This window comes from Streptomyces hawaiiensis (assembly GCF_004803895.1).
GTDB lineage: Bacteria > Actinomycetota > Actinomycetes > Streptomycetales > Streptomycetaceae > Streptomyces > Streptomyces hawaiiensis.
This window is the reverse complement of the sequence record NZ_CP021978.1, coordinates 3309453-3536564: the sequence shown is the minus strand read 5'-3', so window position 1 is coordinate 3536564 and position 227112 is coordinate 3309453. Positions and strand designations below refer to the sequence as shown.

The 227112-nt window shown below is 71.3% G+C and carries 190 protein-coding genes, 5 tRNA genes, 1 other RNA gene, 6 pseudogenes and 1 riboswitch (2 of these 203 running past the window's edge); of the genes and pseudogenes, 112 read left to right on the top strand and 90 right to left on the bottom strand.

The features are described from left to right. Both CEB94_RS16135 and CEB94_RS16130 read right to left on the bottom strand, forming a co-directional pair. Positions 1 to 802 carry the 5' portion of a winged helix-turn-helix domain-containing protein gene (locus CEB94_RS16135; RefSeq protein WP_175432897.1) on the bottom strand. 371 nt of this gene lie to the left of the window's left edge, so the window shows 802 of its 1173 coding nt (coding positions 1-802); its start codon is at positions 800 to 802; the stop codon falls past the left edge of the window. 69 nt (positions 803 to 871) lie between these two features. Next, a complete protein-coding gene (locus CEB94_RS16130; protein WP_175432896.1) occupies positions 872 to 1438 on the bottom strand; it encodes a GNAT family N-acetyltransferase in 567 nt (188 codons plus the stop codon). A gap of 278 nt (positions 1439 to 1716) precedes the next feature. On the opposite strand from CEB94_RS16130, the gene secA reads away from it, so the two are divergent. Then, a complete protein-coding gene (secA, locus tag CEB94_RS16125) occupies positions 1717 to 4563 on the top strand; it encodes a preprotein translocase subunit SecA (protein WP_175432895.1) in 2847 nt (948 codons plus the stop codon). A 105-nt stretch (positions 4564 to 4668) separates the two neighbouring features. Here secA and CEB94_RS16120 read toward each other — a convergent pair whose 3' ends face one another. Beyond that, positions 4669 to 5835, bottom strand: a complete 1167-nt coding sequence (locus CEB94_RS16120; RefSeq protein WP_425472456.1) for an Rv3235 family protein — start codon at positions 5833 to 5835, stop codon at positions 4669 to 4671. 313 nt (positions 5836 to 6148) lie between these two features. Between CEB94_RS16120 and CEB94_RS16115 the strand changes: the two genes are divergently transcribed. From CEB94_RS16115 to CEB94_RS16095, 5 genes are all read left to right on the top strand, one after another. Beyond that, positions 6149 to 6664 carry a DUF6912 family protein gene (locus tag CEB94_RS16115; RefSeq protein ID WP_175432894.1) on the top strand — a complete coding sequence of 172 codons (516 nt, stop codon included), beginning with the start codon at positions 6149 to 6151 and terminating at the stop codon, positions 6662 to 6664. Positions 6665 to 6733: 69 nt separating this feature from the next. After that, positions 6734 to 7399, top strand: a complete 666-nt coding sequence (locus CEB94_RS16110; protein ID WP_175432893.1) for an HAD family hydrolase — start codon at positions 6734 to 6736, stop codon at positions 7397 to 7399. A 445-nt stretch (positions 7400 to 7844) separates the two neighbouring features. Continuing rightward, the gene (locus tag CEB94_RS16105; protein WP_175432892.1) at positions 7845 to 12794 is read left to right on the top strand and encodes an NAD-glutamate dehydrogenase; all 4950 of its coding nucleotides are present in this window, start codon (positions 7845 to 7847) and stop codon (positions 12792 to 12794) included. 113 nt (positions 12795 to 12907) lie between these two features. Continuing rightward, positions 12908 to 13366, top strand: coding sequence for a GtrA family protein (locus tag CEB94_RS16100; protein WP_246111810.1), 459 nt, complete (start codon positions 12908 to 12910; stop codon positions 13364 to 13366). Further along, positions 13350 to 14819, top strand: coding sequence for a hypothetical protein (locus tag CEB94_RS16095; RefSeq protein ID WP_175432891.1), 1470 nt, complete (start codon positions 13350 to 13352; stop codon positions 14817 to 14819). Before CEB94_RS16100 ends, CEB94_RS16095 begins: the two co-directional genes overlap by 17 nt. Positions 14820 to 14987: 168 nt before the next feature. Here the strand turns inward: CEB94_RS16095 and CEB94_RS16090 are convergent, their stop codons facing one another. From CEB94_RS16090 to CEB94_RS16075, 4 genes are all read right to left on the bottom strand, one after another. Continuing rightward, positions 14988 to 16634 carry a glycosyltransferase family 2 protein gene (locus CEB94_RS16090; RefSeq protein WP_175432890.1) on the bottom strand — a complete coding sequence of 549 codons (1647 nt, stop codon included), beginning with the start codon at positions 16632 to 16634 and terminating at the stop codon, positions 14988 to 14990. Continuing rightward, complete coding sequence (locus CEB94_RS16085) at positions 16631 to 18826, bottom strand: CDP-glycerol glycerophosphotransferase family protein (protein WP_175432889.1); 2196 nt, start codon at positions 18824 to 18826, stop codon at positions 16631 to 16633. Before CEB94_RS16085 ends, CEB94_RS16090 begins: the two co-directional genes overlap by 4 nt. Before the next feature lie 79 nt (positions 18827 to 18905). Then, complete coding sequence (locus tag CEB94_RS16080; protein WP_425472546.1) at positions 18906 to 19748, bottom strand: ABC transporter ATP-binding protein; 843 nt, start codon at positions 19746 to 19748, stop codon at positions 18906 to 18908. Next, positions 19723 to 20637, bottom strand: coding sequence for an ABC transporter permease (locus CEB94_RS16075; RefSeq protein WP_175432887.1), 915 nt, complete (start codon positions 20635 to 20637; stop codon positions 19723 to 19725). The genes CEB94_RS16080 and CEB94_RS16075 overlap by 26 nt, the downstream gene beginning before the upstream one ends. Before the next feature lie 190 nt (positions 20638 to 20827). On the opposite strand from CEB94_RS16075, the gene CEB94_RS16070 reads away from it, so the two are divergent. Further along, positions 20828 to 21454, top strand: coding sequence for a TetR/AcrR family transcriptional regulator (locus CEB94_RS16070; protein ID WP_175432886.1), 627 nt, complete (start codon positions 20828 to 20830; stop codon positions 21452 to 21454). A gap of 163 nt (positions 21455 to 21617) precedes the next feature. Here CEB94_RS16070 and galE read toward each other — a convergent pair whose 3' ends face one another. Together galE and CEB94_RS16060 are read right to left on the bottom strand one after the other, a co-directional pair. Next, entirely contained in the window at positions 21618 to 22598 is a 981-nt protein-coding gene (gene galE, locus CEB94_RS16065) for a UDP-glucose 4-epimerase GalE (protein ID WP_175432885.1), read from the bottom strand. Between the two features lie 81 nt (positions 22599 to 22679). Continuing rightward, positions 22680 to 24347 carry a glycosyltransferase family 2 protein gene (locus CEB94_RS16060; protein ID WP_175432884.1) on the bottom strand — a complete coding sequence of 556 codons (1668 nt, stop codon included), beginning with the start codon at positions 24345 to 24347 and terminating at the stop codon, positions 22680 to 22682. Positions 24348 to 24438: 91 nt separating this feature from the next. Here CEB94_RS16060 and CEB94_RS16055 point away from each other — a divergent pair, with 91 nt between their 5' ends. Further along, positions 24439 to 26244, top strand: coding sequence for a glycosyltransferase family 39 protein (locus CEB94_RS16055; RefSeq protein ID WP_425472455.1), 1806 nt, complete (start codon positions 24439 to 24441; stop codon positions 26242 to 26244). Here CEB94_RS16055 and CEB94_RS16050 read toward each other — a convergent pair. Continuing rightward, positions 26174 to 26662, bottom strand: a complete 489-nt coding sequence (locus CEB94_RS16050) for a MarR family winged helix-turn-helix transcriptional regulator (RefSeq protein WP_175432883.1) — start codon at positions 26660 to 26662, stop codon at positions 26174 to 26176. The two genes, CEB94_RS16055 and CEB94_RS16050, sit on opposite strands and share 71 nt — an antisense overlap. Before the next feature lie 123 nt (positions 26663 to 26785). Here CEB94_RS16050 and CEB94_RS16045 point away from each other — a divergent pair, with 123 nt between their 5' ends. Then, positions 26786 to 27199 (top strand): organic hydroperoxide resistance protein, encoded by a 414-nt coding sequence (locus CEB94_RS16045; RefSeq protein ID WP_175432882.1) that lies wholly within the window; start codon positions 26786 to 26788, stop codon positions 27197 to 27199. Positions 27200 to 27238: 39 nt separating this feature from the next. On the opposite strand, the gene CEB94_RS16040 is transcribed toward CEB94_RS16045, so the two are convergent. From CEB94_RS16040 to CEB94_RS16000, 9 genes are all read right to left on the bottom strand, one after another. Next, positions 27239 to 28798 carry a hypothetical protein gene (locus CEB94_RS16040; RefSeq protein ID WP_175432881.1) on the bottom strand — a complete coding sequence of 520 codons (1560 nt, stop codon included), beginning with the start codon at positions 28796 to 28798 and terminating at the stop codon, positions 27239 to 27241. A 71-nt stretch (positions 28799 to 28869) separates the two neighbouring features. Further along, a complete protein-coding gene (locus CEB94_RS16035; protein WP_175432880.1) occupies positions 28870 to 30705 on the bottom strand; it encodes an arabinofuranosyltransferase AftB family protein in 1836 nt (611 codons plus the stop codon). Continuing rightward, positions 30702 to 32942 carry a bifunctional glycosyltransferase/CDP-glycerol:glycerophosphate glycerophosphotransferase gene (locus tag CEB94_RS16030; protein WP_175432879.1) on the bottom strand — a complete coding sequence of 747 codons (2241 nt, stop codon included), beginning with the start codon at positions 32940 to 32942 and terminating at the stop codon, positions 30702 to 30704. Before CEB94_RS16030 ends, CEB94_RS16035 begins: the two co-directional genes overlap by 4 nt. An 8-nt stretch (positions 32943 to 32950) precedes the next feature. Continuing rightward, a complete protein-coding gene (locus CEB94_RS16025) occupies positions 32951 to 35149 on the bottom strand; it encodes a bifunctional glycosyltransferase/CDP-glycerol:glycerophosphate glycerophosphotransferase (RefSeq protein ID WP_175432878.1) in 2199 nt (732 codons plus the stop codon). A gap of 174 nt (positions 35150 to 35323) precedes the next feature. Beyond that, positions 35324 to 37585, bottom strand: coding sequence for a bifunctional glycosyltransferase/CDP-glycerol:glycerophosphate glycerophosphotransferase (locus CEB94_RS16020; protein WP_175432877.1), 2262 nt, complete (start codon positions 37583 to 37585; stop codon positions 35324 to 35326). A gap of 142 nt (positions 37586 to 37727) precedes the next feature. Next, on the bottom strand, positions 37728 to 38588 hold the full coding sequence (locus tag CEB94_RS16015; protein WP_175432876.1) for a carbohydrate ABC transporter permease: 861 nt from the start codon (positions 38586 to 38588) through the stop codon (positions 37728 to 37730). Further along, on the bottom strand, positions 38585 to 39931 hold the full coding sequence (locus CEB94_RS16010; protein WP_381104552.1) for a carbohydrate ABC transporter permease: 1347 nt from the start codon (positions 39929 to 39931) through the stop codon (positions 38585 to 38587). Before CEB94_RS16010 ends, CEB94_RS16015 begins: the two co-directional genes overlap by 4 nt. A gap of 4 nt (positions 39932 to 39935) precedes the next feature. After that, positions 39936 to 41348: an ABC transporter substrate-binding protein gene (locus CEB94_RS16005; protein WP_175432875.1), complete on the bottom strand. Its 1413-nt coding sequence runs from the start codon at positions 41346 to 41348 to the stop codon at positions 39936 to 39938. 175 nt (positions 41349 to 41523) lie between these two features. Beyond that, positions 41524 to 45600 (bottom strand): FHA domain-containing protein, encoded by a 4077-nt coding sequence (locus CEB94_RS16000; RefSeq protein WP_175432874.1) that lies wholly within the window; start codon positions 45598 to 45600, stop codon positions 41524 to 41526. A gap of 362 nt (positions 45601 to 45962) precedes the next feature. On the opposite strand from CEB94_RS16000, the gene CEB94_RS15995 reads away from it, so the two are divergent. The 4 genes from CEB94_RS15995 (at position 45963) to CEB94_RS15980 (ending at position 51096) form a co-directional block, all read left to right on the top strand. Beyond that, on the top strand, positions 45963 to 47654 hold the full coding sequence (locus CEB94_RS15995) for a serine/threonine-protein kinase (protein WP_175432873.1): 1692 nt from the start codon (positions 45963 to 45965) through the stop codon (positions 47652 to 47654). Between the two features lie 122 nt (positions 47655 to 47776). After that, positions 47777 to 49024, top strand: coding sequence for a serine/threonine-protein kinase (locus CEB94_RS15990; protein ID WP_175432872.1), 1248 nt, complete (start codon positions 47777 to 47779; stop codon positions 49022 to 49024). 58 nt (positions 49025 to 49082) lie between these two features. Beyond that, positions 49083 to 50186: a peptide chain release factor 2 gene (gene prfB / locus CEB94_RS15985; protein WP_175432871.1), complete on the top strand. Its 1104-nt coding sequence runs from the start codon at positions 49083 to 49085 to the stop codon at positions 50184 to 50186. Positions 50187 to 50475: 289 nt separating this feature from the next. Further along, positions 50476 to 51096 (top strand): LPXTG cell wall anchor domain-containing protein, encoded by a 621-nt coding sequence (locus CEB94_RS15980; RefSeq protein ID WP_175432870.1) that lies wholly within the window; start codon positions 50476 to 50478, stop codon positions 51094 to 51096. 109 nt (positions 51097 to 51205) lie between these two features. Here CEB94_RS15980 and CEB94_RS15975 read toward each other — a convergent pair whose 3' ends face one another. Beyond that, positions 51206 to 51397: a hypothetical protein gene (locus tag CEB94_RS15975; RefSeq protein ID WP_175432869.1), complete on the bottom strand. Its 192-nt coding sequence runs from the start codon at positions 51395 to 51397 to the stop codon at positions 51206 to 51208. 290 nt (positions 51398 to 51687) lie between these two features. Between CEB94_RS15975 and ftsE the strand changes: the two genes are divergently transcribed. The 5 genes from ftsE (at position 51688) to ssrA (ending at position 55590) form a co-directional block, all read left to right on the top strand. Further along, on the top strand, positions 51688 to 52377 hold the full coding sequence (gene ftsE / locus CEB94_RS15970; protein ID WP_003990615.1) for a cell division ATP-binding protein FtsE: 690 nt from the start codon (positions 51688 to 51690) through the stop codon (positions 52375 to 52377). A 41-nt stretch (positions 52378 to 52418) separates the two neighbouring features. Next, positions 52419 to 53336, top strand: coding sequence for a permease-like cell division protein FtsX (ftsX, locus tag CEB94_RS15965; RefSeq protein WP_175432868.1), 918 nt, complete (start codon positions 52419 to 52421; stop codon positions 53334 to 53336). A 68-nt stretch (positions 53337 to 53404) separates the two neighbouring features. Next, a complete protein-coding gene (locus CEB94_RS15960) occupies positions 53405 to 54574 on the top strand; it encodes a S41 family peptidase (protein ID WP_175432867.1) in 1170 nt (389 codons plus the stop codon). A gap of 46 nt (positions 54575 to 54620) precedes the next feature. Then, positions 54621 to 55103 (top strand): SsrA-binding protein SmpB, encoded by a 483-nt coding sequence (gene smpB / locus CEB94_RS15955; RefSeq protein ID WP_062927167.1) that lies wholly within the window; start codon positions 54621 to 54623, stop codon positions 55101 to 55103. A gap of 98 nt (positions 55104 to 55201) precedes the next feature. Beyond that, positions 55202 to 55590: a transfer-messenger RNA gene (gene ssrA, locus CEB94_RS15950) on the top strand. A 48-nt stretch (positions 55591 to 55638) separates the two neighbouring features. Here ssrA and CEB94_RS15945 read toward each other — a convergent pair. The 3 genes from CEB94_RS15945 to CEB94_RS15935 all read right to left on the bottom strand — a co-directional run bounded on the left by CEB94_RS15945 (position 55639) and on the right by CEB94_RS15935 (position 60174). Further along, positions 55639 to 56640: a LacI family DNA-binding transcriptional regulator gene (locus CEB94_RS15945; protein ID WP_175432866.1), complete on the bottom strand. Its 1002-nt coding sequence runs from the start codon at positions 56638 to 56640 to the stop codon at positions 55639 to 55641. After that, on the bottom strand, positions 56640 to 58889 hold the full coding sequence (gene yicI / locus CEB94_RS15940) for an alpha-xylosidase (RefSeq protein WP_175432865.1): 2250 nt from the start codon (positions 58887 to 58889) through the stop codon (positions 56640 to 56642). The genes CEB94_RS15945 and yicI overlap by 1 nt, the downstream gene beginning before the upstream one ends. A 76-nt stretch (positions 58890 to 58965) precedes the next feature. Next, positions 58966 to 60174 carry an MFS transporter gene (locus CEB94_RS15935; protein WP_175432864.1) on the bottom strand — a complete coding sequence of 403 codons (1209 nt, stop codon included), beginning with the start codon at positions 60172 to 60174 and terminating at the stop codon, positions 58966 to 58968. 250 nt (positions 60175 to 60424) lie between these two features. Here CEB94_RS15935 and CEB94_RS15930 point away from each other — a divergent pair, with 250 nt between their 5' ends. From CEB94_RS15930 to CEB94_RS15860, 15 genes are all read left to right on the top strand, one after another. Further along, positions 60425 to 60670 (top strand): hypothetical protein, encoded by a 246-nt coding sequence (locus CEB94_RS15930; RefSeq protein WP_175432863.1) that lies wholly within the window; start codon positions 60425 to 60427, stop codon positions 60668 to 60670. A 12-nt stretch (positions 60671 to 60682) separates the two neighbouring features. Beyond that, a complete protein-coding gene (locus CEB94_RS15925) occupies positions 60683 to 61519 on the top strand; it encodes a hypothetical protein (protein ID WP_246111809.1) in 837 nt (278 codons plus the stop codon). A 131-nt stretch (positions 61520 to 61650) separates the two neighbouring features. Beyond that, positions 61651 to 62616 (top strand): LysR family transcriptional regulator, encoded by a 966-nt coding sequence (locus CEB94_RS15920; protein ID WP_175432862.1) that lies wholly within the window; start codon positions 61651 to 61653, stop codon positions 62614 to 62616. Positions 62617 to 62782: 166 nt separating this feature from the next. Continuing rightward, a complete protein-coding gene (locus CEB94_RS15915; RefSeq protein WP_246111808.1) occupies positions 62783 to 63763 on the top strand; it encodes a hypothetical protein in 981 nt (326 codons plus the stop codon). 297 nt (positions 63764 to 64060) lie between these two features. Continuing rightward, positions 64061 to 66250: a bifunctional polysaccharide deacetylase/glycosyltransferase family 2 protein gene (locus tag CEB94_RS15910; RefSeq protein ID WP_175432861.1), complete on the top strand. Its 2190-nt coding sequence runs from the start codon at positions 64061 to 64063 to the stop codon at positions 66248 to 66250. Continuing rightward, the gene (locus CEB94_RS15905; protein WP_175432860.1) at positions 66247 to 67458 is read left to right on the top strand and encodes an acyltransferase family protein; all 1212 of its coding nucleotides are present in this window, start codon (positions 66247 to 66249) and stop codon (positions 67456 to 67458) included. Before CEB94_RS15910 ends, CEB94_RS15905 begins: the two co-directional genes overlap by 4 nt. 70 nt (positions 67459 to 67528) lie before the next feature. Further along, entirely contained in the window at positions 67529 to 68434 is a 906-nt protein-coding gene (locus CEB94_RS15900; protein ID WP_175432859.1) for a hypothetical protein, read from the top strand. A gap of 157 nt (positions 68435 to 68591) precedes the next feature. Continuing rightward, positions 68592 to 69977: a nitrate/nitrite transporter gene (locus tag CEB94_RS15895; RefSeq protein ID WP_175432858.1), complete on the top strand. Its 1386-nt coding sequence runs from the start codon at positions 68592 to 68594 to the stop codon at positions 69975 to 69977. Between the two features lie 116 nt (positions 69978 to 70093). Then, positions 70094 to 71245: a uroporphyrinogen-III synthase gene (locus CEB94_RS15890; RefSeq protein ID WP_175432857.1), complete on the top strand. Its 1152-nt coding sequence runs from the start codon at positions 70094 to 70096 to the stop codon at positions 71243 to 71245. 504 nt (positions 71246 to 71749) lie between these two features. Continuing rightward, complete coding sequence (locus CEB94_RS15885) at positions 71750 to 72343, top strand: CGNR zinc finger domain-containing protein (protein WP_175432856.1); 594 nt, start codon at positions 71750 to 71752, stop codon at positions 72341 to 72343. 352 nt (positions 72344 to 72695) lie between these two features. Continuing rightward, positions 72696 to 73217, top strand: coding sequence for a sigma-70 family RNA polymerase sigma factor (locus tag CEB94_RS15880; RefSeq protein WP_010039908.1), 522 nt, complete (start codon positions 72696 to 72698; stop codon positions 73215 to 73217). Further along, entirely contained in the window at positions 73217 to 74047 is an 831-nt protein-coding gene (locus CEB94_RS15875; RefSeq protein ID WP_281292503.1) for an anti-sigma factor family protein, read from the top strand. Before CEB94_RS15880 ends, CEB94_RS15875 begins: the two co-directional genes overlap by 1 nt. A gap of 99 nt (positions 74048 to 74146) precedes the next feature. Beyond that, entirely contained in the window at positions 74147 to 76471 is a 2325-nt protein-coding gene (locus CEB94_RS15870; protein WP_425472544.1) for a HelD family protein, read from the top strand. Between the two features lie 331 nt (positions 76472 to 76802). After that, positions 76803 to 78239, top strand: coding sequence for an NAD-dependent malic enzyme (locus CEB94_RS15865; RefSeq protein ID WP_175432853.1), 1437 nt, complete (start codon positions 76803 to 76805; stop codon positions 78237 to 78239). Positions 78240 to 78576: 337 nt separating this feature from the next. Continuing rightward, positions 78577 to 78858, top strand: a complete 282-nt coding sequence (locus CEB94_RS15860; RefSeq protein ID WP_003990598.1) for an HU family DNA-binding protein — start codon at positions 78577 to 78579, stop codon at positions 78856 to 78858. Positions 78859 to 79260: 402 nt separating this feature from the next. Here the strand turns inward: CEB94_RS15860 and murA are convergent, their stop codons facing one another. Further along, positions 79261 to 80601, bottom strand: coding sequence for a UDP-N-acetylglucosamine 1-carboxyvinyltransferase (gene murA / locus CEB94_RS15855; protein WP_175432852.1), 1341 nt, complete (start codon positions 80599 to 80601; stop codon positions 79261 to 79263). A 252-nt stretch (positions 80602 to 80853) separates the two neighbouring features. On the opposite strand from murA, the gene CEB94_RS15850 reads away from it, so the two are divergent. The 11 genes and pseudogenes from CEB94_RS15850 (at position 80854) to CEB94_RS15800 (ending at position 94504) form a co-directional block, all read left to right on the top strand. Beyond that, a complete protein-coding gene (locus tag CEB94_RS15850) occupies positions 80854 to 81426 on the top strand; it encodes a YqgE/AlgH family protein (RefSeq protein ID WP_175437017.1) in 573 nt (190 codons plus the stop codon). A 29-nt stretch (positions 81427 to 81455) separates the two neighbouring features. Continuing rightward, complete coding sequence (locus CEB94_RS15845) at positions 81456 to 81740, top strand: DUF3039 domain-containing protein (protein ID WP_175432851.1); 285 nt, start codon at positions 81456 to 81458, stop codon at positions 81738 to 81740. Positions 81741 to 81949: 209 nt separating this feature from the next. Beyond that, a complete protein-coding gene (locus CEB94_RS15840) occupies positions 81950 to 83248 on the top strand; it encodes an extracellular solute-binding protein (RefSeq protein WP_175432850.1) in 1299 nt (432 codons plus the stop codon). Between the two features lie 224 nt (positions 83249 to 83472). Then, the gene (locus CEB94_RS15835; protein ID WP_246111807.1) at positions 83473 to 84519 is read left to right on the top strand and encodes a carbohydrate ABC transporter permease; all 1047 of its coding nucleotides are present in this window, start codon (positions 83473 to 83475) and stop codon (positions 84517 to 84519) included. After that, positions 84516 to 85361 (top strand): carbohydrate ABC transporter permease, encoded by an 846-nt coding sequence (locus CEB94_RS15830; protein WP_175432849.1) that lies wholly within the window; start codon positions 84516 to 84518, stop codon positions 85359 to 85361. Before CEB94_RS15835 ends, CEB94_RS15830 begins: the two co-directional genes overlap by 4 nt. Position 85362: 1 nt before the next feature. After that, positions 85363 to 86988 carry a beta-N-acetylhexosaminidase gene (locus CEB94_RS15825; RefSeq protein ID WP_175432848.1) on the top strand — a complete coding sequence of 542 codons (1626 nt, stop codon included), beginning with the start codon at positions 85363 to 85365 and terminating at the stop codon, positions 86986 to 86988. A gap of 259 nt (positions 86989 to 87247) precedes the next feature. Beyond that, positions 87248 to 88141, top strand: coding sequence for an FAD binding domain-containing protein (locus CEB94_RS15820; RefSeq protein WP_175432847.1), 894 nt, complete (start codon positions 87248 to 87250; stop codon positions 88139 to 88141). Further along, positions 88138 to 90315, top strand: a complete 2178-nt coding sequence (locus CEB94_RS15815; protein ID WP_175432846.1) for a 2Fe-2S iron-sulfur cluster-binding protein — start codon at positions 88138 to 88140, stop codon at positions 90313 to 90315. Before CEB94_RS15820 ends, CEB94_RS15815 begins: the two co-directional genes overlap by 4 nt. Then, positions 90312 to 92630 (top strand): xanthine dehydrogenase family protein molybdopterin-binding subunit, encoded by a 2319-nt coding sequence (locus tag CEB94_RS15810; protein WP_175432845.1) that lies wholly within the window; start codon positions 90312 to 90314, stop codon positions 92628 to 92630. Before CEB94_RS15815 ends, CEB94_RS15810 begins: the two co-directional genes overlap by 4 nt. Beyond that, positions 92630 to 93169, top strand: a pseudogene (locus tag CEB94_RS15805) (phosphotransferase). The gene CEB94_RS15810 and the pseudogene CEB94_RS15805 overlap by 1 nt, the downstream one beginning before the upstream one ends. A gap of 168 nt (positions 93170 to 93337) precedes the next feature. Further along, a complete protein-coding gene (locus tag CEB94_RS15800; protein WP_175432844.1) occupies positions 93338 to 94504 on the top strand; it encodes an SUKH-4 family immunity protein in 1167 nt (388 codons plus the stop codon). Between the two features lie 18 nt (positions 94505 to 94522). On the opposite strand, the gene CEB94_RS15795 is transcribed toward CEB94_RS15800, so the two are convergent. The 4 genes from CEB94_RS15795 to CEB94_RS41710 form a co-directional block, all read right to left on the bottom strand. After that, complete coding sequence (locus CEB94_RS15795; protein WP_175432843.1) at positions 94523 to 95719, bottom strand: MFS transporter; 1197 nt, start codon at positions 95717 to 95719, stop codon at positions 94523 to 94525. A 118-nt stretch (positions 95720 to 95837) separates the two neighbouring features. Further along, entirely contained in the window at positions 95838 to 96434 is a 597-nt protein-coding gene (locus CEB94_RS15790) for a TetR/AcrR family transcriptional regulator (protein ID WP_175432842.1), read from the bottom strand. Positions 96435 to 96501: 67 nt separating this feature from the next. Next, positions 96502 to 97722 carry an LPXTG cell wall anchor domain-containing protein gene (locus tag CEB94_RS15785; protein WP_246111806.1) on the bottom strand — a complete coding sequence of 407 codons (1221 nt, stop codon included), beginning with the start codon at positions 97720 to 97722 and terminating at the stop codon, positions 96502 to 96504. A gap of 109 nt (positions 97723 to 97831) precedes the next feature. Further along, positions 97832 to 97966, bottom strand: a complete 135-nt coding sequence (locus tag CEB94_RS41710; protein WP_281292502.1) for a hypothetical protein — start codon at positions 97964 to 97966, stop codon at positions 97832 to 97834. Between CEB94_RS41710 and CEB94_RS15775 the strand changes: the two are divergent. Then, positions 97966 to 98226 (top strand): annotated as a pseudogene (locus CEB94_RS15775) (HAD family hydrolase); the annotation flags it as partial. The gene CEB94_RS41710 and the pseudogene CEB94_RS15775 overlap by 1 nt on opposite strands. Positions 98227 to 98303: 77 nt before the next feature. Here CEB94_RS15775 and CEB94_RS15770 read toward each other — a convergent pair. Continuing rightward, positions 98304 to 98401 (bottom strand) — tRNA-OTHER (locus CEB94_RS15770). Positions 98402 to 98594: 193 nt separating this feature from the next. Between CEB94_RS15770 and CEB94_RS15765 the strand changes: the two genes are divergently transcribed. The 4 genes from CEB94_RS15765 (at position 98595) to CEB94_RS15750 (ending at position 104326) form a co-directional block, all read left to right on the top strand. Further along, complete coding sequence (locus CEB94_RS15765) at positions 98595 to 100181, top strand: MFS transporter (protein WP_175432840.1); 1587 nt, start codon at positions 98595 to 98597, stop codon at positions 100179 to 100181. Positions 100182 to 100682: 501 nt separating this feature from the next. After that, positions 100683 to 102482: a DEAD/DEAH box helicase gene (locus CEB94_RS15760; protein ID WP_175432839.1), complete on the top strand. Its 1800-nt coding sequence runs from the start codon at positions 100683 to 100685 to the stop codon at positions 102480 to 102482. A 334-nt stretch (positions 102483 to 102816) separates the two neighbouring features. Beyond that, positions 102817 to 103458, top strand: a complete 642-nt coding sequence (locus CEB94_RS15755) for an IclR family transcriptional regulator (RefSeq protein WP_175432838.1) — start codon at positions 102817 to 102819, stop codon at positions 103456 to 103458. A gap of 76 nt (positions 103459 to 103534) precedes the next feature. After that, entirely contained in the window at positions 103535 to 104326 is a 792-nt protein-coding gene (locus CEB94_RS15750; protein WP_175432837.1) for a S16 family serine protease, read from the top strand. Here the strand turns inward: CEB94_RS15750 and CEB94_RS15745 are convergent. The 7 genes and pseudogenes from CEB94_RS15745 to CEB94_RS15715 all read right to left on the bottom strand — a co-directional run bounded on the left by CEB94_RS15745 (position 104323) and on the right by CEB94_RS15715 (position 109314). Next, positions 104323 to 104493: a hypothetical protein gene (locus tag CEB94_RS15745; RefSeq protein ID WP_175432836.1), complete on the bottom strand. Its 171-nt coding sequence runs from the start codon at positions 104491 to 104493 to the stop codon at positions 104323 to 104325. The two genes, CEB94_RS15750 and CEB94_RS15745, sit on opposite strands and share 4 nt — an antisense overlap. 13 nt (positions 104494 to 104506) lie before the next feature. Next, positions 104507 to 105082, bottom strand: coding sequence for an ArsR/SmtB family transcription factor (locus CEB94_RS15740; protein WP_175432835.1), 576 nt, complete (start codon positions 105080 to 105082; stop codon positions 104507 to 104509). 66 nt (positions 105083 to 105148) lie between these two features. Beyond that, a complete protein-coding gene (locus tag CEB94_RS15735) occupies positions 105149 to 106129 on the bottom strand; it encodes a glycine betaine ABC transporter substrate-binding protein (protein WP_175432834.1) in 981 nt (326 codons plus the stop codon). Next, positions 106126 to 106928: pseudogene (locus CEB94_RS15730) on the bottom strand (ABC transporter permease). Before CEB94_RS15730 ends, CEB94_RS15735 begins: the two are co-directional and overlap by 4 nt. Then, positions 106925 to 108184, bottom strand: a complete 1260-nt coding sequence (locus CEB94_RS15725) for a betaine/proline/choline family ABC transporter ATP-binding protein (RefSeq protein ID WP_175432833.1) — start codon at positions 108182 to 108184, stop codon at positions 106925 to 106927. The pseudogene CEB94_RS15730 and the gene CEB94_RS15725 overlap by 4 nt, the downstream one beginning before the upstream one ends. Continuing rightward, positions 108177 to 108824 carry an ABC transporter permease gene (locus CEB94_RS15720; protein WP_175432832.1) on the bottom strand — a complete coding sequence of 216 codons (648 nt, stop codon included), beginning with the start codon at positions 108822 to 108824 and terminating at the stop codon, positions 108177 to 108179. Before CEB94_RS15720 ends, CEB94_RS15725 begins: the two co-directional genes overlap by 8 nt. Positions 108825 to 108843: 19 nt before the next feature. Next, entirely contained in the window at positions 108844 to 109314 is a 471-nt protein-coding gene (locus CEB94_RS15715; RefSeq protein WP_031140050.1) for an Lrp/AsnC family transcriptional regulator, read from the bottom strand. 123 nt (positions 109315 to 109437) lie between these two features. Here CEB94_RS15715 and hppD point away from each other — a divergent pair, with 123 nt between their 5' ends. Then, positions 109438 to 110583, top strand: a complete 1146-nt coding sequence (hppD, locus tag CEB94_RS15710; protein ID WP_175432831.1) for a 4-hydroxyphenylpyruvate dioxygenase — start codon at positions 109438 to 109440, stop codon at positions 110581 to 110583. Positions 110584 to 110834: 251 nt separating this feature from the next. Here the strand turns inward: hppD and CEB94_RS15705 are convergent, their stop codons facing one another. Together CEB94_RS15705 and CEB94_RS15700 are read right to left on the bottom strand one after the other, a co-directional pair. After that, complete coding sequence (locus CEB94_RS15705; RefSeq protein ID WP_175432830.1) at positions 110835 to 112259, bottom strand: tetratricopeptide repeat protein; 1425 nt, start codon at positions 112257 to 112259, stop codon at positions 110835 to 110837. A 109-nt stretch (positions 112260 to 112368) separates the two neighbouring features. Beyond that, positions 112369 to 112732, bottom strand: a pseudogene (locus CEB94_RS15700) (helix-turn-helix domain-containing protein); the annotation flags it as partial. Between the two features lie 154 nt (positions 112733 to 112886). Here CEB94_RS15700 and CEB94_RS15695 point away from each other — a divergent pair. Continuing rightward, positions 112887 to 114287 (top strand): FAD-binding oxidoreductase, encoded by a 1401-nt coding sequence (locus CEB94_RS15695; RefSeq protein ID WP_175432829.1) that lies wholly within the window; start codon positions 112887 to 112889, stop codon positions 114285 to 114287. Positions 114288 to 114298: 11 nt separating this feature from the next. Here the strand turns inward: CEB94_RS15695 and CEB94_RS15690 are convergent, their stop codons facing one another. Next, on the bottom strand, positions 114299 to 114709 hold the full coding sequence (locus CEB94_RS15690) for an SsgA family sporulation/cell division regulator (protein WP_175432828.1): 411 nt from the start codon (positions 114707 to 114709) through the stop codon (positions 114299 to 114301). 246 nt (positions 114710 to 114955) lie between these two features. On the opposite strand from CEB94_RS15690, the gene CEB94_RS15685 reads away from it, so the two are divergent. Next, complete coding sequence (locus CEB94_RS15685; protein WP_175432827.1) at positions 114956 to 116713, top strand: RDD family protein; 1758 nt, start codon at positions 114956 to 114958, stop codon at positions 116711 to 116713. A 60-nt stretch (positions 116714 to 116773) separates the two neighbouring features. Further along, entirely contained in the window at positions 116774 to 117481 is a 708-nt protein-coding gene (locus CEB94_RS15680; protein ID WP_175432826.1) for an RDD family protein, read from the top strand. Between the two features lie 45 nt (positions 117482 to 117526). Here CEB94_RS15680 and CEB94_RS15675 read toward each other — a convergent pair whose 3' ends face one another. Next, positions 117527 to 117805 (bottom strand): hypothetical protein, encoded by a 279-nt coding sequence (locus CEB94_RS15675; RefSeq protein WP_175437015.1) that lies wholly within the window; start codon positions 117803 to 117805, stop codon positions 117527 to 117529. Between the two features lie 415 nt (positions 117806 to 118220). On the opposite strand from CEB94_RS15675, the gene CEB94_RS15670 reads away from it, so the two are divergent. Beyond that, the gene (locus tag CEB94_RS15670; protein ID WP_175432825.1) at positions 118221 to 120569 is read left to right on the top strand and encodes an immune inhibitor A domain-containing protein; all 2349 of its coding nucleotides are present in this window, start codon (positions 118221 to 118223) and stop codon (positions 120567 to 120569) included. Between the two features lie 122 nt (positions 120570 to 120691). Then, positions 120692 to 121036, top strand: a complete 345-nt coding sequence (locus tag CEB94_RS15665) for a hypothetical protein (RefSeq protein WP_175432824.1) — start codon at positions 120692 to 120694, stop codon at positions 121034 to 121036. 19 nt (positions 121037 to 121055) lie between these two features. Here the strand turns inward: CEB94_RS15665 and CEB94_RS15660 are convergent, their stop codons facing one another. Both CEB94_RS15660 and CEB94_RS15655 read right to left on the bottom strand, forming a co-directional pair. Continuing rightward, on the bottom strand, positions 121056 to 121646 hold the full coding sequence (locus CEB94_RS15660) for an isochorismatase family protein (RefSeq protein WP_175432823.1): 591 nt from the start codon (positions 121644 to 121646) through the stop codon (positions 121056 to 121058). Between the two features lie 115 nt (positions 121647 to 121761). Next, the gene (locus tag CEB94_RS15655; protein ID WP_175432822.1) at positions 121762 to 123108 is read right to left on the bottom strand and encodes a nicotinate phosphoribosyltransferase; all 1347 of its coding nucleotides are present in this window, start codon (positions 123106 to 123108) and stop codon (positions 121762 to 121764) included. A 118-nt stretch (positions 123109 to 123226) separates the two neighbouring features. Here CEB94_RS15655 and clpS point away from each other — a divergent pair, with 118 nt between their 5' ends. The 7 genes from clpS (at position 123227) to CEB94_RS15625 (ending at position 128115) form a co-directional block, all read left to right on the top strand. Beyond that, the gene (clpS, locus tag CEB94_RS15650; protein WP_031102986.1) at positions 123227 to 123544 is read left to right on the top strand and encodes an ATP-dependent Clp protease adapter ClpS; all 318 of its coding nucleotides are present in this window, start codon (positions 123227 to 123229) and stop codon (positions 123542 to 123544) included. A gap of 32 nt (positions 123545 to 123576) precedes the next feature. After that, complete coding sequence (locus CEB94_RS15645; protein ID WP_175432821.1) at positions 123577 to 124185, top strand: DUF2017 domain-containing protein; 609 nt, start codon at positions 123577 to 123579, stop codon at positions 124183 to 124185. Between the two features lie 365 nt (positions 124186 to 124550). Further along, a complete protein-coding gene (locus tag CEB94_RS15640; protein ID WP_175432820.1) occupies positions 124551 to 125978 on the top strand; it encodes an amino acid permease in 1428 nt (475 codons plus the stop codon). A gap of 134 nt (positions 125979 to 126112) precedes the next feature. Next, positions 126113 to 126535 carry a M67 family metallopeptidase gene (locus CEB94_RS15635; RefSeq protein ID WP_175432819.1) on the top strand — a complete coding sequence of 141 codons (423 nt, stop codon included), beginning with the start codon at positions 126113 to 126115 and terminating at the stop codon, positions 126533 to 126535. Between the two features lie 132 nt (positions 126536 to 126667). Further along, complete coding sequence (locus tag CEB94_RS41885; protein WP_311125941.1) at positions 126668 to 126763, top strand: putative leader peptide; 96 nt, start codon at positions 126668 to 126670, stop codon at positions 126761 to 126763. A 116-nt stretch (positions 126764 to 126879) separates the two neighbouring features. Next, entirely contained in the window at positions 126880 to 127158 is a 279-nt protein-coding gene (locus CEB94_RS15630; RefSeq protein ID WP_175432818.1) for a MoaD/ThiS family protein, read from the top strand. Positions 127159 to 127164: 6 nt separating this feature from the next. Continuing rightward, positions 127165 to 128115 (top strand): PLP-dependent cysteine synthase family protein, encoded by a 951-nt coding sequence (locus CEB94_RS15625; RefSeq protein ID WP_175432817.1) that lies wholly within the window; start codon positions 127165 to 127167, stop codon positions 128113 to 128115. A 61-nt stretch (positions 128116 to 128176) separates the two neighbouring features. Here the strand turns inward: CEB94_RS15625 and CEB94_RS15620 are convergent, their stop codons facing one another. Continuing rightward, the gene (locus tag CEB94_RS15620) at positions 128177 to 128626 is read right to left on the bottom strand and encodes a type II toxin-antitoxin system PemK/MazF family toxin (protein ID WP_175432816.1); all 450 of its coding nucleotides are present in this window, start codon (positions 128624 to 128626) and stop codon (positions 128177 to 128179) included. A 213-nt stretch (positions 128627 to 128839) separates the two neighbouring features. Here CEB94_RS15620 and CEB94_RS15615 point away from each other — a divergent pair, with 213 nt between their 5' ends. Beyond that, positions 128840 to 129592 (top strand): MBL fold metallo-hydrolase, encoded by a 753-nt coding sequence (locus CEB94_RS15615; protein WP_175432815.1) that lies wholly within the window; start codon positions 128840 to 128842, stop codon positions 129590 to 129592. 63 nt (positions 129593 to 129655) lie between these two features. On the opposite strand, the gene CEB94_RS15610 is transcribed toward CEB94_RS15615, so the two are convergent. Then, positions 129656 to 130918 (bottom strand): PTS transporter subunit EIIC, encoded by a 1263-nt coding sequence (locus tag CEB94_RS15610; RefSeq protein ID WP_175432814.1) that lies wholly within the window; start codon positions 130916 to 130918, stop codon positions 129656 to 129658. 176 nt (positions 130919 to 131094) lie between these two features. After that, entirely contained in the window at positions 131095 to 132408 is a 1314-nt protein-coding gene (locus CEB94_RS15605) for a PTS transporter subunit EIIC (protein WP_175432813.1), read from the bottom strand. 163 nt (positions 132409 to 132571) lie between these two features. Between CEB94_RS15605 and CEB94_RS15600 the strand changes: the two genes are divergently transcribed. The 4 genes from CEB94_RS15600 (at position 132572) to rdgB (ending at position 134939) form a co-directional block, all read left to right on the top strand. Next, on the top strand, positions 132572 to 132805 hold the full coding sequence (locus CEB94_RS15600) for a PTS sugar transporter subunit IIB (protein ID WP_031140089.1): 234 nt from the start codon (positions 132572 to 132574) through the stop codon (positions 132803 to 132805). 115 nt (positions 132806 to 132920) lie between these two features. Next, entirely contained in the window at positions 132921 to 133658 is a 738-nt protein-coding gene (gene rph, locus CEB94_RS15595; protein ID WP_175432812.1) for a ribonuclease PH, read from the top strand. A gap of 143 nt (positions 133659 to 133801) precedes the next feature. Continuing rightward, the gene (locus tag CEB94_RS15590; RefSeq protein ID WP_175432811.1) at positions 133802 to 134203 is read left to right on the top strand and encodes a hypothetical protein; all 402 of its coding nucleotides are present in this window, start codon (positions 133802 to 133804) and stop codon (positions 134201 to 134203) included. A 133-nt stretch (positions 134204 to 134336) separates the two neighbouring features. Further along, positions 134337 to 134939: an RdgB/HAM1 family non-canonical purine NTP pyrophosphatase gene (gene rdgB / locus CEB94_RS15585; protein WP_175432810.1), complete on the top strand. Its 603-nt coding sequence runs from the start codon at positions 134337 to 134339 to the stop codon at positions 134937 to 134939. A 47-nt stretch (positions 134940 to 134986) separates the two neighbouring features. Here rdgB and CEB94_RS15580 read toward each other — a convergent pair. The 4 genes from CEB94_RS15580 to bcp all read right to left on the bottom strand — a co-directional run bounded on the left by CEB94_RS15580 (position 134987) and on the right by bcp (position 136837). After that, a tRNA-Leu gene (locus CEB94_RS15580) sits at positions 134987 to 135070 on the bottom strand. A gap of 19 nt (positions 135071 to 135089) precedes the next feature. After that, entirely contained in the window at positions 135090 to 135587 is a 498-nt protein-coding gene (locus CEB94_RS15575; RefSeq protein WP_175432809.1) for an HNH endonuclease signature motif containing protein, read from the bottom strand. After that, positions 135584 to 136225: an HNH endonuclease signature motif containing protein gene (locus CEB94_RS15570; protein ID WP_175432808.1), complete on the bottom strand. Its 642-nt coding sequence runs from the start codon at positions 136223 to 136225 to the stop codon at positions 135584 to 135586. Before CEB94_RS15570 ends, CEB94_RS15575 begins: the two co-directional genes overlap by 4 nt. Before the next feature lie 144 nt (positions 136226 to 136369). Next, positions 136370 to 136837: a thioredoxin-dependent thiol peroxidase gene (bcp, locus tag CEB94_RS15565; protein WP_175432807.1), complete on the bottom strand. Its 468-nt coding sequence runs from the start codon at positions 136835 to 136837 to the stop codon at positions 136370 to 136372. Between the two features lie 95 nt (positions 136838 to 136932). On the opposite strand from bcp, the gene CEB94_RS15560 reads away from it, so the two are divergent. From CEB94_RS15560 to CEB94_RS15550, 3 genes are all read left to right on the top strand, one after another. Further along, positions 136933 to 137262, top strand: a complete 330-nt coding sequence (locus CEB94_RS15560) for a DUF3618 domain-containing protein (protein WP_175432806.1) — start codon at positions 136933 to 136935, stop codon at positions 137260 to 137262. A gap of 44 nt (positions 137263 to 137306) precedes the next feature. Continuing rightward, positions 137307 to 137663, top strand: a complete 357-nt coding sequence (locus CEB94_RS15555) for a GroES family chaperonin (protein ID WP_031140106.1) — start codon at positions 137307 to 137309, stop codon at positions 137661 to 137663. A gap of 67 nt (positions 137664 to 137730) precedes the next feature. After that, positions 137731 to 137798: riboswitch (guanidine-III (ykkC-III) riboswitch) on the top strand. Between the two features lie 33 nt (positions 137799 to 137831). Continuing rightward, the gene (locus CEB94_RS15550) at positions 137832 to 138152 is read left to right on the top strand and encodes a DMT family transporter (RefSeq protein ID WP_175432805.1); all 321 of its coding nucleotides are present in this window, start codon (positions 137832 to 137834) and stop codon (positions 138150 to 138152) included. 1 nt (position 138153) lies between these two features. Here CEB94_RS15550 and CEB94_RS15545 read toward each other — a convergent pair whose 3' ends face one another. Continuing rightward, positions 138154 to 140568 (bottom strand): transglycosylase domain-containing protein, encoded by a 2415-nt coding sequence (locus tag CEB94_RS15545; protein WP_175432804.1) that lies wholly within the window; start codon positions 140566 to 140568, stop codon positions 138154 to 138156. Between the two features lie 466 nt (positions 140569 to 141034). Here CEB94_RS15545 and CEB94_RS15540 point away from each other — a divergent pair, with 466 nt between their 5' ends. The 4 genes from CEB94_RS15540 to CEB94_RS15525 are packed head-to-tail and all read left to right on the top strand — an operon-like array spanning position 141035 to position 144396. Further along, a complete protein-coding gene (locus tag CEB94_RS15540) occupies positions 141035 to 141835 on the top strand; it encodes an ABC transporter permease (RefSeq protein WP_175437014.1) in 801 nt (266 codons plus the stop codon). A 49-nt stretch (positions 141836 to 141884) separates the two neighbouring features. Continuing rightward, positions 141885 to 142649 (top strand): ABC transporter permease, encoded by a 765-nt coding sequence (locus CEB94_RS15535; protein ID WP_381104610.1) that lies wholly within the window; start codon positions 141885 to 141887, stop codon positions 142647 to 142649. Position 142650: 1 nt separating this feature from the next. After that, entirely contained in the window at positions 142651 to 143637 is a 987-nt protein-coding gene (locus CEB94_RS15530; RefSeq protein ID WP_175432802.1) for an ABC transporter ATP-binding protein, read from the top strand. Between the two features lie 33 nt (positions 143638 to 143670). Next, on the top strand, positions 143671 to 144396 hold the full coding sequence (locus CEB94_RS15525) for a DUF1707 SHOCT-like domain-containing protein (RefSeq protein WP_175432801.1): 726 nt from the start codon (positions 143671 to 143673) through the stop codon (positions 144394 to 144396). A 292-nt stretch (positions 144397 to 144688) separates the two neighbouring features. Here CEB94_RS15525 and CEB94_RS15520 read toward each other — a convergent pair whose 3' ends face one another. Beyond that, the gene (locus CEB94_RS15520) at positions 144689 to 146023 is read right to left on the bottom strand and encodes an SGNH/GDSL hydrolase family protein (RefSeq protein WP_175432800.1); all 1335 of its coding nucleotides are present in this window, start codon (positions 146021 to 146023) and stop codon (positions 144689 to 144691) included. 194 nt (positions 146024 to 146217) lie between these two features. On the opposite strand from CEB94_RS15520, the gene CEB94_RS15515 reads away from it, so the two are divergent. Both CEB94_RS15515 and CEB94_RS15510 read left to right on the top strand, forming a co-directional pair. Beyond that, complete coding sequence (locus tag CEB94_RS15515) at positions 146218 to 147561, top strand: DUF445 domain-containing protein (RefSeq protein WP_425472543.1); 1344 nt, start codon at positions 146218 to 146220, stop codon at positions 147559 to 147561. A gap of 114 nt (positions 147562 to 147675) precedes the next feature. Beyond that, positions 147676 to 149166 (top strand): MFS transporter, encoded by a 1491-nt coding sequence (locus tag CEB94_RS15510; protein ID WP_175432798.1) that lies wholly within the window; start codon positions 147676 to 147678, stop codon positions 149164 to 149166. 151 nt (positions 149167 to 149317) lie between these two features. Here CEB94_RS15510 and CEB94_RS15505 read toward each other — a convergent pair whose 3' ends face one another. Together CEB94_RS15505 and CEB94_RS15500 are read right to left on the bottom strand one after the other, a co-directional pair. Further along, complete coding sequence (locus tag CEB94_RS15505; protein WP_175432797.1) at positions 149318 to 150739, bottom strand: alginate lyase family protein; 1422 nt, start codon at positions 150737 to 150739, stop codon at positions 149318 to 149320. Between the two features lie 329 nt (positions 150740 to 151068). Next, entirely contained in the window at positions 151069 to 151371 is a 303-nt protein-coding gene (locus tag CEB94_RS15500; RefSeq protein WP_175432796.1) for a hypothetical protein, read from the bottom strand. A 191-nt stretch (positions 151372 to 151562) separates the two neighbouring features. On the opposite strand from CEB94_RS15500, the gene CEB94_RS15495 reads away from it, so the two are divergent. The 5 genes from CEB94_RS15495 (at position 151563) to CEB94_RS15475 (ending at position 154432) form a co-directional block, all read left to right on the top strand. Further along, positions 151563 to 151988 carry an Hsp20/alpha crystallin family protein gene (locus CEB94_RS15495; RefSeq protein WP_175432795.1) on the top strand — a complete coding sequence of 142 codons (426 nt, stop codon included), beginning with the start codon at positions 151563 to 151565 and terminating at the stop codon, positions 151986 to 151988. Between the two features lie 108 nt (positions 151989 to 152096). After that, the gene (locus CEB94_RS15490) at positions 152097 to 152555 is read left to right on the top strand and encodes a DUF2267 domain-containing protein (RefSeq protein ID WP_175432794.1); all 459 of its coding nucleotides are present in this window, start codon (positions 152097 to 152099) and stop codon (positions 152553 to 152555) included. 92 nt (positions 152556 to 152647) lie between these two features. Further along, positions 152648 to 153463: an alpha/beta fold hydrolase gene (locus CEB94_RS15485; RefSeq protein ID WP_175432793.1), complete on the top strand. Its 816-nt coding sequence runs from the start codon at positions 152648 to 152650 to the stop codon at positions 153461 to 153463. Positions 153464 to 153480: 17 nt separating this feature from the next. Beyond that, positions 153481 to 153966 (top strand): MarR family transcriptional regulator, encoded by a 486-nt coding sequence (locus tag CEB94_RS15480; RefSeq protein ID WP_175432792.1) that lies wholly within the window; start codon positions 153481 to 153483, stop codon positions 153964 to 153966. A gap of 76 nt (positions 153967 to 154042) precedes the next feature. Further along, a complete protein-coding gene (locus CEB94_RS15475) occupies positions 154043 to 154432 on the top strand; it encodes a VOC family protein (protein WP_175432791.1) in 390 nt (129 codons plus the stop codon). A 202-nt stretch (positions 154433 to 154634) separates the two neighbouring features. Here the strand turns inward: CEB94_RS15475 and CEB94_RS15470 are convergent, their stop codons facing one another. Then, on the bottom strand, positions 154635 to 154814 hold the full coding sequence (locus tag CEB94_RS15470; RefSeq protein ID WP_342790419.1) for a DUF397 domain-containing protein: 180 nt from the start codon (positions 154812 to 154814) through the stop codon (positions 154635 to 154637). 35 nt (positions 154815 to 154849) lie between these two features. Continuing rightward, positions 154850 to 155695: a helix-turn-helix domain-containing protein gene (locus CEB94_RS15465; protein WP_175432789.1), complete on the bottom strand. Its 846-nt coding sequence runs from the start codon at positions 155693 to 155695 to the stop codon at positions 154850 to 154852. A gap of 216 nt (positions 155696 to 155911) precedes the next feature. Here CEB94_RS15465 and CEB94_RS15460 point away from each other — a divergent pair, with 216 nt between their 5' ends. Next, on the top strand, positions 155912 to 156559 hold the full coding sequence (locus CEB94_RS15460; protein ID WP_175432788.1) for an ATP-binding protein: 648 nt from the start codon (positions 155912 to 155914) through the stop codon (positions 156557 to 156559). 4 nt (positions 156560 to 156563) lie between these two features. On the opposite strand, the gene CEB94_RS15455 is transcribed toward CEB94_RS15460, so the two are convergent. Next, positions 156564 to 159728 carry a DEAD/DEAH box helicase gene (locus CEB94_RS15455; protein ID WP_175432787.1) on the bottom strand — a complete coding sequence of 1055 codons (3165 nt, stop codon included), beginning with the start codon at positions 159726 to 159728 and terminating at the stop codon, positions 156564 to 156566. Positions 159729 to 159852: 124 nt separating this feature from the next. On the opposite strand from CEB94_RS15455, the gene CEB94_RS15450 reads away from it, so the two are divergent. Continuing rightward, a complete protein-coding gene (locus tag CEB94_RS15450) occupies positions 159853 to 161022 on the top strand; it encodes an MrcB family domain-containing protein (protein WP_175432786.1) in 1170 nt (389 codons plus the stop codon). A gap of 386 nt (positions 161023 to 161408) precedes the next feature. Here the strand turns inward: CEB94_RS15450 and CEB94_RS15445 are convergent, their stop codons facing one another. Together CEB94_RS15445 and CEB94_RS15440 are read right to left on the bottom strand one after the other, a co-directional pair. Beyond that, a complete protein-coding gene (locus CEB94_RS15445) occupies positions 161409 to 162425 on the bottom strand; it encodes an SEC-C domain-containing protein (RefSeq protein ID WP_175432785.1) in 1017 nt (338 codons plus the stop codon). A 124-nt stretch (positions 162426 to 162549) separates the two neighbouring features. After that, positions 162550 to 164025 carry a glycoside hydrolase gene (locus tag CEB94_RS15440; protein WP_175432784.1) on the bottom strand — a complete coding sequence of 492 codons (1476 nt, stop codon included), beginning with the start codon at positions 164023 to 164025 and terminating at the stop codon, positions 162550 to 162552. 222 nt (positions 164026 to 164247) lie between these two features. On the opposite strand from CEB94_RS15440, the gene CEB94_RS15435 reads away from it, so the two are divergent. The 3 genes from CEB94_RS15435 to CEB94_RS15425 all read left to right on the top strand — a co-directional run bounded on the left by CEB94_RS15435 (position 164248) and on the right by CEB94_RS15425 (position 166360). Then, positions 164248 to 164559, top strand: coding sequence for a DUF6412 domain-containing protein (locus CEB94_RS15435; RefSeq protein WP_175432783.1), 312 nt, complete (start codon positions 164248 to 164250; stop codon positions 164557 to 164559). A gap of 89 nt (positions 164560 to 164648) precedes the next feature. After that, positions 164649 to 165359 (top strand): YidC/Oxa1 family membrane protein insertase, encoded by a 711-nt coding sequence (locus CEB94_RS15430; protein WP_175432782.1) that lies wholly within the window; start codon positions 164649 to 164651, stop codon positions 165357 to 165359. Between the two features lie 143 nt (positions 165360 to 165502). After that, positions 165503 to 166360: a fumarylacetoacetate hydrolase family protein gene (locus CEB94_RS15425; protein ID WP_175432781.1), complete on the top strand. Its 858-nt coding sequence runs from the start codon at positions 165503 to 165505 to the stop codon at positions 166358 to 166360. A 98-nt stretch (positions 166361 to 166458) separates the two neighbouring features. Here the strand turns inward: CEB94_RS15425 and CEB94_RS15420 are convergent, their stop codons facing one another. The 3 genes from CEB94_RS15420 to CEB94_RS15410 form a co-directional block, all read right to left on the bottom strand. Further along, positions 166459 to 167325, bottom strand: coding sequence for an LLM class F420-dependent oxidoreductase (locus CEB94_RS15420; RefSeq protein WP_175432780.1), 867 nt, complete (start codon positions 167323 to 167325; stop codon positions 166459 to 166461). A 91-nt stretch (positions 167326 to 167416) separates the two neighbouring features. Further along, positions 167417 to 167938: a heme-degrading domain-containing protein gene (locus tag CEB94_RS15415; protein ID WP_175432779.1), complete on the bottom strand. Its 522-nt coding sequence runs from the start codon at positions 167936 to 167938 to the stop codon at positions 167417 to 167419. After that, entirely contained in the window at positions 167935 to 169038 is a 1104-nt protein-coding gene (locus CEB94_RS15410; protein ID WP_175432778.1) for a Gfo/Idh/MocA family oxidoreductase, read from the bottom strand. Before CEB94_RS15410 ends, CEB94_RS15415 begins: the two co-directional genes overlap by 4 nt. A 95-nt stretch (positions 169039 to 169133) precedes the next feature. On the opposite strand from CEB94_RS15410, the pseudogene CEB94_RS41880 reads away from it, so the two are divergent. The 7 genes and pseudogenes from CEB94_RS41880 to CEB94_RS15380 form a co-directional block, all read left to right on the top strand. After that, positions 169134 to 169589, top strand: a pseudogene (locus tag CEB94_RS41880) (MarR family transcriptional regulator); the annotation flags it as partial. Positions 169590 to 169805: 216 nt separating this feature from the next. Further along, on the top strand, positions 169806 to 170873 hold the full coding sequence (locus CEB94_RS40910) for an ROK family protein (RefSeq protein ID WP_425472542.1): 1068 nt from the start codon (positions 169806 to 169808) through the stop codon (positions 170871 to 170873). A gap of 312 nt (positions 170874 to 171185) precedes the next feature. After that, on the top strand, positions 171186 to 171971 hold the full coding sequence (locus CEB94_RS15400) for an LPXTG cell wall anchor domain-containing protein (protein WP_175432777.1): 786 nt from the start codon (positions 171186 to 171188) through the stop codon (positions 171969 to 171971). 108 nt (positions 171972 to 172079) lie between these two features. After that, complete coding sequence (locus CEB94_RS15395; protein ID WP_175432776.1) at positions 172080 to 172859, top strand: HAD-IIA family hydrolase; 780 nt, start codon at positions 172080 to 172082, stop codon at positions 172857 to 172859. Positions 172860 to 172980: 121 nt separating this feature from the next. Further along, entirely contained in the window at positions 172981 to 173634 is a 654-nt protein-coding gene (locus CEB94_RS15390) for a hypothetical protein (protein WP_175432775.1), read from the top strand. 2 nt (positions 173635 to 173636) lie between these two features. Continuing rightward, entirely contained in the window at positions 173637 to 174314 is a 678-nt protein-coding gene (locus CEB94_RS15385; protein WP_175432774.1) for a class F sortase, read from the top strand. A 177-nt stretch (positions 174315 to 174491) separates the two neighbouring features. Next, a complete protein-coding gene (locus CEB94_RS15380; protein ID WP_175432773.1) occupies positions 174492 to 175532 on the top strand; it encodes a glycoside hydrolase family 6 protein in 1041 nt (346 codons plus the stop codon). A 67-nt stretch (positions 175533 to 175599) separates the two neighbouring features. Here the strand turns inward: CEB94_RS15380 and glxA are convergent, their stop codons facing one another. The 4 genes and pseudogenes from glxA to CEB94_RS15360 form a co-directional block, all read right to left on the bottom strand. Further along, the gene (gene glxA, locus CEB94_RS15375; RefSeq protein WP_175432772.1) at positions 175600 to 177540 is read right to left on the bottom strand and encodes a radical copper oxidase GlxA; all 1941 of its coding nucleotides are present in this window, start codon (positions 177538 to 177540) and stop codon (positions 175600 to 175602) included. Then, positions 177537 to 179537 (bottom strand): glycosyltransferase family 2 protein, encoded by a 2001-nt coding sequence (locus tag CEB94_RS15370; RefSeq protein WP_175432771.1) that lies wholly within the window; start codon positions 179535 to 179537, stop codon positions 177537 to 177539. Before CEB94_RS15370 ends, glxA begins: the two co-directional genes overlap by 4 nt. 409 nt (positions 179538 to 179946) lie before the next feature. Continuing rightward, positions 179947 to 180309, bottom strand: a pseudogene (locus CEB94_RS41700) (FadR/GntR family transcriptional regulator); the annotation flags it as partial. 145 nt (positions 180310 to 180454) lie between these two features. After that, positions 180455 to 180528, bottom strand: a tRNA-Lys gene (locus CEB94_RS15360). Positions 180529 to 180728: 200 nt separating this feature from the next. Here CEB94_RS15360 and CEB94_RS15355 point away from each other — a divergent pair. The 4 genes from CEB94_RS15355 to CEB94_RS15340 all read left to right on the top strand — a co-directional run bounded on the left by CEB94_RS15355 (position 180729) and on the right by CEB94_RS15340 (position 185725). After that, a complete protein-coding gene (locus CEB94_RS15355; protein ID WP_175432769.1) occupies positions 180729 to 182042 on the top strand; it encodes a peptidoglycan-binding protein in 1314 nt (437 codons plus the stop codon). A gap of 117 nt (positions 182043 to 182159) precedes the next feature. After that, positions 182160 to 183281 carry an SPFH domain-containing protein gene (locus tag CEB94_RS15350; protein ID WP_175432768.1) on the top strand — a complete coding sequence of 374 codons (1122 nt, stop codon included), beginning with the start codon at positions 182160 to 182162 and terminating at the stop codon, positions 183279 to 183281. 102 nt (positions 183282 to 183383) lie between these two features. Further along, positions 183384 to 183989, top strand: coding sequence for a lytic polysaccharide monooxygenase auxiliary activity family 9 protein (locus CEB94_RS15345; protein WP_175432767.1), 606 nt, complete (start codon positions 183384 to 183386; stop codon positions 183987 to 183989). Positions 183990 to 184117: 128 nt separating this feature from the next. After that, entirely contained in the window at positions 184118 to 185725 is a 1608-nt protein-coding gene (locus tag CEB94_RS15340) for a long-chain-fatty-acid--CoA ligase (protein ID WP_175432766.1), read from the top strand. On the opposite strand, the gene CEB94_RS15335 is transcribed toward CEB94_RS15340, so the two are convergent. The 7 genes from CEB94_RS15335 to ehuB all read right to left on the bottom strand — a co-directional run bounded on the left by CEB94_RS15335 (position 185684) and on the right by ehuB (position 194709). Continuing rightward, positions 185684 to 190426, bottom strand: a complete 4743-nt coding sequence (locus CEB94_RS15335; RefSeq protein WP_175432765.1) for a caspase family protein — start codon at positions 190424 to 190426, stop codon at positions 185684 to 185686. The genes CEB94_RS15340 and CEB94_RS15335 overlap by 42 nt on opposite strands. A gap of 69 nt (positions 190427 to 190495) precedes the next feature. Beyond that, positions 190496 to 190569, bottom strand: a tRNA-Lys gene (locus tag CEB94_RS15330). 96 nt (positions 190570 to 190665) lie between these two features. Continuing rightward, the gene (locus CEB94_RS15325) at positions 190666 to 191424 is read right to left on the bottom strand and encodes an IclR family transcriptional regulator (RefSeq protein WP_175432764.1); all 759 of its coding nucleotides are present in this window, start codon (positions 191422 to 191424) and stop codon (positions 190666 to 190668) included. Between the two features lie 208 nt (positions 191425 to 191632). Beyond that, positions 191633 to 192418, bottom strand: coding sequence for an ectoine/hydroxyectoine ABC transporter ATP-binding protein EhuA (ehuA, locus tag CEB94_RS15320; RefSeq protein ID WP_175432763.1), 786 nt, complete (start codon positions 192416 to 192418; stop codon positions 191633 to 191635). Next, positions 192408 to 193058, bottom strand: coding sequence for an ectoine/hydroxyectoine ABC transporter permease subunit EhuD (gene ehuD, locus CEB94_RS15315; RefSeq protein WP_175432762.1), 651 nt, complete (start codon positions 193056 to 193058; stop codon positions 192408 to 192410). The genes ehuA and ehuD overlap by 11 nt, the downstream gene beginning before the upstream one ends. Continuing rightward, positions 193055 to 193771: an ectoine/hydroxyectoine ABC transporter permease subunit EhuC gene (gene ehuC, locus CEB94_RS15310; protein WP_175432761.1), complete on the bottom strand. Its 717-nt coding sequence runs from the start codon at positions 193769 to 193771 to the stop codon at positions 193055 to 193057. Before ehuC ends, ehuD begins: the two co-directional genes overlap by 4 nt. Beyond that, a complete protein-coding gene (gene ehuB / locus CEB94_RS15305) occupies positions 193768 to 194709 on the bottom strand; it encodes an ectoine/hydroxyectoine ABC transporter substrate-binding protein EhuB (protein WP_381104389.1) in 942 nt (313 codons plus the stop codon). The genes ehuC and ehuB overlap by 4 nt, the downstream gene beginning before the upstream one ends. A gap of 106 nt (positions 194710 to 194815) precedes the next feature. On the opposite strand from ehuB, the gene CEB94_RS15300 reads away from it, so the two are divergent. After that, on the top strand, positions 194816 to 195310 hold the full coding sequence (locus CEB94_RS15300; RefSeq protein WP_175432760.1) for a DUF3830 family protein: 495 nt from the start codon (positions 194816 to 194818) through the stop codon (positions 195308 to 195310). Here the strand turns inward: CEB94_RS15300 and CEB94_RS15295 are convergent. Together CEB94_RS15295 and CEB94_RS15290 are read right to left on the bottom strand one after the other, a co-directional pair. Next, positions 195291 to 196700 (bottom strand): amidase, encoded by a 1410-nt coding sequence (locus tag CEB94_RS15295; RefSeq protein WP_175432759.1) that lies wholly within the window; start codon positions 196698 to 196700, stop codon positions 195291 to 195293. The genes CEB94_RS15300 and CEB94_RS15295 overlap by 20 nt on opposite strands. A 17-nt stretch (positions 196701 to 196717) precedes the next feature. After that, entirely contained in the window at positions 196718 to 197665 is a 948-nt protein-coding gene (locus tag CEB94_RS15290) for a D-2-hydroxyacid dehydrogenase (protein ID WP_175432758.1), read from the bottom strand. 197 nt (positions 197666 to 197862) lie between these two features. Between CEB94_RS15290 and CEB94_RS15285 the strand changes: the two genes are divergently transcribed. Both CEB94_RS15285 and CEB94_RS15280 read left to right on the top strand, forming a co-directional pair. Next, positions 197863 to 198678, top strand: a complete 816-nt coding sequence (locus tag CEB94_RS15285) for a maleate cis-trans isomerase family protein (protein WP_175432757.1) — start codon at positions 197863 to 197865, stop codon at positions 198676 to 198678. Continuing rightward, positions 198675 to 199406, top strand: coding sequence for a maleate cis-trans isomerase family protein (locus tag CEB94_RS15280; protein ID WP_175432756.1), 732 nt, complete (start codon positions 198675 to 198677; stop codon positions 199404 to 199406). Before CEB94_RS15285 ends, CEB94_RS15280 begins: the two co-directional genes overlap by 4 nt. A 73-nt stretch (positions 199407 to 199479) precedes the next feature. On the opposite strand, the gene CEB94_RS15275 is transcribed toward CEB94_RS15280, so the two are convergent. Together CEB94_RS15275 and CEB94_RS15270 are read right to left on the bottom strand one after the other, a co-directional pair. Next, a complete protein-coding gene (locus CEB94_RS15275; protein ID WP_175432755.1) occupies positions 199480 to 199743 on the bottom strand; it encodes a hypothetical protein in 264 nt (87 codons plus the stop codon). After that, the gene (locus tag CEB94_RS15270; RefSeq protein WP_175432754.1) at positions 199740 to 199961 is read right to left on the bottom strand and encodes a hypothetical protein; all 222 of its coding nucleotides are present in this window, start codon (positions 199959 to 199961) and stop codon (positions 199740 to 199742) included. The genes CEB94_RS15275 and CEB94_RS15270 overlap by 4 nt, the downstream gene beginning before the upstream one ends. A 260-nt stretch (positions 199962 to 200221) precedes the next feature. Here CEB94_RS15270 and CEB94_RS15265 point away from each other — a divergent pair, with 260 nt between their 5' ends. Together CEB94_RS15265 and CEB94_RS15260 are read left to right on the top strand one after the other, a co-directional pair. After that, positions 200222 to 200491 (top strand): hypothetical protein, encoded by a 270-nt coding sequence (locus tag CEB94_RS15265; protein ID WP_175432753.1) that lies wholly within the window; start codon positions 200222 to 200224, stop codon positions 200489 to 200491. Positions 200492 to 200585: 94 nt separating this feature from the next. Continuing rightward, positions 200586 to 201692 carry an LLM class flavin-dependent oxidoreductase gene (locus CEB94_RS15260; protein WP_175432752.1) on the top strand — a complete coding sequence of 369 codons (1107 nt, stop codon included), beginning with the start codon at positions 200586 to 200588 and terminating at the stop codon, positions 201690 to 201692. Here the strand turns inward: CEB94_RS15260 and CEB94_RS15255 are convergent. Continuing rightward, positions 201668 to 203527 carry a putative bifunctional diguanylate cyclase/phosphodiesterase gene (locus CEB94_RS15255; RefSeq protein ID WP_175432751.1) on the bottom strand — a complete coding sequence of 620 codons (1860 nt, stop codon included), beginning with the start codon at positions 203525 to 203527 and terminating at the stop codon, positions 201668 to 201670. The two genes, CEB94_RS15260 and CEB94_RS15255, sit on opposite strands and share 25 nt — an antisense overlap. 277 nt (positions 203528 to 203804) lie before the next feature. Between CEB94_RS15255 and CEB94_RS15250 the strand changes: the two genes are divergently transcribed. Then, positions 203805 to 205100, top strand: a complete 1296-nt coding sequence (locus CEB94_RS15250) for a M6 family metalloprotease domain-containing protein (RefSeq protein ID WP_246111804.1) — start codon at positions 203805 to 203807, stop codon at positions 205098 to 205100. A gap of 58 nt (positions 205101 to 205158) precedes the next feature. Here CEB94_RS15250 and CEB94_RS15245 read toward each other — a convergent pair. The 7 genes from CEB94_RS15245 to CEB94_RS15215 all read right to left on the bottom strand — a co-directional run bounded on the left by CEB94_RS15245 (position 205159) and on the right by CEB94_RS15215 (position 211778). Further along, positions 205159 to 205232: transfer RNA gene (locus CEB94_RS15245), tRNA-Lys, on the bottom strand. Continuing rightward, positions 205223 to 205915: a bifunctional DNA primase/polymerase gene (locus tag CEB94_RS15240; RefSeq protein WP_175432750.1), complete on the bottom strand. Its 693-nt coding sequence runs from the start codon at positions 205913 to 205915 to the stop codon at positions 205223 to 205225. Before CEB94_RS15240 ends, CEB94_RS15245 begins: the two co-directional genes overlap by 10 nt. Before the next feature lie 124 nt (positions 205916 to 206039). After that, a complete protein-coding gene (locus CEB94_RS15235; protein ID WP_175432749.1) occupies positions 206040 to 206408 on the bottom strand; it encodes a hypothetical protein in 369 nt (122 codons plus the stop codon). 397 nt (positions 206409 to 206805) lie between these two features. Continuing rightward, positions 206806 to 208140: an AAA domain-containing protein gene (locus CEB94_RS15230; protein ID WP_175432748.1), complete on the bottom strand. Its 1335-nt coding sequence runs from the start codon at positions 208138 to 208140 to the stop codon at positions 206806 to 206808. Continuing rightward, a complete protein-coding gene (locus CEB94_RS15225; RefSeq protein WP_175432747.1) occupies positions 208137 to 209729 on the bottom strand; it encodes a hypothetical protein in 1593 nt (530 codons plus the stop codon). Before CEB94_RS15225 ends, CEB94_RS15230 begins: the two co-directional genes overlap by 4 nt. Further along, positions 209720 to 210874 (bottom strand): hypothetical protein, encoded by a 1155-nt coding sequence (locus CEB94_RS15220; protein ID WP_175437010.1) that lies wholly within the window; start codon positions 210872 to 210874, stop codon positions 209720 to 209722. Before CEB94_RS15220 ends, CEB94_RS15225 begins: the two co-directional genes overlap by 10 nt. Further along, a complete protein-coding gene (locus CEB94_RS15215) occupies positions 210825 to 211778 on the bottom strand; it encodes a phosphatase PAP2 family protein (RefSeq protein ID WP_175432746.1) in 954 nt (317 codons plus the stop codon). Before CEB94_RS15215 ends, CEB94_RS15220 begins: the two co-directional genes overlap by 50 nt. A 183-nt stretch (positions 211779 to 211961) precedes the next feature. On the opposite strand from CEB94_RS15215, the gene CEB94_RS15210 reads away from it, so the two are divergent. Beyond that, positions 211962 to 212555 (top strand): histidine phosphatase family protein, encoded by a 594-nt coding sequence (locus CEB94_RS15210; RefSeq protein ID WP_175432745.1) that lies wholly within the window; start codon positions 211962 to 211964, stop codon positions 212553 to 212555. Between the two features lie 101 nt (positions 212556 to 212656). Here the strand turns inward: CEB94_RS15210 and CEB94_RS15205 are convergent, their stop codons facing one another. Beyond that, positions 212657 to 214108, bottom strand: coding sequence for an NsdA family TPR-like regulatory protein (locus CEB94_RS15205; protein WP_175432744.1), 1452 nt, complete (start codon positions 214106 to 214108; stop codon positions 212657 to 212659). 298 nt (positions 214109 to 214406) lie between these two features. Here CEB94_RS15205 and CEB94_RS15200 point away from each other — a divergent pair, with 298 nt between their 5' ends. Both CEB94_RS15200 and CEB94_RS15195 read left to right on the top strand, forming a co-directional pair. Beyond that, on the top strand, positions 214407 to 214802 hold the full coding sequence (locus CEB94_RS15200) for a hypothetical protein (RefSeq protein ID WP_175432743.1): 396 nt from the start codon (positions 214407 to 214409) through the stop codon (positions 214800 to 214802). An 83-nt stretch (positions 214803 to 214885) separates the two neighbouring features. Then, positions 214886 to 215758, top strand: a complete 873-nt coding sequence (locus CEB94_RS15195) for a spermidine synthase (protein WP_175432742.1) — start codon at positions 214886 to 214888, stop codon at positions 215756 to 215758. Between the two features lie 13 nt (positions 215759 to 215771). On the opposite strand, the gene CEB94_RS15190 is transcribed toward CEB94_RS15195, so the two are convergent. Continuing rightward, positions 215772 to 216284: a hypothetical protein gene (locus CEB94_RS15190; protein ID WP_175432741.1), complete on the bottom strand. Its 513-nt coding sequence runs from the start codon at positions 216282 to 216284 to the stop codon at positions 215772 to 215774. A gap of 130 nt (positions 216285 to 216414) precedes the next feature. Between CEB94_RS15190 and CEB94_RS15185 the strand changes: the two genes are divergently transcribed. The 6 genes from CEB94_RS15185 to CEB94_RS15160 all read left to right on the top strand — a co-directional run bounded on the left by CEB94_RS15185 (position 216415) and on the right by CEB94_RS15160 (position 223256). Then, a complete protein-coding gene (locus CEB94_RS15185) occupies positions 216415 to 217119 on the top strand; it encodes a response regulator transcription factor (protein WP_175432740.1) in 705 nt (234 codons plus the stop codon). After that, positions 217116 to 218513: a sensor histidine kinase gene (locus tag CEB94_RS15180; RefSeq protein ID WP_175432739.1), complete on the top strand. Its 1398-nt coding sequence runs from the start codon at positions 217116 to 217118 to the stop codon at positions 218511 to 218513. The genes CEB94_RS15185 and CEB94_RS15180 overlap by 4 nt, the downstream gene beginning before the upstream one ends. 187 nt (positions 218514 to 218700) lie before the next feature. Further along, complete coding sequence (locus tag CEB94_RS15175) at positions 218701 to 220014, top strand: ABC transporter substrate-binding protein (protein WP_175432738.1); 1314 nt, start codon at positions 218701 to 218703, stop codon at positions 220012 to 220014. 31 nt (positions 220015 to 220045) lie between these two features. Beyond that, positions 220046 to 221029 carry a carbohydrate ABC transporter permease gene (locus CEB94_RS15170; protein ID WP_175432737.1) on the top strand — a complete coding sequence of 328 codons (984 nt, stop codon included), beginning with the start codon at positions 220046 to 220048 and terminating at the stop codon, positions 221027 to 221029. Next, positions 221026 to 221913 carry a carbohydrate ABC transporter permease gene (locus CEB94_RS15165; RefSeq protein ID WP_175432736.1) on the top strand — a complete coding sequence of 296 codons (888 nt, stop codon included), beginning with the start codon at positions 221026 to 221028 and terminating at the stop codon, positions 221911 to 221913. Before CEB94_RS15170 ends, CEB94_RS15165 begins: the two co-directional genes overlap by 4 nt. A 26-nt stretch (positions 221914 to 221939) precedes the next feature. After that, a complete protein-coding gene (locus CEB94_RS15160; RefSeq protein ID WP_175432735.1) occupies positions 221940 to 223256 on the top strand; it encodes a glycoside hydrolase family 36 protein in 1317 nt (438 codons plus the stop codon). A gap of 54 nt (positions 223257 to 223310) precedes the next feature. On the opposite strand, the gene CEB94_RS15155 is transcribed toward CEB94_RS15160, so the two are convergent. From CEB94_RS15155 to CEB94_RS15140, 4 genes are all read right to left on the bottom strand, one after another. Further along, a complete protein-coding gene (locus CEB94_RS15155; RefSeq protein WP_175432734.1) occupies positions 223311 to 224747 on the bottom strand; it encodes a GH1 family beta-glucosidase in 1437 nt (478 codons plus the stop codon). Positions 224748 to 224844: 97 nt separating this feature from the next. Then, positions 224845 to 225753, bottom strand: a complete 909-nt coding sequence (locus tag CEB94_RS15150; RefSeq protein ID WP_175432733.1) for a carbohydrate ABC transporter permease — start codon at positions 225751 to 225753, stop codon at positions 224845 to 224847. Positions 225754 to 225763: 10 nt separating this feature from the next. Beyond that, positions 225764 to 226774 carry a carbohydrate ABC transporter permease gene (locus tag CEB94_RS15145; protein ID WP_175432732.1) on the bottom strand — a complete coding sequence of 337 codons (1011 nt, stop codon included), beginning with the start codon at positions 226772 to 226774 and terminating at the stop codon, positions 225764 to 225766. 5 nt (positions 226775 to 226779) lie between these two features. Continuing rightward, positions 226780 to 227112: the final stretch of an ABC transporter substrate-binding protein gene (locus CEB94_RS15140; protein ID WP_175432731.1), read on the bottom strand. It continues 999 nt past the right edge of the window; the window shows 333 of its 1332 coding nt (coding positions 1000-1332); its start codon lies off the right edge, out of view; its stop codon occupies positions 226780 to 226782.

Here is a 227112-nt window from a genome sequence, read left to right as displayed (position 1 = left end):
CCCGCGGGGGCGTCTCCAGGGCCGCGGGGTCGGCCCAGGCCGGCTTGGCCCAGCCCTCGACCGAGACCGGGACCAGGCCCGAGTCGGCGATCACCGCGTCGACCTGCTCGCCCTTGAGGCGGTGGTAGTCGGCGATGTCCGCGCGGGTGCCGACGCCGAGGGACCGGCCCGCCAGACGGACCAGGCGGCGCAGGCACTCGGTGTCGTCCAGCTCGTCGTGCAGCAGGTCGTCCGGGACGGCGCGCTCGGCCAGGTCGTAGAGGCGCTTCCAGCCGCGGCGCTCCACGCAGACCACCTCGCCGTACATCAGGGCGCGTTCGACGGCGACCTTGGAGCCGGACCAGTCCCACCAGTCGTTCGTCTTCTTCGCGCCGCCCAACTCCGTGGCGGTGAGGGGGCCTTCGGAGCGGATCTGCTTGATGACCTGGTCGTAGACGCCGTCGGGGAGTTCGTGGTTCCAGTGCGGGCGGTTGCGGTAGGCGCGGCGGCGGAAGGCGAAGTGGGGCCACTCCTCGATGGGGAGGATGCAGGCGGCGTGGGACCAGTACTCGAACGAGTGCGTGTCCTGCCAGTAGGCGTCCTCGACTGTCTTCCGTCCGACCCCGCCCAGGCGGGCGTACGGAACGAGTTCATGGGAGCGGGCCAGGACCGAGATGGTGTCGAGCTGTATCGCGCCCAGGTGGCGGAGGATGCCGCGGACGCCGGAGCGGCGGTCGGGCGCGCCGAGGAAGCCCTGGGCGCGGAGCGCGATTCTGCGGGCCTCGTCTGCGGAGAGGTCTGCGGTGGGGGGCGGGGTGGTCATGGTCGCAGCGTATGGGGTGGCACTGACAGCGGAGCGTGACCTGCGCGTTTGCCGGGGCGGCCGAGCCGGTCAGCGCGCCGGCAGGTACGGGGCCGTCGACGGGAGGCCCATGTCGGAGGGGAGCAGGGAGCCCACCCAGGTGTCCCGGCGTACTCCCCTGTTGTTCGTCGCGGAGCGCAGGGTGCCCTCGATCGTGAAGCCCGCTCGCTCCGCCACCGCGCGGGAAGCCCGGTTGCCCACCTCCGCGCGCCATTCGACGCGGTCGAGTGCGGCGCGGGTGAAGGACCAGCGGCAGGCGGCGAGGACGGCCTCGGTGACGTAGCCGTTCGCGCGGTGCTGCTTCGCGGCCCAGAACCCGATCTCGCCCATGCCCAGGGCGCGCATCGTGATGCCGAGCATGCCCGCCAGTTCTCCGGAGCGCGGGAAGACGCCGAAGGTGAACATGGAGCCGTCCGCCCAGCCGTCCGGGACCAGTTGTTCCGTAAAGTTCAGGGCGTGCTCACGCAGGTAGGGCGAGGGGATCGTGGTCCAGCGCTGGATGTCGGAGTCCTGGCAGGCGTCGTACACCGCGTCGGTGTCCCGGGGGCCCACCGTGCGCAGCAGGAGACGGTCCGTGGTGAGGGTGACGGGGTCCATCGGCCGATTCTGCTCGGAGGCCGGTCGCGATGTCATCCTTTTGCCGTGGGTGAGTGGATGGTCACGCGTTGTGCAATTCGATGGAAGGGCGCGGCACTATCCGAAGGGGCCGGACGTTGTCCCCTTTGAAGCAGACGAATCAGAATTGAAGCAGCGGACGGTCGCCGTCGCAGCAGACCCTCCCGGCGCGGTGGGGTCCTCGCATACGATGGCCGTTGCTCAGTAAGTCAAGTGGTAACCGACCGTCCCAGGCCCGACCGGCAAGGAGACCAACCCCCGTGTCCGTCCTCTCGAAGATCATGCGTGCAGGCGAAGGCAAGATCCTGCGCAGGCTGCACCGCATCGCGGACCAGGTCAACTCCATCGAAGAGGACTTCGTCGACCTCTCCGACGCCGAGCTGCACGCACTCACCGATGAGTACAAGCAGCGCTACGCCGACGGCGAGACCCTGGACGACCTGCTGCCCGAGGCTTTCGCCACCGTCCGCGAGGCCGCCAAGCGCGTCCTCGGCCAGCGTCACTACGACGTGCAGATGATGGGTGGCGCCGCCCTGCACATGGGCTACGTGGCCGAGATGAAGACCGGTGAGGGCAAGACCCTCGTCGGCACCCTGCCGGCGTATCTGAACGCTCTGTCCGGCAAGGGCGTCCACATCATCACGGTCAACGACTACCTGGCCGAGCGCGACTCCGAGATGATGGGCCGCGTCCACCGGTTCCTGGGGCTCGAGGTCGGCTGCATCCTCGCCAACATGACGCCGGCTCAGCGCCGCGAGCAGTACGCCTGCGACATCACGTACGGCACGAACAACGAGTTCGGCTTCGACTACCTGCGCGACAACATGGCGTGGTCCCAGGACGAGCTCGTCCAGCGCGGTCACAACTTCGCCATCGTCGACGAGGTCGACTCCATCCTCATCGACGAGGCCCGTACGCCGCTGATCATCTCCGGCCCGGCCGACCAGGCCACCAAGTGGTACGGGGACTTCGCCAAGCTGGTGAAGCGCCTCAAGCGCGGCGAGGCCGGCCAGCCGCTCAAGGGCATCGAGGAGACCGGCGACTACGACGTCGACGAGAAGAAGCGCACGGTCGCCATCCACGAGTCCGGTGTCGCCAAGGTCGAGGACTGGCTGGGCATCGACAACCTCTACGAGTCGGTGAACACCCCGCTGGTGGGCTACCTGAACAACGCCATCAAGGCCAAGGAGCTCTTCAAGAAGGACAAGGACTACGTCATCATCGACGACGAGGTCATGATCGTCGACGAGCACACCGGACGTATCCTCGCGGGCCGCCGCTACAACGAGGGCATGCACCAGGCGATCGAGGCCAAGGAAGCGGTGCCGATCAAGGACGAGAACCAGACGCTCGCCACGATCACCCTCCAGAACTTCTTCCGCCTCTACAAGCGCCACGACCACAACGGCAAGGAGCAGCCGGGTCTGTGCGGCATGACCGGTACGGCCATGACCGAGGCCGCCGAGTTCCACCAGATCTACAAGCTCGGTGTGGTGCCGATCCCCACCAACCGGCCGATGGTCCGCAACGACCAGTCGGACCTGATCTACCGGACCGAGGTCGCCAAGTTCGAGGCGGTCGTCGACGACATCGAGGAGAAGCACCGCAAGGGGCAGCCGATCCTCGTCGGCACGACCTCCGTCGAGAAGTCCGAGTACCTCTCGCAGCAGCTCAGCAAGCGCGGCATCCAGCACGAGGTGCTCAACGCCAAGCAGCACGACCGGGAGGCGACGATCGTCGCCCAGGCCGGCCGCAAGGGCTCCGTCACGGTGGCCACCAACATGGCCGGCCGTGGTACGGACATCAAGCTCGGCGGCAACCCCGAGGACCTCGCCGAGGCGGAGCTGCGTCAGCGCGGCCTCGACCCCGAGGAGCACATCGAGGAGTGGGCGCACGCCCTGCCCGAGGCGCTCAAGCGGGCCGAGAAGGCCGTCCAGGCCGAGAAGGACGAGGTCGAGAAGCTCGGCGGGCTCTACGTGCTGGGCACCGAGCGGCACGAGTCGCGGCGTATCGACAACCAGCTGCGCGGTCGTTCCGGCCGTCAGGGCGACCCGGGCGAGTCCCGCTTCTACCTCTCCCTCGGTGACGACCTGATGCGTCTGTTCAAGGCCCAGATGGTCGAGCGCGTGATGTCGATGGCGAACGTCCCGGACGACGTGCCGATCGAGAACAAGATGGTCACGCGCGCGATCGCCTCCGCCCAGTCGCAGGTCGAGCAGCAGAACTTCGAGACGCGTAAGAACGTCCTGAAGTACGACGAGGTCCTCAACCGTCAGCGCGAGGTCATCTACGGCGAGCGGCGCCGCGTCCTGGAGGGTGAGGACCTGCACGAGCAGGTGCAGCACTTCATGGACGACACCATCGACGCCTACGTCCAGGCCGAGACCGCCGAGGGCTTCCCCGAGGACTGGGACCTCGACCGGCTGTGGGGCGCCTTCAAGCAGCTCTACCCGTGCAGCGTCTCGATCGAGGAGCTGGAGGAGGCGGCCGGCGACCGGGCCGGGCTGACCGCCGAGTTCATCGGCGACTCCATCAAGGACGACATCCGCGAGCAGTACCAGGCGCGTGAGGATCAGCTGGGCTCCGAGATCATGCGTGAGCTGGAGCGCCGGGTCGTGCTGTCGGTCCTCGACCGCAAGTGGCGCGAGCACCTCTACGAGATGGACTACCTCCAGGAGGGCATCGGCCTGCGCGCCATGGCGCAGAAGGACCCGCTGGTCGAGTACCAGCGCGAGGGCTTCGACATGTTCACCGCGATGATGGAGGGCATCAAGGAGGAGTCCGTCGGCTACCTGTTCAACCTGGAGGTCCAGGTCGAGCAGCAGGTCGAGGAGGTCCCGGTCGAGGACACCAAGCCGGTGGCCGACCTCGAGAAGCAGGACGCGGTGCCGGCGCAGGCGGGCTCCCGGCCGGAGATCCGCGCCAAGGGGCTCGACGTCCCGCAGCGGCGCAACCTCCACTTCTCCGCGCCGACGGTCGACGGCGAGGGCGGCACCATCGAGGGCGACTTCACCGAGGACGGCGAGCCGGTGCGCTCCGAGGCCGACGGCCTGACGCGTGCGGAGCGGCGCAAGCAGGCGCGGAGCCGGGGGCGCCGCAAGAAGTGACGGTCGCCGAGGCGCCGTAGCGGTTCGAAGGGCCGGACACCCGAGGGTGTCCGGCCCTTCGGTCTGGGAGCAGCCGCACACCAACTCAGACGGCCACAGCAGGCCTCAGTCGGACTCCGGGCGCGGTGGGCGGGGGCCGCCCAGTTCCACCGCTGTGCAGCGCCAGCGGAGGTCCTGGCCGAGTTCCAGGCGGAAGGCCATGGCGCGCAGCCGGTCGCCGGCGCCGATGCGGGCGAAAGCCTCGATCGCGCCCGGGCGGGGTTCGAAGTAGCCGATGTCGCGGACGACGGGACGGACACCGCGGGTACGCAGCGGGCCGCGTTCGGCCAGCCAGGCCAGCTCGTCGTAGGCACGGCCGCGGGTGTGGCGGAGCATCGAGTGGACGGGGCGGTGGCCGCTCAGCACGGCGACGAGGAGGTCGGCGAAGAGGTCGGTCGGGAGGGGCTGGGGGATCGCCGAGTGGCGGGAACCTCGGGCCGGGACGCGGGGGGCGGTTCCGGTGGTGGCCGCGGCAGCGGCGTCCGGGCGCGCCGGGGCGGCGGTCTCCGTGGTCCTGCGGGGGGCTGTGCGGGTCGCGGAGGGGGTCGGCGGGCGCGTGTCCGCCGGACGGGTGCGGGAGGTCTTGGCGCGGGCGGAGGCCGGCGGACGGCCGCCCGCCGCCGGAGGCCGGGCCCGGCCGCTGCCGGGCGAACGCGGGGGTGCGGCACCGGCGGGTGTGGTGGCGGCTGCGGGGGCGGCGGGGGTGCGGGGTGTGGTGTGAGCGGGGGTGCGTCGAGGGGTGCGGCCGGGAGTGCCGGGAGTGGTGCTGTCGGGGGTGCCGGCTGTGGTGTTCGCGGGCGGAAGGGCCGCTGTTCTGCGGGGGATGCGGGGTGCGGTGACGACCAGAGTGCCGGGTGTGGTGCCGGCGGGCGTGCGAGGTGTGGCGCCGGCCTGAGCCCCGGGTGTGGTGTCCGCGGGAGGGCGGAGTGCTGGGCTGCGCGGGGGGCGGGATGCGGTGCCGGCCGATGCGCGGGGTGCGGCGCCGGCCGGAGTGCCGGGTGGGGTGTTCGTGGAAGGGCGGGGCGCTGTGCTGCCGGGGGTGCGAAGCGCGGTGCCGGCGGCTGTGCGAGGGATCGTGCCGGCCGGTGTCGGAGGTGTGGCGTCGGTCGGTGTGCCGGGTGTGGGGTGTGTCGGCGGGTGGGGTGCCGTGGTCGTGGCGGGGTGGCGTGCGTCATGGAGGGTCGGTGGGTGGGTGGTGGAGCGGTGCCGGGTCCTGGTCATGACCTTGTGCATGGGGGGTCCCCGTTTCGTGGGTCCGGTGAGTACCGGGGAGTAACTTCGAGTGGTGATCTTGTACGGGGCCGACGGGGGCCGCGGCAAGGAAGCACGGTGCGGGTCGCGGGTGCCGGAAGGTTCACCTATCCGGGTGGTGTCGGGGGTGTGGAGCCCACAGGCGCAGGGGTGCGCCGGGTGAATTCCGGGCCCGGGGTGGACGCGTCCGGCGTCATGGGGCGGGACTCGAAAGGGGACGCCCCGCACGTATCCTGAAGGCCTTCCGGAGCCCCTCCGGAGCCCCTCCGACCCACGACCACGAAAGCGGCCAGCCATGCGTGTCTACGTGCCCCTGACCCTCCCCGGTCTCGCCGAGGCGTACAGGACGGGTGAGCTGGGAGCCGGGCCGTTCACCGCCTACGCCGTGACGCCCGGGCTGCGCGAGTGGTACGCCTCCGACGACATCGAGGAACTGGAGTACGCGGCGCTCGGCCGGGCCGCGCAGGCCTCGCTGCGCCTGCTGGCGGCCGAGCCAGGGGCGCCGCGGCGCCGGGTCGTGATCGCCGTCGACGTGGCTGACCGAGCCGCGAGCGCGGATCCGGCTGGGGGGCCCGATCCGGCGGGGCCGGGGGAGGTGCGGGTCGCGGGTGCGGTGCCGCTGGGCAAGGCCGCGTCGGTGCATGTCGACGCGGCGGACGCCCAGGCCGATGTGACGGCGGCGGGCGAGGCGCTGGCGGCGGCGGACGGCGGTGACGACGACGCGCAGTCCGTCGTGGACGGGGCGGAGGACCACGAGCTGCTGTGGTTCGCCACGCAGGAGATCGCGAACCTGGTGGGACGCGGGGACTGAACCGGCGGCGGGGGGCGCGTTGAGGCGCCGCTCTCTTGATTGTCAGTGGGGGCGGGTACGTTTTCGGGCATGGGGATGAAGACGGACGCGCACATTGTCTGGGACTGGAACGGGACGCTGTTCCACGACATCGACGCGATCATCGGGGCGACGAACGCGGCCTTCGCCGAGCTGGGGCTGGAGCCGCTGACGCTGGAGAAGTACCGGGAGCTGTACTGCGTACCGGTGCCGAAGTTCTACGAGCGGCTGATGGGGCGGCTGCCGACCGAGGCCGAGTGGGAGGCCATGGACGACATCTTCCACCGGTACTACACCGAGCACCGGACGGCGTGCGGACTGACGGTGGGAGCCGTGGAGCTGCTGGCCGGGTGGCGGTCGGCGGGGCGCAGCCAGTCGATCCTGAGCATGTACGTGCACGAGGAGCTCGTTCCGCTGGTACGGGGATTCGGCATCGAGCCGCACTTCATACGGGTGGACGGACGCACCGGGCCGTCCGGGGGCAGCAAGGCCGAGCACATGGTGCGTCACCTGGCGTCGCTGAGCGGGGTGGCGCCGGAGCGGACCGTGGTGATCGGTGACGCCGCGGACGACGCGGTGGCCGCGCTGCACGTGGGAGCCCGGGCCGTGCTGTACACCGGCGGGTCGCACAGCCGGGTGAGCCTGGAAGTTGTCGGCGTGCCTGTCGTGGACACGCTGGAGGAAGCGGTTGCGGAGGCGGCGCGGCTCGCCGCATGACCGAAATCCGTATCTGCACTGTGCAGAACGTCAAACTTCCAGGGCTGGTTTTGTACACATACGGCTCATGACGGAGCCCCTGTGAGGAGCGATAGCCTTGGTGGCGTGATCAGCGCGATAGTTCGCGGGGACGTCGTCGTCCCTGCCCTGCGCCCGGCGAGCACGGACGACATCCGTGACCGGGCGGCGGTCGCTGGTTCTCGCGGGCGGGACGTGACATCGAGGACTCCCGGGACGCCGAACATCACCAGGATCCGGGCGTCACGGAGAGCAGCATCACACCGGTGGAGCAGCTCAAGAATGGCTCAGACACCCCCGCTCATCTCACCTTGCGGCATAGCGTCGGCACAGACCGGATACCCCGTGTCACGACGTGAGGTCGTAAGCGCAGAGGCCGTACTTCCTTCTACGTCACGCAATGGCGCGCGACAGGAGCCAGAGGACAATGCAGACCAAGCTGGACGAAGCCAAGGCCGAGTTGCTCGAGAGGGCCGCCCGGGTAGCTGAGAACAGCCCGGTCGGGGGGCACCTACCGACCGGGTCGACGGGCGAGGAGACCCCAGACGCCCAGGAGGCCCCGGACCGCGAGATTCTCCGCACGTTCCTCCAGCGTTACTACCTGCACACGGCCCCGGAGGACCTCACCGACCGCGACCCGGTCGATGTCTTCGGAGCCGCCGTATCGCACTACCGGCTGGCCGAGAACCGCCCCCAGGGCACGGCCAACGTGCGGGTGCACACCCCCACCGTGGAAGAGAACGGGTGGACCTGCAGCCACTCCGTGGTCGAGGTCGTCACCGACGACATGCCCTTCCTCGTCGACTCCGTCACCAATGAGCTGACGCGCCAGGGGCGTGGCATCCACGTCGTCGTCCACCCCCAGTTCGTCGTGCGGCGCGATGTCACCGGCAAGCTCATCGAGGTCCTGTCGACCCCGGCGACCGGCGACCTTCCGCACGACGCGCACGTCGAGTCCTGGATCCACGTGGAGATGGACCGCGAGACCGACCGGGCCGATCTGAAGCAGATCACCGCCGACCTGCTGCGCGTGCTGTCCGACGCCCGTGAGGCCGTCGAGGACTGGGGCAAGATGCGGGAGGCGGCGATCCGGCTGGCGGAGGGGCTGCCGGACGAGCCCATCCCCGGTGACCTGCCCGGTCCCCAGGTCGAGGAGGCCCGCGAGCTGCTGCGCTGGCTGGCCGACGACCACTTCACGTTCCTCGGCTACCGCGAGTACCAGCTGCGCGGCGACGACTCGCTGGCCGCCGTGCCCGGCACCGGGCTCGGCATACTGCGCGCGGACCCGCAGCACGCCGGTGAGGAGAGCCACCCCGTCAGCCCCTCGTTCGAGCGGCTGCCCGCCGACGCCCGGGCCAAGGCGCGTGAGCACAAGCTGCTCGTGCTGACCAAGGCGAACAGCCGGGCGACCGTGCACCGGCCGTCGTACCTGGACTACATCGGCGTCAAGAAGTTCGACGCCGAGGGCAACGTCATCGGCGAGCGGCGGTTCCTCGGACTGTTCTCCTCCGCCGCCTACACCGAGTCCGTGCGCCGGGTCCCGGTCATCCGGCGCAAGGTCGAGGAGGTCCTGGAGCGCGCCGGGTTCTCGCCCAACAGCCACGACGGCCGTGACCTGACGCAGATCCTGGAGACGTACCCGCGCGACGAGCTGTTCCAGACCCCGGTCGACGAGCTGCGGGCCATCGTCACCTCCGTCCTGTACCTCCAGGAGCGCAGGCGCCTCCGCCTCTACCTGCGCCAGGACGAGTACGGGCGCTACTACTCCGCCCTCGTCTACCTCCCGCGCGACCGCTACACCACGGCCGTACGCCTGAGGATCATCGAGATCCTGAAGGAGGAGCTCGGCGGCATCAGCGTCGACTTCACGGCCTGGAACACCGAGTCGATCCTGTCCCGGCTGCACTTCGTGGTCCGGGTCCCACAGGGCACCGAGCTGCCGGAGCTGTCCGACGCCGACAAGGAGCGCATCGAGTCCCGGCTGGTGGAGGCCGCCCGCTCCTGGGAGGACGCCTTCGCCGAGGCGCTCAACGCCGAGCTCGGCGAGGAGCACGCGGCCGCAGCGATGCGCCGGTACGCGCACGCCTTCCCCGAGGGCTACAAGGCCGACCACAACCCCCGCGCCGCGGTCGCCGACCTCGTCCACCTCGAACAGCTGAACGCCGAGGCGGACAAGGACTTCGCGCTCAGTCTGTACGAGCCGGTGGGCGCCGCCCCCGAGGAGCGCCGCTTCAAGATCTACCGCACGGGCGACGCGATCTCCCTGTCGGCCGTGCTGCCGGTCCTCAGCCGGCTCGGTGTCGAGGTCGTCGACGAGCGGCCGTACGAGCTGCGCTGCTCGGACCGCAGCGTGGCCTGGATCTACGACTTCGGTCTGCGCATGCCCCGCGCGAACGGCGGCGACCACTTCGGCGACGACGCCCGCGAGCGCTTCCAGGACGCCTTCGCCGCCACCTGGACCGGCAAGGCGGAGAACGACGGCTTCAACGCCCTCGTGCTGAGCGCCGGGCTGACCTGGCGCCAGGCGACGGTGCTGCGGGCGTACGCGAAGTACCTGCGCCAGGCGGCGTCGACGTTCAGCCAGGACTACATGGAGGACACCCTCCGCAACAACGTCCACACCACCCGTCTGCTCGTCTCCCTGTTCGAGGCGCGGATGTCGCCGGACCGGCAGCGTGCGGGACACGAGATCGTGGACGCGCTGCTGGAGGAGGTCGACGCGGCCCTCGACCAGGTGGCCTCGCTCGACGAGGACCGGATCCTGCGGTCCTTCCTCACCGTCATCAAGGCGACCCTGCGGACCAACTTCTTCCAGGAGGCCGCGGGCGGCCGGCCGCACGACTACGTCTCCATGAAGTTCGACCCGCAGGCCATCCCCGACCTGCCGGCGCCGCGCCCGGCGTTCGAGATCTGGGTCTACTCGCCGCGCGTCGAGGGCGTGCACCTGCGCTTCGGCAAGGTCGCGCGCGGGGGCCTGCGCTGGTCCGACCGGCGTGAGGACTTCCGCACGGAGATCCTCGGCCTGGTCAAGGCGCAGATGGTGAAGAACACCGTCATCGTGCCGGTCGGCGCCAAGGGCGGCTTCGTCGCCAAGCAGCTGCCGGACCCGTCCGTGGACCGGGACGCGTGGCTCGCCGAGGGCGTCGCCAGCTACAAGACGTTCATCTCGGCGCTGCTCGACATCACCGACAACATGGTCGCGGGCGAGGTCGTCCCGCCCGCCGACGTCGTCCGGCACGACGAGGACGACACCTACCTCGTCGTCGCCGCCGACAAGGGCACCGCGACCTTCTCCGACATCGCCAACGGGGTCGCCGAGCAGTACAACTTCTGGCTCGGTGACGCCTTCGCCTCCGGCGGCTCCGCCGGATACGACCACAAGGGCATGGGCATCACCGCCCGAGGCGCCTGGGAGTCCGTCAAGCGGCACTTCCGCGACATGGGTGTGGACACCCAGACCGAGGAGTTCACGGTCGTCGGCATCGGCGACATGTCCGGTGACGTGTTCGGCAACGGCATGCTGCTCTCCGAGCACATCCGTCTGGTCGCGGCCTTCGACCACCGGCACATCTTCATCGACCCGAACCCGGACGCCGCCACCTCCTACGCCGAGCGCCGCCGCCTGTTCGAGCTGCCCCGCTCCAGCTGGGAGGACTACGACAAGGAGCTGCTGTCGGCCGGCGGCGGCATCTTCCCGCGCACGGCCAAGGCGATCCCGGTCAACGCCCACATCCGCGAGGCCCTCGGCATCCAGACCAAGGTCGCCAAGCTGACCCCGGCCGACCTGATGAAGGCGATCCTCCACGCGCCGGTGGACCTGCTGTGGAACGGCGGCATCGGCACGTACGTCAAGTCCTCCGTCGAGTCCAACGCGGACGTCGGCGACAAGGCCAACGACGCCATCCGCGTCGACGGCAAGGACCTGCGCGTCAAGGTCGTCGGCGAGGGCGGCAACCTGGGCCTGACCCAGCTCGGCCGGATCGAGTTCGCGCTGCACGGCGGCCGGATCAACACCGACGCCATCGACAACAGCGCGGGCGTGGACACCTCCGACCACGAGGTGAACATCAAGATCCTGCTCAACGGCCTGGTCAGGGACGGTGACATGACGGTCAAGCAGCGCAACAAGCTGCTGGCCGACATGACCGACGAGGTCGGCCACCTGGTGCTGCGCAACAACTACGCGCAGAACACGGCGATCGCCAACGCCCTCGCCCAGTCCAGCGCCATGCTCCACGCCCAGCAGCGCTTCATGAAGCACCTGGTCAGGGAGCGGCACCTGGACCGGGCGCTGGAGTTCCTGCCCACCGACCGGCAGATCCGCGAGCGGCTCGCCCAGGGCCACGGCCTGACCGGCCCGGAGACGGCCGTACTGATGGCCTACACGAAGATCACGGTCGCCGAGGAGCTGCTGCACACCTCGCTGCCGGACGACCCGTACCTGAAGGGTCTGCTGCACGCGTACTTCCCGACCGAGCTGCGCGAGCAGTTCCCCGACCGGCTCGACGGCCACCCGCTGCGCCGCGAGATCACCACGACGGTCCTGGTCAACGACACGGTCAACACGGGCGGTACGACATACCTGCACCGCCTGCGCGAGGAGACCGGCGCGTCGCTGGAGGAGATCGTGCGGGCCCAGACCGCGGCCCGGGCGATCTTCCGCCAGTCCCCGGTGTGGGACGGGGTCGAGGCGCTCGACAACAAGGTCGAGGCCGACGTCCAGACCCGCATCCGGCTGCACTCCCGGCGCCTCGTGGAGCGCGGTACGCGCTGGCTGCTCAACAACCGGCCGCAGCCGCTTCAGCTCGCCGAGACGGTGGACTTCTTCGCCGACCGGGTCGAGCAGGTCTGGGGACAGCTGCCGAAGCTGCTGCGTGGCGCCGACCTTGAGTGGTACCAGAAGATCCACGACGAGCTGACGGGCGTCGGCGTCCCGGACGAACTCGCCACCCGGGTGGCGGGCTTCTCCTCGGCCTTCCCGACGCTCGACATCGTCTCGATCGCCGACCGCATGGGCCGGGAGCCGCTGGACGTCGCCGAGGTCTACTACGACCTCGCCGACCGGCTGCGCATCACCCAGCTCATGGACCGCATCATCGAGCTGCCCCGCGCCGACCGCTGGCAGTCCATGGCCCGCGCGGCCATCCGCGAGGACCTGTACGCGGCGCACGCGGCGCTGACCGCCGACGTCCTGGCGGTGGGCGACGACACCTCGACGCCCGAGCAGCGCTACAAGGCCTGGGAGCAGAAGAACGCGGCGATCCTCGGCCGGGCGCGCAGCACCCTGGAGGAGATCCAGAGCTCCGACGCGTTCGACCTCGCCAACCTGTCGGTGGCGATGCGCACGATGAGGACGCTGCTGCGCACGCACTCGTAAGGCGTACGGCGTGACAGGCGCCCCGGGCCGATTCCGGCCCGGGGCGCCTGTTCTTGGCGTGCCTTAGGGCGATTCGACTGGAGGACTTACCGAATCCGGCTAAGGCTTGGGGCGTGACTGTGAATGTCTCCGAGGAGCGAGTGGCCGCCCCCGCCCTCCCGGTCAAGCGCGTCGTCCTCGAAGTGGTGAACTTCGCGCTGGTCGGCGGCAGCGGCGTCGCCGTGAACTTCCTGGTGTTCAACGTGCTCCTGCACGCACTGCACCGGGCCGCCATGGTGGCGACCGTGCTGGCCAGCCTGATCGCCATGGGCACCAACTACCTCGGATTCCGGTACTTCACCTACCGCGACCGGGCGCCTGGGACCCGGCGTCAGATCGGACTGTTCTTCGTCTTCAGCGCGCTCGGCGTCGCCATGGAGAGCGGGCTGTTCTACGCCGGGTATCACGGCCTCGGCCTGGACGGGCCGCTCGAATCCAACGCGGTAAAGGCGCTGTCCATCGGGCTGGCCTCCGCCTTCCGTTTCCTCGTCTACCGGACCTGGGTGTTCCAGCACGATGCGCGCCGCGCCTAGACCGGCCGTCGTCAGCGCGCAGGCCGCTGCCGCGCTGGTCGTCCTGCTGCTGCTCCTGGTCATCGTCCGGCTGCCGTGGGCCGGGGACCTCGGGATGCACGCGGCGACCGTCCAGCGCCTGCGGCACGACCTCGTCGACCCGGGCAATCCGCTGGTCGACGCGGACACGCCGAGCCCGTACTACTCGCCCTGGATGCTGGTGCTCGGCTGTATCGCGCGGGTCAGCGGCCTGTCGGTCTTCGTGGTGCTGCGGCTGGGGGCGCTGGCCGGGCTCGGGCTGCTGGTGACGGGGGTGTGGCGCTACGTACGGACCCTGACGGGGCATCGTGCCGCGCCCGCGCTGGCCCTGCTGAGCCTGCTGTTCCTGTGGGGGACGGCCCTGTTCAAGTGGAGCGGCTTCTACGGGCTCAACTCGCTGGCGCTGACGGTGTCGTATCCGAGCCTGTTCGCGCTGGGGCTGGCGTTTCACCTCTGGGCGTGGCTGGGGCGGGCGGTGTCGCGGAGCGGTGCCGGGTGGGGGGTGTGGCTCGGGCTGGGGGCGCTGTGGGCGGTGATTCTGCTGTGCCATCAGTTCTCGGGGGTGGTGGCTTCGCTGGGGGCGGTGGCGACGGTGGTCGCCGCGCGGCCCGGCCGGGAGGTGTGGCTTCGGCTCGGTGGCGGACTGGCTGTCGCTCTCGGGGTGCTGGCGCTGTGGCCGTACTACGACTTCTTCGCGTTGTTCGGGGCGGGGGAGGGTCTGGAGGCGGTGCACCGGCCGTTGTACGAGGACCTGCTCGGGCGGTACTGGCTGGTGCTGCTCGGGGTGGTGGCCCTGGGGGTGCGGGGGTGGCGGGGCCGGTGGGATCCGCTGGTGCTGTTCTTCGTGCTGGGGGTCGTGGTGGTGACGGCGGGTGGGGTGAGCGGGCACTGGTCGTGGGGGCGGGCGTTGCCGGCGGCGCTGATTCCGGCGCAGCTCGCGGTGGCCGTGGAGGTGTGCGAGGCCGGGCGGCGCGGGGCGCGGGTGGGGTGGGCGTGTGTGCTGGGCGCGGCGCTGGCTGTGGGGGCGTGGACGCAGGCGGGGACGGTCGGGTACGTGGTGCCCCGGGGGGATCTTCCGGAGGCCGTCGCGGAGAAGTACCGGCGGCCGTGGGCCGGGTACTCCTGGATGACGCCCTGGGTGGAGTACGGGGATGTGGTGATGGCGCGGGAGGGGCGGCCGGCCCGGCAGATCCCGGCGTACGGGGCGTACACGGTGGCGCCCGGGTATCCCGACTTCTTCCTGTCGGACGAGGGGCGTCGGGTGGGGGATGTGCGGAGGTACTTCGCGGCCGGGACGTCGGGGGAGGAGCGGGGGGAGATTCTGCGGCGGTACGGGGTGCGGTGGGTTGTGGCGGGGGTTGGTATGGGGGGCGTCGGGTTGCGGGAGGTGGCTCGGGGGCCGGAGGGGCGGGTGCTGTACGGGGTGGTGAGGTGACGGGGGCACTGCGTTGTCGCTGAGGCCGGGTGGGTCCGCAGCCCGGCGGAGCGGGGTGCCGCTGCGCCCACCCGTGCCGCCCCAGCGGCACGATTGCCCGCAGCGCGGCGGGATGGCACGCAGCTGGGCGGGCCGCGGCCCGCAGTGGTGCCGGCCGTCGACCGGGGGCTACTTCAGTGCGCTTGCCACCAAGCGTGCTGCCCTCTTCACCCTTGGGCGGGCCACTCTGCGTACCGCCGGGCGGATCATCTTCGCCGTCACTCCCACCGGTTCCCAGCGGACCTGCAGGCGGCCCGGGCCGTGGCCCTCCGGTTCCACCGTCAGGTGGTGGGAGGGGACGCGTGTCGTCAGCGTCGGGAAGGTCAGGGGGGCCAGCAGCAGGCCCGTGTGGGACAGGCCCTGGTGCTGGAGGCGGAGCAACGGGTGGCGGATTCCCGCGAAGCCCTGGAGGGGGAGCGGGGCCGCCGCGAGGTCCAGGTGGGCGTGGCCCTCGAAGACGCCGGGGCGGACGGGGGAGAGGCGGAAGGGGACGCGGAGTCGGCGGCCGCCCGGGGCGATGAGGAGCGTCGCGCGCTGGGGGCCGACGGGGAGGCGCAGCGCCGGGTCGTACGTGCGGATCGTGAGGTCGATCGAAGCGCCCGGGCCTCGGGTGATCTCCTTGATCTCATGGCGGAACTGGGCGCTGGGGAAGGGGCGGGTATCCAACTCCAGGTCGGAGATGTCCAGTTCGCGGCGGGACCACTCCGACTCGGGGACCTTGTCCCCCCAGTAGGTGCGGCCTTCCGCGTCGGCGGTCACTCGCCTCGGTGCCACCCCGTGCCCCAGGCCCCGGGCCGCCAGGCGCGCCTCCGGCAGACGGTGGTCGCGGATCAGCTGGATGACGACGCGTTCGGCGCGCGGGAGACGGGCGAACGCGCCCGGCGTGAGCGTGTCGAGGTAGGGGGAGACGATGTCCGCGAAGGACGTCAGCCAGGCGTCGTCCCGGTAGGGCAGGTCACCGGCGTACATCCGGAAGTCGTGCTTGAGGAACTTGTGGTCCTTGTCCTCGCGCAGCGACTCGTGCCCGCTCTCGGCCAGGAACGTGTCGATGAGGTGCTGGACGTGGACCCGGTCCCGGACGTTGGCGAGCTTGTGCCGCTGGTTGGATATCGAGGCCGCCTCGGAGGCCGCGAAGGGCGCCACGTACCAGCGGTAGACCGGCTCCGGGACGATCGTGAAGCTCTTGGCCAGGCAGTACGCCTGCGCCGAGAACAGCTGGTCCTCGTAGTGGATGCCCTCGGGGAAGCGCAGGTCGTGCCGGTCGAGGAAGGCGCGGGCGTACATCTTGCTGGTGGCCAGGTGCTCGAAGAGCAGACGCGGGTCGGCCTCGATGCCGTCGAGGGTGCGACGCTCGGCGACCAGGTGCGGCATCCACGTCGAACGGCGGCCGTTGTCCACCCGGACCCGCTGCACCGCGCCCATGGCGAAGTCGATCTCGTGTTCGCGGTGCGCGGCGAGGAGCAGTTCGACGGCGTTGCCGGGGAGTTCGTCGTCGCTGTCGAGGAACATCAGGAACGGCGCCCGCGCGATCTGCAGGGCGCGGTTGCGCGGGACGCTGCAGCCGCCGCTGTTCCGCTCCAGGCGGAGATGGCGGACACGCGGATCCTGGGCGGCCAGCCGCTGGGCCACCGCAGGCGTCGCGTCAGTGGAGTGGTCGTCGCTGATGATGATCTCGAGGTTCGCGTGGGTCTGGCGGCGGACGGAGTCGACCGCGCGGGTGAGGCGCTCGGCGTCGTTGTGGACGATGACCGTCACGGTGACGTCGGGGGTGCTCATGCGGTCGCCTCCTGCGGGGTCGGGGCCGGGGTGCGTTCCTCGACCGGCAGCACGGGCGGCAGGTCCCGTTCGTCCTGGCCCAGGAAGACCCGGCGGACGACGCGTTCGGCGGCGCGACCGTCGTCGTACTCGCAGAACCGGCGCCGGAAGACGGCCCGGGTCTTCGCCGCGCTCTCGTCGCGCCAGGCCTCGGTGGTGAGGATCTCCGTCAGCTCCTGCTGGGTGCGGGCCACCGGCCCCGGGGCCTCCGCCATCAGGTCGAAGTAGACGCCCCGGGTCGTGCGGTACGTCTCCCAGTCGTCGGCGTAGATCACGATCGGCCGGTCGAGGTTGGCGTAGTCGAACATGATCGAGGAGTAGTCCGTGACCAGGGCGTCCGCCGCCAGGCACAGCTCCTCGACCGGGTCGTAGGAGGAGACGTCGATGATCCGGCCCGTGCGGCGCAGATTGGTGAGCGGGGAGGCCGCGCCGCCGTAGAAGTAGTGGCCGCGCACGAGCAGGACCGTGTCCTCGCCCAGGCGGTCGGCGAGGGCGGCGAGGTCCAGGCGCGGGGTCCAGCCGGCCTCGTAGTCGCGGTGGGTGGGCGCGTAGAGGACGGCCCGGCGGCCGGGGGCGATGCCGAGACGGGCGCGGACCGTGCGGATGTCGTCGGCGCCGGCCGTGTAGTAGACGTCGTTGCGCGGATAGCCGTGGTCCAGGGAGACGTAGCGCGACGGGTACGCGCGCTCCCACATGCGGGTGGTGTGGCTGTTGGCCGACACGCTGAAGTCCCACTTGTCGATGCGCTCCAGCAGCGCCCGGAAGTCCAGGCCCTGTGCGGCGGCCGGGAACGCCATCTGGTCGATGCCCATGCGCTTCAGGGGCGTGCCGTGGTGGGTCTGGACGTGGATGGCGTCCGGGCGTTTGACCACCGCGTTCGGGAAGTTGACGTTGTTGACCAGGTACTTGGCGGCCGCCAGCACCTCCCAGTAGCGGCGGCTGCCGGGCACGACATGGTCGGTGCCGGGCGGCAGGAGGGCCGCGTTCTCCTCGGTGACCACCCACACCGGGTGGATCTGCGGGGCGAGTTCGGCGAGCTTGGCGGCGATCGCGGCGGGGTTGCAGGCGACGCCACGGTTCCAGTACGCCGAGAACACCGCGAGGTGCGGGTTGACGGGGCGGCCGAGCGCCCTGCGGTACTGGTGGTCGCGGAGCCTGGCACCGGCCTGGCGCCTACGGGCCCGTACGACCGACTTGGCGGTGCGGCGGGTGCGGTTGGCGGCCTGGAAGGCACGGTACTTCGCGTAGGCGCCCTCCTCGAGCAGGGAGCGGCGGACGCCTTCGAGTCCGGCCGGGCGGCGGTGGTTCTCGGGGCGGCGGCGCAGGGCGGCCAGGGACGCCCTGCGGAAGAACTCCCGCGCGACGTCCTCAGGCATGCCGCCGCGCGCGAAGGTGCGCAGGCAGTCGCGGACCATGAGGTCGTAGAGCACGGTGTGTGCGGCGCGCCGGTCGCGGGTGAGGTCGAGGAGGGACTCGTAGCGCTCGACGAGGCGGTAGCGCTGCTCGGGCGTGACCGGGGGCAGGCTGGCGGGGCGCAGTCGGCGGTCCTCGTAGGCGACGTGCGGCAGGCAGGCGACGCGGTCGGCGAGCAGCAGGGCGGCCAGGGCGGCGTACGGCTCGTCGTCGGTGGTGAGCCGCTGTTCGTGCGCCCGCCAGAAGTCCGCGCGCAGGACGCGGGTGCCGAGCAGCGGGGTCAGCCGCAGCAGGGGCGCGCAGTCGTCGAGGACGACGTCGGCGCGGCCCGCCCGGGCGAGCAGCGGGCCGTCCGGGGAGGGCATGCCGAAGGTGTGCCAGGTGCTGCGGACGTGGTCGAGCAGGAGGACGTCGACCTCGCCGGAGAGTTCGGCGACCCGCTCGGCGACTGTGCGCGGGGCGCCGGCGGGCAGGCCGTCCTTGGCGTGGACGAAGTGCAGCCAGCGGCCGGACGCCCGGGCCGCGCCCGCCGCCCGGGCCGCCGCGTCGCCCGTGCCGTCCGGCAGCGGCACGACCTGGACCTCCGGGGCGTGCCGCTCGGCGGTCTCCCGGGCCCAGTCGCCGACCGCGGCCACGATCACCTCGGCGTCCGGCAGGGGGTGGGCGGCGAGGGAGGCCAGCAGCTCCGTCAGATGGTCCTGAACGTTCGGCCCGTGGACGATGACACTGAGCTCGGCCATCCCGGGGACCCCCTCTCGCAGCTGCACCGTATGCGGTCATGCTGCCATCAAAGAGACAAAAGGGCCGACCGAGTGCGCCTCACGAGGGAACGGCGGTCTTCGGCTTGGGCTTCGGCGCCTTGTCCCCGGTGAACGCCTCGTACTCCTTGAGGACGTCCTCCGTCGGCCCGTCCATGCGCAGCTCCCCGCGCTCCAGCCACAGCACCCGGTCGCAGGTGTCGCGGATCGACTTGTTGTTGTGGCTGACCAGGAACACCGTGCCCGCGTGCTTGCGCAGCTCGCGGATGCGCTCCTCGGAGCGCTTCTGGAAGGAGCGGTCGCCGGTGGCCAGCGCCTCGTCGATCAGCAGGACGTCGTGGTCCTTGGCGGCGGCGATGGAGAACCGCAGCCGCGCGGCCATGCCGGAGGAGTAGGTCCGCATCGGCAGCGTGATGAAGTCGCCCTTCTCGTTGATGCCGGAGAAGTCGACGATCTCCTGGTAGCGGTCCTTGACCTGCTCGCGGGACATGCCCATGGCCAGGCCGCCGAGGTGGACGTTGCGCTCGCCGGTCAGATCGTTCATCAGGGCCGCGTTGACGCCGAGCAGGGAGGGCTGGCCGTCGGTGTAGATACGGCCGTTCTCCACGGGGAGGAGCCCGGCGACGGCCTTCAGCAGGGTCGACTTGCCGGAACCGTTGGTGCCGATCAGGCCGATCGCCTCGCCCCGGTAGGCGACGAAGGACACGTTCTTCACGGCGTGCACCCGGCGCACGCCCGACGCCTTCTCGGTCTGCTGGCGGCGCACGATGCGGTTGAGGGCGGCGGTCGCGGAGCCGCGTCCGGTGCCGGTGCCGTTGACGCGGTAGACGATGTCGACGCCGTCGGCGACGACGGTGGGGATGTTCTCGCTCGGGTGCTCAGCCACGGCCGTACGTCTCCTCAGCCTTCCAGAAGTAGATGAACCCGCCGACACCGGCGACCAGTGCCCAGCCGGCGGCGAGGGCCCACACATGGGCGGGGAGCTGGCTCGCGTGGAAACTGTCGATCAGGGAGAAGCGCATCAGGTCGATGTAGACGGCGGCCGGGTTCGCCGCCAGCGCGAGCGTCACCACGTGGGGCAGGCTGTCCTTCTGCGCCAGCTTGTCGATGCTCCACATGACACCCGAGACGTACATCCAGGTGCGCAGCACGAACGGCATCAGCTGGGCGATGTCGGGGGTCCTGGCACCCATCCGGGCCATGACCATGGAGACGCCGGCGTTGAACGTGAACTGCAGGAACAGGGCCGGCAGCGCCAGCAGCCAGGACGCGCTGACCGGCACGCCGAAGCAGAGCAGGATGACGACCAGGGCGCCCATCGAGAACAGCAGCTGCTGGAGCTGCTGGAGGCAGAAGGAGATCGGCAGTGCGGCGCGCGGGAAGTGCAGGGCGCGCACCAGGCCGAGGTTGCCGGAGATGGCGCGGGTGCCCGCCATGATCGAGCTCTGCGTGAACGTCCAGATGAACACGCCCGTGACCAGGAACGGGATGTAGTCCGGCACGCCGTGCTTGGTGCCGAGCAGGACGCCGAAGATGAAGTAGTAGACCGCCGCGTTCAGCAGGGGGGTCATCACCTGCCAGACCTGGCCGAGCTTCGCCTGGCTGTACTGGGCGGTGAGCTTGGCGGTGGCGAACGCGGTGATGAAGTGGCGGCGGGCCCACAGCCGGCGGAGGTACTCGGGCAGGGAGGGCCGGGCTCCGCTGACCGTGAGGCCGTGGCGGGCGGCGAGGGCCGCGAGGTCGTGGTCGGCCTGGGCGGGGGTCTGGGGCGGTGTGTGGAGGACCGTACTCACATCCGCTGCTTTCGCTCGGGGGGAGGGGTGGGACCTGGGGCCGTGAACGTCCCGGAAGCCGGAGGGAGCGGCTTTACCGGACTCTTCACAAACTCTTACGTCGGGACGGGACCGTATCGTCGTAACGGGAGCGTACGTCGGGCGGGCGTCGGAACGCAACCGTTTCGTCGTGACGCCCTATGCTGTCGGCATGACGACGAAGCCCGACGAGCCCCAGCAGCCGCCGCGCCGCCGGGCCCCCGCGGGGGCGGCCGTACTGCGGGAGGACGTGACGGAAGCGATCCGGGCGGCCGTCTTCGAGGAGCTCGCGGCCGTCGGCTACGCGCGGATGTCCATCGAGGGGATCGCGCGCCGGGCGGGGGTCGGCAAGACGGCGGTCTACCGCCGCTGGCGTTCCAAGCTGCACCTGGTGCTGGACATCGTCTCGGCGCTCGCCGTGCAGGGTCTGCCCGCGCCGGACACCGGCTTCCTGGAGGGCGATCTGCGGCTGCTCTACGAGGTGACGTCCCGTGCCCTGCGCCACCCCGTCGCCTCGCAGGTCATCCCCGACCTCCAGGCCGAGGCGGCCCGCAACCCCGACATCGCCGAGGCCATGCAGAAGGCCCTGCGCGAAGGCCAGGACGGCGTCGCCACCGGCATCGTGACGGCGGCGGAACGCCGCGGCGAGCTCCGCGAGGGCATCGACCACGACCTGGCACTCGACCTGATCTCCGGCCCGCTGTACTGGCGCTCGGTGGTGATCCGCAACCCGAAGCTGCCGAAGGGGTACCTGGGCGCACTGGCCCGGGCCACGTCGGAGGGACTGAAGGCGCTGTAGGGCGGGGCTTCGACGGTGCCGTCAGGGGGCGTCGCCGCGGAGTCGCCCATGACGGCAGCCGGCGTGCGAGGCCGAGGGGCAGGCCTGGTCCCTGCCCGGCGTGCGCTGCACGTGAGTGAGCCCCGGCAGATCCCGCCGGCGCCGGTTCGTGACTGGGCCCGGGTCAGCCCCGCGCCGCCTCCGGATGGAGCCGCAGCCACCCCTCCCACGCCGAGGTGATCATGTCCCGCACGTCGAGCCGGGCCTTCCAGCCCAGTTCCGTGGCCGCGCGGTCGGCGGAGGCGACGACGCGGGCCGGGTCGCCCGGGCGGCGGGGGGTGACCGCGGGCGGCCGGCCGTGGCCGGTGACCGCGTTGATGCGGTCGATCATCTCGCGGACGGAGACGCCCTCGCCCCGGCCGATGTTGAGCGTGAGGTCGCGGCCGGGGGAGGAGCTCAGGGCCCGGGCCGCGGCGACATGGGCCTCGGCCAGGTCCACGACGTGGATGTAGTCGCGCACGCAGGTGCCGTCCGGGGTCGGGTAGTCGTCGCCGAAGATCCGCGGCGGCGCGTCCTGCGTGAGCTTCTCGAAGACCATGGGCACGAGGTTGAAGACACCGACGTCCGCGAGCTCCGGGACCGCCGCGCCCGCCACGTTGAAGTAGCGCAGCGACGCCGTCGACAGCCCGGTCGCCCGGCCCGTCGCACGGACCAGCCACTCACCGGCCAGCTTGGTCTCGCCGTACGGCGACATGGGCACGCACGGTGTCTCCTCCATGACCAGGTCCACGTCCGGCATGCCGTACACCGCCGCCGACGAGGAGAAGACGAAGGACGGCACCTTCGCCGCCGTCACGGCGTCCAGCAGGATCCGCAGACCTTCGACGTTCTCCCGGTAGTAGTGCAGCGGCCGTTCGACCGACTCGCCCACCTGCTTCTTCGCCGCGAGGTGGACGACACCGGTGACCGGGTGGTCCGCAAGCGTGCGGGCGAGCCGCTCACCGTCCAGGGTCGAGCCCACCACCAGCGGCACCCCGTCGGGCACGCGCTCGGCGATGCCGGTGGACAGGTCGTCGTACACCACCGCCTGTTCCCCCGCCGCGGTCATCGCCCGTACGACGTGCGCGCCGATGTAGCCGGCGCCGCCGGTGATCAACCAGGTCATGTGCGGCCGTCCCCTCGTCAGTTGACCCGTGGTGGTGGTGCTGTGCGCTGATCCGTCGTGGTCGTCGTGGTCGTCGTGCTCTCAGTGAAGCAGGCGGCGCAGTCGTGCGCGGGCGACCGACAGCACACCGCGTACGCCGGGGGCCACCCGCAGCGCCAGCGCACCGGAGTGGGTGGTGTACGGCTGTACGAGTACCACGCCGTGCCGGGCGCTCGGGACGGCGCTGCGGCGCAGCAGCCCGGCGCCCGTGAGGGCGTGCGCCGTGACGTCGCGGCTCGCGCCGTCACGGAAGCGGATGCGAAGACGCAGGTCCCAGGTGCCCAAGCCGAGCGCGGCCAGTGCGGGGAGGTCGACGGCCGTCTCCGCCGACCAGGTGCGGCCGGGCCCCGCGGAACCGGCAGCCTCGCAGACCCCGGCGCACGGCACGAGCGCCGCGCTCCCACCCCGGACCATCACCTCCCCCTCGTCCCGGTGCCGCCACTCGACCTCCACCGTCTCCGGCCCCGCCTGCGCCACCCGCCCGTACAGCTCGTGCAGGCGCAGCCGCAGCCGGGTGCCCCGCGCGCCCGGCCGCAGCTCCGCGTCGACGGCGAGGGGCAGCGCACGCACCGGCCGGGCCAGCAGTGGCTCCAGGGAGACCTGCGCAAGGCCGTCCGACCAGACGGGCGTGCCGTCCGCGGCACGGGCGTACGGCGGGCACAGGCGGGCCGGACGCGCCGCGAGCTCCCGCAGCCGGGGCAGGTCGCGCGGCTCCGGGGAGGCCAGGACGACCCGCCCGACCAGCCGGCCGGGAGCGGCCGGGTTGCGCGCCCAGTCGTCGGCGTCGTACTCCGCGAGGTGCGCCCGCGTGAGCTCCCACCACGCACGCCGGTAGGCGGCGTCGCGCAACCCCAGTTCGCGCACGTACATCCGCAGGTCGTGGTCGAGGAACTTGGCGCGTACGGCCCGCGCGAGTTCCTTGTGCCCGGCGCCCAGCAGCACCTCGTACGCCTGCCGGCACGCCTCCGTGCGGGCCCGCCAGTTCGCGACACCGGCCCGGTCCAGGGAGATCGACAGCCGCCCGGCGGACCGGCGCACGTGCCAGACGTACACCCGGTCCGGGACCAGGGCGATGCGCGGGGCCGCGGCCAGCACGCGCGCGGTGAAGACGACGTCCTCGTACGGGAAGCGGCCCTCGGGGAAGCGGATGCCGTGCGCGCGCAGGAAGGCGGTGCGGTAGAGCTTGTTGACGCAGAGCGTGTCGTGGACCAGGCGCGGTCGCCGAGCGGGGTGCGGCACCACGGCGTGCAGCGCGTAGAGGCGCGCTTGCCAGGGGACCTCGCGCCCCGACGGCAGCTCCCGGCGTACGCACAGGCCGCCGGCGACCTCGGCGTGCGCACCCGCGGCCGCCTTGAGCAGCGCGTCGGCCGCGCCGGGCGGCAGGACGTCGTCGCTGTCCAGGAACATGACGTACGGCGAGGTCACCGCGTCGAGCCCGGTATTGCGCGGGGTGCCGCAGCCACCGCTGTTGACCCGGCGGCGGATCACCCTCAGGCGTGGCTCCGAGGCGGCGAGCCGGTCCAGCAGGCCGGCGCTGCCGTCCGTCGAGCAGTCGTCGACGGCCACCACCTCGCGCACGGCCGGTCCCTGGGCGAGCGCCGAGCGCACGGCGTCCGTCACATGCGCGGCGTCGTCATGACCGATCACCACGACGGCGACCTCGGCAGGTGGCGTCCCGGTGTCCCTCTCGGACTCACTCTCGGCATTCATCACGGCGGATCGTAAGCCGGGCGAATGACATGAAAGTGATAACACACCATCAAACCCGATCGAAGCCTCTGATTCGGCACAGAATCGGGCCGTGAAGAGCGGACAGTCGAGGGGGAGCGGCCGGTTCGGCGCGCGGGTGATGCCCGTGGCGGTGCCCATGGCGGTGATGCTCGCGGCCGGGCTGTGGGGCCTGGACCGCGGCGGCATGTGGGGCGACGAGAGTGTCACCTTCCAGGTCGCGCAGCGCACGGTCCCGCAGATCTGGCGGCTGCTGCACGACGTGGACGCGGTGCACGGCCTGTACTACCTGCTCATGCACGCCGTCCTCACCGTCCACCCGGGCGAGGTCGTGCTGCGCCTGCCGTCGGTGTGCGCGGCGACGGCGACCGCCGGCCTGGTCGCGGCCCTGGGCGTCCGGCTGGCCGGGCCCCGGGTCGGCCTGTGGGCCGGTGTCCTCTACGCGATCACGCCGATGACCGGCCACTACGCCCAGGAGGGACGGTCGTACGCGCTCGTCGCGGCGGGTGTGGCGGGGTCGACGTGGCTGCTCCTGAGGGGAGTGGACGGGACGGGAGCCCGGGCCTGGTGGCCGTACGGGACGGTCGTCGCCCTGACCTGTGTGCTGCACGAGCTGGCGGTGCCGGTGCTGGGCGCGCACGCGGTGACGCTGGCCCTGCTGCGGGTGTCGGGGAGGGTGTGGTCCGGCTGGGGGCGGGCGGTGGGAGTGGTGGCGCTGCTCCTGCTGCCGCTGGTGTGGGTGTCGCAGGGGCAGTCCGGGCAGGTGGCGTGGCTGGTGCCGCCGGGGTGGGACCGGGTCGGGAGGCTGGCCAGGAACTTCTCGCCCGGCCCGGCGGGGCCGGTGTTCTGGGGGGCGCTGCTGCTGATGGCCGTGGGACTGCGCGAGCGGCGCACGGCCGCGGTCGCGCTTCCGCTGCTGCTGGTGCCGCCGGGGGTCCTGATGGCCGTGTCGCAGGTCCGGCCGCTCTACCACGACCGGTACGTGCTGTACGCGCTGGCGGGCGCGTCCCTGCTGGTCGCGGCCGGGGCCGGGCGGGTGGCCGGAGTGCTGGCACGGGTGCGGTTCGACGGGCGGCGGATGCGGGTCGGCGGCCGGCAGGCGCGGGCCGTCGTGGGCGTCACCGGCGTCCTCGCCCTCACCGCCACCTTCCTGAACCAGCTCCCGGTGCATCGCCAGGACCGCACCGCCGCCCACCGCCCGGACAATCTCGCCGTGGTCTCCGCGCTCGCCGTGAGCCGGATGCGCCCCGGCGACCCGGTGCTGTTCGTGCCGTCCGTCGGCAGGCTCGCCGCGCTCGCCTACCCGAAGGGGTTCCGGCGGGCGCGGGACATCGCGCTGCGGGAGTCCGCGCCCAGCTCCGGGACGTTGTGGGGGCTGGAGGCGACCCCCGGGGAGCTGCGGCGGCGGCTCGCCTCGGTGGACCGGGTCTGGGTCGTCGCCGAGGCGTACGCGCTGGACCCGCGCCGGCCCCCGGCCGATCCGGTCGAGCGCACCAAGCTCGCCGTCCTGAGGGAGGAGTTCACCGCCCGGGAGCAACACGCCCGCGACGGAGTGATCCTGCGCCTCCACGTCCGACGGCACCCGCCCGCGGACGAGCCACCGGGTGTGCCGGCCGACGTACCGCCCGGTGCCGCCGCGACGGCCGGTCGGCCGGCCGGTGCACCGCCGGATGTCGCTACGAGGGCCGGTCGGCCGGCCGGTGTACCGCCCAGCGCCGGTGCGACCGCCGGTCAGCCGGCCGATGTACCGCTAGACGCCCCTGCGACGGCCCGTCGGTCTGCCGATGTACCGCCGGATGCCGTTTCGACTACGACGCCCCGTCAGCCGGCGAGCCGTCCTGCGGCTCCGCGAGCGCGGCCGCGTCCAGCGCGGTGGTGAGCTCGTCGAGGCGGGCGCGCAGGGCGCGGATCTCCTCGGGACCGAAGCCGGTCGAGGCGGCGATCCGGCGCGGCACCTGAAGCGCCCGCCCGCGCAGCGCGACGCCCTCCCCGGTCAGCCGCACCTCCACCGACCGTTCGTCGCGCGCGCTGCGCTCCCGGCGTACCAGACCGGCCGCCTCCAGCCGCTTGAGCAGCGGCGACAGCGTGCCGGAGTCGAGACGCAGGTGCTCGCCGAGCTTCTTCACGGGCAGTTCGTCGTGCTCCCACAGCACCAGCATCACCAGGTACTGCGGGTAGGTGAGCCCGAGGTCCTTGAGGATCCCGCGGTAGACGCCGTTGAAGGCGCGGGAGGCCGCGTGCAGGGAGAAGCAGATCTGCTGGTCCAGGCGGAGCCAGTCGTCGTCGGGCGTGTTCATGCCTCCAGGATAGCTCGTGTCCGTCATTCAATTGCGCACAACTTAATTGTGTGCTCTAATCCTGAGTGTCGGGCGGCCCGGAAGCGGGCCGCCGAACGTTTGACGTGAGAGGGAAGGTTTTCCATGGACGCGCTCTACACCGCTGTCGCCACCGCCACCCACGGCCGCGACGGCCGCGCCGTCAGCTCCGACGGCGTGCTGGACCTCGCCCTGGGCGTGCCCCAGGCGATGGGCGGCAACGGCCAGGGCACCAACCCCGAGCAGCTCTTCGCCGCCGGTTACGCCGCCTGCTTCGGCAGCGCCCTCGGCCTCGTCGGCCGTGGGGCCAAGGTCGACGTCAGCGACGCCGCCGTGACCGCCGAGGTCTCCATAGGCAAGCAGGGCGAGGGCTTCGGGCTCGCCGTCACCCTCCGCGTGGAGCTGCCCGACAGCGTGGACGAGGCGACCGGCCGCAAGCTGGTCGAGCAGGCCCACCAGGTCTGCCCGTACTCCAACGCCACCCGTGGCAACATCGAGGTCGACCTCGTCATCGAGTAGTCCCGAAGGCCTGCGAGTAGTCCCGAAAGCCCGCGCCGGTCACCCCCCGACCCGCGCCAGCACCTCCCCCGTCCGTCTGCTCCACGCCACCACCACGGCCTCCTCGGGCACCGGGTGCCAGCGCGTCAGCAGCAGCCAGCGCACGTGGTAGCGGCGGACGACGGCGGACCGCTCGGCGCGGGTCGAGCCGGGGGCGAGATAGGCGCGGACGTCGGCCGCCCGGCGCTCCCGCTCGTGCTCGTCCAGGGCGGGGTCGGGCCAGACGGGCGCGGCGAGGTTCGGCCCGTACCCGGCGATGGCGTGACCGGCGAAATACCCGTCGGTGATCACGACCTCGCCGGGCCCGATGTGCCGCGCCGCCCAGTCGTACGACGGCCAGCGCGTCGGCTGTGTGAACCCCACCGGGTCGACCGAGCGCGGCACGACCGCCCCGGCGTGCACGGTGACGAACCCGACGCACACCCCGACCGCCGCCGCCCCGCCCAGCATCCGCCTGGCCCGGTGCCAGGGCCGGGGCGCCGCCAGCTCCACCGCCAGGGCGAACTGCAGCGGCACCAGCACGGCCCACAGGGCCCGGGCGTACGTGTAGTGCCCGCTCACCCAGCCGTACGCCACCAGCAGGCACTCCAGCAGGAACATCAGCACCAGCGGATCACGTGCCGACCCGCGCGCCCGCAGCCACAGCACGGGCAGGCCGAGCAGCGCCAGCCAGGAGTTGGCGAGCATCCTCTCGTACAGCTGCCGGTGCATCGCGTCCATGCCGGTGTCGCCCACCAGCGTCAGGACGTCGTAGTACGGCCAGGTCAGGGCGACCGTCGCGCAGGCCGCCGCGGTGAGCGCCCAGCGGGCCACGACCGGCCGGCGCCAGCCGCGCTGCCGGGACGCCACGACCGCCACCGCCCCGGTGAGCGCCGAGGCCGCCGTGACGGGATGGGTGAGCAGGATCAGCCCGTACAGGACGCCGATCCCGGCGTACCCCCACCAGCCGCCGAGCCCGCTCGGGCCGACGAACCGCAGGGCGGGGGCGTCGTCCCGCGCGCGGGTGCCCGTCCAGGCCCACGCCCAGAACGTCAGGCCGATCGCCAGCGCGGACGGGTAGCCCAGGTTCGTCGTCATCGACATCAGCCCGAGGTAGCCGCTCCACAGGATCCGCGCGGTGCCCCACAGCAGCGTCATGAACAGCAGGGCCCACACCGGCGCCCAGGGGCGCGGGGTGAGGGTCCTGACGAAACGGCCGAGCCCCGTCAGCAGCACGAGCAGATGCACCGGCCCGGCTAGCTTGACGACCTCCCAGCCGGACAGCCCCGTCAGCCGCGCCAGCACGCCCTGGACGACGGCGTACGGGCCGTAGTACGGGCTGCCCTCGCCCGGCAGATCGGCCATGGTGTGGGCCGGGTGGAGCAGGTCGGCCTTCAGGCGCTCGACGACCGCCGCGTGCTGCCCGGCGTCGCAGCACAACGGGATGCGCCAGTACGCCAGCGTCATCACCAGCCAGAACAGGGCGCCGTAGACCTGGTACGGGGTGAGCCGCCCGGCACGGCCGCCGCGCAGCGCCGTCGCACCGCGCACGGCCTGCCGGACGAGGACCGGGGCGCTCACAGGAGGGTGGAAGGGGTCTGGGGCATGCGCCGAATGTTCCCGCCCTACGCATGCCCTGACCCCGGATCACTTCATCGGGTGAGGCCGCTACGCCCACCTGCCGGTCGGTCGCACAGCGCCTGCTGCGCCGCCGCCGGCCAGCGCGCGAAGCGGAACCGGGTCCGCTCGGCCGCCCCGGTGAGGTTCCGCCAGAATCGCTCGGCGGTGAGCGGCGCGCGCACGGACTCCCTGAGCTCGGCGAGTTCGCCGCACCCGAGCGCGGCCCGGGCCGCCTCGACCGCCTCCCTCGGTGCCCCGGCCCGCAGCAGGTCGCGCTGCGGCGGGTGCTCCACCGCCCACTGAGCGAAGACCCAGTAGTTGCGCAGGAACTTCTCGTGCCCGGGCCAGCTCCACCGCTCCAGCGCCAGATGCGCGCCGATCGGACTGGCCAGCCCCCAGGCGTCGTTGACATAGGCGTCCAGCGGCGCCGCGGCGCCCGTCACTCCGAGATGCCGTCCCACGATCACCACCTGGTACGGGGAGTCCGCACGCATCGGCGTCGCGTGCAGCCGCCGCTCGGCGTCGAAGTAGAGCAGCGTCGGCCCGGGCGCGCGCTCGGCCCGGGCCAGCATGGCGCGCCCCTCCGGCAGGGCGGGCCAGTTGTCCACCCAGGTGGCGGTGCGCACCGGGTTGTGGTCGCCGAGGCCTTCCACGTCGGAACTGCGCACGTTGAACGACCCGGGGGTGCTGCGCACGTCGAACGGCGCCCGCAGCGGACTGACCGCCGCGCACAGCCACACCACCAGCAGCGCGCTCGCGACACCCGTGAACCTGGTGGCGGGCACGACCAGCACCGGCAGGAGCAGCAGGAGAAGGGCGGGCAGGATCATGCGGGCGTGCATGTAGTCGCCGCCGACACGGACGACGTACCCGGCGAGCAGCAGACCCGCCGCGAACGGCGCCAGCAGCACCGCGAGCGAGGCCCGCCCCGGGGCGCGGTCCCGCTGCTCCCGGCGGGTGCGCCGAACGAGCAGGGCCGCCAGCGCCCCGAGCACCGGGACGACCGGCCACAGCCAGTACGGCCCGAGCGTCTCCTGCACGTACCCGGCGCCCCGGCCCCAGTCGCTGGCGCTCGCCTCCTTCGCGATGGCGGGCAGCGGCACCAGGATCCCGTAGTACCCCGCCCGGAAGACCTCGTACGCCAGCGGCACCGCTCCCGCCGAGGCCAGCATCGCCGCCGTGCCCCGCCGCGAGGGACGCAGCACCCACCACTGCGCGGCCAGGAAGCACGCCGTGACCACCGCCAGATCGGGCCGGACCAGCGGACCCAGCCCGAACACGAAGGCGGCCGCGTACGTCTCCCGGGCCTCCTGAGCACGTCGGGTCCGCGTCAGCAGCCACCACGACAGGCCGGTCCAGAAGGCGCCGAGACCGCTCTCCAGACCCGAGGTCATGTACGACCAGAACGGCGGCACCGCCAGCAGCACGAACACACCCGCCGGGACCAGCAGTCCCGCGCCCCGGTGCAGCCGGCACGTGGCGAGCAGGGCGAACGCGAACCCGGCGGTGCTCAAGGCCAGGCCGAGCCCGACCGCGAGAAACGCCGGGTCCTCGCCGGTGACCCAGGTGGTGAGGGCGAGCAGCCACTGCCACAGGGTGCCGGTCGAACTCTCGGCCCGCTCCCCGACGTTGAACACCGGCCCGTTGCCCGCCAGGATCTGCCGGACCGGGCGCAGGTAGATGAGCCCGTCGTCGCAGATCCAGCGACGCCGGTAGCCCAGCACGAACAGGGCCGCGGTGGGCACGGCGACCAGGGCCGCATGCCACCCGGGCACCCACCGCAGCCGCTCGGCGGCGGGCAGCCGGGCCGAGGAGGCCCGCTGGCCGGGCAGGGAGGGGACGGCCTCGGGCGTCGCGGGAGTTCTCATCTCTCGATCAGCGCCTCGGGACGTGTGCGGGAACCCACGGTCCGGCGGGCCGCGGGCAGCAGCGCCCCGCCCCGCTCGCCCAGCATCAGCAGACGGACGACCCGCTCGGCGGCCCGCCCGTCCTCGAACTCGCAGTACCGCTCCCGGAAGCCGGAGCGCAGCCGTGCCGCCTCCGCGTCCTGCCAGGTACCGGAAGCGAACAGCCAGGCCAGCTCCCGGTACGAGCGCGACACATGACCCGGCGCGTCGGCCGTGATGTCGAAGTAGGCGCCCCGGCTGGCCGCGAACGCGCCCCAGTCGTCGGCGTGGACCACGATCGGCCGGTCCAGGAGGGCGTAGTCGAACATCAGGGCGGAGTAGTCGGTGACCAGCACGTCGGAGGCGAGCATCACGTCCTCGACGTGCGGCTCGTCGGTCGCGTCCACCAGCACGCCGCGCCGGTGCAGGTCGGCCAGGCCGAGGCCCCGCGCGACGCCCCCCGCCAGCGACGGGTGCAGACGGACGACCAGCGTGTGCCCGGGGCCCAGGTCCTCGGCGAACCGGGTCAGGTCGAACCGGTCGACATGGCCGCCCCGCCGGTAGTCGCGGCGGGTCGGCGCGTACAGCACCACCGTGTCACCGGCCGGGACGCCGAGCCGCTCGCGCACCTCCCGGCCCCGCTCCGGGCCGGCCCCGACCAGCACGTCGTTGCGCGGGCTGCCGGTCCGCAGCGAGGTGAAGTGGCACGGGTACGCCCGCTCCCAGGCCCGCTCCGCGTGCCGCCCCGCGACCAGGCTGTAGTCCCAGCGGTCGGCCCGGCGCAGCATCTGCGGCACGTCGAAGCCGTGCCGGGCGCCCGGCTTGGTCAGCAGATCGGCGCCCATGTACTTGAGCGGGGTGCCCTGGTGGGTGTGGATGTGGACGCTGCCGGGGCGCTTGGCCAGGGTGCCGGGCCAGTTGACGTTGTTCACCCAGTACGTGGCCCGGGCCATGACCTCGTGGTAGCGCCGCGAGCCCGGTGTCACATGGTCGATGCCGCGCGGCAGCGCGTCCACGGCGTCCTCCCGGACCACCCACACGCCCCGGATGTGCGGGGCGATCTCGCGCGCCTTCTCGTGGATCGCCGCCGGGTCACCGGCCACGCCCCGGTGGTGGGTCGCCGAGTAGACGGCGAGGTGCGGATCGAGGGGGCGCTTCGACTGGGCCGCGTACCAGCCGCGCACCGCCGTCTCCGACGCCTTGCGCACCACCCGCCGCTGCCCGCCCAGGGCCGCCGCGCGCAGATCCCGCAGCCCGCGTGCCGCGGCGTACGACGCGTAGGGCGCCGAGGCGAGCAGCCGCATCTCGACCCCGCGCCAGCCGTCCGGCTGCGGGAAGCCGCCCTCGGGGAGGTGACGGCGGTGGAAGGAGCGGATCTCGCGGTAGAAGTCGCCCCGGTCCGCGGGCCGCACCCGGTCCTCGCGGGCCAGCACGAACAGCATGTGGTCCAGAGCCCGCTCCAGCAGCAGCGGCCGCGCCCAGTCCAGGTCGGGGCGCTGCTCCAGGAACGCGAACAGGCCCTCGTACTGCGGGAAGATGTCGAAGTGCCGGCGCCCGGGCGTCTTGGTGATCGCGCCCTGGCGGCGCTGGCGGTACTCCACGCCGATCCGGTCCAGGCAGGCGATCCGGTCGGCCAGCACCATCGACCGGTAGGTGACCGGCGCGTCCTCGTACAGCCCCGGCGCGTACTCCAGCCCGTGCTCCTGGAGGAAGGAGCGCCGGTAGGCCTTGTTCCAGGCGACCAGGAACAGGTTCAGATACTGCGGGCTCTGCCGGATGCCGAACGTCTCCAGGCCCGCCGCGGCCAGCAGGTCCGCCGCCTCGCTGCGCCCGCCCCGGCCCCACCAGTGGGTGCGCACATGGTCGAAGACGAGGATGTCCGGGTCGTCGGTCGCCGCCAGGCGTGCGGCGACGGCGGCCAGCAGACCCGGCGTGTAGTGGTCGTCGCTGTCCAGGAACAGGACGTAGTCGCCGGCCGCCTGCGCCAGGCCGGCGTTGCGGGCCCGGCCCAGGCCGACGTTCTCGGGCAGGTGCAGCACCCGCACCCGGGCGTCGCGGGCGGCGTACTCGTCGAGGATCGCGCCGCTGCCGTCGGGCGAGCGGTCGTCCACGGCGATCACCTCGAAGTCGCCGTAGGACTGGCCGAGCACCGAGTCGAGACACGCGCGCAGGAAGCCCTGCACCTTGTAGACGGGGACGATGATGCTGAAGCGGGGCACTTCTTCGGTCAGCTCCTCACGAGAGTGGCGGCGGGGGCCGGGACGCGCTCCGCCAGCGGGATCACGGGCGGGATCGACTCGGGCTGCTCTCCCAGCAGCACCCGGCGCACGACGCGCTCGGCGGCCCGCCCGTCGTCGAACTGGCAGAAGCGCTCCCGGAACGCGGCCCGCAGCGAGGTGGCGGACTCGTCCGCGTAGGAGCCGTCACGGAAGACGGCCGCCAGCTCCCCGGGCGTGCGGGCGACGCGGCCGGGCGGGAGACGCATCAGGTCGAAGTAGACGCCCCGCGTCTCCCGGTAGACGTCCCAGTCGTCGGCGTACACGACGATCGGCCGGTCCAGGTTGGCGTAGTCGAACATGATCGACGAGTAGTCCGTGATCAGCGCGTCGGCGGCCAGGCACACGTCCTCCGACGAGCGGTGCCCGGTGACGTCGATGATCCGGCCGCCGCCCCGGCAGGGGCCCTGGTCGTAGAAGTAATGGGCGCGCAGCAGGACGACGTAGTCGTCGCCGATCGCCTCGCAGAACTCGGCCAGGTCAAGGCCCGACGCGAAGCCGGTGGCGTAGTCGCGGTGCGTGGGCGCGTAGAGCAGGGCCTTCTTGCCGTCGGGGACGCCCAGTTCCTTGCGGACGCGGGCGACGTCCTCGGCGGAAGCCGAGCAGTAGACGTCGTTGCGCGGATAGCCGTACTCGAGGGTCTCGTGGTCGCCGGGGAACGCCGACTCCCACATCTGAGTCGAGTGGCGGTTGGACGTGAGGTTGTAGTCCCAGCGGTCCACCCGGGCCAGCAGTTTGGCGAAGCTCCCGGTCGCCGCGGCCACCACGGGGTACGTCGACTGGTCGGCGCCCATCGTCTTCAGCGGGGTGCCGTGCTGGGTCTGGAGGTGCACGCTGCCGGGGCGCTTGACGACGGCGTCGGCGAAGTTGGCGTTGTTGACGAGGTACTTGGCGCGGGCCAGCACCTGCCAGTACTTCCGGCTGCCGATCACCGCGTACTCCACGTCCGGCGGCACGTTGCCCACCGCGTCCGGCTCCACCAGGAACACCGCGCGCAGGTGCGGGGCGAGTTCGCGGGCCTTGGCATGGATCGCGGCCGGGTTGCAGGCGTAGCCGCGGCCCCAGTACGCGCAGTACACGACGAGGTTCTCATCGAGCGGGAGGCGCAGGCCCGCCGCGTAGCGCAGGCGGGTGCGCAGCCCCCGGGGGCGGGGGAGCAGCGCGGCGGCCCGCAGCGCACCGCGGTTGGCGGCGCGCAGGGCGCGGAACGCCGTGTACGACCCGGAGGCGAGCAGCCGGTGCTGGACGCCGAGGCTGCCGCCGGGCGTCCGGTAGCCGGCGGGGCGGTGCCGCCGGTAGAGCGCGCTCGCCCGCCGGAAGAAGGCGCGGCGTCCGGACGTCAGCCGCCCGGGGTGGGCGGCCGTCTTCAGTACGGCGGCGAAGAGCTGCTCGAACAGCGGCTTCAGCCGGTCCGCCGCCCACCCCTGCTCCGTGGCCCGCGTCAGCACCAGCTCGGTCTGGTCGAGCAGCTCGGTGTGATGCTCGCCGGGGAGGTTCAGCCGGTTGCCCTGCCGGCGCAGCAGATGCCGCACGACGACCGTGCGCAGGGCCGCCACCCGCTCCGCCCGCAGGGTGACAAGACCGCCGAAGCCGACGTCGGTGAAGTGGTCGCCGGGGAAGGCGAGGCCCTGCTCGGTGAGGAAGGCCCGGCGGTAGACCGCGCTCCACGCCGGGAGTGCCACGCCCGTCAGCCGGGGGGCCAGGCCGGGGGAGAAGGGCCCGTCCGGCGTGCGGGCCAGCAGGGGCGCGGCCGGGTTGGTCGGCTCGCCCTCCCACCAGGGGGTGCGCTCGTGCTCGAAGTACAGGACGTCCACGTCGCCGGTCTCGCCCAGCCGGGCGTCCAGCGCCGCCAGCGCCCCCGGGACCAGGACGTCGTCGCCGTCGAGGAACAGCACATGGCCGCCGACCGCCGCCTTCAGCCCGGTGTTGCGCGCCCCGGCCAGTCCGGCCGACGGCGACGAGTGCACCGGCGTCACCCGGGAGTCCCGCTCGGCGTACCCGGTGACGACATCCGCCGCCGGTGCGTCGGGTGCGTCGCACACCGGGATCAGCTCGAAGTCGCCGAACGACTGGGCGAGGACGGAGTCCAGCGCCTGGGACAGCCGGCCCGCGACCCCATGGGACGGGACGACGATGCTGAAGCGGGGCATTCTGCTCTTTCTGTCAGGAGGCGGGTCTGCTGGAGTCGGGTCTGTCGAAGTCGGGCCGTCTCACACGGCGCGCGGGCGCCCCGGCCGCCCGGACGGACGACAGGAGGGCGGCCGGCTGGGTGTCGGCCGCGACGGGCTGGAGGGCATGCGGACTCCCCGGAGTGAGAACCGTGGTCAGAGGCTGTCGGTGACGGCGCGGGGACCGGCCGGCAGCGGCACCGTGGTGAGCGGCTCACGCGTCAGCGAGGCCGCCGCCGAGGGCACCGGGCGGCGCTCGCCGAGCGGAACGACCGGCGGCAGCTCCGACTCCCCGAGGACCACCCGGCGCACGACCCGCTCGGCGGCCCGGCCGTCGTCGTAGGCGCAGAACCGCTCGCGGAACACCGCCCGCAGCTGGGCCGAGCGGGAGCCGCGCCAGTGGCCGGTGGCGAAGATGTCGATCAGCTCGTCCTCGCCGCGTGCGACCGCGCCCGGCGGGACCTCGCGCAGGTCGAAGTAGGTGCCGCGGGCCGCGTCGTACGCCTCCCAGTCGTCGGCGTGGATCACGATCGGCCGGTCCAGGTTGGCGTAGTCGAACATCAGCGACGAGTAGTCCGTGACCAGGGCGTCCGACGCCAGGCAGAGCGACTCCACGCTCGGGTGGCCGGAGACGTCGACGACCCGGCCGCAGGTGCTGGTGAGCGGGGCGTCGTAGGCGTGGTGGGCGCGGGCCAGGACGACGAAGCGCGGGCCCAGGCGGCGCACGATTCGCTGCAGGTCGAGGGGATGGCGCTGGGAGCGGCGGTAGTCGCGGTGGGTCGGCGCGTACAGGATCGCCACCGCGCCCCGCGGGATGCCGAGCGAGGCGCGCAGCCGGGCCACGTCCGCCGGGGTCGCCGTCCGGAACACGTCGTTGCGGGGGTAGCCGTACTCCAGCGTGGTGTAGCGGCCGGGGTGGACGCGCTCGTGGGTCAGCGTGGTGTGGCGGTTGGCGGACAGCACGTAGTCCCAGCGGTCGACGTCCTTCAGCAGCCGTGCGAAGTCCCGGCCGCGGGCCGCCGCGGGGCGCTCCTGGAGGTCGAGGCCGATGTGGCCCAGCGGGGTGCCGTGCCCGGTCTGCACCAGGACCTGGCCCCGCCGCTTGGTCAGGCGGTCGTCGAAGCCGGTGTTGCTGACCAGGTAGCGGGAGCGGGCGAGCGCCGTCCAGTAGGCGGCCGTCCCGGGGACGAGGCGGCGCGGGCCGGGCGGGATGGTGTGGTGGTGCTCGCGGCGGGCGATCCACGCCGTGCGGATGTGCGGCGCGAGGTCGCGGAACGCGGTCTCCAGCGCGCCCGGGTTGCAGCCGTGGCCGCGGCCGTCGTAGGCGGCGAAGACGGCGCGGTCGGCGCGCAGCGGCAGGCAGCGCTGGATGCGGTAGTGGGTCCCGAGGGCGGCCGTCCGCAGGCCCCGCAGCAGCTTCCCCGCGGTCCTGGCGGCGGCGCGGTGCAGGGCCGAGGCCAGCTGGAGGGTGCGGTAGGTGCGGTGCAGGCCGAAGCGGATCAGGACGTGGTGGATCCGGCAGCGCAGGGGGACGGGGACGCCGGGGGTGCGATACCGGCGGTAGTGGGCGCGCGCCCGGCGCAGGAAGACGGCGCGCGAACCCGGGGGCAGCCGGTCCCGCCGGGAGTACACGATCGCCAGATGGTGCACCATGCGCCGGAACAGCACCGGCCGCCACTGGGCCAGTCCGGGCCGCTCGTCGACGAACGCGAAAACCCGGTCGTACTGCTCGAACACGTCGAAGTGCCGCTCGCTGGTGGTGCGCAGGATGCTGCCCTGCCGTCGCTGCCGGTAGTGCACGCAGACCCGGTCGAGGGTCGCGATCGACTCGGCGGTCATCAGCACCGGGTACGTCCACGGAGTGTCCTCGTAGACACCGGGCGGGAAGGCGAACCCCTCCCGCTCGACGAACTCCCGCCGGTAGGCCTTGTTCCAGGCGACCATCAGCAGCCGCAGCAACCCCGGCCGCTCCTCCAGACGGAACGGCGCCGGGCCCTGCTCGGTGAGCTGCAGGGCCCCCTGGTTGCGGATCGCCTCACCCGTCCAGTAGGTGCGCGCGTAGTCGAAGACCAGCACGTCCGGTTCGCCCGTCTCCTTCAGCCGGTCGGCGATCGAGCGCAGCGCGTCGGGCGTGAGGGTGTCGTCGCTGTCGAGGAACAGCAGGTAGTCGCCGCTCGCGTGTGCCGCACCGGCGTTTCTCGCGCGGCCCAGGCCCACGTTCTCCGGCAGATGGACGGGGCGTACGCGCGTGTCGCGGGCGGCGAACTCGTCGATGATCGCGCCGCACGCGTCCGGCGAGCAGTCGTCGACGACGATCAGTTCCAGATCGGGACAGGACTGGGAGAGCACCGATTCGAGGCACTCGTGCAGGTACGCCTGAACCTGGTACGCGGGGACAATGACACTGAACCTGGGCAAGAGGCCATCCATCGGTCGGCGCGGGCGTTCGGCCCGGGAACGGCCGGTGGGCCGACTTGGTTACGGTGGCTACGGCATCCGGGGGAACGCGGAAGGGGCGGACCGCCCCCGGCCCGCCCCTCCAACTGCCTTGCTCTGACCGCTACTTGACCGCGCCAGCCATCACGCCGGACACGAACTGCCGCTGGAACGCGAAGAAGACGGCCAGCGGGACCACCATCGAGATGAACGCGCCGGGTGCCAGCACGTCGATGTTGTTGCCGAACTGCCGTACCTGCGTCTGGAGTGCGACCGTGATCGGCTGGCTCCCGGAGTCCGAGAAGATCAGCGCGACCAGCATGTCGTTCCACACCCACAGGAACTGGAAGATGCCCAGCGAGGCGATCGCCGGGCCGCCGAGGGGCATCACGACACGGAAGAACAGGCGCAGTTCACCCGCCCCGTCCAGGCGCGCCGCCTCCAGCAGCTCGCGCGGGATCTCCGCGAAGAAGTTCCGCAGCAGGAACACGGCGAACGGCAGACCGAAGCCGACGTGGAACAGCACCACGCCGATCACGGAACCGAAGATGCCGATGTTGCCGAAGAGTTCGGCGATCGGAATCAGCGCGACCTGCACGGGCACCACCAACAGGCCGACCACGCCCAGGAACCACCAGTCCCGGCCCGGGAACTCCATCCAGGCGAAGGCGTAGCCCGCCAGCGAGCCGATGATCACGACCAGCAGGGTCGCCGGGACGGTGATCCACACCGTGTTCAGCAAACTGCTGGTGATGTCGTCGTTCTCCAGCAGCTTCGCGTAGCTGTCGAAGGTGATCTGCGACGGCTCGGTGAACACCTTCCACCAGCCGCTCGCCGCGATGTCCTCCGGCGAGCGGAGACTGGCCAGCAGCAGACCGATCGTCGGCACCAGCCAGAACAGGCCGACCACGATGAGGAACACCCGCACCAGCCCACCGCTGACCCCCTCGGCGAGCCGCGACCCCAGCGACTGTTTGGCCTTCATCGCCGCACCTCCCGCCGCAGCCTGCGTACGTTGAACCACATCACCGGGATCACGAGCAGCAGCAGGAACACCGAGATGGCGCTGGCGATGCCCGGCTGGTCCTCGGAGAAGCCCTTGCGGTACAGCTCCAGGGCGAGGACGTTCGCGTCGTCCTGGGCGGAGCCGGGGGCGATGATGAAGACCAGGTCGAAGATCTTCAGCACGTTGATCATCAGGGTGACGGCGACGACCGCGAGGACCGGCGCCAGCAAGGGCACCGTGACGCGTCTGAACACCTGCCACTCACTCGCGCCGTCGACCCGGGCGGCCTCCAGCAGCTCCCGGGGCATACCCGCGAGCCCGGCCGCGATCAGCACCATCGCGAAGCCCGCCCACATCCAGATGTACGAGCCGATGATGGACGGGGTGACCAGGGACGGGCCGAGCCAGTCCAGGCCGTTGTACGCCTCCTTGAAGTTGTCGGCCGGGAGCCGGAGTTGGGCCCCGTCGGCCGAGGCCGGCAGCGTGAAGGTGCCGTCGTCGGCGGCCGTCGTCGACGCCACCACCCTGCCGTCCTTCACGGCCTCGATCTTCATGCCGGGATAGCCCAGTTCGGCCGTGTCGACGCTGTTGAGCGTGCCGACGCCCTTGCCGCGCGTGAAGTCCTGCCAGGTCGTCCCCGTGACCTTGTCCGGCTCGGCCTCGGGGGCCACGGCCGCCTTCGCGCCGTCCGGCATCATGTCGGGCGCCACACCCACCAGGGGCAGCGCGACGGCTTCGCCGGTGCGCACGGGCGAGGTGGTGATGAACGCGCCGCCGCCGGCCGGCTCCAGCGGCGAGTCCCGGCCCGGGTGGGCCTTCGGGAACGCCGACGCCTGGGAGAACGTGTCGTGCACGCCCACCCACACCGCGTTCGCCACGCCCTTGTCCGGGTCCTGGTCGTACACCAGGCGGAAGATGATGCCCGCCGCCAGCATCGAGATCGCCATCGGCATGAAGACGACCAGCTTGAACGCCGTGCCCCAGCGCACCCGTTCGGTCAGCACCGCGAAGATCAGGCCGAGCGCCGTCGCGACCGTCGGCGCGAACACCACCCAGATGATGTTGTTCTTCAGCGCGGTGCGGATGCCCTCGTCGGTGAAGAGGGACTTGTAGTTGTCTATTCCGGCGAAGCCGTCACCGGACTGGTCGTAGAAACTGCGCACGACCGAGTACCCGATCGGGTACACCACGAGCGCGCCGAGCAGGACGAGCGCGGGCAGCAGGAACAGCGCCGCGACGGTCCTGCGGGTGCCGGTCACACTCTTGCGCGACTTGGGAGCGGCAGGAGGCTTGACGCCTCCTGCCGCCGTGGCCGACGTCATGTCGTCAGCCTCCGTAGGCCGCGGCCGCTTCGGTCTCCAGCTTCGCTTGCGCGCCCGCGATGTCCTTCGGGTTCTTCAGGAAGTCCTGCAGGATCTTCCACTCGCCCTTGCCGGGCGTACCGCCGAAGGCCTGCGGGGCCTGGTCGGACATGTCGAAGCGGAAGTCGTCACCGGCGTCGATGAGCGCCTTGGCGATCTTCTGCTGCACCGCGTTGGGGTAAGCGGAGTTCGGCACGTTCTTGTTCGGCGAGAGGTAGCCGCCCAGCTTGGCCTGGATCTGCGCCGCGTCGGGCGAGGCCAGCCAGGTGGCCAGGGCCTGCGACCCCTTCGAGTCCTGAAGGATCACGGCCGCGTCGCCGCCCGAGACCACCGGTCCGTTGTCACCGACCGCCGGGAACGGGAACACCTTCGCGTCCGTGCCGACCTTCATCGTGGAGGGGATGTTGACCTGCGCGAAGTCACCCGCGGAGACCATGGCCGCCTTCGGCTGGTCCCCGCCGGTGAAGACCTGCGTGACGGACGCCGGGAAGTCGGTCTGCAACGCCCCGTTCGCCCCGCCCGCGATGTAGTCCGCCTTGCCCCAGACCTGCGCGAGCGTGGTCAGCGTGTCCTTCACGGACGGGTCCGTCCACTTGATCTCGTGCTTGGCCAGCTGGTCGTACTTCTCCGGCCCGGCCTGGGAGAGGTACACGTTCTCGAACCAGTCGGTCAGCGTCCAGCCCTCGGCGCCGCCGACGGAGAACGGGGTGACGCCGGAGTCGTAGACCGTCTGCGCGGTGTTGAGCAGGTCCGGCCAGGTCTCGGGCTCACTCGCCCCGGCGTTCTCGAAGACCTGGTTGTTGTACCAGATCAGGGACTTGTTGGCGGCCTTGTAGTAGACGCCGTACTGCTTGCCGCCCACCTTGCCGATGTCCTGCCAGCCCTGCGAGTAGTTCTCGCCGAGCTCCTTGAGGCCTTCGGCGCCGAGGGGCTTGGCCCAGCCGCGGTCGACGGCCTGCTTGATGGCGCCCGGCTGCGGCAGCATCGCGATGTCCGGCGGCTGCCCGCCGGCCACCTTCGAGCCGATGAAGTTGATGATGGGGTCCTGGGCGGGCACGAACGTGACCTTGGCGCCCGTGCGCTTCTCGAACTCCGCCAGGACCTTCTTGAAGTTGGCCTGTTCCGTACCGCTCCACACGGCGGCGATCTCCAGGCTCGTCCCGTCCAGCTTCGGAAGAGTGACGCTGTTGGCGGTCTCCTCGCTGTCGCCCGTGTTTCCGGTGCTGTCGTCGCCGTCGCCTCCGCAGGCGGTGAGCGAGAGCGCGAGCGCTCCCGCAGCAACGGCTGCCGCGGCCTTGGCGGCTCTGCGGTGCTGGGGGGTCGCCTTGTCCCGCTTGGGCGACCAGCGTGTCCGGATGGTGCTGCTCGTCATGCGCATGACTGCCCCGTTCTTCGTTCCTCGTCGAACGTCGAGCGCGCTCCCGTGCGATCTGGTCTACGCCCGGGTGTGCGGGGGCGGCAAGATGGCGTCGGCTGTCAAGCGGGGGATCGTGACTCCCTCGTGACCAGGGACGCGGCCTCAAGACGCCGGTGGGGCCGGCGGCCGTCCCCGGTCACAGGAGCGACGGCACCTTCGCCGCCGCGACCTCCCGTGCCGCCCTTTCCAGCGCGCTGGCCAACAGTGCCAGGTCGGTCGGGCCGTTTCCGAGCTCCCGCACCGGACGCCGGGCCGGAGGGTCACCCATGCGGTGCCATTCCAGGGGTACGACCGTGGGGCGCAGCGTCGCCGTCCGGGGAATCCGGCCGGTGACCCGCCCGCCCTGGAACGGCGTGACCCGCCCGTCCGCGCCGGTCAGCCTGCCCCGCCCGGGCGCGGGCTCCTCCGGCCCCGGTGTGGGCGCGTCGAGCGCGACACGAAGAGTGGCCCGGCGCGCCGGTTCCGTCTCCGCCGTACGGGCGCAGGGGCCGGTGGCCGCCACCAGATGGACGCCGAGCCGCTCGCCCTCCTTGGCCACGGCCTCCAGCGCGCGCATCACCGACCCGGCCCCGGGCCGGCCGGTCGAGCCGAGCGCCGGGGAGACCAGCGCGTCCAGGTCGTCGACGACCACGACGAGCCGGGGGAGCGGGGGCGCGGCCGCCTCCGTCTGCCGCCGGGCCGCTCCGGGCCGCAGCCGAATCGTGGAACTGGACGGGGAGTCGATGTCGCCGGAACCTCCCGCGGCGGCCGCCTGGGCCTGGGCGCCACCCCGGGCCGTCGCCGTGCGCTGGGCGACCATACGGCCCGACAGCTCGCGCCCGGTGTGCCACTCGGCGAAGTCGGAGCGCCCGAGCAGCTCGGCGCGCCGCTTCAGCTCGGCGCTCAGGGACTGCGCGAACTCCCGCATCCGGACCGGGTCGTGGGCCAGGAGCAGCGTGGTGACATGCGGTACGTCCGTGCACACCCGCAGTCCTTCGCCGTGCCCGCCGCCCGCCCCCGGGCCGCCCTGGCCGTCGACCAACACGATGCCGAGGCGGTCCGGCCGCTCGGCGGCGGCCAGGGACGCGACGATCGCCCGCAGCAGCTCCGTACGGCCGCTGCCCGGCGGGCCCTCGACCAGCAGATGCGGTCCCTGGACCGCGAGGTCCGCGCAGACCGGCCCGCGCGGCCCGGCGCCCAGCACCGCGCGCACGCGCCCGCCCAGCGCATCGGCGTCGTCGGCCGCGTCCGCCCAGCGCGCCATCAGCGACGCCGGGGTGGCCCGGGCCAGCCCCAGCTCGTCCAGCAGCCGGGCCGACTGTGGCAGCGGTGCGGAGACGCGCGGCTGGCGCTCGCTCGCCGGGCCGTCCGTCCGCAGCGGCGCCAGCGCCCGCGCGAACCGCTCGGCCCAGGCCGCGGAGACGGCGTCGACGGTGGCGATGGTGCCGTGTCCGACGGGCCCGGCGGGTGAGCCGTCACCGCCGGTCCGGGCCACGCGCATCAGCCGCAGGGCCGTCGCCACGTCCCCGCTGAGCAGCGCGACCGCGCCGCACTGGCGGAAGGTCGGCGCCACCGAGCAGGCCGCCTCGTACGTCTCCGTCACCGGCGAGGCCGGGGAGGCGGCGGGCGTCTCCGCCAGGCAGACGACGTGGATCCCGGCCTGGGGGCCCTCCAACGCCAGCCGCGCGACGGCTCCGCGCAGATCGGCGCCGCCGGGGTCGCCGTCGACGACCAGGACGGTGTACGGGCCGGGGAAACCCGCTGTCGTGCCGGTGCCGGTGCCGGTCCCGTCGTCCCGGACCCAGGAGGGGCGGCGGGGGGCCGGGACGGAGTGGGCCGGGGCCGGATCGGCACCGGTGGGCTGCGGGCTGCCGCTTGCCGCGGCGCTGCCCCCCGCGACCGCGTCCGCCAGCTGGTCCTCCAGACGGCGGGTGAGTTCGTCGGTGCGGGCCGCGGCCTGCTCGCGGTCGTGGGCCAGGAGCAGCCGGCAGTCCTGCCCGTGCCCCGGGCGCACATGCGGCAGCCAGCCCAGCCAGGACCACTCGGCGGTGCGCTCCTCAAGAGGGCGGGAGCGGTCCGCGGCGATCAGGACGATCTCCAGCGTGTCGGGGGAGTGCAGCGCGGTGAGCTGGGCCAGCACGGCACGGGCCAGCCCGGCCAGCCGAGCCCGCGGCCCGGCCAGTCCCAGTGCGCCGACCTCGCGCAGCCCGGCCGTCACGGGTACGGCGGGCAGCAGGCCCGAGCCGTCCGGTGCCACCCGGTCGGCCGTACCGAGGCGCACGGCGAGCGCCTCCGGGTGGCCGGGTCCGCGCTCCCACAGCCGCGGCCCGGGTCCCAGGGCCGTGAGCAACAGCATGGCCGGGTCCGGCCAGGTCTCCGGCACGGCCGGCACCACGAACGGGTGGTGCTCCGCCGCGACCACCGCGGCCGCGTCGTCCTCAAAGGCCTCACGCGGCTCCGCCGGCTGCTCGCCGCGCCCTCCGGCCAGCCGCCGAGCCCACGCCCCGAGCCCGCCACGCCTGCGGGTCCCTGGGGGGAGGTCGGTGCCGCGGAGGGGAGTGCCTTTGCGGCCACGACCGGCACCCTGGTCCGCGAGGGACGGGTCGTCGGCACCGGCCGGAGCAACCGGCCCGCCCGGGCCCCAGGTAGGAGTGCTTTTGCGGCCACGATCGGCACCCTGGTCCGCGAGGGACGGGTCGTCGGCACCGGCCGGAGCAACCGGCCCGCCCGGGCCCCAGGCGTGAGGCCCGGTGCCGTCCGTGGTGCTGGTGTCGTACGCCGTCGCGGCGCGGTCCGGGGCCGCGTCGCCGAATGCCCGGACCCCGGAACGACCCACATGCGTGTCCCCGGCGCCGCTCACCCGCCGGCCCGCACCGCGCTGCCGCACGGCGTCGGCCGGGGCGCCGGGAGAAGCCAGGGGCGACGCACCCTGAGCGGTGTCGTGCTGCCGCGTGCGCGTTCCGTGCGTCCCGGAGGGGGTCTGCGCGGCCCCGGCGGGCCCCGGCCGCGATCCGCCGCCGGCCGTCTGCCGACGCGTCTCACCCCCGGTGCCCCCGGGCGGCACCTCGCTCCAACCGTCCCCTGCGTGGCCCGCGCCCCCCGCACCCGGAGGCGGAGCCTCGCTCCGGCGGCCCCCCGAGCCGGTCTCGCCGCCGTTGCCCTCGGGGCGGGCTTCGCCGTGGTGCCCCCGCCCTCGCGGTGTTTCGGACTTCGGGCCCGCGACTCCGGTCTCGCCGCCGTTGCCCTCGGGGCGGGCCCCGCCGTGGTGTCCCCGCCCTCGCGGTGCTTCGGGCTCCGGGCCCGCGACTCCGGTCTCGCCGCCGTTGCCCTCGGGGCGGGCCCCGCCGCCGTGTCCCCGCCCTCGCGGCGCTTCGGGCCCCGGGCCCGCCACCCCGGTCTCGATCCGTGGCGCCCCGCCCTGACCCGGCACCACAGTCGGATCGGACACGCGGTGCCCCGAAGCACCCGGCGTGCCCCAGGCGGCCGAGCCGTAGGCATGGTGCGTGGGGCCCGCAGGCCCGTCCGGTCTGGGATCCGCCCCGTGCGCGGGGGAGGCCACCCCGTCGTCCCCGGCGGGCCCGGCCACGCGCACGTGCCCCTCCCCGTCCGGCGTCGTCTCCGCCCGGCCCCCCGGCCCCCCGGCCGGAGCCAGTCGCAGGGCCGACTCGCCGATCCGCAGCAGCGCACCCGGCGCGAAAGGGACCGCCCGGGCGCCCACCCGCGCGCCGTTCACCGTCGTGCCGTTCGTGGAGTCCAGGTCGGCGACCGCCACGCGGCCGTCCGCGCTCACCGTCACCGCGCAGTGCAGCCGGGAGACGTCCGGGTCGTCGAGGGGCACGTCGGCGTCGGCGGAGCGGCCGATGCGGATCTCGCCGCCGTGCAGCAGATGGACACCGCCCGCGTCGGGCCCGGCGACGACCTGGAGCTGGGCCGGGGCGTCGTCCAGCTCGGGATGCGGCTCCGGCTCGCCCGGCGCGCCCACGGACAGCACGGCACCGTCGGTCAGCGGGGGCTCGCCGAGCGTGCAGCGCTGGGCGTCCAGCCGCTGCTCCCCGGCGTACAGCACGGGCGTGCCCGAGCCGTCACCGCCGGAGACCACCTGGGCGAGCGCCGACGCCACCGCGGCGAGCGCCGTACCGGCGGGGGCCGTGACCAGTACGTCGCTGCGCGGGGCGCGGTCCCGCGCCGGCGCCGACGGGCCCAGCGGATCTACGACGGTCAGCCGGATCTGCATCGCCGTCAGCGGTCCCTTCTGCCCGGGCGCGGAGTCCCCCACCCCGCCCCAGCACGTCGGCCAGTACTGCCAGCATCCTCGCACCTGCCACTGACAGTGCGCCCCTCGCTCCGGAAAAGGTGATCTTGATTGGTCGGCTCTGCCCGCAAAAGTGCCTGAGACATGACCCACAGGCGATCGCTTGAGATCAGTCACGCTCGTTACCGGCAACCACAAGACCGAGGTGAGCGTCTTTCCTTCGAACGAGTGTGAGGCGCGCTACGTAAGACCCACAGAAAGACGACACTCCGGTCCTCGGCCGCCCGGCACTACAGTGGGTCGGACAGGCCAGCAGGCAAGGCAAGCACCAGGGAGCGCATGACGTGCGGCCGGTAGGCAGCAAGTACTTGCTCGAGGAGCCGCTCGGACGCGGCGCCACGGGCACCGTCTGGCGAGCCCGCCAGCGCGAGACCGCGGGCGCCGAGGCGGCCGTGGCGGGGCAGCCCGGCGAGACCGTCGCGATCAAGGTCCTCAAGGAGGAGCTGGCCGGCGATCCGGACATCGTCATGCGGTTCCTCCGGGAGCGCTCCGTCCTGCTCCGGCTGACCCACCCGAACATCGTCAGGGTCCGCGACCTGGTCGTCGAGGGCGAGCTGCTGGCCCTGGTCATGGACCTCGTCGAGGGTCCCGACCTGCACCGCTACCTGCGCGAGAACGGGCCGTTCACCCCGGTCGCCGCGGCCCTGCTCACCGCCCAGATCGCCGACGCGCTCGCCGCCAGCCACGCCGACGGCGTCGTCCACCGCGACCTCAAGCCGGCCAACGTCCTGCTCCAGCAGTACGACGGGCGGATGCACCCGCTGCTGACCGACTTCGGCATCGCCCGTCTGGCCGATTCCCCGGGCCTCACCCGCACCCAGGAGTTCGTGGGCACGCCCGCGTACGTCGCGCCCGAGTCCGCCGAAGGCCGCCCGCAGACCTCCGCCGTCGACATCTACGGCGCCGGCATCCTGCTGTACGAGCTGGTCACCGGCCGCCCGCCGTTCGCCGGCGGCTCCGCCCTGGAAGTGCTGCACCAGCACCTGAGCGCCGAACCGCGCCGCCCCTCCACCGTCCCCGACCCGCTGTGGACGATCATCGAGCGCTGCCTGCGCAAGAACCCGGACGAGCGGCCCAGCGCCGAGAACCTCGCCCGCGGCCTGCGCGTCGTCGCCGAGGGCATCGGGGTGCACGCGAACTCCGCGCAGATCGCCGCCGCCGAGGGCGTCGGCGCGCTCCTGGTGCCCGACCCGGCGCCCGCACCCGTGCCGGACATGCCGGGCGCGGCCGATCCCACCCAGGTCCTCCCGCAGAACGCGGGCGCGTTCGACCCGAACGCCGCGACGAGCGTCATGCCGCACACCGGCGGCCCGGCCGGTGCCGCCGACCCCACCGCCGTCCTGCCCAGCCGGGGCGCGGCCGACCCGACCGCCGTCATGCCGCCCGTCCCGCCGGGCTCGCCCGGCCACCCCGGACAGCAGGGGCAGCAGGGCGGCCCCGAGGACCCGCACCCCTGGCAGAACCAGCTGCGCGCGGCCCGCGACCGCAACGAGCAGACACAGGTCCAGTACCTCGACCCCGGCCAGGACCCGCTGCGCCGCCGCCCCCAGCGCCAGGTGGCCCGGCCCCAGCAGCAGCAGCCGCCGCACCGCCAGGCACCCCCGCCCGGGCCCGGCTACGGCCATCCGCAGCAGCAGCCCCAGCAGTACGCCCCGCAGCCGCAGCGGCCCCAGCCGCCGCAGCGCTACGCCCCGCCGGCGCCCCCGGCCCAGCCCCAGCAGCCGCAGCGGCCCCAGCGTGAGCCCCGGCAGCCGCGGCAGCGCAGCGCCAACCCGATGCGGATCCCCGGGCTCGGCTGCCTGAAGGGCTGCCTCTTCACCGTCATCATCCTGTTCGTCGCCGGCTGGCTGATCTGGGAACTGAGCCCGCTGCAGGAGTGGATCGGCACCACCAAGGGCTACTGGGACCAGCTCACCGACTGGTTCGGCACCGTGACCGGCTGGTTCGAGAAGCTCGGCGGGAGCGGCGCGAACTGACCGGAAGCGCCCTGCGGGGTTGGTGATTTGTCGACACCTGGCGGGTGATTTCGGCCTCCACGGTGAAGGTTGCCGCTCCGGACGCGTAGTTTTAGCGACAACACGCGTCGGTAGGAGCAGCCTTGGCACGGAAGATCGGCAGCCGGTACACCGCCCACCAGATCCTCGGGCGGGGCAGCGCCGGCACGGTGTGGCTGGGCGAGGGCCCCGAAGGTCCCGTCGCCATCAAGCTGCTGCGCGAGGACCTCGCGTCGGACCAGGAACTCGTCGGACGCTTCGTCCAGGAGCGAACCGCCCTGCTCGGCCTGGAGCACCCGCACGTGGTGTCGGTGCGCGACCTGGTCGTCGACGGCAACGACCTGGCGCTCGTCATGGACCTCGTCCGCGGCACCGACCTGCGCACCCGGCTGGACCGGGACCGGCGCCTGTCCCCCGAGGCGGCCGCCGCGATCGCGGCCGACATCGCCGACGGACTGGCGGCCGCGCACGCCGCGGGTGTGGTGCACCGGGACGTCAAGCCGGAGAACGTCCTGCTGGACATGCAGGGCCCGCTCGGCCCGGGCGGCTCCCACCGCGCGCTGCTGACCGACTTCGGCGTGGCCAAGCTCATCGACACCCCGCGCCGGACCAAGGCCACGAAGATCATCGGCACTCCGGACTATCTCGCCCCGGAGATCGTCGAGGGCCTGCCCCCGCGCGCCTCCGTCGACATCTACGCGCTCGCCACGGTCCTCTACGAGCTGCTGGCGGGCTTCACCCCCTTCGGCGGCGGCCACCCGGGCGCGGTCCTGCGCCGGCACGTCACGGAGACGGTCGTCCCGCTGCCCGGCATCCCGGACGAGCTGTGGCAGCTGCTGGTGCAGTGCCTGGCCAAGGCCCCGGCCTCGCGGCTGCGGGCCTCGGAGCTCGGAGCCCGGCTGCGGGAGCTGCTGCCGATGCTGACGGGCATGCCCCCGCTGGAGGTGGACGAGCCGGACACCGAGTCCGCGGAGGAGGCCGACCGGGAGGAGCAGCCCGCCGGACCGGCGCCGGCCGGGGAGCGGGTCCGGCGGCGGGGCGCGGTCCCCCTGGTGCCGGGCGCGAAGCCGGCCGACTCCAACCGCGACACCCACACCTCGATGCGCGTCCCCGCCCCCGACGAGCTGGCCGGCGGCGCCCACGGCACGGCCAGGGCCCCGCGCACCGCGGGCGCCCCCCGCCCGGGATCGGCCCGCAACCGCGCCGCCACCCGGCGCCGCCGGGTGGCCCTGGGAGCGGGCGCGGTCGCCCTCGCGGCGGCGATCGGCGTCGGCGCCTGGCTGTCGACATCGGGCGACGACGGCAGCGCGCCACCCCAGGACACGAGGAACTCGGCCCCGCAGTCCCCCTGAGCCGTCGTCTCCGGCAGCCCGGCGATGGCCGCCGGGCGGAGCCGTTACGCTGGAGGGCGTGGCAGTCGTCGACGTATCCGAAGAGCTCAAGTCCCTCTCCTCGACCATGGAGTCGATCGAGGCCGTTCTGGACCTCGAGAAGTTGAGGGCAGACATCGCCGTGCTCGAGGAGCAGGCGGCCGCGCCGTCCCTCTGGGACAACCCCGATGAGGCGCAGAAGATCACCAGCAAGCTGTCCCACCTCCAGGCCGAGGTGCGCAAGGCCGAGGCCCTGCGCGGTCGCATCGACGACCTCAGCGTCCTCTTCGAGATGGCCGAGGAGGAGGACGACCCGGACACCCGCGCCGAGGCCGAGTCCGAGCTCACCGCCGTGAAGAAGGCGCTGGACGAGATGGAGGTCCGCACCCTCCTCTCCGGCGAGTACGACTCCCGCGAGGCCCTGGTGAACATCCGAGCCGAGGCCGGCGGCGTCGACGCCGCGGACTTCGCCGAGAAGCTCCAGCGGATGTACCTGCGGTGGGCCGAGCAGCGCGGCTACAAGACCGAGATCTACGAGACCTCGTACGCGGAAGAGGCCGGCATCAAGTCGACCACCTTCGCCGTGCAGGTCCCCTATGCCTACGGCACCCTCTCCGTCGAGCAGGGCACGCACCGGCTGGTGCGCATCTCGCCCTTCGACAACCAGGGCCGGCGCCAGACCTCCTTCGCGGGCGTCGAGATCCTCCCCGTGGTCGAGCAGACCGACCACATCGAGATCGACGAGTCCGAGCTGCGCGTGGACGTGTACCGCTCGTCAGGACCCGGCGGCCAGGGCGTCAACACCACCGACTCCGCGGTGCGCCTCACCCACATCCCCACCGGCATCGTCGTCTCCTGCCAGAACGAGCGCTCGCAGATCCAGAACAAGGCGACCGCCATGAACGTTCTCCAGGCGAAGCTGCTTGAGCGGCAGCGCCAGGAGGAGCGGGCCAAGATGGACGCCCTCAAGGACGGCGGCAGCTCCTGGGGCAACCAGATGCGTTCCTACGTCCTGCACCCGTACCAGATGGTGAAGGACCTGCGCACCGAATTCGAGGTCGGCAATCCCGAGGCCGTGTTCAACGGCGAGATCGACGGTTTCCTCGAGGCCGGAATTCGCTGGCGCAAGCAGCAGGAGAAGTAAGTTTGTCGACAAGGCAACTGTCGCGGTCAGGGCGGCAGTTGCCTTTTCTGTACCCGCATGTCTGGGTTTTACATCACACTCACAGGCTCAGAGTTCCGGCATAGCCCCCGTAGTTGGACATGGCGGCTGCAAACGCCCTTGACGTGTTCTTGAAAAATGGGAAGGGTAAAGCGCGGCATGCGTGTCTCTGGGGCGCATGTGAACCGGGGGTCTTTTATCGCAGCCGCCCCCGTCGAGCACAGCCCCGAGCGCTGCCTAATGACGATGAGCTACTGGGGGTAGCAACCACATGACGAAGAAGACACGGATCCGTGTCGCGCGGATAGCGGCCGGTGCCGTGATCGCCGCCGGTGCCTCGCTGACCGCCGCCGGTGCCGCATCCGCCGCGGAGACCGAGGACTGCCTGCTCGGCATCCTGTGCGCCGACGAGTCGCCGGCTCCGACGCCGACGCCGTCGGACATCCCGACCGAGCTCCCGACCGACCCGCCGACGGACCTCCCGACGGACCCGCCGTCGACCGAGGAGCCCACCGACGAGCCGACCGAGCCCACGGACGAGCCCACCGAGCCGACCGAGGACCCGACGGACGCCCCGACCGACCCGGGTAACGGGAACGGCACCGGTGGCGGCAACGGCAACGGTGGCGACAACGGCGGCGGCAACAACACCGACCCCGACGGCGGCACCTCCCCGCAGGAGGAGGGCTCCTCCTCCCTCACCGAGATCGGCTCGGACTCCACCCCGGCGGCCCCGCAGGCTCAGGCCCAGGGCAACGGTCAGGAGCTCGCCGAGACGGGCGCCGCTCAGACCACCTTCCTGGTGATCGGCGCCGCCACGATGATCGCCGGCGGTGTCGGCTTCCGTCTGCTGCCTCGCCTCGTGGGCGGTCGCGGCGGGGCTGCCGCCTGACGGTAGCCGCGTCCGTACGGACCGTACGTACAGCGCACGACCGAGGGCCCGGAGCGAAACGCTCCGGGCCCTCGGCCATGGATGTCCGCAGGCGGCTTCCCGCCCGCCCCTACGCGGTCTGGTGCGCCAGCAGGGCCACCGCGGCGATCAGCACCGTCAGCAGTGCGATCAAGGTCATCGGGTTCAGGCCCGCGAGGAAATTCTCCTGCTGCAGCCGCTCGCGGTTCGCGCGGCACACGGCGCAGCGGCCCTCGTTCACGGGGGACGCGCAGTTCGCGCACACCAGCCGGTCGTACGTCATGCGCTTGCCCTCCTTGCGCCGGTTCCACGTGTCCAACGTGTGGGGGGACGCGAATGTTCCCCCCACTACTCTGCCAGGTTCCTCCGGAGGGTGCGCGGCTCGCTCCCAAAGGGGTGGTCGCACAGAGTGCGCGGCTGCGCGCCGTGGGAGCCAGGCGCGCAGGTCCCCCGCGCCCCTGAGGGGCGTACAAAACGGCACATCCGCTGCGCAACCACGACCGGTGACTGCGGCCCCCTACCCGGTTCGCGTATGGTCACGCTCATCTACCCCCGGCGACCCGTGGTGCATCCGTGATCCGATTCGACAATGTCTCCAAGGTCTACCCCAAGCAGACCCGCCCCGCCCTCAGGGATGTCTCCCTGGAGGTCGAGAAGGGCGAGTTCGTGTTCCTCGTGGGGTCCTCCGGCTCCGGAAAGTCCACCTTCCTGCGGCTGATCCTCCGCGAGGAGCGGTGCAGTCACGGGCAGGTGCACGTCCTGGGCAAGGACCTCGCCCGCCTCTCCAACTGGAAGGTGCCCCAGATGCGGCGCCAGCTGGGGACGGTGTTCCAGGACTTCCGACTGCTGCCGAACAAGACGGTCGGCGAGAACGTCGCCTTCGCGCAGGAGGTCATCGGCAAGTCGCGCGGCGAGATCCGCAAGTCCGTGCCCCAGGTGCTCGACCTCGTCGGGCTGGGCGGCAAGGAGGACCGGATGCCCGGCGAGCTGTCCGGTGGTGAGCAGCAGCGCGTCGCCATCGCGCGGGCCTTCGTCAACCGGCCCAAGCTGCTCATCGCCGACGAGCCCACCGGCAACCTCGACCCGCAGACCTCCGTCGGCATCATGAAGCTGCTCGACCGCATCAACCGGACGGGCACCACCGTGGTGATGGCCACGCACGACCAGAACATCGTCGACCAGATGCGCAAGCGCGTCATCGAACTGGAGAAGGGCCGCCTCGTCCGCGACCAGGCCCGCGGTGTCTACGGCTACCAGCACTGATACCGCACCCGAGAGTCCACGGAAAGGCATAACCAGTCGCCATGCGCGCCCAGTTCGTCCTGTCGGAGATCGGTGTCGGTCTCCGCCGCAACCTGACGATGACGTTCGCCGTCGTCGTCTCCGTAGCCCTGTCGCTCGCCCTGTTCGGCGGGTCGCTCCTGATGAGCGACCAGGTCAGCACCATGAAGGGCTACTGGTACGACAAGGTCAACGTCTCGATCTTCCTCTGCAACAAGAGCGACGCCGAGTCCGACCCCAACTGCGCCAAGGGCGCGGTGACCGACGACCAGAAGAAGCAGATCAAGGCCGACCTCGACAAGATGGACGTCGTCCAGGCCGTCACGTACGAGTCGCAGGATCAGGCGTACAAGCACTACAAGGAGCAGTTCGGCGACTCCCCGCTCGCCAGCTCCCTCACGCCGGACCAGATGCAGGAGTCGTACCGGATCAAGCTGAAGGACCCGGAGAAGTACCAGGTCATCGCCACCGCCTTCAACGGCCGGGACGGCGTGCAGTCCGTGCAGGACCAGAAGGGCATCCTGGACAACCTGTTCAAGCTGCTGAACGGCATGAACTGGGCCGCCCGCGCGGTGATGGCGCTGATGCTGGTCGTCGCGCTGATGCTGATCGTCAACACCGTGCGCGTCTCGGCGTTCAGCCGCCGGCGTGAGACCGGCATCATGCGGCTGGTCGGTGCCTCCGGCTTCTACATCCAGGCGCCGTTCATCATGGAGGCCGCGGTCGCCGGTCTCATCGGCGGCACCCTCGCGTGCGGATTCCTGCTGCTCGCCCGCTACTTCCTCATCGACCACGGACTGGCCCTGGCCGACCAGCTGACACTGATCAACTTCATCGGATGGGGCGCGGTGTTGAAGTACCTGCCGCTCATCCTCGCGACGAGCCTTCTGATGCCCGCGTTGGCCGCGTTCTTCGCGCTGCGCAAGTACTTGAAGGTGTGACGCATGCCGCGAGGGGCCGTGCGGTCAACCGGCCGTACGGCCCTTCCGCTTGTCCTAGACTCACCGGCATGTCAGGTCGTGACCCGTTCTGTCAGCCCCGCCGCATCCGTCGCGGGGCCGCCCTGACATTGGTGTTCGCGACCGTGCTCGTCGCCGGCGCGGCCACGGGCGCGTTGCCGCAGGGCGAGGCGAAGTCCGCCCCCGACGAGGCCCGTTCGGCCGGTACGGCCGGGCACCACGCGGACGTCGCGCGGGCGGCCGAGGAGGCCATGGCCGACGGCAAGTCCCCGGTCCAGGCAGCGAAGCGCGCCGTCAGCCGCAGCGGGGACAGGTGGGGCGCCGTCTACTCCCGGGGCGAGTACGAGGCGTTCGAGGAATCCCTCGACGGCCAGTACACCGGCGTCGGCCTGTGGGCCCGCAGCGAACGGGACGGCCGTATCGAGGTGACGAAGGTGCGCGCCGGTTCGCCCGCGGCCGCCGCCGGGATCCGCCCCGGAGATCTGCTGCGCAGCGTCGACGGGGAGAAGACCGACGGCCGGCCTGTCACCGAGGTCGTCTCCTTACTCCGCGGGGACGCCACCGACGCCCCCGCCGGCACCACCGTCCGCCTCGGCCTGGAGCGCGGCACGCGCGCGTGGACCAAAACCCTGCGCCGCGCCCAGCTGTCCACGGACTCGGTCACCGTCCGGGAACTCGACGGCCGGGTCACCGTCATCAAGGTCGCCACCTTCACCAAGGGCTCCGGCCACCAGGTCCGCGAAGCCGTCCGGCAGTCCCCGCCCGGCGCCGGAGTCGTCCTCGACCTGCGCGGCAACTCCGGCGGCCTGGTCACCGAGGCCGTGACCGCCGCCTCCGCCTTCCTCGACGGCGGCCTGGTCGCCACCTACGACGTCGACGGCGAGCAGCGCGTCCTGCACGCCGAGCCCGGCGGGGACACCACGAGACCCCTGGTCGCGCTCGTCGACGGCGGGACGATGAGCGCGGCCGAGCTCCTCACCGGCGCCGTACAGGACCGCGGACGGGCGCTGGTCGTGGGCTCCCGCACCTTCGGCAAGGGCTCGGTCCAGATGCCGAGCCGGCTGCCCGACGGCTCCGTGGCGGAGCTGACCGTCGGGCACTACCGCACCCCCTCCGGCCGCGGGGTCGACGGCCGGGGCATCACGCCCGACCTGGAGACGGACGAGGACGCCCTCCAGCGGGCCCAGGCCGTACTGCGCGGCCTGGCGAGCCCCTCGTAATCGACTTTCCGCAGAGCCCCTCCGTAGTGCGAAAATGGTCGGCACTATGGCTAAGGAAAAAGGGCGCAAGCTGATCGCGCAGAACAAGAAGGCGCGGCACGACTACCTCATCATCGACACCTACGAGGCCGGCCTGGTCCTCACCGGGACCGAGGTGAAGTCCCTGCGCCAGGGACGGGCGTCGCTGGTCGACGGCTTCGTGCAGCTCGACGGGAACGAGGCGTGGCTGCACAACGTGCACGTGCCGGAGTACAGCCAGGGCACGTGGACCAACCACAGCGCCCGGCGCAAGCGGAAGCTGCTGCTGCACCGCGCCGAGATCGACAAGCTGGAGTCGAAGACGGGGGAGACGGGGCACACCATCGTGCCCCTGGCGCTGTACTTCAAGGACGGCCGGGCCAAGGTCGAGATCGCGCTGGCGAAGGGCAAGAAGGAGTACGACAAGCGCCAGGCGCTGCGTGAGAAGCAGGACCGCCGGGAGACCGACCGCGCGATCGCGGCGGTGAAGCGGAGGCAGCGCGGGGCGTAGGGAATACGCTGGCACCGACCCGCGTTGGTCACGTACGATGGTGACAGCACCCCACAGCGGGTGCGCGCCCCTCTTCGGAGGGATTGTCAACACAACATGGGGATGATCGGTTTCGACAGCGGCTGTCGAAGCAGGGGAAGCGTGTCGAGGAAGCGGCAATGATCTCGTAAACCATATGTCGCAAAAAATAATCGCCAATACCAAGCGCGATTCCCAGTCCTTCGCCCTCGCTGCCTAATAAGCAGTGAGTGAAGGACCCTAAATGGGTGTCAGCCCGGGAGTGTTCCCGACCCGGATCCTGGCATAATCTAGGGAACTAAACCATCGAGCCCGGTCACGGGGCTCGATGGGAAACCAAACAGTGACTGGGCCCGTCGGTGACTTGTTCGCGTGATCGCCGGGGCCGAGAAAATCGCAGCGAACTGCACACGGAGAAGCCCTGATTCTGCACCGTTGGACGCGGGTTCGATTCCCGCCATCTCCACTCATCCCATGTGGGCAAAGGCCCCGCCGCTTCCGAGCGGCGGGGCCTTTGTCATGCCTGGCGCGTGGTGGCCCGTTCCGTCAGGCGTGGGGGCAGCAGCGTCGTCCGCGGTACGGGGGTGCCGTGCAGTTTCCGCATCAGGAGTTCCACCGCGCGGCTGCCCAGCTCCGCAGCCGGCAGGGTGACGGAGGTGACCGGGCCGCAGGCCGTCGTCGCGAGGTCGTCGGGGCAGAGCGCGATGACCGACAGGTCGTCGGGGATCCGCAGGTCGAGCCCCCGGAAAGCCTGGATAAGCGGTTCCAGGAGGGGTTCGTTGTGGATGACCACGGCGGTGAGGGCGGGGTGTTCGCGCAGCAGCCGCTCGGCGAGCCGTGGGGCCGTGGCGGGGTCGGGGTCGCCCGGCTGGACGGACGTGGTCAGGCCGTGGTGGCCGGCGGCCGTGGTGAAACCCCGCATGAGGTGGTGGGCGTAGGCCGTTTCGCGGAGGTAGACCTCCGGGGGCGAGCCGACCAGGGCGACCGTCCGGTGGCCCCGCTCCGCCAGGTGGTTCACGCAGGCCTCACCCGCCGCTTGGAAGTCGAGGTCGACGCAGGTCAGGCCGTGCGGGTTCGCGGGGACGCCGATCAGGACCGACGGACGGTCCAGGGAGCGGAGCCGGGGGAGGCGGGGGTCGTGGAGTTCGACGTCCGTCAGCAGCAGCCCGTCCACCGAGGCCGTGCCCAGGGCCCGGCTCAGACCCTCCCCGGCCTCCTCCTGAGTGAGGAGCAGGACGTCGTGGTCGTGCGCGCGGGCCGTCGTCACCACCGACACCGCCAGCCGCATCACCACCGGGACGTGCACGCCGGCGCGGAGCGGCGCCGCCAGGGCCAGGACGTTGGGCTCGCCGTAGGCCAGAGCGCGGGCGCCCGAGTGGGGCCGGTAGCCCAGGTCGCGTGCGGCCGCCTCGACGCGCCGCCGGGTCTCGTCGGAGATCGGCCGCTTGCCGCTCAGCGCGTAGGAGACGGTGCTGGGGGAGACCCCGGCCCGTCGCGCCACGTCCGTGATCTTGACCATCAGCCGAGCTCCAGCGTGAGCAGGCCCGTGCCGGGCGGCGCCTGGACCTCGCGTTCGCCCGCGGCCAGGCTCCAGGCGGCTTCCGGGGCGCCGCACGTCGCCCGCAGGGTGTTCCCCGAGCGGACGACCGTGAAGGTCACGTCCCCGACCGGCACCGTCACCTCGTCGCCGGGTCGCAGGCCGTACGCCCGCAGCTTCACCCCGTCGGCGTGGTCGTAGTCCGGGCGGTCGTCCCGCGCGCCGACCGGGATCACCGCGCCGGGCCGGACCAGCAGCGGCGCGCTCAGGAAGCCGTGGCGCTCGCGCACCCAGCGCGGGCCGGTCACCGTCTCGCCGCTGACGAAGTGCGTCCACGTGCCCTCGGGGACGTAGTACGTGACGTCGCCCTCGTCGCTGAACACCGGCGCGACCAGCAGGTCCGGGCCGAGCATGTACTGCCGTTCCAGGTGCGCGCACCCCGGGTCGTCGGGGAACTCCAGCACCATGGCCCGCATCACGGGCAGGCCCTCGGTGTGGGCCGTGCGGGCCGTCTCGTACAGGTAGGGCATGAGCCGGAGCTTCAGCCGGGTGAAGTGGCGGGCCACGTCGACCGACTCCTCGTCGAACTGCCAGGGGACGCGGTAGGAGCTGCTGCCGTGCAGGCGGCTGTGGGAGGAGAGCAGGCCGAAGGCCAGCCAGCGCTTGAACAGGGCCGGGGTGGGGGTGCCTTCGAAGCCGCCGATGTCGTGGCTCCAGAACCCGAAGCCCGACAGGCCGAGGGACAGTCCGCCGCGCAGCGACTCCGCCATCGACTCGTACGTCGCCTCGCAGTCGCCGCCCCAGTGCACGGGGAACTGCTGGCTCCCCGTCGTCGCCGACCGTGCGAAGAGGACGGCCTCCTGCTCGCCGCGGTGCTTGCGGAGCACCTCGAAGACCGTGCGGTTGTACAGGTACGTGTAGTAATTGTGCATCCGCTCCGGGTCCGAGCCGTCGGACCAGACCACGTCGAGGGGTACCCGTTCGCCGAAGTCGGTCTTGAAGCAGTCGACGCCCTGCGCGAGCAGTGCCTCCAGCTTGGCGGCGTACCAGTCGCGGGCGGCCGGTGACGTGAAGTCGACCAGGGCCATGCCGGGCTGCCACATGTCCCACTGCCAGACGCCGCCGTCCGGTCGCCTCAGCAGATGCCCGAGCGCCTTGCCCTCGGCGAACAGCGGGGAGCGCTGGGCGATGTACGGATTGATCCACACGGAGACGCGCAGGTCACGGGCCTTCAGCCGGGCCAGCATGCCCTCGGGGTCGGGAAACACCCGTGGATCCCACCGGAAATCGCACCAGTTGAACTCCCGCATCCAGAAGCAGTCGAAGTGGAAGACGGACAGCGGCAGTTCACGCTCCTTCATGCCGTCGATGAAGGACGTCACCGTCTCCTCGTCGTACGAGGTCGTGAAGGACGTCGACAGCCACAGGCCGAACGACCAGGCGGGCGGCAGGGCCGGGCGTCCGGTCAGGGCCGTGTACTTGCGCAGGATCTCCTTCGGGGTGGGGCCGTGGATGACGTAGTACGTCAGCTCCTGGGTCTCCGCGCTGAACTGCACCCGGGAGACGACTTCCGAGGCGACCTCGAAGGACACCTGGCCCGGGTGGTCGACGAAGACGCCGTAGCCCGCGTCCGTGAGGTAGAACGGCACGTTCTTGTAGGCCTGTTCGCTGCATGTGCCGCCGTCGGCCTGCCAGATGTCGACGACCTGGCCGTTCTTCACCAGCGGGCCGAAGCGCTCACCGAGGCCGTAGACGGACGTGCCGACCGTCAGGACCAGCTGTTCGCGCAGGTGGTGCGCGCCGGAGGCGTCCCGCATGATGCCCGCGTTCTTGTGGCCGCTGCTGGTGAGCCTGCGGCCGTGCGCGAGGAACTCGACGTGCCAGGGGCCGCCGCGGGTCAGCCGGACCGACAGGTCGCCGGAGGTCAGGGTCGCGTGCTCGTCGTCGTACGAGATCTGTGCGGTGGTGTCCGAGGTGGTGAGTTCGAACTCGGGGCCGCGGGGCTCCCCGCCGGTGAAGTGGGTCAGGGTCAGGCCGATCACGTCCGGCATGGGGGTGTGCGCCCTGACCGTGAAGACCGGGCCGGTCATCAGGTCGCCGCGGGAGCGGACGGTCCGGGTCGGCGCGTGGATCTCCAGGGCGCCGTCGGACTCGGTGACGTCGAGGACCTGGGCCGGGTGGGCCGCGGTGACGCCCTCGCGCAGGAGCCAGTAGCCGTCGGTGAACTTCATGTGGGGGTCCCTACTCTCCCGGCGCATGACGTCGAAGCGCTTCGACGATCGAACGTATGCGGGGTGCGCGAGGGCGTCAATGGGGTGCGAGGCACTTGGTGAAGCGATTCGAACCGCTGCGCAGGGACAACGCCAGGGCCACGGCCGCCGCCGCCACTGGGACGCCGTAACCCGCCGTCGGAGAGAGGTGCTCCACCGTCCATCCGCCGAGCGCGCTGCCGCAGGCGATGCCGCCGAGCAGGCCGGTCACCGCGAGGGTCATGCCCTCGTTCAGCCGGCCCTCGGGGGTGCGCTGCTGGACCAGCGTCATGGTGGTGACCATCGTCGGGGCCGTCGCCATCCCGGCGACCAGCAGCGCGGCCGCCAGGACGAGGAGCGAACCTGTGAGGGCCGCGGCCAGCAGCGGCAGCGCCAGCAGCGCGGCCATCGCCGCCACGCACCAGGGCAGCCGGGCCGCGGCCGGGCCGGCGGGTTTCGCGGCGCCGTACAGCAGGCCCGCCCCGCAGGAGCCCGCGGCCTGGAGCGCGAGCACGACACCGGCCGCCGACTGGCGCCCCTGGGCGTCGGCGAACGCCAGCGTGACGACCTCCGTCGCGCCGAAGATGCCGCCCATCGCCAGGCAGACCGCGAGCAGCGGGGGGATGCCGGGGGCGCGCAGGGGCGCCTTGCCGGGTATGTGCGCGCGGACCGGGGGCTCCGTCGCACGCCGGGTGGTGAACAGGACCATGCCGGCCAGCAGCAGCACCGCGCCCACGAGGGTGCCCGCCTCGGGGAAGAACGCCCCGCACAGGAAGGCCGCGAGCACCGGGCCCAGCATGAAGCACAGTTCGTCCGCCGCCTGCTCGAAGGAGTTGGCCGTGTGCAGCGCCTCCGGGTCGCCGGCCAGCAGATATGCCCAGCGGGCCCGGGACATGCCGCCGGTGTTGGGGGTGGTCGCGGTGGCGGCGTAGGAGGCGAACAGGGTCCAGTCCGGGGCGTCGTGGCGCACGCACAGCAGCAGGGAGAGGGAGCCGAGGACGGCGATCACCGTGGCGGGCAGGGCGACCCGGGCCTGGCCGTGCCGGTCCACCAGCCGGGCGGTCCACGGCGCGACCAGGGCGGTCGCCGCGAGTCCCGTCGCCGTGACGGCACCGGCGAGGGCGTAGGAGCCCCGGGTCCCGGCGATCATCACGACCGCGCTGACGCTGAACATGCCCATCGGCAGCCGGGCGATGAGGTTCCCGGCGGTGAACGCGCGGGCGCCCGGCAGGCGGAACAGGCGGCGGTACGGGGAGAGTTGCGGCATGCGTCCACCGTCCCCCGGGGACGATCAAGAGGTCCAACACCTGTTCCGCGCGCAGTCACGCACCTGGGTTGTGAATCCGTGGCGGGGCAGGCCGGAAGGGCATGGCGGAAAACATTCGCTCCCTGTTCTTCATACAGAGATATGGAGATTCCTAATGCTCCTCATGACGCATGGAAAAGATGTTCATTCGGGAAAATCCTTCACTCGTTTGCCGCGCATCCGCCGAAGTGGGCCGACGGTTAGTCGGTACATGACCGAGGCGACGAGGAAAAACGGCTGGGCGGTAACGCTCGGCCCCTACACCTACATTCCGGCTCCAGCGCACTCGTCGGCGACAGTCAACGGAACGCTCACAAAAGCCGGTTGCCCGGTCACGCTGCAGGTGACCGAGCCGGTTCTGCGCGACTTCATCGACGCCATGAGCGCGCTGGAAAAGGATCTCGCCCGACGGTGGATCAGTGCGACGGATTGGCCCGCTTTCGCGCTTGCGGAATAGTCGGGCCGCGCCATGTACGACAAAGTAGAGGGCACCGGCCGGCATCGGGCTCCGGCCCGGGATTTCATCACCCCGCTGACGCCACCGGACCCGACCTGGGACCCGGCCGAGGAACTGGCGTTCATCCTGGAGGAAGCCCTCGGGGAGCAGGCGGCGAGGGTCCCCGCCCCCCGGGACGAGGACCCGGCCCCGGCCCCGGATCCGGCCCCCGCCTCTGTCCCGGGCACCCACATGCGGCGGCTCCAGGACATCACCGAGGAACTGCCGCCCGTCCGTGAGGTCCCCCGGCGTCACCGCAAAGTCCGGGCCCGCAAGGCCCCGGGCATGCTCCGCACCACCAGCTTCCTCGTTGCCGCCCTGGCGGCCGTCATCGCCTCCGGGGTGAGCCTCCTGAGCGGCATGGTCGCCTACGACCCCCTGCGCCTGGTCGCCGTGTCCCCCGCGGCGAGAGGCCTGCGCACCTGGTGGCCCCTGCTGGTCTACGGGCCCTGGCTGGTGGGCTCCCTGTCCGTCCTGCGGGCCGCGCTGCACCAGCGCCGGGCCGTGCACTCCTGGTGCGTGGTCCTGGTCTTCTCCTGTATCGCCGTGCTGCTGTGCGTCGTCCAGGCGCCCCGCACGATCCTCGGCACCGCGGCGGCGGCCCTGCCCGGCCTCGCCGCCCTCGCCTGCTTCCAGCAGGTCGTCCGCCAGATCACCCTGACCAGACCACCGATGCGGTCGGTACCACGGCACCGGGTGGGGCAGGCTCCGGTGCCGGCCGGTGCGGAGGGTGTGAAGGGTACGGAAGGCGTGACGGACGCGGACGTCCGGCCGGGCGAGGGGGAAACGTCCCGGGACATCGGACCCTGAGCGCAGGCCCCCCGGGCCCAGGCCTCCTGAGCGCAGGCCCCCCGGGTCCAGGCTTCCTGAGCGCAGGCCCCCTGAGCCCAGGCCCCCCGGGCCTGGCTCTCCCGGCCTGGCGCCCGCTGTAGGTTCACCGCATGTCCGCTCATCTCGACCCCCGTCTGCTGCGTGGCTTCGTCACCGTTGCCGAGGAGTTGCACTTTACGCGGGCCGCGGTGCGGTTGCATGTGGCTCAGCAGGCGCTCAGCCGGGACGTGCGGCGGCTGGAGCGGGAGCTCGGGGCCGAGTTGTTCGTGCGGACCACCCGGCAGGTGACGCTCACCCCCGACGGGGAGCGTCTGCTGCCGTACGCCCGCCGGGTGCTCGGGGCGCAGGACGAACTGCTCGCCGCCTTCGACCAGGCCCGGCCGCTGCTGGTCGATCTCAACTCCCCGGGCCTGGTCACACCGCGCCGCGTGCTGCACGAGGCCCGTGAACTCGCCCCGCGGCATGAGCTGATGGCCCGTTACGAGAGCGGCCTGACCGGAGCCGCCGGTGAACTGCTCGCCGGCCGGCTGGACGCCTCGTTCGGACGGTTCGCCGGGCTGGACCCGGCGTTGCGGGCCGGGCTCGACCACCAGCCCGTGCGGTTCGAGCCGATGGCGGTCGTACTGCCCGAGGACCACCGGCTGGCCGCGTGGGATTCCGTGCCGCTCGCCGAGCTGGCCGGCGAGAGCGTCTACGCGGGCGCCGGCAATCCGCGCACCCCGGAGTGGACCGGCCTGGCGCGGCTGCTGTTCGAGGGACGGGGCATCGATATCGCGCCACCCGCGCCACTGGCCGTCGGAGACGAGGAGTTCCAGCGGCTCATGGCCAGGACGCGCAATCCGGTCTTGGCCGTCGTGGAGTTCCCGGCGTTGCCGTCGATGGTGGTGCGGCCCCTGGTCGACCCGGTTCCGCTGTCCCCCGTCTCCCTGGTGTGGCGCAAGGGCCTGACCCACCCCGCGTTCGACGCGCTGCGCCGGGCGGCGGCCCGTCTGGCTGCGGAAACGGGGTGGCTGCGCAGGCCCGCGGGTGCCTGGATTCCGGCCGGCGACGATGTCCTCATGGCGTCTCACGGTTGACACGATTCGACACGGCGCCCACACAGAACCTGCGCGTGCGCTACATTCGACGCCTGAGCACGTTGTGGTAAGAGGGGGCGTTCGGACGGGTGGGGGCCCGATCCGACGGCGGGTGCTCAGGTCGTCAAGCGCACCTGAACCATCCCGTGGGGGGAAGTGCGTGCGCATGAAACAGTGGCGAGAAGACGCCCAACCTGAGTGGCCCGAGGCCGCGACGGCTACCGGGGAGCTCCCGTCGGACGGCAGAGTCCGGGACGGGAGAGCCACGCAGGTCTTCCCCGGCCGTGAGGTCCGGACGGCCGGCCACCGGCTGCCCGGGACGGACATACTGCGCGGCATTCCCCGCCAGAGCGACGGCGAGGCCGACTCGCTCGCCCCGCAACAGGGGAACCGGACCTCGGTCCGCGACCCCTGGCAGGAGGAAGCCGGAGCCGAACCGCCGGCGGACACCTCCGACGCGGCCGGGCAGACCCACGATCCGCACGAGGTCACCGTCCAGCTCGACGCCGTGCAGCTCCGGGAGGGTTTCCTGCGGCAGGCCAAGGAGAGCCCGGGCGCCGAGGCCGCCGACCGGCCCGTCTTCGTCGACGAGTCCGGCCGCCGCAGCCGCCGCTACCGCCGGATCGGCATGGCCGTCGCCCTGGCCTGCGGGGTCTACGCCGTCGTCATCGTCGCCACGTTGCTGTCGGGCAACTCCAACGCCCCGTGGCTGCCCGTGCCGACCAAGGGGGACAACCCTCCGGCCGGGCAGGTCGACACCCCGCCGCTGCCCGCCGAGTCGGCACCGGCCTCGGACACCGGCGTCACCGCACCGGCCAGTGCGCCCGCGACCGGTGAGGCCACGGCCCCCGCGCCCGGCCCCAGCGCCGCCGCACCCGATGCCACCGCCGGGCCCGGCCGTACCGGCACGTCCACCGAGCCCACGCCGACCGCGAGCCGGACCGCTCCGGTACCCGGCCCCAAGGTCACCGACCCGGCTCCGACCAAACCGGTGGACCCGCCGAGCACCCCGGTCACCGACCCGACACCGACGGGCGAGCCCACGGCCCCGCCCACCGAGACGACGGGGACCGGCGGCGACGGCGGCACCGTCGCCGAGGGCCCGGCCGAGCCGCAGCCCGTCGCCGGGACGCCCGCCGCCGTCTAGACCGCGTCCGCGAAAGCGCCGCCCACCGCTCCGGGCGCCGCTCCACCGCGGTTCCGGCCGGGCGACTGCCCAACACCGGGCCGGCCGGAGGTATCCCGAGCTTTCCGGAGCGCGGCCACCTCGCGATCATCCGCTCCGACTCACCCGTCCCGCTCGCGCAGCGGGGCCCCAAGACGTCGCGGAGTGCGCCCCATTCCGCACAGCTGCGACGTCCCCGAGAGGCCGGGCCCGTCCCACCGTCCGCCCGCTTCCGTCCCCGTACCACCCCATCCCGCACCACCCGGAGTACCACCACCCATGGCATCCCGTACCCGCCGTTCCGGGCCCGCGTCACGAGCCCGTGGCGGCTCCAGGCGCCGGCGCCTGCCCATGCGTCTGTTGCTGCCCCTGCTCGTGCTCGTCGCCCTGGGGGCGATGCTCATGCTGCGCGGATACGTGCACAGCGAGGTCCTCGCCGACCACCGCGTCGGGCCGCCCGCGGCGAACGACCGCGTCCCGAAGCACATCCTCGAGGGCGGCCCCGTCATCGACACCCGGGGCGGGAAGCCGGCCAGCCTGGATCTCCCGGACCGCGAGCTGGTGCTGACCTTCGACGACGGTCCCGACCCGATGTGGACGCCCAAGGTCCTCGACGTGCTGAAGAAGCACGACGCCCACGCCGTCTTCTTCATCACCGGCACCATGGCCTCCCGCTACCCGGACCTCGTCCAGCGCATGGTCGACGAGGGCCACGAGATCGGGCTGCACACCTTCAACCACCCGGACCTGTCGCTGCAGAGCAGGAGCCGGGTCGACTGGGAGCTGTCGCAGAACCAGCTCGCGCTCGCCGGTGCGGCCGGCATCCGCACCTCGCTGTTCCGCCCGCCCTACTCCTCGTTCGCCCAGAACATGGACAACAACACCTGGCCGGTCACCGAGTACATCGGCAGCAAGGGCTACATCACCATCGTCAACGACACCGACAGCGAGGACTGGCGCAGGCCCGGGGCCGAGCAGATCATCCGCAACGCCACGCCGAAGAACGGCGACGGCGCCATCGTGCTGATGCACGACTCCGGCGGTGACCGCTCCCAGACCGTCGCCGCCCTCGACCGGTACGTCTCCGGGCTGCAGGAAAAGGGCTACCGCTTCAAGACCCTCACCGCCGCACTCGACGCCCCCAGCGCGCACACCCCGGTCGCCGGGCTGGAGTCGCTGAAGGGCGAGGCGTGGGTCTTCCTGGTGCAGGCGTCCGAGAAGATGACCGGGGTCCTCGTCGCCGGCCTCGCCGTCGTCGGTGTGCTGGTCTTCGGGCGGCTCGGGCTGATGCTGATCCTCTCCGTGGCGCACGCCCGCAGGGTCCGGCGCCGCGGTTTCCGCTGGGGCGAACCCATCACGGAACCGGTGTCCGTCCTCGTGCCCGCCTACAACGAGGCAAAGTGCATCGAGCAGACGGTCCGCTCCCTGGTCGCCAGCGACCACCCCATCGAGGTGCTGGTCATCGACGACGGCTCCAGCGACGGCACCGCCCGCATCGTCGAGAACCTCGACCTGCCCGGCGTACGCGTCGTCCGCCAGCTCAACGCCGGCAAGCCCGCCGCCCTCAACCGGGGCATCGCCAACGCCCGGTACGACCTGATCGTCATGATGGACGGCGACACCGTCTTCGAACCGACCACCGTCCGCGAACTCGTCCAGCCCTTCGGCGACCCGCGCGTCGGCGCCGTCGCGGGCAACGCCAAGGTCGGCAACCGGGACTCGCTCATCGGCGCGTGGCAGCACATCGAGTACGTGATGGGCTTCAACCTCGACCGCCGGATGTACGACGTACTGCGCTGCATGCCCACCATCCCCGGCGCGGTCGGGGCGTTCCGGCGCAGCGCACTGGAACGCGTCGGCGGCATGAGCGACGACACGCTCGCCGAGGACACCGACATCACCATGGCCATGCACCGCGACGGCTGGCACGTGGTGTACGCCGAGAAGGCCGTCGCCTGGACCGAGGCCCCGGAGTCCGTCCAGCAGCTGTGGTCCCAGCGCTACCGCTGGTCGTACGGCACCATGCAGGCCATCTGGAAGCACCGCAAGTCCATCGTCGAGCGGGGGCCCTCGGGCCGCTTCGGCCGGGTGGGCATGCCGCTGGTGTCGATGTTCATGGTCGTGGCGCCGCTGCTGGCCCCGCTGATCGACGTGTTCCTGCTGTACGGCCTGGTGTTCGGCCCCACGGAGAAGACCATCGGCGCCTGGCTGGGCGTTCTCGCCGTGCAGGGGGTGTGCGCCGCCTACGCGTTCCACCTGGACAAGGAACGCATGACCCACCTGATCTCACTCCCGCTCCAGCAGCTCCTCTACCGCCAGCTCATGTACGTCGTCCTGCTCCAGTCCTGGATCACCGCCCTCACCGGCGGCCGGCTGCGCTGGCAGAAGCTGCGGCGCACGGGCGCGGTGGGCCTGCCCGGGGCCGGTTCGGCCGCGAAGCCGCAGATGGACGGGAGGCCGGTCGGATGACCACGCACGCGACCCCCCTCGCCGAGGCCGCGCCGAAGGAACCGGCCCCGGTTGAGAAGCCGGGCCGTGACCGGTACTTCGATCTGCTGCGGGCCCTCGCCCTGTTCCGTGTCGTGCTGTACCACCTGACGGGCTGGGCCTGGCTGCCGCTGGTGTTCCCGTCCATGGGCGTGATGTTCGCACTCGCCGGAAACCTCATGGCCCGCTCGCTCAAGCGCCCGGCCGGGCAGGTGATCCGCGGCCGGATGCGCCGGCTGCTGCCCCCGCTGTGGCTGCTGGGCGTCGTCGGCGTCACCGGCATGGTTTTCCAGGGCTGGGGCCCGGACGCGGACGGGCACCCCGGCTGGTGGCTGCTCCACCTCACCTTCTGGATCGTCCCGCTCAGCGACCCGCCGTACGCGGAGGGGCTGCCCGGCGTCCACGGCTTCATCGGCGAGAACTGGGCCGCGGACCTCGCGGGCCCGCTGTGGTACATCCGCGCCTACCTCTGGTACGTCCTGCTGTCCCCGGTGCTGCTGAAGGCCCTGCGCGCCCTGCCGGTCGTCACGATCCTCGCGCCGATCGCCCTGGCGGTCGCCTTCGAGCAGAGCTGGCTCACGCTGCCCGGCGAGCGGATCCCCTCGGCGCTCACGGACTTCTCCACCTTCGGCGCCTGCTGGATCCTCGGCATGGCCCACCAGGAGGGAATCCTGCGGCGGCTGCCGCGCTACGTCGTGCCGTCCGTCGCCCCCGTCATCGCCCTGGCCGGCCTCTGGTACGCCCTGCACCACGACTTCGGCACCGGCAACGACCTGGACAGCATGCCCCTGGCCCAGGCCCTGTGGTCCTTCGGCACGGTCTTCCTGCTGCTGCACCTCAGCCCGTCCTGGAAGGAGTGGCCGCGCCGGCTGCGCCCCCTCGCGGGGACGATCACGCTGCTCAACTCCCGGGCCGTGACCATCTACCTGTGGCACAACACCTGCATCCTGATCGCCGCGACCCTGTGGGACCAGCTGTGGGGCTTCCCCCTGCTGGAGCAGAACGCGCCCGGGCTGCTGGAGAGCGTCTGGCCGGTGCTGGCCCTGGTCTGGGTCCTGATCGGCTGCTGTGTCCTGGCGTTCGGCTGGGCGGAGGACCTGGCGGCGAAGCAGAAGCCGCGGCTGTGGCCGACAGGGGAGCCGCGGCTGAGGACTCGCGGGAGCCGAAGGCGCGCGGCACCCGGCGGCTGAGCCGGCCCACCGGTGTGGAAAACTGCCCGGGTTGCGCTTGTGAACAAAGTGGCGGGCGGGAGCGGTGGGGATGAGTAAGCGGCAGATACAGAAGATGCTGCGGCTGATGGCGAGCGGGGAACCGGTCGAACTCACCAGCCCGATGGCATCCGTGAAGAAGCTCGCACGACTGGCCTTCGTCGCCCAGCAGTTCGGCTACGAGTACGCCGACGTCCGTCAGAGCAGCGGCCGCAACGGCGCACTCACCATGCTGATCCTGCCCGACCCCAGCCCGCAGGCCCGGGCCCGGGCCGGGCAGAACTGGGCGCAGTACCCCAACGCGGCCGACGGCGTCTCCCTGCCGCCGCTCGTGCCCGACGCCTTCGAACTCCTCAGGGCCCGCATCAACTTCGACCTCACCGGCAAGAGCGCCGAGAAGCGCATGGGGTACGGGGCCCTGGGCGTCACTCTCGGCTGTGTGATCCTCGCCTTCCGCTTCGGGGGTGAGGCCACCGACTTCGTCGCGGCCGGTGTGGTGTGGCTGCTGCTCATGGCGGTCTTCGGCATCGGTCTCGTGGTGACGCGCAAGCGCAACGCCAAGTTCGCGGCCCGGTTGCAGGCGGCGGGCTTCATGCCGGTGAACGACGAGAACGGGCGGCTGCGGTATCTGCCGCCGGGGGCGCAGATGCCCGGGCAGGGCAATCCGTTCGCGGGTGGGCCGTACGCGCAGCAGGCGCCTGGGCCGTACGCCCCCCAGCCCGGTGCGTACCCCGGTCAGACCGCCCCGGGGTCGTACCCCGGTCAGGCCACCCCGGGCGCCTATCCGGGTCCGCCCGCGCCTGGTCCCTACGGCGGTCAGCCCGCGCAGGCGCCGTATCAGGGCCGGCCCGCGCCCGGCCCCTACGGTGCGCAGCCCCCCGGCCCGTACGGCCAGCCGTACCACCACCCCCACCCCCAGCCTCAGCAGAACCCTCACGGGCAGCCCCCGCAGCGCTGACACGGAAACCTCCCGGAACCTCTCATCCCGCCCGAGCCAGGGGTGAGAGCAAAGTTCCCTCGCGGTCACCCGGTGCCACAGGCAGGAAACGCGTCCTCCCTACCTTCGGGATCAGTACTCGGAGTACCACCGAGCCCCGGAGCACAGTGGAGGCGTCATGACAGGCCCTGGCACGGCACCCGCACCCCCGAGCAAGGGCGGACGCTGGATCCGGCACTGGGATCCGGAGAACGAGACGTTCTGGAAGGAGACCGGGGAGAAGGTCGCCCGCCGGAACCTCTTCTTCTCCGTGCTGTCCGAACACATCGGTTTCTCGATCTGGACCCTGTGGTCCGTGCTGGTGCTGTTCATGGGCCCGGAGTACGGACTGACCCCCGCCGACAAGTTCATGCTGACCTCGATGGTCACGCTGGTCGGCGCCGTCGTCCGCGTCCCCTACACCTTCGCCGTGGCGATCTTCGGCGGGCGGAACTGGACGATCATCTCCGCGGCCCTCCTGTTGATCCCGACCGTCGCCGCATTCGCCGTGATGAAGCCGGGGACCTCGTTCTCCACGTTCCTGCTCGTCGGCCTGCTCGCCGGTATCGGCGGCGGCAACTTCGCCTCCTCCATGACCAACATCAACGCCTTCTTCCCGCTGCGGAAGAAGGGCTGGGCCCTCGGCCTGAACGCGGGCGGCGGCAACATCGGCGTGCCGGTGATCCAGCTGGCCGCGCTCGCGATCATCGGCGCGGGCGGCGGGCCGCGCGTGCTGCTCGGGATCTACATTCCACTGATCCTCGTGGCCGCCGTCATGGGCGCGCTCTTCATGGACAACCTGGAGAACGTCAAGAACGACACCGGCGCCGCCAAGGACGCCGCGCGGGACGCCCACACCTGGATCATGTCCGTCCTCTACATCGGCACCTTCGGCTCGTTCATCGGCTACAGCTTCGCCTTCGGCCAGGTCCTGCAGAACCAGTTCGGACGTACCCCGCTGGAGGCGGCGTACGTCACCTTCATCGGCCCGCTCCTCGGCTCGCTGATCCGGCCCCTCGGCGGCTGGCTCGCAGACCGGCACGGCGGTGCGAAGATCAGCCTGTGGAACTACGTCGGTATGGGTGTGGCGACGGCGGTCCTGATCGGCGCCTCCATGGAGAAGTCGCTGGCGCTGTTCACCGGGGCGTTCGTGGTGCTGTTCGTGCTCAGCGGGCTCGGCAACGGCTCGACGTTCAAGATGATCCCGGGCATCTTCCAGAACAAGGCCCTGGCCAAGGGACTGGAGGGCGAGGAGGCGGCGGCGTACGGGCGGCGGCTCTCCGGGGCCTCCATGGGCCTGATCGGCGCGGTGGGCGCGCTGGGCGGTGTCGGCATCAACCTCGCCTTCCGCCAGTCCTTCCTCTCCTACGGCTCGGGCACCGGGGCGTTCGTCGCCTTCCTGGCCTTCTACGCGGTCTGCTTCGTGGTCACCTGGGCCGTATACCTTCGCCGTACGGCTCCCCGGGTACCCGTCACCTCGGCGACCTCGGAGGCGAAGCCGCAGCTCAGCTACGCCGAGGTGTGACGTAACACCAGCGACATCATGCCGATCCGGGCCTGTCACGAGCCGTTGACAGGCTCGATCGGCATGTAGGTACGCCGTACCCACGAAGTACGACGACTGGATGCGGGACGAGAGCCATGTACGAGGAAGAACAGCGACCGGACCACGGACCCCTGGCGGGTTTCACCGTGGGTGTGACGGCCGCGCGCCGGGCTGATGAGCTCGGGGTGCTGCTGCAGCGACGCGGAGCCGCCGTCCTGCACGCCCCCGCCCTGCGGATCGTGCCGCTCGCCGACGACAGTGAGCTGCTGGCCGCGACGAAGGAGATCATCGAGCGGGCGCCGGACATCGTGGTCGCCACGACCGCGATCGGCTTCCGCGGCTGGGTCGAGGCCGCGGACGGCTGGGGCCTGGGCGAGGATCTGCTGGCGCGGCTGGGCGGCGTACGGATCATGGCGCGCGGGCCGAAGGTCAAGGGCGCGGTCCGGGCCGCCGGGCTGACGGAGGAGTGGTCGCCGTCGTCCGAGTCCATGGCGGAGGTGCTGGACCGGTTGCTGGAGGAGGGCGTCGACGGTCTGCGGATCGCGATCCAGCTGCACGGTGAGCCGCTGCCCGGGTTCGTGGAGGCGCTGCGGGAGGGCGGGGCCGAGGTGCTCGGGGTGCCCGTCTACCGCTGGATGCCGCCGGAGGACATCACGCCGGTCGACCGCCTGCTGGACGCGACGGTCGCCCGGGCCCTGGACGCGGTCACCTTCACCAGTGCCCCGGCTGCGGCCTCCCTCCTCTCCCGGGCGGAGGACCGCGGACTGCTCGACGACGTCCTGGCGGCCCTGAGCCACGACGTCCTGTCGGCCTGCGTGGGCCCGGTCACCGCCCTGCCCCTGCAATCCCGCGGCATTGACACGATCCAGCCCGAACGCTTCCGGCTCGGTCCCCTGGTCCAGCTCCTCTGCCAGGAACTGCCGGGGCGGGCCCGCTCCCTCCCCGTCGCCGGGCACCGCGTGGAGATCCGCGGCCACGCCGTCCTGGTCGACGGCCACCTCAAACCGGTTCCGCCCGCCGGCATGTCCCTCCTGCGCGCCCTCTCCCGCCGCCCCGGCTGGGTCGTCGCCCGCGCGGACCTCCTGCGCGCCCTGCCCGGCTCCGGCCGCGACGAACACGCGGTGGAGACCGCCATGGCCCGCCTCCGCACGGCCCTCGGCACCCCGAAGCTGATCCAGACGGTGGTCAAGCGCGGCTACCGCCTGGCCCTCGATCCGACCGCGGAGACGAAGTACGCGGACGCGTGACCCCGTCCGGAGGTTGAGCCAGAACACGTCATCCGCCATCGCTCCAAGGGCCCGAGCGGGGAGCTCCGCCGGGGCTCCGGTGGGGGTGTGGTGCTCGCGGGGGTGAGATGTCCGCGGCGGTCCGGCCGCCACGAGCGTGGCGCTCGCGGCCCGAGCGGGACGCCCTGCGGGAGCCCGGCCGCCGGGGCGTGGTGTTCGCGGTGCGTGCGGGGTGTCCCGGGGAGTCCGGCCGGAGTGCCATGCTCGCGGGGTCCGGCCGCCGCGAGCGCGGCGCTCGTGGCGCGGGCGGATCGCCCCGCGTGAGTCCGTCGGGGCGTGGCGCCCGGCCCCCGGCGTGGCGTGAACGCGGGGGCCGTCCGGGCATCCGACGCGTCGAGGTGTGTGCGAGGGGTTTCCGGCGTCGTGGCGGGCAGGCACTGTAAGAGGGAACGGTTTCCCGGCCGTCTCACTGGCGTCTCACCGAAGCCCTCGCGACCGGGGTGAACCCTAGGCGGTGACAGGCACATGGCACTGGGTACGGCCACGGCCCCCTACGAGCTGCGCTTCGACGCCGGGCGGATCTGCCTGGATCTGCTCTCCACCACGCACCCGGAGGAGCGGCTCGACTCCGTGGACGTACTGTGCGCCTGGATCACCGGCTCGGGACTCGTCCCGGTGGACACCGCCCTGGCCCACGCCGACACCGGCTGGCTGCTGTCCTTCCGCGAACTGCGCGCCCAGGTGGACCGGTTGGTGCGCTGCCGGCCGAGACCCGGAGTCGCGACGTACGACCTCGCGCTCGCCCGGGTCAACGACCTGGCCCGTACCGCGCCCCCGGCCCCGCGCGCGGTCCGCGGCGAAGACGGCCAGCTGCTGCGGCGGTTGGACGGCCCGCCCGGCTGCGCCGCCCTGCTCGCGGCCGTCGCCCGGGACGCCGTGGACCTGCTCACCGACCCCGTCGCCCGCGCCGCCCTGCGCCAGTGCGAGGGGGACAACTGCCCCATCGTGTACCTCGACACCTCCCGGGGACGCAGAAGGCGCTGGTGCTCAAGTGAGGTCTGCGGAAACCGCGAACGCGTCGCCCGGCATCGTCGCCGCGCGGCACTCGACCGCGCCTGAAACGGAATTGAGTGGTCCATGCACTCAATTTCCCTGTCCTAAATGCGACTTCTGCGATCCCACTGTCGAAGTGATTTCGATTACATGCCGTTTACCTACGCCACCGTAGGGAAGGCCTGGCTTGATCTTGCCGTTGTGGCGGAAATGTAAAGAACGCGGGGTGGGAATGTGACCCCATGTCCCGCTCGTCACGTCATCCGGAAGAAATCTGTCGGGTCTCTTTGAACGCCCAACCACTCGCATCCGTACGGCATGTGGAGCGACCGACTGGGGGAACCCCCGGACACCGGAGGTGGGCGTGCGCAAGGATTCCGTCGTGGCCAATGAACGTGCACCGAGGGCCCGACATCGCATGTCCCAGCCCTCGGAACCCGATGAGGAGCTGATGCGTGCGCTCTATCGCGAACACGCCGGACCCCTGCTGGCATACGTCCTGCGCCTGGTCGCCGGAGACCGGCAGCGCGCCGAGGACGTCGTCCAGGAGACGCTCATCCGTGCCTGGAAGAACGCCGGTCAGCTCAATCGGGCGACCGGATCGGTACGCCCCTGGCTGGTGACGGTCGCCCGGCGCATCGTCATCGACGGCCACCGCAGCCGGCAGGCCCGGCCGCAGGAGGTCGATCCGTCGCCGCTGGAGGTCATCCCCGCGGAGGACGAGATCGACAAGGCGCTGTGGCTGATGACTCTCTCGGACGCACTCGACGACCTGACCCCCGCCCACCGGGAGGTGCTCGTCGAGACGTATTTCAAGGGGCGTACCGTCAACGAGGCGGCCGAGACCCTGGGCATACCCAGCGGAACCGTCCGCTCCAGGGTGTTCTACGCCCTGCGTTCCATGAAGCTGGCACTGGAGGAGCGGGGGGTGACGGCGTGATGAGTGTTTACGGGGGTAACGAAGGGTTCGGTACGGGAGGCATGGGTATGTCTGGCCCCATGCAGGAATCTCCGGTGCCGAACGAGCACGAGACCGTCGGCGCCTACGCCCTCGGCATCCTCGACGACGCCGAAGCAACCGCTTTCGAAGCCCACCTCGCCACCTGCGAATGGTGCGCCCAGCAGCTCGACGAACTGGCCGGCATGGAACCGATGCTCGCCGCCCTCGCCGATCTGCCCGGCTCCGGCAGCACACCCGCGATCGGCGAGTCGCTGTCCGCGAAGCCCCGCCCGCGCCTGGTGGAGAAGCTGGTCGACGAGGTCGCCGACCGCCGCGCCCAGAAGCGCCGCCGCAGCCTCTACATGGTGGCCGCGGCCGGTGCGCTGATCATCGGCGGCCCCTTCGTCGCGGTCGCGACGAACGGCGGCGACGGCGGCAGCGGCGCGGAGAACCGCCCGCTCGCGGCGAGCCCCGCCAAGGCCGCCTTCGACGGCATCTCCGACAAGATCACCGCCACCGACCCGACCACCAAGGTCTCCGCGACGGTCGCCGTGCAGAAGAAGGACTGGGGCACGGGCGCGGTCCTGGAGCTGAAGAACGTCAGGGGCCCGCTGAAGTGCGCCCTCGTCGCGGTCGGAAAGAACGGCGAGCGCGAGACCCTGGCCTCCTGGTCCGTCCCGGAGTGGGGCTACGGCATCCCCGACGCCAAGACGGACAAGGCCAAGGAACCCCTCTACGTCCAAGGCGGCGCCGCGTTCGACCCGAACCAGATCGACCACTTCGAGGTCGTGGAGTTCGACGGAAAGCGCCTGGTCGAGGTCGACGCATAGGCTTGTCCGGTCATCCGGCAGGCGTCATTGGGACAACAGGTCCCGCGCCTGCCCGCCAGCCCGTAGCTTCCGAGGGTCCCCTTCGCGTACGGTTGACGGCTGCCCAGCACGTCAGAAGGGGGCCCGGTGGCCGTTCAGGCTCACAGACAAGACGCGGTCGGTTCGGCGCACGATTCGGTTCGTGACCGGGAGATCAGCGTCGAACAGGAACACCTGGACCGGGTGTACCGGCGCCTCGAGGAGAAGATCCACGAGGCGGAGTTCCTCATGCAGGACGCGGCCCGCCGCGGCCAGGTCGGCACCCCGGGCGCACTCGCCGAACGGGACGCCCAGGTCTTCCGCGCGGGCATCCACCTCAGCCGGCTGAACAACGAGTTCGAGGACTTCCTCTTCGGCCGTATCGACCTGCTGACCGGCAAGGACGGCAAGAAGGGCCCTGACGGGGCGTACACCGCGATCGAGCCGGCGGAGGGGGCCGTACGCCCCGACAACACCGCCGACATCGCCGAGACCCTGCACATCGGCCGCATCGGCGTCCTCGACGCGGACTACGCCCCGCTGGTCATCGACTGGCGCGCCCCGGCCGCCGCACCCTTCTACCGCTCCACCCCGGTCGACCCCGGCCGTGTCGTCCGCCGCCGCGTCATCCGCTCCAAGGGCCGCCAGGTCCTCGGCGTAGAGGACGACCTGATGCGCCCCGAGCTGACGGCGTACCTCGACGGCGAAGAGCTGCCCGTCATCGGCGACGGCGCCCTGATGGCCGCACTCGGCCAGGCCCGCAGCCACACCATGCGCGACATCGTCGCCTCCATCCAGGCCGAGCAGGACCTGGTCATCCGCGCCCCCGCCGCCTCCGTGACGTACGTCGAGGGCGGCCCCGGCACCGGCAAGACCGCCGTGGCCCTGCACCGCGCCGCCTACCTCCTCTACCAGGACCGGCGCCGCTACGCGGGCGGCATCCTGATCGTCTCGCCGACCCCGCTGCTCGTCGCCTACACCGAGGGCGTGCTGCCCTCCCTCGGCGAGGAGGGCCAGGTCGCCATCCGCGCCATCGGCTCTCTGGTCGACGGCAGCGAGGCCACGCTCTACGACTCCCCCGCCGTGGCCCGCGCCAAGGGCTCCTCCCGCATGCTCAAGGTGCTGCGGAAAGCCGCGCGCGGCGCCCTGGAGATGAACGATCCACCGGCCCGGCTGCGCGTGGTCGCCTTCGGCCGCCGCCTGGAACTGCAGGCCCGGGAGCTGGACGGCATCCGCCACGCCGCCCTCGGCGGCACCGCCCCCGTCAATCTGCTGCGCCCCCGCGCCCGCAAACTCCTCCTGGACGCCCTGTGGGAGCAGTCCGGCGCGGCCGGCCGGCACAGCGACCCGGAGCTCGCGGCCGAGCTGCGCTCCTCCTTCGACGAGGACATCACCTCCGAGGACGCCTTCATCGCGTTCCTCGACGCCTGGTGGCCGGAGCTGACCCCGGCGGCCGTCCTGGACGCCATGGCCGACGAACGCCGCCTCGGCCGCTGTGCCCGGCGGATCCTCAACCCCGGCGAGGTCCGCAAGGTCGCCCGCTCACTGCGGCGCGAGGGCCGCACGGTGCACGACATCGCCCTGCTCGACGAACTGCAGGCCGTCCTCGGCGCCCCGGCCCGCCCCCGCAGGAAACGCGAACTCGACCCGCTCGACCAGCTCACCGGCCTGGAGGAGCTGATGCCGGTGCGCGAGGAGTCGCAGCGCGAGCGCGCCGAGCGCCTCGCGCAGGAACGCGTCGAGTACGCCCATGTCATCGTCGACGAGGCCCAGGACCTCACCCCGATGCAGTGGCGCATGGTCGGCCGCCGCGGCCGGCACGCCACCTGGACGGTCGTCGGCGATCCGGCCCAGTCCTCCTGGTCCGACCCGGACGAGGCGGCCCAGGCCCGCGACGAGGCCCTCGGCACCCGCCCCCGCCGCCGCTTCGAGCTCACGGTGAACTACCGCAACCCGGCCGAGATCGCCGAACTGGCCTCGAAGGTCCTCGCCCTCGCCATGCCAGGCTCCGTGTCGCCGAAGGCGGTCCGCTCCACCGGTGTCGAACCCCGCTTCACCGTTGTCGAGGACACGCTGGGCGCGACCGTCCGCGATGAGGCGGCCCGGCTGCTGGAGCGCGTCGACGGCACGGTCGGCGTGGTCGTCGCCATGCAGCGCCGCGAGGAGGCCCGCCGCTGGCTGGCCGGGCTCGGTGACCGGGTCGTGGCCCTCGGCAGCCTGGAGGCCAAGGGCCTGGAGTACGACGCGACGGTCGTGGTCTCCCCGGCGGAGATCGCCGACGAGTCCCCGGCCGGCCTGCGCGTCCTCTACGTCGCCCTGACCCGGGCCACCCAGCGGCTCACGATCGTCTCGGCCGGCCGGGACGAGCCCGACGCGGCGGGAGTTCCGGACCTGCTCAGGGACTGAGGCCCGATACCCACTTGTCGGCGAAATGAACTACCGGTACGGGAATGGCCTTACGGGATCTGTTTGTTAGCCTGGATGTGGCACCGGCTCGATCCAAGCCCCCGGGCCCAACCTTCGTCGCTACGAGCGACCACTTGCCGCGAGGCGAGCATGGCGGGCCGGTGCCACTTACTTGGGAAGAGACCCACGTCCACGTGACGTGGGTCTCTTTTCGTTGGCCCATTCCGCGAACAAAACGTTCGCAATCGAGGGCGGCTACCTGCTACTCAGCGGTAGGTGCGACGATCGGACGGCACAACTCAGCGTCAGGTGAAAGCAGAGGAAGTCGGCCATGGCAACGGCGCCCAGCGTCTCCTACTCGATGACGGTCCGGCTGGAGGTGCCCGCGAGCGGAACCGCCGTCTCGCAGCTCACCACCGCCGTGGAGTCCTCCGGAGGCTCGGTGACCGGCCTCGACGTCACCGCGTCCGGTCACGAGAAGCTCCGTATCGACGTCACCATCGCGGCGTCGTCGACCTCGCACGCGGACGAGATCGTCGAGGAGCTCCGCGGCATCGAGGGCGTCACCCTGGGCAAGGTCTCGGATCGGACCTTCCTCATGCACCTCGGCGGCAAGATCGAGATGGCGTCCAAGCACCCCATCCGCAACCGTGACGACCTGTCCATGGTCTACACGCCGGGCGTGGCCCGCGTGTGCATGGCGATCGCCGAGAACCCCGAGGACGCCCGCCGCCTCACCATCAAGCGCAACTCCGTTGCGGTCGTGACGGACGGCTCCGCCGTGCTGGGACTGGGCAATATCGGCCCCAAGGCCGCGCTGCCCGTCATGGAGGGCAAGGCGGCGCTCTTCAAGCGGTTCGCCGGAATCGACGCCTGGCCGATCTGCCTCGACACCCAGGACACCGACGCGATCGTCGAGATCGTCAAGGCGATCGCCCCGGGCTTCGCGGGCATCAACCTCGAGGACATCTCCGCCCCGCGCTGCTTCGAGATCGAGGCCCGGCTGCGCGAAGCCCTCGACATCCCCGTCTTCCACGACGACCAGCACGGCACCGCGATCGTCGTCCTCGCCGCCCTGACGAACGCGCTTCGCGTCACCGGCAAGGCGATGGAGAACATCCGCGTCGTCATGTCCGGCGCCGGCGCCGCCGGTACGGCCATCCTGAAGCTGCTGCTCGCCGCGGGCGTCAAGAACGCCGTCGTCGCCGACATCCACGGCGTCGTGCACGCGGGCCGCGAGGACCTGGTGGACGCCGCCCCGGACTCGGCGCTGCGCTGGATCGCCGACAACACCAACCCCGAGGGCCTCACGGGCACCCTCAAGGAGGCTGTGCGCGGCGCTGACGTCTTCATCGGCGTCTCGGCCCCGAACGTCCTCGACGGTGACGACGTGGCCGCCATGGCCGACGGCGGGATCGTGTTCGCGCTTGCGAACCCGGACCCCGAGGTCGACCCGGCAATCGCCCGCCAGACCGCGGCCGTTGTCGCCACCGGCCGCTCGGACTTCCCGAACCAGATCAACAACGTGCTGGTCTTCCCGGGTGTCTTCCGTGGTCTGCTGGACGCGCAGTCCCGGACGGTCAACACGGAGATGATGCTGGCCGCCGCTAAGGCCCTCGCGGACGTGGTGACCGAGGACGAGCTGAACCCGAACTACATCATCCCGAGCGTTTTCAACGACAAGGTCGCGGGCGCGGTCGCCGGCGCCGTGCGGGACGCCGCCAAGGCGGTCGGTGCGGCTGCGGGAAACAGCCCGACCGGCCTCTGAGACCGGGCCGCCCGGACCTCTGCGGGGGTCCGGGGGCCGCCTGCACCCGACTGTGAGTAACCCCACGGCGGCCAGGAACCCGGCGCGTCGCAAGACCCCTGTCAGCAGCGGAGCTATCGTGGCGCAGGCTCAGGCCCTCTTTTCGTGTGACTCCCCAAGGGTGTTCTCACGACTCCTGCGGGTGCCGGATTGGCTTTCCCGCCGCAGGTAGGGGCAGGATGCGTCCCTGGGCGCGAGGGTCTGACGACGGACCCGGGTCCGGGGACTCATCGAGGACCCTGGCAGCATCGGCTTCGATCTGACGCCTCAACGGCAAGATGAACACGGGAGTAACAACATGAACCGCAGTGAGCTGGTGGCCGCGCTGGCCGACCGCGCCGAGGTGACTCGCAAGGACGCCGACGCCGTGCTGGCCGCGTTCGCCGACGTCGTCGGCGACATCGTCTCCAAGGGCGACGAGAAGGTCACCATCCCCGGCTTCCTGACCTTCGAGCGCACCCACCGTGCCGCTCGCACCGCCCGCAACCCGCAGACCGGCGAGCCCATCCAGATCCCCGCCGGGTACAGCGTGAAGGTCTCCGCGGGCTCGAAGCTCAAGGAAGCGGCCAAGGGTAAGTAAGCGGCCCGTTGCGTGCGCCGTGGGCAACTGCGGGCCGCCTGTGGCTGGTCGCGCAGTTCCCCGCGCCCCTTTGGGGCGCGCCACGTAGAGCCGCATGAAATGCCGAGGGGCGGCCACCTGAAATCAGGTGGCCGCCCCTCGGCGTACGGGGACTACCCGAGCGCCTTGCCCGGCAGCTCGACCTTCGCGCCCAGCTCCACCAGCTTCTCCATGCTGTGCCTGCCCGGGGGATGACCCCCGGACCCCCAGCCGGGCGGGCGTGGCCGTTGGGGGCGGGTCAGCCGAGCGCCTTGCCCGGCAGCTCGACCTTCGCGCCCAGCTCCACCAGCTTCTCCATGCTGTGCCTGCCCGGGGGATGACCCCCGGACCCCCAGCCGGGCGGGCGTGGCCGTTGGGGGCGGGTCAGCCGAGCGCCTTGCCCGGCAGCTCGACCTTCGCGCCCAGCTCCACCAGCTTCTCCATGAAGTTCTCGTAGCCGCGGTTGATGAGGCCGATGCCGTGGACGCGGGACGTGCCCTGGGCCGCCAGCGCCGCGATGAGGTACGAGAAGCCGCCGCGGAGGTCGGGGATGACCAGGTCCGCGCCTTGGAGCTTCGTCGGACCCGAGACGACGGCCGAGTGGAGGAAGTTGCGCTGGCCGAAGCGGCAGTTCGAGCCGCCCAGGCACTCGCGGTAGAGCTGGATGTGCGCGCCCATCTGGTTCAGCGCGGACGTGAAGCCGAGGCGGGACTCGTAGACCGTCTCGTGGATGATGGACAGGCCCGTGGCCTGCGTCAGGGCGACCACCAGCGGCTGCTGCCAGTCGGTCTGGAAGCCCGGGTGGACGTCCGTCTCCAGCGCGATGGACTTCAGCTGGCCGCCGGGGTGCCAGAAGCGGATGCCCTCGTCGTCGATCTCGAAGGCACCGCCCACCTTCCGGTAGGTGTTCAGGAACGTCATCATCGAGCGCTGCTGGGCGCCGCGGATGTAGATGTTGCCCTCGGTCGCCAGCGCCGCCGACGCCCAGGACGCGGCCTCCAGGCGGTCCGGCAGGGCGCGGTGGTTGTAGCCGCCGAGCTGGTCCACACCGGTGACGCGGATCGTCCGGTCGGTGTCCATCGCGATGATCGCGCCCATCTTCTGCAGCACGCAGATGAGGTCCTCGATCTCCGGCTCGACGGCCGCGTTGGACAGCTCCGTGACGCCCTCCGCGAGGACGGCCGTCAGCAGCACCTGCTCGGTCGCGCCGACGGACGGGTACGGCAGCGCGATCTTCGTACCGCGCAGCCGCCGGGGCGCCTCCAGGTACTGGCCGTCCGCCCGCTTCTCGATCTTCGCGCCGAACTGCCGCAGCACCTCGAAGTGGAAGTCGATGGGCCGGCCGCCGATGTCGCAGCCGCCGAGACCGGGGATGAACGCGTGGCCGAGGCGGTGCAGCAGCGGTCCGCAGAACAGGATCGGGATCCGGCTCGAACCCGCGTGGGCATCGATGTCAGCGACGTTCGCGCTCTCCACCCGCGTCGGATCCATCACCAGTTCGCCGGGCTCGTCACCCGGACGGACCGTCACACCGTGCAGCTGCAGCAGACCCCGTACGACCCGAACGTCGCGGATGTCCGGAACATTGCGCAGCCGGCTCGGAGCGCTGCCCAGCAGCGCTGCGACCATGGCCTTCGGCACGAGATTCTTCGCACCGCGGACACGGATCTCGCCCTCCAGCGGGGTTCCGCCGTGGACAAGCAGGACATCGTCGTTGACGGTCATGAATCTCGCGTTCCATGGAGTCGGGCAGGGGCCAGGAGGGAAAGGGTAATCGCCCACCACCCCCCTTCCGTAAGCCTGAGTCGGACCCAGCCACGTCATAGCTCTGTCACAACACGAACCGTTCCGTGCCGGGCACATGGGGTCACCGTCGCTTTCGTGCGCGTCGAACGCTTCGGTGCGCCCTGAGCTGCGTTCCCTCCCGGTGCCGCATTGCCTCCCCACGCGAAGGGAGAATGCGGGATCATGTCTGCCATGACCGAGGTGTCCTCGCTCACAGGGCGGTTGCTCGTGGCCACCCCCGCCCTGGCGGACCCGAACTTCGACCGCGCGGTGGTGCTGCTCCTCGACCACGACGAGGAGGGCTCCCTCGGTGTCGTCCTCAACCGTCCCACCCCGGTGGGCGTGGGCGACATCCTGGAGGGCTGGGGGGAACTCGCCGTGGAACCGGGTGTCGTGTTCCAGGGCGGCCCGGTGTCGCTGGACTCGGCCCTGGGGGTCGCGGTCGTCCCCGGCGGCGCGTCCGGCGAGGCCACCCCGCTGGGCTGGCGCCGGGTGCACGGCGCGATCGGTCTGGTCGACCTGGAGGCCCCGCCGGAGCTGCTGGCCTCCGCCCTCGGCTCGCTGCGGATCTTCGCCGGGTACGCCGGCTGGGGCCCGGGCCAGCTGGAGGACGAGCTGGTCGACGGCGCCTGGTATGTCGTCGAGTCGGAGCCCGGTGACGTCTCGTCCCCGTCTCCCGAGCGGCTGTGGCGCGAGGTGCTGCGCCGCCAGCGCAGCGAGCTGGCGATGGTGGCGACGTACCCGGACGACCCTTCGCTCAACTGATGCCTGTGAGCTTCAGTACCCTTGGCCCTATGAGCACTCTCGAGCCCGAGCGCGGGACTGGTACGGGGACCCTCGTAGAGCCGACGCCGCAGACCTCCCACGGTGACGGTGACCACGAGCGCTTCGCCCATTACGTCCAGAAGGACAAGATCATGGCGAGCGCCCTCGACGGCACTCCCGTCGTGGCGCTGTGCGGCAAGGTCTGGGTGCCGGGCCGCGACCCGAAGAAGTACCCCGTGTGTCCCATGTGCAAGGAGATCTACGAGTCCATGAGCTCCGGCGACGACGACAAGGGCGGCAAGGGCGACAAGTAAGCCCGTCGGCGTGCCGTAAGGCCCCCAGGTGCGTTTTGCGCGCCTTGGGGGCCTTTGTGCTGTCCGGGTGTTGCACGGAGTGCGTCTGCCGGTCACAGAGTGGTTGAGACCTCTTGTGGGCGTGTTCCCGCAGTCCCTAGCCTCCGATGTGTTGTGCACAGCGAAACCTTCATTGCGCATGTTGCAACACTCCCTCGGAGGAACACTCCATGACTCTGTCCGTCCGTTTTGCCGGGCTCACCGCGCTCGCCGCCCTCCTGGCCACCGCCTGCGCGCCCCAGACCTCCACGAACTCCTCCTCCGACAAGGACGAGAAGACCGGCACGCTGCGCGTGTGGCTCTTCCAGGAGGTCGGCAACACCCCCAAGGAGAAGGTCGTCGACGCGGTCGTCGCCGATTTCGAGAAGACCCACAAGGGCACCGAGGTCGACGTCGAGTACATCCCCGTCGACACCCGCGCCCAGCGCGTCAAGGCCGCCTTCAACGACCCCGCCTCCGCGCCCGACGTGATGGAGTACGGCAACACCGACACGGCCGGCTATGTGAAGGACGGCGGACTCCTCGACGTCACGGAGGATTTCGGCGACTGGAGCGAGGCGAAGGACACCGACCCGACGGCGAAACAGTCGGTGACGGTGGACGGCAAGCTCTACGGCGCCCCGTTCTACGTCGGCGTCCGCGCTCTGTACTACCGCACGGACGTGTTCGAGGAGCTCGGTCTGTCCGTGCCGAGGACGATGGCCGAACTCGCCTCCACGGCCCGCGCGATACGCGCGGCGAAGCCCGAGCTGTACGGGCTGGTGGTCGGCGGTGCCTACACCTACGGCGCGATGCCGTTCGTGTGGGCCAACGGCGGTGAACTCGCGAGCGGCAAGAGCGGGTCGTACGCGTCCGGCATCGACAGCCCGCAGGCCCGCAAGGGCATCAAGGCGTACACCTCCCTCTTCGGCGACGACAACTGCCCGGCCGCCAAGTGCGCGGGCATGGGCGGCAACGACACGATCTCCGCGTTCGCCGCGGGGAAGGCGGGCATGGCGATCGGCGGCGACTTCAGCCACACCGCCGTCGAGGCCGGGAAGGTCAAGGGCAAGTACGCAGTCGTCCCGCTGCCGGGGGTGAAGTCCGGCTCGATCGCACCGGCTTTCGCTGGCGGCAACAACATCGGCGTCCTGAAGAGCACGTCCCACCGCACGCTCGCCGTCCAGTTGATGGAGCGGCTCGCCTCGAAGAAGACGCAGAGTGAACTCTTCGACGCGATGGGCTTCCTGCCGACCTTCACGGACGTCCGGCAGCAGGTCGCGCGGCAGGAGCCGTTCGTGAAGCCCTTCGTGCGGACCCTCTCCGCCGGCACCGAGTTCGTCCCCGCGTCACCCGCCTGGGCCCAGATCGACTCCTCGCTGGTCCTGCCGACGATGTTCCAGGAGATCATCAGCGGCAAGAAGGACGCCGCGCAGGCCTCCGAGGACGCCGCGCAGAAGATGAACACCGCGTTCGGCTCCGCGGGGTGAACCGGATGAACGACCGCATGGAACCGACGGAGACCCACTCGGCCCGGACCGACACCGCTGTGCCTGATGCGGCCGACGCCGATCCGGCCGGGACTGGCTCGCACGGGGCAGGCGGTGCCCGGGCCGGCTCGGACGGGGTCGGTGGGGTGGTGGTCGGTGCTGCCGGGGGTGTTCCGGTGGGGGCGGGGCGTGGTCTGCCCGGTGGTGGTGCCATGGGTGGTGCCATGTCTGATTCCGCGAGCGCCACCGCGGCGCTCGGGGCCCCGGCCGCCCCGAGCGGGGACCGTTCCGGCAAGACCCGCGCGGCGTATGGCGGTGGTCCGCCGGGTCGGCCTTCGGCCCGGGGCGTCGGCCGGCCGGGTCCGCGCCGGGGCGTGTCCGGCGGGTCCCCGCGTGCGGGCGGCGGCTGGACGCCCTGGCTGTATCTCGCGCCCGCGCTCGTCGTGCTCGGCGGGCTGCTCGTCTACCCGATCTATCAGCTCGGGTTGATCTCGTTCTTCCAGTACACGCAGGCGCAGGTCAGCGGCGGGGAGCCGACCACCTTCGAGGGGTTCGGGAACTACGCCGAGCTGTTCGGGGACCCGCGGTTCTGGCAGGTGCTGTTCGCCACCGTGCTGTTCGCGGCGGCCTGTGTCGTCTCCACGCTCGCGGTCGGCTGCGCCCTCGCCGTGCTCCTCACGCGGGTCCGGGCCGTGCCGCGGCTCGCGCTGATGCTGGCCGCCCTGGGCGCGTGGGCGACCCCGGCCGTGACCGGCTCCACGGTGTGGCTGTTCCTCTTCGACCCGGACTTCGGCCCGGTGAACCGGGTGCTGGGCCTCGGCGACCACTCGTGGACGTACGGCCGTCTCAGCGCCTTCTTCCTCGTCCTGCTCGAAGTGGTCTGGTGCTCCTTCCCGTTCGTGATGGTGACCGTCTACGCCGGGATCCGTGCCGTACCCGGCGAAGTGCTGGAGGCCGCCTCCCTCGACGGCGCCTCGCAGTGGCGCGTCTGGCGCTCCGTCCTCGCCCCGATGCTCCGGCCGATCCTGGTCGTCGTCACCATCCAGTCGGTCATCTGGGACTTCAAGGTCTTCACCCAGATCTACGTCATGACGAACGGCGGCGGCATCGCGGGCCAGAACATGGTCCTGAACGTCTACGCCTACCAGCAGGCCTTCGCGTCCTCGCAGTACGGCCTGGGTTCCGCGATCGGCATCGTGACGCTGCTGATCCTGCTCGCCGTCACGCTGGTGTACCTGCGGCTGCTGCGCCGGCAGGGGGAGGAACTGTGAACCTTCCACGTGCCCGTGTGCGCCGCCCGGGGCGGCTGGCCGCCGAGGCCTCCGCCCTGCTGATCGCGGTCGTCGTCGCCTTCCCCCTGTACTGGATGGTGCTCAGCGCCTTCAAACCGGCCGGGGAGATCGAGTCCGGCGAACCCAGGCCGTGGACGCTCGCGCCCTCCCTGGATTCCTTCCGACGCGTCTTCGGGCAGCAGGAATTCGGCCGCTACTTCCTCAACAGCCTCGTCGTCGCGGGCAGTGTCGTGATCGCCTCCGCGCTGATCGCGTTTCTCGCCGCGACCGCCGTCACACGATTCCACTTCCGCCTCCGGACCACCCTTCTGATCATGTTTCTGGTGGCCCAGATGGTGCCCGTGGAAGCCCTCACGATCCCCCTGTTCTTCCTCATGCGGGACGCCGGTCAGCTGAACACGCTGGGCTCGCTGATCCTGCCCCACATCGCCTTCTCACTGCCCTTCGCGATCTGGATGCTGCGGGGGTTCGTGAAAGCCGTTCCGGAGGCGCTGGAGGAGGCCGCGTACATCGACGGGGCGACCCGGGCGCGATTCCTCTGGCAGATCCTTTTCCCGCTCGTCCTGCCGGGTCTCGTGGCCACCAGCGTGTTTTCGTTCATCTCCGCCTGGAACGACTTCCTGTTCGCCAAGTCGTTCATCATCAGCGACACGTCGCAGTCGACGCTGCCGATGGCCCTGCTCGTCTTCTACAAGCCAGACGACCCGGACTGGGGCGGAGTCATGGCCGCCTCCACGGTGATGACCGTTCCGGTCCTGGTCTTCTTCGTACTCGTACAGCGTCGCCTGGTCTCCGGACTGGGCGGAGCGGTGAAGGACTGACGTGACCGAACTGATTCCGGCACCCCGCCGTGCCGTCGCCGGTTCCGGCGAGGTGCGGCTGACGCGGCACTCCCGGCTCTACGCCGACACCGCGGCGGAAGGCGTCGCTCACTGGCTGAGCGCCGCCCTCCGGCAGGCCACCGGTCTGCCGCTGCGCGAGGGCCGGGAACTCGACGACGCCGGCGGCGAGGGCATCGGGCTCCGACTCGACCCCCGGCTCGGCCCCGAGGAATACCGCCTCGTCAGCGACCGGAACGGCGTCCTCGTCGAGGGCGGCGACGCGGCCGGTGTCTTCTGGGGCGCCCAGACGCTGCGCCAGCTCCTCGGCCCCGACGCGTTCCGCAGGGCTCCGCTCGGCCGCGATCGCGCCTGGACGGTGCCGTACCTCGCGATCGAGGACGCCCCCCGATTCCGCTGGCGCGGCCTGATGCTCGACGTCGCCCGGCACTTCATGCCCAAGGAAGGCGTGCTGCGGTACCTCGATCTGATGGCGGCGCACAAACTCAACGTCTTCCACTTCCATCTGACGGACGACCAGGGCTGGCGCGTCGAGATCGAGCGGCATCCGCGGCTGACCGAGATCGGCTCCTGGCGCACCCGTACCAAAACCGGCCACCGGGCCTCGCCGTTGTGGGAGGACAAGCCGCACGGCGGCTACTACACCCAGGACGACATCCGGGAGATCGTCGCCTACGCCGCCGAGCGGCATATCACCGTCGTTCCCGAAATCGACGTACCGGGCCACTCGCAGGCCGCCATCGCCGCGTACCCGGAACTCGGCAACACCGACGTCATCGACACCACCGCCCTCTCCGTCTGGGACACCTGGGGAATCAACCCGAACGTACTCGCCCCCACTGACAACACCCTGCGCTTCTACGAGGGGGTCTTCGAGGAAGTGCTCGGGCTGTTCCCCTCGGAGTTCGTGCACATCGGCGGCGACGAATGCCCCAAGGACCAGTGGCGGCGGTCGGAGAGTGTCCAGGCGCGCATCAGGGAACTCGGGCTCGCGGACGAGGGCCAGCTCCAGTCCTGGTTCATCGGGTACTTCGACACCTGGCTGGCCGAGCGCGGCCGCCGGCTGATCGGCTGGGACGAGATCCTGGAGGGCGGCCTGGCCGAGGGCGCCGCCGTGTCCTCCTGGCGCGGTTACGCGGGAGGCATCGCCGCCGCCCGGGCCGGCCACGACGTCGTCATGTGCCCGGAGCAGCATGTGTACCTGGACCACCGTCAGGACCCGGGCCCCGAGGAGCCGGTACCGATCGGGTGGGTGCGCACCCTGGAGGACGTCTACCGGTTCGAGCCCGTTCCACCGGAGTTGACGCCCGAGGAGGCCCGGCACGTGCTGGGCACGCAGGCCAACCTGTGGACCGAGGTGATGGAGGACCACGCACGCGTGGACTACCAGGCCTTCCCCCGCCTCGCGGCCTTCGCGGAGGTCGCCTGGAGCGCCCTGCCCGCCCCGGCGGAACGGGACTTCGCGGGTTTCCAGCGACGTATGACCGCCCACTACCGGCGGCTCGACGCCCTGGGTGTCGCCTACCGGCCCCCCACGGGCCCGCTGCCCTGGCAGCGGCGCCCCGGGGTGCTGGGCCGCCCGAAGGACGGCCCGCCGCCCCACCGGTAGCAGGCGCCCTCGCTACCGAACAGCTCGAACAAGCCACGGAAAAAGCGCACAAGGGTCATCGAAAGTGCCAATCGGTATGCACTGGTGAACCTGTGCGAAAACGGACCATCTCGCCAGTGAGGTGGGCGAATGCCTCCTAGCGGACCCGTGTCTTCGGCTCTCGCCAAGATGTGCCAGAGTTGCCACGTCCGCCCTGTCAGCACGTACCGTACGGCAGCACAGGTGGGACCAGGTGGGGCAGCGGGAAGGGGCAGCCGGTTTGACCACGCACGCACCGCAGGCGGCGCAGGCCGTCACGCTGCCCACGACGCTGGACGAGGCCGTCGCGGCACTCACCGCCGTGCCCGCCGCCGTGCCCGTCGCGGGCGGCACCGACCTGATGGCCGCCGTCAACTCCGGGCAGCTCAGGCCCGCCGCGCTGGTGGGACTGGGCCGCATCAGCGAGATCCGCGGCTGGCAGTACCTGGACGGTCACGCGCTGCTCGGCGCGGGCCTCACGCACGCGCGCATGGGCCGCCCCGACTTCGCGGCCCTGATCCCGGCGCTCGCCGCCGCCGCCCGCGCCGCGGGCCCGCCGCACATCCGCAACGCGGGCACCCTGGGCGGCAACATCGCCTCGGCCGCCCCCACCGGGGACGCGCTGCCGGTGCTGGCCGCCCTGGAGGCGACCCTGATCATCGCGGGCCCGGGCGGAGCCCGCCGGGAGATCCCGGTCTCGCACCTGCTGGCCGGGGTGGACATGCTGCGCGCCGGCGAACTCATCGGCTACGTGCGCGTGCCGCTGCTGCACGCCCCGCAGGTCTTCCTGAAGGCGACCGGCCGGACCGGCCCGGGGCGCGCGGTGGCGTCCGTGGCCCTGGTCCTGGACCCCGCGCGCCGGGGCGTGCGCTGCGCGGTGGGCGCCATAGCGCCGATGCCGCTGCGGCCGCTGGAGGCCGAGCAGTGGGTCGGCAGCCTCATCGACTGGGACAACAACCGGGCGCTCGTCCCGGAGGCGCTGAGCGCCTTCGGGGAGTACGTCGCCGCGGCCTGCATCCCCGACGCGGCGCCGGCCGGGGACGGCTCGGTGGCGCAGCTTCCGCCCGCCGTACTGCACCTGCGGCGCACCGTCGCCGCGCTGGCCCGACGAGCACTGGGGAGGGCGCTGTCGTGACCGACGACCAGCACGGAGAGGGCACGCCCCGGGGTGGGAGCCGCTGGGACCCGCTGCCCCAGGGCGAGTACGACGACGGCGCCACGGCCTTCGTCGAACTCCCCGAGGGGGGCGTCGACGCCCTGCTGGCCGCCGACAGCCCCCTGGCCGCGCCCGGTCACGGCTACGTACCGCCGCAGATAGCGGTCAACCCCGCGACGACGGCCGGCACCGACCCGGCCGCCACGGGCGCGTGGCCGGTGCCCGGCGCACCGGTCGACGGAGCTCAGTGGCACGACCCGAACGCCGGACACCCGCAGCACGGTCACGAGCACGGCGCGCACGAGCAGCAGGGCTACGACGTGCCCGAGCAGCCGTACGGCGGCTCCGACGCGCCGTACGACCCCGGGACGCCCTACGGCTCCGACGCGACGGCGCGGCAGCACGGCGGGGACGACCGGTTCACGTACACCCCGGGGGCGACCGGGCAGTGGAACTTCGAGGAGACCGCGGCGGCCGAGGCGCCCGGCCATGACGTGACCGGGCAGTGGTCCATCCCCGTCGCCGGAGGCGACCTTCCGGACGAGTCGGGCGAGTTCACCACGTCCTCGCTGGTCGAGCAGTGGGGCGGCACCCCGCCGGCCACGCTGCCCGGCGGCGCGTCCGCGCCCTGGGCGACGCACGCCGCGGGCCGGCCGTGGGGGCAGCAGGACCCGCACGACACGGCGGGGCAGGAGGAGGTCCACCCGGGCTATCCCGACGAGCCGGGTCACGAGAGCAGTTACGAGCAGGGCCACGGGCACGGACTGCAGGGCGACGCCGGACCGGACTCCGGATACGCGCCGGAGCGGCAGGCCGTCGGGCCGCTGCCGCAGGAGACGGACCCGGGCGAGGCCGGACCCGGACACCCGCGAGACGCTCACGCACCGGCCGTCCACGAGGACACCGGCCACGCGCACCAGCCGGGGGAGTTCGGCCATGCGCCGGAGACCTCCGGGATCGCCGGCCACGGCCCGCAGACGCCCGGCACGTCTCACGCACTCCGGCCGTCGGAGTACGCGCCTCAGGAGCCGGGGGCGGCTGGGCACACGGCGGAGCCGCGTTTCGCCGACCACGGGTTCGAGCCCTCCGACTTCCCCGGCCACGGGCCGGAGGAGGCGTCCGGCCCGGACGGTCACGCGCCCGGACAGCCCTACCCCGAGGCCCCCGGCGAGTTCCCCGGGGAGCCCGGGCCCGAAACGGATCCGGAAGCCGCCGCGCTCCCTCACGACGCCCAGGAAGCCTCACAGCCCGCTCCCGGCCACGGTGAGCCCTCCGAGGACGCTCCAGGGGCTCCAGGGGCTCCAGAGGCCGCCGACAGCCCCTTCGAGCCCGTCGCCGAGCCCCTCCCGGCCCTCGCGGACGCCGACACCGGCCCGGAGACCGCCGACGGCGACCTCCAGGACGACCCGGCCCCGGACGAGGACCCGGCCACCGAGGCGACCGACCCGGCCGGCACCCCGGACGCCCAGGCCGTCGCCGGCCCTCACGACGTACCCCCCGCCGCCCCCCATGAGGAACACCCCCTCGCCTCCTACGTCCTGCGCGTCAACGGCGCCGACCGCCCGGTCTCCGACGCGTGGATCGGCGAGTCCCTGCTGTACGTGCTGCGTGAGCGGCTCGGGCTCGCGGGCGCCAAGGACGGCTGCTCGCAGGGCGAGTGCGGCGCGTGCAACGTCCAGGTCGACGGGCGGCTCGTGGCGTCCTGCCTGGTCCCGGCCGTGACCGCCGCCGGAAGTGAGGTCCGTACCGTCGAGGGCCTGGCCGAGGACGGGCAGCCGTCGGACGTGCAGCGGGCGCTCGCGCGCTGCGGCGCCGTGCAGTGCGGCTTCTGCGTCCCCGGCATGGCGATGACCGTGCACGACCTGCTGGAGGGCAACCCGGCGCCCACCGAGCTGGAGACCCGCCAGGCACTGTGCGGCAACCTGTGCCGCTGCTCCGGCTACCGGGGCGTGGTGGACGCCGTCAAGGACGTCGTCGCCGAACGCGAGGCCCACTCCGCGCCCGCCGACGGTGACACCGGCGAGGCCCGCATCCCGCACCAGGCGGGCCCGGGCGCCGGTGGCGTGAACGCGTCCGCCTTCGGAGCGCCCCCGGAACGGCACTCCCCGAAACCGCATGACCAGCCCTACGGCCAGGACGGAGGCCCCGCGTGAGCAACGAAGCAGCCACCGCCCAGGCCGCAACGGCCGCGGAGGCCGCCCCCGCCCCCGAACCGCTTCCGCACGGCATCGGCGTCTCGCTCCCGCCCGCCGACGCCCGCGCCAAGACGGAGGGCACCTTCCCGTACGCCGCCGACCTGTGGGCCGAGGGCCTGCTGTGGGCGGCCGTGCTGCGTTCACCGCACCCGCACGCGCGCATCGTGTCCATCGACACCTCCCACGCGCGTGAGATGCCCGGCGTCCGCGCCGTCGTCACCCACGAGGACATCCCCGGCAGCCCGTTGCACGGCCGCGGCACGGCCGACCGGCCGGTCTTCGCCTCCGAGATCGTGCGCCACCACGGCGAGCCCATCGCGGCCGTCGCCGCCGACCACCCGGACACCGCGCGCATGGCGGCCGCCGCCGTCATCGTCGAGTACGAGGTGCTCGACCCGGTGACCGACCCGGAGCAGGCCTTCGAGGCAGAGCCGCTGCACCCCGACGGCAACCTGATCCGGCACATCCCGCTGCGCCACGGGGACCCGGAGGCGGCCGGCGAGATCGTCGTCGAGGGCCTGTATCGCATCGGCCGCCAGGACCCCGCGCCCATCGGCGCCGAGGCGGGCCTGGCCGTACCGCGCCCCGACGGCGGAGTCGAGCTCTACCTGGCCTCCACCGACCCGCACGCCGACCGCGACGTGGCCGCCGCCGCCTTCGGCCTGGAACCCGAGCGCGTCAAGGTCGTCGTGACCGGCGTCCCCGGTGCCACCGCCGACCGCGAGGACCAGGGCTTCCAGCTCCCCCTCGGCCTGCTCGCGCTGCGGACCGGCTGCCCGGTGAAACTCACCGCCACGCGCGAGGAGTCCTTCCTCGGGCACGTCCACCGGCACCCCACGCTCCTGCGCTACCGCCACCACGCCGACGCCGAGGGCAGACTCGTCAAGGTCGAGGCGCAGATCCTGCTCGACGCGGGCGCCTACGCCGACACCTCCGCCGAGGCGCTGGCCGCCGCCGTCGGGTTCGCCTGCGGACCGTACGTCGTCCCGAACGCCTTCATCGAGGGCTGGGCCGTACGCACCAACAACCCCCCGTCCGGTCACGTACGCGGCGAAGGCGCCATGCAGGTCTGCGCCGCCTACGAGGCACAGATGGACAAGATCGCCAAGAAGCTCGGCCTCGACCCGGCCGAGGTGCGGCTGCGCAACGCCCTGGCGACCGGCGACGTGCTCCCGACCGGACAGACGGTGACCTGCCCGGCCCCGGTGGCCGAACTGCTCCAGGCCGTACGGGACTTCCCGCTGCCGCCGCTGCCCAAGGACACGCCCGAGGACGAGTGGCTGCTGCCCGGCGGCCCCGAGGGCGCGGGTGAACCGGGCGCCGTGCGCCGGGGCGTGGGCTACGGCGTGGGCATGGTGCACATGCTCGGCGCCGAGGGCGCGGACGAGGTCTCCACCGCGACGGTGAAGGTCCACGACGGCGTCGCGACGGTCCTGTGCGCGGCCGTCGAGACCGGCCAGGGCTTCACGACCCTGGCCCGGCAGATCGTCCAGGAGACGCTCGGCATCGACGAGGTGCACGTGGCGCCGGTCGACACCGACCAGCCCCCGGCGGGCGCGGGCTGCCGCGGCCGGCACACCTGGGTGTCGGGCGGGGCGGTGGAGCGCGCGGCCAAGATGGTCCGCACACAGCTCCTGCAGCCGCTCGCCCACAAGTTCGGCATGTCGACGGAGCTGCTCCAGATCACCGACGGCAAGATCACGTCGTACGACGGGGTCCTGTCGACGACCGTCACCGAGGCGCTGGACGGCAAGGAACTGTGGGCCACCGCCCAGTGCCGCCCGCACCCGACCGAGCCGCTGAACGAGGCCGGCCAGGGCGACGCCTTCGTGGGCATGGCCTTCTGCGCGATCCGCGCGGTGGTGGACGTCGACATCGAGATCGGTTCCGTACGGGTCGTGGAACTGGCCGTCGCCCAGGACGTGGGCCGGATCCTCAACCCCGCCCAGCTGGCCGCCCGGATCGAGGCGGGTGTCACGCAGGGCGTGGGCATCGCGCTCACGGAGAACCTCCGCACGCCCCGCGGCCTGATCCGCCACCCCGACCTGACCGGCTACGCCCTCCCGACCGCCCTCGACGCGCCCGACATCCGCATCGTCCGGCTGGTCGAGGAACGGGACGTGGTCGCCCCCTTCGGGGCCAAGGCCGTCAGCGCGGTGCCGGTGGTGGCCTCTCCTGCGGCCGTCGCGTCCGCGGTACGGGCCGCGACGGGCCGCCCCGTGAACCGGCTGCCGGTCCGCCCCCAGGCCGCGGTGGTCACGGAACGGGCCTGATGTCCCCGGCGGGCGGGGTCGTCCTCGTCGCCGGCGTCATGGCGGCCGGCAGTCGACGGTCGCGCAGGCGCCGGCGGAGTCGCTGCCGAGGGCGGCGCACGTGCGCGGGGACGTGTTCCGGCGCGTGATCGTCTCCGGCCGGGAGGAGTACGTCCCCGGCGCCGGCCGTGAGGCGCGAGCCCAACTGCGGCTGCGCCACCGGCAGTCGGCGGCGACGGCGGACACCCACGCCGAGGCCGGGTTCTCGGCGGTCGTCCAGGACGTGGTGCTGGGCGAGGACTTGGAGACGTATCCCGGTCTGGTGCGCACCCGGCCGCTGTACGTGGTCGTCCTCGCGCCCCGGCCCGAGGCGGTGGCCGCCCGGGAGGCGGGACGAGCGAAGACCGGGTACGGCGGCGCCTGGACGGTCGAGGCGCTGGACGAAGCGCTGCGTACGCTGCGCCCCGCGTATCGGACTCTGGCTGGACGCCTCGGAACTGACGGTGGGGCAGACGGTGGAGGCGATTCTCGCGGAAAGGGAACGCGCGAGGGTCCTCTGAGCGTCATGTGAGGTGAGCGCGTGTGGTCGTCGGGCGCGCGTCGCTGTTCCGGGCGTTGTCAGTGGTGGCGCGTACTGTTCTGGGCAGTGGGGAACGGCTGCCGGGCTGGGCCGGGCGGTCTGCCGTGCCCCGCCAGGGGACGGTGAGCAAGTACATGCGGGGGAGCCCATGAGGACGACCGACGCCGGTTCCGCGGTGATCACACTGACCGAGTCCGAGCTGGACCCGTGGGTGACGCACGCGTCCACGCGGCACTGGCTGACCGGCCCCGGAGTGCCCGGCGACAGCCGCGTGCTGAGCTTCGCGGAGCTGAGCCGCGAGGGCCTGCGCACGGTCGCCGACTCGACGGGCGACCCGGACGACCGCCTCTCGGCGGAGCTGCGCGAGCAGCTGGTGATAGGCGGACTGCTGGGCCCCGGCGGCCTGGAGACGGAGTCGCTCCTGCTGGACGGCGCGACGGGCGAGATCTCGACGGCGTACGTCCTGCACGACCGCCCCGACCTGATGGACCGCCGCCCCCTGGCCCCCTCCCTGCGGACGCTGGTCCGCTTCGCGGAGGCCACGGACGAACTGGCGGGCCTGCGCGGCCAGTTCGCCTCCTACGCCGGCCGTTACGGCCCCAAGGCGGTGGCGGAGGCGTCCCAGCACCTGCTGGCGGTGTTCCGCGACGGAGCGGACGGTGAACCGGCCCCGTTCTGGAAGATGGCGGCACTGATCCGCCCCCTGTCCCTGGTGGCGGGCCGGGGCGGCACCTCCGGACTGTCCCTGGACCTCCCGCACCGCCTCCTCGACCAGGAGTTCGGCCCCGGCAAGGTGGCGCGCTTCGAGGACGTCGACTTCCCCGCGGCCCTCACGCACGAGCCGACCCGCCGCTTCCTGCGCGAGGTGGGCCTGCCGGAGGACGCCCACGTCTTCTCCCTGGACACGGACGTCCCCCTGGCGACCCTCGCCGAGTACCACGCCGACACCGGCACCCCGGCGGAACTGCCCGCCGGGGCCCACCGCCTGTTCCGCCTCGGCCATCTGGTCGAGGACAACAGCCTGGTCGTCGACGGCGCGACGGGCGCGGTCCTGAACTGGAGCGAACCCGAGGCGACGCTGTCTGCGCTCAACACGGACGTGTCGACCCTCGCCTTCACCCTCTGGCTCCTGCACCGCGAGCGCGCGATAGACGAGCAGTCGGACCACGAGCTGACGACCGAGACCTACGACCAGCTGGCCATGACGATGCTCCAGGTCCTGTCGACGGTGGACCCCACGGGCGTGACCGCGGGCAGATCGGTCCGCCACTACTGGACGGACGCGTTCCAGGACGAGGCGGGCGGGGTTCTCTGACGGGCCGGAAGGCGTCGCTCAGACCCGTTCCGGCTGTTCCTGCCGGGCAGAGCGGATGTCGACCGGGCTCGTGGCGGGCTTGGCGTGGCGGGCGAGGTCCGGCAGGAGGGTGACCAGGCCGGCCAGCGCCATGACCGTGCCGAGCCAGAGCGGGGCGCGCAGGCCCCAGGTGTCGATCACGAGGGCGCCCAGGGAAGAGCCGAGGATGACGCCGAGCGTGATGAACGACGTGTGCACGGTGTTGACCAGCGGGCCCGCGTTGCCGATGCGCTGGACGCGCGTCGCCATCGCCGGGTTCATGGTGACGCCGACCAGGCCGATGCCCAGCATGCAGACGACGGCCGGCACGGGCAGGCCGGCGAGGAGGGCGAAGCCGGCGAGGAAGATCGAGTTCAGGACCAGGCCGACGGCGAGCACCGGGACGGTGTGCCGGTCGGCGAGACGGCCGACGACATTGTTGCCGACGACGGTGGCGGCACCGTAGGCGATCAGCAGGACGGGGACGGTGCCGGTGGAGAAGCCGGTGACGCCGGTGAGGATCGGGTTGAGGTAGCTGAAGGCCGAGAAGGTGGCGCCGATGATGAGCGTGCTGGTGGACAGCACCAGCCACAGCTTGGGCCTCCTGAAGACGCCGAACTCCGCGCGGAGGCCGCTGTCGTTCCGGTCGCGCTCGATGCGGGGCACACCGAAGAGGGTGGCCGCGGCGGCTACCACGGTGATCAGGGTGATGGTCCAGAACGCCGCGCGCCAGCTGAACCGTTCGCCGACCACGGTGGAGATCGGCAGCCCGAGCAGGGTGCCGAGCATGAGGCCGTTCATCGCGACCGCGATGGCGCGGCCCCGGGCCTCCGGGCGGGTGATCCGGGCACACATCGAGATACCCACGCCGAAGAAGGCCTGGGAGGCGATGCCGGTGATGATCCGCGCGGCCATCATCGTGCCGTAGCCGCTCGCAGTGGCGGCGAGCACGTTGCCCGCCAGGAAGATCACGAACAGCACCATCAGTGCCGTGCGCGCCGGGAGCTTCATGAGCGCCACGGTGAGGAACGGCCCGCCGACCGCCATGGCCGCCGCGAAGGCGGTGATGAGGTATCCGATCTGCGGGATGGTCGCGTTCAGCCCGTCGGCCATCTGGGGCATCAGCCCGGCGACCACGAACTCGCTGGTCACCATGGCGAAGATACCGAGCGCCAGGACGTATACGGCACGAGGCACGGTGGGGGTCTCCTTCGAGGGTTCTGGTTATGTATCGATCAGTTCAAAACGCGGGCATGCGAGGGCTCGGCCCGGCGGGCATGTTCGCCAATGGTCGGCGGGTCGGCGGGTCGGCGGGTCAGTCGGTCAGGGCGTCCAGGGTGATCTCGGCGATCGATTCCAGGGCGGCCCGGCCGGCGCCGCCCTGGCTCGATACGCGCATCCCGGCGATCGCCGCGTTGATGAATCGGGCCAGCGCTCCGGCGTCCCGGGGGGAGGTGATGCTGCCGTCCCGCCGGCCCTCCTCGACCACCGTGCGCAGGGCCGCCAGCCGGCGGGCCGTGTCACGCTCCAGAATGCGCGCCGCTTCGGCGTCGCGGGCGGCCAGTTCGACCGTGGTGTTCACGGTCAGGCAGCCGATGCTGCGGCCGTCCGCCCGGTGTTCCGCGTCGCCGTCGATGATCATGGCGAAGAGGGTGCGGACGCGGTCGGCGCCGCTGAGCCGCGCATCCTCCAGCACGGCCAGTTGGGCGGTCGTCATGGTGTCGATGTAGCGGGCCAGGGAACGCTCGAAGAGGTCGTGCTTGCTCTTGAACGTGTTGTAGACGCTGCTGCGCCCCAGTCCCGTGGCGTCGCACAGGTCCTGTGTGGAAGTGGCCTCGTAGCCCTTCGTCCAGAACGTGCGCATCGCCGCGTCCAGGGCCCGCTCCTCGTCGAACATCCTCGGTCGGGCCATGACGGCACCCTAGCCGTTTTGGACCGACCGTTGCAATAAGGGTCCGGCGTACCCGACGCCGGCCGCGTCAGGCGGACTTGGTGGCGTTGCGGCGGCGTACGGCCAGGACCAGGCCGCCCCCGAGCACCGCGGCGGTGGCGGCGGCACCGGCGAGGAGCGGGGTGCCGTCGGAGCCGGTGGTGGCGAGGTTGCCGCCGGTGGTGCTGCCGGTCGTGGAGCCGGTGGAGCCTCCGGTCGTGGTGCCGGTCGAGGCCGTGGCCGAGGGGGATGCCGTGGCGCCCGTGCCGCCGGCGGCCTGGCCCTCTGGTGCGTTGCCGTTCCCGCCGTTGCCGGAGCCGCCGTCGGCGCCGTCCGAGGGGCTCGGCCCGGGCTCGTTGTCGTTCGGCAGGTCGATGCTGATCAGGGCGGTGTTGTTGGCGCGGTTCGTGTCGTACTTCGGGGCGATGTCGTAGACGGACGACGCCTTGACCTCGCCCTCGGTGTTCTGGGCGGACTTCTTGACCTTCAGCGTGAAGGTGTACGCCAGGGACTGGCCGACGTCGAGGGTTCCGTCCTGCGGCCAGCACACGTACTTGGGCTTGCCCGTGGTCCCCTGCGGCCCGCTCGGCCCGTCGATCCCGAACGGCGCGCAGTCCTTCGGCACGCCGACGGCGACGGTGCCCGGCGGGATCTGCACCAGCAGGCCCGGGAGGTCGTCGCTCTCCTGGTTCTGCACCCAGCCCGGGCCGTCGTTGCGCAGGGTCGCCGTGACCGACTGCTTCTCGCCGCGCAGGGCTTCGGTCTCCTCGCCCACGGCGACGAGGTCGGCGGTGTTGTCCGCGGTCAGGGTGAGCCGCCGGTAGCTGTCGTCGTACCCCTCGCCCGGCGCCTCACCGGTCGCGCTCGTGCCGTACTCGACGGCCTCCATCAGGGCGTTGTCCAGCGCCTTGAACCGGACGGGCGTGGTGACGGAGGCGCCGGGCTCGATGACCGTGTCGAGCTCGCAGAGCGCCTGCCTGACCTGTTCCTTTACGGTCGAGTAGGTGCAGCCCGCCACCTGCTCGGGGAAGTCCAGCCCACGCGTCAGACGCACCCGGAAGGTGACCCCGTCCACGGCGGCCGTGCCGTTGTTGGTGAGGGTGACGGACTTGTCGTACACCTCACCCGGCTTGGGGGCCGCGGACGGCAGGGCGGACACGACCAGTTCGGGCGCGCCCTCCTCGGCGTGCGCCAGGGGTGCGGTGACAGCGGGACCGGCGGCGGCGATCACGGCAGCGGCCAGGACGGCTGCCGAGGGGCGGAGGTGCACGGTGTTCTCCTCGTCGAAACAGGGGGCGGAACGACCGGAGCCTCGGCTACCGGTCATGTCCTGGACACGTGAAGGGTGCTCGGGGTTGTGCACGAGTTTGCACGGCGTCTCAGGGCGAGGCGGGCGGGGTGAGGTGGGAACCGGGCGTGCGGTGGAGAGTGGTCCAACCGTCCCAGCCCCGCTGCTTCAGCAACTCGATGAGCCGGCGGGCGGACGGCACGGTGTCGAATGCGAGCGTGTCCATCAGCTGTGGAAGAGGGCAAACCCTCTCCCGTGCCCTATCTGCAGGCTGCCGCACGGCTGGGCGCCCAGCCGGCAGACTGCCTGGTCATCGAGGACGCCCCGTCCGGAGTGCGGTCCGGGTTTCGCGCCGGGATGACGGTGTGGGGCGTGAACGCCGCTGCCGCGGTGGAGGGCGTGCATCGCCACTTCGTCAGTCTGCGCGAAGCAGTCCCTCACATCCTGGCCTGGACGTCCGGGCCACAAGGGATCGCCGCGGTCTGAGCCCGCGCTGCTTCGGCAATGGCGGGTCGGCGCGCGAGGGCGATTCCGCCCATGCGCTCGCCCGGTCATCGTTGTCGAGGCCGTGGCGGGATTCGAACCCACGTAACTCCCCGCGAGCGGAGCTCGCTGATGGATGCAGCGCAGGCGAGCCCCTGAACCACTCGGGCACACGGCCGTGTTCCCACTCGGTGTAGTGACCGTAGGGCGGCGTGGAGTCCGGCTCAAGGGGGCCGGGCGGGCTGCAACGTGACTGCCATACGCAGTTCATGAAGGGGGCGGACGGGAAGAGGGATGTACGACCAAGGTCTCAGGCCGGGACCGTCCCGGGACAGGGGTCACCGGTGGGTGTGGACCTTACGCTGGCGGGCATGACCGTCCCGAAGCCGCGTGATGCCGATGTCGAGGAAGCCGCTGATCCGCCCCTCATAGCCGAGCGCGAGGAGGGCGTGCTGGGGGCGGCGTACCGGGCGTTGAGTGTCGGGATCGTCTCCGTCGTGCTGCTCATCGCCTTCGAGGCGACCGCCGTGGGAACGGCGATGCCTGTCGCGGCCCGGGAACTGGACGGGGTGTCCCTGTACGCGTTCGCGTTCTCCGGGTACTTCACGACCAGTCTGTTCGGGATGGTGCTCTCCGGGCAGTGGTCGGACCGGCGCGGCCCCCTCGGGCCGTTGACGACGGGCATCGCCTCCTTCGGCGCCGGGCTGCTGCTGTCGGGGACCGCCGGGACGATGTGGGTGTTCATCCTGGGCCGGGCCGTGCAGGGGCTGGGCGGCGGGCTGGTGATCGTCGCGCTGTACGTCGTCGTCGGGCGGGCCTATCCGGAGCGGTTGCGGCCGGCCATCATGGCCGCGTTCGCCGCGAGCTGGGTGCTGCCGTCCATCGTCGGCCCCCTCGCCGCCGGCACGGTGACCGAGCAGTTGGGGTGGCGATGGGTGTTCGTCGGGATACCCCTGCTCGTCGTCTTCCCGCTCGCGCTCGCACTGCCGCAGATACGTCGTCGCGCGGCCGGGCCGGCCGCGCGGACCGCTGCGCGGTCCGCCGCGGTGGAGGGTCCCGCCGGAGCGGACCTGCCCGTCCCCGCCGAACGGACCGCCCTCGCCGACCGGCCGGTCACGCCGGACCCGGCGGGGACGTCCGGCCGGCCCGCCCCGCCGGACGGCCCGCCCGCCTCCTTCGACCGCCGGCGCATCCGGCTCGCCCTGGCCATCTCCCTCGGCGCCGGGCTGCTCCAGTACGCCGCCCAGGACTTGCGCCCGCTCTCGCTCCTGCCCGGTGCCGTGGGCGTGGCCCTGCTCGTGCCGGCCGTGCTCGGGCTGCTGCCGCGCGGTACGTACCGGGCCGTGCGCGGGCTGCCGTCCGTCGTGCTGTTGCGCGGCGTCGCCGCCGGGTCCTTCATCGCCGCCGAGTCGTTCGTGCCGCTGATGCTCGTCACGCAGCGCGGCCTCAGCCCGACGCTGGCCGGGTTCTCGCTCGCCGCGGGCGGGGGGACGTGGGCGCTGGGCTCGTGGGTGCAGTCGCGGTCGCGGGTGGAGCCGTACCGGGAGCGGCTGGCCACCGTCGGGATGCTGCTCGTGGCGGCGGCCATCGCCACGGCACCGAGCGTGCTGATCGACTCCGTGCCCGTCTGGACCGTCGCCGTCGCCTGGGCCTTCGGCTGCTTGGGGATGGGGCTCGTGATCTCCTCCACGAGCGTCCTCCTGCTCAAGCTCTCCGCCCCCGAGGAGGCCGGCACCAACTCCGCGGCCCTCCAGATCTCCGACGGCCTCTCCAACGTCGTCCTGCTCTCCGCCGGCGGCGCCGCCTTCGCCGCGCTGGGCGGCGGCACGGTGACCCACACGAGCACCCACACCTCCGGTTCCCACCCGGCCGCCTTCACCGCGGTGTTCCTGCCGATGGCGGTGGTGGCACTGGCCGGGGCCTGGGTGTCGACGCGACTGCGGGAGCACCGGCCGTAGACCGGCTCGCGCTGCCCCTGGACCCCGCCCTGCGTGCGGCCCTCGACGACCTCGCGGACGCGCAGGACCGCACGCCCGAAGAGGCGGCGCCGCAAGCCGTACGCCACCACCTGCGTCAGGAGAACGCACGCGTGCGTGCCGCCGCGGAGGGGCTCGCGCGGCACCACGCCGACCTGTTGCGCAGGCTCGGCGAACAACCCGGTACCTGACTGACCGTCGACGAGGCCACCGCCACCTTCCTCGCCCTCAACGGCGTCGACCTGGCCGGGGCGGACCAGGGCGTGGCCTACGCGCTGGTCGTCGACCTCGCCTCCGGGGCCGAGGGGGAGGTCGGGAGGATCGCGGGGCGGCTGAGGGAGCTGTGACGTCGGTCCCACCCGCAGGTGACCCGGCCCGGTCCGCGCGTGGGCGGGTTCGGGGCGCCGGTAGGGTGGCCCGGTTGTCATACGTAGCCGAGCCGTCAGGCTCCCTCGACGAGCCGCCCGACCCCCAACGGAGACCGTGACTACCACCGCCGGCACCAGCACTGCCTCGCACCACCTGTCCCCGGCGTTCCCCGGCCGAGCCCCCTGGGGTACCGCCAGCAAGCTCCGCGCCTGGCAGCAGGGTGCGATGGAGAGGTACATCCAGGAGCAGCCGCGGGACTTCCTGGCGGTCGCCACCCCCGGCGCCGGCAAGACGACCTTCGCGCTGACGCTGGCCTCCTGGCTGCTGCACCACCACGTCGTGCAGCAGGTGACGGTGGTGGCCCCGACCGAGCACCTGAAGAAGCAGTGGGCCGAGGCCGCCGCCCGGATAGGGATCAAGCTCGACCCGGAGTACAGCGCCGGGCCGCTCGGCCGGGAGTACCACGGTGTCGCCGTGACGTACGCCGGTGTGGGTGTCCGGCCCATGCTGCACCGCAACCGCGTGGAGCAGCGCAAGACGCTCGTCATCCTCGACGAGATCCACCACGCCGGTGACAGCAAGTCCTGGGGTGAGGCCTGTCTGGAGGCCTTCGAGCCCGCGACCCGACGGCTCGCCCTGACCGGTACGCCCTTCCGGTCCGACACCAACCCCATCCCCTTCGTGACGTACGAGGAGGGCAACGACGGGATCCGGCGGTCGGCGGCCGACTACACCTACGGCTACGGCAGCGCGCTCGCCGACAACGTCGTGCGGCCCGTCATCTTCCTCTCCTACAGCGGCAACATGCGCTGGCGCACCAAGGCCGGTGACGAGATCGCCGCCCGCCTCGGCGAGCTCATGACCAAGGACGCCATCAGTCAGGCCTGGCGGACCGCGCTCGACCCGCGCGGTGAGTGGATGCCGTCCGTGCTGCGGGCGGCCGACCAGCGGCTGACCGAGGTCAGGAAGGCCATCCCGGACGCCGGCGCCCTCGTCATCGCCTCCGACCAGGACTCGGCGCGCGCGTACGCCAAGCTCATCCGGGAGATCACGGGCAGCAAGGCCACTCTCGTGCTGTCCGACGACTCCGGCGCCTCCGAGCGGATCGACGAGTTCAGCGCGAACAACGACCGGTGGATGGTCGCCGTGCGGATGGTGTCCGAGGGAGTCGACGTGCCGCGCCTCGCGGTGGGCGTGTACGCCACCACCATCTCCACGCCCCTCTTCTTCGCCCAGGCCGTCGGCCGTTTCGTGCGGTCCCGGCGGCGCGGCGAGACCGCTTCGGTGTTCCTGCCGACCGTGCCCGACCTGCTCTCCTTCGCCAACGAGATGGAGCGCGAGCGCGACCACGTCCTCGACAAGCCCAAGAAGGAGGGCGAGGAGGACCCCTACGCCGAGTCCGAGAAGGAGATGGACGAGGCGAACCGGGAGCAGGACGAGGACACCGGCGAGCAGGAGCAGTTCGCCTTCGAGGCGCTGGAGTCCGAGGCCGTCTTCGACCGGGTCATGTACAACGGCGCCGAGTTCGGCATGCAGGCCCACCCGGGCAGCGAGGAGGAGCAGGACTACCTCGGCATCCCCGGGCTGCTCGAGCCCGACCAGGTGCAACTGCTGCTCCAGAAGCGGCAGGCCCGGCAGATCGCGCACAGCCGCAAGAAGCCGGACGACGAAGCCGACCTGCTCGAAGTGCCCGCCGAGCGGCGGCCGGTGGTCTCCCACAAGGAGATGATGGAGCTGCGCAGGCAGCTCAACACGATGGTCGGCGCGTACGTCCACCAGAGCGGCAAGCCGCACGGGGTGATCCACACGGAGCTGCGGCGCGTGTGCGGAGGCCCGCCGGCGGCCGAGGCCACGGCGGGGCAGCTGAAGCAGCGGATCGCCAAGGTGCAGGAGTGGGCGACGCGGATGAAGTGACGCTGCTGTTCGTCGCCTGCGGGTTGTGTGTGGCTGGTCGCGCAGTTCCCCGCGCCCCTTACGGGGCGCATACCACCGCAAAGGGCAGTACGACGCACCCGTCAGTGCCCGGATTCTGGACGGAGCCTTCCGCTCAGCGAACCTGCTTCGCTACTGTCCGGCTACGCACACGCCCCGTGGCAGCGCCGCCGCGGAGCGCAGCCGTGAAGCGACGCGGCCCGGACAGGCCGGGCCGCCGGCCGATCGGCGGCCTCTGAAGCGCGTTACCGACGGGACTCGGTGACGCATCCGCCGACCGGGGGGCCGCCGACCTCACCACTAAGGAGTGGGCGTCGTGACCGCGGAGACCTCCCAGACGCTCGACCGGGGACTACGTGTCCTCAAACTGCTCGCCGACACCGACCACGGGCTGACCGTGACCGAGCTGTCCCTCCGGCTGGGCGTGAACCGGACCGTTGTGTACCGGTTGCTCGCCACGCTGGAGCAGCACGCCCTCATACGCCGTGACCTCGGCGGACGTGCCCGGGTCGGGCTCGGTGTGCTGCGTCTGGGGCGGCAGGTCCACCCGCTGGTACGGGAGGCCGCGATGCCGGCGCTGCGGTCACTGGCCGAGGACATCGGCGCGACGGCGCATCTGACCCTGGTCGACGGGGCGGACGCGCTGGCCGTGGCCGTGGTGGAGCCGACCTGGACGGACTATCACGTCGCCTACCGCGCCGGGTTCCGGCACCCCCTGGACCGGGGCGCCGCCGGCAAGGCGATCCTCGCGGCCCGGCAGCACCCGATGACCGACCCCGTCTGCACGCTGACGCACGGGGAGCTGGAAGCGGGTGCCTGCGGGGCGGCGGCGCCGCTGCTGGGCGTGACGGGCGTCGAGGGCAGCGTGGGTGTGGTGATGCTGGCGGAGGCGGTGCCGGAACGGGTGGGACCGCGGGTCGTTGACGCGGCCCGGGAGGTCGCGGAGGCGCTGCGCTGACAGACGGCGGCCTCCCCGCACAGGCCCCGGACGCCCTGGTCCCGGGCGTGTCCCCCGCCCGCGTTAGATTGATCCCGTGTTCTCTCGCCTCACGCGCCTCCAGACCATCGCCGTCTGCGCCCTGCCCGTCGTGGCCCTGCTCGCGACGGCGGTGCTGGCGCCGTTGCCGTTCTCGGTGGCGCAGCCGGGGCTGACGGCGAACGTACTGGGCGAGAACAAGGGCGCGCAGGTGATCACGATCTCGGGTGCGCCGGTCCGGGACACCCGGGGCCAGCTGCGGATGACCACCATCGAGGCGACCTCCCCCGACACCCGCGTCTCGCTCCCCGACGTCGTCGACAGCTGGTTCCGCACCGACCAGGCGGTCATGCCGCGCGACTCCGTCTACCCGAGCGGGAACAGCGTCAAGGAGATCGAGCGGCACAACGAGAAGCAGATGAAGGAGTCCCAGGACGCGGCGACCCAGGCCGCGCTGGGCTACCTCGACCTCGACGACAAGGACGTCGAGGTCAGCCTGAAGCTCGCGGACGTGGGCGGGCCCAGTGCCGGGCTGCTCTTCTCCCTCGGGATCATCGACAAGCTCGACGGCGACGGCACGGGTGGCGATCTCACGGGTGGCCGGGTCATCGCCGGTACGGGCACGATCGACGCGGCCGGCCGGGTCGGTGCGGTGGGGGGCGTCGCCCTCAAGACCCAGGCCGCCAAGCGGGACGGGGCGACGGTGTTCCTGGTCCCCGAGGCGGAGTGCGGGGATGCCCGCGCCGAGCTGCCGAGGGGCCTGCGGCTGATTCCGGTGACCACGCTGAAGAGCACGGTGAATTCACTGGTGGCCTTGGAGACGGGGAAGGGTTCCGTTCCCAGCTGCTAGAGGGCGGGCACCGGCCCGGGCCGGGTGGCGAGCTTCAGCCCGACCTCGATGAGGGTCCAGCCGAGCCGCGTACGGAGGGCAGGACGGCGCGTCGGGCGGGCTCCGGTCTCGGCTCGGAGTTCCGCGGCGCGGGCGTGGTGCAGGGCGAGGTGGATGTCCGGGTGCATGGATGATGGCCTTTCACAGCTGCGTCTGGCTGGGGAAGACGTGCGTGTGGACGCGTACCGTCTCGGCGTCCGGGGTGCTCTCGGGCATCGGGCGGTAGCTCTGGACGAGCTCGTGCATCTTGCCGACCAGCTCACGGGCGAGGTCGGGTGTGAGCCGCAGGGTGAAGTCGCTGAGGTCCGTGGCGCCGTCCCATTCCTCGCTCCACTCGCTCGTGTTGCCGAGCCAGGTCGCGATCTCCCGGGTGTGCACGTTGGCGATCTCGTACCGGAACAGGGCGACGGCTCCGCGCACGGCCGGGTCCGGGTCCTGGATCAGGGTCTCGTCCATCTGGATGCCCTGGTCGACTGCCTTCCACCAGCGCTCCCGCCCCTTGCCCCGCTCCGGGTCGTCGGCGACGAAACCGTGCGTGGCGAGCTGCCTCAGGTGGTAGCTGGTCGCACCGCTGGACTCGCCGAGTTTCTCCGCCAGTTGGGAGGCGGTGGCGGGCCCGCCGCGCCGCAGGGCGATCAGCAACTGCATCCGCAGGGGATGAGCCAGGCCGCGCAGGGAGCGGGCGTCGAGAAGGCGGGGAGCTGGTTCGTCGGGCATGCATGCAAAGGTAGCGTTGCAAAGGAACCCTTGCAAGGCTTTCTTTGCAACTCACCCCTCGCCGGGCTACCCCTCCTTCACAAACCCCTCCTCCACCAGCCAGTCCAGTGCCACCTGGTGCGGATCCTCGCCGTCGACATCCACCTTCGCGTTCAGCGTCTGCGCCACGGAGTTGTTCAGCTTCGCCGTCACCGGGTTCAGGACCTCCGCGATCGCCGGCCACTCCTTCAGGGACTTCGCGTTGATCATCGGCGCGGCGTTGTAGTTGGGGAAGAACTTCCTGTCGTCGTCCATCACCGCCAGGTTCATCGACTTGATGCGCCCGTCGGTGGTGAACACCTCCCCGTACGTGCAGTTGCCCTGCGCCGTCTGCGTGTAGATGATCCCGGTGTCCATCTGCGTGATGTTCCGCGCCGGGACGTTCATGCCGTAGGCCTTCTGCATGCCCGGCAGCCCGTCCGCCCGGTTCGCGAACTCGACCTCCACGCACAGCTTCACGGCCCCCGGGTCGGACTTCGCCAGCTTCGCCACGTCCGACATGGTCTTCGTGCCGTACTTCTTCGCGTTCTGCTGGTTCATCGCCAGGGCGTACGTGTTGTCGAGTTCCGACGGCGGCAGCCAGACCAGCCCGTTCTTCGCGTCCTCCTTCCTCACCGCGTCCCACTGCCGCTGCGGGTCGGTGATCGGCTTGCTGTGCCCGAGGTACGTGATCCAGGCCGTGCCCGTGTACTCGTACCCGGCGTCCGCGTCGCCCTTGCCGACCGCCTCGCGGCTGCCGATGGAACCCTGGATGCCGGTGCGGTCGATCACGTCCGCGCCGGCCGCCTCGAACGCGATGCCCATGATCGCGCCCAGGATCAGCTGCTCCGTGAACGACTTCGACGTCACCGTCAGATGGGCTCCCTTCAGCGGCTCACCCCGGCCGATCGAGCCCGGCTCCACGTCGTCCGTCAGGGGAGAGCCGCTGGTCAGGCCGCAACCGGCCGCCGACAGCAGACCCGCAGCCAGCAGCAGGCCCGCCGCCGGCAGGCACGTACGCCGCCTCATGGCTGCAGCCCCCGCGGCCGCAGCAGCAGTTCGGCGAGCGACGCCAGCCAGTCCACCAGCAGTGCCAGCACCACCGTGAGGACCGACCCCAGCACCAGCACCGGCATCCGCTGGTTGGTGATCCCGGTCGTGATGAGCACGCCGAGGCCGCCGCCCCCGCCGAAGACCGCCAGGGTCGCCGTACCGACGTTCAGGACGAGGGCCGTGCGCACCCCCGCGAGGATCAGCGGGACCGCCAGGGGGAGTTCCACCCGGGCCAGCACCCCCAGGGGGACATGCCGATGCCGCGGGCCGCCTCCAGCAGGGTCGGGTCGTTCGCCTTCAGGCCCGTGATCGTGTTGGAGAGCACGGGCAGGATGGCGTAGACGATGATGCCGATCAGGGCGGCCCTGCGGCCGATGCCCAGCCAGATCACCAGCAGGGCCAGCAGACCGATCGCCGGGGTCGCCTGGCCCATGTTGGCGAACGCCATCGCCACCGGGGTGGCCCTGCTCACCGCCCCGCGGGTCAGCAGGATGCCCAGCGGGATCGCGATGATCAGCACGAAGAACGTGGAGATCACGGTCAGCTGGATGTGCTGCCACAGTGCCTTGGTGACCTGGCCGCCCGACAGGGCGTTGCGGGTGAGCGCGTCCAGGTCGGCCTGCTGGAACCAGAGCCAGGTGGCGAGCAGCACGGCGATCAGGGCGACCGGCAGGAACGTCAGCTTCTGCCAGGTGAGGCGGGCGGGCCGGCGCGGCGCTGGGGGCGCCTCCTCGTCGAGAGGCTCGGAGGTCTCCTCGACCTCCGTGACCGTCACCGTTCCCCTCCCGGGCCGCTCACGCCCGCCGGGCCTGCGGCCCCCTCCTGTTCCGCGTGCGTCTGCGCGGCCCGCAGCGACTCCAGTTCGTGCTGGTGCTCCATCGCGTCGAGCCGGTCGGCCTCCAGCATCTCGTGCACGGAGTTGATGAGGGTCTCCATGTCGACGACGCCCGTGTACTCCCCGCGCCGCCCGGTCACCGCCACCCGTCCGGCGTTGTCGGTGAGCACCGCCTCCAGCGCGTCCCGCAGGGTCGCGTCCCGGGTGACCGTGTCGTGCACCAGGGTCCCGGCCCGGGCCAGCGAGCCCCGGGCCCGCATCAGATCGCCGCGCCGCAGCCACTTGTAGGGGCGGCCGCGCCGGTCGAGCAGCAGGATCTCGTTGCTGCCGCTGGCCCGCAGCCGGTTGAAGATCTGCTGCAACGGGTCGTCGACCGTGACCGTCGGATAGTCGGTGATCTCCACGTCCCGTACGCGGGTCAGGTTCAGCCTCTTCAGCGCCGCCCCGGCGCCCACGAACCCGGACACGAAGTCGTCGGCCGGGTTGGTCAGGATCGCCTCGGGGGTGTCGAACTGCGCGATGTGCGACCGCTCGCGCAGCACGGCGATCCGGTCACCGATCTTGATCGCCTCGTCGAAGTCGTGGGTGACGAAGACGATCGTCTTGTGCAGCTCGTGCTGCAGCCGGATCAGCTCGTCCTGGAGGTGGTCCCGGGTGATCGGGTCCACCGCCCCGAACGGCTCGTCCATCAGCAGCACCGGCGGATCGGCGGCCAGGGCCCGGGCCACGCCCACGCGCTGCTGCTGCCCGCCGGAGAGCTGACGCGGGTAGCGGCCGTGGAACTCCCCGGCGTCCAGGCCGACGAGGTCGAGCAGCTCCTCGGTCCGCTCTTTGATCCGCGTCTTCGGCCAGCCGATCATCTTCGGGACGATCCCGATGTTCTGCGCGACCGTCATGTGCGGGAAGAGCCCGGCGGACTGGATGGCGTAGCCGACCTTGCGGCGCAGCTTGACCGGGTCCATGTCGGTGACGTCCTCGCCGCCGATGCGGATGCGGCCGCCGGTCGGCTCGATCAGCCGGTTGATCATCTTGAGCGTGGTCGACTTGCCGCAGCCCGAGGGGCCGACGAAGACGACGACCTCGCCCGCCTTGATCTCCATGCTCACGTTGTCCACGGCCGGCCGCTCACTGCCGGGGTAGCGCTTGGTCAGGCTCTCCAGCTCGATGGAGGCACCGTGGTCGCCCGTCTCAGGCACGGATCCCCCTGGGAATGGTCAGCCGTCCGATCAGGACGTACGCGGCGTCGAACAGCAGCGCCAGGACGATGATGCCGAGCGTGCCCGCGAGCACCTGGTTGAGGGCGTTGGCGCTGCCCAGCGAGGCGAGGCCGCGGAAGATGACGTTGCCGAGGCCGGGTCCGGAGGCGTACGCCGCGATGGCCGCGATGCCCATCAGCATCTGGGTGGAGACCCGGATCCCGGTCAGGATCGGCGGCCAGGCCAGCGGCAGCTCGATCCGCAGCAGCCGGGCCGGGCGGGACATCCCGATGCCCGTGGCCGCGTCCACCAGCGTCGGGTCGACCCCGCGCAGCCCGACGATCGCGTTGCGCACGACCGGCAGCAGCCCGTACAGGGTCAGCGCGACCACCGTGGGCGGCACGCCGAGGCCCACGACGGGGATGAGCAGACCGATCAGGGCGAGCGCCGGCACGGTCAGGATGGTGGCGGTGGTCGTGGTCGCGAGGTTCCCGGCCCACTCGCTGCGGTAGCCGGCGACGCCGATCAGCACCCCGAGCACCGTCGCCACGACCATGCACTGGAAGACGGCGCTCGCGTGCTGGTAGGCGTCCGTGAGCAGCTGCTGGTGCCGGTTGACCAGGTACTCCCAGAAGTTCACACGCGCTCACCCCTACACGTCAGGTCTCCTCCGCGGCCTGCTCCACGAGCGGGATGATCCGCAGCGGAACGGGGTTCTCCATGACGATCGCCGTGGAGGCCCGGACGATGCCATCAAAACCGACGACCCGGTCGATCACACGCTGGAGATCGGCGTTGGAGCGGGCCACGAGCCGGCACAGCATGTCCCCGGTGCCGGTGGTCGTGTGCAGCTCCAGCACCTCCGGCACCGTCGCCAAGTGGGCGCGTACGTCGGCCCCTTGCCCTTGCCGGATCTGCAGCGTGGCGAACGCCGTGACCGGGTAGCCGAGCGCGGCCGGATCCACCTGCGGACCGAATCCGCGGATGACTCCGTTCGACTGAAGCCGGTCCAGCCGGGCCTGCGCGGTGCCCCGGGCCACGCCCAGCCGCCGGGACATCTCCAGCACCCCGATCCGCGGCTCCCGGGCGAGCAGCAGGATGATCCGGCCGTCCAGATGATCGATCGCCACAGCAGCCTCCCGGCATGGTCATCCTGTACAGAAAGGCCGTGAGCCCGGCCGTATTGCTGAACAGATTGCCCAGCCGAAACGCAAACTATTGCGCACCTTGCGGGCCGGGGAGACCCTGCGGCTATGACGCAGACCACACACCACACTCCCGACACCGCCCGGCAGGCCGACCCCTTCCCGGTCAAGGGAATGGACGCGGTCGTCTTCGCCGTGGGCAACGCCAAGCAGGCGGCGCACTACTACTCCACCGCGTTCGGCATGAAGCTGGTCGCCTACTCCGGACCGGAGAACGGCAGCCGCGAGACCGCTGCCTACGTCCTGGAGAACGGCTCCGCCCGGTTCGTCCTGACCTCGGTCATCAAGCCCTCCACCGAGTGGGGCCACTTCCTCGCGAAGCACGTGGCCGAGCACGGTGACGGTGTCGTCGACCTCGCCATCGAGGTCCCGGACGCGCGCGCCGCCTACGCGTACGCCCTGGAGCACGGCGCCCGCTCGGTCGCCGAGCCGTACGAGCGCAAGGACGAGCACGGCACGGTCGTCCTGGCCGCCATCGCCACCTACGGCGAGACCCGCCACACCCTCGTCGAGCGTTCCGGTTACGACGGCCCGTACCTGCCCGGCTACGTCGCGGCCAAGCCGATGGTCGAGCCGCCCGCGCAGCGCACCTTCCAGGCGATCGACCACTGCGTCGGCAACGTCGAGCTCGGCCGCATGAACGAGTGGGTCGGCTTCTACAACAAGGTCATGGGCTTCACGAACATGAAGGAGTTCGTGGGCGACGACATCGCCACCGAGTACAGCGCGCTGATGTCGAAGGTCGTCGCCGACGGCACGCTCAAGGTCAAGTTCCCGATCAACGAGCCCGCCATCGCCAAGAAGAAGTCCCAGATCGACGAGTACCTGGAGTTCTACGGCGGTGCGGGCGTGCAGCACATCGCGCTCAACACCAACGACATCGTGCAGACGGTCCGCACGATGCGGGCGGCCGGAGTCGAGTTCCTCAACACGCCCGACTCCTACTACGACACGCTGGGGGAGTGGGTCGGCGAGACCCGCGTCCCGATCGACACCCTGCGCGAGCTGAAGATCCTCGCCGACCGCGACGAGGACGGCTACCTGCTGCAGATCTTCACCAAGCCGGTCCAGGACCGTCCGACCGTTTTCTTCGAGATCATCGAACGCCACGGCTCGATGGGCTTCGGCAAGGGCAACTTCAAGGCCCTGTTCGAGGCGATCGAGCGCGAGCAGGACCGCCGCGGCAACCTGTAGCCGCCAGGCGCCTCGGGTCGTGCGGGTGTCACGGGGCACCCGCACGACCCGCGAACGCCGGGCGGGCCCGCTGCCGCGTTCGGCACCGCCGCACACCTGCGCGCCTTCGTCGGCCGCGCCCGCTGCCGACTTCGGGGTTCCCGGGCCGCCCCGTCGTCGCCGATCACCGCCGCGGCGGAATCGAGCGGCAGCAGTCTTCGCGTCCGCCGCGACGGCGCGCCGCCACGACGACGCACACCGGCGGTGCCCGGCTACCCCGCCCCGTCGTCCATCTCCGGCACCCCTTCGTCCGGCGGCTCGCCCAACGCCTCGATCGCCGCCCGCGCCGCAGGCGCGTGCAGCGGCGAGAAGTGCGGGTTGATCCGCAGGGCCTCCGCGAGGTGCCGGCGGGCCGCGCCGTAGCGTTCCAGCTCCCGCTCGATCATGCCCAGGTGATACATGGACCGCGCGTCGCGCACCCCGCCGCCGCGTACGGGGTCCGTCGCCCGCAGCGCGAACCGCAGGGCCTCCTCGGGCTCCCCGGCCCGGTACAGCGCCCACCCCAGCGCGTCGGCGACCTCCGTGGCGGGCTGGCGCCCCCACTCGGCCCGCAACCGCCGTACCGCGGCCTTCGGATCGCCGTGGTCGGACTCGAACCGCCCCAGCACCAGCTCCTCGTCGGCCCCGCCCGCGGCAGCGTCCCGCACCCGCTCCCGCAGCAGGCCGTACCGCACCCGGGCCGCCTCCGGCCTGCCCAGCGACTCGTACAACTCGCCCAGCTCCAGGGCGTACTGCGGACACGGCTGCTTGGCCAAAGCCGCCCCGTACACGTTCAGCGCCTGAGCCGTCCGGCCCAGCGCGGCGAGCGCCCGGCCCTGCCCGGCCCGCGCGGCCCACTGGCCGGGATCGAGGCGGACCGCCTCCCGGAAGTGCCGCAGCGCGACCTCGGGGTCCCCGCGCTCCCAGGCCAGTTGCCCGGCCCGCTCCAGGTAGGCCGCCCGCTCGGCGGGGGCCCGCGCGCCCGCCGCCGCGTCCGCCAGCGAGGCCGCCGCGTCCTCCTGCCAGCCCCGGTCCCGGTAGACGGCCGCGGCTCGCGCGAGCACGGCGGGGCCGGAGCGCAGCTCGGTCAGCCGGTCCAGTGTCCGCTTGGCCGCCTTGTGCTCGCCGAGCCCGGTGTAGGCGTCGATGAGCAGCGGATACGTCGTCCACCGCCGCGGCTCCAGCTTCAGCGCGGCCTCGCCCCACCGGCGCGCGGCGCGGAAGTCCCGGCGGGCGTTCGACAGCGCGGCAAGCCCTGCCACGGCCCGGGTGTTGCGCTGCGGCCGTACCTTCAGCGACGTCCGCAGCGCCTTCTCCGCCCGGGGGTAGTACGCCGGGTCCGCGAGGCGCCGCCCCTGCTCCACATAGGCCGCCCCGAGCACCGCCCAGGACGTCGCGTCCCCGGGCCGCGTCCGCACGGCCTTCTCCCGCTCGTCGATCAGTTCCGCCAGGCCGGGCAGCGCGGCCGGCACCCCGCTGCCGACCGCGGCCAGAGCCAGCGCCCCCGGCGACGGCGGAGCGGGCTCGGCGGGCCGGGCCCACGGCAGCAGCGCCAGCACCCCGCCCAGCACGGCACACCCCGCGACGGAGGCGATCAGCACCCGGCGGCGTCTCGCGCTTCTCTTCCGCCGCTCCGGGTCCTCCTGCTCGTTCTCCATGGCGCTCACTCTGCGTCAGTACGACGACCACACCCGAGCAGGCGAAGGGCGCCGCCGACGGGGTTCACACCGATGGCCCCTGGGTGCGAACCTGTGATCTTGACCTCCCCCCGACGGCTGTGCCAGTGGCGGGAAGGGGCTCAATGTAGGAATCCTCGACCAGGAGAGAGACGAACCAGCGGCCGGCCGCGTCCTGGGACACGGTCACCGTCGACGGCTGCGTGCCCTCCGGCAGGGGCCTGGACCAGATAATGTCCAGCGGCTGGTCCATCCTGGCCAGCGTCAGCTTGCCGTCGCCGTAGCGGAACGTAGTTGATCCGCTCCTGGCGCATCGTCCACGCCTCGGTGCGCGCCGCGAGAGCCAGGTTGTAGACCTTGCGCACACACCCGAACGTGCGCGACAGCTCGGCTGCCTGCGCATCGGGCGGACAGAAGCGGTACTTGAACGCCCGCTTCGCACGAATGGCCCCCATGCTTCACAAACTACGACCACAACTGGTGACGTAATGAGGATGGTTGAGGGTAGACGCCGCTCCGCTCTGGGGCGAACCGGCATTCCCTGCCCTGTTCCGCAGGAGTCCGTTTCCTTCCCGGCCTGAAGGCCGAGGTGTCCACGGAGAAGATCTGATGAGCCGTTTCGAAACGCCCAGCGACACAGCAACCGGCAACCTCGTCGACCTGCTGCTCGGCGGCCTGCCCGCCGAAGCGGTCCTCACCGATCCCGACGTCACGGCCGCCTACGCCAACGACATGGCGAGCTTCTGCCCGGCCGGCTCTCCGGCCGTCGTCGTGCTGCCCCGTACGGTCGAACAGGTCCAGCACGTGATGCGCACCGCCACCGCCCTGCGCGTCCCGGTCGTCCCGCAGGGCGCCCGCACCGGCCTGTCCGGCGCCGCCAACGCCTCCGACGGCTGCATCGTGCTCTCCCTGACCAAGATGGACCGGATCCTGGAGATCAACCCGGTCGACCGCATCGCCGTCGCCGAACCCGGCGTCATCAACGCCGCCCTGTCCCGGGCCGTCGGCGAACACGGCCTGTACTACCCGCCGGACCCCTCCAGCTGGGAGATGTGCACCATCGGCGGCAACATCGGCACGGCCTCCGGCGGCCTGTGCTGCGTGAAGTACGGGGTGACCGCCGAGTACGTCCTCGGCCTCGACGTCGTCCTCGCCGACGGCCGCCTCATGTCCACCGGCCGCCGCACCGCCAAGGGCGTCGCCGGCTACGACCTGACCCGCCTGTTCGTCGGCTCCGAGGGCTCGCTCGGCATCGTCGTAGGGGCCGTCCTCGGACTGCGCCCCAAGCCGCCCGAGCAGCTGGTGCTGGCCGCCGAGTTCGCCTCCGCGGCCGCCGCCTGCGACGCCGTGTGCCGGATCATGGAGGGCGGCCACGTCCCGTCACTCCTCGAACTCATGGACCGTACGACGGTCAAGGCCGTCAACGCCATGGCGCAGATGGGCCTCCCCGAGAGCACCGAGGCCCTGCTCCTGGCCGCGTTCGACACCACCGCCCCGGCCGCCGACCTCGCCGCCGTGGGCGCCCTGTGCGAGGCGGCCGGAGCCACCCAGGTCGTCCCCGCCGACGATGTGGCCGAATCCGAACTGCTGCTCCAGGCGCGGCGGTTGTCGCTCACCGCGCTGGAGGCGGTCAAGGGCGTGACGATGATCGACGACGTGTGCGTGCCGCGCTCCCGGCTCGCCGAGATGCTCGAAGGCGTCGACCGGATCGCCGAGAAGTACCGGCTCACCATCGGCGTCGTCGCCCACGCGGGTGACGGCAACACCCATCCGACGGTCTGCTTCGACCCGGCGGACCCCGACGAGTCCCGGCGCGCCCGCGAGTCCTTCGACGAGATCATGGCCCTCGGCCTGGAACTCGGCGGCACCATCACCGGCGAGCACGGCGTCGGCGTCCTGAAGAAGGAGTGGCTGGCGCGCGAGATCGGCCCCGTGGGCATGGAGATGCAGCGGGCCGTCAAGCAGGCCTTCGACCCGCTGAACATCCTGAACCCGGGCAAACTCTTCTGAGGCCTGGGCTCTCACTGGGCGAGCAGCTGGGCCAGCTCGTCGTCCAGCCCGAGCCGCTCGCCCTCCGTCCCCGGCGGGACCACCCGCAGCGTGCGCTCCAGCCAGGCCGACACCGCCGCCGCCGGGGCCTGAAGCAGGGCGTCCCCGGCGGGTGAACTCAGCGCCATCAGCACCACGCCGCGCCCCTCGGTCTTCGTCGGCCACACCCGCACGTCCCCCTGCCCGCAGGGCCGGAACACGCCCTCCACCAGCAGATCCCGGGCGAACGTCCAGTACACGGGGTGCTCGGAGTTGATGTGGAAGGTGACATGGACGGCGTAGGGGTCGTCGGTGAGGTACCCGAGCCGGGCCGGCACCGGGATCCTGCGCTCCGGCGACAGGACGAGTTTCAGCTCCAGTTCCCGCTCCACCACGGTGTGCATGGCGGTGCTCCCTTCTCCTGACGGCTGCCCGCGAGGGCCGGTCAGGAGGAGAGAGCGGGCAGGGGCCCCGGCATTACGCGCCTTGCCGGAAGTTTTTTTCGCAGGGGCATTCGCCGGAGGGGCGCGGTGCGTAGCACATCAGTGCTCGAAAGGGGTGGGTCCGGTGGGAGCGGCGGTGGGGCTTGCGCACGTCTGATAGATGTGGAGGCCCCCATTTGGCCCCCGAGCAGATACGGGACGACGGACATGAGCGCCCCAACCCCGGCCCCCGGTGACGACAGGCCCCGCGAAGGGTATTACCCGGACCCGTCCATTCCTGGATATGTCCGGTACTGGAACGGTGCCTCCTGGGTGCCGGGCACCAGCCGTCCGGCGCCCAAGGACGGCGAGTCGCTCGCGCCGCCGCCCGGAGCGGGGACGGCGCAGCCCGCCCCGGTCGAGGAGACCGGCCCGCACTTCTTCGACGAGGACCCGGCCGAGGGGCCGTCCGCCGCCGATGCCCAGCACGGCAGCCGTCCCGAACCGGCCTCCGCCTGGGGCGCCGACCGCTCCCGTCAGTCCGGCTTCGGCGGCGACCAGGACCGCCGCGTCTCGTGGGGCGCGCCACAGGGAGCGCAGGGTGCGGCCCAGCAGGGCGTGCGAAGCGGCGACCCCAGGGTGCCGCGCGCCGGCCAGCGGCCCGAAGGGGAGCCCGCCCGCACCGACGGCACGGCGGACATCCCTCCGGCCGGCCAGGAGACGGACACCGCGGCGGGGGGCGGCACGTTCGTGTTCCGCCGCCCGACCGGGCAGCCCGGGGGAGGGGCCCCGGCCGATGCCCCCGAGGACGGCACGATGATGTTCCGCGCGGTGTCCCCGCGCACGGGCCCGGCCGGCGGCGGCGCGCAACCGGCCGGGGGAGCGGGGGGTGCGGACCGTGGTCCGGCGGGGGCCGGATCCGGTGCCCAGGGCGGGGCGCCCGGCTCCCAAGGCTCCGGCTTCGGCCCAGCGGGTGCGGGCGGCTCGGGCAGCGGCTCACCGGCGTCCGGCTTCGGAGGGCAGGCCGGGGCGGCCGGCAGCGGCTTCGGACCCGCCGGCTCGGGCAGTGGCGCGGCGGCGTCCGCGTTCGACGGGAGCCCGTCGGGACCCGCGTTCGGCGCGCAGGCCGGGCCGGCCGGTTCCGGCAGCGGCCCCGCCGGGCCCGGCTTCGGCGCCGGCAAGGCGGCCGCCGCCCGGGCCTCCGCCGCGCAGGCGGGCCCCGGGAGCGTCGGCGCACCGGCCTCCGCGGCCGCCCCGACGGCGCTGTCCGGACCCCAGGCGGCCCCCACCCTCCCTCCGCAGTCCGCCGGGCCCGGCAGCGCCCAGCCCGGCGCCGCCCCCGCCTCCGCCGGTGCGCCCCTCAGCGCGGGCCACGGCGGCGGGCAGTCGTCCTGGGCGCAGCAGGTGCACCGGCTCGCCGGAGCCGGCGGTGACGAGCAGCCCGCCGCGCCCTGGAAGCCGCCGGTCGAGGACGTGTTCCAGGCGGCCGCCCGGCGCCAGTCGGAGGCGCGCCCGGCCGGACTCGGCAAGCGGTTGGCGGCCCGGCTGCTGGACACCGTCGTCCTCGCCGCCCTCACCGCCACGGCCGCCGTCCCGCTCGGCGGCAAGGCGATCGACCACGTCAACGAGAAGATCGACGCGGCCAGGCTCTCCGGCGAGACCGTCACGGTCTGGCTGCTCGACGGCACCACCTCGATCTACCTCGGCATCATCCTGGCCGTCCTGCTGCTCGCCGGTGTCCTCTGCGAGGTGCTGCCCACCGCCAAGTGGGGCCGCACCCTCGGCAAGAAGCTGATGGGCCTGGACGTCCGGGACATCGAGGGCCATGACAGCCCCGAGTTCGGCGCGGCCCTGCGCCGCTGGCTGGTCTACAGCGTGCCCGGGCTCCTCGTCGTCGGGGTCATCGGCGTGGCCTGGTGCCTCTTCGACCGGCCGTGGCGCCAGTGCTGGCACGACAAGGCCGCGCACACGTTCGTGGCGGGCTGAGCTCCCTCGGACGGCCGTCTGCCGGATGCGGAGTGCGGGGGTTCGCGGTCGACTCGGGCCATGAGCAGTGAACCGCCCCCCGGCTCCGGTCAGCAGCCCCCGGAAGACGACCCGTTCAGGAAGCGCCCCCCGAACGAGCCGCCCGGCGAGGGCACGGGCTCGCCCTACGGCAGCGAACCCCCGCCGTACGGGGGCGGCGGCCCCGGTGGTCCGGGCGGTCCCGGCGGCGGCCCGCCCGGTGCCGGTGGTCCCCCCGGCGGCGGCCCCTACGGCGGTGATCCCTACGGTGGCGGTTCCTACCCCACCGACCCCCTCGCCGGTATGCCCCCGCTCGCCGACAGCGGCAAGCGCACCCTCGCGCGCGTCATCGACATGATCCTGGTGGGTGCCGTGGTCTGGCTGCTCACCTGGGGCTTCGGCGTCAACGAGTACGACGTGGACAGCGACCGCATCGAGATGAGCAAGTCGTTCTGGCAGTCGGCGGTCGCCGCCGTCCTCTACATCGCCTACGACACCCTCATGACCGCGAGGACCGGGCAGACCCTCGGCAAGAAGCTGCTGCACCTGCGCGTGGCCAACCTGGACAACGGCGCGACGCCCTCCGTGCAGAACGCGCTGACGCGGGCAGCGGTGCTGTGGATCCCGTTCGCCTTCTGCTGCGCCTGCGTCTGGACCGCGATCTCGGGCGGCTGGAGCTTCTTCGACCGGCCCTACAAGCAGGGTCTGCACGACAAGGCGGCCAAAACGGTCGTGGTCAGCACCAATTGAGGCAGGTAAGGAAGAGCGGGCGATAGGGGAAGGGGCAACGGGCGGTCAGGAGGCCGCCCGTTCGCGCACCGGCTCCGGGGCCGGAACCGGGACCGAGGCCCGTACCGGTTCCAGGGGCGCGGGTCGTTGCACCGCGGCCGGGCGCTTCCCGGACAGCGGCACCGTCATGGCGACCAGCAGTCCGAGGGCGAGCGCCGCGAAGGCGATGATCGCGATCCCCGCGCCCGAAGTCGTCTGAGACAGCAGCAGCATGGCGAGGGTCGAGAAGATCACGGTGCACGAACCGTAGGCGAGCTGTGCGGCAGTCGGACGGGGCATGGCCATCATGTCCTCGAAAGTGGGGATCCACGGGGGTGTCGACCTGGCATTGCGCCGGCTTCCGGGCGTTCCGCCATCCGACATTCTCACCGGCAGCGTGCCCGACCGGAACCGGCGGTAAGCGTGACCTAATCAACAAGGGCGGTGCACAGGGGGCGCACGGAGTCATGACGTCCACGGAGTGGACATATGACGCGCCCGGTTTGCCGGTGGCGAGGGCCACGGGGCAACTGTTTGGTTGTCCGTAAAACGAACATTGCCTCCGCATAGTGCACTTGACCTGTCCAAGTCAAGGTCTGTCTTTTCTTCTAAACCTCTAGTCAAATGTCGTCACTTGACTACACGCGTTGATCACGCGCGCGCGGACTTCCACGACCGGGACCCTGCCTGCCGCGCGCCCGAACGCGGGGGAGGATCTCAAGTGACCAGTAGACCCTGGACGTTCAGAGCGGCCGCCATCGGCGTGGCGCTCGCGGCGGCCACCACCACCGCCTCGACGTACGCGGTGGCCGACGACGCCTCGGCTCCCCGTTCCACCACCGTGGACCGGCATGACCCGGCGGATCGTCACCACGACGAGCACGACCTCGAAGGCCCGCTGAGCAAGACTCAGGACGCTCAGCGCGAGGAGGCACTGAAGCAGGTCATATCGGGCAAGACCAAGGTCAAGAACCGCGAGGGTTCGAAGGTCGTCCAGCTCAAGAGCAAGAAGGGCGACGACAAGTACGTCGAGCTCGGCCGCGAGAAGACCGACAAGATCTTCACGATCCTGGTCGAGTTCGGGGACAAGGTCGACAGCCGCTACGGCGGCACCCCGGGCCCGATGCACAACACGATACCCAAGCCCGACCGCAAGAAGGACAACTCCACGGCCTGGCGGGCCGACTACGACCGGGACTACTTCCAGGACCTGTACTTCGGTTCCGGCAAGGGCGTCGACTCGGTCAAGACCTACTACGAGAAGCAGTCCTCGGGCCGCTACTCGGTCGACGGCGAGGTCTCCGACTGGGTCAAGGTCCCCTACAACGAGGCGCGTTACGGCAACAACGCCTGCGGTGACACCAACTGCTCCAGCGTGTGGAACGTCGTCAGCGACGGTCTGAACGCCTGGGTCTCCCAGCAGAAGGCAGCGGGGAGGACCGACGCGCAGATCAAGGCGGACGTCGCGCGCTTCGACGAGTGGGACCGCTACGACTTCGACGGCGACGGCGACTTCAACGAGCCGGACGGCTACATCGACCACTTCCAGATCGTGCACGCCGGCGAGGACGAGTCCGCGGGCGGCGGCGCCCAGGGCACCGACGCGATCTGGGCCCACCGCTGGTACGCCTTCGGCACCGACGCCGGCGCCACCGGCCCCGAGAACAACAAGCTCGGTGGTGCGAAGATCGGCGACACCGGCATCTGGGTCGGCGACTACACCGTCCAGCCGGAGAACGGCGGACTCGGTGTCTACGCCCACGAGTACGGTCACGACCTCGGTCTGCCGGACCACTACGACACCTCGGGCGGCGAGAACTCCACCGGCTTCTGGACGCTGATGTCGTCCGGTTCCTGGCTCGGCACCGGCAAGAACGAGATCGGCGACCTGCCCGGCGACATGACCGCCTGGGACAAGCTCCAGCTGGGCTGGCTGAACTACGACCGGGCCAAGGCCGGTGTCAACTCCTGGCACAAGCTGGGTGTGGCGGAGTACAACACCAAGCACAAGCAGGCGCTCGTGGTCGAGCTGCCCAAGAAGGCGGTCACCACCGAGATCGTCACCCCCGCCGAGGGCAAGACCCAGTGGTGGAGCGGCAGCGGTGACAACCTCAAGAACACCCTGTCGCGTCCGGTCGACCTGACCGGCACGTCGAAGGCGCAGCTGACCCTCGACGGCTGGTACGACATCGAGGCCAACTACGACTACCTCTACACCGAGGTCTCGACCGACGGCGGCGCCAACTGGACCGCCCTCGACGGCACGGTGGGCGGCCAGCCGATCCCGCGCGACGGCAGCGACAAGCCGGTTCTGACCGGCACGGTCGACGGCTACAAGAAGCTCGCCTTCCCGCTCGACGCCTACGCCGGCAAGAAGATCGACCTCCGCTTCCGCTACCAGACCGACGGCGGCGTGGCCCAGAAGGGCTTCGCGGCCGACGCGATCACGGTGACGGCCGACGGTGCGCCCGTCTTCTCCGACAACGCCGAGAGCGCGGACGCGGCGTGGAAGGCCACCGGCTTCTCCCGCATCGGCGCGTCCTTCACCAAGGACTACGCGCAGTACTACCTCGCCGAGAACCGGCAGTACGTGTCGTACGACAAGACGCTGAAGGTCGGCCCGTACAACTTCGGCTTCACCGCGCGCCCGGACTGGGTGGAGCACTACGCGTACCAGAACGGCCTGCTGATCTGGAAGTGGGACACCTCCCAGGCGGACAACAACACCAGCCAGCACCAGGGCACCGGCCTGGTCCTGCCGATCGACTCGCACCCGGACGCGCTGAAGTGGGCCGACGGCACGCTGATGCGCAACCGCATCCAGGCCTACGACTCGCCGTTCAGCCTCTACCGCACCGACGGTATGACGCTGCACAAGGCGGACGTGGCGAAGTACATCCCGGGCTCGAAGGGCGTCTCGGTCTTCAACGACCGGAAGAGCGACTACTACGACGAGTCGAACCCGACCGCGGGTGTCAAGATCACTGACACCAACACGAAGATCAAGATCCTCAAGGAAGCCAAGAACGGCTCGACGATCGAGCTGGAGGTCGGCGCCGCGGGTAGGTAATCCGCATCCTTGCAGGTCAGAGCATGATCGGCGGTGACCCACTGGCGGGTCACCGCCGATCCGTGTTTAGGTGCGTCCTGTGGCTCTCTTATTGACACCGACCGACACGGGGGGATGAGCGCATGGCCGCAGGAGGCTTTTGCAAGCTGCCGAACGGCATGGTGGTGGTGGCACTGAACCTGCCCAGCCCCGCCGCCGACGGCCCCGGCGCCGTCCGCGTCCTCGTCCACTCCGTGAACCGCGCCCGGGCCCTGACCAGGCTCCGCAATCTCGGTCTGCGCTCGGTCTACCTGCGCGGCAACGCCGCCCCGCCGACCCCCGACGAGATCACCGCGGTCCTGCACCATCCCGACGGCCTCATATGGCGCACGGCCCCCGACAACGGTGTCGCGTCCAGCCCGGACCTGGTCCAGGAACTGTGGCGTCCGATCAGAGCCCTCCTCAGGCGCCCGACGGCCACGACCTGACCGGCCGGGGGCCCGAGCGCTACGGGAGGACCGGCTTGCCCGACAGCTCCACGCCCGCCTCCCGCAACTCCTCGATCGCCCGCTCGGTGGTCTCCTGGGAGACGCCCGCCGTCAGGTCGAGGAGGACCTGCGTACGGAAACCCTCCCGTGCGGCGTCCAGGGCCGTGGCGCGTACGCAGTGGTCCGTGGCGATGCCCACCACGTCGACCTCCGTGACCTCGCGGGAGCGCAGCCAGTCGGCCAGGGGCGTGCCGTTCTCGTCGGTTCCCTCGAAGCCGCTGTACGCCGCCGAGTACGCCCCCTTGTCGAACACGGCGTCGACCGCGCCGGAGGCGACGGCGGGGGCGAAGTTCGGGTGGAAGCCGACGCCCTCCGTACCGGCGACGCAGTGCGCGGGCCAGGAGCGGACGTAGTCGGGGTTGGTGGAGAAGTGGCCGCCGGGGGCGATGTGGTGGTCGCGCGAGGCCACGACGTGCTGGTAGCCGGACCCGGCCGCCTGCCCGATCAGCTCCGTGACGGCGGCGGCCACGTCGGCGCCGCCGGCCACGGCGAGGCTGCCCCCCTCGCAGAAGTCGTTCTGCACGTCTACGACGATCAAGGCGCGGCGCATGGGCGGTGTCCTTCGGCTATGAGGTCGGCAGGCCCGGCCGGTGAACCACCGAGCCTATGGACAAAGGGGAGCGGCCGGGAGGGGGCACGGGTCGGCGCATCACGGCACACCGCAATTAGCTACCCGAGGTCCCGTGCAGGTACTCCGTGGGAAGGACGGGCTCCCCGCGCGAGAGCTGCGTGGCCGACATCGGAAGACCCGCGCGCGCCCTCGTGTGCCGCTCCCGCGCCGCGTCCAGCGGCTCGCGCGCCACCACCTCGCCCCCCTTGACCAGCTCCACCAGCAGCTGCCGGTCCGCGAGCCCGGCCGGCACCGCACCGGTGCCGATCACCTCGGCCTCGGCGACCCCGTACGCGTCCAGCCGCCGCGCGGCCCACTTGCGTCCGCCGACCGACGTCTTGCCGCCGCTGGACTTCTTCGCCACCGGCACCAGCGGCGCCTTCGGATCGGCGGACTCCGCCCGCGCGACCAGCTTGTAGACCATCGAGGACGTGGGGTGGCCGGAGCCGGTCACCAGCTGCGTCCCCACGCCGTAGGCGTCCACCGGCGCCGCCGCCAGCGAGGCGATGGCGTACTCGTCCAGGTCCGACGTCACGACGATCTTCGTGTCCCTCGCGCCCAGCTCGTCCAGCTGCTGCCGCACCCGGTGCGCGACCAACAGCAGGTCGCCGGAGTCGATCCGCACCGCGCCCAGCTCGGTCCCGGCGACCTCCACGGCCGTACGGACCGCCTCGGCGACGTCGTAGGTGTCCACCAGCAGCGTGGTGCCCCGGCCCAGCGTGTTCACCTGGGCCTGGAAGGCGTCCCGCTCGCTGTCGTGCAGCAGGGTGAAGGCGTGCGCGGAGGTGCCGACGGTCGGGATGTCGTAGCGGAAGCCGGCCGCCAGGTCGGAGGTGGTCGCGAAGCCGCCGACGTACGCGGCCCGGGAGGCCGCCACCGCCGCCAGCTCGTGCGTGCGCCGGGCGCCCATCTCGATCAGCGGCCGGTCACCCGCGGCCGCCGACATGCGCGAGGCGGCCGCGGCGATCGCCGAGTCGTGGTTGAGGATCGACAGGATCACGGTCTCCAGCAGCACGCACTCGGCGAAGGTGCCCTCGACCCGCATGATCGGCGAGCCCGGGAAGTACACCTCGCCCTCGGGGTAGCCCCAGATGTCCCCGCTGAACCGGTAGCCGGCGAGCCAGTCGAGGGTCTCCTCGCCGACGATCTCCCGCTCGCGCAGGAAGTTCAGCACGGCCGTGTCGAAGCGGAAGTTCTCCACCGCGTCCAGCACCCGTCCGGTGCCGCCCACGACGCCGTAGCGGCGCCCGTTCGGCAGCCGCCGGGTGAAGACCTCGAACACGCTCCGCCGCTCGGCCGTGCCCGACGCGAGGGCGGCCCGCAGCATCGTCAGCTCGTACTGGTCCGTGAAGAGCGCCGTCGAGGGAACGTCCACCGGCAGCCCAAGGTCCGCTGTGTTCATGAGCGGGATCGTACCCCCATTTCGTCAGTCTGACGATTGCAGTCCCGGGGGATTCCCGCAGGACGCGATCGCCTTACGGCCAGGCCCGTTTGTGCGACTACCCCCCTCGGGTGGCAGCATGGGCAGTGTGACGTCACCCGCGCCCCTGGAGATCGAACGCACCGAGTCGGCGGAGGAGGTCTTCGCCGTACCCGAGCCGGACGTCCCGTGGGTCACCATCGTCCACAACGACCCGGTCAACCTCATGAGCTATGTGACGTACGTCTTCCAGTCGTACTTCGGCTACTCCAAGGACAAGGCCACCAAGCTCATGCTCGACGTCCACCACAAGGGCCGGGCGGTCGTCTCCAGCGGCAGCCGCGAGGAGATGGAACGCGACGTGCAGGCCATGCACGGCTACGGCCTGTGGGCCACCCTCCAGCAGGACCGCAAGTAGCCAGTTCCCCGCCCAGCAGCGAAAAGGCGTTCATGCCCGGAACCTTCGAACCGCTCCCCGGCGGCGGCGCGGCCGTCGCCCTCGACGACGTCGAGATCTCGATCATCCGGTCGCTGGCCGTCCAGCTCCTGGAGCTCATCGGCCCCGGTCCCGCCGAGGACACCTCCGGTGACCCGCTCGCCGAGCTGTTCGCCGACGGCCCGAGCGAGCCGCCCGCCGACCCGGTGCTCAGGCGGCTCTTCCCGGACGCCTACAGCGACCCCGAGCAGCCCGCCTCGGCGCGGGACGCCGAGGAGCAGCGGGCGTATTCGGCGGAGTTCCGGCGTTACACCGAGAACGACCTGCGGGCCGGCAAGCGCGACAGCGCCCTCGCGGTGATCCGCTCCCTCGACGCGCTCTCTGCGGCCTCGGCCGGCGAGGGCGGCGCCGTGCTGAAGCTGTCGCCTGCGGAGTCCCAGCAGTGGCTGGGCGCCCTGAACGATCTGCGGCTCGCGATCGGCTCGCGGCTGGAGATCACCGACGACGAGGACACCGACCTGCTCTACCGGCTCCCGGACGAGGACCCGCGCAAGCCGATGGTGATGGCCTATCTGTGGCTGGGTGGACTCCAGGAGACGCTGGTCGGAACCCTTATGGCCTGATCAGTGCAGGTTGTGTGACCGCCGGGTGACCGAAGGGTGTTCGCTCAGCGGACACTCAAATCCGGATAACGATCCCGTCACCGCACCCGCCTTCTATGGCCTCTTCGAAAGCGTTTTGTGCGCTTTTCCCTGTGCGGTGTGCCACATTCCATGCCGGTGATCAGTGTTGCGGCCGTGATAGATCTTCACGACCGCCCGGCAGAACACCACCCGAATGTTCGGCCGGGTGCGCCACCGAGCCGGCAACCGCCGGCCAGGCACGAGCGGGCTTCCGGGCCCGCTCAGCTCCATCATTCCGGGGGGATCGAAACCCGATCCGAGGCCGACGAGAGGTCCGGGTCGGCATGGAGAAAGGCGCACCACACATGACCTCTGCGCAGGTCGACACGGAAAACGTGCCCGAAGAGGGGTACGAGCGCGGCCTCGGCAGCCGCCAGGTCCAGATGATCGCCATCGGCGGCGCCATCGGCGTCGGCCTGTTCATGGGTGCCGGAGCGAACATCGCCAAGGCCGGCCCCAGCATCATCCTCATGTACGCCCTCGCGGGCGTCGTCATCTTCTTCATCATGCGGGCCCTGGGCGAACTGCTCCTCTACCGGCCCGTCTCCGGCTCCTTCGCCGAGTACGCCCGCGAATTCCTCGGCCCGTTCTTCGGCTTCGTCACGGGCTGGACGTACTGGCTCATGTGGGTGGTCACCGGCATGGCCGAGCTCACCGCCGCCGCGATCTACATCCACTTCTGGTTCCCGGAGATCCCGCAGTGGGTCAGCGCCCTGGTGTTCCTCGTGGTGCTCTTCGGCGTCAACCTGATCTCCGTCAAGATCTTCGGCGAGGTCGAGTTCTGGTTCTCGATGATCAAGGTCACGGCCATCATCGGCATGATCGTCATCGGTCTCGGCGTGCTCACCCTCGGCTTCTCCGACGCCGGTGACACCGCCACCGTCTCCAACCTCTGGTCGCACGACGGCTTCTTCCCGAACGGCATCGGCTCCAGCCTGATGACGCTCCAGGGCGTCATGTTCGCCTACCTCGCCGTCGAGCTCGTCGGCGTCACCGCGGGCGAGTCCGAGAACCCCGAGAAGACCCTGCCCAAGGCCATCAACACCCTGCCCTGGCGCATCATCGTCTTCTACGTCGGCGCCCTGCTGGTGATCCTCTCCGTCGTCAAGTGGACCGACTTCTCCGCCGGCGAGAGCCCCTTCGTCCACGCGTTCGGCGAGATCGGCATCCCGCTCGCCGCGGGCATCGTCAACTTCGTGGTGCTCACCGCGGCCCTGTCGTCCTGCAACTCGGGCATGTACTCGACCGGCCGGATGCTGCGCGACCTGGCCGCCAACAGCGAGGCGCCGCAGGCGTTCGGCAAGCTCAACACCCGCAAGACGCCCGCCGTCGGCATCACGGTCTCCGTGGCGCTCATGGGCATCGGCGTCGTCCTGAACTACGTCGTCCCGGAGAAGGCGTTCCTCTACGTCACCTCCGTCGCCACCGCGGCCGGCATCTGGACCTGGATGATGATCCTCGTCAGCCACATCCGCTACCGCGCAGCGGTCGACGCGGGCCGGCTGCGCGCCTCGTCCTTCCCCGCTCCCGGCGGGGCGCTCTTCAGCTGGGTCGCGCTCGTCTTCCTCATCGGCGTGACCTGCATGATCGCGTACGACAAGGACGCGCGGGTCTGCCTGTACGTCGCGGCCGGCTGGGCCGTCGCCCTGGGCGTCGGCTGGGCGGTCCTCAAGCGCCGCAACCCGCAGCTCACCGAGCGCCGCGGCGACGCGGAGTTCGAGAAGGTCGGCTGACTCCCCGCCCCGGACGCCCAGCGGCGGGGAGTACTCGTGGCACTCCCCGCCGCTGCCGCTCAGGGCGTCCGGCATGTGGGCCGTTCCGTACCAGTCCTCGGTACGGAACGGCCCTTCTGCTTATCCTGGCGAGCATGCTGACCATCACCCAGGCCCTCGTCGACCAGATCGTCGCCCATGCGCGCAAGGACCATCCCGACGAGGCGTGCGGCGTCGTCGCCGGACCGGCGGGCTCGAACCGCCCCGAGCGGTTCATCCCCATGCTGAACGCGGCCATGTCGCCCACGTTCTACGAGTTCGACTCCGGCGACCTGCTCAAGCTCTACCGCGAGATGGACGACCGCGACGAGGAGCCGGTGGTCATCTACCACTCCCACACCGCGACCGAGGCCTACCCCTCGCGCACCGACATCTCCTACGCCAACGAGCCCGGCGCCCACTACGTCCTGGTCTCCACCGCCGACACCGACGGGGCAGGCGAGTTCCAGTTCCGCTCCTTCCGGATCGTCGAGGGCGAGGTCACGGAGGAAGAGGTCCAGGTCGTCGAGGCCTACTGAGGACGCACTGAGGACGCCTGAACAGCGCGGTCTCACTCCCCTGAACAGCGCGGTCTCACTCCCCGGCCTGAAATCGTCCGCGATGTGGGATCACATTCCAGGAGCCGGACCGGGAATCGATACGATGAGCCCATGGTTTTCCACGACGTGAGCGACAAGACGCCGGGCGAGCTGCTCGTGGCGCGGCTGCACGTCGACCTGTGCAGGCTCGCCAGCGCCATCTGTTGACGCCGGTCCCTGCCGCCGTACGGCCGTGAGCCGCGGCGCCGCACACACGCACCACCCCGCTGTTCCGGCGCTGCCGCGCGCCCCGACCGACTACTCCCGACAGGAGCCCTGAAGCCATGGCCATCGAGGTCCGCATCCCGACCATCCTCCGCACCTACACCGACGGTCAGAAGGCGGTGGAGGGCAAGGGAGACACCCTCGCCGAACTGTTCACCGACCTCGAGACCCGGCACACCGGCATCAAGGCCCGCATCGTGGACGGCGACCAGCTGCGCCGCTTCGTCAACGTGTACCTGAACGACGAGGACGTCCGCTTCCTCGACGGCATCAACACCAAGCTGTCGGACGGCGACAACGTCACGATCCTGCCGGCCGTGGCCGGCGGCATGGTCTGATCACCGATGCGCTACGACTCCCCCCTGGCCGCGGTCGGCAACACCCCCCTGGTGCGCCTGCCGCGGCTGTCGCCGTCCGCCGACGTCCGCATCTGGGCGAAGCTGGAGGACCGCAACCCGACGGGGTCGGTCAAGGACCGTCCGGCCCTGCACATGATCGAGCAGGCGGAGAAGGACGGCCGCCTGACCCCGGGCTGCACCATCCTCGAGCCGACGTCGGGCAACACCGGCATCTCCCTGGCGATGGCGGCGAAGCTCAAGGGCTACCGCATCGTGTGCGTCATGCCGGAGAACACCTCGCAGGAACGCCGGGACCTGCTGGGCATGTGGGGCGCGGAGATCGTCTCCTCCCCGGCGGCGGGCGGCTCCAACACCGCCGTGCGCGTCGCCAAGGAACTCTCGGCCGAGCACCCGGACTGGGTGATGCTCTACCAGTACGGCAACCCGGACAACGCGGGCGCCCACTACGCCACGACCGGCCCCGAGATCCTCGCGGACCTGCCGTCGATCACGCACTTCGTGGCCGGCCTCGGCACCACCGGCACCCTCATGGGCGTGGGCCGCTTCCTGCGCGAGCACAAGCCGGACATCCAGATCGTCGCCGCCGAACCGCGCTACGACGACCTCGTCTACGGCCTGCGCAACCTCGATGAGGGCTTCGTCCCCGAGCTGTACGACGCGTCCGTCCTCACCAGCCGCTTCTCGGTCGGCTCGGCGGACGCGGTCACCCGCACCCGCGAGCTGCTCCAGCAGGAGGGCATCTTCGCCGGCGTCTCCACGGGCGCCGCGCTGCACGCCGCGATCGGCGTCGGCAAGAAGGCAGTCAAGGCCGGGGACCCGGCCGACATCGCGTTCGTCGTCGCCGACGGAGGCTGGAAGTACCTCTCGACGGGCGTCTACACGGCGGCCACGACGGAAGAGGCCATCGACACGCTCCAGGGCCAGCTCTGGGCGTAGCCGACGGCGAAACACCGACACAAAGGGGCTGGAGTCCATGACTCCAGCCCTTTTGCGGTGCTCAGCCCGCCAGATACCGCACCCGGTCCCACAGCGCCGGATCCACCACTCCGACCCGCCGCCGGAAGCCCCACACCGGGACCTCCCGCAACTCGTCCGTCTCCAGGAAACTCGCACGGCCCTGGGCGTCACCCACCGAGCCCGGGGGCAGCGGGATCACCCCGGTGCGCTCGTCCCGCAACCGGGTGGTGATCTTCGCGACCGTCGCCCGCTCCCCACGCACCGCCAGCACCAGACAGGGCCGGTCCTTCGTGCGGGTTTCGTCCTCGTAGGGCACGTCCGCCCACCAGATCTCCGCCGGCTGCGGCCGGCCCTCCGGCGCGGCGGCCGGTGCCGCCGTCCGGACCCGCCGGGCCGACGGCCGCCGCCCGCGGCCCCAGCCGTCGACGAGCGTGGCGACGAGCGCGAGCAGCACCACCGCGGCGAGCGCCAGCCACCAGGACGTGTCCATACTGAGACGTTACCGGCGCCGCCCCCGCCACGCGCCCCCCTCACGAGGATCACCCCCCGGCCCTGCCAGCCGAACCGGTGACAGCACAGGTGAGTTCCCCCACAACAGGCCTTGGGGGAGGAGCTACCGGAGGTTTTGCGCCTTACGCTCGACGGACCGCACGACCCCCGACGCCCCTCTCAGACATTTCCCGCCAGCGGAGGTTTCTGCTTCATGAAGCTCACCGTCGTCGGCTGCTCGGGGTCGTTCCCGTCCGCGGAATCGGCCTGCTCGAGCTACCTCGTCGAGGCCGACGGCTTCCGGCTGCTTCTCGACCTGGGCAACGGTGCCCTGGGCGAGCTTCAGCGCCACTGCGGTCTCTACGACCTCGACGCGATCTTCCTCAGCCACCTGCACGCCGACCACTGCATCGACATGTGCGCGTACTTCGTCGCGCGCTACTACCGCCACGACGGCGGCCGCTGCGACCCACTGCCCGTCTTCGGCCCCGAAGGCACGGAACACCGGCTGACCACCGCCTACGCGGACACCCCCTCCGCCTCCTCCATGAGCGAGGTCTTCGACTTCCACACGGTCAAGCCGTCCACCTTCGAGCTCGGCCCGTTCACGGTGCACACCGAGCGGGTGGCCCACCCCGTGGAGGCGTACGGCATCCGGATCGAGCACGGCGGCAAGGTCCTGACGTACTCCGGCGACACCGGCGTGAGCCCCGCCCTGGACGAACTCGCCCGGGACGCCGACCTGTTCCTGTGCGAGGCCGCGTTCACGCACGGCAAGGAGAACATCCCCGACCTGCACCTCAACGGCCGCGAGGCGGGTGAGACGGCGGCCCGGGCCGGTGCCCGCCGCCTGGTCCTCACCCACATCCCGCCGTGGACGGACCCCCAGGTCAACGTCGCCGACGCCCGCGAGGTGTACGACGGTCCGGTGGACCTCGCCGCCCCCCGGCAGATGTACGAGATCTGAAGGCCCGGCACACGGAAGGCCCCGGAACCCGCTCGGGTTCCGGGGCCTTCCGCGTGGCGCGGGTTACTTGGCCTCGGCCTTCTGCAGCTCGGCGAGTTCCTCGTCGGACTCGCGGCCCGGCGTCGGCAGGTTGAACTTGGTGATCGCGAAGCGGAAGACCACGTAGTAGACCGCCGCGAAGCACAGGCCGACCAGGGCCAGGCCCCACGGGTTGGTCGCGATGCCCAGGTTCAGAGCGAAGTCGATCGCTCCGGCCGAGAAGCCGAAGCCGTCCTTCATTCCGAGGGCCCAGGTCAGTGCCATCGAGACACCGGTGAGCACGGCGTGGATCGCGTACAGGATTGGCGCGATGAACATGAAGGTGAACTCGATCGGCTCGGTGACTCCCGTGACGAACGAGGTCAGCGCGAGAGAGAGCATCATGCCGCCGACGACCTTGCGGCGCTCGGGCCGGGCGCAGTGCACGATCGCGAGGCAGGCGGCCGGCAGGGCGAACATCATGATCGGGAAGAAGCCGGTCATGAACTGCCCGGCGGTCGGGTCGCCGGCGAGGAAGCGGGCGATGTCGCCGTTCTTGCCCTCGTACTCGCCGGCCTGGAGCCACGGGAAGGAGTTCAGCAGGTGGTGCATGCCCACCGGGATCAGCGCGCGGTTGGCGACACCGAAGATGCCCGCGCCGACCGCACCGGAACCGACCAGCCACTCACCGAAGTTGTGCAGGCCCGCGCCGAGGACCGGCCAGATGTAACCGAAGACGATGCCGATGATCAGACCCGCGAAGGCCGACAGGATCGGGACCAGGCGGCGGCCGCCGAAGAAGCCGGCCCAGTCGGGCAGCTTCGTGCGGTGGAAGCGCTGGTAGAGCAGGGCGACGACGATGCCCATGACCACGCCGCCGAGGACACCGGCGTTGACCGCCTTCTCCATCATGACGACCTTGCCGTCGACGGCGGTCGGCACCTTCGGCTGGTTCGGGTCGGTGAAGGTGGCGAGCACCCGCTGGAAGACGAGATAGCCGGTGACGGCGGCGAGCGCCGTGGAGCCGTCCGACTTCTTGGCGAACCCGATCGCGATGCCCACGGCGAACAGCAGCGCCATGTTGTCGAGGATCGCGTTGCCGCCCGCGGCCATGAAGCCGGCGATCTTCGTCAGGAAGGCGGGGAACTCCGGGCGGCCCAGCATGTCGTCGTTGCCGAGACGGACCAGCAGGGCGGCGGCGGGCAGCACGGCGACGGGCAGCATCAGGCTGCGGCCGATGCGCTGCATGACGGCCATCACGGCCGACCCCTTGCTCGGGCTCGCGGGCGCGGCTGTGTCTGTGGACATGAACTTCCTCCAGGGGGCACAGCGCCGCCCAGGAAGAGTTCGACGGGGGACGGCGGCGTCTCAAAGAAAGGGGAACGCGGTCAGCGCCGCGCTACCTCCACCACTGAGTGGTGTAGACCAGTTGTAGCACGGTAGGCCGAACGAGTGGAACCCGCCAATTCCGCCCGCCGCGACGATCAAGCCTTGGCGCTGTCCTCGACGTCCTCCGCGGGCTCACGCCCCGGAGTCCTCAAGTCGAACCTCGTGATCGCGAACCGGAAGATCACGTAGTAGAGGAGCGCGAAGCCCAGCCCGATCGGGATGATCAGCCACGGCCTGGTGGCCAGATTCCAGTTGATGACGTAGTCGATCAGCCCCGCCGAGAAGCTGAACCCGTCATGCACCCCCAGCCCCCACGTCACCGCCATCGACACCCCCGTCAGCAGCGCGTGCACCACATACAGCGCCGGCGCGACGAACAGGAACGAGTACTCGATCGGCTCCGTGATACCCGTGACGAACGACGTCAGCGCCACCGACAGCATCAGGCCACCGACCTCCTTGCGCCGCTCCGGCCGCGCACAGTGCGTGATCGCCAACGCCGCCGCCGGAAGCGCGAACATCATGATCGGGAAGAACCCCGAGAGGAACTGCCCCGCCTCCGGGTCGCCCGCCAGGAACATGTTGATGTCACCGTGCACCACCGTCCCGTCCGGCCTCGTGAACGAGCCGAACTGGAACCAGATGGGCACGTTCAGGAACTGATGCAGCCCCACCACCAGCAACGCCCGGTTCGCCACCCCGAACACACCGGCACCCCACGCGTCCAGACCGTCCATCCAGTCGCTGAAGCTCTCCAGCGCGTCACCGATCGGCGGCCACACCCACAGACACAGCGCCGCGAACGCGATCGCCACGAACGCCATGATGATCGGCACCAGCCGCCGGCCGTTGAAGAACCCCAGCCAGTCCACCAGCCGCGTGCGATGGAACCGCGCCCAGAAGAACGCCGCCAGCAGCCCCATCACGATCCCGCCGAACACTCCCGGATTCTGGAACGCGAACGCCGTCACCGTCCGGTCCCCGTCGGTCACCTGGCACCCGACGTTCGGCACCGCCACCGACCCCTCCGGACAACCCTCCGGAAACTGCCGCAGCACCGTCCAGTACACGAGGAACCCGGCCACCGCCGCCAACGCAGTCGAACCGTCCGACTTCTTCGCCATCCCGATCGCAACGCCCACACAGAACAACAGCGGCAACCCCAGCGAACTGTCCAGCAGCGCACCGCCCGCCCCCACCATCACCTTCGAGACGTTCGTCCAGCCCAGCCCGTCCTCCCCGAACACATCCGGCTGCCCCAGCCGGTTGAGGATCCCAGCCGCCGGCAGCACCGCGATCGGCAACTGCAGACTGCGGCCCATCTTCTGCAACCCCTGGAACAATCGGTTCCAGCGAACACGCGCGGGGCTCACGGCGGCAGCGGATCCGGCCGGGCTGTCGGCACTCATTTCCGGTCCCCTTTGTCGAGAGACGGGCTCGTGGTGTAGACCAGTCGTCCGGACGGTCACGCAGACGTGACGCCATCCTTCGGCACACACGACATGACCGCTCGCAAAGTTGGGCCAACTGTGGGTTACTGCGACAAAGCGGTTCGGATCAGGGAGAACGAACATGGCCACCAAGGCTGAGAAGATCGTTGCCGGGCTCGGCGGCATCGACAACATCGAAGAAGTCGAAGGCTGCATCACCCGCCTCCGCACCGAGGTCGTGGACCCCGCCAAGGTCGACGAAACCGCCCTGAAAGCCGCCGGCGCCCACGGCGTCGTCAAAATGGGCACCGCGATCCAGGTCGTCATCGGCACCGACGCCGACCCCATCGCAGCGGAGATCGAAGACCTGATGTGAAGAGCGGGGATCGTCCCGGGCTTCACCCCCTGACACCCCCCGACACCCCAGCACACCACCGGGCCCCTCCCACCACGGGAGGGGCCCTTCCGCACGTACGGATAGGCTCAGCCGCATGTCTCGAATCGACGGCCGCACCCCCCAACAGCTCCGCCCCATCACCATCGAGCGCGGCTGGAGCAAGCACGCCGAAGGCTCCGTCCTCATCTCCTTCGGCGACACCAAGGTCTTCTGCACCGCCTCCGTCACCGAAGGCGTCCCGCGCTGGCGCAAGGGCAGCGGCGAAGGCTGGGTCACCGCCGAATACTCCATGCTGCCCCGCTCCACCAACACCCGCGGCGACCGCGAGTCCGTCAAGGGCCGCATCGGCGGCCGCACCCACGAGATCAGCCGCCTCATCGGCCGCTCGCTGCGCGCCGTCATCGACTACAAGGCCCTCGGCGAGAACACCATCGTCCTCGACTGCGACGTCCTCCAGGCCGACGGCGGCACCCGCACGGCCGCGATCACCGGCGCCTACGTCGCACTGGCCGACGCCGTCGCCTGGGCCCAGGGCAAGAAAATCATCAAGGCCGGCCGCAAGCCCCTCACCGGCACCGTCTCCGCCGTCTCCGTCGGCATCGTCGCAGGCCTCCCCCTCCTCGACCTCTGCTACGAAGAAGACGTCAAGGCCGACACCGACATGAACGTCGTCTGCACCGGCGACGGCCGCTTCGTCGAGGTCCAGGGCACCGCCGAAGCCGAACCCTTCGCCCGCGACGAACTGAACGCCCTCCTCGACCTCGCCGTCGCCGGCTGCGACGAACTCGCCGCCCACCAGCGCACCGCCCTCGACACCGTCCTCGGAAAGTAAAGGGCACACCAAGGCGGGTGCTCGGCACAGGCAACCGCGCCGAGCACACGCGCGTCTGAAGGAGTACGGGCGCACGGCTCATCCCTGTGCGCCCGGCCAGCCACACGGGCCCGACCGGCCCGTCGAACGAGAGGGACCGCTCCATGGCCGCGAGCCGCCGCCGACGCCGCACCGCAGCCGTCGCCGCCACCCTGGCGGCCGTCGCGCTGACCGCCGGACTCACCACCGGCTGCGCCGCCGTCGACAAGGCGCTGGACTGCGTCCAGACCGCCGACGCCATCGCCGACAGCGTCACGGAACTCCAGCAGGCGGTCGACAGCGCGGCCAACGACCCGACGCAGCTCGACGAGTCCCTCGACTCCATCGACAAGAACCTCGGCGACATCGGCGACAAGACCGACAACGCGGATGTCAGCAAGGCCGTCGACGACCTCAACAAGGCCGTGGACAACGTCCGCACATCGATCAAGAACGGCGACGAGACGCCCGACATCAGCCCGGTCACGGACGCGGCGGGCGAGTTGACGAAGGTCTGCACGCCGTAGCGCTGCGCTGGCCGGGCCGACTGCGGCTTCTCGTGTGCCGGGTTTCTTTCGGTGGCCGTCTGCGGGCCCGTCGTGGTCGCTCGCGCAGTTCCCCGCGCCCCTGACGGGGCGCCGGGGCAATACTGTTGTGGCCATGAGTCGCCTGATCCTCGCCACCCGCAACGCCGGGAAGATCACCGAACTTCGCGCGATCCTCGCCGAAGCCGGACTGCCCCACGAACTCGTCGGCGCCGACGCCTACCCGGACATCCCCGACGTCAAGGAAACAGGCGTGACGTTCACCGAGAACGCACTCCTCAAGGCCCACGCCCTGGCCCGGGCAACAGGCCTGCCCGCGGTCGCCGACGACTCCGGCCTCTGCGTCGACGTCCTCAACGGCGCCCCCGGCATCTTCTCCGCCCGCTGGTCCGGCCACCACGGCGACGACAAGGCCAACCTGAACCTCCTCCTCGCCCAGCTCTCCGACATCGCCGACGAACACCGAGGCGCCCACTTCGCCTGCGCGGCGGCCCTGGCCCTGCCGGACGGCACGGAGCGGGTGGTCGAGGGACAGCTACGGGGAGTACTGCGCCACGCACCGACGGGCTCGGGCGGCTTCGGCTACGACCCGATCCTCCAGCCGGAGGGCGAGTCCCGAACCTGCGCGGAACTGACCCCCCAGGAGAAGAACGCGATCAGCCACCGGGGGAAGGCGTTCCGGGCGTTGGTGCCGGTGGTGGGGGAGCTTTTGGGCTGACGACGAGGCCCACCCGGTACACCGGGTGGGCCGTCGATTCAAAGGCGTGCGGCCGGAGGGACTCGAACCCTCAAGGGATTTCTCCCACAACATCCTAAGTGTTGCGCGTAGGCCAATTCCGCCACGGCCGCATCCAGGCCATCGTACCGGTCAGGTGCTGCGCGGCTGCGAGGAATGTCTACTGCCGCCTCTGCACCAGGTGCTCGTTACCGCATGGCAGTTGGGACACAACAACCGCAGGTTCTCCAGCCGGTCATCACTCCAGTCCCCGTTGATGTGATCGACTTCCAGCGTCATGGGTTTGCCGAACCACTCGGGGCCGATCCCGCAGTCGGCGCACTCTTCGGGCACGCCCATCTCGCGGAGCGCCCGACGCAGCACAACCGTGCGGGTCCGACGCTCGCCGCCATGCTTGACCAGGACATCCTCAGGGCGTCTGAGGGCTGGGCGACACTTCCCGCGCTGGTGAGCCTGGCCCAGAAAGTGCTCCGTGGCGAGCTGGTCCTCGGCGATCCACCGGCGCAGATGCGCACGCTGAGTGCCGCTGTCCGCGCGCCCCAGGCGGCGCAGCACCTCGGCGAAGGAGAAGGACTCGACGACTGCGGCACGTAGTTGCTCAGGAGTGGGCCGGGCCCGCCGACTGCTCATGAGACACGCCTCTTGCCGCGCCCTCGGTAACTGTCCGTCGTCGAATGGCAGTTGGGGCACAGGAGTCGTAGGTTCTGGAGCCGGTTGTTCCTCCAGCTGCCGTCGATGTGGTCGACTTCCAGGGGGAGCGGACGGCCTCGCCACACCGCCTTCGTGCCGCAGAGGGCGCACCGCTCCGCCACTCCCAGGGACGTCATCGCCCACTTGAGGCGGTCGCTCGGAATGCGCCGGGCGCGGTCGACCGGCTGCTCGACGAGGAGGGCTTCCGGGGTTCGCGGACGCCACGGCTTCCCGCGCCTCGTCGGTACCTGGAAGTGCGACGTATCGATCCCGTACGCCTTGATTCGACGGCTGATGTGCGTGTGATGCCCGCCCACCACCTCAAGCCCGAGAAACCGCAACACCTCGCACATGTTCGTCGAAGCCCCGACCGCCCGTTCAAGGACGTCTCTCGTCCACTTCACGCCCTCCCGCTCGAAGTGCGATACGTCCACCCCGAGCTTTTTCATCCGGCCGAACACATACCGCCGTGTTGAACTCCGGGGATCCACCCCCAATCTCCCCAAAGCCTCCGACAACGACCGCGCCCCCCGAGCCGCCTCCTCCAGCCGCTCCCTGGTGTACGCACTGGCCCCCATGAAACGCTCCTCCGTCCCCGACCACCCGTTCGTGATCTCGCACGGAGTAACGAACCGTTTATCGGACAGTCACGCCCGGAATGCGGAACGGCTCGTACCGGGCCTCTCCGGTACGAGCCGCTCGCAGGAAGAATCAGTGAGGCTTCAGATCCCCAGATCCTTGATGATCTTCGCCACGTGCCCCGTCGCCCGGACGTTGTACAGCGCGTGCTCGACCTTGCCCTCCTCGTCCACGACGATGGTGGAGCGGATGACGCCCATGTAGGTCTTGCCGTAGTTCTTCTTCTCGCCGAAGGCGGCGTAGGACTCCAGGACCTGCTTGTCCGGGTCGGCCAGCAGGGTGACCTTGAGGGACTCCTTGTCGCGGAACTTGGCCAGCTTCTCCGGCTTGTCGGGGGAGATGCCGATGACGTCGTAGCCCGCGCCCGCCAGCAGCTCCAGGTTGTCCGTGAAGTCGCAGGCCTGTTTCGTGCAGCCGGGCGTGAGGGCGGCCGGGTAGAAGTACACGATGACCTTGCGGCCCTTGTGGTCCGACAGGGACACCTCGGTGCCGTCGGCGTCGGGCAGGGTGAAGGCGGGGGCCACGTCCCCCGGCTGGAGTCGCTCGCTCATCGGGCCAGCGTAACCGGGGGTGCTGACAGTGTGATGAGCCGTGGAGCTGACAGACTGTCCCGCACAGGCTTCACACCGACTTCGGAGGCGACACGGTGGCGGACACGGCGGACACCAGGACCCCGGCGCAGATCGAGGCGGACATCAGGCGCCGCCGCACGACCCTGGCCGAGACCCTCGACGAGATCGGGGTGCGGGTGCACCCCAAGACGATCGTCGGGGATGCCAAGGCCAAGGTCGCTTCCAACATCGATCACACCCTCGGGCGGGCCTACGTGGGCGTCAACCGGGCCGTCACGGACGTGCGGGCCCGGTTCGTGGACGAGGACGGGGCGCCCCGGCTGGAGCGGGTCGTGCCCGTCGCGCTCGTCGTGGTGGGCGTGGTCGGGCTGCTCGCGGTCAGCACGCGGCGCCGCAAGGGCTGACCCGACTGCGTACGTATCCGGGGAAGACAGGTAGGTTTCTGGGCGTGAGCGCCAAGAGGAACGAGCACAGTACCCATCCGGACAAGCTGCCCATCCGGATGCTGCACGACCGCGTACTCGTGCGGCAGGACACCAGCGAGGGCGAGCGGCGTTCCGGCGGCGGCATCCTGATCCCCGCCACGGCGGCGGTCGGCCGGCGGCTGGCATGGGCCGAGGTCGTCGCGGTGGGGCAGAACGTGCGGACCGTGGAGGCGGGCGACCGGGTGCTGTTCGACCCGGAGGACCGCGCCGAGGTCGAGGTGCGGGGGATCGCGTACGTGCTCATGCGCGAGCGTGATCTGCACGCCGTGGCCGCGGACCGGTTCGAGGGCGCCGAGGACTCGACGGGCCTGTACCTGTAGGACCGGCGGCAGCAGTGCGGAGAGGGGCCGGTGACCCTGGTCACCGGCCCCTTCGGCATGTCGTGCGGCTTTGCTACGTTGGAGGGACCCCCGACGAGACGCGCCGTACCGGGATCAAGGCAAAGACGACGCACCGACACCGTCAGTCCTTTCCCGGAGGTGCCCGTCATGGCCTGGGTTCTGCTCGTCGTCGCCGGTCTGCTCGAGGTGGGGTGGTCCGTCGGGATGAAGTACACCGACGGCTTCACGCGTCCGCTGCCCAGCGTGCTCACGGGCGCCGGGATCGTCGCCAGCATGCTGCTGCTGTCGCAGGCCGCCAAGACCCTGCCCATCGGTACCGCCTACGGCGTGTGGGTGGGGATCGGCGCGGCCGGGGCGGCGGTGTTCGGCATGGTGGTGCTGGGTGAGCCTGCGACCGCCGCCCGCATCTTCTTCGTGTGCCTGTTGCTGGTCGCCGTGGTGGGGCTGAAGGCGACCAGCGGTCATTGATCTACTCGCGGCGGGCGCCCTGCGGGACCACGCCCCAGTCGGGGCCGGTCGGGCCGCCCGTCGCGCCGCCGTCGCTCGCGTCGCCGCCGCCGCCCTCCGTCGTGCCGCCGTCGGTGGTGCCGCCGTCGGTGGAGGTGCCGCCGTCGGTCGTGCCGCCGTCCGCGGTGCCGCCGCCGGTGGGGGACTGGCCGCCGGTGCCGCCGTCGGTGGTGCCGCCGTCGGTCTGGCCCTCGGTCTGCCCCTCGGGGGCGCTGGGGCTCTGGCCGGGCGTCTGGGTGCCGGTGTCCTCGCCGCCGGTGGTCGTGCCGCCGTCGGTGGTGGCGCCGGTGGTCGGGTCGGCCGGGGCGTCGCTGCTGGGGGCCTGCGAGACGTCGGCGCCGGGCTGGAGCCTGAGGTCGAACTCCTTGGCGGGCTTGCCCTTGAGGGCGTCCTGGGTGAACTGCGTCCAGATCTCGGCGGGTGCGCCGCCGCCGTTGACACGGTCCAGGCCCATGGCGCCGTACAGCGACTTGTGGGCGGCGGTGACCGGATCCTGGCCCATGACGGAGACGACGGTGGCGAGGTCGGGGGTGTAGCCCGCGAACCAGGCCGCCGTGTCCTCCTCGGCGGTGCCGGTCTTGCCGGCGACGGGGCGGCCCGCGGCCTGCGCGGCGGAGGCCGTGCCGTTCTGGACGACGCTCTGCAGCATCGAGGTGGTGGTGTCGGCGGCCTCGCGGCTCACGGCCTGCCGGGTGCGGCGCTCGGGCAGCTCGACGGGCGTGCCCTCCTTGGTGACCTTCTCGACCATCGTGTACGTGCCGTGCCGGCCGTGGTTGGCGAGGGTGGCGTAGGCCTCGGCCATGTCGAGGACGCTGGCGGTGGCGGTGCCGAGCGCGATGGCGGGGCCGTCGGCGAGGTCGGGAGTGGTCTCGGGGACGCCCAGGTCGATCGCGGTCTGCTTGACCTTCGCGGGGCCGACGTCGGCGGCCATCTGCGCGTACACCGAGTTCACGGAGCTGTCGGTGGCCTCGGTGACGGTGATGTCGCCGTAGGAGCGCTGGTCCTCGTTCTCGGGGGCGTAGGGCTGGCCGGTCCAGCCGCGGACGGGGCGCTTGTTGGTGCCGTCGTAGATGGTGTTCGGGGTGATGACCCGGCCGTCCTGGGTCTCGGAGTGGTTCTCGACGGCCGAGGTGAACACGAACGGCTTGAAGGTGGAGCCGACCTGGAAGTCCCTGCGGGTGGCGTTGGGGGTGTACTGCTTGACGTAGTCGATGCCGTTGTACATCGCCACGACCTTGCCGGTCTTGGGGTCGACGGAGGCGCCGCCGGCGCGGACGTAGGTGTCGACCTTGTTGTTCTTCTTGTCGAGCTTGGACATCAGCTTGTCGTTGACGGCCTTCACGAACGCGTCCTGCTTGCCCTTCTGCAGGGTGGTCGTGATGCGGTAGCCGCCGGCGTCGAGCTGGCTCTCGTCGATGATCTTGTTCTGGGTGAGGTAGTCCTTGACGATCCGGACGATGTAGCCGCGCTGTCCGGACATGCCGGTGGAGAGGGTGGACTCCTTCGGCATGGGGAACTTCATGCCGGCGCGCTTCGACTCGCTGAGCCAGCCCTTCTTGACCATGCCGTCCAGGACGTAGTTCCAGCGGGACTCGGCGGCCTTGCGGTTCTCGGGGTGGGCGACGACGTCGTACTGGCTGGGGGCGTTGACGAGCGCGGCGAGGTATGCGGCGCGGGCCGGGTCGAGGTCCTTGGCGTCCTTGCCGTAGTAGGCCTGGGCGGCGGCCTGGATGCCGTAGGCGTTGCGGCCGAAGTAGCTGGTGTTGAGGTAGCCCTCGAGGATGTGGTCCTTGCTGACCTCGCGGTCCAGCTTGATCGAGATGAAGAACTCCTTGGCCTTGCGCGTGACGGTCTGTTCCTGGCGCAGGTAGTAGTTCTTCACGTACTGCTGGGTGATGGTGGAGCCGGACTGCTTGCCCTTGCCGAGGGCGGTGTTCCAGGCGGCGCGGACCATGGCCTTGGGGTCGATGGCGGACTCGGTGTAGAAGTCGCGGTCCTCGGCGGCCAGGATCGCGTGCTGGGCGTCCTTGGAGATCTGCGGGAGGGTGACGTTCTCGCGGTTGACCTCGCCGTCGCGGGCGATCGCGGAGCCGTCCGCGTACAGGTAGACGTTGGCCTGCTTGGTGGCGAGCGCGTTGGCAGGCGGGATCTGCACCAGCGAGTAGCCCAGGAAGAAGCCGCCGACCAGCAGCAGGACGACGATGACGAAGCCGCCGAGCGTCATGCGCCAGGTCGGGATCATCCGGCGCCAGCCGGTCCGCTTCGGTTTCCCGGCCGTCCTGGCCTCGGGCGTGCCCGGGTCGCCGGCGGCGTCCGCCTGCGGCTGGTTCGGTGCCCAGCCCGGATTCGGCTGCTGCGGCTGAGGCTCGTCACTCATGTCGTGCACGGACTCCTGTTTCGCGTCGTACGTCGTTCCCGTACGTCTCTGCTCGCTCTTGCGCCCCTGTGATGAAGACTGTCCCATCCGTTGATCAGTTCCCTGATCGGGGGCCGGGCTGTGAGCGGTGTGGTGAGGCGGGCCGTGCGCGGGCGGGCACGAGGCGGGTCGTGCTGTTCCGCACGCCTGCCCGAATCGTGATCTCGCCTGCGCGACATTCGCCCGAAGGGGGACACGGCCGTGGATCGCGACGGCTCGTACGCTCCGCCCGGCCGGCACCGCCGCCACGCTGCTCGCCCTGGCCACGGGCGCCTCGGCCCGCGCGGACGCAACGGATCGTACCGTCTGGGCCGCTGTGCGCTCGCCCCGTGGCGCCCCGTCGCTCCCCGAAATTGCGTGGCACGCCCGATCTTCGTCCCACTAGGCTCCTGCGCTTCGGTGCCGTGGGGCGAGGAGGGCGGTGGATGTGGGCTCGTGGCGGTTGTACGCGGCCGTCGCGGCGGGTGGTTTCCGGCGGTACGCGACGTATCGGGCGGCCACGGTGGCCGGGGTGTTCACCAACACCGTCTTCGGCGTCATCCTCGTCTACACGTATCTGGCGCTGTGGGACCAGAAGCCGCATCTCGGGGGGTACGACCAGGCGCAGGCCGTGACGTACGTGTGGCTGGGGCAGTGCCTCTACGCGACGCTGGCGATCCAGGGCGGCGGTGCCGAGAAGGATCTGATGGAGCGTATCCGCACCGGTGAGATCGCCGTGGACCTGTACCGGCCGGCCGATCTGCAGCTGTGGTGGCTGGCGGGCGACGTGGGGCGGGCGTTGTTCCAGATGCTGGGTCGGGGGGTGATCCCGTTCGTGTTCGGCGCGGTGTTCTTCCCGATGGCGCTGCCGACGGACGTCGCCCCGTGGGCGGCTTTCACGGTCACGCTGCTGCTGGCGGCGGTCGTGAGCTTCGCGATCCGCTATCTGGCGGCGCTGAGCGTGTTCTGGCTGATGGACGGCATGGGCGTCAACCAGGCCCTGATGGTCACGGGCATCTTCTTCTCGGGCATGGTGCTGCCGCTGAACGCCTTCCCGGGCACGCTCGGCGAGGTGGTGCGGGTGTTGCCGTGGGCGGCGCAGATCCAGATGCCGGCGGACGTGCTGATGGGGGAGACGGACCCGCTCGGGGCGTTCGCCTTTCAGGCGGCGTGGGCGGTGGCGCTGCTGGCGGCGGGCAGGCTGATGCAGTCGGCCGCGACGCGGCGGGTGGTGGTGCAGGGTGGGTGAGCGCGGTGCTGTGGCCGAGGGGTTGCGGGCCTACCGGCTGATCGCCGGGATGTGGGTGCGGTCCAGCATGACCTACCGCGCCTCGTTCGTCGTCACGGTGCTCGGGAACCTGACGGTGACCGGCCTGGACTTCGTCGGGATCCTGCTGATGTTCTCGCAGGTCGACTCGCTGGGCGGCTGGTCGCTGCCCGAGGTGGCCTTCCTGTACGGGCTGTCCGTGACGTCGTTCGGGATCGCCGATCTGGCGTTCGGCTCGATGGACGTCCTGGGCGCCCGGATGCGCGACGGTTCGTTCGACACGCTGCTGGTGCGTCCGGCGCCGGTGCTCGCCCAGGTCGGGGCCGACCGGTTCGCGCTGCGCCGGCTGGGCCGGATCACGCAGGGCGCGGTGGTGCTGGGCTGGGCGCTGGTGTCGGTGGACGTCGACTGGAGCGCGGCGAAGGTGCTGCTGGTGCCGGTGATGGTGGTCAGCGGTGCGGCGATCTTCTCGGCGGTGTTCGTGGCGGGGGCGGCCTTCCAGATCTACGCGCAGGACGCCGCCGAGGTGCAGAACGCCTTCACCTACGGCGGGACGACGCTGTTGCAGTATCCGCCGACGGTGTTCGGCAAGGACCTGGTGCGGGGCGCGACCTTCATGGTGCCGCTGGCCTTCGTCAACTGGGTGCCCGCCGCCCATGTGCTGGGGCGGCCGTATCCGATCGGACTGCCCGGCTGGGCGGCGTTCGCCTCGCCGCTGGTGGCGGTGGTCTGCTGCGTGCTGGCCGGGCTGGCGTGGCGGACGGGGCTTCGTTCGTACCGGAGTACAGGGAGTTGAGTTGACCGGTTCAAGCGGCGGTTTCATCGAACTGGAGGGTGTGGAGAAGGTCTTCGAGGTGCGTAAGAAGACCGGCTTCATGAAGCGGGAGCGGCGGCAGGTGCGGGCCGTCGACTCGATCTCCTTCCGTGTGGAGCGCGGTGAGATGGTCGGCTACATCGGCCCGAACGGCGCCGGCAAGTCGACCACGATCAAGATGCTGACCGGCATCCTCACGCCGAGCGCGGGCCGGCTGCGGGTGGCCGGCATCGATCCCTCCCGGGAGCGGACGCGGCTCGCACACCGCATCGGCGTGGTGTTCGGGCAGCGTACGACGCTGTGGTGGGACCTGCCGCTGGTCGACTCCTACCGGCTGATGCACCGTATGTACCGGATCCCGGACGCCCGTTACCGGGAGAACCTCGGCCGTCTGGTCGAACTCCTCGGCCTCGGCGACCTGCTGGACGTGCCGGTGCGGCAGCTCTCCCTCGGCCAGCGGATGCGCGGTGACATCGCGGCGGCGCTGCTGCACGACCCGGAGGTGCTGTACCTCGACGAGCCGACCATCGGGCTGGACGTCGTCTCCAAGTCCAAGGTGCGGGAGTTCCTGCGGGAGTTGAACACCGAGCGCGGCACCACGGTGCTGCTGACCACGCACGACCTGCAGGACATCGAGCAGTTGTGCAGGCGGGTGATGGTCATCGACCACGGGCGTCTGATGTACGACGGCCCGCTCGCCGGGCTGCACGAGGCGGGGGAGAGCGAACGGACCCTGGTGGTGGACCTGGAGCGGGAGCTGCCGCCGATCGAGGCACCGGCGCCCGCGCGGGTGGTCCGTGTGGACGGTCCGCGGCAGTGGCTGGCGTTCCCGGCGGGGGAGTCGGCGGCGCCGCTGGTGGCGCGGATCGCGGCCGAGTACCCGCTGGTGGACCTCTCGGTACGGGAGCCGGACATCGAGGCGGTGATCGCCCGCATGTACGTCGAACAGGCCGAGCGGACGATCTCGTAGCCCCCGGCGGGGCGAACTCGTAATCTGCTGTGTATGACCGACGACGCAGTCCCGGACCTCCGCGCCTCCGACGCCGACCGTGAACGGGTCGCCGGCATCCTGCGGGACGCCGTCGCGGAGGGACGCCTCGACATGGAGGAATTCGAGGAGCGGCTGGACGCGACGTACAAGGCGCGGACGTACGGGGAACTGGCGCCCATCACGCGTGACCTGCCGGCCGAGGGCGTCACGGTGCCGGCGGTGTCCCTGACGAAGGATCCCGCCACCGGCTCGGACTGGTCCGGGCGGATCGTGGGCGGCGAGGGTTCTTCCACGTGGGCCGTCGCCGTGATGTCCGGCTTCCAGCGCAAGGGGCGCTGGACGATGCCCCGGCGCTTCACCTGCTTCGCCTTCTGGGGCGGCGGGGAGATCGACCTGCGCGAGGCGAACTTCGCGGACCGCGAGGTCGAGGTCAGCGCGATCGCGATCATGGGTGGGGTGGATGTCATCGTCCCGCCCGGTGTCGAGGTCGTCGTCCGCGGCATCGGCGTCATGGGCGGCTTCGACCACCGCGAGGAGGGCGTGCCGGGGGAGCCGGGCGCCCCGCGGGTCGTCGTCACGGGCTTCGCGTTCTGGGGCGGCGTCGGGGTCCAGCGGAAGCTGACCCGGGCGGAGAAGCTGCGGATCCGCGAGGAACGGCGCCAGGAGAAGCTGGAGCGGAAAGCGGGACGGCGGGAACTGGACGAGCCGCCCCGGCGGGATTCGCACTGGGAGCACTGAGCACTGAGCACTGAGCCCTGGCGGCCGGGTGCCCGCGCGTACTGGGCTCCGGCGGCCGTGTGCCCGTGCGCTGGGCACCCGCAGCCGCGTGCCCGTGTCCTGGGCTCCGGCGGCTGTGTGCCCGCGCGTACTGAGCCCGGCGGCCGTGTGCCCGTGTGCCCGTGTACGGAGCCCCGCAGCCGTGTGCCCGTGTGCTGGCCCCGGCGGCCGTGTGCCCGCCTGCACTGGGCCCCGGCGGCCGTGTGCCCGCCGCCTGTGGACGGGCGGCGGGCACGGGACGAGGCCGGACGGGCTACAGCTCCGCCGGCGCCGACCCCTTCAGCGTGTCCAGGTCGAAGGACTCCGCCATCCGCGCGTAGCCCCTGTCGCTGGGGTGCAGATGGTCCCCCGAGTCGTAGTCGGCCCGCAGCCGCCGCGGGTCGTACGGGTCGCGCAGCGCCTGGTCGAAGTCGGCCACGGCGTCGAAGACCCGACCGGCGCGGATCTCCGCGTTGATCGTCCGGCGTACCGCCTCGCGGGCCTCCGTGTACCCGCGGTGTCCGTAGAACGGCATCAGGGTCGCGCCCACGACCTTCACCCCGCGCGCATGGGCCTGCCCCACCATCGTGCGCAGTCCGTTCAGGATCGCGTTCGGGTCGGCGAGGCGCGGGTTGCGCAGGATGTCGTTGACGCCGAGGTCGATGACGACGACCTTGACGTTCGTCCGCTCCATCACGTCCCGCTGGAAGCGGTTCAGTCCGCTGGTGTTGTCCGCGGGGCGGCCCAGCCCGTCGGCGAGGACCTGGTTGCCGCTGATGCCCTGGTTGACGACGCTGTAGCGGGGCAGGTCCCGCCCGGCCGCGATCTCCGCGCGCAGCCGGTCGGAGAGCACGTCGGTCCACCGGCTGTTGGTGCCCGGAGTGGAGGTGATGCCGTCCGTCAGCGAGTCGCCGAGGGCGACGATCGTGCCGTCGGACTCGTTGCTCAGCACGTCCAGCGCGGTCAGGTACCGCCAGGAACCGGTCTGCTCGGTGTACGGCGTGCCCGTCGCGTCCTGCGTCTGGTCGCCCTGGGCGATGTAGGAGATCTGCCGGGCGTGCCGGTGGTAGGTCACCGGGCCGGAGCTGGTCGGGGTGTAGGTGGTGATCAGGACGTCGGAGTCGTGCGGGACGACGACCCCCACCGCGTCGCTCATCACCTGCCGGCCGGGCGGGATGACGACCGTGGGTCCGCCGCTGAAGGTCAGCTGCCGCATGGTGTCCGCGAGTGCCGCCGCCGTACCGCTGCCCGCGGAGACGGCGATCGTCGCCCCCGTGATGCTCAGCGGCGACTGGCCGTAGAGATTGGACAGCGTCACGCGGGCACTCGTACCGCCGACGCTGGTGTGGACGACGTTGCGAACCGAACGGTCCGCCATGCCGGTCGTCTCGGTGCCGGGTTCGGCGGCAGAGGGAGACGTGGACCAGGTGCCGACCCAGGTGCCCGTGGAGGCGGGGGCGGCGGAGTTGTGGGGGGCGCGGCCGTCGCCGAGGGCGTTCCGGCTGCGCGGGCTGTCGTCGGGCGCCACACCGACGTATATGGCGGTGGAAAGGGCCACGATCGCTGCGACGACCAGGGCAAGGAGGGCGTAGCCACGTCCTCGGGTCATGCTGTGTTGTTCTCCTCGGGCGATGGGAGCCCAAGGCTCCGATCTGATGTGCCCATGATGCGTCATGGACCGGGGGAAGCTCACAGGACCCCGTGGCAAAACCCCCTCCCGACAGACGCCGGGAACTCCTGTTCCGTTCCAGGAGTCGGTCAGGAAGGGACAATGTGTGCGGGATCACCAAGCGGGTGGAGCGGATGGAACGGACTAAAGCAGCAGAAAAGGACGCCGGTGCCGGAGGGCAGCATGCCCGGCCCGGTGCCGTCGTGAACCGTGCGATGACGGCCTTCAGCCCGGCGGACGAGGAGAAACAGCGCGGTGTGCGGCAGATGAAGCTCACCGCCACTGGGCTCCTGGTGTTCGTGGCCCTGGTCTACGTCCTCGCCAAGTGGGCGCAGAACTCCGGCGCCGGCCCCTGGGCGGGCTATGTCGCCGCCGCCGCGGAGGCGGGCATGGTCGGCGCGCTCGCCGACTGGTTCGCCGTCACCGCCCTCTTCCGGCACCCCCTCGGCATCCCCATCCCGCACACCGCGATCATCCCCACCAAGAAGGACCAGCTCGGCGTCTCCCTGGGCGAGTTCGTCGGCGAGAACTTCCTCTCCGAGGACGTCGTACGGCAGCGGCTGCGCGCCGTCGGCATCGGCAGCCGCCTCGGTGCCTGGCTCGCGGTCCCCGAACACGCCGATCGGGTCACCGCCGAGCTGTCCACCGCCCTGCGCGGCGCCCTGACGGTCCTGCGCGACTCCGACGTCCAGGCCGTGGTCGGCGAGGCCATCACCCGCCGCGCGAACGCCCAGGAGATCGGGCCCGGCATCGGCAAGATGCTGGAGAAGGTCGTCGCCGACGGCGGCCACAAACGGGTCGTCGACCTCGTCGTCACCCGTGCGCACGACTGGCTGGTGCTGCACCGCGACGAGGTGATGGACGCCGTGGAGGGCGGCGCCCCGGGCTGGACGCCGAAGTTCGTCGACCGGAAGGTCGGCGAGCGGGTCTACCGGGAGCTGCTGCGCTTCGCCACCGAGATGCGCGACATGCCCGGCCACCCGGCGCGCGGCGCCCTGGACCGCTTCCTCACCGACTTCGCCAACGACCTCCAGTCCGACACCGACACCCGCGCCCGCATCGAGCGGCTCAAGGGCGAGGTGCTGGGCCGCGGCGAGGTCCAGGACCTCATCGCCAGCGCCTGGACGGCCGTACGATCCATGATCGTCGCGGCGGCGGAGGACGAGCGCAGCGAGCTGCGGCTGCGGGTACGGGCGTCCCTGCTGTCACTCGGCTCGCGGATGGCGGCCGAGCGCAAGGTGCAGGACAAGGTCGACCAGTGGGTGGAGGACGCGGCCGTCTACGTCGTCACCACCTACCGCAAGGAGATCACCTCCCTGATCACCGACACGGTGGCGAGCTGGGACGCCGAGCACACCACGAAGAAGATCGAGGCCAACATCGGCCGGGACCTGCAGTTCATCCGCATCAACGGCACGGTGGTCGGCTCGCTGGCCGGCCTGCTGATCTACACGGTGTCGCACGCGCTCGGGGCGTGAGAGGGGCAGCTCGGAGCGTGAGGGAAGTAGCTCAGGGCAAGAGAAACCGCTCAGGGCGTAAGAGAAACCGCTCAGGGCACTCGAACCGGGTTCTTCTCGATGGGGAGGGAGCCCATGACCACCGCACAGGCCGGGACCGGCCGAACCATCACCACCGACATCCCCGCCCGCCTCGACCGCCTCCCGTGGTCACGCTGGCACTGGACGATCGTCATCGGCCTCGGCACCGTGTGGATCCTCGACGGTCTCGAAGTCACCGTCGTGGGCAACATCGCCAGCCGCCTGTCGGAGCCCGGCAGCGGCCTGCCCATCACCTCCGGCGAGGTCACCGGCATGGCGGCCGCCCTGTATGTGGCGGGCGCCTGCCTGGGCGCCCTCTTCTGGGGCCGCCTGACCGACAAGTGGGGGCGCAAAAAACTCTTCATGATCACGCTGGCGGTGTACCTGGCGGCCACCGCCCTCACCTCGATCGCCTTCGACACCTGGTGGTTCTTCCTCTTCCGCTTCCTCACCGGCTTCGGCATCGGCGGCGAGTACGCGGCGATCAACTCCGCGATCGACGAACTGATCCCCAAGGAGTACCGCGGCCGCACCGACCTGATGATCAACGGCAGCTTCTGGCTGGGCGCCGTCTTCGGCTCACTGCTGTCCATCGTCGCCCTGGACACGGACATCTTCGCGGCGAACGTCGGCTGGCGCCTCACCTTCGCGCTCGGCGCGGTCCTCGCCCTGGTGATCCTCCTCGTCCGCCGGCACGTCCCGGAAAGCCCACGCTGGCTGCTGATCCACGGCCGCGACGACGAAGCGGAACGCATCGTCTCCTCCATCGAACGCAAGATCGAGGAGGAGCGGGGCGAGCCGCTGCCGCGCCCGGAGGGCGAGATCACCATCCACCAGCGCCGCAGCGTCTCCTTCCTGGAGATCGGCCGCACGGTCTTCTCCGACTACCGCAGGCGTGCCGTCCTCGGCTTCTCCCTCTTCATCGGCCAGGCGTTCCTCTACAACGCGATCACCTTCGGCTTCGGCGCGATCCTGACGACGTTCTTCGACGTCCCGAGCGGCAACACCGGCTACTACTTCGCGGTCATCGCACTCGGCAACTTCTTCGGCCCGCTGCTCCTCGGCAAGCTCTTCGACACGGTCGGCCGCCGCATCATGATCTCCGGCACCTACCTGCTCTCGGGCCTGCTCCTCTTCGGCACGGCCTGGCTCTTCGACCAGGGCTCCCTGAGCGCGGACACGATGACGGCGTGCTGGTGCGCGGTCCTGTTCTTCGCCTCGGCCGGCGCGTCCAGCGCCTACCTGACGGTCTCCGAGGTCTTCCCCATGGAGACCCGCGCCATGTCGATCGCGTTCTTCTACGCCATCGGCACGGCAGCCGGCGGCATCAGCGGCCCGCTCATCTTCGCCAAGCTCACGGAATCCGGCGTCGTCGGCGACACGGTCCTCGCCTTCCAGATCGGCGCGACCCTGATGTGCCTGGCCGGCCTGGCAGCGGCTCTCCTCGCGGTGAAGGCGGAACGCCGCTCCCTGGAGGACATCGCCAAGCCGTTGACGGCGGCGGGCAGCGGGGGCAGGGGGGACAGCGGAGGGGCCAGGGGCTGAGGGCTGGGGCCTGGGGGCCGAGGGCCGGGGGCCGGGGGCCGGGGTGCAGCCAAACCCATCCAGCTGAGAGACGTGCGAGCGTGGGGCGTTTCCGCGCTCGCACGCTGCTGTTGCCGTCCGCCGACGGGTGAGAGAGGTCGCGGGTCAGCCGCTACTCGCCCGCCCCCCGCCGCAACACCCGGTCACGCCTCCGCAGCAACAGCAACCCGCCGGCCACCGCGCCGATCCCCGCAGCCGCGGCCCAGCCCGCCGCATCCCCGGAACCCGTCGCCGCGAGGTCGCCCCCACGAACCGGAGACGCCGAAGCCTGCGGCCGCACACCCCCGGCACCCGGCGACCCACCGGACGGACCCGGACTCGGACTCGCTGTGGCTCCATCGACCGCCCTCTCCACCCGGTCCCGGGTGAACGCGAGCGTCCCGAACCCCAGCTGGTCGAACCCCCCGCTGTTGGGCCCGTAATCCCCGCCACCACCCTCGGGCGCGGCCTTGGCAGCCGCCCGCGTGAGGTACGACGCCGGCAACCCCCGCCGCTTGGTGTAGTGATTGGCGATCATCGCCCAGATGGGCCGGGTCATCCCAGGGTCCACACCCGCGACACCGGACGCGGTCTCACTCCCCGACCATCCCCCGATCGCCCCCTTCCGCCGCGTGTTGGCCGTATACGGCACATCCCCGCCCAGGCTCCACTTGGCCACGTACTGCGCCCCCTTGAGGAACCTGCTGTCGTCGTAGCCGTACAGGTCGATCCCCTGGTTCCACGCCATCTCGCACACCGTGCCCATCAGCCCGACCCCGAGCAGCGCATGCCCCTGATCCCGCCCGGCCTCGACCCACTCGCCGAGCCCGTCCTCGTGGACGACCGGAATCGCGTGCTTGACCGACCCCATGCCGTCCCCGTGCTTGAAGTACTCCACGGCCCGGTCGACGATGCCCCGGTCGTCGCAGAAGATCCCGGTCGCGAGGACGCAGGCGATGGCCGTCAGATCCCAGTTGGGCCAGTAGTTCGTGATGACGGCACCGTTGTGGCGGGTCAGGAAGTCGTCGCTCAGCGGATGGAACACACTCCGCATCAGTTCCTGCGCCCGCCCGAGGTCGAAGTCCCCATGTCCACGCACCAGTTCCGCGGCGTTGGCGAACTGATAGCCGTACAACCCCGCCGCCAGGAACCGATCGGCACTGCCCTCCAGCCCGGTCAGCTTCCCCGACCAGGCGTTGAGGATCGCCACGGCGGTGTCGGCGTGCGCCTCCTCGCCGCCGACGTGATAGCGCAGGGCGTTCTGGTACGCGGCGTGGATGTCGTTGTAGAGGATCCGGTAGTTCTCGGGTGTACCCGACCCCCGGTACACGACGGCCTGCGGATTCGCCCGCCATCCGCTCTGCGCATGCCGGTTGGCGGTGAGCTTGGCGAACCCGGCGGTGTACGGTCTGGCGCCCGCCCTCACCTTGGCCGCCATACGGCCCAGATCGGCACGGGTGTGCAGCATCCCGGGGTGCACGAGAGGGGCGTCGGCGGCGCCGGCCGGGGTGGCGAGCGCGGTCGCACCGATACCGATGCCGGCTGCCTTCAACATGCTCCGGCGGCTGATCTGTCGTGTCACGTCGTCGTACCTCAGCGTCGTAAGTCGCGTACCTGCGGGGGACGGTGAGGAGACGGCCGGGCGGCGCAGGCGATAACAGAAACTGCGCTATAGTTGATCTGCGTCCAGTCGCCGGAACTCCGGTCGGCGGACAGTGCGTTGGTGGTCCAAGGAAAGACGCCCCACTTCCTGTGGGGAAATGCAGGTGCAAGGCCTGCCCGGCGCTCCAATGAGAACCCGGCCCTGGGATTCAGGGCCGGGTTCTCTGCTGTGTCCGCCGTGATGAGCCGGTCGGCTACGGCCGGCTCACCGAGATCAGCCGGTCAGCCGCGCCGGTCCGCGACGGCCCACGACGCCAGCCCCACGGCCCCCGCCACTCCGAACACGGCAGGCCAGGCGCCCACCTTCTTCGCCAGCGGATGAGACCCGGCGAAGGCGGCGACATACGCGGCCGACAACGCCCCCGCGGCCACCCCACCGGCCTGCTGCCGCCACTGCCGCGCGGCCGCCACCCCGGCCACGGCGAGCACGATCCCGCCGAGCGGCCGCTGCCTGGTCCAGCGGGCCACGCCGTACCCGCCCACGAGCCCGCTCGCGGCGACCACCGCGCTGGGAACCTTCGCCATATCTGCCTCCTGCTGCTGCTCGAGATCTTGAGGCTAACTCCCACGCTGAGGGGCACACACGCCAGGGGCCACGGTTGTCGTCCACGCGAACCTGAGCCAGGGCTTGTCAAGTTTCCTCCTCCGAGCTATATAAGAAGACGCAGGCCGTAGGGCATCGCACCGACTGCACCTGAAGAGAGGAGTGACCAGTGATGCTCATGCGCACGGACCCCTTCCGTGAACTCGACCGACTCACCCAGCAGGTCTTCGGCCCCGCCGCCACCCGCCCGTCGGCCATGGCGATGGACGCCTACCGCTCCGGGGACGACTTCTTCGTCCACTTCGACCTCCCCGGCATCGACCCCGAGACGATCGAACTGGACGTCGAGCGCAACGTCCTCAACGTACGAGCCGAGCGCAGGTCCCCCGCCCCCGAGGGCGCGGAAGCGCTCGTCGCCGAGCGCCCCACCGGCACCTTCACGCGCCAGCTCTTCCTCGGCGAGACGCTCGACACGGAGCGCATCGACGCCTCCTACGAGGCCGGCGTCCTGACCCTGCGCATCCCGGTGGCCGAGCAGGCCAAGCCGCGCCGCATCCAGATCACGGGCGGAGACGCGCGCAGGCAGCTCAGCGGCTGACCTCACCGCACCGCCCACAGGTCCATCGCGCCGCCGGCACGATCCCCGGCGGCGCGACACCCCACCCACGCCCGTACCCCCGCACGCACCCGGAGGAAAACCCCACACATGAGCACGACGACGGTGCCCCGTGTGACGACGAGCCGCGCCCCCCACGCCGCCGACGACAACGGCTGGCCCCAGCTGATCGAAGCGGTCCGCGAAACGGGCCTGTACCCCACCCGGACGAAGGCGGAGCAGGTCACCCGCACCGTCCTGGCCGCCCTCGGCACCCACGTCATCGGCGACGAACGGGTCGACCTCGCCCGCGCCCTGCCCGGGGAGGCGGCCCGGCTGATCGCCGCCCAGATCCCGGCCACGCACCGGCTGACGGCCGCCGAGTTCGTCGACTCGGTCGCCGCCCGCACACCGGGCGCCACTCCCGCCACAGCCCGCTGGGACGTCAGCTCGGTCCTCAGCACGCTGCCACCCTTCATCGGCGACGAGCTGGTCACCCGCATCCTGGCCCAACTCCCCGCGGGCTACGCCCTTCTGTTCGGCCGAGCGGACCTGACCCCGGCGTCGTAGGCTCCTGAAACAGCGCGCACGACGGCCACCACGTGTCGCACAGGGGGGTGGCCGTCGGCGCGAGCGGTCGATGCGACGTCAACGGGGGCTCCATGACTCACGCCACCTCCTCCGGAACCCTCACCACCCCTGATGGCACCCGCATCGCCCACAGGACCCACCACCCCGCAGGCGACCCCACGGCCACGTTCCTCCTCCTGCACGGCCTGGCGGGCCACCAGGGCGAGTGGGACACCCTCGCCGCGCAGCTGTCGGCCGACGGCCACCGCGTGGTGACGTACGACGCCCGGGGCCACGGCGCCAGCACCCGCACTCCGGCGACCACGACCCGCGAGGCCCACGTCCAGGACGCCGTAGCCCTCATCGAGCACCTGGACCTCACCCCCGTGACCCTCCTGGGCCAGTCCCTCGGCGGCCACACGGCCATGCTGCTGGCCGCGTCCCACCCCCACCTGGCGAAGGCCCTGATCCTGATCGAAGCGGGTCCGGCGGGCCCGGCCCCCGGCCTCCCGGCACAGATCGCGACCTGGCTGGACAGCTGGCCGACCCCGTTCACGTCCCTGGAGCAGGCGGAAGCCTTCCTCGGCCACGAGGCGTGGACGAGGACCCTGGACCGGCGGGACGACGGCTGGCACCCGACATGGGACCGCACCACGATCATCGACACGGTCGCCGAACTGGCCACCACCGCCTACTGGGAGGAGTGGTCCCGCACCACCTGCCCCACGCTCCTCATCCAGGGCGAACACGGCACCATGCGCCCCGACGAACCGCCCACGATGCTCGCCCACCGCCCGGGGACCAGGACGGCGTGCATCCCCGGGGCGGCCCACGACGTCCACCTGGACCAAGCGGCCCGCCTCTACGAGGAGATCAGCGCCTTCCTCCTTGACCTCACGTTTGATTGAGGTCCTACGTTGACCGCATGAGCGCACAGTTTGAGAACCTCAAGGAGTACTCCCCGGAGGAACTGGCCGCCCAGCCGATCGGAGCATGGACCGGCGAGGCCTGCCGCAGGGTGGTGGGAGCCATCCGCGCCCAACTGGCCGTGGACGACCTCACCCAGCCCCACTGGTGGACCCTCAACCACGCCTCAGGCGCCCCGGGCACCTGGACCCGTGCGGCCCTCACCGACCGCCTGACCCCCTACGACGACCAGGACACCGACTTCGACGCGATCTACGACGACCTCATCGCCCGAGGCTGGCTCACGGAGGACGCGACGGGCGCCATGATCCTCACGGAGGAGGGCGAGGCCGGCCGCCTCCGAGCCCGCGAACGCAACCTCCGCGTCCACCACCGAACCCACGAGGGCATCACGGAGGCCGACTTCGTCACGACGATCAACGTCCTGCGCCGCATGGTCGCCAACCTGGGCGGCAACGGAAACCTCCCCGAGAACCCCAAATAGTTCGACAGCCCCGGGTCTCCCCGCCCATCCTGCGGAACACACACCGCGCACGGAACGCACCTCAGGGAGAAGGCCGTTGAACCCGACCATCCGCCACATCACCTTCGACTGCTCCGGCGAACCCTACGAACTCGCCCGCTTCTGGTCCGAGTTCCTCGGCCACCCGATCTCCTACGAGGACAAGCCCGGAGACGACGAGGTCCTGGTCGAACTCCCGGACGGAGTGCCCGGCCTCCTCTTCGTCAGAGTCGAGGAGGCCACGACGGCAGCAAAGAACCGCATCCACTTCGACCTCGGCCCCACAGGCCGCACCCGCTCGGAGGAGGTCGAACGTGCCGTATCCCTCGGCGCCCACATCCTGACGGACCGCACCCTCCCGAACGGCCGAGGCTGGGTGGTGATGGCTGACCCGGAGGGCAACGAGTTCTGCGTGGAACGGGGAGAACTGGATCGAGTGGAGGACTGAAGCCCAGCGGAAGACGGCCCGAGGCAATAACCGAGGCGTCAGCACGCCGCGGCCCCGTACGGTCAGAAACGGCTGAGCTGAAAGCCAGGAGGAGCGCGTGTCACCGGCTGGAGACCAACCACGGGTGTACGAGATCCGGATCCACGATTCCCGAGCCCGCAGGACGCACTCGCGCTCCAGGACCCGATCGGTGCCGTCCTGGTCAGGGCCTCGTGCTGACGTGCTTCATGGTCTGGATGAAGGAGCGCCACGCATCGCCGCTCACAGCGATCACGTGCGCCTCCGTCATCTTCGAGTCGCGAACGAGAGCGCCATCACCGGTGGATGCACACTCGACGCACTCGCCTCCCGCACCGTTGCTGTAGGACGCCGTGAACCACACCAGACGGCTGCTTCCGTCGGACTCGGGCAATATCACTACGCGTAATCCTTCAAGATCGACTCGATCAACAGGGCCGAGCGTTGAGGGCTCAGGGCTGCCGCTCGCAGGCCGTCGAACGCCCTCGTGTACTCACGTACATGATGCTCGCCCTCCAGGTACACAGCATCCGTAATGCCGTCCCGATACACGATGTCCGGATCCTCCGGGGCCGGAAAGCCCAGCATGGTGAATGAACCGGTGGTCGGGCAGGTCCCGGAGTCGAAGGGCAGGATCTGCAGGGTCACGGTCCCTAGCTCGGCCGTCTCCAGAACTCGTTCCAGCTGTTCCCGCATCAGGGCCCGATCACCGATGACGTGGCGCAGCGCGCCCTCGTTCACGATGAACCAGGCATCCGGAGCATCCGCCTGTCGCAGCATGGCTTGACGTTCCATGCGCACACGTACCGCCTTCGCGATGTCCTCCACGGACATATGTGCCCCAGCCTTGTGAAGCTCGGACGCGTACACCTCGGTCTGCATGAGCCCTGGTACGACCTCGCACTGGTACTGGCGGAAGGTGGAGGCGTCCTGCTCAAGGCCGATGTAGATGTTGAACCACTCGGGCACGCCGGCGCCGTGGACCTGCCACCAACCGCGTACTTTCGCCTGTCGGGCCAGTGACTTGAGGAACTCGCGCAGTTCGTCGCTCGTGCCGTAGAAGCGGCACAGGGCGTCGATGTCCGAGGGCTGGACGCGTCCGCTGCCCGTCTCCATCCGGTTGACCTTGGAGCCGCTCCAATCCAGGGCCTCACCGACCTGGGCGCAGGTGAGGGCGCTCTTCTCTCGGAGCTTCTTCAGCTCGATCGAGAGGCGCCGGCGGCGCGCCGTGGGTGATCCGGCCATCTCAACCCTCTTTCGACTAGCGGGCGTTCAGTCTCGCGCCAAGGGGTGTGCTTGCCAATCACTCAGAAGTGGGAATCCCTTCCTGCACATTGCACGACGGGATGTGTTGCCTGCACTCTGGTCGCCACAGCAACTCACCGTGAGCTTTCGTGACGTTGCGCTGTCGCTGCGGTGTCAACTGCGATGAGAGGGGTCCAGGTGAGTAAGGAAGCCTGCATGCCGCGCAAACCATGGGACATTGCCTTCACGGCTGAACCGGCGGAAGTGGCCGCCCTGCGCCGGATCATGCGGCTGCACTTGGGCGTCTGGGGATTGCAGGATCTCGCCGACGAAGCCCAATTGTGCGTCAGTGAGCTGGTGTCCAATGTCATCACCCACGTGGGTCCCGGCGCCCCCGCGACGCTGGCTGTCTCCATGCAGGGCACGCACCTGCGCATCGAGGTGCACGACCCCGACCCGCGTGCTCTCCCCACCCTCCGCGACGCGAGCACAGACTCTGAGGAAGGGAGAGGGATGGCTCTCGTGGACGCCGTCGCCGACCGCTGGGGCGTGCTGCTGCGTCCGGATCGGAAGGTCACGTGGTGTGAGCTGACCACGAAGCTTCCCGCGCCCGACGGTCACGTGGATGCTCCCAGTGTGATCCGGGCCGAGGCCCTTCTCCATCACTACGCCGCTGCTGCGAAGCCGCGGCATAGAGCGGGTGGGAGCAGGTTGACCTCGGCCGTGGCGGAGGAGTCGGCGATCGCGGCGATCACCGACTTTCTCCACTGGTTCCGAGCTCACGGCCGCGACGTGGACGACATGCTCGACCGGGCGCAGATGCGTTTCGAGGCCGAGTGCGCCGCCCGGTCTCAGGGATCGTGACGCATTACCCGGCTGCGATCGCTGAGTACGTCCAGACGTCGGCCGGAATCTGATGCTTCAACTGCCATGTGATGGCCATTGGCTTGCTGCCAGTGTGCTCCACATAGTCGGCAGGCCCGAGCAACATCCACGGCTGGGCGCTGCCAATGTCTGTGGCTTTGTAGCGACGGACGAAGAGCAGCACGTGGCTGCCCTCGGTGGCGTGGCGCTGGTACCGCAAGCCTGTGGGAGACGTTTCCGATGTCTGGTTCTGAGACTCCCAGTGGAAGCGGGTCTCGTTGAGGGCGTAGTCGTGGTAGCGGGTCTGTGGGGAGAAGTCCTTCTCGTCCTTCTCCAGGGTGATGAGGAGGGCGTCAGTCTTGATGGATTCACACCACTTCACGCCCTCGCGGAAGTCACCCGGCATGAAGCCGCCGATGGCGGACTGGCCCAGAGCAGGCAGGATCTCCTCGCGGCTGTAAGAGGCGTGGACGGTTAGTGGGATGCCAGTACCGCCCCCGATCCCGAGCAGCGGAATAGGGACGTGCTCTGTGTGGGCGAGGTTGTACGCCAACATCTGGCGGAGTTCACTCCGAACTGCTCGCTGTTTGCGTAGCGCCGCGAAGCCCGAGTCGTAGTTGGCGAACCCCTTGCGGGTCAGACCGCCCAAGGGCCATAGCTGGAAGAAGAGCATGCGGGCATACGCCTGTCCCTGCTCATCGAGCTCGCCATAGGTAGGCGCGTCATCCTCCAACATCCGGGTGTATGCGGCTACACGCAGCGGGTCATCCACGTGCAGAAACGCAGGGACACGTTTGAGGAGCGCTGCTTCGCCTTCAGGCGCCTCACCCTCTAGGAGACCCGCACGACGCAGTAGACCGGTCCAGGAGTTGCCATTGCCTCGGTAGAGTTCCTTCAGTTCACGGCCGCTCTCTTCCAGATACCGGCTGAGCCTTGGCTCGGCATAGTCCGCGACTTCGCGTGCCAGTGCCATGACATTGACACCAATCTGATCCTTGATGTTGGCGATGATCGCCTTCTTCGCTTTCTCTTCAAGGATGATTTGGCAGCCGGAGGGGAGCTGGGGGAAGTCATGCTCGATGTGGTCCAGCAGCCGCTTGCGAGTCAGGTTGGTGAGTGCTCGGAACTGGTTCTCGAAACGGAATTCCTTGCGATGCTGTCCGATGAAGTCCAGTACGGTCAGCACCGCCTTGCCTTCAGACCGGCGGAGCCCGCGGCCTAGCTGCTGCAAGAACACCGTGGCGCTGGACGTGGGACGCAGAAGCAGCAGCGTGTCCACGTCTGGGAGGTCGAGGCCTTCGTTGAAAAGGTCGACGGAGAAGATCACCTGGAGCGTGCCCGATGCCAGGTCGTTCAGTGCCTGCTTGCGCTGCTCGGCTGGCGTCTCCCCAGACAGAGCAATGGCCTCAAGGCCGGCCGTTCGGAAGACCTCAGCCATGAAGTGGGCGTGGGCTACTGACACGCAGAAGCCCAACGCTCGCATGGTTTTGGGATCGGACAGCTTCTCCCCTACGGCCTTCACGACCAGCCGGGCACGTCTGGCGTTACTCGACAGCACGTTGCTCAGCGCGGCTGGGTCATACGTCCCGCGCTTCCACTCCACCGTTCTGAGATCCGTGGAATCGCTGATGCCGAAGTAGTGGAAGGGGCTGAGTAGATCATTTTCGAGCGCCTCCCATAGGCGCATTTCGGCTGCGATCCGGCCGTCGAAGAACTCGTCCTGAATGTTCTTGCCGTCCATGCGCTCAGGCGTGGCGGTGAGCCCTAGGAGTTCCAACGGATGGAAATGATCGAGGATCTTGCGGTATGTAGGTGAGGTTCCGTGGTGGAACTCATCGATGACGATCACATCGAAGTGATCTGGAGCGAGGCGGTCCAAGCCCTTCGCGCTCAGCGACTGCACGCTGGCGAATACGTGCGACCAACGCTCTGGGATTTCACCGCTGTGTAGCGATTCGCCGAAGTTCGCGTCCACCAAGACGTCTTGGTAGGTCCTCATCGACTGATCGAGGATCTCCTTGCGGTGAGCGACGAAAAGTATGCGCAGGTCACGGCCATGCTTCTTACGCAGTTGCTTGTAGTCGAGCGCTGCCATCACGGTCTTGCCGGTGCCTGTTGCTGCTACCAGCAAGTTCCGGTGCCTGTCGTGCACCTCTCGCTCGACTTCGAGTCGCTCCAGCATGTCGCGCTGGTGGGGATACGGTCGTACCTCCAGCCCTGACAAGGTGATTGCGCGCTGAGCCGTGGACGTCGACGAGGTACCGCCCGCGATCTCCAGTGCTTCCTGAAGGCGTTCGCCGTCGGCCTTAGGGTCGTATGTTTCGAAGGACGGGTCGCTCCAGTAGGCGTCGAAGGTGGCCTCGAACTTGCGCATCACGTCGGGCGTGGCGACAGAGGAGAGCCGGACGTTCCACTCCAGGCCATCGAGAAGCGCTGCCTTGGACAGGTTGGAGCTGCCCACGTATGCCGTGTCGTACCCGCTCTCACGGCGGAACAGCCACGCCTTGGCGTGCAACCGCGTCGAGCGAGTCTCGTAGTTGACCTTGACCTGCGCGTTGAACTCCTCCACTAGCCGATCCAACGCGCGCCGCTCGGTCGCGCCGATGTAGGTCGTCGTGATCACCCGTATCGGCACCCCTCGTGCATGGGCTGCCTTCAGCGACTGCTCAATGATCCGCAGGCCATGCCACTTCACGAAGGCGCACAGCAGGTCCACACGGTCGGCTGTGGTGAGCTCCGCACGCAGTTCGAAGCCGAGGCTCGGGTCTTCAGGAGAGTTGGTGATCAGAGCAGCATCGGAGAGCGGGATACCTGGGCGTACGGCAAAGACGCCGGGTGCCTCTTGCCGGGTGATCGCGAGGAGTTGGCGTGGTCCGTCTGCGACCAGGTCCACCCACTCCTTGGCACCTTGCAGTGTGCTGAGGGACTCCAAGATGTGGTTCGCCGCGTAGACCCGCTCCTCTGCCGGAAGGTTTTGCAATACCTGCCGAACCGTTCCCCCGACGTGTCGCGCTAGGACGTGCGGCACAGACTCAGGCCCCACGGCCTCGCTGATGGGATGCCATCCGAGGCTGGCCAGCTCTTTCAACTGCTGTTCAAAGCGGAGCGTGATCAGCTGCTCGTACAGTCCATCGGCTGGGGCAGAGACGTCGGCGCGGCTCTCAGACACAGGCAGGCTCCCCCGATTGATCGCGACGATCGACGATGAAGCTGTTCTATCAAGAGGCACTGACAGGACCCCTGGGGAGGCAAACAGTGTCCCGGGCTGGGCAGGATCGATCGTCAGCTGCGCGATGTCGATCTATTTAGCGGCACAACTGATCGTAGCGAGTTACGTTTTGAGTGTGCACTTACGTGACCTGCTCATACGCATAGCGAAGACCTACAACCCCAAGGCTGGTACGGCTAGCGGCGTGTCAGCCCAAGACCTCCTTCGGGACGTCGAGAGGATGTCCGATCTGCCGTTACCTCATGGCTTCGTCGCTTCGGGGTACGGAGGCAAGGGGTCTGCGAGCAGCACTCCGTGGATCGGCGTGTTCGGCACGTCGATCAATATGCAGGCCCAAGAGGGTCTGTACCTCGCCTACATCTTCGATTCGACTCTGGCCTCCGTGACCCTCACGTTGCAGCAGGGCGTAACGAAGCTGTCGGATGAGTACCCCAAGCTGGGCGACCGGCTGAGGGAGCTGAAGCGCCGAGCGCGGCACCTCAGGGCAGGTATGGAACCCGAGCTGGCGGCGCATTGGGCTCACACGCCGGCCTTCCGCTCCAAGCTTGAACGCCCCCGTGCGTACGAGGCGGCGAGCGTGGCAGCCCGGCGGTACGAGATTGCTTGCATGCCAGCGGAGGAAGTCCTCGCAGAAGATCTCCATGTGGCATCTCTGCTTCTGCGCGACGCTGCCGCAGGCCATCGTGTCTGGCTCCAGCAGCCTTCGGAGAACGAGCCCATCGCCTACGAGGGTGAGAGCCATCATCATCTCTCCGCCGATGACCCCCTCGACGGTTTCCGCCCGAACGACAGCAGCGACTACTACGTCCACATCAAGGGCGGCCATCGGCGCAGGGAACGGCGCCACGAAGAACTCATCAAGGACTTCGGCCTCCATGTCGTCACGTGCGGGTATCAACCGATCACGCAAGGCATGTATCCGAGGGACCTGGTTCTGCGTCGTCCCGCCGTGGATCAGCGGCGCTCCTGGCTGGTGGAGGGCAAGGCCGTGAAGAGGGGCAACGCGACCCAGGCCGTTCGTGAGGCAGTGGGGCAGCTTTATGAGTACAGCTACTACTGGCACGAGAAGCGAAGTGAGCCGAAGCCGCACCTTGTGGCCCTCTTCACGGAAGGCATAGGGCACTATGCCGAGTACCTAGAGGAGCATGGCATCGCGTCGATCTGGCGCACTGAGGGCGGGGTTTGGGTGGGCTCTCCCACAGCCGTGTCGTGGGATCTGGCCGTAGGAGCCTGACTGAGCGTATGAACGCTGGCGACATCTTGTTGCCGTAGTGGCCGCCCGCTTCCTGGCCATTGTCGTGCCTCCGCGCCCCGCCTCAAGGGCGCTTCACTCCGCTGCGCTGCGTTCCGCGTCGGCTGGCGCCGATGGCCCTGCGGGCCACCCTTGACCCGGGCCGCTCCAGCACGGGAGAGAAGCGAGCGGGCGGCCCGGGGAAGCGGAGGTCACAGGTTCGCGGCCCAGAGGTGGCTGTTCAGGTGCTCGGCGGTGGCGGGCGCGTCAGCGGTTCCGCGCACGCCGGGTCGGCTCAGCGGCGGCCTGCCGGTGGTCTTGGTGCCCCTCGTCAGTTGCGGCACGCGGCGCGGCCGGCGGCCGGATCGCCACCGCGCTCGCGTCGGATCTCACGCAGTGCTGCCGTGGCACTCGCCATAAGTCTCCCCCGAGCCGCACCAGCACGGAGTGCCCTGCTGCGGCGGCCAAGCCACCGCCCGCCCCCGTGCCGCCAGGGTCGTGGCGTACTGGGGGAGGAGGGTCGCGTCGCCCGGGGACGAGAGTTCCGAGGCTGCGAAGGCCTCGTAGGACGGGACCGTTCCGGTGACGATGCCCAGGTTCGGGGTGCCGGACGTGGCGAGTTCGCGGAGGGACTGCTCTATCGAGGAGAGGTGGTCGGAGTGGGAGGGATACTCCGACGTGAGGGCCGGGTACGCCTCCAGGAGTTCCGTGAGTTCGCCCGCCGGCCAGTGCAGGACCGCTACCGGGAACGGGCGGGAGAGGGCCGCCCGGTAGGCGCCCAGTTCTGCTCGGAGGCGGAGGATCTCCGCCTCCAGTTCCGCGGGGTTCTCCGAGCCCAGGGACCAGACGCGCTTGGGGTCGTGGAGTTCGTCCAGGGTGATCGGGAGGGAGTGGACGGTGTCCGCCAGGGCGTCCCACTCGTCGTGGGACTTGCCCAGCATGCGCCGTACGCGGTGGCGGCCGAAGAGGAGGGGGTGGGTAGCGTAGGGGGGCTCCGGGACGTCCGTCAGGAGGCGGTGCACGGCCTCTGTGAACGTGTCGTGGGCCGCTTCCAGTTCGTCGTGGGATTCCAGGGACTCCGCGACGATCACCCAGGGGGCCGGGTCCTTGGGGGACGCCACCCGGACGCCCTCGATGATCGCGCGGGCCTCGGCCTCGTGGCCGTACTCCCAGAGGTTGGAGGCCTTGAGCGCCCGTACCAGGTGCGGGTTCTCCAGGCCGTCGGGGGAGGACAGCAGGCGGTCGTAGAGCGTGGTCGCGGTGGGGCGGTCGCCGGAGAGTTCCAGGTGAGCCGCTGCCCGCAGCAGCAGGGCCTCGGCGTCCTCGGGATACAGGCCGGCGGTCCGCTCCAGGCGTGCCGCCTCGGCGGTGTGGTCGACGTTTTCGGCAGGCGTGTCGGGGCGCATGGGGGACACCGTACTGCCGGGAGGTGACGAGCGTGAGAGATGCGCAGGCCAGACCACCCGGCCTCCCGAATTCCCATGCTCGCCACCCAGGCTTCACGGTTCGCCCCGAACCGCCGCCGTCGACCTACAGCGTCACGCCGTCGATTTGGAGGGTTTGGACCGACTTCGCGGCGAATGGGACGCTTACCGATTTGCCGTTCAGGCGGATGTCCGAGCGGGGTGTGTAGAGGTCGCCGCCGCCTGTGGTGACCGTGTTCCAGCGGGGGACCAGGCCCCCGGAGCCGCCCGTCACCGTCGAGAAGCGGGAGAGGTCGAAGGTGAGGGTCTGGGCCGTTGTCGCCGTGTTGACCGCCACGATCACCAGGCGGCGGGCCGTCGCGTCGTACGCCGCCACCGCGTAGCCCACGCCCGTGTCCAGGATCGTCATGCCGGGGCGGATGTGGCGGCTGAACTGGGCCATCACGTAGTGCTTGGTCTGGACGGTGGTCGGCTGCAGGGTGTTCGCGTCGTACGCGATCATCGCCCAGCCCGACGACGGGTCCATGACCTGCCAGTAGCACCAGGCGGTGGGGTGCAGCCAGCGGAAGTCGAGGCAGAGGTTCGAGGCCATGGTCAGGCCGGTGCCGTCGCTGTCGCCCGTCTCGGAGTTCCACAGCTTCTTGCGGGAGGTGGTCACGACGTCCGTGTAGAGGAGGTCGCGGCGGCCGCCCGAGCCCTGGTAGCCGTGCACGTTGACCTGGGAGACCAGGCCCTTGGCCGTCGAGTTGAAGGACGACCAGGTGGAGCGGGCCGTGTCGTAGTTCGTCTCGTCCGAGGCCGCTATGCGGAGGTTCGCGAGTCCGCGCTTGTCCAACTCGCTGCGCATGTAGGGGAGGACGGCCGCCTGGACGGCCGGGTCCATGTGGCAGCCCTCCTGGGTGCCGGTCGCGGTCCACCAGGTGGAGGCCGGCTCGTTGAAGGGGTCGACCGTCGCGAAGTTCACGCCCCAGTTGTTCTTCGCGTACAGGGCCGTCGCCGCCAAGTGGCTCGCGTGCTGGCGGTAGTTCCAGGTCTGGAGGTTGTTGCCGCCGCCCGACGCCCCCGAGGGGTTGTGGTTGGCGCACATCCACCACATCGGGGAGTTGGCGAACAGTTCGGTGATCGCACCCCGCTGCGTCGCCTTGACCAGCATCGCGCGCTGGTTTGCGTCCGCCGTCCACTTCCACGCCGAGGAGGTGGGGTCCTCGTTGTTCCAGTCCTGCCAGAAGCCCTCGATCTGCTTGAAGGCGGGGATGTTGGGCGACTTCACCATCGTCTCGCCGCCGACGCTGTTCCAGCTGCACGCGCCCAGGTTGTAGCGGGCGATGTTGAGGCCCAGGCCGGGCAGGGAACGTCCGTTGTACGTCACGGACTTGGTGGTGAAGAACAGGTCGGCGAAGTCGTCCCGGGCGCCGAAGACGTTGGCCCACCAGGCGAGGGAGGTGCCCCAGCCCTCCCAGGTGCCGTACGTCGTCGACGGGTTGACGGCGATCGTGGCGTCCGCGCGCGCGGTGCCCGTCGCCAGGGCGCTGCCGAGGAACGTTCCGCCTGCTGCGGCCAGCAGACTTCTGCGTCGGATCACGGCTCCTCCGTAAGGGAGATGAGGGCGTACGCCGGTCCCCGGCCCGGCGTCGCAGGGGTGTCCCGTTGTCGGGTGACGAGAAGCATCAGGTGTGGCGGGTGGGTTGTCGAGAGTTCCGACGAACCTTTCTCAAACCCGTGTACGAAGTCGCCCACCCGCTCGTGAGGGTGATCCTGTATAACGAACAACAGGGCATACACACGTACGAGGGAGGGGCGGCCGATGAACCGGAGCTGGGCCACGCTGCGTCCCGCCCTCGCGCTGCTCTTCCTGCTCGTCGAGGTGGCGCTGCTCGACACCGGCAGCCTCTCCGCCACCGTCGCCCTCGCCGCGACCACCGCGGCCTCGGCCGCCCTCGCGCTCTGCGCCCTCGTCGCCTCGCGCTGCGCGCCCACCGTGCCGCGTACGCGGGTGCGTACGGCCATCCGCGACCGGGACCGGCGTACGGCCTTCCTGCCGCAGAGCGACCCCGACGCCAGGGGTCGGACCCGTCCCCGGGCACCCGGTCACGCCCTCCGGGCGACCATCGCGTAGGGGCACCTCCACACCTGAAGTGACCCCGCGCGGGTCGTCATGCCGCCATGACCTGTTCCGGCACGACGAGACCCCCGGAGGGCTCACCCATGTCCGTCTTCGCCCACCTGGTCGAGCACCTTGCCGACCTGCTCCAGCCGCTGTTCGGCGCCTCCGCCGCAGCCGCGGCGATCGTCCTGTTCACTGCGCTCGTACGACTCCTCGTCCACCCCCTGTCCCGGGCCGCCGCGCGCGGCCAGAAGGCCCGGACCGCGCTCCAGCCGAAGATCGCAGAGCTGCGGAGGAAGCACGGCAAGAACCCCGAGAAGCTCCAGAAGGCCGTGCTGGAGCTGCACGCCGAGGAGAAGGTGTCGCCGCTGGCCGGCTGCCTGCCCGGGATGCTCCAGATCCCCGCGTTCTTCCTGCTCTACCACCTGTTCTCCAGCGACACGATCGGCGGCGAGGCCAACGGGCTGCTCGGCCACCGGTTGTTCGCGGCGCCGCTCGGGCAGCGGTGGACGGACGCGCTCCAGGGCGGTGTCCTCGGCGGGGCGGGGCTCGTGTACGCCGGGCTGTTCGTGGTGGTGGCCTGCGTCGCGGCGTTCAGCTACCGGCTCAGCAAGCGCATGATGGCCGCGAACCCGGCCGCCCAGGTCGGTGGCGGGGAGCAGATGCCCGGGCTGGGGGCGGTGACGAAGGTGATGCCGTTCATGTCGTTCTTCACGCTCGTCACCGTGGCCGTCGTACCGCTGGCCGCCGCGCTGTACGTCGTGACCAGTACGACGTGGAGTGCCGTCGAGCGGGCCGTGCTGTACCGGTGACCCGGCGGCCGGGGTCCAGTACGTGAACGGGGTATTGCGGAGTGCACCCCCAGCTTGGAGGATCGACCAGTCCTCCGATGGCTGCCCCGCCGCATCCGGGTCGCGCGCATCGGCCGGGCGCCCGCGATCGAGGGAGACGGATCATGAAGCTGCTACGAGTCGGTACGGCGGGGACGGAGCGGCCCGCGCTGCTCGACGCCGACGGGACCCTGCGGGACCTGTCGGGCGTCGTCGCGGACATCGACGGCGCGCTGCTCGCCGACGAGGAGGCCCTCGGCCGGGTCCGGGCCGCCGCGGACGCCGGTGAGCTGCCCGTACTGGACCCAACCGGGCTGCGGATCGGGCCGCCGCTGGGGCGTATCGGCAAGATCGTCTGCATCGGGCTGAACTACCACGACCACGCGCGCGAGACCGGCGCCGAGCCGCCCGCCGAGCCGGTCGTCTTCATGAAGGCGCCGGACACGGTGGTAGGGCCCCACGACACGGTCCTCGTGCCGCGGCGGTCCCTCAAGACCGACTGGGAGGTCGAGCTGGCCGTCGTCATCGGGCGTACGGCCAGGTATCTCGGCTCCGTGGAGGAGGGGCTCGCGCATGTCGCCGGGTACGCCGTGGCGCACGACGTGTCCGAGCGGGAGTTCCAGATCGAGCGGGGCGGGACCTGGGACAAGGGAAAGAACTGCGAGACGTTCAATCCGCTGGGGCCGTGGCTCGTGACGGCCGACGAGGTGCGCGATCCGCAGCGGCTCTCGCTGAAGCTCTGGGTCAACGGCGAGCTGAAACAGGACGGGACGACGGCCGAGCAGATCTTCTCGGTGGGGGAGGTCGTGCGGTATCTGAGTCATTTCATGACGCTGTACCCCGGCGATGTGATCAACACCGGGACGCCGGCGGGGGTGGCGCTGGGGGCGCCCGAGCCCAAGCCGTTCCTGCGGGCCGGGGATGTCGTGGAGCTGGAGATCGAGGGGCTCGGGCGGCAGCGGCAGGAGTTCAAGGATGCGTAGGCGCTCCGCTGGGTGAGCCGGGGAACTGCGGTGACCTTTCGGCCGCGGGCCGTCCGTGGCCGGTCGCGCAGTTCCCCGCGCCCCTCGGGGCGCCTCCCTCAGGCCAGTACGGAGGCCAGGTCGCGCCAGGCCTTCCTCGGGAGGGCGTCTCGCGGGTCGTCGTTCAGGACCTGGAGGGCGACGTGGTCCGCGCCCGCCTCGAAGAAGGCGTCGATCTTGGTGCGGATCGCTGTGTCGTCGCCCCAGGCGAACAGGGCGTCGACCAGGCGGTCGCTGCCGCCGTCCTTCAGGTCGTCCTCGGTGAAGCCGTGCCGCAGGAAGTTGTTGGTGTAGTTCGGCAGGGGGAGGTAGATCTCCAGGAACTCGCGGGCCAGGGCGCGGGCGCGTGCCGGGTCCGTCTCCGGGACGACACCCAGCTCCGGGGCCAGCAGCGGGGCCTCGCCCAGGATCTCGCGGGCGTGCGCCGTGTGCTCCGGGGTGACCAGGTACGGGATCGAGCCCGCCGCCCGGTCGCGGGCCAGCCGGAGCGACTTCGGGCCCAGGGCGGCCAGCAGGCGGCGCTCCGCCGGCACTCCGGCGGTGTCCAGGCCGTCGAGGTGGCCGACCAGGGCCGAGTAGGGGCGGGCGTACTGCTCCACCCGCTTGGCGTGGCTCACCCCGAGGCCCAGCAGGAAACGCCCGGGGTGGGCCGACTCCAGCCCCGCGAAGGCCGTGCCGGCGGCGTCCGGCTCGTGCTGCCAGATGCTCTGGATGCTGGTACCGACCGTGAGCTTCGAGGTCGCCTCGATCAGCGGGGCGGCGTTGGCGGCGGAGCTGTTGCCGCCCAGCCAGACGGCGCCGTAGCCGAGTTCCTCCAGTTCGGCGGCGGCCTCGGCGAGTTCGCCGCGCCGGTCCGGGTCCTCCGAGCGCAGGCCTACGCTCCAGATGCCGTACCGGCCTACGGTCTCCTTCAGGGGGGTGGTCATCGGTGGGGGTCCCTCCGGTTGGGGCGCCGTGCTTGATCACGCGTACGCAGGTGCCAACCGGAGAGGGTCCCCGGTCATTCCGGGCGTGGGCCTACTGGTCCAGGAACCGCTCCAGCGCCTCCACCACGAGCCGGTGGTCCTGGAGTTGCGGCAGTCCGGAGACCGTCACCGCGCCGATCACGCCCACGCCTTCGACGGTGATCGGGAAGGAGCCGCCGTGGGCCGCGTAGGTGTCGGGGTCGAGGCGTGAGGACTCCTCGAACGTGCTGCCCTTGGCGCGGAAGCGGGCGCCGACCAGGTAGGAGGCGGAGCCGTAGCGCTCGACCACCCGGCGCTTGCGGGCGATCCAGGCGTCGTTGTCCGGCGTGGAGCCGGGCAGCGCCGCGTGGAAGAGCTGCTGGCCGGCGCGGTGGATGTCGATGGCGACCGGGGCCTGCCGCTCCCGGGCCAGCTCGACGAGGAGCGAGCCGAGCGCCCAGGCGTCGTCGCATGTGAACTGGCGGAACACCAGCAGGCGTTCCTGCTTCTCCAGCTCCTCCAGGCTCGGGGTGAGCTCCGGGTGGAACTTCGGGGTGAGCCCCTGGCTGTGGGAGGGGTTGCTCTTGTGGGTCACAGCGTCACCGTCACCTTCTCGCGGGCCGAACGACGGGCGGCCTCCAGTACGTCCAGGGCGGCGGCGGCCTCCCGTGCGGTCACCGGGTTCGGGGCACCCTCGAGCAGGGCCTTCGCCACGGCGGCATAGTAAGCGGGGTAGTCGCCCGGGAGGGTCGGTTCGGGGCGGCCGCCGCCGGTCACCGGGGACTCGCCGGAGCCCACGCGGCCCCACAGCGACTCGGGTTCCGCACCCCAGCCGGGGCCGGGGCGCAGGCCGTCCCGGAGCGCCGCCTCCTGGGGGTCGAGGCCGTACTTGACGTAGCCGGCGGCGGAGCCCAGGACGCGGAAGCGGGGGCCGAGTTGGGCGGTCGTCGCGGAGACGTGGAGGTGGGAGCGGACGCCGCCGGTGTGCGTGATCGCGATGAACGTGTCGTCGTCGGTCTCGGCGCCGGGGCGGCGGATGTCCGTCTCCGCGTAGACGGCGGCCGCCGGGCCGAAGAGGACCAGGGCTTGGTCCACGACATGGCTGCCGAGGTCGTAGAGCAGACCTCCGATCTCTGCGGGGTCGCCGGACTCGCGCCAGCCGCCCTTCGGCTTCGGACGCCAGCGCTCGAAGCGCGACTCGAACCGCCAGACGTCGCCCAACTCGCCCTCGTTCAGCAGCTTGCGCAGGGTGAGGAAGTCGTTGTCCCAGCGGCGGTTCTGGAAGACGGAGAGGAGCAGCTCGCGCTCCTCGGCCAGGGCTGCCAGCTCGCGGGCCTCGGCCGCCGTGCCCGCGACGGGCTTGTCGACGACGACCGGCAGGCCGGCCTTCAGCGCGGTCGTCGCGAGCGGCACGTGCGTCTTGTTCGGGGACGCCACGACGATCAGGTCCAGCTCGGCGGCCCGGTCGAACAGCTCGTCCGGTGTGGCGGCGAGACGGACGTCCGGGAACTCGGCACGGGCCTGCTGCTGCCGTTCCGGGTTCGAGGTGACCACCGTGTCGAGGGCGAGGCCCTGCGTGGCGGCGATCAGCGGGGCGTGGAAGACGGAGCCGGCGAGGCCGTAGCCGACGAGGCCGACGCGGAGGGGCGAGCCCGGGGCTGCGCCGGGGGCTGTGCCGAGGGGTGTGCCAGTCATGCCGTCCACTTTCGCAACGCTGTTGCCAAAGTGCAAGCGCCGGGGACAATGGGTGGGTGAACAGGGCGGACGACCGTATGGGCGGAGTGGGCGGCATGCGCGGGACGGGAGGGGCGGGGGCGGCCGGGGCAGGGGGCGGCGGCGTGAATCTGCTCGCCCTGCGCAGCCACAACGCCGCGCTCGTGCTCGGCCTGCTGCGCACGGCCGGGGGCGAGGGCATCAGCCGGCTCGAACTCGCCGAGCGCACCGGGCTCACGCCGCAGGCCGTCAGCAAGATCACGGCCCGGCTGCGGGAGGACGGCCTCGCGGCGGAGGCGGGGCGCCGGGCGTCGACCGGGGGCAAGCCGCGCACGGTACTGCGGCTGGTGCCGGAGGCCGGGCACGCGGTCGGGGTCCATCTGGACCGGGACGAGGTGCGGGCCGTGCTCGTGGATCTGCGGGGGGCCGTGGTGGGGGAGCGGCGGGCCGCGCTGGATCTGGGGGCGGGGGCGGAGGCCGTGCTGGGGGCGGTGCGGGAGGCGGTGACGGGGGTGCTGGCGGCCGGGCTTGGTGGGGTTCCCCGGGAGGGGGTGACCGGGGCTGACGGTGCTTCCCGGGAGGGGGCGGCCGGGCTGGGCGGGGCTTCCCGGCAGGGGCCGGCGGGGCTTGATGCAGCTTCCCGGCAGGGGCTGGCCGGGGCTGGCGGGGTTTCCCCGCATGGGTCGGCCGGGTTGGACGGGGCTTCTCGGGAGGGGTCGGCCGGGTTCGGCGGGGCTTCCCGGGAGGGGGTGACCGGGCTGGGCGGGGCTTCCCGGCAGGGGTCGGCCGGGGCTGGCGGGGTTTCCCCGCACGGGTCTGCCGGGTTCGATGGGGCTTCCCGGGAGGGGGCGGCCGGGTTCGGCGGGGCTTCTCGGCACGGGCCGGCGGGGCTTGATGCAGCTTCCCGGCAGGGGCTGGCCGGGGCTGGCGGGGTTTCCCCGCATGGGTCGGCCGGGTTGGACGGGGCTTCCCGGGAGGGGTCGGCCGGGTTCGGCGGGGCTTCCCGGGAGGGGTCGGCCGGGTTCGGCGGGGCTTCCCGGGAGGGGGCGGCCGGGTTCGGCGGGGCTTCTCGGCACGGGTCGGCCGGGCCCGGTGGGGGCTCCCGGCAGGGACTGGCCGGGCTCGACGAAGCTCAGCAGGGGGCGGCCGGGCTCGGTGCGGCCCTGCTGGGGGTGGGCGTCGCGTTGCCCGGGCCGCTCGACCATGCCCGAGGCGTGTTGCACCGGGTGACCGGGTTCCCCGAGTGGGACGGATTTCCGCTGCGGGAGGCGCTGGCAGGGCGGCTCGGGGTGCCGGTCGTGGTCGACAAGGACACCAACGCGGCGGCGCTGGGCCTCGCCGCCGGGGGCGAGGGAGGCTCCTTCGCGTACCTGCACCTCGGCACGGGGCTCGGGGCCGGACTGGTCGTCGGCGGCAGCGTGCACCGGGGGGCCAGGACCGGGGCCGGCGAGTTCGGCCACCAGGTGATCCAGCTCGACGGCCCGCCCTGCACCTGCGGGAACCGGGGCTGTGTCGAGGCCCTGTGCCTCGGTGCGGTGGCGCGTGGCGATCTGCAGGAGGCGGCGCGGGTGCTGGGCGCCGGGGCGGCGAACCTGGTGGGACTGCTCGACATCGACGTCGTGCTGCTGGGCGGCCGCACGGTGGCGGCGGCACCGGAGGCCTTCACGGCCGGGGTCGGCGCGGTACTGGAGGCCCGGGCCCGGCGCACGGGCCAGGCCGCCGTACCGGTACGCGTCGCGCCCGGGGGAGACGGGGCCGTCGCGGCGGGGGCGGCTGAGCTGGTGCTGGGGCCGGTGTTCGGGCGTGGGGGCGGCTGAGAAGTCGGCGGTGGAGCGAGTCGGGTGCCGCTGGGCCGGTGTGCGTCCAGGGGCTCGTCCGGCTCCTCATCGACGACAAGCGAGGCCTGCTGGGCGGGCCGCCCGGCGGCTTCGTCCCGCTGTCGGTGACCTACGCGGTCCGCGGTCCTCACCGCGGTGGGTCCCGTCCTCGCCGGCTGGGCCCACACCCGCGCGAAGGCCCTGGGCCGTCGCCAGGCGTGTCCGCCGACCGGGCGGATCCGCGCCGCCGTTCGGGGCCGGTTCGCGTCGAGGTGGTCTCGGGAGCCTCGCCGCTCGGAATGTCACATCATCATGCGACTCTGCACGCCCGCTCACCTCTGCCTGGCGGCGGCAGCTGCGGCCGCCGTCCTGCTCCCCGGTGCTCATCCGGCGCACGCGGACGCCCCGGCGCCCGCCTGTGCCGCTCCCGACGACCACACCTTCCCGCTCACCACCCGCATCCACGGCGGGCCGGACTCCTACACGCCCGGGGGCGGGTTCGGGACCTGGTACGTCGACCTGACCAACACGACCGACCGGACCTGCACCGGGATCCACCCCGTCGTCGTGCTCGTCGACGACAAGCGGGCCCTGGAACCGTCCCAGCCGCGCCTGGAGTTCTTCGAGGGGACGCGGGCCCACGTCGTGCGGTTCGAGAAGACCGGCGAGGACGAACTCGTCGCGGCGTTCACCGACGAGGAGGACCGGTTCGCCGGGTTCACCGTCGGGCCCGGCAGGACCGTCACCGTGAAGGTGCGGCTCATGCTCACCTTGGACGCCGTGCCCAACGACGTCACGGTCAACGCCGCGGTGGTGCAGCGGCACGACGACGACGGCGACTGGGTCGGGCAGTCGAACGACTACCGGTTCGGGATCGACGGCGGCGAGGCGGGGACCGACACCGGCACCGACGCGGACCCCGACACGGGTACCGAACCCCGCCCCGACTCCGAGGCCTCCGTCCCGCCCCGCGAGGACCGGTTCCCCTTCGCGGAGCAACTGGCCCGGACGGGCACCGGCACACAGGTCGCGGCGGCAGCCGCGGTCCTGCTGCTCGCCGGAGGCGGGGCGCTGCTCGTCGTACGGCGCCGCCGCTGAGCAGGCCGTCCCGCCAGTCGGGACGCCGCACGCGGACCATTCCGCAAGATCCCGCCACTGTCTAGGCTGGGTCGCACGCTGGACCGCGTACGGCAGGAGATCCCGCACATGGCAGACCGCAAGCCCATCGAGTCGTGGCTCACCGACATGGACGGTGTGCTCATCCACGAGGGCGTACCGATCCCCGGCGCCGACGCCTTCCTCAAGAAGCTCCGCGAGTCCGGGAAGCCCTTCCTGGTTCTCACCAACAACTCGATGTACACCCCGCGCGACCTGCACGCCCGGCTGCGCCGCATGGGCCTGGAGGTGCCGATCGAGTCCATCTGGACCTCGGCCCTGGCCACCGCCCAGTTCCTGGACGACCAGCGGCCGGGCGGCTCGGCGTACGTCATCGGCGAGGCCGGGCTGACCACCGCGCTGCACGACATCGGCTACATCCTGACCGACCACGAGCCGGACTACGTCGTCCTCGGCGAGACCCGCACGTACTCCTTCGAGGCCATGACGAAGGCGGTGCGGCTCATCCTCGGCGGCGCCCGGTTCATCTGCACCAACCCCGACGAGACGGGTCCCTCCACCGAGGGCCCGCTACCCGCGACCGGAGCGGTGGCCGCGCTGATCACCCAGGCGACCAGGAAGAAGCCGTACTTCGCGGGCAAGCCGAACCCGCTGATGATGCGGACCGGGCTGAACGCCATCGGGGCGCACTCCGAGACCAGCGCGATGATCGGCGACCGTATGGACACCGACGTGCTGGCCGGCATCGAGGCCGGGATGCAGACGTTCCTGGTGCTCACCGGACTGACCCGGCCCGAACAGGTCGAGGACTTCCCGTACCGGCCGTCGCAGGTCGTGGACTCGATCGCGGATCTCGTCGACCGGGTCTGAGCCCGGGCGGCGGCACGCGGGGCACCCAAACCCGTCGCCACCCGTACGGAGCAGCCGCCGCGTCCCTGCGGATGCGGCGGCCCGTCGCGCGGGGGAGGCTCCAGGCGTCTGGAGGTTCACGATGGGTTCCCTGAGAGTCACTGTCTGTACGAGCGTCCTGGCGGCCGTCGCCCTCGCCCCGGCGGCGTACGCGGCGGACGCGGGGAGCGTCTCGGCGACCCCGGCGACCCCCGCCCCCGGCAGTGACGTCACACTCCGCGTCACCGGCTGCGCGCAGCGAACGGCCGTGGCCGCGTCGGCGGCGTTCGTCGCGGACGCACGGCTGACCGTCAGCGGCGCAGGTGAGCTCACCGGCGAGAGTCGCGTCCGCTCCACGCTGGCGGCGGGTTCGTACGCCGTGCAGGTCACCTGCGGTGCCACGCGACGGACCGGCACGCTCACCGTCCAGGACGACGAGGCACGGCGCTCCGGGGCCGTGCCGGCTCCCGTGCCCGGGGCGGGTGCGGGTGGGCAGCCGCCCGCGCCCGGAAAGGGCGGACAGCCGTCCGCTCCCGGCGCCGACGAGGAGGCCCCCCTGTCTCACCGGCCCGGTGCCCCGGCCTCACCCATCGCCCCCGTCCGTGCGGGCGGTGGCGGCGCCGCCGCTCTCGTCGCCGCCGAGGAGCGCGGCACCGGTCCCGGTACGGCACAGGGGGCGACCGGGCTGGTGCTCGCGGGCGTGGCCGCGGTGGTCGTCGCGCTGCGCGGGGTTCGCCGCGGCCGCGGAACGGACTGACCATGCGGGATCACGATCAGGTTCACCGACACTTCTCGGGCACCGGCCGCCTGCTGACCGGTATGGCCTGGGTCGTGCTGCTGCTCGGGCTGTGGCTGTGGGGCCGCGAGGTCACCGAGATGCGGCACGGCATAGCCGCCCCCACCACGGGTGACATGGCTGCGGCCGGACGGCCCCCGGACATCAAGCTGCCGCCCGAGCACCGCCCGCTGGGGGACGCGTTGCCGCAGCGCGTCGACATTCCCGGCCTCGGCGTCCAGGCCCCCGTGATGGCACGCGGCCTCGACGCACGCGGGGCGCTCGATCCACCGCCGTACGACCAGCCGGGCGTGGTCGGCTGGTACGCCGGCGGGGTCGCGCCCGGGGCGCCCGGCACCGCGCTGATGGTCGGTCACGTCGACACCGACACCCGGCCCGCCGTCTTCTACAAGGTCAGTGCCATGCGGCCGGGCCAGACGATCCGGGTGATCCGGGCCGACGGCAAGGTCGCCGAGTTCACCGTCGAGTCCGTGCAGGTCCTCACCCGCGACCGCTTCGGCGCCCACCAGGCCTACGGGCCCCGCGAGTCGGGGCGGGCCGAACTGCGGCTGGTCACCTGCGGCGGCAGCTTCGACCCCACGACCCGCAGCTACACGGCGAACGTGGTCGTCTCGGCGTACCTGACGGGAACCGGCCTCTGAAAGCGCCGGTGCGCCCGGGGCGGGCCCCCACACCGGCCGACGGCCCGAGAGGCCGGACACGCCAAGTCCCGATACGGTGGCGCTGCGTCATCCGCGCAGGTGGGGTTCGGCCTCGTGGGTGTAGCGGGACGTATGTCAGGATTGAGACTTGGAACGGTGCACCCAAGGGGGAGTTGGATGTACGGCAGCAGGGGGGCCGGGGCGTTCGCCGGGAGGCGGATGTCCGCAGTGGTGCTGGGGGCGGCACTGCTGATCACGGGGTGTTCCTCCTCCTCCGGCGGAGGAGACGGACCGGACGAGCGCGACGACGCGGGCGCCGGGATCACCCAACAGCCCAAGGAAAAGGCCCCGTTCTGGGTCAATCCGGACGGGACCGCGGCCCGGCAGGTCGTTGACCTGGAGAAGTCCGGCAAGAAGCAGGACGCCGAGCAGATCCGCAAGATCGCTGAGCAGCCGGTCGCCGAATGGGTCGGCCCGGACGACCCGCAGGCGCAGACCAGGGGTTTCACCGAAGCCGCCGACAAGGCCGGCCGCACGGCCCTGCTGGTCCTCTACAACATCCCGCACCGCGACTGCGGCCAGTACTCGCAGGGCGGCGCCGCCGACGGCAACGCCTACCGTGACTGGGTCGACGGCGTGGCCGCGGGCATCGGTGACCGGCCCGCCACGGTCATCCTGGAACCGGACGCGCTGCTCCACCTCGTCGACGGCTGCACGCCCGAGCAGTTCCACGAGGAGCGCTACGACCTCCTCAAGGGCGCCGTCACCAAGCTGAAGTCCCTGGAGAACACGAAGGTCTACCTCGACGCGGGCAACGCCGGCTGGCAGAACCCCGACCAGATCTTCGAGCCGCTGAACCGCGCGGGCATCGCCGAGGCCGACGGCTTCTCGGTCAACGTCTCCAACTTCTACTCCACCGAGGACTCCATCGCCTACGGCAAGAAACTCTCCGCCAAGGTCGGAGGCAAGCACTTCGTCATCGACACCAGCCGCAACGGCAAGGGCCCCTACACCGCCGGCAACCCCGACGAGCGCTGGTGCAACCCGCCGGGCCGCTCCCTGGGCGAGACCCCGACGACGAAGACGGCGGACCCGCTGGTCGACGCGTACCTGTGGGTGAAGCGGCCGGGCGAGTCCGACGGCGAGTGCAAGGGCGGGCCCAAGGCCGGCCAGTGGTGGGCGGACTACGCGCTGAAGCTGGCGAAGGCCACCGGCTGACGTACCGGCCAAGACGAAAAGGGGCGCCCTCCCGAGCGAGGGAGAGCGCCCCTTTTTCGGTTGCCCCTCAGGGCACCTTGACCCACTGCGCCTTGCTCGGGGTCCCGTCGGCGTCCGTCACGAACACCATGTACCAGCCCGCCTGAACCAGGTTCCGGTTCTCCGGCATCGTCACGGTCAGCTTGTCGCCGGACGCCTTGAAGTCCAGGGCGATCGACCGCTGGTCGATGTCCGTGACATGCGTCGCGGCGCTCGGCCGGATCAGCCGGACCTTCTTGACCTTCGCCGCGTCCGACGAGGTGAACGTCCCCGTGCCGCCGCGCTCGATGGTCTGCGGGCCACCCGAGAGGGAGGGCCGGTCCCCGTCGCCGTACAGGTAGGGCGGCGTGTAGATCTCGATGCGCTGCTCGAACTCGCCCGGCTTGGTGTTGGCCTTGTCGGCGTACAGCGAGTCGGAGCCGAAGAACATCACGCGGCCGTCGGGCAGCAGGATCGACCCGGAGTGGTAGTTGCGGCCCACGAGCGGGTCGGCGACGCGCTTGAGCTCGTTCTTCTCCGTGTCGTAGAGCCGCGCCTCGAAGATGTTGGAGTCGCCGCGGCCGCGGTAGTCCTCCGAGCCGCCGGAGATCAGCACGCTGTCGTCGGGCAGGACCGAGGCGTTCGGGTAGCGCGTTCCCTTGTCCAGGGACGGGCCGTCCACGAAGCGCGGGTTCGCCTTCTTCAGGTCGACGATCCGGGTCTTCTCGCTGGACTCCTCGGACTCGCCGACGCCACCGCCGCCGACCACCATGTACTTCTCGTCCTGCGCCGGCGGCAGCAGCACCGTGCCGGACGTCTCCATCAGCGTGGGGTCGCTCAGGCCCGGGATCTTCGAGAACTTGTTGGTGTCCACGTCCCACACGCCCGGCTCACGGCCCACGTCGTCCGGCCCGTAGCCCGCGTTGGAGCCCGAGTAGAAGATCTTGCCGTTCTGCATGAGGAACAGCGCCGGGTAGGTCGGGAACTGCCGGACCTTGTCGGTGTAGGTCCACTTCTTGGTCTTCGGGTCGAAGACCTCGTTCTTGCCCGGGACCAGCTGGCCGATGTCGTCCAGGCCGGAGACGCTGAGGATCTTCCCGTCGCTCAGGGTGGTGAGCGTCGGGTACCAGCGGGCCTCCTTCATCGGGTCGACCTTGATGTACTTCTCGGCCACGGGGTCGAACTCGAAGGCGTCCCGGATGCCCTGGAAGTCCTTCTTGTCGAGGGCGAGCTTCTGCGCGATGCCGTAGGTGTTCTTGGCGTCGGCGCCCTTCAGGCCGTGCACGCGGTAGTTGTCCTGCGTGCCCGTCTCGTGCTTCTTGCCCCGCTTCTGCGCCTCGACGTAGATCCGGCCGAGGCCGGGGTCGTTGCGCAGGAACCTGCCGGTCGCCTTGTCGAAGACCTTCTTCGCGCGCGGCACGAGCACCGGGTCCTTGGAGACGAAGGTCTTGCCGTTCTCCTTGCCCGTGAACTTCGTGCCGGCGGGCAGCGTGATCGGCTCGTCCGGGTTCTCGTTGTGGACGATCATCAGGCCGCCGGCCTTGGTGACGTCACCCTTGAGCTTCTCGTAGCGCTTGGTGCCGCCCGCGATCAGCAGGTTGCCGTTGGCGAGCTGGGTGTGGCCGGTGCAGAACAGGTCGGCCGGTGTCGGGACCTTCTTGATGGTGCCCTTGACCGGGTCCCAGATCCGGGTGTCGAACTTCTTCGCGTCGAAGTTGTCCTGGTTGTTGCCCGACCCCGCGACGAGCAGCACCTTGCCGGTGCGCAGCAGCGCCGCGTGGATGGTGTTCTGCCGGTACTCCTCGGGGAAATCGATGATCTCCCACTTGCCGTTCGCGGCCTTGTACTCCGGCTTGTTGATTGTGTACTGGTGGTATTTCTCGGTGCTGAAGCGGTAGAGCCACGGCCCGTTCATCCCGGCCAGCGCGAGTACCACCGCCGTGCCGATCGCGAGTCGACGGGCCCGGCGGCGGCCTGCACGGTCGTTCATTCCTTACGTCCCCCAAGTCCACCAAGGGCGATCTGCATGGTCTGGTCGGTTCCCCCGACCTCCCCGGATGCGCCCGGGGTGGCGGCCCACGTGGGCTTCTGCTGCGGGGCGTGCCCCGACGGCTGCTGCGGGATGGGCAGCGGCTGCGTCGACTGCGGCCTCGCAGGGTCCTGCGGCTCTCCCGCGGCATGGGCGGGGGGCTTCTTCGCGTCCTGCCGCAGCTGCCAGCGCCAGGCGAACACCGGCGAGGCTGTGATCAGCAGCGCGAACGTCGCCCAGATGATCATCGCGGGGTGGGAGTGCCCGAAGACGAAGCCGGCGGCGATCGAGGCGGCGAAGATCAGGACGAAGTACCAGTGGTAGCGGAACGTGCCGAACCAGCGGTCCGGGCTCGCCGAGTCGCCCTTGGGCGTGACCACGAACTTGCTCTTGCGCCGCAGCACGGAGTCGATCAGCGCCTTCGCGTACAGCGGCGCCGACAGCGCGGACATCACCATGCCGGCCACACCGCCGGAGCCCTCCGGCTCGTGCGGCGAGACGTTGTGCCGCCGGTTCCAGACGTACAGGCCGATCTGCAGGGCGGAGGCGTTGCCGTAGAGCATCAGCCAGACCGCCGGGTCGATGTTCACACCCGAGGCGCCCAGGCCCAGGAACAGGCAGCAGCTCAGCGCCGCCAGGATCCAGTTGAGGGCCGACATCGGGTAGAAGATGATCATCATCGTGTAGTTGAAGAGCTTGCTCGGCGGCAGCGAGTACCAGCCCTTCCAGTACTGCTTGAGGATCGTCTCGTACGTCCCCCGCGACCAGCGCATCTGCTGGGTGAAGAAGTCCGTCCAGGCGCTCGGGCCCTCACCGACGGCGAGCACGTCCGGCGTGTACACAGAGCGCCACTTCTTCCCCGTCGCCGGGTTCTTGTGGCGGTGCATCTCGAAGCCGGTCGCCATGTCCTCGGTGATCGAGTCGTACAGACCGCCGATCTGCTTCAGCGCCTTGATGCGCACGGCGTTGGACGTGCCGACGAACATCGGGGAGCCGTAGCGGTTGCCCGCGCGCTGGATCAGCGCGTGGAAGAGGAACTGCTGCGACTCGGCGGCCTTGGTGATGGCGTTGTCGTAGTTGCCGTAGACCTGCGGGCCGATGACGAAGCCGACGTCCGGGTCGCGGAAGAAGCCGAGCATCCGCTCCAGGTAGTTGGGCAGCGGCACGTGGTCGGTGTCGACCGAGGCGAAGAAGTCGTAGTTGTCGCCGTGCGCTTCCAGCCAGGCGTTGTAGTTGCCGTGCTTGGTCTTGGCGCGGTGCGGGCCCTTGGCCTGGTTCCACTTGGCGATGCCCTTGCGGGAGAAGTGGTGCACACCGAGGCGCTCGCAGACCGCCTTCACAGCGGGGTCGTCGCCCTCGTCGAGCAGCCACACGTGCATCAGGCCCCGGTGGCGGATCCTGACGGCCGCCTCCAGGGTCTTCGTCACCATCTCCAGCGGCTCCTTGCCGGGCACGAAGGAGGTGAGGAAGGCCACTCTGGTGCCGGTCTCGGGCACCACCGGGATCGGGTCGCGGGCCACCAGCGTGGCGTGCGCGTTCGACAGCACGTTCATGCAGCGGAAGAACTCGATCAGGCCGATCGAGACGAGCATCACCATGTCGAGCGCGGGCAGCCAGTCGAAGGCCGGATAGTCGCGCTCGGTCCAGTGCTCGGGCTGGAGCAGCCAGAACAGCAGAACCAGGGACAGCACCGGGGCCGCGGCCAGCATCAGGGCGACGCGGATGCGGTGCGGTTCCTGCGAGATGAGCGAGCGGTACTGCACCTTGTACGGCTTGCCCGGATCCGGCTGGGTGAGGGGACCCGCGAGCCGGCTGTAGTGCTCGTAGTCGTACCTCGGCAGGCTCTTCTTGATTCGCCGGAACGTCCCCGTGGTGCTCATCCGGTGCGACGGCACCCTGAGCTGGGTGGTCTGGGACGGGTCGTGGTCCTGCCGGGCACCCGTGGGCCTCGACGTCATGAGTCATCCCCCCACACGCGGACAACCGCGTGTTTCGTAGCTTCCTACCGTCTGTTGCAGGTCCCCCTCGACCTTCACAGACGTACCAGTGGTGGATCGCGGTCACCACGTCATCCACACCCTATAGACACGGCAACGCGACCTTCCGGTTGCATGATGCCCCCCTCGGCATCGGTTCATGAACGGGGCCCCTACCCCCGCTCAGCCCGCAACCGGCTCCAAAGCCCCCCAACTGCCGCGAACCCGCAGCATCTTGTAAAACCAGAAAACCAGGGTTCTACGGCGCTCATCATGATCGCAAGATGCGAAACACGGTGGTTACCGGTCAAACGCGTTCATTGTGACGGGTGTGGGGACCCTGTGGAGCCGTTGTGGACAGGCGAGCGCGGATGTTGCCGAAGTGCTCTCGTTCAACCAGGTCCGCTTCCGGCATCCGGCCGGCGAGCCGGGATACGAGGCCCGTCTCCACCGCCTCCCTCAGCTCCAGCAGCTGGAGCAGGGAGTCCTCGCCCCGGTAGTGCCCGGCGACCGTGCGGAAGGCGAGGCCCTCGATCATCGAGGCCAGGGACATCGGGCCGACGTAGGTGCCGAAGCCGTGCCGGATCTCCACGATGCCCATCGCCTGGAGGGCCTTCAGTGCCTCCCGCACCGAGTTCCGGCTCGCGCCGAGGTACTCCATCAGCTCGGGCTCGGTCGGCAGCGGGGCCCCGGAGGCCAGCCGGCGGTCGATGATGAGCTTCTTGATCCGCTCTTGTAGGTCTCGCGCTGCCATGGCGAGAGGGTATCCGGCCAATCGTGCGGGGGGCCGGGTTCCGGCCAGGGAGCCAGACAGACAGAGGGGGCCGTCCTGGGCCCTCCCGTGCCCGGCCCGGGCATGCAAGAAGGCCCCTCGCTTCCGCGAGAGGCCTTCCGGTCGGTGCGCCGCCAGGGACTCGAACCCCGGACCCGCTGATTAAGAGTCAGCTGCTCTAACCAACTGAGCTAGCGGCGCGCGCTGACGGCGTAACTCTACAGGACGTCGCGAGGTGCTCCTGACCACCTGCCCGGGCCCGGACGGTCCCCCCACAAGGCGCCCGGGTACATCATTCGGACCGTCAGCATGCGCGTACGGAAGACAGTTGCGAAACTGACGACGCGCGTCCTCCGGTGCACGGGCGCGGCATTTTCCGCCGGAAGTGTGAGGGGAATCGCATGGAGTCTCCGGTATTCGAGGAAATCGACCCCGCGAGCGACTGCGACTGCCCCGGCTGCGTCCACTGGCGCCGCGCCCTGCCGCATCCCTGGGCCGGCCGGACCAGCGCCCACCCGGCATCTCACCGGGCGCTCGCCCTGGCCGCCGTAGCCTCCGCCGCACTGGGAGCGGGCCACGCGGTACCGGCCGCGGCCGCCCCGCACGCACCCCACCGTCCGGGCGTCTCCGCAGGTGACGAGCCTGACACCCCCCAAGGTGCCACGGCCCCGCTGCACGGCCCCGGCGGCCGTCCGGCGAAGCCGTCCGTCGCCCCCAAGCCCACCGCCATCACCCGCTCGGAGATCATCAACCGGGCGAAGACCTGGGTCGCCGCGAAGGTGCCGTACAGCATGAGTGCCTACTGGTCCGACGGTTACCGGCAGGATTGCTCCGGTTATGTCTCGATGGCCTGGCAGCTGCCCGGAAACGAATGGACGGGCAGCCTCGCCCAGTACGCGGAGAAGATTTCAAAGGAGGAACTCCAGCCGGGTGACATTCTGCTGTTCCACAACGCGTCCGACCCCGAGAAAGGCTCGCACGTCACCATTTTCGGCGGCTGGACGGACGACGCCCACACCCACTACACCGCCTACGAGCAGACCCGCCCGCACACTCGCCGGCAGTCCACCCCGTACGCCTACTGGAGTGACTCCGGCCGGTACGTCCCCTACCGCTACAAGGGCGTCACCCCCGAGGAGCCGGCCCTCGGACCGGACAGCGGCAAGCCGGGCGCCCCGGCCGCCACGCCGTACCCGGGAGCGGCGTATTTCGGCCCCGGCGCGAACAACAAGTACGTCACACTGCTCGGCCGCATGCTCGTCGCGCGCGGGGCCGGCGCCTCGTACGCCTCGGGCCCGGGGCCGCGCTGGACCGACGCCGACCGCCGCGCGACCCGGGCGTTCCAGCGGGCGCAGGGCTGGACGGGCGCGGACGCCGACGGGCTGCCCGGCCCGCGCACCTGGGAGCTGCTGGTCACCGGCGAGGGCAAGGACGTGAAGGACGGGGCGGTCGGCCCGCCGCCCGCCTCCCACGGCGTCCCCGGCTACCCGGGGCGGGCGGTGTTCCGCCCCGGCGCGAACAACACCTACGTCACCCAGCTGGGCAGGCAACTCGTACGGAAGGGGTTCGGCAGGTTCTACCGGGTCGGGCCGGGGCCGCGCTGGGGCGAGGCGGACCGGCGTGCCGTCGAGGCCTTTCAGCGCACCCAGGGCTGGCGGGGCGGCGCGGCGGACGGCTACCCGGGGCCGGAGACCTGGCGGCGCCTCTTCTCGTAGGGCCCCTCGGCCCGCCCCGCATCTCGGGTGGGCCCCCCATCTCGGCAGGGCCCCTCAGGCGGGCCCTCACCCGGGACCACCGTTGTGACGCATCTGGCGCGGAGGCTGGAGGCACCCGTGAGTACGACCACTTCCCACACGTCCGGGCCCGACGGACCGGCCGACGGGCCGGCCCGGCCCGCCCGGCTCATCCAGAACGAGGCCACCACCGAGATCCCCGTCCATCTGCTGTTCCGCGACGACCCCGACCCGGCGCCGGTGCCGCTGCGACCGGCGGTCGTCGGCCGCAGGCAGGGCACCGGGGAGCAGCCGCGTCTGAGGCGCCCGGCGGTCGCCCCGAAGCGCCCGGTGCCCGAGGTCGATCCCGGCCTGGGGGAGCGGCCCGCGCGGGTGCTGCCCGGCGCGGCGGGGGTCCTGGCCGGGGCCTGCGGTGCGGCCGGGTGCGCGGCCACCTCCTGGTGGGCCGGGGTGCTGCCGCCGCTCGCGGTGGAGGCACTGCGGCTGCCCGCGTACGCCGGGGCCGGGCTCGGCCCCGCCCAGTGGGCGGCGTACGCGGGAGCCGGGGCGCTCGGGCTGTTCGGGCTCGGCGGGCTGGCCCGGGGCCGTACCGGGCGGGCCTGGGTGCTCGACCTGTTCGGCCGCTACCGGGGGACCGTCCGGCGCTCCGGCCTGCTGTGGGTCAACCCGCTGCTGCTGCGCCGCCGGGTGGATGTACGGCTGCGGCACTGGCGCAGCGAGCCCGTACCCGTGGCCGACTCGAGCGGGGTCGCGCTGCGGGTGGTCGTCCTGGTGGTGTGGCGGGTGCGGGACACCGCCCGGGCCACGCTGGGCGTGGAGGACCACGAGGCGTATCTGCGCGAGTGCGTCGAGGCGGCTCTGGCCCGGGTTCCGGTGGAGATGCCGGGCGGGCCGAGGGGAGCCGGGGAGGCGGCGGCCGAGGCGCTGACCCGGCTGGTGGCGGCGGACGCGGCCCCGGTCGGCCTGGAGGTGTTCTCCGTGCAGCCGGTCCGCGTGGAGTACGCCCCCGAGGTCGCCGCCGCGATACACCGCCGCCGGATCGCCGCGCTGGACGCCCAGCACCGGGCGAGCGTGCTCACCTCGGTCGTGGACTCGGTGGAGGACACGGTGACCCGGCTGACCATGCGGGGGCTGGTCGAACTCGACGACTACGAGCGGAAGGCGCTGGTGAAGGACCTGACGGTGGCGTTCTGCGCGGGCCGGGGAGAAACAGCCCCGTGATTGGTATGGACATGTTCAACCAGCGCCCATAATCTCGAACTTGGTCTAGACCTACATGCACGTGCTCACTGAACCTCCCCCACGTTCTCCAGGAGCGGCAGCATGCGCACAAGGACCAAGTTGTCCGCAGCCGCGGTGGGACTGGCCACGACCGGAGCCCTCGTGCTCTCCTCCGGCGGCGCCAGCGGCCACGGCTACACCGACCTCCCCATCAGCCGGCAGAAGCTCTGCCAGAACGGCACCGTGACCAACTGCGGCTCGATCCAGTGGGAGCCGCAGAGCGTCGAGGGCCCGAAGGGCTTCCCGGCCTCCGGCCCCGCCGACGGGCAGATATGCAACGCCGGCCTCGGCCACTTCAGCCCGCTCAGCGCACCGCGGACACCGTCCGGCGGCGCCTGGCCGGCGACCAAGGTGACGGGCGGCCAGAACTACACGTTCCGTTGGCAGTTCACCGCCATGCACGCCACGACCGACTTCAAGTACTACCTCACCAAGCCGGGCTGGAACCAGAACCACAACCTGGCCCGGTCCGACCTCAACCTCACCCCGTTCTTCACGGTGCCGTACAACGGGCAGCGACCGCCCTCCACGCTCTCCCACAGCGGCAGACTGCCGTCCGGGCTGAGCGGCCGTCACGTCATCGTGGCGGTGTGGACGATCGCCGACACGGCCAACGCGTTCTACGCCTGCTCGGACGTGACCTTCTGAACCTCTGAGGTTCTCCCGGGTCACCGGTGCGGCCGGTGTGGGCAGTTCCTTCCACGCCGGCCGCTCGGGACCGTCCGGGGCGCCGTGACCCTCCACATCTGACGGTACGTCAACTACCGTGCGGGCCCATGGATTCCAGGGCGAACACGGTCGCGGAACTGATAGCCGCCCGGTGGGGCGACGACCGCCCCGGCCTGCGGTGCGAGGACCGGACCCTGACCCACCACGAGGTGGCGGCGGGCGCCGCGGCCCGGGCCGCACTGCTCACGGACCTCCTCCCGCCGACGGCCGAACCCCACCTCGGCGTGCTGCTCGACAACACCCCCGAGTTCCCGCTGTGGCTGGGCGCCGCGGCCCTGGCCGGGGCGGCGGTCGCGGGCATCAACCCCACCCGCCGCGGTACCGAACTGGCCCGGGACATCCTCCACACCGAGTGCCGCGTCCTGATCACCGAGCGGACCCGGCTGCCGCTGCTCAAGGGCCTGGACCTGCCGGGGGTACGGCTGCTGGTGACGGACACTGCGGACTACACCGAGCTCCTCACCCCGTACGCGGACGCCCGCCCGGACTCCTCCCGCGCCACCCCACGCGACCGCTTCCTGCTCTACTTCACCTCCGGTTCGACGGGAGCCCCGAAGGCCGCGCTCTGCTCCCAGGGCCGCCTGGCCGCCGCCGGCCGCTCACTGGGGGACCAGTTCTCCCTGTCCCCGGACGACGTCCACTACGTCTGCATGCCGATGTTCCACGGCAACGCGGTGATCGCCGACTGGGCACCCGCGCTGGTCACCGGTGCGACGGTGGCGCTGCGCCGCCGCTTCTCTGCGTCCGGGTTCCTGCCGGACGTACGCCGGTACGGGGCGACGTACTTCACGTACGTGGGCCGGGCGATCCAGTACGTCCTCGCGACCGGGCCGCGGCCGGACGACCGCGACAACTCCCTCCGCCTCGGCTTCGGCACGGAGGCGGGCGCGGTGGACGCGGCGGCCTTCGAGCGGCGGTTCGGGGTGCGGCTGGTGGAGGGCTACGGCTCGTCGGAAGGCGGGGCGGCGATCCCGTGGTCACCGGGTACCCCGCCCGGCGCCGTCGGCCGGGCGGCACCCGGGCTCGTCGTCCTCGACCGGGAGACCCGCGAGGAGTGCCCGGCGGCGGTCTTCGACGGGGCGGGGCGACTGCTCAACGGGGACGAGGCGATCGGCGAACTGGTCAACCGGGGCCCCAGCCCCTTCGAGGGCTACTGGCGCAACCCGGCGGCCGAGGCGGAACGCCGCAAGGACGGCTGGTACTGGACGGGCGACCTCTTCTACCGCGACACCAGCGGCTACCTCTACTTCGCCGGCCGCACCGACGACCGCCTCCGCGTCGACGGCGAGAACCTTGCGGCCGCGATGATCGAGAACATCCTGGCCCGCTACGAGGGGGCGGAGGCGGTCTGCGTGTACGCGGTGCCGGACCCGGTGACCGGGGACCAGGTGATGGCGACGATCGCCGGCACGTTCGATCCGGAGGATTTCCCGAAGTTCCTGCTGGCCCAGCCCGACCTGGGGACGAAGATGGCCCCCCGGTTCGTCCGGGTGGCGGACAGCATGCCGGTCACGGCCACCAACAAGATCCACCGGGCGGCTTTGCGCAGGGAGGGCTTCCGGTGTGCCGATCCGGTGTGGTGGCGGCCGCCAGGGGAGGCGGGGTACCGGCGGCTAGCCCTGGACAGCGCGGGTCAGCCGCTGCCAGGCGGGTGAGAGGCGGGGGCGCAGCAGTACGACGCCCTGCTGGGTGCTGACGGCGATGTCGAATCCGGGCAGCACGACGAGAGAGGTGACCAGGGCGGGGATCGGGGCGCTCCAGACCGGTTCGCAGCTGGGCAGGTGGCACAGCGTCACTCCGTGCCGGTCACTCACGGCCACGAGGGTCTCGCCGTTCGGCGCCCGGCCCGTCCAGAGGATGCGGGACGCCTGGACGGGGAGGAGATGGGTGGTGTGCGGGGTGGTGGCGTTCCAGACGGTGACGGGGGCCAGGACGTTGTCGTCCTCTCCGGCGGGGTCCATGTAGAGGAGAAGCGGGTCGCCTTCGGGGGTGTCGGTCCAGCGGACGAAGTAGCCGTGGCCGCCGGACAGGTCGCGGAAGCGGGTGCTGTACGCGCGACGCTCGTCCGGCTGTTCGGCATGGATGGTGTACTGCTCGCCTGTGTCGACGTCGAGTACGCCTGCCAGGCCGGTGCGGGCGGTGAGGGCGACGAAGGTGGTGCCTCGCGGACCGTGGTGGGGTACGAGTGTGGTGACCTCCGGAGGCAGCACAAGGGGCTCGCGCCTCAGCAGTCGCCCCGCCACCGGGTCGAGTACATACGCCCGGCTGGTGTCGCTCGCCGGGCCGAGGGGGGTATCGCGTGACACGTAGGAGCCGTCGGCCCTCGTGTCGCCGTGTCCCGCCTTCCTCAGGACGGCCATGAGGACGGGCTTTCCTCCCGTGGAGACGTAACCGGCCGTCACGACGGTGTCGTCCGGTTCCAGGTGCCAGGGGACGTCCACGGTGAGGCCGGGCTCGGTAGTGTCGGTCACCAGGCGGGCGGAGCCGCTCGCCGGGTCGTAGGCGATGACGCACGGTCGGGGACTGCCGTTCGGCGCGGGCAGCAGATGGGCCACCGTCCGTGCCGGGAGCTCACACAGTGCCGGGTAGCCGTACTTCTCGAGCTCCCCGTCGCCGCGGAGCGACGCGACGGAGATGGTCACGGTCGCCCTCTCGCCGTCGGCGACGACGTGCCCTCCGCTGTGCAGCAGGACGTGCAGCGCTGCAGCGCGAGGGTCTTCGAGGCAGTGCTGGTCGGCCCACGGCGGCATCTCGGCCACCTGCGTGGCTCCGGCGGACGCGTCGCCGTCGGACATGTCGAGCAGGCGCGAGTCGAGGGTGCGGATGCCGTGCCAGGAGCTGGCGATCACCTGTGTGGCACTTCCCGGCCACATGAGCAGCAACTGGGTGTGGGCCATGCCGAACTCGCCCGTGTCGGACGTGTGCACGGGCTCCTCGGTGGTAGGGAAGACCGCCCGGTTCCAGTGCCACAGACGGGCGGTGCCGTCGTTTCCGACCGTCAGGATGTCGAGACTGTCGGAGGTCGAGGTGGTGAGCAGATGGATGGCACACACGGCACTCTCGTGGCCCTGCAACGGCACGCCCACGCGCCGGCCGGTCGCACAGTCCACAACCTGAACGCCACTGCTGAGTCCGGCTGCCAGGGCGTGTGTCCGCCCGTCCCGGGCGAGCGGGGCGACCGTGTAACTGGCGGTGTCGGCGGTCGTACGGACCTCGCTCGGCTCGGTTCCCGTCGTCAGCGTCACCTGTATGCCGTGATCAGCCGCCACGTAGAAGGCACCGAGGTCGGGGTCGACCGCGAACCCTCCCGTGGGCCCCCAGCCGTCGTCACGCCTTACCGACGTCGTCTCCCGGGTCGCGACGTTGAGCACCGTGAGACGAACCGACTCTTGTCCGTGGTCGCCGCCCTGCTCCAAGAAGGCGACGACAGTGGTGCCGTCCGGCTCCTGTGCGCCGGCCTTCAGCCGGGGCGAGTCCAGCCCTTCGACGAGGACGCCGCCACCGACCTGCTTCTCCAGCGCGTGCAGGGAGGCGGTGCCGCCGGCAGGGTCGCACACCACCAGCCAGCCGTCGGGCCCGCCGCAACGCGCGAGGAGAGCGCTCGGCGTGTCCTGCCATTCCGGACCCTCCGACCTCGTGCAGGGGACCTCCAGCAGCGACTCCCTGCGGAGCGGATCGAGGACGACCACCTTTCCCGCCCCCTGCGCGACGACGACCGCTGTACCGTCGGCGAGGACGCCCAGGTCGCCGAACTCGGTGCAGCCCGGCAGCACGAGCCGGCTCACCAGGGAAAGGTCCGACAGATCCCAGACGCGCAGCTCCGAAGTGTCGTCGAAGGTGACCGCCAGCGAACGGCCGTTGTGGGACAACACCTTCAGGCCGTGCACGGGACGCGAGTGCGGCAGCACCATCGCCTGCGACGGATCGTCGAGCGGCCACACATAGACCTCTTTCGACTGGAACGAGGCCGCCACCACCAGATGACGGCCCTGCTCGGTCACCAGATCCCGGATGGTCCACCCGTACCAGACCGACGTCGTGGAGTACGTGCCCTTCCCGTGCCGCCCCACGATCCTGTGCGGCGTCACCCGACGCGGTTCCGTCCACATGCGCTCCACACCCACCGACAACCCGACCGCCCGGCGCGCGAAGTCCATCGCCCCGTGCGTCCGTGCCACGAAGGCCAGTTCGGCTGCCGGGTCGGGATGCGGTCCGTGCCTGCCGGCCAGCAGATCCGCGCACCGCTCCACCACCATCGCCAGCAGCGGATTCCGCTTCGCGTGCTGCACCGCCGGCACCAGCCCCGCCGCCGACGCCGCCAGCACGAAGGACGGATCCTCGATCAGCCCGTCGATCGAGCCGGCCGCGGCGGCATGCGTGGCCAGGTGGCCGCGGGTGTACGGCTCGGCCCGGGCCCAGTCACGGCCGCCCGCGGCACCGGACGGCACCAGATCGAGCAGCGTCCTGACGAAACAGTCCTGCACACTGCTCAAGTCCCGGTACCGCAACGCCCGCGCCTTGAGATGGTCGGCCAGCTCCTGGTGGTAGAGCCGGAAGTACTTCCGCCCCTCGACCTCGACCGCCGTGAGGTACGAGCTGTCCTCGTCCAGCAGGGCGTCGACGTCGGACTCGGTGAGTGTCACGCCGGAGAGCAGGGAGGCCACCCGCGTCCAGACGCCCGTGCGGGGCACGCCGTGGCCCTCGCCGAAGGCCAGGGTGGTCAGGAGGGGGAGCGCGGTCGTGCGCGCCTTGGCGGGCATGCGCTCCAGGTACGCCTGGAACGCACCTGCCGTGTCCGACGGCAACTGCCGCGCCCACCCGGGCACCGTGACGTCGACCGGCTTGCCCCGGCGCAGCGCGGTCGCCGTCATCCGGGCCACCAGGAAGCAGCGGCCGGCGCGCTGTGCCACGCCCTCGGCGACGACTCGCGCGGCGGCGGGGTCCGCCTCGTAGGGAGAACCGGCGTCCGTGAGGATGCGCTCGACGTACTCCGCCGTGCTCGTGTCCTCGCTGTAGTCGGCAGTGTCGAGGTCGATGACGGGGACGCGGTCGCCGAGGTGGAGGAGCAGTTCACGGCGTACGCCGACGACCAGCCGGACGCACGGCACGGCCGCGAGGTGGCGCAGCAGGTCCCAGGCGATGCGGCGGGCCTCCGCCTTGTCACCGGCCGGGCCGGCCTCGTCCAGGGAGTCGATGACGACGCGGAAGGGGTTATCCCGGTCGGCGAGTCCGGCCAGCAGTTCCGTGGGCCCGGCCGCGGTGAGGTCGGCGGCGGCCGCCAGCCGGGTCACCAGGTCGTCGATCGTCTGGTGCCGGGCGTTGATCGACACGTCGATGCGGGGGTCCGCGTCGTCGGCCTTCGCGTCGAGGACCAGTCGCCCCAGCACCGCCGACTTGCCCGAACCGGGCGCGGCCGTGACGACGAGCGGCCCGGTTCCGCCCGGGCCGGCCAGATGGGCACGCAGGGCGTCCAGGGCCCGCTTGCGGCCGGTGAAGTAGGAGCCCGAGTCGTGGACCTGTTCCACCCCCCGGCCGCGGGGGCTGAAGTGGGAGGTGAGGTCACCGGCCTCGCCGCCGGGCTCCTGGGCGGCGCAGACCTCCGCCCGGGGATCGTGGCGTGGGTTGGGGAAGAACGGTGCCTGGACCGTCTGGTCGGTCACGGAGCAGGAGCAGTGCTGGCGCCGCCCGGCCTGTTCGAACGCCCGCGTGATCCGGTCGGCGAGCTTGGCGGGCGCGAGGTAGCGCTGGGAGGGCCCGTCGCCGAGGGCGTACGCCCGCTCCAGTTCCGCCGGGAACACGCCGTCCTGGGCGAGGTCGCGGTGGCGCGCGGACACCATGACCCAGGTGCCGGAACCGGCGGCGTCACCGCGCGGCCGTACCGCCACGTGGGCGTCGGCCACGGCGCCGATCCTCGCGGCGCCCTTCCCGGCGTGGCAGGCGTCGATGATGATCAGCACGTTCCGCAGCGGCGATGCCGCGAGCGTGGCCGTGAGGTTCTCCGGGGAGATCCAGGAGCGCGGTCGCCGTGCGGTGCTGCCGGAGGCGGCGAGACGGTAGCCGCCGGCGTCCGGGCGGTCGCCGTGGCCGGCGTAGTAGACGACGAGCACGTCGTCGGGGGTGAGGTCGGCGCCCGCACACCAGTCGGCCACCGCGTCCTCGAACTCCGCCGCGTCGGGGTCGAGGGACACCTCGGTCAGGATCCGCTCGTATCCCATGCCCTCGAACAGGGTGGCGACGCGCCGGACGTCCTCGTGTGCCTTGGGCAGCTCCCCGAGCTCGCGGTAGGAACGCGTCCCGGCAGCGATCAGTAACCGCCTCGCTCCGGCGCTGTCCTGCGACACCGTGGGTCTCGTCAAGATCCCTCCCCCGACGTCCCGCCTACGACGAGAAGGGGCCTCTCGCTCCCACGAGAGGCCCCTCATCCGTGCGCCGCCAGGGACTCGAACCCCGGACCCGCTGATTAAGAGTCAGCTGCTCTAACCAACTGAGCTAGCGGCGCATGACTCTCGCCTGCTGCTGGAACCGTGTTCCGCGGCGGGCGACGGAGAAAATAATACCCAATGCCGAGGGGTGCTCCGGACCACCCGGCGGCGTCCTAGATCGCCATGGAGAGCAGCACCGGGGCCGCGTGGCGGTTGAGGGCGTCCGCGGCCTGGCGCAGGCGGTGGGCGTGCTCGACCGGGAGGGACAGGGCCAGGCAGCCGACGGAGGAACCGGCCGTGATCGGGACGGCCGCGCAGACCGTGCCGATCGCGTACTCCTGGAGGTCCAGGACGGGCACGGTGGGCGGCTGGGCCTCCAGGCGGGAGAGCAGCAGCCGGTCGCTGGTGATGGTGCGCGAGGTGAGGCGGGCCATCTTGTGCCGGGCGAGGTGGTCGCGGCGGCCGGCGTGGTCGAGCTGGGTGAGCAGGCTCTTGCCGATGGCGGTGGCGTGGGCCGAGGAGCGGAAGTCGACCCACTCGTTGACCTTGGGCGCGGCCGGGCTGTCGGCGTACTGGGTGATGCTGATCTCGCCGTCGACGTACCGGCTCAGGTAGACGGCGGCGCCGACCGAGTCGCGCAGCCGGTCGAGGGCTCGCTGGAGCTTGTCGCGCAGGGCCTGCTCGCGGTGGTGGGCGGAACCGAGGCGGGCCAGGGTCTCGCCCGTGACGTACGCGCCGTCGGCGATCTGCTCGACGTAGCCCTCGCGGCGCAGCATGCGCAGGAGCGCGGTCAGCCGCTCCGGGGTGATGCCGGTGTGCCGGGTGATCTCGGCGTCGGTGACACCGCTGGAACCGCGCGCCACCGTCTCCAGGACGCGCAGGGCTTCCTGGGCCGAGTGGTACGGGGTGGTCGGCTCGTGCTTCAGCGCCACGGTGGTCTCCCCCTGCGCTTGCTGTAGGGCCGTAATCCGGTCAGTGAACCTTTTCCAGGTTAACCGGCAATGGCGTTGCGAGGAGCGGGGGTTGACAAGATTCCCGGGGCCCCGGACTGGGGCAATGACACTCTGACATATGCCAGAAGCATGCCCCAGTCGCGCCCCGGTCAAGGGGTGGAGTGTTCTGCCTGTTCACCCGGTGTAGTCACAGCACTGCGCTGAGGAACTCCCGTGTCCGGTCCAGCTCCGGGTCGCTGAAGATCTTCTCCGGCGATCCCGACTCGATGATCCGGCCCGAGTCGAACATCAGTACCTGGTCGGAGATGTCCCGGGCGAAGTTCATCTCGTGGGTCACACAGAGCATCGTGATGTCGGTGGAGCGGGCGATGTCCCTGAGGACGTCGAGGACTCCCGCGACCAGCTCGGGGTCGAGCGCGGAGGTCACCTCGTCCAGGAGCAGCACCTGCGGGCGCATCGCCAGGGCCCGGGCGATCGCCACCCGCTGCTGCTGGCCGCCGGAGAGCTGGGCCGGGTGCGCGTCGCACTTGTCGGCCAGGCCCACCAGGTCCAGCAGGCCCTTGGCGCGTTCCACCGCCTCGTCCTTCGACATGCCGAGGACGGTGACCGGCGCCTCGGTGATGTTCCGCAGCACCGTCATGTTCGGGAACAGGTTGAACTGCTGGAACACCATCCCGATCTTCTTGCGGACCTCGCGGACCTGCTTGTCGGAGGCCGGGAACAGCTGCTGCCCGTCGACCGTGATCGTGCCCTCGTCGGGCTTGAGCAGCGTCATCAGCAGCCGCAGGATCGTGGTCTTGCCGGATCCGGACGGCCCGATCAGGGTGACGTGCTTGCCGGCGTCGACCGAGAAGTCCAGGTGGTCCAGGACCGTGTTGGTGCCGAACCGCTTGGTGACCTGATCCAGCCGGATCAGCTCGCCGGTGCTCCTGGCGGGATTCTTCTCGGGGTTGGGGAGAGTGTCAGTGGGCAAGGCGTCGCTCCAGGGCTCGCAGGGCAAGGGAGGCCAGGTAGGAAATGACGATGAAGGCCACGCCGATCACCGTCAGCGGCTCGGTGAACTGGAAGTGCTCCTGCGAGTACAGGCGCGCCTGGCCGAGCATCTCCAGCACGGTGATCGCCATCACCATCGGCGTGTCCTTGAGCATCGAGATGACGTAGTTGCCGAGGGCCGGGACGACCCGGCGCACCGCCTGCGGCAGGATCACCGCGGTCCACGTCCGGTGCAGCGGCAGGTTCAGCGCCGTCGCCGCCTCCCACTGGCCGACCGGCACTGCCTCGATACCGGCCCGGTAGACCTGCATCGTGTACGTCGAGTAGTGCAGCCCGATCGCGAAGACACCGGTGGTCAGCGCCGAGAAGGTCAGGCCCCACTCGGGCAGCACGTAGAAGAGGAAGAACAGCTGCACCAGCAGCGGGGTGTTGCGGACGAACTCGGTGACCACGCCGACCGGCCAGGTCACCCAGCGCGAGGGCGACCGCATCAGCAGCGCCCACACCAGGCCCAGCGCGAACGAGATCAGCGAACCGAGGGCCAGTATCTGCACGGTGACCAGCAGACCGTCCCACAGGTGCGGCATGAAGCCGCTGACAGCGCTCCAGTCCCACTTCATGCGACAGCACCTCCCACACCGGTCGTCTGCGGACGGTTCAGCTCCTGGTCGGGTGTGCTCCCGACCTGCTTGCCCGTGCCGGCCTTGAGCTTGCGCTCCAGGCCGCGCATGCCGCGGGTCAGCAGGAAGGCGATCACGAAGTAGATCAGCAGCACGATCGTGTAGATCTCCGCGCTCTCCTGGAGCGCCAGGCGCACCAGGTTGCCGCTGAACGCCAGGTCACCCATGCCCATGATCGAGACAAGGGCGGTGCCCTTGAGCAGCTCGACCAGCAGGTTGGAGAACGGCGGGATCATCTCCGGCACCGCCTGCGGCAGCAGAATCAGCCGCAGCCGCTGCCAGGGCGTGAAGCTGAGCGCGATCCCGCCCTCCTTCTGCGCCGGGTCGACCGCGTTCAGCGCGCCGCGCACGATCTCGGAGCCGTACGCCCCGTAGGTCAGGCCGAGCGCCAGGGTGCCCGCCCACAGCGGCACCAGCTGCCAGCCGAAGGCGATCGGCAGCACGAAGTACACCCAGAAGATCATCACCAGCGCCGAAGTGCCGCGGAAGACCTCGGTGTAGACGCCCGCGAGGAAGCGGACGATCCACAGCCGGTGGGTGCGCGCCACGCCGACGACGAAGGACACCGCGGCGCCCAGCAGGGCGCTGCAGACGAGCAGCTGGATCGTGACCCAGACGCCCTTGAGTACGAGTTCCCAGAGTCCCGAGGTCATCCGCCGCAGAGCTCCTTCGCGGTCAGATCCGTCATCTCGGCCTTCGTGAAACCGAAGGGCTGGAGGATGCGGAACAGTTCGCCGCTCTTCTTGAGCTTGCGCAGCTCCACGTTGAAGGCGTCCCGCAGGTTGGTCTCGGTCGGCCGGAACGCGAAGGCGCCCCCGTCGACGTGCGGTTTGCCATCCACCAGCGGCGCGAACGGCTTGGTCGCCTCCGCCTTGGACGACTTCTTCACCACCTCACGGGCGGTCAGCGCCGTACCGGCGAACACGTCCACGCGCCCCGCCTCGACCGCGTTCAGGCCCGCGACCTGGTCCGGGACGATCAGGATCTCGCTCTCCTCGTACCCCGCCTCGACGGCGTACTGGATCTCGGCGTAGCCGGTCCCGGTGGCGAACCTCGCCTTCTTCTCGACGACGTCCTTGTAGCTGTGCAGCCCCTTCGGGTTGCCCTTGCGCACGATGAACGCGTCGAGCATCTGGTAGTCGGGGTCGGCGAAGATGACCTGCTCGCAGCGCTCGGGGTTGACGTACATCCCGGCGGCCACGACGTCGAACTGCTGGGAGTTCAGGCCCGGGATGAGCGAGCCGAACTCGGTCGGCACGGGCTGCACCCGGTCGACGCCGAGCCGCTTGAAGATCACCTTGGCCAGTTCCGGCGCCTCACCGGTCAGCTCGCCGTTCCGGTCGATGAAGCCGAACGGGATCTCGCCCGCGATGCCGAGGCGGACGACCCCCGCGGCCCGGAGCCGGTCGAGCAGTTCACCGCCCTGGACGTCCGAGGCTGTGGCGACCCGGCTGCATCCGGCGGCACCCAGCGCGCCGAGCGCCGCCACCCCCGCGAGCAGCGACCGGCGTGTCGGCCCGGATGCGGACCGGGATATGGGTTCGGGACTTCGCAATGTGCTTCTGTGTGGGCTTCTCTGTGGTGGAGCCATGGGCGCGCAGCTACCCGACCCCCTCCGAGTTATGCCGGTCTTTTCAAGCCCCGCACTCTCCCCGTGCGCCCTTGACCCCACGGCCGATGGGCACTCCCATGGGGGCATGGCTGATCGCTACATCGAAGTCTCGCTGGTCAAGCGCGACGTGACCTGCACGGCCAGGCTGCTGGACGACCGCGCGCCGATCACCTGCGCGGCCGTCTGGGATGCCCTTCCGCTGGCCGGTGACGTCTACCACGCGAAGTACGCACGCAACGAGATCTACGCCCTTTTCCCACCTTTCGCCGAAACCGAGCCACCCCTGGAAAACCCGACCATCACCCCCATTCCCGGCGATCTGTGTTATTTCACCTTCGCCGGGGCGGAGTTGGGGACCAAGGCGTACGGCTACGACCGTGAGGTCCGCGCCGGGACCACGCTCGTCGACCTGGCCCTGTTCTACGAACGCAACAACCTGCTGCTGAACGGCGATGTCGGCTGGGTCCCCGGCATCGTCTGGGGCCAGATCGTCGAGGGCCTGGAGAACATGGCCGAGGCGTGCAACGACCTGTGGAGGACGGGGGCGGCGGGGGAGTCGCTCAGCTTCCGGAGGGCGTAGCCCGGCCGGCGGAGGCCACCCGGGCCTCGTACAGCGCGTGGGCCGCCCGCAGCACCAGATCGTCCCGGTGCCGGGCGGCCACGAGTTGCAGACCGATCGGCAGACCGTCCCCGTCGACACCGACCGGCACGCTCGCCGCGGGCTGCTGCGTCATGTTGAACGGGTACGTGAACGGCGTCCAGCCCGTCCAGCGCCGGTGGCCGGATCCTTTCGGTACCTCGACGCCCGCCTCGAACGCCGTGAGCGGCATGGTCGGCGTGACGAGCAGGTCGTAGGTGTCGTGGAAGCGGCCCATCCGGCGGCCCAGGTCCATCCGGACGTCCACCGCGGCCAGATAGTCCAGCGCCGAGTAGCGGGCGCCCTGTGTGCAGATCTCGCGCAGGCCCGGGTCCAGCAGCTCCCGCTGCTGCGGTCCCAGATGCTGCGTCACCCGGGCCGCCCCGCTGAACCACAGGGTGTGGAAGGCCTCCACCGGGTCGGTGAGGTCCGGGTCGGTCTCCGTGACGTACGCGCCGAGCTCCGCCAGCCGCTCCACCGCCCGCCGCACGGCCCTCGCGACCGCCGGCTGCACCGCCACCTGCCCGCCCAGCGACGGCGAGTACGCCACCCGCAGCCCGCGCACCCCGCCCGCCAGGCCGTCCGTGTACGGACCGGCCGGGGCCGTGAGCGCCGACCAGTCGCGCGAGTCCGGGTGCCCGATGACGTCCATCAGCAGCGCCGCGTCCGCCGCGTCCCGGGTCATCGGCCCGACGTGCGCCAGCGTGCCGAACGCGCTCGCCGGGTAGAGCGGCACCCGTCCGTACGTCGGCTTCAGCGCGAAGATCCCGCAGAACGACGCCGGGATACGGACACTGCCGCCGCCGTCCGTGCCCAGCGACAGCGGGCCCGCGCCGAGCGCCACGGCCGCCGCGCTGCCGCCGCTCGAACCGCCCGCGGTGCGCGACGGGTCGTGCGGGTTGCGCGTCACACCGCTGAGCGGCGAGTCCGTCACGCCCTTCCAGCCGTACTCGGGGGTCGTCGTCTTGCCGATGAAGACCGCCCCGTGCTCCCGCAGCCGGGCCACGGACGGCGCGTCCTCGTCCCACTTCCCCACCGGATCCACGGCCCGCGACCCGCGCAGGGTCGGCGCCCCGCGCTGGAGCAGGATGTCCTTGACGGTGACCGGCACCCCGTCGAGCAGCCCCCGTGGCTCACCGCGCCGCCATCGCTCCTCCGACTCCCGGGCCCGGGCCAGCGCGTCCTCGGCGGTCAGCCGGACGAAGGCGTTCACCTCCGGCTGGATCGCCTCGGCCCGCTCCAGCGCCGCCCGGGTCGCCTCCACGGGACTCCACTCGCCCTCGCGGTACCCGTCGAGGAGCCGTACGGCGGTCAGCTCGGTGAGCTCGGTCATCCAACCTCCCAAGAACGTCAGTGTCCGGGTACGTACCCACGCTGCTTGTCGACCACGTTCTTCAGCGGCTCCCCGGCCGCCCACCGTTCATACAACTCTACGAACTGCTCGCCGAGTTCGTCGCGCCAGCCGATGGTGTCGCCGCTCATGTGCGGGGACACGATCAGGTCCGGGGCCTGCCACAACGGGCTCCGGGCGGGCAGGGGCTCGGCCTCGAAGACGTCCAGGGCGGCGCCCGCGATCCAGCGCTTGGCCAGGGCCTCGGCGAGCGCGTCCTCGACGACCAGCTGGCCGCGGCCGATGTTGACGAACCGGGCCGACGGCTGCATCAGGCCGAAGCGGCGCGCGTCGAACATCCCGTGCGTCTCATCCGTCAGCGGCGCCGCCGCGACCACCCAGTCGGCGCGGGCCAGCAGCCGGTCCAGGTCCTCCGGGCCGTGCACGCCGGAGCGCGCGGCGCGGCCCACGAGCGCGGTGGTGATGTCCAGCGCCCCCAGCGTGTGCGCGATCGCCCGGCCGATCGGCCCGGAGCCGACCACGACGGCCCGGCTTCCGGCGATCTTGTGCGACTCGCGGTGCCGCCAGGTCCGCTCCCGCTGGAGTTCCAGCGTCCGCGGCAGGTCCTTGGCCATCGCGAGCACGAGCGCGGCGACGTACTCGGCGATCGGCTTGTCGAAGATGCCGCGCGCGTTGGTCACCACCGTGTCGGAGGCGGCGAGTTCCGGACACATCAGATGGTCCACGCCGGCGCTGGCCGTGTGCACCCAGCGCGGTCGCGGGCCCTCACCCGGCCAGGCGTCCCGCACGGCGCGCGAGGTGAAGTCCCACACCAGGAGTACATCCGCACGCGGGAGGCGCTCGGCGAGCCCCGCCGCGTTGGTGTGTTCGATACGGGCGCGACCGGTGAGGCGGCCGAGGCGGGGGAGGGGCTCGGCGTCCAGGACGAGGAGGGTGGGGGTGGGCATGAGCAGCCGTTTCTCCAGCCGTTCGGCGAGGCCGGCCGGCCTCGGTGCGGCCGCCGGTGACGACGAGTTAACCCGGTGTTGACCAAGGAGTGATCCGGGCGGATTGACCACGCTCGCACCCGAACCTACCGTCGTCAACACGGGCGTTCCCACGATCCGTTGCACACTAGTTGCCCAGCGTGAGGCCGGTGCCTGCCATGGACGTCTCATTTCTCGGCGGGCCCAGCCCGCAGCGCGGGGTCGGCGTCGTCGCCCCCTTCGACTTCGCCCTCGACCGCGAGCTGTGGCGCTGGGTGCCGGACGAGGTCTCCCTCCATATGACCCGCACACCGTTCGTGCCGGTCGAGGTGAGTCTGGACCTGGCCCGCCTGGTCAGCGAGCACGAGACGCTGAGCGAGGCGGTCCGCACGCTCAACGCGATCGCCCCCGAGGTCGTGGCCTACGCCTGCACGTCCGGCAGCTTCGTCGGCGGCACGATGGGCGAGCGGGCGATGTGCGAGGCGATGAGCCGGGCCGGTGCCGTACCGGCGATCACCACCTCCGGCGCGCTGCTGGAGGCCCTGGTCGAGCTGGACGTACGGCGGGTGGCGCTGGTGACGCCCTACACGGTCTCGGTGACGCGGTCCCTGGAGGCCTACGTCGCCCAGGCGGGCGTCACGATCTCCGGCTGCGCCTTCATGGGGCTGACCCGGCACATCTGGAAGGTCCCCTACCGGGAGGTGGTGGACATGGCGCGGCAGGCCGTCCGCGACGACGCCGACGCGCTGTTCATCAGCTGCACCAACCTGCCCACGTACGACGTGATCCCCCAGTTGGAGGCCGAGCTGCGCATCCCCGTGATCTCGGCCAACCAAGTGACGATGTGGGCGGCGCTGCGCCGACTGGGTACCCGTGCGGTGGGGCCGTACCAAGCGCTGATCAATCCGGCGGCGCGTTCCGGTCCCGTACCACCGGGGGCGGACCCCGGTCCCGTAGTGCCGGAAGAAGAGCAGCAGCAGGAAGGCTGGACATGACAGCACTGGGATTTCTCTACCCGGGCCACTCCGCCGAGGACGACTATCCGCGCATCGAGCAGTTGCTGGGCAGCGACGTCCGGGTGGAGCTGGTGCACACCGACATCGGTGAGGACGCGCACCGGGTGGACGCGCTGCTCGAGATGGGCTCCGCCGGGCGGCTGGCGGCGGGCGTCCAGGAGCTGCGGCACGCCGGTGCGGACGCCGTGGTCTGGGCCTGCACGAGCGGCAGCTTCGTCTACGGCTGGGACGGCGCGCAGGAGCAGGTTCGCGCCCTGGCGCAGACGGCCGGCCTGCCCGCCTCGTCCACGTCCTTCGCGTTCGCGCACGCGGTGCGGGAACTGGGGGCGCGCAGGGTCGCCATCGGAGCGACGTACCCGGAGGACGTGGCGCGGCTCTTCGCCGACTTCCTCCGCTCGGCCGGCGTGGAGGTCGTGTCGGTCAGCAGCTCGGGCATCATCACGGCCGCCGAGGTCGGCACGTGGGGCGAGAGCGAACTCCTCGCCCTGGCCCGGAACTCCGACCACCCCGACGCCGAGGCCCTCCTCCTCCCCGACACGGCCCTGCACACGGCGGCCCACATCCCGGCCATGGAAAAGGAACTCGGCAAGCCGGTCCTCACCGCCAACCAGGTCACGGTCTGGGAGGCCCTGCGCCTGGCGGACCGGCGGGTGAACGCGCCGGAGCTGGGCGCCCTCTTCACGAGGGAACCGATCGTCCAGGCCTGAGGCCGACGGGCATGACCCGCGCCGCCCGCCACCACTGCCGAGGGCGGCGCGGGGGCCGGACCTCGGACGTGGTTCATGCCCTCCGTTCCGGTGGCGGGGGCGGGGGATACGGCGGTGGCGGGACGGCGGGCCGCTCCCGGCGGCGACGGGGAAGGACGGAGGGGAACGCGAAGCCGACGGCTCCGCCGGCGAGGGCCCCGACGGCCATGGCCAGGAGGAAGTCCCAGCCGATCCCTGAGTCGAACAGCTGCTGCGGCCCGGCGACCACGGCCCCGAAAAGACCCGCCGCGCCCGCGCCACGCCGACGGTCGCGCAGGTCGGCCCTGTTCCCGCTCATGGACGTTCGCTCCTCGTGCGACGCCACTCCAGCACCCGCAGCGCGACGTACGCGACGAGGGCGATGGTGAAGAGCGTGGTGGCTGCCAGTCGGGCTGCCGCCCAGACCATGCCACCCGGGTCCCAGACGGCCTCGGCCAGATTCATGCCGACGGCCACCGTGAACGCCGCCTTGAGGCGGCCGGCCGCTCGCGCCACCCGGTGCGCCCCAGTCGTCATGAAGTCCAAGTGCCCCGGGGCGGTTGAGGAAAGGGGCCGTGCCCTCGAACGCACCCTCCATACGGGCCGGAATCGGTCCCACCCCTTCTTCGGGACAGACCGGGGCGAAGATGCCCCAACACCCCGCCCGAAGCTGAGGAATGCTCTACTCCGCCACCTCGCACGGCCCCTGGGTCGACCGAAAGCGCGTTCCCCTTCAGTTGTCCATCCCGTGCACACTGGCCACGTCCGCAGCCAGTCGTGCCGTGAAGGACTCCCCGATGGCCGAACCGGGCCCGTTCAGATCCTCTGCAAGCGCTGTCCGGCTGGCCGGGCGCCTGCTGTGCTGGTGCCTGGCCGCAGCCATGGCCTCCGCCGCCGTGGACGCCTTCCTCGATCCCCAGGTCCGCTGGTGGGGTGTCGTGTGGCCCCTGCCCTGGTGGCTCACCTGCGCGACCGCCCTCGCGTGGAGCGTCCTGCGGGCCCGCGAGAAGGCCGACCGCCCACCCCCGCAGGGCAGCGCGCGGAGCGACTGGGAACGGGCCGCCTGACAGTCCTCGGAGCAGCTGCCCGGGAATAACCGGAGACAGTCCCCTGTTAGGGGCGGAAGGACAGCACACGGCCCACAGCAGGAGGCACCCCACCGTGGCGGCAGACGAGACACACGGCGACGAGATACGCGGCGCAGCACAGGGCAGCGCCCCCGTCCCCCTCTCCGTACTGGACCTGGTCACCGTAGGGGCCGGCCGCACCGCCTCCGACGCCCTGCGCACCAGCGTCGACCTGGCCCGTCTCGCGGAGAACCGCGGCTTCCACCGGTACTGGGTCGCCGAGCACCACTCCATGCCGGGCGTGGCCTCCTCGTCCCCGGCCGTGATCCTGGCCCACCTCGCCGCCCACACCGACCGCATCCGGCTCGGGTCGGGCGGTGTGATGCTGCCCAACCACGCCCCGCTCGTGATCGCCGAGCAGTTCGGGACGCTGGAGGCCATGGCCCCGGGCCGGGTCGACCTCGGCCTCGGCCGCGCCCCCGGCACGGACGGCGCCACGGCCGCCGCCCTGCGCCGTACGGAACGGCTGGGCGAAGGCGCCGACGACTTCCCGCAGCAGCTCGCCGAGCTGATCCGGTTCCTCGACGACGACTTCCCCGACGGGCACCCCTACCGCCGCATCCACGCCGTACCCGGTCCGGTCCAGGCCACGTCCCCCGGCGGCGTCCAGTCCCCGCACCGCCCACCGGTCTGGCTGCTCGGCTCCTCCGGCTTCAGCGCCCGCCTCGCCGGTGCCCTGGGGCTGCCCTTCGCCTTCGCGCACCACTTCTCGGCGCAGAACACCGTCCCGGCACTCGACCTGTACCGGGAGTCCTTCCAGCCCTCCGCCGTGCTCGACCAGCCGTACGCCCTCATCGGCGTCTCCGCGCTCGCCGCCGACGAGGAGAAGGAGGCCCGCCGACAGGTGCTCGCCGCCGCCCTCAGCATGGTCCGGCTGCGCACCGGCCGCCCCGGCCTCGTGCCCAGCCCTCGGGAGGCGGAGGCCCACGAGTTCAGCCCCATGGAGCGCGACTTCGTCGACTCCTGGAACGCCAACGTCATCCACGGCACCCCCGACGAGGTCCGCTCCGGCCTGGACGACCTCGCCAAGCGCACCGGCGCCGACGAGCTGATGATCACGGCCAACGCACACGGCGGGGACGTCCGCGTCCGCTCCTACGAACTCATCGCCGATGCCTACGGGTTGCCGACGCCCGCCTGAACATCCGGCGTGCCCAGCAGCTCGGAGATGCGATCCGGCGGCACCGGACGGGAGTAGAGCCAGCCCTGTCCGGTGTCGCAGCCGATGCTGCGCAGCCGGGTCGCCTGGGCCGAGGTCTCCACGCACTCGGCCGTGACGGTCAGCCCGAGCCGGTGCGCGAGCTGGATCATCGCCTCGACGACGACCTCGTCGGCCGGGTTCGCCCGGGCGGCCGCCTCCCGGTCGTCGTACTGGAAGCCGCGCACGAACGATCCGTCCAGCTTCAGCACCGACACCGGCAGCCGGCTCAGGTACGCGAGGTTCGAGTAGCCGGTGCCGAAGTCGTCGATGGCGATGCGGACACCCATGTCGCTGAGCGCCTTCAGGGTCTGCAACGGTCGGCCCGCCGAGCCCATCACGGCCGACTCCGTCAGCTCCAGCTGGAGCAGGTGCGGTGCGAGCCCCGTCTCGGTCAGGGTCTCCGCGACGTCCGCCACCAGGTCCGAGTCCCAGACCTGGCGCACCGCCACGTTCACGCTGACGAAGATCGGCGGGTCGTCCGGGTGGTCCAGCTGCCAGCGGCGGGCCTGCCCGCAGGCCGTACGGAGCACCCAGCGGCCCAGCGGGACGATCGAACCGTCCTCCTCCGCAAGTCCGATGAACCGATTCGGCGTCAGTACGCCGAACTGAGGATGATTCCAGCGGATGAGCGCCTCGACCCCGTGCAGCCGGTCGTCCTCCATGCCCACCAGCGGCTGGTACTCCAGCTGGAACTCGCCCCGGTCGATGGCCGGGCGGAGCGTGGAGGCGAGGGCCTGGCGGGTCATGCGGTGGGCGTTGCGCTCCGGGTCGAACAGGGTCCAGCGGGCCTTGCCGTCGGCCTTCGCCCAGTACAGCGTCGTGTCCGCCGCCTGCATCAGCGCGGTGGGGGTGGTGCCCGCCGCGTGCCGCTCCACGACACCGATCGACGCCGAGACCGACAGCCGCTGGCCGGAGATGTCGAACGGGTCCTGGACCGCCCGCAGCGCCGACTCGGCCAGCTCGGCCAGCTGTTCGGTGCCCGTGGAGTCCTCGACGAGCAGCGCGAACTCGTCCCCGCCGAGCCGGGCCACCAGCGGGATGCTGGTCCGTGAGTGGCCGGCTTCGTCCGCGCAGCGTGTGAGCCGCTCGGCGACGGCGGCCAGCAGCCGGTCGCCGACCCGGTGGCCGAGGGTGTCGTTGATGGCCTTGAAGCCGTCCAGGTCCAGGTAGCACAGCCCGATCCGGCCCGTGCCGCTCTGCTCGTACGACTCCGCCTCCAGCGCGGCCGACAGGCGTTCGAAGAACAGTGTGCGGTTGGGCAGCCGGGTCACCGGGTCGTGCATCTGCAAGTGCCGCAGCCGGGCCTGCAGTTCCCGGCGGGCACTGATGTCGGCGACGGACAGCAGCACGCCGAGGTCCTCGTCGGGCAGCGGGGCGACCGTCACCTGCACCCACAGCGAGTGCCCGTCCGGGTGCTTGAGCCGGCGTGTGCAGCGCAGCCGGGACTGCCGTCCGCGCAGCACCTCGCGGTAGGCGTGCCAGGTGCGGGCGTCGGAGGTGAGGTCGACCAGGTCGGCGGCGACGGACCCGGCGAGCGCGTCCGGGCTGCCACCGAGCAGCGCGGCGAGCGAGTCGTTGGCGCTGACGACCGTGCCCTCGCGGTCCACGACGGCCATGGCGAGCGGGGCGGCCGTGAAGACGGAGCGGTAGGGCAGCCGGGACGGGGGCTCGGTACGGGGAGACGTGTCGATCTCACTCTCTGTGACGACCGGCCGATCCAGGTCTGCCGCGGGCGCCGGCCCTTCGGAGGTTCCGCTCACCGCTCGCTCCCGCATGTATTCGATCTCTGTCCGTGCAGGAAAGGTCAGGAAAGTGTGCCGATCATAGAGGCTGGCCCCAGGGCCTTCCAGCCGGTGTCCAGTCTCCTCGGCCAACCGGCCCTTCTGCCAGATCGTTTCTGCACGCACCTGGACGGCTACTTCAGGCCCCCGACCAGTTGTGACGTTCTGTGAGTGCTTCGGGGGTGTCGGCTTCCGGGATTTTTCGCCCCCTTCACCCGACCGGTGCAGGCAAACAGGACGTGGTACGACAAATCATCACAGGCTGGGTGCGGTGTCCCGCGAACCGTACCCGGAGGTACCCGTGCCGCGTCCGTTTCCGCGCGCCCGACTGCGCAGCACCGCGGCCGTGTTCACCACCATGTCGGCGCTCGCCGCCACCTCCCTCGGCGCCGGCCCCTCGGCCGCGGGGCCCGACTCGGCCGCGCCCTGCGCCCTGACGCGCACCGACGCCCACCACTCGGAGGGCCTGGACACCTGGAACGCGGCCTATCCGCGTCCGGCCCGGTCCCTGGACGCGGTCATGGTCTTCCTGTCCTTCCCGGACTCCCACCCGCTGACTACGCCGCAGGAGCTGACCGCCGACCACTTCCCGGCCACCACCCGCTTCTTCGAACGCGCTTCCTACGGCCGTTTCACCCTGCGCCCGCACCCGCTCGGGCACTGGATCCAGATGCCGCGGCCCTCCACCGCCTACGACATACAGCGCGACTGGAGCCCCGAGCACAGGGCCGCCTATCTGCGCGACGCCCTCTCCGTGACCGACCCGCAGGTGGACTTCTCGGACTATGACGTCGTGTACTTCGTCGCCGACCCGGACGCGCCCGGCGTGGACTCCGACGCGACCAAGGTGGTGAACCTGACGAGCCCGCTGCGGGCCGACGGCACCGACCTGCGCCGGATCGTCACGGTGTTCGAGCAGCACCCACCGGACCGGCTCGTCCTGGCCCACGAGACCGGGCACGTGTTCGATCTGCCCGACCTGTACCACCGGCCCACGGACGGCAAGGGCGACTGGGACACGCACGTCGGCGACTGGGACCTGATGGGCAGCCAGTTCGGACTCGCCCCGGACCTCTTCGCTTGGCACAAGTGGAAGCTGGGCTGGCTGGATCCGCGGCAGGTGCGGTGCGTGCAGGACGCCGGGCCCGCCCGGCTGACCCTGGAGCCGCTGGCGGCGGGGCCGGGGGTGCCGGCGGCCGGGGCCGCGGGGGGACCGGCCTTCGGTCTCGGGCGGGGCACCAAGCTCGCGGTGCTGCGGACGGGGCCCGACAGCGTGCTCGCCTTCGAGGCGCGGGGGCCGGTGGGCAACGACGTGGCCGCCTGCCGGCAGGGGGTGCTCGTGTACCGGGTGCGGGGCGGGGCGCAGTCCGGGGGTGGGCCCATCGAGGTGATCGACGCCCATCCGCGCACCGACGCGTGCTGGGAGGACTCCGTCTACCCGCCCCTCGCGGACGCGCCGATCGGCATCGGGGAGAGCTTCACTGTCCCCGGGGAGGGGGTGCGGGTGAAGGTGGAAGGGCGCACGGCTTCGGGGGCGTGGACGGTGAAGATCGCGGTGGGGCGCTGACGGGTTTCGGGACAAGAGAAAAGGCCCCTCGCTCTCGCGAGGGGCCTTTCACCGTCTGTGCGCCGCCAGGGACTCGAACCCCGGACCCGCTGATTAAGAGTCAGCTGCTCTAACCAACTGAGCTAGCGGCGCCTGCTGACGTCGTAGACCTTAGCATCACGGTCGGCGGGAGGAAAAATCGAAATCCGCACGGCGGAACGGGCCGCCCGGATGGCCGCCCACAGCAGTGCCTCGGGCCCGGGGAGCCAGGGCTGACGGGTGTCGGGGGCGACGAGCCAGCGGGAAGCGGAGCGGGTGGGGGCTGTGGTCCCGGCGGGCGCCGGGCCGGTGAGGGGGGTGCTCTCCGACGGTGCCGGGCCGGTGGGGGAGGTGCTCTCCGACGGTGCCGGGACGGTGGGGGAGGTGCCCTCCGACGGTGCCGGGACGGTCACCGCGTCGCCGGTGCCGTGGCACAGCAGCGGCGGTACGGCGTCCGTACGGGTGGCTTCCCTGCTGTCCCGCGCGCCCCACTCCTCCCACTCCAGCAGCGCGGGGAGCCGCTGAGCCGTCCCCGGGGCGGCGAACAGCAGGATCCGGCCCCGGAACTCCGCGACCGGCCCCGAGCCCGGGCCGTCGTCCCACAGCCGGTCGAGCATCCGCCGGCCGAACATCGCGGGTGCGCTGACCACGTCGAAGACCGACCCGCAGGGCAGCACGACCGGTGCGTCCGGCCGCTCCTCCCAGAGGGCGAGTGTGCTTCGCGGATACGTTCCTGCCGAGGCGAGCCAGGCGGCCCCGGCCGGGGTGACATCGGAGGCGTTCCATGCGCTGCTCATGGCATCCAGGTCTACCCGCCGTGAGCGCCCGGTTTCCCTGGGTTGCGGGAAATCGGGACAGCAGGGTGCGGTGAGGGGTATCTTGCCCGCCTGGCATATGCCATGTGATCGGGAAGGGCCGGTGTCAGGCGGTGTCGCCAGGCCCCCGGCCCTCGGCGTCGCCCCGCATCAGATCCCGCCCGAACTCCACCATCTTCTTGGCATAGTCCTCGGTCCACTCGGCCCGCTCGGCGATGTCCGCGGTCGTCAGCCGGTCGAACCTCCGCGGATCGGCCAGCTGCGCCGCCGCCATCGCCTGGAACTCCACCGCCCGGTCCGCCGCGGCCCGGAACGCCAGCGTCAGCTCCGTCGCCCGGGCCAGGAGGGCCCGGGGGTCGTCGATCGACTCGAGGTCGAAGAAGTGCTCAGGGTCGGAGGCCGCCTCCGCAGGCTCGAAGAGCAGGGGCGCGGGGCGTAGCCGCGGTTCGTTCCGACGCGGCGTGGGCTCCGCCATGTCTTCTCCTCCTCGTACATCGTGCCGGCCCTGCCCCGCGGGCGGGGGGTCTCCCAGGTGGAGTGGGCCACCGTCCATTGTCTCGCGGGCGCGCAAGTGGGCATCGCCGTAGTGGATACGGCTGTCACACCACCCGGTGTTCGTCACGGCGTCCGGGACGTGTCGAGTTCCGGCCAGATCACGGGCGCCATGCCACCCGGTGCTCCGCCGGACGCGCCAGCGCCGCGTGATGTGGTGCCGGTCATGCTCGCCATGCCACCCGGTGCTCCGCCAGATGGGCCAGAACCGCGTGATTCGCCTCCCACCCGTCCGGGCTGTGTTCATCGGCCGCCTCCGGCGGCGTGCCGGCCTCCGGCCGGCGGTGAGGTGGGTGGGGAGGGGTGTCTTGTGGTGCCGGTCATGCTGGCCATGCCACCCGGTGCTCCGCCAGATGGGCCAGCACCGCGTGATTCGCCTCCCACCCGTCCGGAAACTTCACCACCGTCCCCAGCTGCACCGGCTCCGTCGACGGATAGTCGTCCAGGAGGTCGGTCACCCCCGCTCGGCAGACCACGATGCAGGCGTGCCGGTGGCGGGAGGCCAGGACGCAGAGGCGGCCCGTCTCCAGGTGGAAGGCCGTGGCGTCGGGGCGGCCGGAGAGGGGGTGGAGGACCACCGTGACGTCGTACTCGCGGCCCTGCAGCCGGTTCGCCGTGTCCACGACCACGTCGGTGACGCCGAGGGTGGCCAGGGCCGCGCGGATCGCGGCCGCCTGGTCCCGGTGGGCCGTCCCGACGGCGATCCGGTCGGCGGTGAGGGGGGAGGGGACGGGAGAGCGCTCCGAGGTGGCCGCGCCCGCCCGGTCCAGCAGGCGCCGCACGACCGTCGCCACCGCGCGGACCGCCTCCGGGTCCGTGCGCGGCGTGTGCCGGGCGGGCAGTTCCAGCAGGCCCCAGCCCGACTCGGCCGCCTCGTCGATCACCCGGTCGGGGCCCGAGCCGTCCGACGGCACGCCGAAGGCCAGGGTCCGCTCGCCCGGGCCGGTGCCGCTGCGGAACGGCGTGTACGGGTAGAACGCGTCCGAGACCAGGGGCGCCGCGGAGGCCGGGAGCCGCCAGGAGACCGGCAGGCGGTGCTGGGGCAGGTCCGGGTTGTGCGCGAGCAGGGTCGTCACCGCCGAGGCCGACGGGTCGTACGTCAGGCCCGCCCACTGCTCGCTGCCCACGATCGCGAACGGGTCGAGCTGCCCCGGGTCACCCACGAACAGCGCCCGCTCGAACAGCCCGGCCACCGCGAGCAGCGCGTCCGAGCGCATCTGGTACGCCTCGTCGACGATCGCGTGCCGCCACGGCTCGTCGACCTTGACGTGCGCCCACTTCGCCGCCGTCGAGATCACCACGGCCAGCCCGGCGAGGTCGCCCGCCTTGGCCGACTTGCGTACGTTCGGCAGGTCGTCGAGCGCCTTGTCGTACGGGTCGGAGTCGCTGCTGTGCAGCCGGCCCACCGGCAGCTCGGGGTTCTTCCCGGCGAGCCGCAGGACCAGGTCGTCGACCTGGGCGTTGGTCTGCGCGACCACCATCAGCGGGTGGCCCGCCTCCGCCAGTTCCAGCGCCGCGCGGACCACCAGTGTGGACTTGCCCGCGCCCGGCGGGGAGTCCACGACGACACCGCGCGCGGTGCCGTGCAGCGTGTCGTGCAGGATCGCGTCGGTGGCCCGGGCCGCGGCGGCCGAGGGGTCGAACACCGTGGTCACAGCACATCCTCCGCGGTCACCGGGTCGGCGGCCTCCAGGGCCGCCTCACCGGGCGGCCCGCCGTGCGTCCACGGCGTCTCCTCCGGGTCGGGCAGCTTCGCGCCGCCCCGCTGCTCGTGCTCGAAGAGCGTGAAGCAGACCCGGTCGCCCTTCTCCGGCACCGAGCCCGGCTCGGGCTCCTTGCCGCGGCCCATCTTGTCGAGGACCCGCAGCACGACGTACGCGCCGTCCTCCTCGTCCGCGACGAACTCGGCCGACTGCGGCTTCCCGCCCAGCGACCGGTACACCTTCGTCCGCTCGCCGAGCTGCGGCCGGTCGTCCGTGCGCACCGTCACCAGGGGGCGGGGGCTCGGCCGCTTGCCGTCGCTGTACGCCATCACGACATCGGTGACCTCGCCCGCGAACGCCTCCCCGGACAGCCGCCGTCCCGCCATCACCAGCGGGTCGTCGAGGGCCTCCTGAGCCTCCAGCCGGGCCTGTTCGCGCTCGCGTGTGGCGAGCTTGTTCGCCGCGGTGACCGCGTCGTCGCGGCGCGGCTGCGGGGGCTCGCCTGCCAGCACCCGGTCGCGGTGGCCGGTGAACGACCAGCGGTCGCGCGTCCACCGCTCCTCGGCCCGCGCGCCCTCGGGCAGCTCCCGCAGCAGGTCCAGGCCCCGCCAGACCGCGTCCCAGGTGGGCCGGGTGCGGCTGAGCACCAGGTCGCGGACCTCCCGCTCGGCGGCGGTCAGCGCACCGAGCCGGTCGTCGGCCTCCAGGCCGTCCTCGGCGGCGGCGAGGGCGGTGCGGGCACGGTCGTAGCGCTCGATGGCCGGGGCGAGCAGCTTGTTGTCGAACGCCGGGTCGGTGGCCGGACCGGCCGGCGGGCACGTCAGCTGGCCCTGCGCGTCCCGCTCCAGTTCGGCCCGCAGCGCGGCCTCGGCGCCGGTTTCACCCTCCGGCGGGTCGATCCAGGCGAGCAGCGCCCCCAGGTGCTGGTCCTCCAGGGTGGACTGCCCGGTCACCCAGTGCCGGCCCAGCACATCGGTCATCGCCAGCAGCAGTGAGGAGCCGGGCACCCGGGCCCGCTCCCCGAAGTGCGTCAGCCACCGCCCGAGCAGCGGCACCCGGGGCGGCGCCGGATAGGGGGTCTCCGGATCCTGCTCCGCCGTACGCCGGAACCGCGTCGAACGCCCCAGCAGCCGCACCAGGTCGATGCCCGCCCGGCTCGGCACGATCAGCTGCGGCGCGTCCGCGCACAGGTCGACCTCGACCTTGACGCGCTTGCCGGTCTCCGGATCGGTCTCGGTGCGCTCGGCGGGCTCCACGGCCTCGGCGTAGGAGTCGACGTACGGCAGCACGACGTCGGCCAGCTCGGCCAGGAACGCGAACCTCAGGTCACGGTCGCGGGGCTGCGGGACGGCCAGCAGACGCGGCGCGTCCCGGTCGGTGCCGACCAGCGCCCCGAGCGGGGCGCCGGCCTCACCGGCGGTGGTCAGCGGCACGAACACCAGCGGCCGGTCGCCGAGATGCCGGTGCCGGACGGTGGCGGCGGGCTGGGCGCGGCCCGTGCTGACGGCTTCGAGGCGGGCCAGGGTGGAGATCAGCGACACGCCGCCTCCAGTGCCTCGGCGCGCAGGGCGGCAGCCCGTCGCAGGGCCGCCACGGCCGGGTCGTCGGGATCGCCCGCCTCGCCGCGCGCGGCCGCGAGGACCTCCTCCACGGTCGTCAGACCGCCGAGCTCCGCCCGGACCGGGCGCCCGAGCGAGGTCACCGCTCCCGCCTGGCGGGAGCGGGTCCGGCAGTGGAAGGCCAGCTCGCACGCGGACAGGCACTCGGGCGCGTACGTCGCCGGCACCGACTCCACGGCCGCCGTCAGCTCCTCGGCGGGCAGCTCCGGCGAGAAACACGTGCCCTCGGGCAGCTCGGCGGCGATGTCCTCGATGCGGGTCAGCCGGGCGAGCTGGCGGGCCGTCACCGCCCGCTGCTTGCGGATGTCGACGGCGGACGCGGCCGGCAGATTGGAGAAGTCCCTGGGGCAGACCAGCAGGATCCGGTGCCGCACGCGCGGGGCCGGGGCCCCGTCCGGGGCGCGCCCCTCCGGCTCCGCGCCGAGGCGTGCCGCGACCTCCTCCAGCGCCAGTACGTACACCGCCGCCTGCCGGGCCGCCGCCCCGACCTTCGCCGGGTCCGCCGAACCGTCCAGCAGCGGGAACGACTTGATCTCCACCACCGTCCAGCTGCCGTCCGGGTGCACCACCACCGCGTCCGGCTCCAGGAACGCGGGGGAGCCCGCGACGTCCAGCGCGAGCATCGGATGGTCGAGCAGCGTCCACGCGCCCGGATGCGCGGCGGCTTCCCGCAGCTCCAGCTCCGTACGGGCCGTGCGCCCCTGGGGGCCGGTCGCCGTCAGGTCCGGCACGCGCGCCTCTGCGGGCGGTTCGGCGGATCGGTCGAGCTTCTCGTGCACCAGCCGCAGCAGCTCCGCGCCGCCGTCGGCCTTGACCTTCGCCTCGAAGGCGTTGCCCCGGGTGAGCGCGAACTGCGACTGCCCGAAGGCCGACGGCGAGCCCAGCGCGCTCGCCAGCGCCGCCTTGTTCACCCCGGCGCCGTCGAGGATCGCGCGCCGCTCACAACCGGGGTTGGCGGCCAGCGCCGCCAGAGCGCGCGCGTCCAGTGCCTTCGCGGGTACGTCGGGGCCGCGCAGCTCAGCGAGCCGCTGCCGGAGCGCCGTCCCCCGCGTCCTTGGGGGAGGCACCCGGCTCGGCTCCCGCTCCGAGCCGCGACTCGCGCTGCCGTGGAATTCGCTCACCCGCGGAAGTCTGGCATCCGGCACTGACAATCGAGGAACCCGCGGCGGAAGAGTCCACCGCGACTGGTGCGGTCTGCCGCACGAACCGTGCCTTGACCCCGTCCGCGGCGCGCGTCACGAACGGCGCCAGCAGCAGCCCGACGCCCATGACGGCCGCGCCCGCTGCCGCGTCGAGGAAGTAGTGGTTGGCGGTGCCCATGACCACGATCGTCGTGATCAGGGGGTAGGCGACACCGGCCGTCTTCGCCGCGCGCGTACCGCCGTGGCGCCACAGCATCACGCCGCACCACAGGGCCCAGCCCACGTGCAGACTCGGCATGGCCGCGTACTGGTTGGTCATGTCCCCCATGCCACGCGGGGCGCTCGCGGCACCACCCCACCAGCCGTACGAGCTGTACTGCGCCATCGTGTCCACGAAGCCGTGGCTCGCGTCGAGGAGCCGGGGCGGGCAGGTCGGCAGCAGTGTGAAGCCGATCAGGCCGATGAGGGTGGACGTCATCAGCCAGGTGCGCGCGGCGCGGTAGCGCACGGCCCGGGACCGGAAGAGCCACACCAGGACGGCCGGCGTGACCAGGTAGTGCAGCGAGGCGTACCAGAAGTCGGCGGGTATGCCTATCCAGGCCTCGCGCGTGAAGAGGCGGTTCAGCGGATGCTCGAAGTTGAGATACAGCGCCTTCTCGAAGCGCAGGATCGTCAGACCGTGGTCGACGGCGCCGGAGACGTCGCCGCGGGCGAGGAGCCGGCCGGCCGAGTAGCACGCGTACACCAGCAGGATCAGCGGCAGCTCGGTCCACCAGCGCAGCCTGGGCGTGGGGGCCGCCTCGGTGCCCGGTGTCTCGGTATGCGGCATCCGATCGTCCTCCCCCTTCGTCTTCACGCGTAGCCCGGTCGGCCGTGCCACTTTACGGCGTGTGCGCGCTCCCCAGGGGCGCCTCCGGACCTCAAAGACGCAGAGATCGCCCCCCGGGTTGCCCGCAGTGGGCGTGCGCGATGATGGAGGAGTTCCCCTGGCGTATTTCCGGAAAGGTTCCCCATGGCCGCGCGCATCCTGCTGGCCCGCCACGGACAGACCGAGTGGTCCCTGTCCGGCAAGCACACGGGCAGGACGGACGTGCCGCTCCTGGAGGAGGGCCGGCGCGGCGCCAAGCAGCTCGGCGAGCGCCTGCACCGGGCGCCGTACGAGGGCCTGGCCGGTGTCGAGGTGCGCACCAGCCCGCTGGCACGCGCGCGTGAGACCTGCGAACTGGCCGGCTTCGGCGACCGCGCGCGGACCTGGGACGCGCTGCTGGAGTGGGACTACGGGACGTACGAGGGCATGACCCCCGCGGACATCCAGGCCGTCCGGCCCGGCTGGCTGATCTGGCGCGACGGCGTCCCGGGCGGGGAGACGCTCGCCGAGGTCACGGCCCGGGCCGACGAAGTGGTCTCCTGGGCCCGCTCCGAGGACCGCGACGTCCTGGTCTTCGCCCACGGGCACATCCTGCGCTCCATCGGGGCGCGCTGGCTCGGCCTCCCGATCGACTTCGCGGCCCGGATACGGCTGAACCCGACGTCGCTGTCGGTGCTGGGCTGGGCCTACGGGGAGCCGGCGATCGAGAGCTGGAACGACCTGGGGCACCTCGCCTAGCGTGCCGGTCGCTTGGCAGGCGTGATTTTCGCTGCCGGCCCTCAGGCCATGCGCGGCGCCGAGGCGTGCCTCTCCAGGAACGCCGACACCGCTGCCGGCCCTCAGGCCATGCGCGGCGCCGAGGCGTGCCTCTCCAGGAACGCCGACACCCCGGAGGCCCTGCGATGCGGCAGCAGCACCCGCGCCGTCGCCGCCAGCATGGTCTGGACGCGGGACGACTGGACCTCCTCCAGCAGATCCAGCACCCGCGTCCCCGCCACCGCCGCCTCGTCCGGCCGGCCACCGCGCGCGAGGTCGTCCGCCAGCTCCGCCGTGTACAGGGCGATGTTCCGCGTGAAGTGCGGATCCTGCAGCTCGGCCGCCCGGCGCGCGTGCCGGGCCGCCCGGGGCCAGTCACCGAGCGTGGACCAGCACTGCGCCTCCAGCCCCTCCAGTTCGGCCTCCCCGTAGAAGCTCATCCACTCGGGGTCGGCGTCCGAGGGGCCCCGTTCGAAGTAGGCCTGCGCCCGGGCCAGTGCCTGCTCGCAGCCGACGCGGTCGGCGAGCCCTGCCCAGCCGCCCGCCTCGCGCAGCGCGAGCAGCGACATCAGCCGGGCCGAGCCCACGGGCCGGGCGACGCGCTGAGCGGCCTGGGCCGCCCGGACCGCCTCGCGCGGCCGGCCCGCGTCGCGCGCGAGGAACGCGGTGTTGCAGAAGGCGTGCGCCTCCAGGCCCGGGTCCCCGGTCATCCGGGCGGTCGCCAGCGCCTCCGCGTAATGGGAGCGGGCGTCGTCGAAGCGCCCCGAATCGTGGGCCAGCCAGCCCACGGAGATGGCCAGTTCACCGGCGCCCGAGTAGAGCCGGTCGGCCGTCTTCTGCCGGGTCGTGCCGGCGTCCAGCAGGGCGTAGGCGGCGCGCAGCGGGGCGGCAGCGCGACGATAGAGGCCGTCGGCCCCGTGCCGGTCGTCGAGCAGCCGGATCCGGCGGACGGCTTCTTCCAGGGCACCCGCGTCGCTCGCCCCGACGCGGTGCACGGGGCGCTGTGCCGCCGCGGCGTCGAGGGCGAGGCCGACAGGCCCCAGTGAGGCGGCGGCCACCGTGGCGCCCCCGCCGGTCATGAACGCGCGACGTAGCACGTCGCTCTCCTCGTAGGTGTCGTGCGGGTGGTGCGGGTCGTACGGGTTCTGCGTTTCATACGGCTCGCACGCCCCGCTGGTCTCACTCGTGGCGTTCGCCGGGTTCGGGGTGTGCGTCAGGGGCGCGTCCTCGATGTCGCGCGCCCGGCGTCCGCGTACCGACGAGCGGGGCGCGAAACCCAGGTCGGTGAGTGTGCGGCCTGGGAACATGTGCAGAAACACCCGTTCGTACGCGTAGTTGGGGCAGCGGATCTCGCCCGCCTCGACCCGGCCGATGTACCGCGCGTCACAGCTGACCTGCTCGCCGATCTCGAGCCCGGCCCGGCGGATCGCCGCGGCGAACTCGGCCGGCGAGCGCTGTCCGCGCAGTCGCCGGAAGGCGAGGTTCGGCCGTGGCGGCCGGTTGGGTTGAGACGAGGTCAGCGTTGACGCCGCCATGGCCGGGTCCTCCCGTGCGAACCGTCGAACCATGCCGGATTCGAGGTGACTTGGTGCGAGCTGTCCGCATGGTCTGTCCCGTGTCCGGCGGGCAAGAACGTACCTGCTGTGATGGAGCCGCCACGCTGGGTTTGGCTACAAACCGGATATCTCATCCGTGATCTGCCATGAAGTGCCATCCTTTGCGGCTGACTTCCGCCGTAGCCGTTGACGGACTGCCGCGTTGATCCCTGCGGACCGGGAGGCCCCCGACTCCCGACCGCTCGTCCAAGCAGGGGTTTTCGTGGTGGAGGCCGGGATGGAGACCAGCCGGATCAACGATCCTCGTACGCCGTCGTGTGCGCCGGCGGCCGGCTGCGATGTGGTGACGGTGCCCGCGCGGCAGGGGCTGGAGGCGGTCGACATCCTGCGGCGCGGACCGGGGGACGCGGTGGGACCCGTACTGCACGACGACGGCGGCGGCACCCTGGGCTTCCTGGTGCCCCCGGGGACGGCCGCCGCGTGGGACATGCCGGGCAGCACCTGCACGGAGACCGGCGGGCGCGGACTGGCCCTGGCGCCCGAACCTCCCCTGGCGGGCTCGGACTGGCTGCTGCCGCCCGGCGAGGCGGACCTCGCGACCGACCCCGCGGTGCTGCGCGAGGCGCTGGGGGAGGCCGCCCGGATGATCAAGGCGGCGGACAGCTGCCGCTGAGGCGCCCCGGATGCCGGGCCGCCGGTGCGTACGCCCTGCTTATGCGTACGCCCTGCTTAGCGGACCGCCCTGATAATGAGCTCATGGGAAAGTCCAAGGGCGGCGGCCGGCGCAGACAGGCCGGTGTCGAGGCCGTCGTCGAGAGCGTCGACGGCGGGCTCGCCGAGCTGATCCCCGACCGCGAGCGGGCCCGGGCCTGGACCCTGGTGATCGACGGAGCCCCGCAGTCGCACGTCGACCTGGACGACCCGGCGTACCTGTCCTTCGAGTACCAGCGCCGCCTCGGCCACGTGATCGACCTCGCGGCCCCACCCGGCCGGCCCGTGCACGCCGTGCACCTCGGCGGCGGCGCCCTCACCCTCGCCCGCTACGTCGCCGCCACCCGGCCCCGCTCCACCCAGCAGGTCGTCGAACGGGACGGTGCCCTCGTCCAACTGGTCCGCCGCGAGCTGCCGTTGGATCCGAACGCGCGCATCCGGGTGCGCTCCACCGACGCCCGCGAGGGCCTCGCCAAGGTGCCGGACGGCTGGGCGGACCTGGTCATCACCGACGTGTTCAGCGGGGCCCGGACACCGGCCCACCTGACCTCGACCGAGTTCCTCGACGACGTGCGCAGGGCTCTCAAGCCCGGCGGTGTCTACGCCGCCAACCTCGCCGACGGACCGCCGCTGGCCCACCTGCGCGGCCAGATCGCCACCGCCGCCGCCCGCTTCGGGCAGCTCGCGCTGGTCGCGGATCCGGCGGTACTGCGCGGCAAGCGCTTCGGCAACGCCGTCCTGGTCGCCTCCGACCATCCCCTGCCCATCGCCGAACTGACCCGCCTCGCCGCCTCCGACCCGCACCCCGCCCGCGTCGAGCACGGCAGGACGCTCACGGACTTCACCGGCGGGGCCGCGCCCGTCACGGACCTCGCGGCGGTGGCATCGCCCGCGCCGCCCGCGTCGGTGTTCAGATGACCGCGAACGGCACTCAGTAGGTCCCGATCTCCACCCGGGGCGGGCCGTCGTGCCAGGTGCAGAACACCGACACCCGGTCCGCGCCCGAGGCGAACTCCACGCGGATCCACGACTCCGTCTTCCACACCTGCATCGACCAGCCCGCCCCGGGCGTCGCCGAGACGAGGGAGGCGGAGGCCGTCCCGAGGTCGAAGACCGCCCGGCCGCCGTCGGTGTCATAGCTCTTCACCCGGCCGGAGGCAGCGGGGGCGGTGCTGGGTGACGGTGTGGGGGCGGGGCTCGGTTTCACGGACGTGGTCGCCGCGGGAGTGCCCGGCTCCCGCCGCTTCGGCGGAGGCGTCCGCTCCGGCGGCGTGGCCAGTGCCTCGGGCTCCCGCGTGAACGCGTCGGCGGCCTTGATGGGCAGGGCGCGCGGCGGGTCGTAGGCCGTCCCCGCCATCACCGTGTGGACACCCCACCACGACAGCGTGACCGCCGCGCCCGTGGCGAGCAGCCAGGCCAGTACGTGTAGGAGTCCTCTGCGCATCGCGGGCCATACTGCCTCACGCGTCCCACGCGTTGTCCACAAACAGGGGCTCTGCGGGGCCCGTTGCCCAGTCGGGGAGTTTGTCCACAGGCCCGCACCCGGCTGTTCGAGATGTCGTACGGTGCGACGCATGGCAAGTGTGCTCGTGGTCGAGGACGACCAGTTCGTACGCTCGGCGCTGATCCGGCATCTGACCGACGCCTCGCACACCGTGCGCAGTGTCGGGACGGCGCTGGAGGCGCTGCGCGAGGTCGCCCATGTCCGCTTCGACGTGGTGATCCTGGACCTCGGGCTGCCCGATCTCGACGGGTCCGAGGCCCTGAAGATGCTGCGCGGGATCACGGACGTGCCGGTGATCGTCGCCACGGCACGGGACGACGAGACGGAGATCGTCCGGCTGCTGAACGCCGGGGCGGACGACTACCTGACCAAGCCGTTCTCGGTCGAGCACCTCTCGGCCCGCATGGCGGCCGTGCTGCGCCGTGCCCGCTCCGGCGCCGGAGCGGGGGAGCCGTCCCCCGTGATCCGGGTCGGCGGCCTGACCGTCGACCCGCTGCGCCGCCAGGCCGAGCTGGACGGCGCCCGGCTCGACCTCACCCGCCGCGAGTTCGACCTGCTCGCCTTCCTGGCCCGCAGGCCCGGCGTCGTCGTCCCCCGCAAGGAACTCCTCGCCGAGGTCTGGCAGCAGTCCTACGGCGACGACCAGACCATCGACGTCCATCTGTCCTGGCTGCGCAGGAAACTGGGCGAGACGGCGGCGAACCCGCGCTATCTGCACACCCTCCGGGGCGTCGGTGTGAAGCTCGAACCACCGGGGGCGGGGGCTCCGCGATGAGGTGGGCCCTGGTCAAGGTGTCGCTGGCGGTGACCACCATGGTCGTGCTCGCCTTCGCGGTGCCGCTCGGGCTCGTCATCCGCGAGATGGCCCGCGACCGTGCCTTCTCCAACGCCGAGCGGGAAGCCGCGGCCGTCGCCCCCGCCCTGTCCATCACCACCGACCGCGACCAGCTCGAGCGGGTCGTCGCCTCCGCCGGCTCCGACGCCGGGATGGCCGTGCACCTTCCGTCGGGCGACGGCCGGGAGGCCCTCGAACTCGGACGCAGGCGCGCCGCCGACGAGGACATCGCGGCCGTGCGGAAGCTGGGCCGGGCCTCCACCACCGGCGTCCCCGGCGGCTCGACGCTGCTCCAGCCGGTCGCGCTCAGCACCGGCAAGATCGCGGTCGTCGAGGTGTACGTGCCGGAGTCCGACGTCACCAAAGGCGTGGGCACGGCCTGGGCGGTGCTCGCCGCGGTCGGGGTGGCGCTGATCCTCGGCTCGGTCGCGGTCGCCGACCGGCTGGGCGTCCGCATGGTCCGGCCCGCCAAGCGCCTGGTCGAGGGGGCGCACGACCTGGGGGAGGGCCGGCTGGGCGCCCGTGTGCCCGAGGAGGGCCCGAGCGAACTGCGGCTCGCGGCGGTCGCCTTCAACGCGATGGCCGACCAGGTCGTCCAGCTCCTGGCGAACGAGCGGGAGCTGGCGGCCGACCTGTCCCACCGGCTGCGCACCCCCCTGACCGTGCTGCGGCTCAACACCGCCTCGCTCGGCGAGGGACCGGCCGCCGACCAGACCCGGACCGCGGTGGAGCAGCTGGAGCGCGAGGTCGACACCATCATCCGCACGGCCCGGGAGGCCAAGCCCCAGACGGCCGCCGCCGGTCCGGGCGCCGGATGCGACGCGGCCGAGGTGGTCCGGGAGCGGATGGCGTTCTGGTCCGCGCTCGCGGAGGACGAGGGCCGCAAGTGGCGGGTGGCCGGGGCCGACCGGCCGGTGCGCATACCCGTGGCCCGCCCCGACCTGGCCGCCGCGCTCGACGCGCTGCTCGGGAACGTCTTCCGGCACACCGCGGAGGGCACCGCCTTCGCGGTCGACGTGCACAACGGGGAGGACGCGGTGATCGTCCTCGTCTCCGACGCGGGTCCCGGCATACCCGACCCGGAGGCCGCGATGGCCCGGGGCCGCGGCTCCGGGAGCGACGGCTCGACCGGGCTCGGCCTGGACATCGTGCGCCGGCTCGCGGAGTCCACCGGCGGGGACGTACGGATCGGCTCCTCGGTGCTCGGCGGCACCGAGGTGCGGATCTGGATCCAGCTGGACGGCCGCGCTCCCGCGAGCAGCGGGCACCGGCAGCTGCGGCGCCGCCGCCCCGGCAGGCTCGCCGCCGTATACAACCGCGCCCGCTCGCACTGAGCGCTCCCTTGATGCCGTCTTCACGGGACGGTCACGTTTCGACAAATGAAGGGAACGGCTCTTGACGTATGACCGGACATGCGGCTGTCATTGCGCCACCGTGTTCGGTCAAGTTGATTTCTGGTCGATTGCGGCTGGAATTCACGCCACACCCTCGTGGCCGAACCCTGCCCTTCAGGAGCCGTCCATGCACGACCTCTCTCCCTCCGGTGTCTCCCTCCCCGCTCCCAGCCGCCGCACCGTGCTGCGCGGCGTGGGCGGCGCGGCTCTGCTCGGTGCCGGCATACCCCTGCTGAGCGCCTGCGGCGGCAGCGGTTCGTCCGCCGACCCGAAGACGGTCAGTCTCGGCTCCAACTCGTCCGACGCCGTGCCGAAGAAGGCGTTCGCGGAGATCTACGCCGCCTTCACCAAGAAGTCCGGCCTCAAGGTCGACGTGAACACCAAGGACCACAACACGTTCCAGGAGCAGATCAACTCCTACCTGCAGGGCACGCCCGACGACGTGTTCACCTGGTTCGCCGGCTACCGCATGCAGTTCTTCGCCTCGAAGAAGCTGGCCACGCCGATCGACGACGTGTGGCAGAAGATCGGCGGCAACTTCCCCGAGGCGATGCAGAAGCTCAGCAAGGGCGCGGACGGCAAGTACTACTTCGTGCCGCTGTACACGTACCCGTGGGCGGTGTTCTACCGCAAGAGCGTCTTCGCCCAGCGCGGCTACAAGGTCCCCACCACCTGGGACGACTTCACCGCCCTGTGCAAGCGGATGCAGAAGGACGGGCTGGTCCCGATCGCCTTCGGCGACAAGGACGCCTGGCCCGCGATGGGCACCTTCGACCAGATCAACTTCCGCACCAACGGCTACGACTTCCACGTCGAGCTGATGGCCGGCAAGGCCTCCTGGACCGACCCCAAGGTGCGCAAGGTCTTCGACCACTGGACGGAGCTCCTGCCCTACCACCAGGAGGGCGCGGTGGGCCGCACCTGGCAGGACGCGGCGCAGACGCTGGTGGCCAAGAAGGCCGGCATGTACCTGCTCGGCACCTTCGTCGGCCAGCAGTTCACCGACAAGGCCGACCTGGACGACCTGGACTTCTTCGCCTTCCCGGAGATCGACCCGCAGTTCGGGCAGGACACCGTCGAAGCACCGACCGACGGCTTCATGCTCTCCAAGGCCCCGAAGAACCACGACGGCGCCGTCAAGCTCCTGGAGTACCTGGGCACGCCCGAGGCCGAGCAGATCTACCTCAAGGCCGACTCCAGCGTGGTGGCCGCCTCCACCAAGGCCGACACCTCCTCCTACACCGCGCTGCAGAAGAAGTCCTACGAGATGATCTCCGGCGCGAAGAGCCTGACGCAGTTCATGGACCGCGACTCCCGCCCGGACTTCACCTCCACGGTGATGCAGCCGGCGCTGCAGAACTTCATCCGCAACCCGAAGAACATCGACAGCATCCTCTCGTCGATCGAACGCCAGAAGAAGACGATCTTCGCCTCCTCCTGACCGACCGGAGACTCGACGACTCGGATCTGACATGACTGCCACCCCCGCCAAGGCTCCGGAGCCGGCCGCCCCGCCGGCTCCGGGGCCCGGCCCCACGTCCCGACCCGCCAAGACCCCCCACGGACACCGGCGTCTGCTCACCCGCCGCGACCGCATCACGCTCGGCCTGATGGCGGGCGTGCCGACCATCCTGCACGTCACCCTGGTGTGGCTGACGGCCCTCGCCTCGATCGCCCTGGCCTTCACCACCTGGGACGGCATCGGCTTCGGCTCCATCAAGTGGGTCGGGCTGCAGAACTTCAGGGAACTGTTCACCAGCAACCCGCAGTTCTGGCCCGCCGTCGAGCACAACGTGATCTGGTTCGTGGTGCTCATCCTGCTGCCCACGCCCTTCGGCCTGTTCCTCGCCGTGCAGCTGGACAAGAAGATCCGCTTCAGCCGCGTCTACCAGACCGCGTTCTTCCTGCCGGTCGTGATGTCGCTGGCGGTCATCGGGTTCGTCTGGCAGCTGATCTACAACCCGGACACGGGCCTGATCAACAGCCTCATCGGCGCCAACAAGCCCGGCCACTACATCGACTGGATCGGCGACCCGGACCTGAACCTGTGGGCCGTGCTGGTCGCGGCCTCCTGGCGGCACGCCGGCTACATGATGATCCTCTACCTGGCCGGCCTCAAGGGCGTCGACCCTGCCCTGCGCGAGGCCTCCGCCCTGGACGGCGCCAGTGAGTGGCAGACGTTCAAGAACGTCATCTTCCCGACCCTGCGGCCCACCAACACCGTCGTCCTGGTCGTCACGATCATCGAGGCACTGCGCGCCTTCGACCTGGTCTTCGTCTTCAACAAGGGCGCCCAGGGCACCGAACTGCTGTCGATCCTGGTCACCAACAACATCATCGGCGAGTCCAGCCGCATCGGATACGGCTCCGCGATCGCCGTCGTCCTGCTGGTGATCTCGCTCGCGGTGATCATCCCGTACCTGATCGCCACCTTCCGGAAGGAGCGGCGCGCATGAGCACCCTGAGCGCCCCGCGCAAGCAGCGCACCCCGATCCGCCCCGCCCGGGTCCTGCTGCACACCTTCCTCGTCGTCACGGCGCTGGCCTGGCTCGCGCCCCTGCTGTGGGCCCTGCTCGCGGCGATGCGGCCGTATGCGGAGACCAGCGACAAGGGCTACGTCTCTTGGCCGGACAAGCTCACCTTCGACAACTTCACCAACGCCTTCCAGCAGTCCGACATGCTGCACTACTTCGGCAACACGCTGCTCATCGCGGTCCCGGCCGTGCTGCTGACACTGCTGCTGTCGTCGATGGTCGCCTTCTACGTCAGCCGCTTCGACTTCCGCGTCAACCTGTTCCTGCTGCTGGTGTTCACGGCGGGCAACCTGCTCCCGCAGCAGGTCATCATCACCCCGCTGTACCGCCTGTACCTGCTGATCGACCTGCCCGGCATCACCATGAGCGGCAAGCTCTACGACTCCGCGCTCGGCCTGGTCCTCATCCACGTCGCGTTCCAGTCCGGATTCTGCGCCTTCGTGCTGAGCAACTACATGCGCTCCCTGCCGCACGAGCTGACCGAGGCCGCCCTGGTCGACGGCGCTTCGGTCTGGCGGCTGTACTGGCAGATCGTGCTGCCGCTGTGCAAGCCCGCGATGGCCGCCCTCGCCACCCTGCTGTCCATCTGGATCTACAACGACTTCTTCTGGGCCATCGTCCTCATCTCCACCGGCGAGAACATGCCGATCACCTCGGCGCTGAACAACCTCTCCGGCCAGTACTTCACCGACCCCAACCTGGTCGCCGCCGGCGCCCTGCTCACCGCGATCCCGACCCTGATCGTGTACTTCGCGCTCCAGCGGCAGTTCGTCAGCGGCCTCACGCTGGGCGCCAACAAGGGCTGACGCCCGTTCCCCGAAAGAGAACCTCCGTGCACCACCCCTTCACCCCGGTCGCCTCCGTGCCGGTGAACCCGCGCAGGGCACGCGTCCACGAGGAGGGCTGGCAGTCCTGGAGCCCCAGCGGCGCCTACGCCCTGGACGCGGCGCCCCACCGCCCGGCCAACGCCAACTGGGCCACGGTCTGCTACCGCCCCGGGGTCACCGTCCCCGCCGGCACCTTCCAGGGCGAGGGCCTGCTCGCGCTCGACCCCGGCGACGGCTCACCGGTCCGGCTCTGGGCGGCGGCCGAGCCGACGCGTGAGGTGCCGTCGATCCGGCTGGCCACCGGGGACGGGCGGGTCGCCGAGATCAGCGCCGACGGCCCGGTGAAGGAGTGGACCGGCCCGGACATCCCGTCGGTCCTGGGCGACTGGGCCGCCGGCCTCGGCCTGGACGCCCCCCGTCCGGCACCGACCGTCTGGTGCTCCTGGTACGAGTACTTCACCGCCGTCACCGAGGACGACATCCACGAGAACCTCCGCGCGATGGACACCCTCGACCTGCCCGTCGACGTCGTCCAGATCGACGACGGCTACCAGCAGGCCCTCGGCGACTGGCTCACCCTCTCCGGCCGCTTCCGCTCCCGCGCGGCGATCGCCGAGAAGATCCGCTCCCGCGGCCGCCGCGCCGGCATCTGGACGGCCCCGTTCCTCGTCGACCCGGCGAGCGAGCTGGCCGCCGCGCACCCCGACTGGCTGGTCCGCGACACCACCGGCGGCTTCGCGCACGCCGGCCGCAACTGGGGCCACGACCTGCGCGTCCTGGACACCACCCACCCGGACGCGGCGGCGTACCTGACCGAGGTCTTCACGACCCTGCGCGCCGAAGGCTACGACTACTTCAAGACCGACTTCCTCTACGCGGGCGCCCTGGACGGCGTACGCCACGCGGACGCCGACGCCCTCACGGCCTACCGCGCCGGCATCGCCCTGATCCGCGAGGCTATCGGGGAGGACGCCTACCTCCTGGGGTGCGGCGCGCCCGTCCTGCCCTCCATCGGCCTGTTCGACGCGATGCGCGTCAGCCCCGACACGGCCCCCCACCGCCGCCCGGAGGCCGGTGACTACAGCCAACCCGGCCAGGACCCGGCCGAGTTCACGGGAGCGGCCCGCCAGTGGCAGCACCACCGCCTCTGGATCAACGACCCGGACTGCCTGATGGCCCGCCCGGCGGTCGAGACCCGCCAACAGTGGGCGGCGCACGTGGAGTCCACCGGGGGCCTCATGGCCTCCAGCGACCGCCTGCTGTCCCTGGACCAGTGGGGCGTGGAGACGACCCGCCGGCTCCTGTCGAGCAGCCACCGCTGAGGCGGAGCGGGGCGCGGCACTCCCCTAATCGTGCCGCGCCCCGTCCCCCGTCGGTCAGACCGCCTCGACCTCGGGCAGCGCCCCGGTCCGCGCCGCCCGGCCGTACCACAGGGCGCTCGTCTTCGGCGTGCGCTCCAGCGTCGCGTAGTCCACGTAGACCGCGCCGAAGCGCTTGCCGTAGCCGTACGACCACTCGAAGTTGTCCATCAGGGACCACAGGTAGTAGCCGCGGACGTCCGCGCCGTCGGCGATCGCCCGGCGGACCGCCGACAGGTGGCCGTGGAGGTAGGCCACCCGCTCCGGGTCGTGCACCCGGCCGTCGGAGTCGATCTTGTCGTCGTAGGCCGCGCCGTTCTCCGTGATGTACAGCGGCAGGCCGGGCGCCTCCCGGGTGTAGCGCATGATCAGCTCGTGCAGGCCGGTCGGGTCGATCGTCCAGCCCATCTCGGTGCGGTCGCCGGGCGTCTGGTGGAAGGCGACGTCGTCCGCGGCCGGCCACGGCGAGTGGTCGCTCGACCCGTGGCCGTCGGCGCGCGGCGCCTTCGCCGACGCGTCCGCCGCCGAGACCAGCGCGGGCGTGTAGTAGTTGAGGCCCAGCGCGTCCAGCGGCTGGTTGATCAGCGTCAGGTCGCCGTCGAGGACGTAGTCCCAGTCCGTCAGACCCGCCGTCGCCACGTACAGCGACTCCGGGTAGGCGCCGTGCAGCATCGGCCCGTGGAACACGCCGTTGGCCAGGTCGTCGATCCGCCGGGCCGCCGCCAGATCCGCCGGGTCCTGCGAAAGCGGCCGCACCACCGACGAGTTGAGGCTGACCGCCACCGTGTTGCGGGCCGGCATCACCGACCGCAGCGCGGACGCGCCCAGGCCGTGCGCCAGATTCAGATGGTGCGCCGCACGCAGCGAGGCCGCCGGGTCCGTACGGCCCGGGGCGTGCACCCCGGAGGCATAGCCAAGGAACGCGCTGCACCACGGCTCGTTGAGCGTGATCCACTGCTCCACCCGGTCGCCCAGCGCCTCACCGACGATCTGCGCGTACTCCGCGAACCGGTACGCCGTGTCGCGCTCGGGCCAGCCGCCCGCGTCCTCCAGCTCCTGCGGCAGGTCCCAGTGGTAGAGGGTGACGGCCGGCTTGATGTTCTTGGCCAGCAGCTCGTCCACCAGCCGCCGGTAGAAGTCCAGGCCCTTCTGCACGGCCGGGCCCCGGCCGGTCGGCTGCACCCGCGACCACGAGATGGAGAAGCGGTAGGCGCCCAGGCCCAGCTCCGCCATCAGCGCCACGTCGTCGCGGTAGCGGTGGTAGTGGTCGACAGCGATGTCACCGGTCTCGCCACCGGCCGTCTTGCCCGGCGTATGGCTGAAGGTGTCCCAGATCGACGGCGTACGGCCGTCCTCCCGCACCGCACCCTCGATCTGGTACGCGGACGTCGCCGCGCCCCACAGGAAGGCGGGCGGGAAGGTCACCGCAGTGGCCGGGTTCTCGGAGTCAGGCATGGAAGCGCTCCCAGGGGGGTCGTATGGACCGACGAGTGGAGGGGGGAGGGGAAAAGGGGCCGAGACGGCAATGGCTCGGCCCCTGGGAAAGCAGGACTCAGCCCTTGACGGCGCCCTGCATGATGCCGCCCACGATCTGCTTGCCGAAGATCGCGAAGACCAGCAGCAGCGGCAGCGTGCCCAGCAGCGCGCCGGCCATGATCAGGGACTGGTCGGGGGTGTAGCCGCGGCCCAGGCCCGCGACCGCGACCTGCACGGTCGGGTTGCCCATCTGGGTCAGCACCAGGAACGGCCACATGAAGTCGTTCCAGGTCTGCACGAACGTCAGCATCCCGAGCACGGCCATCGCAGGCCTGGCCGCCGGGAACACCACGTGCCACACCACGCGCCAGCTGCTCGCGCCGTCCACGCGGGCCGCCTCGATGATCTCGTCCGGCAGTGCCTGGATCAGGTACTGACGCATGAAGAACACGCCGAACGCGCTCACCAGCGACGGGAGGATCACCGCCTGCAACTGGTCGGTCCAGTCGAGCTTGGCGACCATCATGTACAGCGGGATCACACTCAGCTGCGGCGGCACCATCATGGTGCCGATCACGATCAGCATCAGCGCGCCACGGCCCCGGAACCGCAGCTTGGCGAAGGCGAAACCGGCGATCGTCGACAGGAAGACGATGGTCAGCGCCGAAGTGCCCGCGACGATCGTGGTGTTGAAGAACGCCTCGCCCAGATTGGCGTCGTTCCAGGCGATCTCCAGCTTGTCGAACAGGCCCGAGCCGAACCAGAACGGCGGCGGCGTCTGGGCGAGCCGCTGGTTGTCGCGCGAGGCGGCGATCGCCGTCCACACCAGCGGGAACAGCGAAACGAGCGTGAACACGATGAGGATCGCGTAGGCGATCGGGCCGCCGTGCAGCGTCCCGCCGGCCCGCGCGGACTTCGGCCGGCGCGGGCGCTTGGGCCCCTGGGTGGCGGGTTTCGCGTCGGGTGGCGTCACAGTCGTCGTCACGGCCGAACTCCTAACTACTGGCGCGCAGCCGGCGCGAGATGACGTAGTTGACGATGCCGATGACGATCAAAATCAGGAACATCGTCCAGGCGATCGCCGAGGCACGGCCCAGGTGCTGGGCGACCCAGCCCTGCTCGTACAGATACAGGCCGAGCGTCTGGAACTGGTGCTCCGCGCCGCCGGAGGTGCCCTTGTTGGCGTCGAACAGCAGCGGCTCGCCGAAGACCTGGCTCGCCCCGATCGTCGACACGACCACGGTGAACAGGATCGTCGGGCGCAGCGCCGGCAGCGTCACATGGATGAACTGCTGCCAGCGGTTGGCCCCGTCCAGGGCCGCCGACTCGTAGAGATCCTGAGGGATCGCCTGCATCGCTGCCAGGTAGATCAGCGCGTTGTAGCCGGTCCAGCGCCAGATGATGATCGTGGAGACGGCGAACTGCGAGGGCCACTTGTCGTTCTGCCAGTCGACCGGGTTGATGCCGACCGCGTCGAGCCCCCAGTTGATCATGCCGTAGTCACGGCCGAAGAGCAGCACGAACACCAGCGAGGCGGCGGCGATCGACGTCGCGTACGGCGCGAGCATCGCGACCCGGAAGAACGTCGAGGCCCGCAGCTTGTAGTTGAGGATGTGGGCGATGCCCATCGCCATCAGCAGCTGCGGAACGGTGGAGATGATGCCGATGGTCAGGGTGTTCTTCGCCGCGTTCCAGAAGAACTCGTCGTCGAAGATCCGGGTGTAGTTGCGCAGCCCGACCCAGTTCATGTCGGTCGGCGCGGTCAGCTCCACCTGGTGCAGCGAGGCCCAGCCCGTGTAGATCAGCGGGAACAGGCCGAACGCGACGAACAACAGGAAGAACGGGGACACGAACGCGTACGGGCTCCAGCGGATGTCCCGCTGCCAGCGCCGGGACAGCCCCTCCCGGCGCCGCCGCTCCTTCTCCGCGGCGGCGTCCTCGGGCGGGCGACCCGGGGCCGCGCCCCCCTTGACGGGGGACGCGGTGGTGTCGTGACGGGTGGCCATACGGGTCACTGGTCCAGCTTGTTGTCGATGGTCTTGGTGGCGGAGTCCCAGGCCTCCTTGGCCGACTTGCCCTTCGTCGCCAGGATCACGCCGTTGTCCGTCAGGCCCTGCATGATGATCTGGTCCTTCGGGCCGATCACCTGGACCGGAGCGCCCTTGGCGGCCTCGGCGAAGATCTCGCCGATCGCCTGGTCACCGGTCATCTCGTTCTTGGCACCCGTGACTTCGGGCATGGTGTACGCGGACGGGGTGCTCGGGAAGCTGCCCTGCACCTTGAAGAGCTTCGCCTGCTGCTCCGGCGCGGTCAGCCAGGCCACGAACTTCTGGGCCTCCTTCAC

What these genes read in the sequence shown, in the direction of transcription:
- CEB94_RS16130 (WP_175432896.1), bottom strand. Translation starts at nt 1,438, where the DNA reads ATGGACCCCGTCACCCTCACCACGGACCGTCTCCTGCTGCGCACGGTG.
- CEB94_RS16120 (WP_425472456.1), bottom strand. Translation starts at nt 5,835, where the DNA reads ATGCACAAGGTCATGACCAGGACCCGGCACCGCTCCACCACCCACCCA.
- CEB94_RS16115 (WP_175432894.1), top strand. Translation starts at nt 6,149, where the DNA reads ATGCGTGTCTACGTGCCCCTGACCCTCCCCGGTCTCGCCGAGGCGTAC.
- CEB94_RS16110 (WP_175432893.1), top strand. Translation starts at nt 6,734, where the DNA reads ATGGGGATGAAGACGGACGCGCACATTGTCTGGGACTGGAACGGGACG.
- CEB94_RS16105 (WP_175432892.1), top strand. Translation starts at nt 7,845, where the DNA reads ATGCAGACCAAGCTGGACGAAGCCAAGGCCGAGTTGCTCGAGAGGGCC.
- CEB94_RS16095 (WP_175432891.1), top strand. Translation starts at nt 13,350, where the DNA reads ATGCGCGCCGCGCCTAGACCGGCCGTCGTCAGCGCGCAGGCCGCTGCC.
- CEB94_RS16090 (WP_175432890.1), bottom strand. Translation starts at nt 16,634, where the DNA reads ATGAGCACCCCCGACGTCACCGTGACGGTCATCGTCCACAACGACGCC.
- CEB94_RS16085 (WP_175432889.1), bottom strand. Translation starts at nt 18,826, where the DNA reads ATGGCCGAGCTCAGTGTCATCGTCCACGGGCCGAACGTTCAGGACCAT.
- CEB94_RS16070 (WP_175432886.1), top strand. Translation starts at nt 20,828, where the DNA reads ATGACGACGAAGCCCGACGAGCCCCAGCAGCCGCCGCGCCGCCGGGCC.
- galE (WP_175432885.1), bottom strand. Translation starts at nt 22,598, where the DNA reads ATGACCTGGTTGATCACCGGCGGCGCCGGCTACATCGGCGCGCACGTC.
- CEB94_RS16060 (WP_175432884.1), bottom strand. Translation starts at nt 24,347, where the DNA reads ATGAATGCCGAGAGTGAGTCCGAGAGGGACACCGGGACGCCACCTGCC.
- CEB94_RS16050 (WP_175432883.1), bottom strand. Translation starts at nt 26,662, where the DNA reads ATGAACACGCCCGACGACGACTGGCTCCGCCTGGACCAGCAGATCTGC.
- CEB94_RS16045 (WP_175432882.1), top strand. Translation starts at nt 26,786, where the DNA reads ATGGACGCGCTCTACACCGCTGTCGCCACCGCCACCCACGGCCGCGAC.
- CEB94_RS16035 (WP_175432880.1), bottom strand. Translation starts at nt 30,705, where the DNA reads ATGAGAACTCCCGCGACGCCCGAGGCCGTCCCCTCCCTGCCCGGCCAG.
- CEB94_RS16025 (WP_175432878.1), bottom strand. Translation starts at nt 35,149, where the DNA reads ATGCCCCGCTTCAGCATCGTCGTCCCGTCCCATGGGGTCGCGGGCCGG.
- CEB94_RS16015 (WP_175432876.1), bottom strand. Translation starts at nt 38,588, where the DNA reads ATGAAGGCCAAACAGTCGCTGGGGTCGCGGCTCGCCGAGGGGGTCAGC.
- CEB94_RS16010 (WP_381104552.1), bottom strand. Translation starts at nt 39,931, where the DNA reads ATGACGTCGGCCACGGCGGCAGGAGGCGTCAAGCCTCCTGCCGCTCCC.
- CEB94_RS16005 (WP_175432875.1), bottom strand. Translation starts at nt 41,348, where the DNA reads ATGCGCATGACGAGCAGCACCATCCGGACACGCTGGTCGCCCAAGCGG.
- CEB94_RS16000 (WP_175432874.1), bottom strand. Translation starts at nt 45,600, where the DNA reads ATGCAGATCCGGCTGACCGTCGTAGATCCGCTGGGCCCGTCGGCGCCG.
- CEB94_RS15980 (WP_175432870.1), top strand. Translation starts at nt 50,476, where the DNA reads ATGACGAAGAAGACACGGATCCGTGTCGCGCGGATAGCGGCCGGTGCC.
- CEB94_RS15975 (WP_175432869.1), bottom strand. Translation starts at nt 51,397, where the DNA reads ATGACGTACGACCGGCTGGTGTGCGCGAACTGCGCGTCCCCCGTGAAC.
- ftsX (WP_175432868.1), top strand. Translation starts at nt 52,419, where the DNA reads ATGCGCGCCCAGTTCGTCCTGTCGGAGATCGGTGTCGGTCTCCGCCGC.
- CEB94_RS15960 (WP_175432867.1), top strand. Translation starts at nt 53,405, where the DNA reads ATGTCAGGTCGTGACCCGTTCTGTCAGCCCCGCCGCATCCGTCGCGGG.
- smpB (WP_062927167.1), top strand. Translation starts at nt 54,621, where the DNA reads ATGGCTAAGGAAAAAGGGCGCAAGCTGATCGCGCAGAACAAGAAGGCG.
- CEB94_RS15945 (WP_175432866.1), bottom strand. Translation starts at nt 56,640, where the DNA reads ATGGTCAAGATCACGGACGTGGCGCGACGGGCCGGGGTCTCCCCCAGC.
- yicI (WP_175432865.1), bottom strand. Translation starts at nt 58,889, where the DNA reads ATGAAGTTCACCGACGGCTACTGGCTCCTGCGCGAGGGCGTCACCGCG.
- CEB94_RS15935 (WP_175432864.1), bottom strand. Translation starts at nt 60,174, where the DNA reads ATGCCGCAACTCTCCCCGTACCGCCGCCTGTTCCGCCTGCCGGGCGCC.
- CEB94_RS15930 (WP_175432863.1), top strand. Translation starts at nt 60,425, where the DNA reads ATGACCGAGGCGACGAGGAAAAACGGCTGGGCGGTAACGCTCGGCCCC.
- CEB94_RS15925 (WP_246111809.1), top strand. Translation starts at nt 60,683, where the DNA reads ATGTACGACAAAGTAGAGGGCACCGGCCGGCATCGGGCTCCGGCCCGG.
- CEB94_RS15920 (WP_175432862.1), top strand. Translation starts at nt 61,651, where the DNA reads ATGTCCGCTCATCTCGACCCCCGTCTGCTGCGTGGCTTCGTCACCGTT.
- CEB94_RS15915 (WP_246111808.1), top strand. Translation starts at nt 62,783, where the DNA reads ATGAAACAGTGGCGAGAAGACGCCCAACCTGAGTGGCCCGAGGCCGCG.
- CEB94_RS15910 (WP_175432861.1), top strand. Translation starts at nt 64,061, where the DNA reads ATGGCATCCCGTACCCGCCGTTCCGGGCCCGCGTCACGAGCCCGTGGC.
- CEB94_RS15905 (WP_175432860.1), top strand. Translation starts at nt 66,247, where the DNA reads ATGACCACGCACGCGACCCCCCTCGCCGAGGCCGCGCCGAAGGAACCG.
- CEB94_RS15900 (WP_175432859.1), top strand. Translation starts at nt 67,529, where the DNA reads ATGAGTAAGCGGCAGATACAGAAGATGCTGCGGCTGATGGCGAGCGGG.
- CEB94_RS15895 (WP_175432858.1), top strand. Translation starts at nt 68,592, where the DNA reads ATGACAGGCCCTGGCACGGCACCCGCACCCCCGAGCAAGGGCGGACGC.
- CEB94_RS15890 (WP_175432857.1), top strand. Translation starts at nt 70,094, where the DNA reads ATGTACGAGGAAGAACAGCGACCGGACCACGGACCCCTGGCGGGTTTC.
- CEB94_RS15885 (WP_175432856.1), top strand. Translation starts at nt 71,750, where the DNA reads ATGGCACTGGGTACGGCCACGGCCCCCTACGAGCTGCGCTTCGACGCC.
- CEB94_RS15880 (WP_010039908.1), top strand. Translation starts at nt 72,696, where the DNA reads ATGTCCCAGCCCTCGGAACCCGATGAGGAGCTGATGCGTGCGCTCTAT.
- CEB94_RS15875 (WP_281292503.1), top strand. Translation starts at nt 73,217, where the DNA reads ATGAGTGTTTACGGGGGTAACGAAGGGTTCGGTACGGGAGGCATGGGT.
- CEB94_RS15865 (WP_175432853.1), top strand. Translation starts at nt 76,803, where the DNA reads ATGGCAACGGCGCCCAGCGTCTCCTACTCGATGACGGTCCGGCTGGAG.
- CEB94_RS15860 (WP_003990598.1), top strand. Translation starts at nt 78,577, where the DNA reads ATGAACCGCAGTGAGCTGGTGGCCGCGCTGGCCGACCGCGCCGAGGTG.
- murA (WP_175432852.1), bottom strand. Translation starts at nt 80,601, where the DNA reads ATGACCGTCAACGACGATGTCCTGCTTGTCCACGGCGGAACCCCGCTG.
- CEB94_RS15850 (WP_175437017.1), top strand. Translation starts at nt 80,854, where the DNA reads ATGACCGAGGTGTCCTCGCTCACAGGGCGGTTGCTCGTGGCCACCCCC.
- CEB94_RS15845 (WP_175432851.1), top strand. Translation starts at nt 81,456, where the DNA reads ATGAGCACTCTCGAGCCCGAGCGCGGGACTGGTACGGGGACCCTCGTA.
- CEB94_RS15840 (WP_175432850.1), top strand. Translation starts at nt 81,950, where the DNA reads ATGACTCTGTCCGTCCGTTTTGCCGGGCTCACCGCGCTCGCCGCCCTC.
- CEB94_RS15835 (WP_246111807.1), top strand. Translation starts at nt 83,473, where the DNA reads ATGTCTGATTCCGCGAGCGCCACCGCGGCGCTCGGGGCCCCGGCCGCC.
- CEB94_RS15800 (WP_175432844.1), top strand. Translation starts at nt 93,338, where the DNA reads ATGAGGACGACCGACGCCGGTTCCGCGGTGATCACACTGACCGAGTCC.
- CEB94_RS15790 (WP_175432842.1), bottom strand. Translation starts at nt 96,434, where the DNA reads ATGGCCCGACCGAGGATGTTCGACGAGGAGCGGGCCCTGGACGCGGCG.
- CEB94_RS41710 (WP_281292502.1), bottom strand. Translation starts at nt 97,966, where the DNA reads ATGGACACGCTCGCATTCGACACCGTGCCGTCCGCCCGCCGGCTCATC.
- CEB94_RS15765 (WP_175432840.1), top strand. Translation starts at nt 98,595, where the DNA reads ATGACCGTCCCGAAGCCGCGTGATGCCGATGTCGAGGAAGCCGCTGAT.
- CEB94_RS15745 (WP_175432836.1), bottom strand. Translation starts at nt 104,493, where the DNA reads ATGCACCCGGACATCCACCTCGCCCTGCACCACGCCCGCGCCGCGGAA.
- CEB94_RS15740 (WP_175432835.1), bottom strand. Translation starts at nt 105,082, where the DNA reads ATGCCCGACGAACCAGCTCCCCGCCTTCTCGACGCCCGCTCCCTGCGC.
- CEB94_RS15735 (WP_175432834.1), bottom strand. Translation starts at nt 106,129, where the DNA reads ATGAGGCGGCGTACGTGCCTGCCGGCGGCGGGCCTGCTGCTGGCTGCG.
- hppD (WP_175432831.1), top strand. Translation starts at nt 109,438, where the DNA reads ATGACGCAGACCACACACCACACTCCCGACACCGCCCGGCAGGCCGAC.
- CEB94_RS15705 (WP_175432830.1), bottom strand. Translation starts at nt 112,259, where the DNA reads ATGGAGAACGAGCAGGAGGACCCGGAGCGGCGGAAGAGAAGCGCGAGA.
- CEB94_RS15695 (WP_175432829.1), top strand. Translation starts at nt 112,887, where the DNA reads ATGAGCCGTTTCGAAACGCCCAGCGACACAGCAACCGGCAACCTCGTC.
- CEB94_RS15690 (WP_175432828.1), bottom strand. Translation starts at nt 114,709, where the DNA reads ATGCACACCGTGGTGGAGCGGGAACTGGAGCTGAAACTCGTCCTGTCG.
- CEB94_RS15685 (WP_175432827.1), top strand. Translation starts at nt 114,956, where the DNA reads ATGAGCGCCCCAACCCCGGCCCCCGGTGACGACAGGCCCCGCGAAGGG.
- CEB94_RS15680 (WP_175432826.1), top strand. Translation starts at nt 116,774, where the DNA reads ATGAGCAGTGAACCGCCCCCCGGCTCCGGTCAGCAGCCCCCGGAAGAC.
- CEB94_RS15675 (WP_175437015.1), bottom strand. Translation starts at nt 117,805, where the DNA reads ATGGCCATGCCCCGTCCGACTGCCGCACAGCTCGCCTACGGTTCGTGC.
- CEB94_RS15665 (WP_175432824.1), top strand. Translation starts at nt 120,692, where the DNA reads ATGGCCGCAGGAGGCTTTTGCAAGCTGCCGAACGGCATGGTGGTGGTG.
- CEB94_RS15660 (WP_175432823.1), bottom strand. Translation starts at nt 121,646, where the DNA reads ATGCGCCGCGCCTTGATCGTCGTAGACGTGCAGAACGACTTCTGCGAG.
- CEB94_RS15655 (WP_175432822.1), bottom strand. Translation starts at nt 123,108, where the DNA reads ATGAACACAGCGGACCTTGGGCTGCCGGTGGACGTTCCCTCGACGGCG.
- clpS (WP_031102986.1), top strand. Translation starts at nt 123,227, where the DNA reads ATGGGCAGTGTGACGTCACCCGCGCCCCTGGAGATCGAACGCACCGAG.
- CEB94_RS15645 (WP_175432821.1), top strand. Translation starts at nt 123,577, where the DNA reads ATGCCCGGAACCTTCGAACCGCTCCCCGGCGGCGGCGCGGCCGTCGCC.
- CEB94_RS15640 (WP_175432820.1), top strand. Translation starts at nt 124,551, where the DNA reads ATGACCTCTGCGCAGGTCGACACGGAAAACGTGCCCGAAGAGGGGTAC.
- CEB94_RS15635 (WP_175432819.1), top strand. Translation starts at nt 126,113, where the DNA reads ATGCTGACCATCACCCAGGCCCTCGTCGACCAGATCGTCGCCCATGCG.
- CEB94_RS41885 (WP_311125941.1), top strand. Translation starts at nt 126,668, where the DNA reads ATGGTTTTCCACGACGTGAGCGACAAGACGCCGGGCGAGCTGCTCGTG.
- CEB94_RS15630 (WP_175432818.1), top strand. Translation starts at nt 126,880, where the DNA reads ATGGCCATCGAGGTCCGCATCCCGACCATCCTCCGCACCTACACCGAC.
- CEB94_RS15625 (WP_175432817.1), top strand. Translation starts at nt 127,165, where the DNA reads ATGCGCTACGACTCCCCCCTGGCCGCGGTCGGCAACACCCCCCTGGTG.
- CEB94_RS15620 (WP_175432816.1), bottom strand. Translation starts at nt 128,626, where the DNA reads ATGGACACGTCCTGGTGGCTGGCGCTCGCCGCGGTGGTGCTGCTCGCG.
- CEB94_RS15615 (WP_175432815.1), top strand. Translation starts at nt 128,840, where the DNA reads ATGAAGCTCACCGTCGTCGGCTGCTCGGGGTCGTTCCCGTCCGCGGAA.
- CEB94_RS15610 (WP_175432814.1), bottom strand. Translation starts at nt 130,918, where the DNA reads ATGTCCACAGACACAGCCGCGCCCGCGAGCCCGAGCAAGGGGTCGGCC.
- CEB94_RS15605 (WP_175432813.1), bottom strand. Translation starts at nt 132,408, where the DNA reads ATGAGTGCCGACAGCCCGGCCGGATCCGCTGCCGCCGTGAGCCCCGCG.
- CEB94_RS15600 (WP_031140089.1), top strand. Translation starts at nt 132,572, where the DNA reads ATGGCCACCAAGGCTGAGAAGATCGTTGCCGGGCTCGGCGGCATCGAC.
- rph (WP_175432812.1), top strand. Translation starts at nt 132,921, where the DNA reads ATGTCTCGAATCGACGGCCGCACCCCCCAACAGCTCCGCCCCATCACC.
- CEB94_RS15590 (WP_175432811.1), top strand. Translation starts at nt 133,802, where the DNA reads ATGGCCGCGAGCCGCCGCCGACGCCGCACCGCAGCCGTCGCCGCCACC.
- rdgB (WP_175432810.1), top strand. Translation starts at nt 134,337, where the DNA reads ATGAGTCGCCTGATCCTCGCCACCCGCAACGCCGGGAAGATCACCGAA.
- CEB94_RS15575 (WP_175432809.1), bottom strand. Translation starts at nt 135,587, where the DNA reads ATGAGCAGTCGGCGGGCCCGGCCCACTCCTGAGCAACTACGTGCCGCA.
- CEB94_RS15570 (WP_175432808.1), bottom strand. Translation starts at nt 136,225, where the DNA reads ATGGGGGCCAGTGCGTACACCAGGGAGCGGCTGGAGGAGGCGGCTCGG.
- bcp (WP_175432807.1), bottom strand. Translation starts at nt 136,837, where the DNA reads ATGAGCGAGCGACTCCAGCCGGGGGACGTGGCCCCCGCCTTCACCCTG.
- CEB94_RS15550 (WP_175432805.1), top strand. Translation starts at nt 137,832, where the DNA reads ATGGCCTGGGTTCTGCTCGTCGTCGCCGGTCTGCTCGAGGTGGGGTGG.
- CEB94_RS15545 (WP_175432804.1), bottom strand. Translation starts at nt 140,568, where the DNA reads ATGAGTGACGAGCCTCAGCCGCAGCAGCCGAATCCGGGCTGGGCACCG.
- CEB94_RS15535 (WP_381104610.1), top strand. Translation starts at nt 141,885, where the DNA reads ATGTGGGTGCGGTCCAGCATGACCTACCGCGCCTCGTTCGTCGTCACG.
- CEB94_RS15525 (WP_175432801.1), top strand. Translation starts at nt 143,671, where the DNA reads ATGACCGACGACGCAGTCCCGGACCTCCGCGCCTCCGACGCCGACCGT.
- CEB94_RS15520 (WP_175432800.1), bottom strand. Translation starts at nt 146,023, where the DNA reads ATGACCCGAGGACGTGGCTACGCCCTCCTTGCCCTGGTCGTCGCAGCG.
- CEB94_RS15515 (WP_425472543.1), top strand. Translation starts at nt 146,218, where the DNA reads ATGGAACGGACTAAAGCAGCAGAAAAGGACGCCGGTGCCGGAGGGCAG.
- CEB94_RS15510 (WP_175432798.1), top strand. Translation starts at nt 147,676, where the DNA reads ATGACCACCGCACAGGCCGGGACCGGCCGAACCATCACCACCGACATC.
- CEB94_RS15505 (WP_175432797.1), bottom strand. Translation starts at nt 150,739, where the DNA reads ATGTTGAAGGCAGCCGGCATCGGTATCGGTGCGACCGCGCTCGCCACC.
- CEB94_RS15500 (WP_175432796.1), bottom strand. Translation starts at nt 151,371, where the DNA reads ATGGCGAAGGTTCCCAGCGCGGTGGTCGCCGCGAGCGGGCTCGTGGGC.
- CEB94_RS15495 (WP_175432795.1), top strand. Translation starts at nt 151,563, where the DNA reads ATGCTCATGCGCACGGACCCCTTCCGTGAACTCGACCGACTCACCCAG.
- CEB94_RS15490 (WP_175432794.1), top strand. Translation starts at nt 152,097, where the DNA reads ATGAGCACGACGACGGTGCCCCGTGTGACGACGAGCCGCGCCCCCCAC.
- CEB94_RS15485 (WP_175432793.1), top strand. Translation starts at nt 152,648, where the DNA reads ATGACTCACGCCACCTCCTCCGGAACCCTCACCACCCCTGATGGCACC.
- CEB94_RS15480 (WP_175432792.1), top strand. Translation starts at nt 153,481, where the DNA reads ATGAGCGCACAGTTTGAGAACCTCAAGGAGTACTCCCCGGAGGAACTG.
- CEB94_RS15465 (WP_175432789.1), bottom strand. Translation starts at nt 155,695, where the DNA reads ATGGCCGGATCACCCACGGCGCGCCGCCGGCGCCTCTCGATCGAGCTG.
- CEB94_RS15460 (WP_175432788.1), top strand. Translation starts at nt 155,912, where the DNA reads ATGCCGCGCAAACCATGGGACATTGCCTTCACGGCTGAACCGGCGGAA.
- CEB94_RS15450 (WP_175432786.1), top strand. Translation starts at nt 159,853, where the DNA reads ATGTCGATCTATTTAGCGGCACAACTGATCGTAGCGAGTTACGTTTTG.
- CEB94_RS15445 (WP_175432785.1), bottom strand. Translation starts at nt 162,425, where the DNA reads ATGCGCCCCGACACGCCTGCCGAAAACGTCGACCACACCGCCGAGGCG.
- CEB94_RS15435 (WP_175432783.1), top strand. Translation starts at nt 164,248, where the DNA reads ATGAACCGGAGCTGGGCCACGCTGCGTCCCGCCCTCGCGCTGCTCTTC.
- CEB94_RS15430 (WP_175432782.1), top strand. Translation starts at nt 164,649, where the DNA reads ATGTCCGTCTTCGCCCACCTGGTCGAGCACCTTGCCGACCTGCTCCAG.
- CEB94_RS15425 (WP_175432781.1), top strand. Translation starts at nt 165,503, where the DNA reads ATGAAGCTGCTACGAGTCGGTACGGCGGGGACGGAGCGGCCCGCGCTG.
- CEB94_RS15420 (WP_175432780.1), bottom strand. Translation starts at nt 167,325, where the DNA reads ATGACCACCCCCCTGAAGGAGACCGTAGGCCGGTACGGCATCTGGAGC.
- CEB94_RS15410 (WP_175432778.1), bottom strand. Translation starts at nt 169,038, where the DNA reads ATGACTGGCACACCCCTCGGCACAGCCCCCGGCGCAGCCCCGGGCTCG.
- CEB94_RS15400 (WP_175432777.1), top strand. Translation starts at nt 171,186, where the DNA reads ATGCGACTCTGCACGCCCGCTCACCTCTGCCTGGCGGCGGCAGCTGCG.
- CEB94_RS15395 (WP_175432776.1), top strand. Translation starts at nt 172,080, where the DNA reads ATGGCAGACCGCAAGCCCATCGAGTCGTGGCTCACCGACATGGACGGT.
- CEB94_RS15390 (WP_175432775.1), top strand. Translation starts at nt 172,981, where the DNA reads ATGGGTTCCCTGAGAGTCACTGTCTGTACGAGCGTCCTGGCGGCCGTC.
- CEB94_RS15385 (WP_175432774.1), top strand. Translation starts at nt 173,637, where the DNA reads ATGCGGGATCACGATCAGGTTCACCGACACTTCTCGGGCACCGGCCGC.
- CEB94_RS15380 (WP_175432773.1), top strand. Translation starts at nt 174,492, where the DNA reads ATGTACGGCAGCAGGGGGGCCGGGGCGTTCGCCGGGAGGCGGATGTCC.
- glxA (WP_175432772.1), bottom strand. Translation starts at nt 177,540, where the DNA reads ATGAACGACCGTGCAGGCCGCCGCCGGGCCCGTCGACTCGCGATCGGC.
- CEB94_RS15370 (WP_175432771.1), bottom strand. Translation starts at nt 179,537, where the DNA reads ATGACGTCGAGGCCCACGGGTGCCCGGCAGGACCACGACCCGTCCCAG.
- CEB94_RS15355 (WP_175432769.1), top strand. Translation starts at nt 180,729, where the DNA reads ATGGAGTCTCCGGTATTCGAGGAAATCGACCCCGCGAGCGACTGCGAC.
- CEB94_RS15345 (WP_175432767.1), top strand. Translation starts at nt 183,384, where the DNA reads ATGCGCACAAGGACCAAGTTGTCCGCAGCCGCGGTGGGACTGGCCACG.
- CEB94_RS15340 (WP_175432766.1), top strand. Translation starts at nt 184,118, where the DNA reads ATGGATTCCAGGGCGAACACGGTCGCGGAACTGATAGCCGCCCGGTGG.
- ehuD (WP_175432762.1), bottom strand. Translation starts at nt 193,058, where the DNA reads ATGAAGTGGGACTGGAGCGCTGTCAGCGGCTTCATGCCGCACCTGTGG.
- ehuC (WP_175432761.1), bottom strand. Translation starts at nt 193,771, where the DNA reads ATGACCTCGGGACTCTGGGAACTCGTACTCAAGGGCGTCTGGGTCACG.
- ehuB (WP_381104389.1), bottom strand. Translation starts at nt 194,709, where the DNA reads ATGGCTCCACCACAGAGAAGCCCACACAGAAGCACATTGCGAAGTCCC.
- CEB94_RS15300 (WP_175432760.1), top strand. Translation starts at nt 194,816, where the DNA reads ATGGCTGATCGCTACATCGAAGTCTCGCTGGTCAAGCGCGACGTGACC.
- CEB94_RS15295 (WP_175432759.1), bottom strand. Translation starts at nt 196,700, where the DNA reads ATGACCGAGCTCACCGAGCTGACCGCCGTACGGCTCCTCGACGGGTAC.
- CEB94_RS15290 (WP_175432758.1), bottom strand. Translation starts at nt 197,665, where the DNA reads ATGCCCACCCCCACCCTCCTCGTCCTGGACGCCGAGCCCCTCCCCCGC.
- CEB94_RS15285 (WP_175432757.1), top strand. Translation starts at nt 197,863, where the DNA reads ATGGACGTCTCATTTCTCGGCGGGCCCAGCCCGCAGCGCGGGGTCGGC.
- CEB94_RS15280 (WP_175432756.1), top strand. Translation starts at nt 198,675, where the DNA reads ATGACAGCACTGGGATTTCTCTACCCGGGCCACTCCGCCGAGGACGAC.
- CEB94_RS15275 (WP_175432755.1), bottom strand. Translation starts at nt 199,743, where the DNA reads ATGAGCGGGAACAGGGCCGACCTGCGCGACCGTCGGCGTGGCGCGGGC.
- CEB94_RS15270 (WP_175432754.1), bottom strand. Translation starts at nt 199,961, where the DNA reads ATGACGACTGGGGCGCACCGGGTGGCGCGAGCGGCCGGCCGCCTCAAG.
- CEB94_RS15265 (WP_175432753.1), top strand. Translation starts at nt 200,222, where the DNA reads ATGGCCGAACCGGGCCCGTTCAGATCCTCTGCAAGCGCTGTCCGGCTG.
- CEB94_RS15255 (WP_175432751.1), bottom strand. Translation starts at nt 203,527, where the DNA reads ATGCGGGAGCGAGCGGTGAGCGGAACCTCCGAAGGGCCGGCGCCCGCG.
- CEB94_RS15240 (WP_175432750.1), bottom strand. Translation starts at nt 205,915, where the DNA reads ATGAGCAGCGCATGGAACGCCTCCGATGTCACCCCGGCCGGGGCCGCC.
- CEB94_RS15235 (WP_175432749.1), bottom strand. Translation starts at nt 206,408, where the DNA reads ATGGCGGAGCCCACGCCGCGTCGGAACGAACCGCGGCTACGCCCCGCG.
- CEB94_RS15215 (WP_175432746.1), bottom strand. Translation starts at nt 211,778, where the DNA reads ATGCCGCATACCGAGACACCGGGCACCGAGGCGGCCCCCACGCCCAGG.
- CEB94_RS15210 (WP_175432745.1), top strand. Translation starts at nt 211,962, where the DNA reads ATGGCCGCGCGCATCCTGCTGGCCCGCCACGGACAGACCGAGTGGTCC.
- CEB94_RS15205 (WP_175432744.1), bottom strand. Translation starts at nt 214,108, where the DNA reads ATGGCGGCGTCAACGCTGACCTCGTCTCAACCCAACCGGCCGCCACGG.
- CEB94_RS15200 (WP_175432743.1), top strand. Translation starts at nt 214,407, where the DNA reads ATGGAGACCAGCCGGATCAACGATCCTCGTACGCCGTCGTGTGCGCCG.
- CEB94_RS15195 (WP_175432742.1), top strand. Translation starts at nt 214,886, where the DNA reads ATGGGAAAGTCCAAGGGCGGCGGCCGGCGCAGACAGGCCGGTGTCGAG.
- CEB94_RS15190 (WP_175432741.1), bottom strand. Translation starts at nt 216,284, where the DNA reads ATGCGCAGAGGACTCCTACACGTACTGGCCTGGCTGCTCGCCACGGGC.
- CEB94_RS15185 (WP_175432740.1), top strand. Translation starts at nt 216,415, where the DNA reads ATGGCAAGTGTGCTCGTGGTCGAGGACGACCAGTTCGTACGCTCGGCG.
- CEB94_RS15180 (WP_175432739.1), top strand. Translation starts at nt 217,116, where the DNA reads ATGAGGTGGGCCCTGGTCAAGGTGTCGCTGGCGGTGACCACCATGGTC.
- CEB94_RS15175 (WP_175432738.1), top strand. Translation starts at nt 218,701, where the DNA reads ATGCACGACCTCTCTCCCTCCGGTGTCTCCCTCCCCGCTCCCAGCCGC.
- CEB94_RS15170 (WP_175432737.1), top strand. Translation starts at nt 220,046, where the DNA reads ATGACTGCCACCCCCGCCAAGGCTCCGGAGCCGGCCGCCCCGCCGGCT.
- CEB94_RS15165 (WP_175432736.1), top strand. Translation starts at nt 221,026, where the DNA reads ATGAGCACCCTGAGCGCCCCGCGCAAGCAGCGCACCCCGATCCGCCCC.
- CEB94_RS15155 (WP_175432734.1), bottom strand. Translation starts at nt 224,747, where the DNA reads ATGCCTGACTCCGAGAACCCGGCCACTGCGGTGACCTTCCCGCCCGCC.
- CEB94_RS15145 (WP_175432732.1), bottom strand. Translation starts at nt 226,774, where the DNA reads ATGGCCACCCGTCACGACACCACCGCGTCCCCCGTCAAGGGGGGCGCG.